The organism is Clostridium sp. TF06-15AC (genome assembly GCF_003481165.1).
Classification (GTDB): Bacteria; Bacillota; Clostridia; order Lachnospirales; family Lachnospiraceae; genus Otoolea; species Otoolea fessa.
This window is the reverse complement of record NZ_QUKS01000002.1, coordinates 232202-462887: the sequence shown is the minus strand read 5'-3', so window position 1 is coordinate 462887 and position 230686 is coordinate 232202. Positions and strand designations below refer to the sequence as shown.

The 230686-nt window shown below is 49.5% G+C and carries 223 protein-coding genes, 3 tRNA genes, 3 pseudogenes, 4 riboswitches and 1 other annotated feature (2 of these 234 cut by a window edge); of the genes and pseudogenes, 30 read left to right on the top strand and 199 right to left on the bottom strand.

The window, feature by feature from the left end; genetic code table 11:
- From DXC57_RS06735 to DXC57_RS06460, 53 genes and pseudogenes are all read right to left on the bottom strand, one after another.
- A pseudogene (locus DXC57_RS06735) lies at window positions 1–90 on the bottom strand (CD1845 family protein); its annotated part reaches 72 nt to the left of the window's first position; the annotation flags it as partial.
- Window positions 84–377, bottom strand: a pseudogene (locus tag DXC57_RS06730) (AAA family ATPase); the annotation flags it as partial. The pseudogenes DXC57_RS06735 and DXC57_RS06730, both read right to left, overlap by 7 nt.
- A 632-nt stretch (window positions 378–1009) precedes the next feature.
- Complete coding sequence (locus DXC57_RS06715; protein WP_118651677.1) at window positions 1010–2221, bottom strand: site-specific integrase; 1212 nt, start codon at window positions 2219–2221, stop codon at window positions 1010–1012.
- 147 nt (window positions 2222–2368) lie between these two features.
- The gene (locus tag DXC57_RS06705) at window positions 2369–3577 is read right to left on the bottom strand and encodes a site-specific integrase (protein WP_118651675.1); all 1209 of its coding nucleotides are present in this window, start codon (window positions 3575–3577) and stop codon (window positions 2369–2371) included.
- A gap of 71 nt (window positions 3578–3648) precedes the next feature.
- Window positions 3649–3879: a hypothetical protein gene (locus DXC57_RS06700; RefSeq protein WP_002576363.1), complete on the bottom strand. Its 231-nt coding sequence runs from the start codon at window positions 3877–3879 to the stop codon at window positions 3649–3651.
- Window positions 3872–4294, bottom strand: coding sequence for a type II toxin-antitoxin system PemK/MazF family toxin (locus DXC57_RS06695; protein WP_117484750.1), 423 nt, complete (start codon window positions 4292–4294; stop codon window positions 3872–3874). The genes DXC57_RS06700 and DXC57_RS06695 overlap by 8 nt, the downstream gene beginning before the upstream one ends.
- Window positions 4295–4877: 583 nt before the next feature.
- The gene (locus DXC57_RS06685; RefSeq protein WP_233430214.1) at window positions 4878–5039 is read right to left on the bottom strand and encodes a hypothetical protein; all 162 of its coding nucleotides are present in this window, start codon (window positions 5037–5039) and stop codon (window positions 4878–4880) included.
- Window positions 5040–5333: 294 nt separating this feature from the next.
- Window positions 5334–6263, bottom strand: coding sequence for a thioredoxin-disulfide reductase (gene trxB / locus DXC57_RS06680; RefSeq protein ID WP_118651671.1), 930 nt, complete (start codon window positions 6261–6263; stop codon window positions 5334–5336).
- Window positions 6264–6277: 14 nt separating this feature from the next.
- On the bottom strand, window positions 6278–6601 hold the full coding sequence (locus tag DXC57_RS06675) for a thioredoxin family protein (protein ID WP_107000750.1): 324 nt from the start codon (window positions 6599–6601) through the stop codon (window positions 6278–6280).
- Between the two features lie 161 nt (window positions 6602–6762).
- Entirely contained in the window at window positions 6763–7944 is a 1182-nt protein-coding gene (locus tag DXC57_RS06670) for an MBL fold metallo-hydrolase (RefSeq protein WP_117470959.1), read from the bottom strand.
- 37 nt (window positions 7945–7981) lie between these two features.
- Window positions 7982–9025, bottom strand: a complete 1044-nt coding sequence (locus DXC57_RS06665) for a ribonucleotide-diphosphate reductase subunit beta (RefSeq protein WP_118651669.1) — start codon at window positions 9023–9025, stop codon at window positions 7982–7984.
- A 10-nt stretch (window positions 9026–9035) separates the two neighbouring features.
- Window positions 9036–11552 carry a ribonucleoside-diphosphate reductase subunit alpha gene (locus tag DXC57_RS06660; RefSeq protein WP_181357201.1) on the bottom strand — a complete coding sequence of 839 codons (2517 nt, stop codon included), beginning with the start codon at window positions 11550–11552 and terminating at the stop codon, window positions 9036–9038.
- A 165-nt stretch (window positions 11553–11717) separates the two neighbouring features.
- Window positions 11718–12929, bottom strand: a complete 1212-nt coding sequence (locus tag DXC57_RS06655; RefSeq protein WP_107000753.1) for an FprA family A-type flavoprotein — start codon at window positions 12927–12929, stop codon at window positions 11718–11720.
- A 22-nt stretch (window positions 12930–12951) separates the two neighbouring features.
- Window positions 12952–14865 (bottom strand): acyl-CoA dehydrogenase family protein, encoded by a 1914-nt coding sequence (locus tag DXC57_RS06650; RefSeq protein WP_107000754.1) that lies wholly within the window; start codon window positions 14863–14865, stop codon window positions 12952–12954.
- Between the two features lie 22 nt (window positions 14866–14887).
- Window positions 14888–15319, bottom strand: coding sequence for an Rrf2 family transcriptional regulator (locus tag DXC57_RS06645; protein ID WP_015553424.1), 432 nt, complete (start codon window positions 15317–15319; stop codon window positions 14888–14890).
- 343 nt (window positions 15320–15662) lie between these two features.
- Window positions 15663–16334 (bottom strand): GTP pyrophosphokinase family protein, encoded by a 672-nt coding sequence (locus tag DXC57_RS06640; RefSeq protein WP_107000755.1) that lies wholly within the window; start codon window positions 16332–16334, stop codon window positions 15663–15665.
- Complete coding sequence (locus tag DXC57_RS06635; RefSeq protein WP_118651667.1) at window positions 16331–18025, bottom strand: FAD-dependent oxidoreductase; 1695 nt, start codon at window positions 18023–18025, stop codon at window positions 16331–16333. Before DXC57_RS06635 ends, DXC57_RS06640 begins: the two co-directional genes overlap by 4 nt.
- Window positions 18022–18342, bottom strand: a complete 321-nt coding sequence (gene trxA, locus DXC57_RS06630) for a thioredoxin (RefSeq protein ID WP_107000757.1) — start codon at window positions 18340–18342, stop codon at window positions 18022–18024. The genes DXC57_RS06635 and trxA overlap by 4 nt, the downstream gene beginning before the upstream one ends.
- A 28-nt stretch (window positions 18343–18370) precedes the next feature.
- Window positions 18371–18946, bottom strand: a complete 576-nt coding sequence (locus DXC57_RS06625) for a 4Fe-4S binding protein (protein ID WP_117796821.1) — start codon at window positions 18944–18946, stop codon at window positions 18371–18373.
- Window positions 18943–19146, bottom strand: coding sequence for a 4Fe-4S binding protein (locus DXC57_RS06620; protein ID WP_118651665.1), 204 nt, complete (start codon window positions 19144–19146; stop codon window positions 18943–18945). The genes DXC57_RS06625 and DXC57_RS06620 overlap by 4 nt, the downstream gene beginning before the upstream one ends.
- A gap of 12 nt (window positions 19147–19158) precedes the next feature.
- Entirely contained in the window at window positions 19159–19404 is a 246-nt protein-coding gene (locus tag DXC57_RS06615) for a ferredoxin-thioredoxin reductase catalytic domain-containing protein (protein WP_107001011.1), read from the bottom strand.
- A 132-nt stretch (window positions 19405–19536) separates the two neighbouring features.
- Window positions 19537–19695: a rubredoxin gene (locus DXC57_RS06610; protein WP_107000760.1), complete on the bottom strand. Its 159-nt coding sequence runs from the start codon at window positions 19693–19695 to the stop codon at window positions 19537–19539.
- Between the two features lie 89 nt (window positions 19696–19784).
- Window positions 19785–19997 (bottom strand): DUF6219 family protein, encoded by a 213-nt coding sequence (locus DXC57_RS06605; RefSeq protein WP_118651663.1) that lies wholly within the window; start codon window positions 19995–19997, stop codon window positions 19785–19787.
- A 76-nt stretch (window positions 19998–20073) separates the two neighbouring features.
- Complete coding sequence (locus DXC57_RS06600; protein ID WP_033120174.1) at window positions 20074–20448, bottom strand: desulfoferrodoxin family protein; 375 nt, start codon at window positions 20446–20448, stop codon at window positions 20074–20076.
- Between the two features lie 20 nt (window positions 20449–20468).
- The gene (rbr, locus tag DXC57_RS06595) at window positions 20469–21011 is read right to left on the bottom strand and encodes a rubrerythrin (protein ID WP_107000763.1); all 543 of its coding nucleotides are present in this window, start codon (window positions 21009–21011) and stop codon (window positions 20469–20471) included.
- 79 nt (window positions 21012–21090) lie between these two features.
- Window positions 21091–21747, bottom strand: a complete 657-nt coding sequence (locus tag DXC57_RS06590; RefSeq protein WP_118651661.1) for a Crp/Fnr family transcriptional regulator — start codon at window positions 21745–21747, stop codon at window positions 21091–21093.
- Between the two features lies 1 nt (window position 21748).
- Window positions 21749–22528, bottom strand: coding sequence for a DUF134 domain-containing protein (locus tag DXC57_RS06585; protein WP_118651659.1), 780 nt, complete (start codon window positions 22526–22528; stop codon window positions 21749–21751).
- A gap of 188 nt (window positions 22529–22716) precedes the next feature.
- Window positions 22717–24027: pseudogene (locus tag DXC57_RS06580) on the bottom strand (DUF87 domain-containing protein); the annotation flags it as partial.
- Complete coding sequence (locus DXC57_RS06575) at window positions 24014–24520, bottom strand: helix-turn-helix domain-containing protein (protein ID WP_227589453.1); 507 nt, start codon at window positions 24518–24520, stop codon at window positions 24014–24016. The pseudogene DXC57_RS06580 and the gene DXC57_RS06575, both read right to left, overlap by 14 nt.
- Before the next feature lie 22 nt (window positions 24521–24542).
- Window positions 24543–24710 carry a hypothetical protein gene (locus DXC57_RS15450; RefSeq protein WP_002576412.1) on the bottom strand — a complete coding sequence of 56 codons (168 nt, stop codon included), beginning with the start codon at window positions 24708–24710 and terminating at the stop codon, window positions 24543–24545.
- Window positions 24707–25021, bottom strand: coding sequence for a phage antirepressor KilAC domain-containing protein (locus tag DXC57_RS15690; protein WP_243017077.1), 315 nt, complete (start codon window positions 25019–25021; stop codon window positions 24707–24709). The genes DXC57_RS15450 and DXC57_RS15690 overlap by 4 nt, the downstream gene beginning before the upstream one ends.
- A 75-nt stretch (window positions 25022–25096) precedes the next feature.
- Window positions 25097–25537: a BRO family protein gene (locus DXC57_RS15685; protein ID WP_243031998.1), complete on the bottom strand. Its 441-nt coding sequence runs from the start codon at window positions 25535–25537 to the stop codon at window positions 25097–25099.
- Between the two features lie 433 nt (window positions 25538–25970).
- On the bottom strand, window positions 25971–26360 hold the full coding sequence (gene rpsI / locus DXC57_RS06565; RefSeq protein WP_022358510.1) for a 30S ribosomal protein S9: 390 nt from the start codon (window positions 26358–26360) through the stop codon (window positions 25971–25973).
- A gap of 28 nt (window positions 26361–26388) precedes the next feature.
- Window positions 26389–26823, bottom strand: coding sequence for a 50S ribosomal protein L13 (gene rplM, locus DXC57_RS06560; protein ID WP_022358509.1), 435 nt, complete (start codon window positions 26821–26823; stop codon window positions 26389–26391).
- A gap of 415 nt (window positions 26824–27238) precedes the next feature.
- Window positions 27239–28048 (bottom strand): putative hydro-lyase, encoded by an 810-nt coding sequence (locus DXC57_RS06555; protein WP_107000768.1) that lies wholly within the window; start codon window positions 28046–28048, stop codon window positions 27239–27241.
- A gap of 36 nt (window positions 28049–28084) precedes the next feature.
- Window positions 28085–29182, bottom strand: coding sequence for a biotin-dependent carboxyltransferase family protein (locus DXC57_RS06550; protein WP_022358507.1), 1098 nt, complete (start codon window positions 29180–29182; stop codon window positions 28085–28087).
- A 2-nt stretch (window positions 29183–29184) separates the two neighbouring features.
- The gene (pxpB, locus tag DXC57_RS06545) at window positions 29185–29913 is read right to left on the bottom strand and encodes a 5-oxoprolinase subunit PxpB (RefSeq protein ID WP_022358506.1); all 729 of its coding nucleotides are present in this window, start codon (window positions 29911–29913) and stop codon (window positions 29185–29187) included.
- A 368-nt stretch (window positions 29914–30281) separates the two neighbouring features.
- The gene (locus DXC57_RS06540) at window positions 30282–31505 is read right to left on the bottom strand and encodes an NRAMP family divalent metal transporter (RefSeq protein WP_022358637.1); all 1224 of its coding nucleotides are present in this window, start codon (window positions 31503–31505) and stop codon (window positions 30282–30284) included.
- Between the two features lie 24 nt (window positions 31506–31529).
- The gene (locus DXC57_RS06535) at window positions 31530–32291 is read right to left on the bottom strand and encodes a 5-oxoprolinase subunit PxpA (RefSeq protein ID WP_022358636.1); all 762 of its coding nucleotides are present in this window, start codon (window positions 32289–32291) and stop codon (window positions 31530–31532) included.
- Window positions 32292–32644: 353 nt separating this feature from the next.
- Window positions 32645–34009 carry a sigma-54 dependent transcriptional regulator gene (locus tag DXC57_RS06530; RefSeq protein ID WP_107000771.1) on the bottom strand — a complete coding sequence of 455 codons (1365 nt, stop codon included), beginning with the start codon at window positions 34007–34009 and terminating at the stop codon, window positions 32645–32647.
- 75 nt (window positions 34010–34084) lie between these two features.
- Window positions 34085–35401, bottom strand: a complete 1317-nt coding sequence (locus tag DXC57_RS06525; RefSeq protein ID WP_118651657.1) for a HAMP domain-containing sensor histidine kinase — start codon at window positions 35399–35401, stop codon at window positions 34085–34087.
- A gap of 61 nt (window positions 35402–35462) precedes the next feature.
- Window positions 35463–36890, bottom strand: a complete 1428-nt coding sequence (locus DXC57_RS06520) for a sodium:solute symporter family protein (protein WP_118651655.1) — start codon at window positions 36888–36890, stop codon at window positions 35463–35465.
- 2 nt (window positions 36891–36892) lie between these two features.
- On the bottom strand, window positions 36893–37924 hold the full coding sequence (gene truA / locus DXC57_RS06515; RefSeq protein ID WP_118651653.1) for a tRNA pseudouridine(38-40) synthase TruA: 1032 nt from the start codon (window positions 37922–37924) through the stop codon (window positions 36893–36895).
- Between the two features lie 97 nt (window positions 37925–38021).
- A complete protein-coding gene (locus DXC57_RS06510; protein ID WP_022359386.1) occupies window positions 38022–38822 on the bottom strand; it encodes an energy-coupling factor transporter transmembrane component T in 801 nt (266 codons plus the stop codon).
- Entirely contained in the window at window positions 38819–39682 is an 864-nt protein-coding gene (locus DXC57_RS06505) for an energy-coupling factor transporter ATPase (protein ID WP_118651651.1), read from the bottom strand. The genes DXC57_RS06510 and DXC57_RS06505 overlap by 4 nt, the downstream gene beginning before the upstream one ends.
- 2 nt (window positions 39683–39684) lie before the next feature.
- Window positions 39685–40545 (bottom strand): energy-coupling factor transporter ATPase, encoded by an 861-nt coding sequence (locus tag DXC57_RS06500; protein ID WP_117796579.1) that lies wholly within the window; start codon window positions 40543–40545, stop codon window positions 39685–39687.
- Between the two features lie 149 nt (window positions 40546–40694).
- Window positions 40695–41690, bottom strand: coding sequence for a peptidylprolyl isomerase (locus DXC57_RS06495; protein WP_118651649.1), 996 nt, complete (start codon window positions 41688–41690; stop codon window positions 40695–40697).
- 215 nt (window positions 41691–41905) lie between these two features.
- Window positions 41906–42562 (bottom strand): Maf family protein, encoded by a 657-nt coding sequence (locus tag DXC57_RS06490; protein WP_118651647.1) that lies wholly within the window; start codon window positions 42560–42562, stop codon window positions 41906–41908.
- Window positions 42563–42661: 99 nt separating this feature from the next.
- The gene (locus tag DXC57_RS06485; RefSeq protein WP_117796491.1) at window positions 42662–43123 is read right to left on the bottom strand and encodes a divergent PAP2 family protein; all 462 of its coding nucleotides are present in this window, start codon (window positions 43121–43123) and stop codon (window positions 42662–42664) included.
- Window positions 43124–43200: 77 nt separating this feature from the next.
- Entirely contained in the window at window positions 43201–44646 is a 1446-nt protein-coding gene (gene glgA, locus DXC57_RS06480) for a glycogen synthase GlgA (protein WP_022358456.1), read from the bottom strand.
- Window positions 44647–45033: 387 nt separating this feature from the next.
- On the bottom strand, window positions 45034–45702 hold the full coding sequence (locus DXC57_RS06475; protein WP_117796493.1) for a hydrolase: 669 nt from the start codon (window positions 45700–45702) through the stop codon (window positions 45034–45036).
- 207 nt (window positions 45703–45909) lie between these two features.
- Window positions 45910–46716, bottom strand: a complete 807-nt coding sequence (gene spo0A / locus DXC57_RS06470) for a sporulation transcription factor Spo0A (protein WP_117796494.1) — start codon at window positions 46714–46716, stop codon at window positions 45910–45912.
- Between the two features lie 428 nt (window positions 46717–47144).
- Window positions 47145–47220: riboswitch (cyclic di-GMP riboswitch) on the bottom strand.
- A 214-nt stretch (window positions 47221–47434) separates the two neighbouring features.
- Window positions 47435–47551, bottom strand: a complete 117-nt coding sequence (locus DXC57_RS06460) for a SpoIVB peptidase S55 domain-containing protein (protein ID WP_243101335.1) — start codon at window positions 47549–47551, stop codon at window positions 47435–47437.
- A 94-nt stretch (window positions 47552–47645) separates the two neighbouring features.
- On the opposite strand from DXC57_RS06460, the gene DXC57_RS06455 reads away from it, so the two are divergent.
- Window positions 47646–48008, top strand: coding sequence for a winged helix-turn-helix domain-containing protein (locus DXC57_RS06455; RefSeq protein WP_182457230.1), 363 nt, complete (start codon window positions 47646–47648; stop codon window positions 48006–48008).
- A gap of 131 nt (window positions 48009–48139) precedes the next feature.
- Here DXC57_RS06455 and spoIVB read toward each other — a convergent pair whose 3' ends face one another.
- The 34 genes from spoIVB to DXC57_RS06285 all read right to left on the bottom strand — a co-directional run bounded on the left by spoIVB (window position 48140) and on the right by DXC57_RS06285 (window position 68613).
- Window positions 48140–49465 (bottom strand): SpoIVB peptidase, encoded by a 1326-nt coding sequence (gene spoIVB / locus DXC57_RS06450; protein ID WP_347501822.1) that lies wholly within the window; start codon window positions 49463–49465, stop codon window positions 48140–48142.
- A gap of 390 nt (window positions 49466–49855) precedes the next feature.
- Window positions 49856–50392: a L17 family ribosomal protein gene (locus tag DXC57_RS06445; protein ID WP_022360547.1), complete on the bottom strand. Its 537-nt coding sequence runs from the start codon at window positions 50390–50392 to the stop codon at window positions 49856–49858.
- Between the two features lie 178 nt (window positions 50393–50570).
- The gene (locus DXC57_RS06440) at window positions 50571–51533 is read right to left on the bottom strand and encodes a DNA-directed RNA polymerase subunit alpha (protein ID WP_107000788.1); all 963 of its coding nucleotides are present in this window, start codon (window positions 51531–51533) and stop codon (window positions 50571–50573) included.
- A gap of 126 nt (window positions 51534–51659) precedes the next feature.
- On the bottom strand, window positions 51660–52253 hold the full coding sequence (gene rpsD, locus DXC57_RS06435; protein WP_107000789.1) for a 30S ribosomal protein S4: 594 nt from the start codon (window positions 52251–52253) through the stop codon (window positions 51660–51662).
- 18 nt (window positions 52254–52271) lie between these two features.
- Window positions 52272–52673 (bottom strand): 30S ribosomal protein S11, encoded by a 402-nt coding sequence (rpsK, locus tag DXC57_RS06430; RefSeq protein WP_022360550.1) that lies wholly within the window; start codon window positions 52671–52673, stop codon window positions 52272–52274.
- A gap of 75 nt (window positions 52674–52748) precedes the next feature.
- Complete coding sequence (rpsM, locus tag DXC57_RS06425) at window positions 52749–53117, bottom strand: 30S ribosomal protein S13 (protein WP_022360551.1); 369 nt, start codon at window positions 53115–53117, stop codon at window positions 52749–52751.
- A gap of 131 nt (window positions 53118–53248) precedes the next feature.
- A complete protein-coding gene (gene rpmJ, locus DXC57_RS06420) occupies window positions 53249–53362 on the bottom strand; it encodes a 50S ribosomal protein L36 (RefSeq protein WP_003497809.1) in 114 nt (37 codons plus the stop codon).
- 249 nt (window positions 53363–53611) lie between these two features.
- Window positions 53612–53830: a translation initiation factor IF-1 gene (gene infA, locus DXC57_RS06415; RefSeq protein WP_022360552.1), complete on the bottom strand. Its 219-nt coding sequence runs from the start codon at window positions 53828–53830 to the stop codon at window positions 53612–53614.
- Between the two features lies 1 nt (window position 53831).
- Complete coding sequence (locus DXC57_RS06410; protein ID WP_117796495.1) at window positions 53832–54104, bottom strand: hypothetical protein; 273 nt, start codon at window positions 54102–54104, stop codon at window positions 53832–53834.
- Between the two features lie 253 nt (window positions 54105–54357).
- Window positions 54358–55107 carry a type I methionyl aminopeptidase gene (map, locus tag DXC57_RS06405; RefSeq protein WP_117796496.1) on the bottom strand — a complete coding sequence of 250 codons (750 nt, stop codon included), beginning with the start codon at window positions 55105–55107 and terminating at the stop codon, window positions 54358–54360.
- Between the two features lie 3 nt (window positions 55108–55110).
- Window positions 55111–55755, bottom strand: a complete 645-nt coding sequence (locus DXC57_RS06400) for an adenylate kinase (RefSeq protein ID WP_022360555.1) — start codon at window positions 55753–55755, stop codon at window positions 55111–55113.
- Between the two features lie 108 nt (window positions 55756–55863).
- Window positions 55864–57180, bottom strand: coding sequence for a preprotein translocase subunit SecY (gene secY / locus DXC57_RS06395; RefSeq protein WP_107000793.1), 1317 nt, complete (start codon window positions 57178–57180; stop codon window positions 55864–55866).
- 1 nt (window position 57181) lies between these two features.
- Window positions 57182–57622 carry a 50S ribosomal protein L15 gene (gene rplO / locus DXC57_RS06390; protein WP_022360557.1) on the bottom strand — a complete coding sequence of 147 codons (441 nt, stop codon included), beginning with the start codon at window positions 57620–57622 and terminating at the stop codon, window positions 57182–57184.
- Window positions 57623–57645: 23 nt separating this feature from the next.
- Window positions 57646–57828, bottom strand: coding sequence for a 50S ribosomal protein L30 (gene rpmD, locus DXC57_RS06385; protein ID WP_022360558.1), 183 nt, complete (start codon window positions 57826–57828; stop codon window positions 57646–57648).
- Between the two features lie 15 nt (window positions 57829–57843).
- Window positions 57844–58353, bottom strand: a complete 510-nt coding sequence (rpsE, locus tag DXC57_RS06380) for a 30S ribosomal protein S5 (protein WP_022360559.1) — start codon at window positions 58351–58353, stop codon at window positions 57844–57846.
- 19 nt (window positions 58354–58372) lie between these two features.
- The gene (gene rplR, locus DXC57_RS06375; protein WP_022360560.1) at window positions 58373–58741 is read right to left on the bottom strand and encodes a 50S ribosomal protein L18; all 369 of its coding nucleotides are present in this window, start codon (window positions 58739–58741) and stop codon (window positions 58373–58375) included.
- A gap of 17 nt (window positions 58742–58758) precedes the next feature.
- Entirely contained in the window at window positions 58759–59301 is a 543-nt protein-coding gene (rplF, locus tag DXC57_RS06370) for a 50S ribosomal protein L6 (protein ID WP_022360561.1), read from the bottom strand.
- 99 nt (window positions 59302–59400) lie between these two features.
- Entirely contained in the window at window positions 59401–59802 is a 402-nt protein-coding gene (gene rpsH / locus DXC57_RS06365) for a 30S ribosomal protein S8 (protein ID WP_022360562.1), read from the bottom strand.
- 284 nt (window positions 59803–60086) lie between these two features.
- On the bottom strand, window positions 60087–60272 hold the full coding sequence (locus DXC57_RS06360) for a type Z 30S ribosomal protein S14 (RefSeq protein WP_022345134.1): 186 nt from the start codon (window positions 60270–60272) through the stop codon (window positions 60087–60089).
- A gap of 14 nt (window positions 60273–60286) precedes the next feature.
- Window positions 60287–60826 carry a 50S ribosomal protein L5 gene (gene rplE / locus DXC57_RS06355; protein ID WP_022360563.1) on the bottom strand — a complete coding sequence of 180 codons (540 nt, stop codon included), beginning with the start codon at window positions 60824–60826 and terminating at the stop codon, window positions 60287–60289.
- A gap of 23 nt (window positions 60827–60849) precedes the next feature.
- On the bottom strand, window positions 60850–61155 hold the full coding sequence (gene rplX, locus DXC57_RS06350) for a 50S ribosomal protein L24 (RefSeq protein ID WP_022360564.1): 306 nt from the start codon (window positions 61153–61155) through the stop codon (window positions 60850–60852).
- 12 nt (window positions 61156–61167) lie between these two features.
- Window positions 61168–61536 carry a 50S ribosomal protein L14 gene (gene rplN / locus DXC57_RS06345; protein WP_022360565.1) on the bottom strand — a complete coding sequence of 123 codons (369 nt, stop codon included), beginning with the start codon at window positions 61534–61536 and terminating at the stop codon, window positions 61168–61170.
- Window positions 61537–61563: 27 nt separating this feature from the next.
- Entirely contained in the window at window positions 61564–61818 is a 255-nt protein-coding gene (gene rpsQ / locus DXC57_RS06340) for a 30S ribosomal protein S17 (protein ID WP_107000794.1), read from the bottom strand.
- Window positions 61819–61857: 39 nt separating this feature from the next.
- On the bottom strand, window positions 61858–62058 hold the full coding sequence (gene rpmC, locus DXC57_RS06335) for a 50S ribosomal protein L29 (protein ID WP_022360567.1): 201 nt from the start codon (window positions 62056–62058) through the stop codon (window positions 61858–61860).
- The gene (gene rplP / locus DXC57_RS06330; RefSeq protein ID WP_022360568.1) at window positions 62048–62485 is read right to left on the bottom strand and encodes a 50S ribosomal protein L16; all 438 of its coding nucleotides are present in this window, start codon (window positions 62483–62485) and stop codon (window positions 62048–62050) included. The genes rpmC and rplP overlap by 11 nt, the downstream gene beginning before the upstream one ends.
- On the bottom strand, window positions 62485–63141 hold the full coding sequence (gene rpsC / locus DXC57_RS06325; protein WP_022360569.1) for a 30S ribosomal protein S3: 657 nt from the start codon (window positions 63139–63141) through the stop codon (window positions 62485–62487). Before rpsC ends, rplP begins: the two co-directional genes overlap by 1 nt.
- Window positions 63142–63153: 12 nt before the next feature.
- On the bottom strand, window positions 63154–63540 hold the full coding sequence (rplV, locus tag DXC57_RS06320) for a 50S ribosomal protein L22 (protein WP_022360570.1): 387 nt from the start codon (window positions 63538–63540) through the stop codon (window positions 63154–63156).
- 26 nt (window positions 63541–63566) lie between these two features.
- Entirely contained in the window at window positions 63567–63848 is a 282-nt protein-coding gene (gene rpsS / locus DXC57_RS06315; RefSeq protein ID WP_022360571.1) for a 30S ribosomal protein S19, read from the bottom strand.
- A gap of 14 nt (window positions 63849–63862) precedes the next feature.
- Window positions 63863–64702 carry a 50S ribosomal protein L2 gene (rplB, locus tag DXC57_RS06310; protein WP_022360572.1) on the bottom strand — a complete coding sequence of 280 codons (840 nt, stop codon included), beginning with the start codon at window positions 64700–64702 and terminating at the stop codon, window positions 63863–63865.
- Between the two features lie 91 nt (window positions 64703–64793).
- Window positions 64794–65093, bottom strand: coding sequence for a 50S ribosomal protein L23 (gene rplW, locus DXC57_RS06305; protein WP_022360573.1), 300 nt, complete (start codon window positions 65091–65093; stop codon window positions 64794–64796).
- A complete protein-coding gene (gene rplD / locus DXC57_RS06300; protein WP_022360574.1) occupies window positions 65093–65713 on the bottom strand; it encodes a 50S ribosomal protein L4 in 621 nt (206 codons plus the stop codon). Before rplD ends, rplW begins: the two co-directional genes overlap by 1 nt.
- A gap of 29 nt (window positions 65714–65742) precedes the next feature.
- Window positions 65743–66378, bottom strand: a complete 636-nt coding sequence (rplC, locus tag DXC57_RS06295) for a 50S ribosomal protein L3 (RefSeq protein WP_022360575.1) — start codon at window positions 66376–66378, stop codon at window positions 65743–65745.
- 105 nt (window positions 66379–66483) lie between these two features.
- A complete protein-coding gene (gene rpsJ / locus DXC57_RS06290; protein ID WP_022360576.1) occupies window positions 66484–66801 on the bottom strand; it encodes a 30S ribosomal protein S10 in 318 nt (105 codons plus the stop codon).
- A gap of 423 nt (window positions 66802–67224) precedes the next feature.
- On the bottom strand, window positions 67225–68613 hold the full coding sequence (locus DXC57_RS06285; protein ID WP_118481969.1) for a cell wall-binding protein: 1389 nt from the start codon (window positions 68611–68613) through the stop codon (window positions 67225–67227).
- Between the two features lie 407 nt (window positions 68614–69020).
- Between DXC57_RS06285 and DXC57_RS06280 the strand changes: the two genes are divergently transcribed.
- Entirely contained in the window at window positions 69021–69887 is an 867-nt protein-coding gene (locus DXC57_RS06280; RefSeq protein ID WP_117796499.1) for a class I SAM-dependent methyltransferase, read from the top strand.
- A 46-nt stretch (window positions 69888–69933) separates the two neighbouring features.
- Here DXC57_RS06280 and DXC57_RS06275 read toward each other — a convergent pair whose 3' ends face one another.
- From DXC57_RS06275 to DXC57_RS06240, 8 genes are all read right to left on the bottom strand, one after another.
- Window positions 69934–70728 (bottom strand): creatininase family protein, encoded by a 795-nt coding sequence (locus DXC57_RS06275; protein ID WP_118651643.1) that lies wholly within the window; start codon window positions 70726–70728, stop codon window positions 69934–69936.
- 182 nt (window positions 70729–70910) lie between these two features.
- Window positions 70911–71522, bottom strand: a complete 612-nt coding sequence (locus DXC57_RS06270; RefSeq protein ID WP_022360580.1) for an ECF transporter S component — start codon at window positions 71520–71522, stop codon at window positions 70911–70913.
- A gap of 180 nt (window positions 71523–71702) precedes the next feature.
- Window positions 71703–71820: riboswitch (FMN riboswitch) on the bottom strand.
- A 130-nt stretch (window positions 71821–71950) separates the two neighbouring features.
- Entirely contained in the window at window positions 71951–73132 is a 1182-nt protein-coding gene (locus DXC57_RS06265; protein WP_243017747.1) for a S8 family peptidase, read from the bottom strand.
- Window positions 73133–73160: 28 nt separating this feature from the next.
- Window positions 73161–75182: an alpha amylase C-terminal domain-containing protein gene (locus tag DXC57_RS06260; RefSeq protein ID WP_243101333.1), complete on the bottom strand. Its 2022-nt coding sequence runs from the start codon at window positions 75180–75182 to the stop codon at window positions 73161–73163.
- Between the two features lie 189 nt (window positions 75183–75371).
- Entirely contained in the window at window positions 75372–77252 is a 1881-nt protein-coding gene (locus tag DXC57_RS06255; RefSeq protein ID WP_118651641.1) for an ABC-F family ATP-binding cassette domain-containing protein, read from the bottom strand.
- Window positions 77249–78019 (bottom strand): exodeoxyribonuclease III, encoded by a 771-nt coding sequence (locus tag DXC57_RS06250; RefSeq protein ID WP_118651639.1) that lies wholly within the window; start codon window positions 78017–78019, stop codon window positions 77249–77251. The genes DXC57_RS06255 and DXC57_RS06250 overlap by 4 nt, the downstream gene beginning before the upstream one ends.
- A gap of 275 nt (window positions 78020–78294) precedes the next feature.
- On the bottom strand, window positions 78295–79485 hold the full coding sequence (locus DXC57_RS06245) for a dicarboxylate/amino acid:cation symporter (protein WP_118651789.1): 1191 nt from the start codon (window positions 79483–79485) through the stop codon (window positions 78295–78297).
- 36 nt (window positions 79486–79521) lie between these two features.
- Window positions 79522–80448 carry a sugar phosphate nucleotidyltransferase gene (locus DXC57_RS06240; RefSeq protein ID WP_107001017.1) on the bottom strand — a complete coding sequence of 309 codons (927 nt, stop codon included), beginning with the start codon at window positions 80446–80448 and terminating at the stop codon, window positions 79522–79524.
- A 287-nt stretch (window positions 80449–80735) separates the two neighbouring features.
- Here DXC57_RS06240 and DXC57_RS06235 point away from each other — a divergent pair, with 287 nt between their 5' ends.
- Window positions 80736–81098 carry a helix-turn-helix transcriptional regulator gene (locus DXC57_RS06235; RefSeq protein ID WP_022360587.1) on the top strand — a complete coding sequence of 121 codons (363 nt, stop codon included), beginning with the start codon at window positions 80736–80738 and terminating at the stop codon, window positions 81096–81098.
- 127 nt (window positions 81099–81225) lie between these two features.
- Here the strand turns inward: DXC57_RS06235 and DXC57_RS06230 are convergent, their stop codons facing one another.
- From DXC57_RS06230 to DXC57_RS06200, 7 genes are all read right to left on the bottom strand, one after another.
- Window positions 81226–82863 carry an ATP-binding cassette domain-containing protein gene (locus DXC57_RS06230; protein WP_107000800.1) on the bottom strand — a complete coding sequence of 546 codons (1638 nt, stop codon included), beginning with the start codon at window positions 82861–82863 and terminating at the stop codon, window positions 81226–81228.
- A gap of 142 nt (window positions 82864–83005) precedes the next feature.
- A complete protein-coding gene (malQ, locus tag DXC57_RS06225; protein WP_118651637.1) occupies window positions 83006–84505 on the bottom strand; it encodes a 4-alpha-glucanotransferase in 1500 nt (499 codons plus the stop codon).
- The gene (locus DXC57_RS06220; RefSeq protein WP_118651635.1) at window positions 84502–85830 is read right to left on the bottom strand and encodes a dihydroorotase; all 1329 of its coding nucleotides are present in this window, start codon (window positions 85828–85830) and stop codon (window positions 84502–84504) included. Before DXC57_RS06220 ends, malQ begins: the two co-directional genes overlap by 4 nt.
- 89 nt (window positions 85831–85919) lie before the next feature.
- The gene (locus DXC57_RS06215; RefSeq protein ID WP_107000803.1) at window positions 85920–86297 is read right to left on the bottom strand and encodes a VOC family protein; all 378 of its coding nucleotides are present in this window, start codon (window positions 86295–86297) and stop codon (window positions 85920–85922) included.
- Complete coding sequence (locus DXC57_RS06210; RefSeq protein WP_107000804.1) at window positions 86294–87010, bottom strand: MBL fold metallo-hydrolase; 717 nt, start codon at window positions 87008–87010, stop codon at window positions 86294–86296. Before DXC57_RS06210 ends, DXC57_RS06215 begins: the two co-directional genes overlap by 4 nt.
- 238 nt (window positions 87011–87248) lie before the next feature.
- Window positions 87249–87638: a thioesterase family protein gene (locus tag DXC57_RS06205; protein ID WP_022360593.1), complete on the bottom strand. Its 390-nt coding sequence runs from the start codon at window positions 87636–87638 to the stop codon at window positions 87249–87251.
- Window positions 87639–87900: 262 nt separating this feature from the next.
- Window positions 87901–88299: a zinc ribbon domain-containing protein gene (locus DXC57_RS06200; protein WP_118651633.1), complete on the bottom strand. Its 399-nt coding sequence runs from the start codon at window positions 88297–88299 to the stop codon at window positions 87901–87903.
- 485 nt (window positions 88300–88784) lie between these two features.
- On the opposite strand from DXC57_RS06200, the gene DXC57_RS06195 reads away from it, so the two are divergent.
- Complete coding sequence (locus tag DXC57_RS06195; protein ID WP_118651631.1) at window positions 88785–89732, top strand: DNA glycosylase; 948 nt, start codon at window positions 88785–88787, stop codon at window positions 89730–89732.
- On the opposite strand, the gene DXC57_RS06190 is transcribed toward DXC57_RS06195, so the two are convergent.
- From DXC57_RS06190 to glgB, 13 genes are all read right to left on the bottom strand, one after another.
- Window positions 89729–90586 carry an EamA family transporter gene (locus DXC57_RS06190; protein ID WP_022359449.1) on the bottom strand — a complete coding sequence of 286 codons (858 nt, stop codon included), beginning with the start codon at window positions 90584–90586 and terminating at the stop codon, window positions 89729–89731. The two genes, DXC57_RS06195 and DXC57_RS06190, sit on opposite strands and share 4 nt — an antisense overlap.
- Window positions 90587–90592: 6 nt before the next feature.
- Window positions 90593–91471, bottom strand: a complete 879-nt coding sequence (locus tag DXC57_RS06185; RefSeq protein ID WP_118651629.1) for a radical SAM protein — start codon at window positions 91469–91471, stop codon at window positions 90593–90595.
- The gene (locus DXC57_RS06180; RefSeq protein WP_118651627.1) at window positions 91434–93155 is read right to left on the bottom strand and encodes a metallophosphoesterase; all 1722 of its coding nucleotides are present in this window, start codon (window positions 93153–93155) and stop codon (window positions 91434–91436) included. The genes DXC57_RS06185 and DXC57_RS06180 overlap by 38 nt, the downstream gene beginning before the upstream one ends.
- A complete protein-coding gene (locus DXC57_RS06175; protein ID WP_118538436.1) occupies window positions 93152–93649 on the bottom strand; it encodes a pyridoxamine 5'-phosphate oxidase family protein in 498 nt (165 codons plus the stop codon). Before DXC57_RS06175 ends, DXC57_RS06180 begins: the two co-directional genes overlap by 4 nt.
- Window positions 93649–94665: a LysR family transcriptional regulator gene (locus DXC57_RS06170; RefSeq protein WP_022359453.1), complete on the bottom strand. Its 1017-nt coding sequence runs from the start codon at window positions 94663–94665 to the stop codon at window positions 93649–93651. The genes DXC57_RS06175 and DXC57_RS06170 overlap by 1 nt, the downstream gene beginning before the upstream one ends.
- A 371-nt stretch (window positions 94666–95036) precedes the next feature.
- Window positions 95037–95534, bottom strand: coding sequence for an 8-oxo-dGTP diphosphatase (locus DXC57_RS06165; protein ID WP_118651625.1), 498 nt, complete (start codon window positions 95532–95534; stop codon window positions 95037–95039).
- Between the two features lie 24 nt (window positions 95535–95558).
- Window positions 95559–97013, bottom strand: coding sequence for a metallophosphoesterase (locus DXC57_RS06160; RefSeq protein WP_118651623.1), 1455 nt, complete (start codon window positions 97011–97013; stop codon window positions 95559–95561).
- Between the two features lie 157 nt (window positions 97014–97170).
- The gene (locus tag DXC57_RS06155; RefSeq protein WP_022359457.1) at window positions 97171–97443 is read right to left on the bottom strand and encodes a GIY-YIG nuclease family protein; all 273 of its coding nucleotides are present in this window, start codon (window positions 97441–97443) and stop codon (window positions 97171–97173) included.
- A 364-nt stretch (window positions 97444–97807) separates the two neighbouring features.
- Window positions 97808–99379 (bottom strand): SPOCS domain-containing protein, encoded by a 1572-nt coding sequence (locus DXC57_RS06150; protein WP_118651621.1) that lies wholly within the window; start codon window positions 99377–99379, stop codon window positions 97808–97810.
- An 82-nt stretch (window positions 99380–99461) separates the two neighbouring features.
- On the bottom strand, window positions 99462–100142 hold the full coding sequence (gene cysE / locus DXC57_RS06145; protein WP_022359459.1) for a serine O-acetyltransferase: 681 nt from the start codon (window positions 100140–100142) through the stop codon (window positions 99462–99464).
- 146 nt (window positions 100143–100288) lie between these two features.
- The gene (locus tag DXC57_RS06140; protein ID WP_118522233.1) at window positions 100289–100852 is read right to left on the bottom strand and encodes an HD domain-containing protein; all 564 of its coding nucleotides are present in this window, start codon (window positions 100850–100852) and stop codon (window positions 100289–100291) included.
- A 43-nt stretch (window positions 100853–100895) separates the two neighbouring features.
- Window positions 100896–101786: a mechanosensitive ion channel family protein gene (locus tag DXC57_RS06135; protein WP_118651619.1), complete on the bottom strand. Its 891-nt coding sequence runs from the start codon at window positions 101784–101786 to the stop codon at window positions 100896–100898.
- A 21-nt stretch (window positions 101787–101807) separates the two neighbouring features.
- Window positions 101808–104330, bottom strand: coding sequence for a 1,4-alpha-glucan branching protein GlgB (gene glgB, locus DXC57_RS06130; protein WP_243101321.1), 2523 nt, complete (start codon window positions 104328–104330; stop codon window positions 101808–101810).
- A gap of 451 nt (window positions 104331–104781) precedes the next feature.
- Between glgB and lepB the strand changes: the two genes are divergently transcribed.
- Together lepB and DXC57_RS06120 are read left to right on the top strand one after the other, a co-directional pair.
- On the top strand, window positions 104782–105393 hold the full coding sequence (lepB, locus tag DXC57_RS06125) for a signal peptidase I (protein WP_118651787.1): 612 nt from the start codon (window positions 104782–104784) through the stop codon (window positions 105391–105393).
- Between the two features lie 35 nt (window positions 105394–105428).
- Entirely contained in the window at window positions 105429–106748 is a 1320-nt protein-coding gene (locus DXC57_RS06120) for an aspartate kinase (protein ID WP_107000817.1), read from the top strand.
- Between the two features lie 388 nt (window positions 106749–107136).
- On the opposite strand, the gene DXC57_RS06110 is transcribed toward DXC57_RS06120, so the two are convergent.
- On the bottom strand, window positions 107137–108783 hold the full coding sequence (locus DXC57_RS06110; RefSeq protein ID WP_117796518.1) for a DEAD/DEAH box helicase: 1647 nt from the start codon (window positions 108781–108783) through the stop codon (window positions 107137–107139).
- Window positions 108784–109196: 413 nt separating this feature from the next.
- On the opposite strand from DXC57_RS06110, the gene DXC57_RS06105 reads away from it, so the two are divergent.
- Complete coding sequence (locus DXC57_RS06105; protein WP_022359467.1) at window positions 109197–110009, top strand: amidohydrolase family protein; 813 nt, start codon at window positions 109197–109199, stop codon at window positions 110007–110009.
- Between the two features lie 96 nt (window positions 110010–110105).
- Here DXC57_RS06105 and DXC57_RS06100 read toward each other — a convergent pair whose 3' ends face one another.
- Window positions 110106–111818 (bottom strand): hypothetical protein, encoded by a 1713-nt coding sequence (locus DXC57_RS06100; protein WP_118651617.1) that lies wholly within the window; start codon window positions 111816–111818, stop codon window positions 110106–110108.
- 254 nt (window positions 111819–112072) lie between these two features.
- Window positions 112073–112152: riboswitch (ZMP/ZTP riboswitch) on the top strand.
- An 84-nt stretch (window positions 112153–112236) separates the two neighbouring features.
- Here DXC57_RS06100 and pflB point away from each other — a divergent pair.
- Together pflB and DXC57_RS06090 are read left to right on the top strand one after the other, a co-directional pair.
- Window positions 112237–114540: a formate C-acetyltransferase gene (gene pflB, locus DXC57_RS06095; RefSeq protein ID WP_347501805.1), complete on the top strand. Its 2304-nt coding sequence runs from the start codon at window positions 112237–112239 to the stop codon at window positions 114538–114540.
- 2 nt (window positions 114541–114542) lie between these two features.
- A complete protein-coding gene (locus DXC57_RS06090) occupies window positions 114543–115355 on the top strand; it encodes a radical SAM protein (protein ID WP_118651615.1) in 813 nt (270 codons plus the stop codon).
- A 195-nt stretch (window positions 115356–115550) separates the two neighbouring features.
- Here DXC57_RS06090 and DXC57_RS06085 read toward each other — a convergent pair whose 3' ends face one another.
- From DXC57_RS06085 to DXC57_RS05995, 19 genes are all read right to left on the bottom strand, one after another.
- On the bottom strand, window positions 115551–116240 hold the full coding sequence (locus DXC57_RS06085) for a response regulator transcription factor (protein WP_022359471.1): 690 nt from the start codon (window positions 116238–116240) through the stop codon (window positions 115551–115553).
- Window positions 116241–116289: 49 nt separating this feature from the next.
- Window positions 116290–117765 (bottom strand): HAMP domain-containing sensor histidine kinase, encoded by a 1476-nt coding sequence (locus tag DXC57_RS06080; RefSeq protein WP_117796521.1) that lies wholly within the window; start codon window positions 117763–117765, stop codon window positions 116290–116292.
- A gap of 268 nt (window positions 117766–118033) precedes the next feature.
- The gene (gene metK / locus DXC57_RS06075) at window positions 118034–119221 is read right to left on the bottom strand and encodes a methionine adenosyltransferase (protein ID WP_022359473.1); all 1188 of its coding nucleotides are present in this window, start codon (window positions 119219–119221) and stop codon (window positions 118034–118036) included.
- A gap of 78 nt (window positions 119222–119299) precedes the next feature.
- Window positions 119300–119443: riboswitch (SAM riboswitch) on the bottom strand.
- A gap of 96 nt (window positions 119444–119539) precedes the next feature.
- Window positions 119540–120832: a UDP-N-acetylglucosamine 1-carboxyvinyltransferase gene (locus tag DXC57_RS06070; protein ID WP_022359474.1), complete on the bottom strand. Its 1293-nt coding sequence runs from the start codon at window positions 120830–120832 to the stop codon at window positions 119540–119542.
- 290 nt (window positions 120833–121122) lie between these two features.
- Window positions 121123–123603 carry a hypothetical protein gene (locus DXC57_RS06065; RefSeq protein WP_118651613.1) on the bottom strand — a complete coding sequence of 827 codons (2481 nt, stop codon included), beginning with the start codon at window positions 123601–123603 and terminating at the stop codon, window positions 121123–121125.
- 335 nt (window positions 123604–123938) lie between these two features.
- Window positions 123939–124694: a hypothetical protein gene (locus DXC57_RS15445; RefSeq protein ID WP_182457228.1), complete on the bottom strand. Its 756-nt coding sequence runs from the start codon at window positions 124692–124694 to the stop codon at window positions 123939–123941.
- A gap of 130 nt (window positions 124695–124824) precedes the next feature.
- Window positions 124825–125745 (bottom strand): NTP transferase domain-containing protein, encoded by a 921-nt coding sequence (locus DXC57_RS06055; RefSeq protein ID WP_022358659.1) that lies wholly within the window; start codon window positions 125743–125745, stop codon window positions 124825–124827.
- Between the two features lie 294 nt (window positions 125746–126039).
- On the bottom strand, window positions 126040–127281 hold the full coding sequence (locus tag DXC57_RS06050; protein WP_118651611.1) for a family 10 glycosylhydrolase: 1242 nt from the start codon (window positions 127279–127281) through the stop codon (window positions 126040–126042).
- 331 nt (window positions 127282–127612) lie between these two features.
- The gene (locus DXC57_RS06045; protein WP_022358661.1) at window positions 127613–128284 is read right to left on the bottom strand and encodes a V-type ATP synthase subunit D; all 672 of its coding nucleotides are present in this window, start codon (window positions 128282–128284) and stop codon (window positions 127613–127615) included.
- Window positions 128285–128397: 113 nt separating this feature from the next.
- Window positions 128398–129771: a V-type ATP synthase subunit B gene (locus tag DXC57_RS06040; protein WP_022358662.1), complete on the bottom strand. Its 1374-nt coding sequence runs from the start codon at window positions 129769–129771 to the stop codon at window positions 128398–128400.
- Entirely contained in the window at window positions 129772–131541 is a 1770-nt protein-coding gene (locus DXC57_RS06035) for a V-type ATP synthase subunit A (RefSeq protein WP_118651609.1), read from the bottom strand.
- A gap of 24 nt (window positions 131542–131565) precedes the next feature.
- Window positions 131566–131886 (bottom strand): V-type ATP synthase subunit F, encoded by a 321-nt coding sequence (locus DXC57_RS06030; RefSeq protein ID WP_022358664.1) that lies wholly within the window; start codon window positions 131884–131886, stop codon window positions 131566–131568.
- Entirely contained in the window at window positions 131879–132853 is a 975-nt protein-coding gene (locus DXC57_RS06025) for a V-type ATPase subunit (protein ID WP_118651607.1), read from the bottom strand. The genes DXC57_RS06030 and DXC57_RS06025 overlap by 8 nt, the downstream gene beginning before the upstream one ends.
- A 27-nt stretch (window positions 132854–132880) precedes the next feature.
- Window positions 132881–133474: a V-type ATP synthase subunit E gene (locus DXC57_RS06020; RefSeq protein ID WP_118469034.1), complete on the bottom strand. Its 594-nt coding sequence runs from the start codon at window positions 133472–133474 to the stop codon at window positions 132881–132883.
- 45 nt (window positions 133475–133519) lie between these two features.
- Window positions 133520–133987, bottom strand: a complete 468-nt coding sequence (locus DXC57_RS06015) for a V-type ATP synthase subunit K (RefSeq protein WP_118651605.1) — start codon at window positions 133985–133987, stop codon at window positions 133520–133522.
- 2 nt (window positions 133988–133989) lie between these two features.
- Window positions 133990–136005 (bottom strand): V-type ATP synthase subunit I, encoded by a 2016-nt coding sequence (locus DXC57_RS06010; RefSeq protein WP_118651603.1) that lies wholly within the window; start codon window positions 136003–136005, stop codon window positions 133990–133992.
- A 19-nt stretch (window positions 136006–136024) separates the two neighbouring features.
- Complete coding sequence (locus tag DXC57_RS06005; protein WP_107000830.1) at window positions 136025–136333, bottom strand: hypothetical protein; 309 nt, start codon at window positions 136331–136333, stop codon at window positions 136025–136027.
- 337 nt (window positions 136334–136670) lie between these two features.
- Window positions 136671–137612 carry an AEC family transporter gene (locus DXC57_RS06000; RefSeq protein WP_022358670.1) on the bottom strand — a complete coding sequence of 314 codons (942 nt, stop codon included), beginning with the start codon at window positions 137610–137612 and terminating at the stop codon, window positions 136671–136673.
- A gap of 424 nt (window positions 137613–138036) precedes the next feature.
- Window positions 138037–138909 (bottom strand): methionyl aminopeptidase, encoded by an 873-nt coding sequence (locus DXC57_RS05995; RefSeq protein WP_118651601.1) that lies wholly within the window; start codon window positions 138907–138909, stop codon window positions 138037–138039.
- A gap of 295 nt (window positions 138910–139204) precedes the next feature.
- Here DXC57_RS05995 and DXC57_RS05990 point away from each other — a divergent pair, with 295 nt between their 5' ends.
- A complete protein-coding gene (locus DXC57_RS05990; protein WP_118469030.1) occupies window positions 139205–140470 on the top strand; it encodes a DUF4118 domain-containing protein in 1266 nt (421 codons plus the stop codon).
- 1 nt (window position 140471) lies between these two features.
- On the top strand, window positions 140472–141182 hold the full coding sequence (locus tag DXC57_RS05985; RefSeq protein ID WP_118651599.1) for a response regulator: 711 nt from the start codon (window positions 140472–140474) through the stop codon (window positions 141180–141182).
- Window positions 141183–141475: 293 nt separating this feature from the next.
- On the opposite strand, the gene DXC57_RS05980 is transcribed toward DXC57_RS05985, so the two are convergent.
- Window positions 141476–142285 (bottom strand): hypothetical protein, encoded by an 810-nt coding sequence (locus tag DXC57_RS05980; protein WP_118651597.1) that lies wholly within the window; start codon window positions 142283–142285, stop codon window positions 141476–141478.
- Window positions 142286–142422: 137 nt separating this feature from the next.
- Window positions 142423–143313 (bottom strand): DMT family transporter, encoded by an 891-nt coding sequence (locus DXC57_RS05975; RefSeq protein WP_118651595.1) that lies wholly within the window; start codon window positions 143311–143313, stop codon window positions 142423–142425.
- Between the two features lie 139 nt (window positions 143314–143452).
- Between DXC57_RS05975 and DXC57_RS05970 the strand changes: the two genes are divergently transcribed.
- The 3 genes from DXC57_RS05970 to DXC57_RS05960 all read left to right on the top strand — a co-directional run bounded on the left by DXC57_RS05970 (window position 143453) and on the right by DXC57_RS05960 (window position 145543).
- Entirely contained in the window at window positions 143453–144085 is a 633-nt protein-coding gene (locus DXC57_RS05970) for a YitT family protein (protein ID WP_233430219.1), read from the top strand.
- Between the two features lie 149 nt (window positions 144086–144234).
- Window positions 144235–144307: transfer RNA gene (locus tag DXC57_RS05965), tRNA-Gly, on the top strand.
- Window positions 144308–144409: 102 nt separating this feature from the next.
- Window positions 144410–145543: an SLC13 family permease gene (locus DXC57_RS05960; protein WP_118651593.1), complete on the top strand. Its 1134-nt coding sequence runs from the start codon at window positions 144410–144412 to the stop codon at window positions 145541–145543.
- Window positions 145544–145726: 183 nt separating this feature from the next.
- On the opposite strand, the gene DXC57_RS05955 is transcribed toward DXC57_RS05960, so the two are convergent.
- Both DXC57_RS05955 and DXC57_RS05950 read right to left on the bottom strand, forming a co-directional pair.
- Window positions 145727–145797, bottom strand: a tRNA-Gly gene (locus DXC57_RS05955).
- Between the two features lie 22 nt (window positions 145798–145819).
- A tRNA-Phe gene (locus tag DXC57_RS05950) sits at window positions 145820–145892 on the bottom strand.
- Window positions 145893–146178: 286 nt separating this feature from the next.
- Window positions 146179–146429: a binding site (T-box leader), on the top strand.
- 189 nt (window positions 146430–146618) lie between these two features.
- On the opposite strand from DXC57_RS05950, the gene DXC57_RS05945 reads away from it, so the two are divergent.
- The 3 genes from DXC57_RS05945 to DXC57_RS05935 all read left to right on the top strand — a co-directional run bounded on the left by DXC57_RS05945 (window position 146619) and on the right by DXC57_RS05935 (window position 149548).
- A complete protein-coding gene (locus DXC57_RS05945) occupies window positions 146619–147665 on the top strand; it encodes an ABC transporter substrate-binding protein (RefSeq protein ID WP_118637738.1) in 1047 nt (348 codons plus the stop codon).
- 168 nt (window positions 147666–147833) lie between these two features.
- Window positions 147834–148754 (top strand): branched-chain amino acid ABC transporter permease, encoded by a 921-nt coding sequence (locus DXC57_RS05940; protein ID WP_022358461.1) that lies wholly within the window; start codon window positions 147834–147836, stop codon window positions 148752–148754.
- The gene (locus DXC57_RS05935) at window positions 148748–149548 is read left to right on the top strand and encodes an ATP-binding cassette domain-containing protein (RefSeq protein WP_022358462.1); all 801 of its coding nucleotides are present in this window, start codon (window positions 148748–148750) and stop codon (window positions 149546–149548) included. The genes DXC57_RS05940 and DXC57_RS05935 overlap by 7 nt, the downstream gene beginning before the upstream one ends.
- Window positions 149549–149640: 92 nt before the next feature.
- On the opposite strand, the gene rsmA is transcribed toward DXC57_RS05935, so the two are convergent.
- The 3 genes from rsmA to metG form a co-directional block, all read right to left on the bottom strand.
- A complete protein-coding gene (gene rsmA / locus DXC57_RS05930) occupies window positions 149641–150498 on the bottom strand; it encodes a 16S rRNA (adenine(1518)-N(6)/adenine(1519)-N(6))-dimethyltransferase RsmA (RefSeq protein ID WP_118522242.1) in 858 nt (285 codons plus the stop codon).
- Window positions 150499–150567: 69 nt separating this feature from the next.
- Window positions 150568–151335 carry a TatD family hydrolase gene (locus tag DXC57_RS05925; protein WP_118651591.1) on the bottom strand — a complete coding sequence of 256 codons (768 nt, stop codon included), beginning with the start codon at window positions 151333–151335 and terminating at the stop codon, window positions 150568–150570.
- Window positions 151336–151414: 79 nt separating this feature from the next.
- On the bottom strand, window positions 151415–153406 hold the full coding sequence (gene metG / locus DXC57_RS05920; RefSeq protein ID WP_118493590.1) for a methionine--tRNA ligase: 1992 nt from the start codon (window positions 153404–153406) through the stop codon (window positions 151415–151417).
- A gap of 222 nt (window positions 153407–153628) precedes the next feature.
- Here metG and DXC57_RS05915 point away from each other — a divergent pair, with 222 nt between their 5' ends.
- A complete protein-coding gene (locus DXC57_RS05915; protein ID WP_118651589.1) occupies window positions 153629–155473 on the top strand; it encodes a DUF885 domain-containing protein in 1845 nt (614 codons plus the stop codon).
- Between the two features lie 73 nt (window positions 155474–155546).
- On the opposite strand, the gene DXC57_RS05910 is transcribed toward DXC57_RS05915, so the two are convergent.
- From DXC57_RS05910 to DXC57_RS05895, 4 genes are all read right to left on the bottom strand, one after another.
- Window positions 155547–156080, bottom strand: a complete 534-nt coding sequence (locus tag DXC57_RS05910) for a GerMN domain-containing protein (RefSeq protein ID WP_022358467.1) — start codon at window positions 156078–156080, stop codon at window positions 155547–155549.
- A gap of 105 nt (window positions 156081–156185) precedes the next feature.
- The gene (locus DXC57_RS05905) at window positions 156186–156632 is read right to left on the bottom strand and encodes a MarR family transcriptional regulator (protein ID WP_022358468.1); all 447 of its coding nucleotides are present in this window, start codon (window positions 156630–156632) and stop codon (window positions 156186–156188) included.
- Window positions 156633–156870: 238 nt separating this feature from the next.
- The gene (locus DXC57_RS05900; RefSeq protein WP_022359373.1) at window positions 156871–157407 is read right to left on the bottom strand and encodes a hypothetical protein; all 537 of its coding nucleotides are present in this window, start codon (window positions 157405–157407) and stop codon (window positions 156871–156873) included.
- A 164-nt stretch (window positions 157408–157571) separates the two neighbouring features.
- Window positions 157572–158213, bottom strand: coding sequence for a nucleoside recognition domain-containing protein (locus DXC57_RS05895; protein WP_118569984.1), 642 nt, complete (start codon window positions 158211–158213; stop codon window positions 157572–157574).
- Between the two features lie 280 nt (window positions 158214–158493).
- Here DXC57_RS05895 and DXC57_RS05890 point away from each other — a divergent pair, with 280 nt between their 5' ends.
- Entirely contained in the window at window positions 158494–160368 is a 1875-nt protein-coding gene (locus tag DXC57_RS05890; RefSeq protein WP_118651587.1) for an ABC-ATPase domain-containing protein, read from the top strand.
- 139 nt (window positions 160369–160507) lie between these two features.
- Here DXC57_RS05890 and DXC57_RS05885 read toward each other — a convergent pair whose 3' ends face one another.
- The 9 genes from DXC57_RS05885 to DXC57_RS05845 all read right to left on the bottom strand — a co-directional run bounded on the left by DXC57_RS05885 (window position 160508) and on the right by DXC57_RS05845 (window position 169514).
- Window positions 160508–161614, bottom strand: a complete 1107-nt coding sequence (locus DXC57_RS05885; RefSeq protein WP_107000849.1) for a nitronate monooxygenase family protein — start codon at window positions 161612–161614, stop codon at window positions 160508–160510.
- Between the two features lie 60 nt (window positions 161615–161674).
- A complete protein-coding gene (gene accD, locus DXC57_RS05880; RefSeq protein WP_118651585.1) occupies window positions 161675–163567 on the bottom strand; it encodes an acetyl-CoA carboxylase, carboxyltransferase subunit beta in 1893 nt (630 codons plus the stop codon).
- Between the two features lie 20 nt (window positions 163568–163587).
- Window positions 163588–164010 (bottom strand): 3-hydroxyacyl-ACP dehydratase FabZ, encoded by a 423-nt coding sequence (gene fabZ / locus DXC57_RS05875; protein ID WP_022359380.1) that lies wholly within the window; start codon window positions 164008–164010, stop codon window positions 163588–163590.
- A gap of 124 nt (window positions 164011–164134) precedes the next feature.
- Window positions 164135–165379 carry a beta-ketoacyl-ACP synthase II gene (fabF, locus tag DXC57_RS05870; protein ID WP_107000851.1) on the bottom strand — a complete coding sequence of 415 codons (1245 nt, stop codon included), beginning with the start codon at window positions 165377–165379 and terminating at the stop codon, window positions 164135–164137.
- Between the two features lie 159 nt (window positions 165380–165538).
- Window positions 165539–166279, bottom strand: coding sequence for a 3-oxoacyl-[acyl-carrier-protein] reductase (gene fabG, locus DXC57_RS05865; RefSeq protein ID WP_118651583.1), 741 nt, complete (start codon window positions 166277–166279; stop codon window positions 165539–165541).
- Window positions 166273–167205 carry an ACP S-malonyltransferase gene (gene fabD / locus DXC57_RS05860; RefSeq protein WP_118628405.1) on the bottom strand — a complete coding sequence of 311 codons (933 nt, stop codon included), beginning with the start codon at window positions 167203–167205 and terminating at the stop codon, window positions 166273–166275. Before fabD ends, fabG begins: the two co-directional genes overlap by 7 nt.
- Window positions 167206–167222: 17 nt before the next feature.
- Window positions 167223–168149: an enoyl-[acyl-carrier-protein] reductase FabK gene (gene fabK, locus DXC57_RS05855; RefSeq protein WP_022360534.1), complete on the bottom strand. Its 927-nt coding sequence runs from the start codon at window positions 168147–168149 to the stop codon at window positions 167223–167225.
- A complete protein-coding gene (gene acpP, locus DXC57_RS05850; RefSeq protein ID WP_022360533.1) occupies window positions 168149–168382 on the bottom strand; it encodes an acyl carrier protein in 234 nt (77 codons plus the stop codon). Before acpP ends, fabK begins: the two co-directional genes overlap by 1 nt.
- Window positions 168383–168551: 169 nt before the next feature.
- Window positions 168552–169514 carry a beta-ketoacyl-ACP synthase III gene (locus tag DXC57_RS05845; RefSeq protein WP_107000854.1) on the bottom strand — a complete coding sequence of 321 codons (963 nt, stop codon included), beginning with the start codon at window positions 169512–169514 and terminating at the stop codon, window positions 168552–168554.
- A gap of 444 nt (window positions 169515–169958) precedes the next feature.
- Between DXC57_RS05845 and DXC57_RS05840 the strand changes: the two genes are divergently transcribed.
- The 3 genes from DXC57_RS05840 to DXC57_RS05830 are packed head-to-tail and all read left to right on the top strand — an operon-like array spanning window position 169959 to window position 174338.
- Window positions 169959–170654: a response regulator transcription factor gene (locus DXC57_RS05840; protein WP_022360531.1), complete on the top strand. Its 696-nt coding sequence runs from the start codon at window positions 169959–169961 to the stop codon at window positions 170652–170654.
- Between the two features lie 45 nt (window positions 170655–170699).
- Window positions 170700–173210 (top strand): HAMP domain-containing sensor histidine kinase, encoded by a 2511-nt coding sequence (locus tag DXC57_RS05835; RefSeq protein ID WP_118651581.1) that lies wholly within the window; start codon window positions 170700–170702, stop codon window positions 173208–173210.
- A 27-nt stretch (window positions 173211–173237) separates the two neighbouring features.
- The gene (locus DXC57_RS05830; protein ID WP_118651579.1) at window positions 173238–174338 is read left to right on the top strand and encodes an alginate O-acetyltransferase; all 1101 of its coding nucleotides are present in this window, start codon (window positions 173238–173240) and stop codon (window positions 174336–174338) included.
- A gap of 535 nt (window positions 174339–174873) precedes the next feature.
- Here DXC57_RS05830 and glf read toward each other — a convergent pair.
- The 18 genes from glf to DXC57_RS05735 all read right to left on the bottom strand — a co-directional run bounded on the left by glf (window position 174874) and on the right by DXC57_RS05735 (window position 198492).
- Window positions 174874–175986 carry a UDP-galactopyranose mutase gene (gene glf / locus DXC57_RS05825; protein WP_107000857.1) on the bottom strand — a complete coding sequence of 371 codons (1113 nt, stop codon included), beginning with the start codon at window positions 175984–175986 and terminating at the stop codon, window positions 174874–174876.
- Window positions 175987–176251: 265 nt separating this feature from the next.
- Window positions 176252–177019 carry a hypothetical protein gene (locus tag DXC57_RS05820; protein ID WP_118651577.1) on the bottom strand — a complete coding sequence of 256 codons (768 nt, stop codon included), beginning with the start codon at window positions 177017–177019 and terminating at the stop codon, window positions 176252–176254.
- Window positions 177019–177951, bottom strand: a complete 933-nt coding sequence (locus tag DXC57_RS05815; protein ID WP_118651575.1) for a MarR family transcriptional regulator — start codon at window positions 177949–177951, stop codon at window positions 177019–177021. Before DXC57_RS05815 ends, DXC57_RS05820 begins: the two co-directional genes overlap by 1 nt.
- 137 nt (window positions 177952–178088) lie before the next feature.
- Window positions 178089–179138: a hypothetical protein gene (locus DXC57_RS05810; protein ID WP_182457226.1), complete on the bottom strand. Its 1050-nt coding sequence runs from the start codon at window positions 179136–179138 to the stop codon at window positions 178089–178091.
- A gap of 151 nt (window positions 179139–179289) precedes the next feature.
- Window positions 179290–180543 (bottom strand): glycosyltransferase family 4 protein, encoded by a 1254-nt coding sequence (locus DXC57_RS05805; RefSeq protein ID WP_118651571.1) that lies wholly within the window; start codon window positions 180541–180543, stop codon window positions 179290–179292.
- Window positions 180544–180559: 16 nt separating this feature from the next.
- The gene (locus tag DXC57_RS05800) at window positions 180560–183031 is read right to left on the bottom strand and encodes an LTA synthase family protein (RefSeq protein ID WP_118651569.1); all 2472 of its coding nucleotides are present in this window, start codon (window positions 183029–183031) and stop codon (window positions 180560–180562) included.
- 725 nt (window positions 183032–183756) lie between these two features.
- On the bottom strand, window positions 183757–184107 hold the full coding sequence (locus DXC57_RS05790) for an acyltransferase family protein (RefSeq protein ID WP_182426657.1): 351 nt from the start codon (window positions 184105–184107) through the stop codon (window positions 183757–183759).
- 1 nt (window position 184108) lies between these two features.
- Window positions 184109–185023 carry a sugar phosphate nucleotidyltransferase gene (locus DXC57_RS05785; RefSeq protein ID WP_118651565.1) on the bottom strand — a complete coding sequence of 305 codons (915 nt, stop codon included), beginning with the start codon at window positions 185021–185023 and terminating at the stop codon, window positions 184109–184111.
- 33 nt (window positions 185024–185056) lie between these two features.
- A complete protein-coding gene (gene glmS, locus DXC57_RS05780; protein WP_118651563.1) occupies window positions 185057–186898 on the bottom strand; it encodes a glutamine--fructose-6-phosphate transaminase (isomerizing) in 1842 nt (613 codons plus the stop codon).
- Window positions 186867–189263 (bottom strand): SIR2 family protein, encoded by a 2397-nt coding sequence (locus DXC57_RS05775; RefSeq protein ID WP_118651561.1) that lies wholly within the window; start codon window positions 189261–189263, stop codon window positions 186867–186869. Before DXC57_RS05775 ends, glmS begins: the two co-directional genes overlap by 32 nt.
- Before the next feature lie 20 nt (window positions 189264–189283).
- Window positions 189284–190627: a glycosyltransferase family 4 protein gene (locus DXC57_RS05770; RefSeq protein ID WP_118651559.1), complete on the bottom strand. Its 1344-nt coding sequence runs from the start codon at window positions 190625–190627 to the stop codon at window positions 189284–189286.
- A gap of 3 nt (window positions 190628–190630) precedes the next feature.
- Window positions 190631–192052: a glycosyltransferase family 2 protein gene (locus DXC57_RS05765; protein ID WP_107000868.1), complete on the bottom strand. Its 1422-nt coding sequence runs from the start codon at window positions 192050–192052 to the stop codon at window positions 190631–190633.
- Between the two features lie 17 nt (window positions 192053–192069).
- Window positions 192070–193953, bottom strand: a complete 1884-nt coding sequence (locus DXC57_RS05760; RefSeq protein WP_118651557.1) for a DUF4422 domain-containing protein — start codon at window positions 193951–193953, stop codon at window positions 192070–192072.
- Between the two features lie 41 nt (window positions 193954–193994).
- Window positions 193995–194756, bottom strand: a complete 762-nt coding sequence (locus DXC57_RS05755; protein ID WP_118651555.1) for an ABC transporter ATP-binding protein — start codon at window positions 194754–194756, stop codon at window positions 193995–193997.
- 9 nt (window positions 194757–194765) lie between these two features.
- Window positions 194766–195554 carry an ABC transporter permease gene (locus tag DXC57_RS05750; RefSeq protein ID WP_118493379.1) on the bottom strand — a complete coding sequence of 263 codons (789 nt, stop codon included), beginning with the start codon at window positions 195552–195554 and terminating at the stop codon, window positions 194766–194768.
- 27 nt (window positions 195555–195581) lie between these two features.
- Complete coding sequence (locus DXC57_RS05745; protein WP_118651553.1) at window positions 195582–196532, bottom strand: DUF4422 domain-containing protein; 951 nt, start codon at window positions 196530–196532, stop codon at window positions 195582–195584.
- A gap of 3 nt (window positions 196533–196535) precedes the next feature.
- Window positions 196536–197897, bottom strand: coding sequence for an exopolysaccharide biosynthesis polyprenyl glycosylphosphotransferase (locus DXC57_RS05740; RefSeq protein WP_118651551.1), 1362 nt, complete (start codon window positions 197895–197897; stop codon window positions 196536–196538).
- An 82-nt stretch (window positions 197898–197979) separates the two neighbouring features.
- Window positions 197980–198492, bottom strand: coding sequence for a transcription termination/antitermination NusG family protein (locus DXC57_RS05735; RefSeq protein WP_107000874.1), 513 nt, complete (start codon window positions 198490–198492; stop codon window positions 197980–197982).
- Window positions 198493–198972: 480 nt separating this feature from the next.
- Here DXC57_RS05735 and DXC57_RS05730 point away from each other — a divergent pair, with 480 nt between their 5' ends.
- Both DXC57_RS05730 and DXC57_RS05725 read left to right on the top strand, forming a co-directional pair.
- The gene (locus DXC57_RS05730; protein WP_118651549.1) at window positions 198973–199914 is read left to right on the top strand and encodes a hypothetical protein; all 942 of its coding nucleotides are present in this window, start codon (window positions 198973–198975) and stop codon (window positions 199912–199914) included.
- A gap of 12 nt (window positions 199915–199926) precedes the next feature.
- Window positions 199927–200508 carry a hypothetical protein gene (locus DXC57_RS05725; RefSeq protein WP_118651547.1) on the top strand — a complete coding sequence of 194 codons (582 nt, stop codon included), beginning with the start codon at window positions 199927–199929 and terminating at the stop codon, window positions 200506–200508.
- 361 nt (window positions 200509–200869) lie between these two features.
- Here the strand turns inward: DXC57_RS05725 and DXC57_RS05720 are convergent, their stop codons facing one another.
- The 11 genes from DXC57_RS05720 to DXC57_RS05670 form a co-directional block, all read right to left on the bottom strand.
- A complete protein-coding gene (locus tag DXC57_RS05720; RefSeq protein WP_118651545.1) occupies window positions 200870–201451 on the bottom strand; it encodes a YHYH domain-containing protein in 582 nt (193 codons plus the stop codon).
- A 155-nt stretch (window positions 201452–201606) separates the two neighbouring features.
- Window positions 201607–202005 (bottom strand): RloB family protein, encoded by a 399-nt coding sequence (locus DXC57_RS05715; RefSeq protein ID WP_279221089.1) that lies wholly within the window; start codon window positions 202003–202005, stop codon window positions 201607–201609.
- 260 nt (window positions 202006–202265) lie between these two features.
- On the bottom strand, window positions 202266–202952 hold the full coding sequence (gene hisIE, locus DXC57_RS05710) for a bifunctional phosphoribosyl-AMP cyclohydrolase/phosphoribosyl-ATP diphosphatase HisIE (RefSeq protein WP_118524367.1): 687 nt from the start codon (window positions 202950–202952) through the stop codon (window positions 202266–202268).
- A gap of 336 nt (window positions 202953–203288) precedes the next feature.
- Window positions 203289–204047: an imidazole glycerol phosphate synthase subunit HisF gene (gene hisF / locus DXC57_RS05705; protein ID WP_118651541.1), complete on the bottom strand. Its 759-nt coding sequence runs from the start codon at window positions 204045–204047 to the stop codon at window positions 203289–203291.
- Window positions 204048–204140: 93 nt separating this feature from the next.
- On the bottom strand, window positions 204141–204851 hold the full coding sequence (gene hisA, locus DXC57_RS05700; protein WP_118651539.1) for a 1-(5-phosphoribosyl)-5-[(5-phosphoribosylamino)methylideneamino]imidazole-4-carboxamide isomerase: 711 nt from the start codon (window positions 204849–204851) through the stop codon (window positions 204141–204143).
- A 78-nt stretch (window positions 204852–204929) separates the two neighbouring features.
- The gene (gene hisH, locus DXC57_RS05695) at window positions 204930–205547 is read right to left on the bottom strand and encodes an imidazole glycerol phosphate synthase subunit HisH (protein ID WP_118651537.1); all 618 of its coding nucleotides are present in this window, start codon (window positions 205545–205547) and stop codon (window positions 204930–204932) included.
- Window positions 205548–205655: 108 nt separating this feature from the next.
- Window positions 205656–206252, bottom strand: a complete 597-nt coding sequence (hisB, locus tag DXC57_RS05690) for an imidazoleglycerol-phosphate dehydratase HisB (protein WP_117796589.1) — start codon at window positions 206250–206252, stop codon at window positions 205656–205658.
- 109 nt (window positions 206253–206361) lie between these two features.
- On the bottom strand, window positions 206362–207477 hold the full coding sequence (gene hisC / locus DXC57_RS05685) for a histidinol-phosphate transaminase (protein ID WP_118651535.1): 1116 nt from the start codon (window positions 207475–207477) through the stop codon (window positions 206362–206364).
- A 6-nt stretch (window positions 207478–207483) separates the two neighbouring features.
- Window positions 207484–208197 carry an ATP phosphoribosyltransferase gene (gene hisG / locus DXC57_RS05680; protein WP_118651533.1) on the bottom strand — a complete coding sequence of 238 codons (714 nt, stop codon included), beginning with the start codon at window positions 208195–208197 and terminating at the stop codon, window positions 207484–207486.
- Window positions 208191–209363 carry an ATP phosphoribosyltransferase regulatory subunit gene (locus DXC57_RS05675; protein ID WP_118651531.1) on the bottom strand — a complete coding sequence of 391 codons (1173 nt, stop codon included), beginning with the start codon at window positions 209361–209363 and terminating at the stop codon, window positions 208191–208193. Before DXC57_RS05675 ends, hisG begins: the two co-directional genes overlap by 7 nt.
- A gap of 261 nt (window positions 209364–209624) precedes the next feature.
- A complete protein-coding gene (locus tag DXC57_RS05670; protein ID WP_022360494.1) occupies window positions 209625–210392 on the bottom strand; it encodes an NAD(P)-binding domain-containing protein in 768 nt (255 codons plus the stop codon).
- A 402-nt stretch (window positions 210393–210794) separates the two neighbouring features.
- Here DXC57_RS05670 and DXC57_RS05665 point away from each other — a divergent pair, with 402 nt between their 5' ends.
- From DXC57_RS05665 to DXC57_RS05645, 5 genes are read left to right on the top strand one after another with little or no spacing between them, the layout of a single operon-like run.
- The gene (locus tag DXC57_RS05665; protein ID WP_118651529.1) at window positions 210795–212135 is read left to right on the top strand and encodes a potassium transporter TrkG; all 1341 of its coding nucleotides are present in this window, start codon (window positions 210795–210797) and stop codon (window positions 212133–212135) included.
- 13 nt (window positions 212136–212148) lie between these two features.
- Window positions 212149–212796, top strand: a complete 648-nt coding sequence (locus DXC57_RS05660; RefSeq protein WP_118651527.1) for a TrkA family potassium uptake protein — start codon at window positions 212149–212151, stop codon at window positions 212794–212796.
- 17 nt (window positions 212797–212813) lie between these two features.
- Window positions 212814–213098 carry a hypothetical protein gene (locus DXC57_RS05655; RefSeq protein ID WP_147353584.1) on the top strand — a complete coding sequence of 95 codons (285 nt, stop codon included), beginning with the start codon at window positions 212814–212816 and terminating at the stop codon, window positions 213096–213098.
- Between the two features lie 49 nt (window positions 213099–213147).
- A complete protein-coding gene (locus DXC57_RS05650) occupies window positions 213148–215130 on the top strand; it encodes a DUF4118 domain-containing protein (RefSeq protein ID WP_243101301.1) in 1983 nt (660 codons plus the stop codon).
- Window positions 215123–215824 (top strand): response regulator transcription factor, encoded by a 702-nt coding sequence (locus DXC57_RS05645; RefSeq protein ID WP_022360489.1) that lies wholly within the window; start codon window positions 215123–215125, stop codon window positions 215822–215824. Before DXC57_RS05650 ends, DXC57_RS05645 begins: the two co-directional genes overlap by 8 nt.
- A gap of 176 nt (window positions 215825–216000) precedes the next feature.
- On the opposite strand, the gene DXC57_RS05640 is transcribed toward DXC57_RS05645, so the two are convergent.
- From DXC57_RS05640 to DXC57_RS05590, 11 genes are all read right to left on the bottom strand, one after another.
- Window positions 216001–216489, bottom strand: coding sequence for a MogA/MoaB family molybdenum cofactor biosynthesis protein (locus DXC57_RS05640; protein WP_118651525.1), 489 nt, complete (start codon window positions 216487–216489; stop codon window positions 216001–216003).
- 29 nt (window positions 216490–216518) lie between these two features.
- A complete protein-coding gene (locus tag DXC57_RS05635; protein ID WP_022360487.1) occupies window positions 216519–216956 on the bottom strand; it encodes an MOSC domain-containing protein in 438 nt (145 codons plus the stop codon).
- Between the two features lie 125 nt (window positions 216957–217081).
- Window positions 217082–218062, bottom strand: a complete 981-nt coding sequence (gene moaA / locus DXC57_RS05630) for a GTP 3',8-cyclase MoaA (protein WP_118651523.1) — start codon at window positions 218060–218062, stop codon at window positions 217082–217084.
- Window positions 218059–218535: a cyclic pyranopterin monophosphate synthase MoaC gene (gene moaC / locus DXC57_RS05625; RefSeq protein ID WP_022360485.1), complete on the bottom strand. Its 477-nt coding sequence runs from the start codon at window positions 218533–218535 to the stop codon at window positions 218059–218061. Before moaC ends, moaA begins: the two co-directional genes overlap by 4 nt.
- A complete protein-coding gene (locus DXC57_RS05620) occupies window positions 218510–219499 on the bottom strand; it encodes an NTP transferase domain-containing protein (RefSeq protein WP_182457224.1) in 990 nt (329 codons plus the stop codon). Before DXC57_RS05620 ends, moaC begins: the two co-directional genes overlap by 26 nt.
- A 116-nt stretch (window positions 219500–219615) precedes the next feature.
- Window positions 219616–220704, bottom strand: a complete 1089-nt coding sequence (locus DXC57_RS05615; RefSeq protein ID WP_118651519.1) for a sulfate/molybdate ABC transporter ATP-binding protein — start codon at window positions 220702–220704, stop codon at window positions 219616–219618.
- The gene (modB, locus tag DXC57_RS05610; protein ID WP_118651517.1) at window positions 220701–221480 is read right to left on the bottom strand and encodes a molybdate ABC transporter permease subunit; all 780 of its coding nucleotides are present in this window, start codon (window positions 221478–221480) and stop codon (window positions 220701–220703) included. The genes DXC57_RS05615 and modB overlap by 4 nt, the downstream gene beginning before the upstream one ends.
- Window positions 221481–221680: 200 nt before the next feature.
- Window positions 221681–222535: a molybdate ABC transporter substrate-binding protein gene (gene modA, locus DXC57_RS05605; RefSeq protein ID WP_118651515.1), complete on the bottom strand. Its 855-nt coding sequence runs from the start codon at window positions 222533–222535 to the stop codon at window positions 221681–221683.
- A gap of 392 nt (window positions 222536–222927) precedes the next feature.
- Complete coding sequence (locus DXC57_RS05600; protein WP_182457222.1) at window positions 222928–224004, bottom strand: XdhC/CoxI family protein; 1077 nt, start codon at window positions 224002–224004, stop codon at window positions 222928–222930.
- Window positions 224005–224073: 69 nt separating this feature from the next.
- Window positions 224074–225093 (bottom strand): molybdopterin-binding protein, encoded by a 1020-nt coding sequence (locus DXC57_RS05595; protein WP_118651511.1) that lies wholly within the window; start codon window positions 225091–225093, stop codon window positions 224074–224076.
- A complete protein-coding gene (locus DXC57_RS05590; protein ID WP_118651509.1) occupies window positions 225071–226801 on the bottom strand; it encodes a DVU_1551 family NTP transferase in 1731 nt (576 codons plus the stop codon). The genes DXC57_RS05595 and DXC57_RS05590 overlap by 23 nt, the downstream gene beginning before the upstream one ends.
- A gap of 342 nt (window positions 226802–227143) precedes the next feature.
- Here DXC57_RS05590 and DXC57_RS05580 point away from each other — a divergent pair, with 342 nt between their 5' ends.
- Window positions 227144–227512, top strand: a complete 369-nt coding sequence (locus tag DXC57_RS05580; RefSeq protein WP_182457220.1) for a hypothetical protein — start codon at window positions 227144–227146, stop codon at window positions 227510–227512.
- A gap of 313 nt (window positions 227513–227825) precedes the next feature.
- Here DXC57_RS05580 and DXC57_RS05575 read toward each other — a convergent pair whose 3' ends face one another.
- The 3 genes from DXC57_RS05575 to DXC57_RS05565 all read right to left on the bottom strand — a co-directional run.
- Complete coding sequence (locus tag DXC57_RS05575; RefSeq protein ID WP_118468962.1) at window positions 227826–228533, bottom strand: FCD domain-containing protein; 708 nt, start codon at window positions 228531–228533, stop codon at window positions 227826–227828.
- A 257-nt stretch (window positions 228534–228790) separates the two neighbouring features.
- On the bottom strand, window positions 228791–230479 hold the full coding sequence (locus DXC57_RS05570) for a peptide ABC transporter substrate-binding protein (RefSeq protein ID WP_207722859.1): 1689 nt from the start codon (window positions 230477–230479) through the stop codon (window positions 228791–228793).
- A 193-nt stretch (window positions 230480–230672) separates the two neighbouring features.
- A protein-coding gene (locus DXC57_RS05565; protein ID WP_022359121.1) for an ATP-binding cassette domain-containing protein crosses the window boundary here: on the bottom strand, window positions 230673–230686 show its end. 925 nt of this gene lie beyond the right edge of the window; 14 of the gene's 939 nt are visible here — the last part of the coding sequence; the start codon falls outside the window, past its right edge; its stop codon occupies window positions 230673–230675.

Genomic DNA, 230686 nt, shown 5'->3' with positions numbered 1-230686 from the left:
CGGCAATCCCATCGGGCTAATCAAAAAAGCTATAACCAGCAAAATCGCACCATTCTGCGAGGAATAGGTAATAAGCACAGCCACGCCAACTGGATGTCCGCAGGCATCAGGTCTACACCCTCTGGGTGGTGCAGGATACCCTCGCCGGGACGAAGCGGCTCATCCATCAGGATACGCCCCATAGCGTCCGACAGCGTAAAGGGCAGCTTGTCCGGCTGGGGATGGCCCAGGCTGATTGTCAGGCTCCCTTGCGGGTCCCCGTCGATCAGCAGGACTTTCTTTCCGGCCTGCGCCAGCCCGATTCCCAAGTTGGCACAGGTCGTTGTCTTGCCAACGCCACCTTTCTGGTTGGCAATGGCAATGATTTGCGTGTTCATTGACTTCACCTCATTTCTAATTGTTGCTATTGCTTCTGGAAATAGAAAAAGCCGCCACTTCAAAATCATAAAGTGACGACCCTTTCTAATGCAGGAATCTTTTTCCCTGAAATGAAAAAAGCACCCAGTTATTTGTTACTGAGTACCTGCATTAGAATCGTATTTAATTGTTCAGATTTGGTCAGATTATGCCAAACTCTCCGGCGAAAAATTTGGTGTCTGAGAGTGCCAAAATTGCCCTCAAAAATACCCCCGAAATTGCTCTCTGGTTGTCCTACTTTTTAACCACTAAGGACGTTTTTTGACCCCATTTTTGGCGGTTGTCCTATATTTAACCACTAAAAATTGGGTGAAAACGGCTCTCGTTTTGCCAAATTTGGTCAAACTATATCAGCCCATTTAGGTATAAGAAAACCCCGGAAAACCTTGATTTTCCGGGGTTTTTGAACCATTTTGATATAGTCTGAGCAGTCGATTATCGCTTGCTGAACTGCGGAGCGCGACGAGCTGCTTTGAGACCGTATTCACCTGACCTTGATCCCAAAAGTCCAGTATTCATGCGTTTTTTCAGGCTTCCCTCTCTCAGTAAACCCATAGGTAAACCCACGAAATCGCGAGATTTTTGGTGCCGTTTAACGCAGCCCGAATGCAGCATTCACAACGCTGCTTAATTTCTCAGGTTTATTATACTTGCCTTTCGCATAGATGTCCATAGTCGTTTTGCTGTTCTCATGGCCTGCCAAATACTGCACCGTCTTTGGATCAACACCTTTGTAAATCAGATTGGTGATGTAGGTGTGCCGCAGCATGTGCGGAGTCACCTTGAAGTCCATCGTATACACCAGCTTGGGATTGTTCGGCTGATGCTCACCAAGCCTTGGCTTTATTCTATGCTTGATGGACTGCCCATTTACATAGGTGTAATAACAGCGTTCTGCGGTGGAACGGACTGTTATGTACTTCCAGACCCTCACAAACTGTGCTTCCGTCAAAACAGTTCCCTTTGAATTGGAGATCACATATTCCGATTCTGATTTTTCCCTTGCTTCCTTGAGACAGGCTACCAGGCATTTGGGAATCGGAACATCTCGCTTCGCTGCCGGAGTCTTCAAAAGTGTGTTGACCACCGGCTCACCGCCTTCCACATGCCATGCACGCCTTACAGAAATGTACGGCGTTTTTTCATCCAGGAATACGCAGTCCCATTTCAATCCAAGAATCTCTTCTCTACGCAATCCCGCGTACAAGCCGATCATTACGAAAACATACGGTGGTAGCTCACGAATGCTATCCAGCAAAATGGCAGTCTGTTCATCCGTCAAAGCTTCGCGCCGTTTCGCAGGCTTTCCTCCTCTTGCGCAAATCGTTTTGGATGGATTCTCTTTGATCACCTTGCTCTCTTCTGCCGAATTAAAAATGTTCTTAATCAGCATATTAAGCTGACCATACATTCCGGAAGAACCTTTTGATAGCGGAACCATCAGCAGCCGCAGGTCATCTGTGGTCACCTCATCCATATACATCTGTCCAATTGGACCCACGATGTACCGATTCACCATCCGCTCGTATCCCTCCAACGTATTGGTTCTTACTGTTCCAGACCGCATCAGCAGCCATTTTTTGCAGTACTCTTCCACGGTCGGATTCTCTCTGTGGAAAACCACTTCTGCAATTTTCTTCTGGGCATCTTCCACCCGGTCATACAATTCTTCGCGTGTCAGCCCATAGATTGCCACTCTCTTTCCGTCTGCATCTGTAATTCGGGTACGATAATACTGTACCCCTTTCATCATCACTGTTCCGTATTCCGGAAGTTCAGCAGGACGCTTTTTTCCTTTAGCCATGTGTTCTCCTCCTCGTCTATCTTCATATATTGCGTGTTGTCACTTTTATTATCATGGCGTACACCACTTCCTTCAAGGATGTCGAATGTATGTAAAAAGGGCAGGGATTTTTGACCATCCCTGCCCTAAGTTTTTTCTGATTTACTCTTAATCCCACGATGCAAAAGCATCTTCCAGCACTCCTGCGAGCTGCTCTGGGCGATTGTATTTCACCTTGGCGTAAATATCCATGGTGATCTTGCTGCTTTCATGACCGGCAAGATACTGAACTGTCTTCGGATCAACCGAAGCATGAATCAGATTCGTAATATAGGTGTGCCGCAGCTGATGCGGAGTCACCTCAAAGTCCAGACTGTAAACCACATTTCCATTGTGTGCCGCCTTTTGCCCCAGAACCGGCTTCACCGTATGCTTTACCCTCTTGCCATCTTCATAGCGATAATAGCAGCGTTCCTTGGTGGTACGGGTTACGATATACTGCCATAATCTCTTGAATTGCGTATAGGACAACGGGTCTCCATCCCGGTTTGCAACCACATAATCCGATGTCGATGTATTCTTCGCCTCTTTCAGACATTCCAGAAGATTGTCCGGCAGAGGGACATTCCGATGCGCTGCCTTTGTTTTCAGCTCTGTCAGAATCACCGGACGATTACGCTCCGTATGCCAGGCTCTCCGAACGGTAAGGTACGGAGCCTCGCAATCAAGATACACCGAATCCCATTGAAGTCCGAGGATTTCTTCTCTCCGCAATCCTGCGTACAGCCCCAGCATTACAAACACATACGGCGGCAAGCCGTAAATGGCATCCAGCAGCTTATCCACCTGCTCATCCGTAAGCGGGAGACGTTCCTTCTGGGGAATTCCTCCCACATTCTTCTTCAGATAGATGGTCGGATTCTCATCAATGATCTTACTCTCCATTGCTGCCGCGAAAATACATTTATATATAACATTCACGGATTTGTACACGGATGCCGACTTTTTCGATGCCGCCAACAATGCCAGGCGAATGTCATCCGCTGTTACATCTCCCATGTGCATATCGCCCAAGGGCTTGATGATGTAGTTCTTCACCTTCGATGTATAGTCAATCAGCGTTGTCATCCTGATCTGTGCCGACTGCATCAGCAGCCATTTCTCGCAATACTCTTCCACCGTGGGTGTACTGCGGCGATACGTCTTGTTCTCAATCTGCTGAATTGCTTCCTGTTCCTTCTGGTACAGTTCCTCTCTCGTTCTTGCATATAAGGAAACCCGCCGTCCCTGCTGATCTGTTACACGGGTTCGATAATACTGCGTTCCCTTCATACTCACCGTACCATAATCGGGAAGCACCATTCTTCTTGCCGCCATATCATTACCTCCAATCCTGTTGATGCTTTCATTATTGCGGATTCATCGTCTATACTCAACGATGTCGATTTTCACCGCCGAAAGCTTCGAGGTTTGCGATATGTCGCAGCACGTTCCATCGGTTTTGCACGGTGCGTACATTTTGCAATGTACTCCTGAATCCCCACTTCTGTGAAATAAACACAGCCGTTTTCCACATACTGAACATAGGAGATCAAACCGTCTGTTCTTGCAGCATCCAGCGTTTTTACGCTGATTCCCAGTATACTGGCTGCTTCCTTCCTTGTAATCAGTTTATCCATCGCCTTCTTCGCCTTCCTTTCGGCATTTGCCCTGTCTTTTTTTCTCTGCCTGTTCCGGAATGTAATAACCAAGCTGAATCCTTACAGCTTCGTCGATCCCACGCATCTGCCCCTTACTTACCCGCCCAAGATAGCGAATCACGCATATCTTGTCGCAGGTGTCGAGCTGTTCTGCCAATACCATAGACGGTTTTGCCAGTCCCTTTGCTTTACGGAGAAAGAAATGCGTTGGCTGCTTTCGCTTCTTCTCAATTTTCGATGTCAGCGGAGCAATCGTGATTGTCGGCGCATAATAATTACCGGCATCATTCTGAAGAACCACAACAGGACGAACACCGCCCTGCTTTGATCCAACCGGAACACCGAGATTGGCGAGATATAAATCACCTCGCCGATAAACCCAGTTTTCTTTCATTTTCTGTTGTCTCCAATCTCCATACACTGATATGGATAAAGCCTGCCAGGTATCATGCTGATACAGAACCCAGCAGTGCTTTCTGAAAATATGGTTTCTCTGTACTTTTTCTTATCACCCCAGAGATGTAGGATTTCTCACAGGCGGCAGTGTGCTTCACTGCTCCATTGGAATTTAACCATCCCGCCTTCCTTATGGCCGGACCGCGAATTACGGAAGTATCATTGTCCCTGTCTGGCTTTAGCACCGCCGCCGGTTGCAATCCGGCATTTGCTTCTGCGAAACCGCTATCGCCCCGATGGGCTTCATGGCGTGCAGTCGATGGCTCGACCAAACAGGAATGTACCTGAAGAATGAGTATTCAGTTTTCAAGGGACATCCGGACTTTCGTCCTTACAAAGTAAGTTTAACAAGAATCCTCCGGTTTCGCGTTGGCCTCGTAGGCGCACTTTGGTTGTCCTTGCAGGACTACATATGGTTTGTTTTGATTTTTTTCAGTGTCCTATGCAGTCGGATTGGGGCAAAAAAAATACCTCGTTGGTTTCCCACCGAGGCATCGAAGACGATTCTATCTCATACGACTTCACATCATGCATCCGAAGATTTGTTTTACAAAATTCGCTTGTTTTTTTCCAGAACGCTTAAACTGATCATATGCTCCTTCTGCATGAATAATCAGCATTTCAATTTCTGGAGCAGTAATGACATTTACCACGTCAATTTTCTGCTCATATGCTTTACTCAATCGAAATTCCTCTCTGCGAGAATCCAAAATCCGTATCACAGAAATCTGCTCATCGAATCCTTTCCGTAAGTACTATGCATAAAAGCACAGCCGCAGAGTACATCTGTGGCTGTGTTTTGTGTTCAGTTGCTCACTGTTGCGTGGACTGGATATGGAGAGACAACATATCTCCCGATCTTACATGGGTGATCTTATCTGCCATCACTCTGGCAGTTTTCCTTGCAGATATGTCGGCATCCCCACTGCGGTCGTATCCGGCCTGACCTTAAACATGGCTTTTTCAATCTACCTTCCTTATCGGTTTTCCGCGATATATTTCTCCGCCATGTGGACTGCCACCGCGCCGTCCGCCACGGCGGTGACCACCTGACGGAGGGGCTTCGTCCGCACGTCGCCCACGGCGTAAACGCCGGGAATACTGGTTTCCGTGGTCTCTCCGGCCACGATATAGCCGCCGCCGTCCAGCGCCAGTTGACCCACCGCCAGCGCCGTGGCGGGCTGTCGACCCACGCTGACAAATACGCCGTCGCAGTCCACCACGCTTTCCTCACCGGTGACGGTGTCCCGCAGGCGTACGCCGGTCAGCCTGTCCCCGGAAAGCAGCGCGGAAACGGTGCTGTTCCAGCGGAATTCCACATTTTCGGCCTGTTCCAGTGGCTCTTGATAGATCTTGGTGGCCCGCAGGGTGTCTCTGCGGTGGACGAGGATCACCTTTTTCGCCACGCGGCTGAGAAGGAGGGCATCTGCCGCGGCGGAATTGCCGCCGCCCACCACGACCACCGTTTTGTCCTTGTAAAACATCCCATCGCAGGCGGCGCAGTAGGCCACGCCCCGGCCCAACAGCTCCGTCTCTCCGGCAACGCCCAGCGTTCTGGGGTCTGCGCCGGTGGCCAGCACCACGGTTTTCCCCCGGAAGATCCCCTCGCTGGTCTCCACGAGCTTGGGAACCGCCGTCAGATCCATGCGGAGAACTTCCGCGTATTCGCTGCGTGCCCCAAAACGCTCCGCCTGCTTTTGCATCTTCTCCGCCAGAGAGAAGCCGTCGATCCCGTTCTCAAAGCCGGGGTAGTTGTCGATCTGCTCGGTCAGGGCCATCTGCCCGCCAGCAGACAGCTTTTCCAGCACGACGGTGTCCAGCCCCGCCCGGACCGCGTACAGGGCGGAGGTGTAGCCGCCCGGGCCGCCGCCCACCACGAGCATATCATAAACATGATTGTTGTTCATATCTGAATCCTCCGTTATTTCGCCAAGGCTTCCTGAATGAAGCGGTCGATCTCTGCCTTTGAGCCGGGCGCGGTGATGGAATCCACGGCCTTTCCGTTCCGGTACAACACCAGAGTTGGGATGACCTCGATCCCCTCGGCCCCCGCCAGCCGCGGCTCCTCGTCAATATTGATCTTGCTGACAACGAGGCTGTCCGCGTATTCCTCTCCAATCTTCTCATACGCAGGGCCGATCCTCCGGCAATAGCCGCACCAGGGCGCCCAGAAATCCACCAAAACGGGCTTTTCGCCCCGGGTCGCCTGCTCAAACTGCTCCTGATTCATATTCATAGCTGCCATATCTGTCAGCTCCTTTCTTTTGTTTGGGTATTCTCAAGACTCCGTTCTCGCCCCACACCACATCGTGACCTCAACCTGAGATGACGGTACTCTGCCCTTGGGACATAAAGCAGATGAGTAAGACCATCATCTGTACGAGAATAGCTGCGGTTTGTTGCAGCTTATTCCGCGCAGAGCTCCGCCACAAGAGCGTCCATCTGCGCTTCGCTGGTTTGGTTCAGTGCGCCGCGCAGCGATACCTCCGTTTCACACAGTCGGAGTTCCTTCATCTTTTCCAACTCGGCGCGCATCAGCCGCGCGGCAGCAGGGGCCCATGAGCCGTTTTCCATGAGGCCGATCCGGCGGTTTCGGAATCCCTTTGTCTGTAAATGATCCAAAAAGGCCTTCATGGGCGGGAACAGTCCTCCGTCATAAGTGGAGCAGGCCAACACCAGTTTCCCGCAGTAGAACGCACTGGCAACAGCGTAGGAAAGATCTGTCACAGTGAGATCACATATGCTGACCTGCACGCCTTTTTTCTCTAATTTACCCTTGAGGGTCTTCGCCGCATGGGCAGTATTTCCATGGATGGATGCGTGGGCAATCAGTATGCTCTCCGATTCTTCTGGTTCCCATTGTGACCAGAGATCATAGAGCCGCAGACACTCCTCCAGCCCTTCTGTAAGCACGGGACCATGGAGCGGGCAGATCGTTTGGATCTCCAGCGCGGAGGTCTTTTTCAGCAGAGCCTGCACCTGTGCGCCATATTTCCCGATAATATTGTAATAATACCGTCGGGCCTGCGGCACCCAGGGGGCACGGGCAGTCCGTTCCAGTGAGCCAAAGCGTCCGAAGGCATCCGCCGAGAACAGGATTTTTTCCGTTTCCTCATACGCCGTCATCACCTCCGGCCAGTGTACCATCGGTGCCAGCAGGAAGCGCAGCCGGTGTGAGCCCAGAGAGATCGTGCTGCCCTCGCCAACCTCCAGCATACGGTCTTCCGACAATGCACCCGTGCCAAAGAACTGCTTGATCAGGGTAAATGTTTTCGCGTTTCCCACGATCTTCATCTCCGGGTACTCTTGCGCTATCCGCATGAGGCTGCCGGAATGATCCGGCTCCATGTGTGTGACCACAAGATAATCGGGGTTGCGCCCCCCCAACACCTGCGCTACATTGGAAAGCCATTCCTCCGCCGCCCGTGCGTCCACGCTGTCCATCACGGCGATTTTCTCGTCCAGAATGACATAGGAGTTGTAGCTCACTCCCATAGGCTGGACGGGGTACTGGTTTTCAAAGAGTGCCAATGTGTTATCATCCACCCCTACATAGCGGATGGCATCTGTTACCGTTCGGATATCCATATAAAAAATACCTCCTATTCTGATGTCTTTGGTTTTCTTATAAATCGTCTATCAGTGCGGTGCTCTTGGCGTAGGCGGTACTGCGTGCCTCAAAGAAATCGGTCTTGACCATATTGGCGTCAGCGTACTGGCTGACCCATTCCATGCTCTCCGGTTCGCTCTCAAAGCCCGGATACAATGCCGGATAGCCAAGGCTCGTCCAGCGAAGATTCCCGAGATAGCGGATGTAATCGCTAATCATCTGCCGGTTCAACCCCGGGATGTCGTCGCCGATCACATAATGCCCCCATGCGATCTCCTGCTCCACGCCCTCACGCATCATCTCGCGCAGCGCTTGTACGCTCTCGGCGGTGAACAACTCCGGCTGCTCCTTTTGCAGCTCCGTGATGATATTGCGGAACAGCCACAAGTGCGTGTTCTCGTCGCGGTTTATATAGCGGATCTCCTGCGCCGAGCCGGACATCTTCCCGTTTCGGGAGAGATTGTAGAAGAACATAAAGCCGCTGTAAAAATAGATGCCCTCCAAAATATAGTTCGCCATCATCACGCGCAGCAGCGTGGGAGCGTCCTTCCGCTCCTGAAACTCGTTGTAGCAGTCCCCAATGAAGGTGTTGCGGCGCAGCAGATGCTCGTCCGTTTTCCATTGGTAGAGGATGTCATTGCGCTCCACGGGGGAACAGATGGTGTCGAGCATATAGCTGTAGCTCTGTGAGTGGACACACTCCTGAAACGCCTGAATGGACAGGCAGAGATTGACCTCGTTGGCTGTAATGTAGGCGCCGATATTAGGCAGGTTCGCTGTCTGAATGGAATCCAAAAAGACAAGAAAACTCAGAATTTTATCGTAGGCGCTGCGCTCGGCTGACAGCAGGCGGGGATAGTCCTTCACATCCTGCGAGAGATTGATCTCCTCAGGGATCCAAAAGTTGTTCATGGCCTGCCGGTACCAGTCGCTGACCCAAGCGTACTTCATATTGTTGAAGTCGTTGAGGTTGGTGGTATTGCCGCCGATCATGCGCCGCAGGCGCACATCAGGGTCGCCCTCCGGGTTAAAGAGGGGCTTTTTCTTCAGTTCCATCATGCTATCCTCCTTATGACGAGCAGCTTTCACAGGCCTCGACCTCAAGGGCCTTGCTGCGGACATAATAAATGGTCTTGACGCCGGCCCTCCACGCCTCCAAATACAGTCTGAGCACCTGACGCATGGAATAGTCGTTGGTGATATAGAGATTCATGCTCTGCGCCTGGTCAATATGTCTCTGGCGAAAGCCCGCGGCGCGTACCGACCAGCTTTGGTCGATCAGATGCGCCGCCTTATAGTACCACCATGTATCCATAGAAAGCTCCGGAGCAACGCGGGGCAGCATGCTGCCCTTTTTTTCCTCTAAAAAGAATTTCTTCATAATTGGATCGATGCCCGCCGACGTGCCGGAGAGGATGGATGTGCTGGAAGTGGGTGCGACAGCCAGCAGATAGGCGTTGCGCATTCCCTGCACCGCCACCGTTTCCGCAAGCGCCCGCCACTTTTCTGAGGTATAACCTCGCTTTTCAAAATACGCGCCTGTCTGCCAGTCGCTGCCCTCAAAGAGCGCATAGCGGCCCTTTTCCCGTGCCAGTGCTGTGTCCGCCTTGACGGCGGCGTAGTTGATATGCTCGAATACCGCATCGGTGAAGGCAAGGTGCTCATCGCTCTCCCATCGGATGCCGCGCTTTGCCAGCATGTGGTGGTAGCCGCTGACGCCCAGGCCGATGCTGCGGTACTTCTGATTGGTAAGCCGCGCGTATTCCAACGGGTAGAAGTTGAGGTCGATCACATTATCCAGTGCGCGGATGGCCGTTTCCACCGTGCGTTCCATATAGGCCTCGTCCTCCACCGCCAGATTACCGAGAGACAGACTCGCCAGGTTGCAGACCACAAACTCACCGGGGAGTGTGGCCGTCACCACCACTGTGTCGCCGTTCTCCGTGTGCACCTCAGTGCTGATATGCTCGATGGGCGCCATGTTCTGTGCGATCTCCGTGCAGAGATTGGAGCAATAGATCATTCCCGTGTGGCCGTTTGGGTTCATACGATTTACGCTGTCGCGGTTGAAGGCGAAGGGCGTGCCGGTCTCCACTGCCGAGCGAAGCACCAGCCGCACGATGTCCTTGACGGTGACGCTACGCTTTTCGATGCGCGGGTCATTGACGCAGTCCAGATACCGCTTCTCCCATTCCGTACCCCAGTAATCCTCCAGTGCGTAGCCCTTGACCGTGAGGATCTCATGCGGACACATGAGATGCCACGGCGCGTCTATGTTCTCCTCCGCCAGTCGCCAGAAGAGATCCGGATAGCACACGGCGGGAAACACATCATGCGCCTTCATGCGGTCGTCGCCGTTGTTGGTGCGCAGTTGAAGGAATTCAGGCAGATCCCGGTGCCATGCGTCTAAGTAAACCGCCGCAGCGCCCTGCCGCATCCCCAACTGATCCACCGCCACGGCGGTGTCGTTGACCAACCGGATCCAGCGGATAACACCGCCCGCCGCCCCTTGAAAGCCGCGGATGGTGCTGCCTGCAGCGCGCACCTTACCGAAGTACATCCCCATTCCACCGCCAAATTTAGAGACCTTTGCGAAGTTGTCCAGCGAGCGGTAGATGCCGTCCAGACTGTCCGGCACAGTGTCCACAAAGCAGCTTGAAAGCTGATGGTAGGGCTTTCGTGCGTTGGACATGGTAGGTGTCGCCATCGTGACCTCCATACGGCTGAGCATATCGTAAAAGCGTTTTACCCACCCCATGCGGTCAGAGCCTTCGTTCATAGCAAGATGCAGCGCGATACCCAAAAACATCTCCTGCGGTGTTTCCAGCGGCACGCGGCTGCGTGACTGGATCACATAGCGTTTGAGCAGCAGGTCAAGGCCGGAGTAGGTGAACAACTCGTCCCGTTCCGGGCAGAGAAAGTCCTCCGCCATAGCGATCTCCTCGTGGGTATAGTGGGCAAGAATATAGTCACCGTAGAGTCCCTTATCCGTCAGATAGCGAAGCCTGCCATAGAGGTCGCCGACGCCGCGCCCCTCCCATTCCTGTGCGTTGCGACAGCGAAAGGAGTGGTTCAGAAGCCGCGCCGCGATGAACTCCCACTTGGGTGCCTCTGCCGTAGTCAGCTCTACCGCTGCCTTGGTCAGTGCCTCAGCCCTCTCATCCTCCGTCATGCCCGGGCGACAGAAGCTCTCAAACTTCATTTGAAGCGCCGCGAGGGAGTAGATTTCCTCGGTAAAATCCATCTGGATACGGCGCAGCACCTCGTCAAGCGAGTTATCCCCCACCGTCTGCGCGATGGTATGCCGGACGCGGCGCAGCGCAGACCGCTTTTCGCGATAGAGGATGTACGCCTTGGCCACCTCATAGTGTCCGCGCTCCATGAGCGTCCGCTCCACCTCGTCCTGCACACGTTCCACGGTGAGCGGTACTGTGACGGAGAGATTGTTGAGAACGGCGGCGAGGATCTCCTCCAGTTCTCCGCCCCCAATCTCCCTTCCCTGTCCATCAAACGCTTTTTTCATGGCGTTGAAAATTTTCTCCTGTTGAAAAGGAACAGACTTCCCGTTTCGTTTTCTGATCTCCATTTCGATCCTCTCATCTTCTCCGGTCACTTTTCATGTCCTTTTGGGCAAAGAGCGGGCAAGCGCAGTATCACGCTTGCCCGCTCTATTTTTGAAAGCCGGTTTTTCTGCAGCCGACACGGCGGGGCTGTTTGTTGTCTGTTGTCTTGGTTTTGGCTTTCCTGCCAGTTACTTCATAGATTCCAGAATGGCGTCCGCCAGTGCTTCCAGCTCAGTGCGCTTGTCCGTGCCCATGGACGAGGCGAGGCTGAGCCGCTCGTTGAGCACCGTCATGTTCTTAAGCTCATCGTTGACAAATTTCTGCATGAGGTCACCGGACTTCACCGCCCATGAGCCGTTTTCAATGATGGCAAAGGTGCGGTTTTGCAGATTCAGTGCCTTCATATCCATGAGGAAGTCATGCATGGCGGGGTAGATGCCGAGATTGTAGGTCACAGAGGCCAGGACAATGTGACTGTACTTAAACGCCTCGGAGATCAGCTGGGAGACATGAGTGGAGGACACATCGTACATCGCCACCTTGCTCATGCCCTTATCGCAGAGCGACGCCGCCAGCGCCTGCGCCGCGTTCTCCGTGTTGCCGTACATGGAGGCGTAGACGATGAGCACGCCCTGGGTCTCAGGGGCATAGCGGCTCCATGTGTCGTACTTTTCGATGAACCAGCCCAGATCCTTGCGCCACACGGGGCCGTGGAGCGGGCAGATGTACTGGATCTGATCCAAAACGCCGCCGGCCTTTTTCAGCAGGAGCTGGATGTGGGGGCCGTACTTGCCCACGATGTTGGTGAGATAGCGGCGGGCGTCGTCCAGCCAGTCCCGCTCGAAGTCCACCTCGTCGGCGAACAGCTTACCGTCCAGCGCGCCGAAGGTGCCGAAGGCGTCGGCGGAAAAGAGGACGCCGTCGGTGACGTCGAGGGTCACCATGGCCTCCGGCCAGTGAACCATAGGCGCGCCCACAAAGGTGACGGTGTGCTTGCCAAAGGAGAAGGTGTCGCCCTCCTTCACCTCGATGCACTCATGTCCGTCCACATGGAAGCCGAACTGCCGCATGAGCATGAATGCCTTCTCGTTGGAGATCAGCTTCACCTTAGGATGGCGCAGCAGGATCTCCTCGATGCAGGCGGCGTGATCCGGCTCCAGATGGTTGACCAGCAGGTAGTCCAGCTCGCGGCCATCCAGCACATACGCCAGATTTTCCAAAAGCTGGCGGCAGGCAGACCAGTCCACCGTGTCAAAGAGCACCGTCTTTTCATCCAGCAGGCAGTAAGCGTTATAGCTTACGCCCCGGGGAATGGGAAAGCAGTTTTCAAACAGGGCCAGGCGATGGTCGTTGGCGCCCACCCAGTAGAGGTCGTTTGTTACTTTACGCACGCAATACATCTTATCTTACCTCCTTCACGGCTCAAGCCTTTACAAATTGATCCTTCGTCTCCGCGCACTCCGGGCACACCCACTCGGCGGGAAGCTGCTCAAAGAGCGTACCCGGCGCGATCTCGCCGTCCTCGTCGCCCAACTCCGGCACATACTCGTAGCCGCAGCCGCTGCAGACGTAGCGGTCGCCGATGGGGGCGGGCTTCGGCGGTGTGGGCCGCTTCATCTTTACCATAGGCGGCGCGGGCAGCTTTTCGCCGCTATCCAGCGCAGCAGTGAGCAGGGGCAGGATCTCCTCCACATCGCCCACGATGCCGTAGTCGCAGTTCTTGAAGATAGGCGCGTTACCGTTCTTATTGATGGCCACGATGGTGGAGGCGTCCTTGATGCCCTTAAGGTGCTGGGATGCGCCGGAGATGCCACAGGCGATGTACAGATTGCCGGTGAACTTCTGACCGGACATACCCACATAGCGGTTCAGCGGCAGATATTTGAGAGTCTCCGCCACAGGGCGGGAAGAACCGATGGCCGCGCCGGCAGCCTTGGCCAGCGACTCTACCAGTTTCATGTTCTTTTTCTCCCCGATGCCCTTGCCCGCGGAGACCACCCGCTCCGCCTGCGGGATGGGCGTATCCATAGGGATGCCCACGGAGAAGTCGTGACCATCCTTCTTCAGCGCCGCTACAAGGTCGGCCACCTGCTGGGCAGCATCCCCTTCCCGGAAGATGGTCTTTTTGCGAATGCCGGTGATGGGCGCGGGTTTCTTGGCCGCCGAACGGCTCTCGCCGCCGGAGCTCTTGCCCAGCCTGCCCACCAGATGAGAGGCGATGACCACCCGCTGGATCTCGTTAGTGCCCTCGTAGATGGTGGTGATCTTGGCGTCGCGGTAGGCCCGTTCCACCTCCATGCCCTTGAGGAAGCCACTGCCGCCGTGGATCTGCAAGGCATCGTTGGTGACCTCCAGCGCGATGTCCGAGGCGTACATCTTCGCCATGGCGGACTCCATGCCGTAAGGCGCGTGCTGCTCCTTCAGCTCCGCCGCGGAGTAGATGAGGAACCGGGCGCAGCGCAGCTTGGTGGCCATATCCGCCAGCTTGAAGGCGATGCTCTGCTGGGCCGCGATGGGCTTGCCGAACTGGACGCGCTCCTTGGAATAGCTCAACGCGTGCTCAAACGCGCCTTGGGCGATGCCCAGCGCCTGCGCGGCGATGCCGATGCGTCCGCCGTCCAGCGTGGACATGGCAATCTTGAAGCCCTCGCCCTCCTTGCCCAATAGGTTTTCCTTGGGAACCTTCACGTCGTTGAAGATCAGCTCCGCCGTGGAGGAGGAGCGAATGCCCATCTTGTCATAGTGGTCGCCGAACTCAAAGCCCTTCCAGCCCTTCTCCACGATGAAAGCGGAGATGCCCCGGGTGCCGATGTCCGGCGTGGTGACGGCGAAAACCACATAGGTGTCCGCCTTAGGGGCGTTGGTAATGAAGATCTTGCCGCCGTTGAGGAGGTAGTAGTCCCCCTTATCCAGCGCCGTGGTCTCCGTGCCGCCGGCGTCGGATCCGGCGTTGGACTCCGTGAGGCCGAAGGCGCCGATCTTCTCGCCCTTGGCCAGCGGAACCAGATATTTCTTCTTCTGCTCCTCGGTGCCATAGGCGAAAATGGGCCATGAGCCGAGGGAGACGTGGGCGGAGAGGATTACGCCCGCGCCGCCGTCCACACGGGCCAGCTCCTCCACCGCGATGGCGTAGCTCAGGGCATCAAGACCGGCACCGCCGTACTCCTTGGGGTAGGGAATGCCCATCCAGCCCAGCTTACCCAGCTTCTTGACAGCCTCCTCGGGAAACTCATTGTTCTGATCCATTAAAAATGCGAGGGGCTTGATCTCCTCCTCCGCAAAACTCCGGATCTTCGCGCGCAGCTCTTCGTGCGCCGCCGTGGTTTGAAACAGCATATGGGTACCTCCTCTTAAAATTTTACAGCTTGCTTGTATCTTGGGGATCGGATCCGCCGGTCAGCAGCCTGCGCAGGCTCACGGCACGGAACGCCTCGTCCTGCTTTTGCTGCAAGGCCGCCAGCTGACAGTGGATGGCGCACCGCCCATGCTTGTCCTGCCAGCGGCATTCATATCCCGGCTCCATGCAGGCGCACAGGATGCCCCGCTCCCCCACGACCCCCATGAGATCGTAGAGGGAGGTCGCGTCCAGATCGCAGGACAGCGCGCAGCCGCCGAGGGCGCCGCGGCTCACCCGCACCAAATTGCCGGCGGAGAGCTTGCGCAGAATCTGGTAGGCAAACTGATTGGGGATCAATTCCGTTTCCGACATCTCGGCCACCGAATGCTTCTCCCCGTCCAGCAGCACCCGCAAAATGCGCAGTGCGTAGTCCGTCTCTTTGGTGATGATCATGCTCCACATCCTCTTTTCGCTTGCTTGTTAATGCCATTATATCAATCTTGATAAATTTTATCAAGATAATTTTCAAAAAAATATATCGTTTTAACACAGACCGCTCCAGCCCGGGTCAGCTTCGCTTTCCATTCAGCGAAAAGCCATGTTCCTTACAATATAGAAGCCGAAAAAGCTGTGCCGTGGCAGTCCGCCGAAAGCAGAAAAGACTATGCCTGAAAACCAGAAAGCGGAGAAATTGGTTGGGGCTCGCAGGGGTCGCCCACCCAAGGCGGATAAGGCGGTCCCTGGCAAGTCCAAGGCAAGCACCAAAGTGCGTGCTTTTCATTTTATATTCGACACATTATGTTATGATATGCAGTAAATGTTCCATCTTACCGTCCCATTCTCTGCTGGAATCGGCGCACTCTTTCAGTTCAGTTTCGACTTCAGCATTTATCGGCAAGTTTTTCTTATAGCGGATGGTATGCTCAAGGCTTGCCCAGAAGTCCATAGCGATTGTACGGAGTTGTATCTCCACCGGCACATGGATCACTTTTTCCGCAAAGAATACCGGCAGCCGGAGCGTCAGGTGCAGACTGCGATAGCCATTTGGCTTAGGGTGTGAAATATAATCTTTCTCTGTGATGATTTCAATGTCAGACTGTTTTTTTAAGCACTTTGCCAAAAAGAACACATCCTCCTCGAAAGAGCAGATCACCCGCACACCGGCAATATCCATGATATTTGTCTGCATGGTCGGAAAATCCAGAGGAAGTCCGCGTTTCTGCATCTTATTCATAATGCTGGACGGCGACTTCAAGCGGCTTTTTATACTTTCTATCGGATTGCGATCATGCTGCAATGAAAACTCTTCGTTTAGAATTTCCAACCTGCTTTCCAGTGCTTTCAGCGCACATCGGTATTGCAGCATGACTTCCTGATACCTGCGATTTTCGCTTAAAAGGCGCTGGCACTGCAAATCATCTAAGCCTTTATCTGCCGCAACCGTCAAGCCAAATAAATTCTCACTCATAGCTTCTCCATTCCGCAGGGATAGGCGCTCCGCGCTGTCTGCCGCTCTTGTATTACGACCTGATAAAAACTGTATCCGCCGGAGAGATGGGAACAGGTGAAACCGTACTGCGTCAAAAGTCGGCAGGCCAGATAACTGCGAAGCCCTGTCTGGCAATTCACATAAACAGGCTTACCCCGGTCTAACTCGTCCAAATGCTCCCGCAGATCGTCCAGTGGAATATTGCGGAATCCATTCAAGTGCCCACGCCGATATTCGCCTTCTGTACGGACATCCAGCAGTGTCGCATTGCCATCGCAAGGCAAGTCCTCAACCTCATTCCAATGGAACTGCCGTACCTTCCCGCTCTCCAAATCCTCGATCATAAAACCGGCCATATTGACCGGGTCTTTGGCAGAGGAATAGGGCGGCGCATAGGAAAGGTCAAGCTCCGTCAGTTCCAAGGCTGTCATTTTTGCGCGAATGGCCGTTGCCAGTACATCAATGCGCTTGTCCACGCCCTCGCCGCCAACGATCTGCGCACCCAGCAGCCGCAGGCTTTCTTTTTCATACATCACCTTCATTGCCATAGACTGTGCGCCGGGATAATAGATAGCGTGGGATGCCGGGAATAATACGACTTTGTCGTAAGCGATCCCTGCTGCCTGCGCTGCCTTCTCATTGATCCCCGCGGAGGCCGCTGTCAAGCCAAACAGTTTCAGAACAGACGAGCCCTGAGAGCCGTGAAAGCGGCTGTTTCCGCCGCAGATATTGTCAGCGGCAATGCGTCCCTGCTTGTTGGCAGGCCCCGCCAGCGAGATCAATGCTTTTTGGCCGGTCACGAAATGGGTGACCTCTACGGCATCGCCCACAGCGTAGATATCCGGCACGGAGGTTTCCATCCGCTCGTTGACAGCGATGCTGCCCCGGATGCCCAGCTCAAGTCCGGCCTCTTTTGCCAGATGGGTGTCCGGCGTGACGCCGATGGCCAGCAGCACCATGTCGGAGCGCAGCGGCTCACTTTCCTCCAGCAGCGTCAGCACGGAATCTCCGTCCTGTCGGAATCCGGTGACGGTTTCATCCAACCGCAGAGCCACACCGTGTCTGCGCATTTCCGCATGGACAAAGCTGGCCATATCCGCATCCAGCGGCGCTAATAGCTGCTTCAGACGCTGGACGATGGTAACCGAAACGCCCATCTCCACAAGGTTTTCCGCCATTTCCAGACCGATAAAGCCGCCGCCAGCCAAAACAGCGGTTTTCGGCTTCTGATCCTCTACAAAGCGTCGAATGCGGAGGGTGTCTTCCACGGTGCGCAGGGTAAAGACCCGCTCGCTGTCCACACCGGAAAGCGCAGGAATCGTCGGCTTTGCGCCGGGGGCAAGAAGCAGTTTGTCATAGGTTTCCGTGTAGACCTTCCCGCTGTCCAGTGCGTGGACGGTGACGGTTTTCTCTGCGGGATTGATCGCAGTTACTTCCTGCCGTACTCGCACATCAATGCGAAAGCGATCCCAAAAGCTCTCCGGAGTTTGCAGCGTCAATTCTTCCTGCTCCTTGATCACACCGCCCACATAATACGGCAGACCGCAGTTGGCATAGGACACATAGCCGCTGCGCTCGATCATGATGATCTGCGCGTGTTCATCCAAACGGCGGATGCGGGCGGCGGCAGAAGCACCGCCCGCCACACCGCCTACGATTACAACTTTCATCTTGCGCCCTCCACCATTGCGGCAATCTCCGACTTAGGCCGATAGCCCACCGATTTGGCAACGGCCTTTCCATCCTTGAATACGACCAGCATCGGGATACTGGACACCTGAAAACGCATTGCCAGCTCCATCTGCTCGTCCACATTGACCTTTCCCACCTTGAGCGCGCCGCTTTTTTCTTCGGCAAGCTCATGCAGTATGGGAGAGAGCATTTTGCACGGTCCGCACCAGTCGGCGTAGAAGTCCAGCAAAATGGGCTTGTCGGAACGCAGTACCTCATTTTCAAAATTCGCAGCAGTAATTTTCAGTTCAGCCATGAGTAAGGCTCCTTTCTGTTATCTTTGTTTATTCTTTGTTTTTCAGCTTGCAAATCCCCTGCGTCATGGTTCCCATGGGGCAGAAGGCACACCATGTACGGGGCTTGTAGAGCACCATGACGATGAGGCCGATGAGCAGCGAGGTCAGCATGAGGCTGTAAAAGCCGAAGCTGAATTGGGCTACCCAGTCTGTCACCGTTCCGGCGGTGTAGGCCCAGCCCCACGGCACACGGAAGGTCCAGAACAGCTTAATGGCCTCCCGCAGGGACGAAGTACCCGCAGCGACCAGATATGTCTGAAACACCATGTTGCCGAACATCGTCAGGAAAAAGATCAAAAAGCCATAACGGAACCACTTGGAGGACATCCAGCGGGGCGTGGGCTTGCAGCGGGAGCATTTAAGGTCTGTCCCCAGCTTGCTGAACAGTTGACCTCGTCCGCAGAGGTGGTTGCAAAAGTATTTGTTCCCACCAAAGATGGCTAAGAACAGCGGCAGAAGAAAATCGATCATGCCCAGCCACGCGAACAGGATATTGAAAAAGCCCAGTGCAAAATAGATGATTGCATATACCCACAGGTAATCGTACCAATGCTTTACTTTCATGCGTCAGCCCTCACTTTCACCTCAATGTAGCCGACGGGACAGATCTTTGCGCACTTGCCGCAGCCTACGCATCGTTCCGCCTCCACAGCGGCGTAGCAGCCGCGGCGCACCTTGACGGCCCCCAGTGGACAGGTATTTTCACACACGCCGCAGGCGACGCACCGCGTCTTATCTATGGCGGCCAGTTTCTTTGACAGCATAGCGTTCCTCCCTTAATCCTGCAAGGATTTGTAATAGAGCATACAGTGGCAGAATCCCTCGAAGCCCGGATCTGCAATTTGATCCTTAAACTCCTGGCACATACATTTGGTCGCCTCTGTGCTCTCCCTGCGGCAGGGGCAGTACCCGCCGGTGCGCTTGAGTCCTTCTCTGATGGTGCTGACAATCTCCTGATCGGAATTGAGCTTGATTTTCATGTTCGCCACCTCTTTCTTGTTGATTGATTGTGGCTTTATCATACCGCAGTACAAAGCATTTTTCTGTGACGAGGTTACGTTACGGCAAATTTTTATATAAGTGAGAAAGAGCCGTGAAGCGGTATCTTACATACTGCTTCACGGCTCTTTGTTTATAGGTTTTGTTGTGCTTCCTTACTCAGCCACAGAAAACTGGTCTTTGCCAACAAAACATAAGGGGCATTCAAAATCATCCGGAATATCTTCCCATTTTGTACCCGGTGCAATGCCGCCTTCCGGATAGCCATTTTCTTCGTCGTATTCCCAACCACACACATCGCATACATATTTCATAATGAAATTCTTCTTTCTTGTTTTTTATTTCGCACACAACATTAGCCCGACTTTATCGTCATCAGAAACAATAACGATTCCTATCTTACTCAAAGAATATCCACAGCTTCCGCTTGTTTTACTCTCTTTGTTTTCTTATTCCCTGAAATCATTTTATGACCCGTATATACTGCCATAACCATGCAGATCAAGGAACTAAGCGCAAGGTACTTATGCGTTGTTCTTGAGCCTTTATATCCAGTGCAAAAAGTTCCAAACATGGTAATTACCGCTCCGATTGACCAATATTTATGTGCTTTCATGACTTGTTTGCCTCCTGCCTGCAATACATGACATTCAGTTCTCTATGTTGGTTCTAAGATACCATGCGCGGAACGATCACGCTTTCCACAGACTGTGGAGGTTGCAGTAGGCGTAGACCGCCTCGACTTCGTCGCCCTCGCAGAGCGCAAAGCAGACCTCCGGCTTCTCGCCCGGGTGCAGTTCCTTGCGCTGGTTGCCCTGCTTGGTGTGGAGGGACACCCACTCGATGTAGTGCTCCGGCAGCATGGGATGCTCTACGGAGCCGACCTTGACATGAACGATGCCGTTTTCCACAGTCCAGACAGGGACGTGCTTCTCCACGGCGGCGTCGGTGGTACCGGGGATGATCTCGCTCATCGGCTCACCGCAACAGATGACGGGAACGCCCGTGTCCTTGACCTTGGCAATGATGTTGCCGCAATGCTTGCAAATGTAAAACTTCTGCTCCATGATTCGTTCTCCTTTTCTCTTTAATAGTTTTCTGCGTGAATTTCAAAGTAGCTCTGGGGATGGTTGCAGGTCGGGCAGACCTCCGGTGCTTTCTCACCGATCACGATATGCCCGCAGTTGCGGCACTCCCATACCTTGACCTCACTCTTGGCGAAGACCTCCGCCATCTCCACATTGTGCAGCAGGGCACGGTAGCGCTCCTCATGATGCTTTTCAATGGCGGCTACCAGGCGGAAACGCTGGGCCAGCTCATGGAAACCCTCCTCGTCGGCGGTTTTGGCAAAGCCGTCGTACATATCCGTCCACTCGTAGTTCTCGCCCTCAGCGGCGGAGAGAAGGTTTTCGGCGGTGTCGCCAATGCCGTTCAGCTCTTTGAACCACAGCTTGGCGTGTTCCTTCTCATTATCAGCGGTTTTGAGGAACAGCGCCGCGATCTGCTCGTAGCCTTCCTTCTTGGCCTTGGATGCAAAATAGGTGTATTTGTTGCGCGCCTCGGACTCACCGGCAAAGGCAGCCATCAGGTTTTTTTCGGTTTGAGTTCCTGCGTATTTCGTTTCTTTCATGGTGGATACTCCTTCCTGTTTTTCTGCTTTTATTGTAGCAAATCTATGATTTTCTTCTGTAACGAAGTCACATTTCTTTTTATTTTAGACGATTTAGTCTGTTCTTATCCCGCAGCGTGATTGCACCACGCTTCAGCTCCACCAGCCCGTCCTCCGAGAAGCTTTTGAGCATCCGTGCCACTGCCTCCCGTGCCGAGCTGATGTGCTGGGCGATCTGCTCATGGGTCATGCGTATCGTGTCGGAGCCGGTACGTTCCGCTTCGGCAAAGAGAAATTCTGCCAGCCGCTGATCCAATCCCTTGAACATAATCTGCTGCATCGCCCACATCACATCAGAAAACCGTTTCGTTGCCAGTTCATAAAGAAAACAGCGGACATGGAGATTTTTCTCCTTGAGTGCAGCAATGACATTTGCAGAGATAATCAGAATGTCCGTATCCATTCCGGCAGTCATTTGTGTATCAAAGGTGATCTGACTGATCACGCAGGAGGCGGAAAGCACGCATAGTTCGCCCGGATACAGGCGGAACAGCGTTACCTCCCGCCCCTCATCAGAGAGAAGATGGGTGCGGATCTCGCCGGAAAGAATAAACAGCATTCCGAGACATTCATTGTCGCTGCTGTGAACGAACGCACCCTTTTTATAATGACGGACAAAGGCACTTCGGCGTAGTGTGTCCATTTCGCGTTCGGTCAAGGATGACCAGAACGGAAGTTGTGTCAGTGTGCGTTCCATATCAATGGCAGCTATGCTTGCCGCAGCCGTGGTCACCGCAGGAGTGACCATCCTCGCCGTGTTCATGGTCATGGTGGTCACAGTGAACATTGGGATCGTAGCCCAAACTTCCGTTGAGCAATGCGCTCACCGCCGCGTCAGCGTCCCCGCTGACACCGCCGTAGAGCTTGATGCCCGCTTCGGCGAGTGCTGCCTGCGCACCGCCGCCGATGCCTCCGCAAATCAAAGTGTCCACGCCGTTCTGCATCAGGAATCCTGCCAGTGCGCCGTGACCGCTGCCGTTGGTATCAACGACTTCCGCATGGACGATTTTGCCGTCCACAGATTCATAAAGCTTGAACTGCTCGGTGTGACCGAAATGCTGAAAGATCTGACCGTTGTCATAGGTAACTGCAATTTTCATAATGGAATCTCCTTTGCAAGTTTTGCCTGATTTTTCCATGTTGGCTCTCTGCATCCGGCAGCAACGGCCGCAGTGAGCTGCCTCCTGTCCTCCGCAGATGCGGTAGTTTCCCCCGGTGATGTGCAGCGGTTTCCCGTGGACAAGACACGCTACGATCTTGCTCCGTGCGCTTTCGTAAATCTCCTGCACGGTAGAGCGGGAAATCTCCATTTGAGCGGCACACTGCTCGTGGGTTTGCTGCTCCAAGTCAACCAGCCGAATGACCTCGTATTCGTCCAGCGTCAGCAGGATCGGCTCGGTATTCTCGCACCCGTTAGGACAGAATGTATCGACCTGTGGTACGCCACAAATTCGACGGCACCGTGGCGGTCTTGGCATGGGAGCTTTCCTCCCTTTGTATTCGGTATATTCCGATTATAGCACTTTGAGCAGAAAAAAGCAATTTTTCAAAAGCTGCTACGTTTTCCGTCCTCATATGTGTGCTGGCTGATATTCGGTGTCGAAGACTACGTGTGAGCCATGTTCGTATTGTCAGATTATCTACATTTGACAGAACTTCGCAGGGTATCCTCTTCCGAATAGTTCGCATTGATGTCCATCGGGTTGATATACTGCGCGCTGGAAGGGCTGATTTTAATGACCTGCCCCTCAAATTTCTTCACCAGTGCCGTGTACTCGGCTTCCGGATCGCACACAATTACATCGTCATCCGTCACCAGAAACGCATTGGCGATTTCTCGCTTGGCAGAGAAGGATTTACCGGAACCGGGAGTACCCAGAATCAGCCCGTTGGGGTTTTTGAGCTTTTTCCGGTCAACCATAATCAGGTTGTTGGACAGAGCATTCAGCCCATAGTACAGAGCCTCTTTCCCGGTCTGAAACAGTTCCTGGGTGGTAAACGGAACGAAAATTGCCGTGCTGCTGGTAGTCATGCTGGGCTGAATCTCAATCAGGTTCTGTGCCAGCGGCAGACAGCTCATCAGCCCCTGCTCCTGCTGAAAGTCCAGACGGCGCAGGTTGCAGTTGTACTTCTGCGCGATACTGGAAGCTTGAAACACATTGGTTTCCAGCTCCTGCTCCGTCTCGCCGGTGTTCATCACCAGAAAGGTCAGCAGGAACATACGCTCATTCTGGCTCTGCAATTCCTTCAGCAGTGCCTTTGCGTCCCTGCCGTAAGTTGCCAAATCTGACGGAATGATGTCCATATCGTATCCGGAACGGACAGCTTTCTTCTGTTCCTCAATCTTGGAACGATCCAGCTCCGTAATGGTGTGCTTGATGGATTTGATTGCTTTGTTCTGGTCTACCGACTGAATGTGCATGGTCACAATCTGGCTGGATTCCATATCCAGAAAGTCCTTCAGCAGCTGATCCGACAGGTCGGAAGCCGTAATCTGGAGATAGGACATGGAACCATACATCCCACCCATCTGAAAAACACGGTTCTTCGGAAAGGCAAACCCGGTCGGGGCAATAAAGTCCTTTACCGACAGCCCGCTCTCCGGCAGCCACTTCCAATCGAAATTGAATCGGTCATGGTCACCCATGTGGAACATATCGTGCATCAGATGAAGCCGTTCCTTACCGTTCAGCAATTTTGCCCGGACACCCAAGCGTTTGAAGTTGTTCATCAGGTCGATCTCAATGTGATTGAGCCTCGGCTTTGCCTGTTTCATGGATTCTGCTTCAATGCCAAACGTCAGGTACTTCGTCTTGGTCAGGCCGTTGTTGCCCTGGGCAAGCTGGCGGCGCAGCATGGTGCTGTACTCCGTGCGCACCGGATTGAAATGATCCTTCTGGTACGGGATGCGCACCATCTTCTCAAAATTCGAGGCATCCGTAGCCATATTCATAAAAGAAAGCTCAAAGCGGATACTCAGAGAGCCGTTCCACCCGCATCTGATAATCTCCTGGGAACTCCTGCCGGAGCTTGCCGTATTCCGTGTCAGAGAGAAGGACATTTTCGTATGAGCCATACCGGTGCTGGATTTCCTTCTTCTCTCTTTTATTGATTGTTTCAGTACTTGTTCTATTAGTACTTAATTGCGCGGGATTTTCCGTAACCGGTGTGTCCGTATCCGGATTTACCGTATACGGCTTTTCCGTACACGGCTTTTTCCTTGGCATCTCATAGATCACATACTCCGCTCTGCCCATCCGACCGTTACTCTCACGCTGCTGGTTCCTTTCCAGATATCCAAGACGTTCCAGTTCTTTCAGAGCTGTAAGCACCCCATCTACGCCATCCGGTGTAATCGAAGATAATCCCCGTACCGAATAGTTCCATGTGTCCGGTAAACTAAGCAGCATAGAGAGAAGTCCTTTTCCTTTCAGGCTGAGACCCTGATCCCGCAGGTGGTAATTGCACATCGTTGTGTAATTGCTGTTTTTCTCAACCCTGAATACCGGCATGGTGCTCACCATCCTTTTTCGCAGGCTCCGTTTTTTTCTTCGGACATTTGCGCGGACGATCTTCGCTGTCCTCCCGTCGATGGTATTTGCCGGTATCCTGCATCATGCGTTCAAACGCCTGAAGGCGTCCCTCTGTAAAAAGCGTCATTCGATCACACCCCATTTCTTAAACAACTTGAAGAGATGATTCTTTCCCTTGCAGGTCACTCTCGTCTGCTGCACCAGTTTTCCGCTTCTGCCGTAGCAATCCCGGACAATAAAATAGCCCCTTGCAGATTTGTCTGCAAAAGGCATCAGCCAGCCGCTTGGACTGCGGTACAGATAGCGATGATCCAGTAAGAGAGCTACTGCCGTCTTCTCCGGGATTCCGATTTCCTTACAGAAATTCCGGATACAGGTGCAATCCTCAGAATTTACAAAGGTGTCGAAGTAGTTTGCCTTGGGCTGCGCCGCATCCAGCTGTTTGCGGATACCCTCAAGCTGCTCTCTCTCGGCTACAAGCTCCTGCGCCAGAGTGTAGATGACCTCCGGATGCTAAATCACCTGATCCAAAATAGAATCGCTCATATACACACCATGCTTTCGGATGGACGGGAGAACTTCATCAAACACCCAGTGTTCAAACCGTTCTGCCGATGGCAGCTTGCTGTGAACGATCAGCCGGTAAACATCACCTTCCGTGATAAAGGAGATTTCAACGACCTGCTCTCCAGCATCTCCATACTGATTCACCTTCTGAACGACCACCTCGCGTTTCATTAGGGGGCCTCTACAATGGCGTTTCACTGCGGCGTAGGGATTCACATATCCCAACGCTTTCGCCACGTCGCTTGCACAGAAGAAGGTCTTGCCTGCCTCCTGTAACAACCGGATCGAACCAAACTCCTGGTTCTCAAACACCTCCATCATCTGCCTCGACTGTCCGCCATGACTGCCCACATCGGTGTCATGGGTCTTCTGATTGAAATCCGTCATACCTGTTACCTCCTGCTCAAATTTGTCTCGCCGGATTTCGGGCGAAAAAAATAGAGCCTCGACCCATTCTCGTTTTCAAAGAATGAGCCAAGGCTCTATGTAACAGGATACCTGATATTATTTTTTTGCAGAATTCGTCAGAACTCGCCCAACGAACCTGACACTGTTTTTCATTCCGTTTCAGCCAGATGTTTGCCGAAAATCTGTCAAGGATATGGGGCTAATTTCCCCTCCAAAATGGCCTTCTGTAAACCCATTTTCCCACCCATTAGGCTCAAAAATAGGCCGTAAACCCATGGTAAACCCATCAAAATGGGTTAATTTGAAGTCAAATTTCCTCAAATTTCACCATCGGAATCAGATGATTTCAGGCATAGAAAAAGCCCGGAAAATGGCGTATTTCCGGGCTTTTTTAGCATTATTAAGCTGTAGATTATCGCTTGCTGAACTGCGGAGCGCGACGAGCTGCTTTGAGACCGTATTTCTTACGCTCTTTCATTCTCGGGTCACGAGTTAAGAAGCCAGCTTTCTTCAGTACCGGACGGTAATCAGCGTCTGCCTGAAGAAGTGCTCTGGAGATACCGTGTCTTACAGCACCTGCCTGGCCTGTAAAACCACCACCACGTACGTTTACAAGTACATCGAACTTATCAACAGTCTCGGTTGCTACGAGCGGCTGACGTACAACTACTTTCAGGGTCTCAAGACCAAAGTACTCGTCGATGTCTCTTTTATTGATTGTAATCTTGCCGGTTCCCGGTACAAGGTATACTCTAGCGATAGATTTTTTTCTTCTGCCTGTTCCGTAAAATTTGTTAGCCATTATTGTTTCCTCCTTCCAGTGCCTTTAATTAAAACTTGATTTCTAAAACTTCCGGCTTCTGAGCTGCCTGCTCGTGCTCCGGACCTGCGTATACATGAAGTTTCGTAATCATGCTTCTTCCTAAAGGTCCCTTTGGAAGCATACCCTTAACTGCTAACTCAACAACCTTCTCCGGCTTCTTAGCCATCATTTCACGAAGGGTTGTCTCTCTCATACCACCTACATAATCAGAGTGATTGTAGTAGATCTTCTGATCCAGTTTCTTACCAGTTACTTTGATCTTCTCTGCGTTTACTACGATTACGTAATCGCCGCAATCCATGTGCGGGGTGAAGATCGGTTTATTCTTACCTCTTAATACTTTTGCTACCTCAGATGCAAGACGACCTAATGTATATCCTGTAGCGTCAACTACATACCATTTTCTCTCGATTGTTGCTGGACTAGCCATAAAACTCTTCATTGGTTGACCTCCTGTTTTACTTCCTATAATTGAGATTAACTATATCATGAAATGCCTGCTCCGGGGCTTTGGTGCCGACATCTTCCTGACTCATGTCATACTGATTTATTATATTACACGGTTCCGGACGTGTCAAGCGGTTTTTCCTTGAAAATACAAGGTTTTTTCAACGATTTTCTCAAGGAATTTACAAGGTAAGTGCGTTTCATCCCATGCGCATGATATACGCACGATATACACATGAAAAAGGAAGACTTCCTCCTCTCAGATTCCATCTTCCTTTTTCGCCGCTTTTTAGGTTGGTAATGAACTTTTTCTCTTTTCTCAAGAGAATTTATTTGAAGGAGACTGGGAAATCTCCGTCAAACCTTATTTTTCGATAAAACCATTCCTGCAATGGAAGAACCGATTCTGCCTATTTCTGCTTCTTCGCTTCCAGATAATCATTCAGCTCCGTATTCAGAACATTGGTGATGAACATATGTCCCGGTGCGTGGGTAATGACTAACGGAAGTTTTGCATTTTCAATCGCTGCCTGCGGGGTAACGCCGCAAGCCCAGAATACCGGGATCTCACCATCGCGGATCTCGACCGGATCGCCATAGTCTGGTTTGGAAATATCCTTGATACCGATCGCTGCCGGATCGCCGATCTGGACCGGACCGCCGTGTACGTTTGGATAACGGTCTGTGATCTCTTTGGCTTTCTGTGCGTTTTCCGGTGTCATCGGACGCATGCTGACAACCATCGGTCCCTTGAACACGCCGGCGCTCTCGCACTGGATGTTGGTCTTGTACATGGAAACATTGCAGCCCTGCGCGATATGGCGCACTTCAATGCCGGCTTTCATAAGCGCCTCCTCAAAGGAGAAGCTGCAGCCAATCAGGAATGCAACCGAATCTTCTTTCCAATAAGAAGAAACATCTGTCACCTCATCGACTTTCACGCCGTCACGGTAAATGAAATATTTCGGGATGTCCGTCACGATGCTCGCGCCTTCGCCCATATCGTGGATATCCGGTGTGCCCTCTACGACTTCCAGGATTGGGCACGGTTTCGGGTTCTTTCTTGCAAATTCTTTAAAATCATCCGCGTACTTCTTCGGCAGGATAACCAGATTTGCCTGTGCATATCCGGCACACATGCCAGCCGTCGGGCGGGTAATCTCGCCAGTCCGAATCAGTTTCCATACTTCCGGTGGTGTCATTTTGCTGTAATCTGCCATATACGTTCCCTCCATATCTTTCAATGCATCTGAGTTTTATCTGAACCTCTCAGTCTCTTCCTCTAATTCAACCATATATTCAGTTCCATCGATCACAACCCGGTAGGTTCCAATCGGATTCCAGTATTTCTTCGACTCACATCCAACCGCTACCTGAATCACTGCATCGAGTTCTCCGCACGGTTCCGGTACTTTTGCCAGTTCTTCTTTGAGTGCTTTGAGTTTTTCCACCTGCTCAATGTAAAGCTTCTGCGCTTCCTCAACCGTTACTTTCTGGAAATGTACTTTATAGCCCGGTCTGGACTGTGCAACCAGCGGAAGATCCACAGAGATAACGCCAGCAATCTTCGTATAACCGCCGGTGGTCTGATGATCCGCCATCATGATAATCGGCTGTCCGTGGGACGGCACCTGAATCGCACCAAAGGCGATACCGTCTGTGATAATATCACCGCCATTTTTATGCTCGATGACCTCGCCCTCGAGACGGCAGCCCATACGGTCGGACTCATTCGTAAATGCATATGTGCTGCTTAAGAAAGTCTCAACACCTTTCTCAGTAAAGCAGTCATCCTGCGGTCCCATGACAACGCGGATGGTTTTCTCCGTCTGGGAGAAGTCCTCCGGCGTCACTTTTCTCTTTCTCATATTTGGAAGGGTCGTCTTCGGAGCGGCAAAACCAATCTCGTCTCCGCCGCCGATCTTTCTTCCCTGATAACCGCCCACTTTCAGCTTTAAGTTGGTGGATTTGCTGCCCATCTGTACCGGGATGTCCAGTCCGCCTGCCACTGCAATGTACGCGCGGCTTCCGCTTGTCATACCGGCAAAGTTCATGGAATCGCCCTTATGTACTAAAACCGCCTGGTACATCGGAAGATCTTTTCCATTTACCTTCGGAACCAGATTGCCGCCTGTTACTGCGATAATATTATCTTCTGTAAATTCCATCATCGGTCCCATCAGGGTTACTTCCAGAACCGCCTCGTTTTCATCATTTCCCACTAAAATATTCGCGATCGCTGCGGAACGCTGATCCATAACGCCTGATACAGACATACCGGACTCCTGATAGCCGGTGCGTCCCATGTCCTGTACGGTTGTGAGGAATCCGCCGCTTGCAAACTTAATGCCCATCTTTATACCTCCTTATCGTACACAACGTATTTGTAGGTTCCATCTTCGACTTCTTTTTCGATCTTTTTATACTCTTCCTCGGTTACTGCAGCAAACTTGATATACTGTCCCGCTTCCAGAAGCACTGGTTTCTCGCGGTCTGCATCATAGAGTTTTAACGGAGTCCGTCCAATTAACTGCCAGCCGCCCGGAGATGCTACCGGGTAGATACCGGTCTGCTCACCGGCGATACCGACGGAGCCGCCCTCAATCTTCACTCTCGGGCTCTTCAGACGCGGGGTTGCGATCTCTTTGCTCATGCCGCCCAGATATGGGAATCCAGCGATGAATCCAATCATGTAGATTAGATATTCTTCAGATGTATGAATCTTGATGACCTCTTCCACGGTCTTGTGATTGTGCTCCGCAACATTTTCAATATCCGGACCCATCTCTCCGCCATAGAGAACCGGAATTTCGATAACGGTTGGCGGCGGGATCGGAATGCTGGATAAGGAACCCATCAATTTATCAAATTTTTCTGTGAGTGCCTTGAATCCGATCACTTCCGGATGATAATGTACTAATAAGGAACGGTATGTTGGAACCGTCTCCACAATTCCCGGTATATCGCTTTTTTCAACCGCAATCTTGAATGCGCGGATTTTCTTGTTGATCTCCGGGCTGATTTCATTGCCAAACTCAACGCACACAGCGCTGTCGCCCGCTACAAGGTATCTTACCTCACTCATATATACCTCCTGTCAGATAAACGAAGCCCCCGCCTGCCTGTTCTGCTTTTCTTCTTAAAAAGAACCTAAAAACGTTACTGTTCACAGGTAGGCACTTTTGGAACCGAAAGTGCCGTAAGAAAACGTGGTGGAAGCAGGAATTTGCCGTATTTAAATGCAAAGCCACGGCAAATTCCGTTACTGGGCACGTATGCGTGAACAGTAACCTAAAAACTGCTTCCGGCCCAACAAGCCAGTTACAGGGAAACACCCGACAGACCTGCTGCCATAAGCCAGCCATCTGCGTGCTCATCCAGCCAGTCCGCCGGGCGCCTGTCCGTTTAATCGTTTTTTATTATTTTACCATATTTTTCGCGTTTTTTCATCCATTAACCAAAGATGGTAAGAATCTTCGGCAGAGCCTTGATTCCGGAGTAACCGGTCAGAAGAACAACGCATACGCCAAGTACGATGAGTACGGTCGGATGTTTGTAATCTTCGCCGACGATATCTTTTCTGCGGCTTGCCAGAAGAATGACAAGCAGTGTAATCGGAAGAATCAGTCCGTTTACGGAACCTGCCAGAACCAGAAGAGTTGCCGGCTGTCCAAGTAATGTCATGATAACGGTCGATACAGCGATGAAGCCGATAACGAACCATTTCTCATTCTCCATGATGAACGGATGCAGGGTCTTTAAGAAGGATACGGATGTATACGCTGCACCGATGATGGAGGTGATAGCTGCAAACAGGATAACCAGACCGAAGATCTTGTAACCGATGATGCCTGCGCCTGCCTTAAAAGCTGCTGCTGGCGGGCTTGCTACCCATGCTTCGCTTCCAACCACTTCCGGAGTTGCTGTAACAACGCCTAAAACTGCGAGGAACAGTAAAATTCTCATAACGCCCGATACGCTGACGCCCATTAATACGGAACGGCGAACGTGCGGAAGATCCTTGGTTCCTGAGAAACCTGCATCCAGAAGACGATGTGCACCCGAGAATGTGATGTAACCGCCGCAGCTTCCGCCAAGCAGGGTAATAATCGGGAATACCAGGTTCGGGAATTCGTTCAGATGTCCAACGCTGCTGATTGCCTCAACAACCGGAGGTTTGGAACGGAATGCTACATAAAGTACGGTAACAATCATGATGCTTCCTAAGTATTTGGTCAGCTTATCCATGAAGTTTTTCGCATCCTTGGATAAGAAGATCAGGATACCGATGACACCGGCTACAACGGTTCCGACTTTCAGCGGGAAACCGAATACGATATTAAAACCGGTTGCGGCGCCGCCGACGTTACCGATATTGAATACCAGACCGCCGAGAGACACAAGGAACGCAATGAAATATCCGAGTCCCGGAACAACTTTATTTGCGATATCCTGTCCACGCATACCGGACACACCGATGATGGACCAGATATTTAACTGGGTTGTAACATCCAGAAGAATGGTACAGATGATTGCCAGTGCGAAAATAGAGCCGTACTGACCGGTAAAGGTTGCAGTCTGCGTCAGGAAACCAGGTCCGATCGCGGACGTTGCCATCAGGAACGCGGCGCCAATCAGGGCTGTCGTGTTCGCATTACTTTTTTTCTTTTCTCCCATATTTTTCTTCTCCTTATATACGTATTAGCGGAACAGATTTTTAATCTCCACTCCCTCGGCTACCAGTGTCTCACGAATGTTCTTTACAAACTCCAGCGCTTTTGGGTTGTCTCCGTGTACACAGATGGAATCTGCCTTGATGGAAATGTCGTTTCCGTTGATGCTCTCAACTTTTCCTTCTTTTACCATTCTTACGACACGTTTGATTGCCAGGTCTTTATCTTTGATGACTGCTCCCGGAAGTTTTCTGGAAACCAGGGTTCCGTCATCGTTGTATGCACGGTCTGCGAACACCTCGCTCGCTGCCTGTAAACCAACCTCCTCGGCTGCCTTGATCATCTGGGATCCTGCCAGACCCATGAAGATGATATCTTTATCTACTTCATAGACTGCTTCACACATCGCTCTCGCCAGCTTCTCATCAACAGCTGCCATGTTGTAGAATGCGCCGTGCGGTTTTACGTGCTGGATTTTTACGCCCTGGCTCTTAGTAAATGCGCTCAATGCGCCGAGCTGGTATTTCAGATATGCTTTCGCTTCTTCCGGAGTTACCACCATGTTTCTTCGACCGAAGCCCATCAGATCCGGAAATCCCGGATGTGCTCCTACTGCGGTTCCGTATTTCTTTGCCAGTGCGATGGTCTTATCCATAACCATCGGATCACCTGCATGCCATCCACAGGCTACGTTGGCGGAAGACACGTACTGAAGAATTTCTTCATCCATACCAATCGTATAGTTACCGAAGCTCTCACCTAAATCACTGTTTAAATCGACGTAAAACATGGTTCATTCCTCCCTTTCTTAGCTCACACATCTCATTTTTGCGGCTTAGCGTTTCTTCTGTCTGTTTTCAACAACCATCGGAAACTATTTTTAAGATGAGATGTTTTTTGTATGTTCCCCTTGTTTTTTTGCTTCTAATGATATTTTATCTGACTTTTATGTATTTTTCAATCATAATTTTAATATTTTTTAAAATAATTTAATTTATATACAAAAATCGTGCAAAAACGCACGTTTTAGGCGTGCGTTTTTGCACGATGTGATTTTTTGCACCTTTTTACCATTCATTCCTGCACCCGGTTTACCAGACAACCGTTTTCGTCCTTCCTCCTGATACAGTTTTTCTGCTTTTTCTACTTCTCCCCGTCTTCCCGCTCCATCTTCCGTTTCATCGAGAACCGGGTGACACCGAGCAGCGCCGCCGCCCGCGTCAGGTTATTGCCGGAAAGTTTCAACGCCTCCGACATATATCGTTTCTCCAGCGCCGCGACCTCCTGCTCGAGGTCGATCGGTCCTTTTTTCAGATCTTTCAGATAGATGCAGTCCCCGCTCTCCGGCCTTGCCTCCCGCTCGACCGGCGCCAGCTCCACGTGTTTTTCCAGGATATTTCCCTGGCTGAAGAGAAAACAGCGCTCAAAAATATTTTTAAGCTCCCTGACATTGCCCTTCCAGTCATACAAGAGCAGCTCCCGCATGAAATCCGGATCCACTTTTTCGATATTGCGGGCAAAGGCTTTATTATAATAGTCAAGGTAATAGTCACAGAGCACCGGGATATCCTCGCGCCGGTCACGAAGCGGCGGAATCTCGATCTGCATAACATTCAGCCGGTAGAACAGATCCTCCCGGAATTGCCCCGCCTTGATCGCCTCCTCGAGATTTCTGTTCGTCGCCGCAATGATCCGAACATCAACCGCCGTGTCCTCCAGCGCGCCGATCCGCTTAAATTTCCGGTCATCCAGGAAGGTCAGAAGTTTCGTCTGCATCGCCATCGGCAATTCGCCGATCTCGTCCAAAAAGACCGTACCGCCGTCCGCCAGCTCAATCAAGCCCTTTTTCGTCTTGAGCGCCCCCGCAAACGCGCCGCGCTCGTAGCCAAAGAGCTCGCTCTCCATCAGATTTTCCGGAATCGCACCGCAGTTAATGCGTACCATCAGGTTATCCTTGCGGGCGCTGTTCGCATGAATCTGCCGCGCCACAACTTCCTTGCCCGTTCCCGTCTCCCCGCGCAGGAGTACATTGACCGACAAATTTTCCCCAAGCACCTGAATAAGGTGCCGGATCCGGGCGGCTGCCTCACTGACACCTAAAAACTGCGGCACATCGCCTTTCAGGAAGACGAGTGAATCCCGGTTGCGCTTCTGCTCCAGACACCGCTTGATCAGCATATCGATCTCATCCACATCAAACGGCTTTAAAATATAATCATATGCGCCGCGCTTCGTCGCCTCAACCGCCTGGGAGACGGAACCGTACGCCGTCATCATGATGACCTGCAGTTCCTCATCTGCATTTTTGAAATTGACAATCTCATCCATCCCGACACTGTTTTCGAGGAGATTGTCGAGAAGGAGCACCCCCGGATGATATTTCCTGACAAACTCCAGCCCTTCCTCGACGGTTGCGGCTGAATAGGCGTCATACCCCCTGTCTTTCAGTCCTTCCTCCAGTGTATAGCGAATCAGAAATTCATCGTCCACAATCAAAATTCGATCCATGTGCATCCTCCTCCCTGTTTCATAACATTATACCCTAAATACTAAATTCGTGAAATACCTCATTAAATGGTCACACTATACCATTTTCCCCGGAAATCTTAAAACCACGTCTGTCCCTACCCCCGGCTTGCTCACGATCTCCATCGTTCCTCCATTTGACTCCACCAGGCGGCTCACGATTGAGAGCCCAAGCCCGGTTCCGTTGATGCTCTTTGTATAAAATGGTTCCAGCGCCTTGGAGACTTCTTCCTCCGTCATGCCTTTTCCGTTGTCCCGCACCGTCACAAGCACTTCTTTCTCCTGCGCGGCTGCCATGAGCTTGATCTGTCCCTCGCGGTCCGGTACCAGCGCCTTCAGGCTGTTGCTGATCAGGTTGTGGATGATCTGACGGAACTCATTTTCATTGAGACTCGCCCTCAGTCCCTCTTCTGCCTCCACCAAAAGCGATGCGCGGCGGCTGTCCGGTCCTTTCGCATAGATCATTCCGATCTCCTTTAAAACACCGGTCACAGAAACCTCCGTTTTCAGTGATTCACGCCGGATTGACAAAGTCAGAAGATTCATGATCAGCGCCGTGACGCGGTCGATCTCATGGATCATGCTGTCACAGAGCATCTTATCGCCGTCCTTGACTGCCCTGCCCTTTAAAAGCTGAATACCGGAGCGGATGCCCGCGATCGGGTTCTTGATCTCATGCGCCAGCGTCGCTGCCATCCGGCTGGTATATTCCATTTTCGTGTAATTATCCATGTTTTTGAGCAGCCCCTCAAAGGTAACCGCCAGCTGCCCGATCTCGTCGTGGCGGCTGACCGCCTCAAACCGGTATTTCTGATAACTGCCCTTGTTTTCCTCGATTTCTTTACAGGTATGGCTCATCCGGCGGATGGGGCGCGTGATACTGTGGGAAATGAAAATACTTGCCTGGCAGATGAGAATCAGCGCCGCGATCGCGCCGACTACCAGATAGCTCTGCTGCTCTAAGATGCGGTCCCCGAATATTCTCTCATTTATCCGGTACTCCAGCCGCCAGCCAAATGGATTTTCCCCCTCGCTGACTGCCAGCACCGATGTATTTTTCCAACGGCTTCCGGCCGTGATCTCCTCACCGTCACGGTTCAGAATCCGGATCCGCCCGCGCTCAAAATTCCGGTATTTTTCCGCGATCTCCTCCTCCGGCAGACGCTTTTCCAGGAAGTGCAAATCGCGGTTTACATCCTCAAACAGCGTATCAGCCAGCTCAAGCTCACTGTTTTTCTGCATCGTGTAGCCATTATAATAGGAAATCATACTGAAACTGCCGATTACCAGGATTCCGACCAGCACAAATGGAACCATGACCTCATTTTCAATTTGTAAAAACCAATTTGAAAGACGTTTCAGCCATTTATTCATCGCTCGTTTTCGCCTCCTTCTCGCTGTTGTCTGCCACCTTCATGTTTCCAAATGCCCGCCTTTAGCAAGCACGTTTTTTCCATATACTCTCCAGCACCGGGACAAGGACAAAAACCAGGGTCGAACACAGCGTCACCGGAAATCCCCAGTAAACCGGCAGCTCACGCGGCTGAAGCAGCACCGTCCCGGCTACCCCTGTCACAAATGCCGCCCATGCGCCCGTCCTCGTCGCCCGCTTATAATAAAGCGTACCGTAGAGAAGCGGTGTCAGAATTGCTGAAAACAATCCCCAGATATCCGCGCCGAAAAACAGGCTGTTGGACGGTGGATTTAAGGAGAGCAGAAGCGCCAGTGTTCCGCCAAGAAAGATAAAGAGCTGCGTCAGCCCCAGGATGTGGTCCTCTGTTTTCTTCCATTTTCCATACTGCGCCACCACATCGTAGGACATCATCGAGCCAATCAGAAGCAGCTGCGAGTTCGCCGTCGACATGCACGCGCCGATCACGCTGATCAGGAAAAATCCGCTGAACCGCGAGCGGATCAAATAATTAATCGCGTAGACAAAAATATCGTCTGAACCGAAGTAAGAGGGCAGATAAGGAAACAGAATCCGAAGTCCCAGACCGATCTGGGTCAGGCAGAAATAAAAAAATGTCAAGAACACCAGCGAACAGATCAGGACTTTCCGCGCCGTCTCACAGCTCTTTGCCGCCACAATCCGGATCAGATACTGAGGATTCGTTGCCAGCCCCATACCCCAGCCAAAAAACATCGTGAGATACATGGTAAGGCTGTAATCCTTCATCAGATTTCCAAAACTGCCCGTCCCGCTGCCAGCCGCATTTCGGTTAAACACCTCCGCGTTCGTCAGAAATCCGCTTCCCTCTATTCCTCCGACCACGACAAAATAGACAACCACTATGCTGATCGTGAGCATGATGAGGTTGCCGCCGTCCGTCTTGGTAACCGAATTGAATCCTCCAAAGGTAGAATACAGAATAAACAGATAAACCAGAAAAATTGCAACTTTATAATCAATATTTAAGAGCGTCGCCGCCGCGATTCCAAATCCCTTGATCTGGATCACCAGATAAAAAACGTAACCGCTCGAGAGCAGCAGGGCACAGCAGGTCCGCAGGAGGCGGGAATGGTAGCGATCCCCGATGAACTGCGGGATCGTGAGCAGGTCGCAGTCATAGATACGCCCGCTGATAAGACACAAGAGCCCCGCGCCGATGAACCACGGGATAACTGTCACGGCGATCACTGAGGTTCCATTTTCAAAAACATTGCCCGTATATCCCAGAATGGTCGCAGCGGACACCCAGGTTCCGACGAAGGTGCAAAACAGCCGCCAGAACCCGCATTTCCGTTCTCCGATAAAAAATTTTCCAATCGAATCGCTCTCACCGAACGATGATTTTCCTATGATCAGGATAATCAGCGAATAGACGCTGAAACAGACCAGATAATCAAATGTTCTACTCATACTTACTGATGTTCACCCTCGTAGATGGCTTCCAGCCAGCCTTCTTCCACCTCCGGCTGCCGTCTCAGCCGGTAATATCCGTAGATGCTCCCCTCTTCTCCAAACGTATCCCGCACAAATACCTGTTTCGCACCATTTCGGTATGCCTGATGGATCACGCGACGGAGCACACCGTCAAGCTCTTCCGGCTCACAGCGCTCGATCGTGAGGTATGAAAGCCCCTTCTCCGGGACATTTCTCTGATCGAGCACATAGTGCCAGTGCTTATTTTCGCCCTCCAGGTACGGTGCCAGCTCTTTTTCGTACTCCAGACTTACGAGCGTCAGCCCGCGCGCCGGGATCGTAGGACCTGCTGCCGCCCGGTTTTTCTCCTCCAGAATCTCCTCCATCTTCTCCGGCGGGTAAACGCCCATACCGATCTTAACCAGCGTCCCGGCGATGATCCGGACCATGTTGTAGAGGAAACCGCTGCCGCTGATGCGGATCGTAATCAGGTCGTCCGACTTCGTCACGGTCAGGCTGTAGATCGTCCGCACCGTCTCCTCCGCCTGCGTCCGCACCGTACAGAAACTCTTGAAATCGTGCTCGCCGATGAGATAGGATGCCGCCTTCTGCATTTTCTCTAAATCCAGATTGAAATAGCAGAAATGGCTGTATAAGCGCTGCAGCGGCATATCGATCTTGCGGTTCAAAATCTTGTATTCATACGTTTTCACGCAGTTTGCCTTGCGTGGATGGAAGGTAAGCGGCACCTCCTCCGACGCCTGGATCCGCACATCATCCGGCAGGCGCTGGTTGAGCGCAAAGCAGATCTTATCACCCGGAATCCGGCTCTCGGTATCGAAAACAGCCACATTTCCCATCGCATGGACACCCGAATCCGTCCGGCTCGCCCCGATAACCTGGATATCCTCTTTTAAAAGAGAAGAAAGCGCCTTGTTTAACACTTCCTCGATCGTGACTCCGTTGGGCTGCAGCTGCCATCCGCAGTAGGCGGTTCCATCGTAGGAGACCACCAGTTTAATTCGTCTCATGGTATCTATCCTCTAACTTCTAAACTTTTAAACTATCTTTTTCAAATGTGCCTTTTGAATAAAGAATGCGCCCTGGCACATTCAAGCAATCATTCTTTTAAAATAAAATTCGAAGCGCGATCACGATTCCTAAATAAACCAGAAGGATCAGGTAAGTAACCCTGTCTCTTGCCTCATAATGCAGCGGTTTCATCTTCGTGCGCCCACTTCCGCCCCGGTAGCAGCGCGCCTCCATCGCCATCGCCAGATCCGTCGCGCGGCGGAACGCCGATACGAAAAGCGGTACCAGAATCGGGATCATGCTCTTTGCCCGCTGTACGAGATTGCCAGATTCAAAATCAGCGCCTCTCGCCATCTGTGCCTTCATGATCTTATCCGTCTCCTCAATCAGGATCGGGATAAAGCGCAGCGCGATCGACATCATCATCGAGATCTCATGCACCGGCACATGAAGACGGTTCAAGCATCCCAGACTCCGCTCCAAGCCGTCCGTGAGCTGGTTCGGGGTCGTCGTCAGCGTCATGACAGAGGAACCAATCACCAGATACATCAGGCGCAGACCCATGAAAACTGCCAGTCGCAAGCCCTCATGCGTCACTTTTAAGAACCCTATCTGGAAAATCACCCGTCCATTTGTCAGAAACAGGTTAAAGCTGATACTGATAAGTAACAGGAACACGATCGCCTTGAGTCCCCGCACGATAAATTTAAATGGTACGCGTGAGGCGCGAACCGCCATCGCCAGAAATACGGTCGCTACCGCATAGCAGAGCAGGTTATCCGCGAAAAATAATGAAATAATGTAGATCAGCGTTCCAAACAGCTTGGTACGCGGATCCAGCCGGTGAACCACTGATTCGACCGGATAATACTGTCCGATTGTGATATCCCGTATCATTGTTTCTCCCTCCGCTTGTTATACAGCGCCAGAATCGCCTCCCGCGCCTCTTCTACCGTCGTGATCGCGTCGTCGATCGGAATCCCGCGCTCCCGAAGTCCCTGCACCACATAAGTGATCTGCGGCGCGGCAAGACCGATCGCCTCTAACTCCTTGTAATGGCGGAATACCTCCTTCGGCGTATCGTCAAACATCTTCACGCCGTCGTTCATGACCATGATGCGGTCCACGTAGCGCGCCATGTCCTCCATGCTGTGGGAAACCACCAAAATCGTCAGCCCGTGCTCCCGGTTCAGGCGCTCAATCTGACCTAAAATCTCATCGCGCCCCTGCGGATCGAGTCCCGCCGTCGGCTCGTCGAGGATCATCATCTCCGGACGCATCGCCAGTACACCCGCGATCGCAACGCGGCGTTTCTGTCCGCCGGAAAGTTCAAACGGGGACTGCTTATAAAATTTTTCATCCATGCCGACCAGCTTTAAGGCATGGCGGGCACGTTTTTCCACCTCTTCCTGCGGAAGCCCCAGATTTTTCGGTCCGAAACAGACGTCTGTAAAAATATCTGCCTCAAAGAGCTGGTACTCCGGATACTGGAACACCAGCCCCACTTTACTCCGCAGATCCTTTAATTTATAACCCTGGCTGTAAATGCTGACACCCTGATACTTAATATCGCCGCTGGTCGGCTTGATCAGACCGTTTAAATGCTGGATCAGGGTCGATTTTCCCGATCCGGTATGACCAATCAGACCGACAAATTCGCCGTCCTGAATCTCAAAACTCACGTGCTTTAATGCCTGGCGCTCTAACGCCGTGCCCTCGCCGTAGGTGTAGCACAAATCTTCTACCTGTATTGCCATCTCTATTCCTCTTTCAAAAGCGGTACCAGTGCGTCCAGAAGCTCCGATTTACGAAGGATTCCATCTGGAAGCGGAATTCCCTTTTTCTTAAGCTCCCACGCAAGCTCCGTCACCTGCGGCACATCCATCCGGTATTGTTTTAGTTCCTCCACGCGGGAGAAAATCTCCTTCGGCGTGCCGTCCATCACGATATGACCGTCATCCATGACGATCACGCGGTCTGCATCGACCACCTCTTCCATATAATGGGTGATCAGCACCATCGTGATTCCTTCCGCCCGGTTTAACTCATGGACGGTGCGGATAACCTCCTTGCGTCCGTTCGGATCGAGCATCGCCGTCGGCTCATCGAGCACGATACATTCTGGTTTCATCGCCATGACGCCTGCGATCGCCACACGCTGCTTCTGTCCGCCGGACAGATGGTTCGGGGACTGCTTGCGGTACATCGTCATCCCGACTGCCTTTAAGCTCTCATCCACTCGCTTCCAGATCTCCTCGGTCGGAACTCCGATATTTTCCGGACCGAATCCGACGTCCTCTTCCACTATATTCCCTATGATCTGGTTATCCGGGTTCTGAAAGACCATGCCCGCATTTTTGCGGATATCCCACAGATGCGCCTCGTCCCTTGTATCCATCTCCGATACAAAAAGCGTACCGTCGGTCGGGCTCAAAATGCCATTGATCTGCTTGGCAAATGTGGACTTGCCGGAACCATTGTGTCCCAGGATCGCCACAAAGCTGCCTTTCTCAATCTCCAGATTCACATGATCCAGGGCGCGCTTTACTTCCTCTACCTGCCCCTCTTCATCGCGTCTTATATAATCAAATACAAGATTGACCGCTTTTATGATATTCATGTATTTTTCCTCCACAGTATGTCCGCCTGACCGGACATTACCGTTCATTGTAGAAGAATTTTCCCCGGTAGTCAAGCGGTTGTTCCGAATTGTTATCCTTTTTTAAAAATAAGTTTACTTTTTGTTTGCCCGCCCCAGGTACAGACTACCTATTTGATCGCATATTCCGCGTAAATCTCAAAGAAATCCGCGTCATTTTTCTCGAACTCCGAGGTCAGATCCAGACTGTCCCAGAGCCCGCTGCTGTAAGAAACGGAGATCGTATTGCTGAACCGATCGTAGATCTCCTGAAAGGCGCGTTTTTTCCGCTCCTCGTAGATGCGCTCCTTGCGCGCCGCCGTCTCGTCCTCGTCGTAATCGTCCGTACATTTGAGCACATAGTACGCGTCGTCCGCATGGATCACCTGGCTGACTGCGCCCTCGGCAAGGGAAAATGCCTCTTTCTCATAGGCATCCGACTCATCGCCGCGCCCCAGCACCCGGTCACTCACCGTCAGCCCCGCCTCCTCGGCACAGGACTGGAAATCGGCATCTTCCTGCGATGCAGCCCGCTGGAAGGCGTCTGCCTCGCTCTCATCCGATGTCTTTATCTGACTGACATGGATCACCTTTGCCTCACTGTCGCTGACCTCCAGCGCCACATTGTCCGTGAGCCGTCCCGCCAGCTTCTCCGCCAGACCATAATCCTCATAGATATGCTGGACATCCGCCTCCGTCACGCCCATCGAGTCAATCGCCGACTGCGGCAGACGCCCAAAATACTCGGCTGCTGCCCGGTCCATCGCCGCCCGCTCCTCTGAAGTCAGGGAAATCCCCCGGTCGGCTGCCAGCAGGTTCATGATTTTCAGCTCATCCATAAACGAACGGATCTGTTTTTTTAGATACGTTTCAAAATCATCGCCCTTTTCTCCAACTGAAACGCCCCAGATCTGATCCGTACAGACCTCCTCATAGCGTTTTTTCTCCGTCATGGCGATCACCATCACTTCCGCGCGGGAATAACCCTTTTCATTCTTCTTTCCCACCACGATCGTGCTGCCGTCCGAGCCGCATCCAGTCAAAAGCCCCAGGCTGAGCGCCAGCCCCGCAAGCAGGGCACACGCCGCCCGATGGATATGGTTTGTCTTCCTTTTCTGTTTCTGCATGGATACTCCCTTTCTCCTGCATATTTTAGCAATTCCTGTCACATATTCTCTCTGAGCGGCTGATTTATTACTGTTCACACATATGACCAACAGCGCTGCGTTCTGTCAATCCTTCCACTCTGGTTCACGGTCTGCCACCACGTTTTCTTACGGCACTTTCGGTTCCAAAAGTGCCTACCCGTGAACAGTAACTTTCTTTCCATCAGCCATCCACCTCAGGCCGTATGCTTGAGCAGATCCTCTATCTTCTCCGGGCAGATCCGCTTCAATTCCTGATAGAGTTTTCCGACCGGCAGCCCCATCACATTCGTGTAAGAACCGTCGATTCCGCGGATATGCGCGGCAAAGCTTCCCTGAATGCCGTATGCGCCCGCCTTGTCCATCGACTCGCCGCAGTCTACATACGCCTCGATCTCCACATCGCTCATCGGATATACATCCACCCGCGTCTCAACCGCAAAGCAGCTCTCCCGATCCTCAGTCAGGATCGCCACGCCCGTGTATACACGGTGGCTGCGCCCCTGGATCCGTCCGATCATCTCAAGCGCCTCATCTCGATCCGCCGGTTTTCCTAAAATCTCGTCATCCACACTGACAACGGTATCGGAACCAATGATAATCCCGGAAAATGGGATTCCCGTCGTCCGTGCCTCCTCACGCACCTGCGCCATCACATCGCGCGCCTTCTGTCCCGCCAGTTCCATCACAACCTGCGCCGGTTCCGTACAGATCGGATTTTCCTCCAAAGTGCTCGGATGAATCTCCGGTTTCAGCCCAATCCGCTCCAAAAGCTCCCTGCGGCGCGGAGACGCACTCGCCAGAATTAACCGGCAGGCAGGTTTGGTATTTTCTATGTCTCTTCTCTGTTCCATTGTTCTGTTCTCATTTCCTCAGTTTCATTTAACGCTTAGATACACGTTATCCCTATATTTATACCATCTATCAGCCAAAATGAAAAGATCCGATGTTCGTTATATGAACATCGGATCGAGAATAAATGCAATCAAAATGCCTAAAATCGCGCCTGCTGCTACCTGTATCGGCGTATGCCCCACGTATTCCTTCAATTTTTCCTGTAATACCACGCCGTCCAGCTTGAGGAAATCATCGAAAAGCAGGCGGTTCAGAACTCTTGCCTGCTTTCCTGTCTCCTGCCGGACACCGATCGCGTCATACATAACAACCATCGCCAGAATAAAGCTGATGGAAAATTCAAAGCTTCCCACTCCGTACCGCAGCGCCGCCGCCGTTGCCAGCGAACATACAGTGGATGAGTGGGAACTCGGCATACCGCCGGATCCAATCAGACGCTCCGGGTTGAACGAATGGTTCAGCCCGATGTCCAGAATCGTCTTGAGCACCTGGGCGACCACCCACCCGGTCACGCCGGTCATCAGCGTCTGGTTTGATGTCAATTCCTGAAAAAAAGTCATGTTTCTCTCCTGTACTATCTTAATTCCTCTGTTTTCTTCCACACATATGCCACTGTCCTAAATCACTCGGTCCGTCATTAATATCCTATCAGCCAGTCATACAATTCCTGATATTTTCCAGCCGATGTCTGCCAGGAAAAATCAGCCGCCATGCCGCGGTCTACAATCTTGTTCCACTCGCGCTTCTTATTATAATAGATGTATTTTGCATAGCGGATGCAGTCGAGCATCTCATGTGCATTGTAGTTAGCAAATGAAAATCCTGTTCCGGTTCCATCGTATTCATTGTATGGCCATACAGTATCCTTGAGACCACCCGTCTCACGCACGATCGGCACGGTTCCGTAGCGAAGCGCCATGAGCTGGCTCAGCCCACATGGTTCAAACAGCGACGGCATCAGGAATGCGTCACAGGCTGCATATACCTTATGCGACATATCTTCCGAATAATAAATATTAGCGGAAACACGATCATTGTACTTCCAGTCATAGTGGCGGAACATATTTTCATACCGTTCATCTCCGGTTCCCAGCACAACCAGCTGTACATCTTCCGTACAGATCTCATCCATCACACACTGTACCAGGTCAAGTCCCTTCTGGTCGGTCAGACGGGAGACAATACCGATCATGAACTTTTTCTCGTCCTGCGCCAGTCCCAGCTCCGCCTGCAGCGCCTTTTTATTCTTGGATTTCTCCTTGCGGAATGTCTTTGCGTTATAATTTTGTACGATCCGTTTATCTGTCTCCGGATTAAATTCATCGTAATCGATACCATTTAAGATACCGCGCAGACTGTTGCTTCTCGCACGCATCAGACCGTCCAGTCCCTCGCCGTAGAACGGAGTCTTAATCTCCTCCGCGTAGGTGTTGCTGACCGTCGTGATCGCATCCGCGTATACGATGCCGCCTTTTAACATATTGCCGTCTTTGTAAGCTTCCAGCTTATCCGGTGTAAAATAGTAGTCCGGCAGCTCAGAGAAATGCTGGATTGTCTTCACATCCCACACACCCTGGAATTTCAGGTTGTGGATCGTCATGACGGACTTGATATCCCGGAAGAACTCGCCGCCGTGGAATTTGTCCTTGAGATGCACCGGGATAAGTCCCGTCTGCCAGTCGTGGCAGTGGATGACATCCGGCTTGAAGCCGATCACCGGCAGGGATGAGAGAGCCGCCTTGCAGAAGAAGGAAAACTTCTCCAGATCGTAATACCAGTCCCCATACGGGCGGTCACCCCAGAAATAACTCTCATTATCAATAAAATAGAAGGTCACGCCCTCATATTCATATTCCAGGATGCCCACATACCGGTTCTGTCCCAGATAATCCATATAAAAATGGTTCACATACTTCATTTCATTGCGGAATGACTCTTTGATGCACAGATACTTCGGGATCATGACACGCACATCAAAATACTGCTTATCAAAACATTTTGGAAGGGATCCGACAACGTCTGCCAAACCTCCTGTTTTGATAAATGGAACCGCCTCCGATGCAATAAACAGAATATTCTTCATAGCTACTACCTCCCAACCGTGCCCGCTCGCGATCTGGCACCCTATTAAAATTATTATACAATAGAATCAGGGAATTAGAAAGTAGGCGACAGAGAAAAAAATCGGGAAATATATGACAAATAGTTCCGATTTGCAGACTGTATTTTCTGAATTGGATATTTTGCATAGTACCGGATGAATTATAAATTTTACCGCATGAAAAAGAATGTGCCTTGGCACATTCTCGCGCCGAGCGCGGTCGCTTGCGACATGTTTCTGCTTCGCGCGAGTGCGCATCCTCGCGGAGCGTTTTTTTGTTTCATAGGACGCAATTTCCTATGAAACAAAAATAAAAGACGGAGCCGAAAAGAAAATTATGTTTTCTCTTCGGCCCCGGCTTTTGTATAATCAGGGATTGATCTCCCTGTATTTCTTCATCGTCCGCGCAAACAGCTCGCCGTTGGACGGCGGCGTGTACGTGATCGCATTGGCTCCTGCCTCGATCGTCTCCAAAATCGATTCATTAGTCGGTCCTCCGGTCGCGATAATGGCAACGTCCGGATACTCCTTCCGGATCTCGGCTACCATCGATGCGGTGGCGGCAGCGCCTGATACATTTAAAATATCGGCTCCCGCCTCCAGTTTGCGGCGGACATCCGTGTGAACCGAAGCAATCGTCGCAATGACCGGAATGTCAACCACCCGCTTGATCTCCGTGATGACCTCATCCGCGATCGGCGCATTGACCACTACACCGTAGGCTCCCTGATGTTCTGCCTGAAGCGCCAGACGGACGGAACGCTTTCCTCCGGTCAGACCGCCGCCGACCCCGACAAACACCGGCACATCCGAGATGCTGATGATCGACTGTGAGATAGCTGCCTGCGGAGTAAACGGATAAACTGCGATGATCGCATCCGCGTTGATATTTTTGATGATTGCCACATCCGTTGAGAAGGCGATCGATTTGATACGCTTTCCAAAGATGCGGATTCCTGAACATTCACTGATACAATACGGACACATAATCGTGTGATCCCGCAGGGTTCCATTGTACGCCGGTACTTTTTTTTTCATAGGCAATTCTCCGTTCTTTTAGCTGCTTTCCTGACCTCTCTGTCCAGCTGTTTTATACAGGGGCAGTTTTTCAGTCCTGCATCTTTTATTTCCCCTTTATCTTATCATACACACATTTACCCATGCAATCAGTCACTTTCATAAATGTGTTACAATCGTGTTAAAAAGGCTTACAGCACTTTCGGCTCCAAAAAGCACCGCACGATTTTATACATCCCGCTTATAATCCAGGCAAATCTTGTCAACAATCAATGCGATAAATTCCGAATTGGTCGGCTTTCCTTTCCCTGTGCTGACGGTATATCCAAATAGATCGTTGATCGTGTCCATCTTGCCGCGGCTCCATGCGACCTCAATCGCGTGGCGGATTGCCCGCTCGACACGGCTTGAAGTGGTCTGGCGCTTCTTGGCGATGGTCGGGTACAGGATTTTCGTCACAGAACCGAGCATTTCTTTATCACTGACTGACAAAATAATCGCATCCCGCAGGTACTGATATCCCTTAATATGAGCCGGAATCCCAATCTCATGCAGAATCTGCGTCACATCGCTCTCCAGATTCTGTCTTTCATATTCCGCCGACACCATATACGGCTCCACCTTCCGGTTGCCCGCCAGGGTCGAAGCGCGGTTCCTGTAATTCTTCAGGCGATGTACCTTGTCTAAAACCGCCTCCTTCGAAAATGGCTTTACTATGTAATAACAGGCGCCCATCCGAAAAGCATCCGCTGTCAGATTCTCGCTGCTCGCAGCTGTAATCATAACAAAGGAAGTGTCAGCTGAACAGTCTTGATTTGTCTTGATGCGCTCCATAACCGAAATTCCATCCATTCCCGGCATCACTACGTCCAGAAATACAATATCCGGCTTTGTCTTTACGATCATATTATAGGCATCGGTTCCGTTTTCCGCTTTTCCGACCACCTGAATCTCCTTATCACTTTCCAGTATATTTCCAAGCATATCCAATGCCTGACGATTATCCTCTGCGATCGCAATCTTCATTTCTGCCATAATATTCTCCTCCTCGGCACCTGTGATGATTAAAATAATTATAAATTCTTTTTTTAACAAGTTTCAACTCGTTTTGATCGCGCAGTTCGACACTCAACGCTCATTTTGTCTATCAATTCTTTTGATGCAAAATAAATTACACAAGATGCAAACTATATATAAGCATGTATTGTAGCTAACCGTATCTGTTAAGATTCCGCTATAAACCTTCTACCGCCCAGCCGCCATACGCCTATCTAACGATCCCTTATCACCACGTTTTACCGATTCCGGTCGAAAGACACACAAAATACACGCAATTAAAAAGCCTCCACGACCGGTTTCTGAACATGAAAATTCCATCTTTGCAGATCAAGTTTCGATAAATTCCTATAAAAAAACAGAGTTACGCCATAGCCATACAACTATAACATACTCTGTTATCGTGTTAATGCAACTGGCTGCCATTTTACAGGCCCTATAGCTTTGCGTCGCAGCTTTTCAACTGTTTTGCCAAATATGTAATTTGCTCTATTATATACGCTTTTTTTATATCCTGTCAATAAAGAGAGCAAAAACTTTGTACTTTGCATGTTACTGTTCACACACGTGTGCCCAGCAACAGGATTTTGCCGATGCTGCGTATTCAAAATCGGCAAAATCTGCTGCCAGAACTGTATCATATGGAATTTTCAGTCCAGAAAATTCCCACTTGTAAACAGTTACTTTGCATCCAGATTCAATGTCCCAGCATATTCTCCACCAGAATCCCATACCCTCGCGTCGAATCCTGAATAAAAACGTGCGTGACTGCTCCGATGAGTTTTCCGTTCTGGATGATGGGGCTGCCGCTCACGAGTGATTGTCATTATGGACAACAATAAAAAGTAATATAGCTTGTATTATTATTTTTGGATGATATAATTAAAAAATGTGAGGTGAATATGCATATGATGTCTTTGGAAAATGAAAAACGTTTATTACTCTTGTTAAGTTCTTATTATTTAAGAACAAATGTCACAAAAAATAATGTTTTGGATTATATTGAAGATAATCATTGGATGACCTTTGATCAACATGATTTAGAAACAAAACATAACCGGAACGAACTTGTATGGCGAAACGATCTTGCGTTTGTTAGAAAGCATTTAGCACAAGACGGTTTGTTTATATCAGGAATTCGTAACAACTGGTCTATTACAGAAAAAGGTATTATAGAACTAAAAAGCCTTGCAAACGAAGCTCTTAACGAACCCAATCTTCGTAAAATAACCTCTAACGCTATTAACAGTATTAACAATTTGCATTTTTAAAACACATCAAAGGGCGAGGAATCACCTCCCCTTTTGACGTCTTAATTTAATCCTGCTTTTGGGACTTACTATAAAAAAGAAGCACTCACATAAGGGACAAACATCCCGGATGAGTGCTTCTTTGTTTTTGCTTAATTTATGCTGTTTTCAGCCGCTTCCAGCATATTCTCCGCAAAAATCCCATACCCACGCGTCGAATCCTGAATAAAAACGTGCGTAACTGCTCCGATGAGTTTTCCGTTCTGGATGATGGGGCTGCCGCTCATGCCCTGGACGATCCCGCCGGTCAGGGACAGAAGTTCCGGATCGGTTACGCGAATGACCATGTCCTTGTTGTGGCGGTTGGAGGAGTGGTCTATTTTCTGAATCTCAATCTCGTAGTCTTTCAATTCCCCGGACACGCTGCTACGGATGCAGGCACGGCCTTTTTTGACGTCCTGACGGTAACCGATCGGAATTGCAGGGTTCTTTACCCGGCTTAAAAAGCGCGGATTTGCCGTCCCGAAAATGCCCTGATCCGTATTAGCCTCCACACTTCCCAGCCGCGACTGATTTCCATAGTAAATAACGCCCGACATCACGCCCGGCTTTCCGAAACTTCCCTTCTCCACGCCCAGAATCTCCGTATCGTATAGTTCGCCGCCGGAGGTCTGCACCAGAAGTCCCGTGTCGCCGTCGCTGATACCGTGTCCCAGCGCTCCAAACGCGCCGTTAGCACATACATAGGTCATCGTACCGATGCCCTGCGTATCGTCGCGGATCCACAGCCCAAGCTTATAGTCTCCCTCCTGCGTCTGTACCGGCGTCATCTGTACATCCATCGTCTCTCCCTCGCGGCGCACCGAAAGTGTCAGAGCCATATTTCCCGCTTCCTTGACCGCCCGTATCATATCTTTCTTGTCCGTCGCCGGCATCCCGTTGATTGCCTCGATATAGTCTCCAGAACGCAGGATTCCGTCCGCCGGATCCATCACTTCCCCCGTCTGTGCCGTCACCCTTCCGGTTCCAATCACCATCAGTCCATCGGATTTCATGTAAATACCCACCGGCAGCCCACAGGGAACCGCATACTGGACGTCCGACACATCTACCTCGATATCCTTTAATTTCCATATTCCAAAGAGTTTGAGACTTAAACGGTACGTTCCCTCCTGTTCAGAATAGATGGAAAAGGGCTGGTTGAGCTGCAGATGGATCTGGTCGGACGGAATTTTAGAGCTGCCGTTTAGAAGCACCTCCTCGCTCTCACTTTCCAGCAATGATCGAAACGGCAGCCCAAAGCGAACTTGCTCCTGCCGGTCCACCACCACATTGATGCGGTCTGGAACCGCGTTCTTCACATATTGATAAGACACGCCGGCAAGCGCAATGACCCCCGCACCAAAGATTATCAGCAGAACACGGCGAAGTTTTTCCTTCCGACTTATTGTTTTCCACATACCAGAGTTTTTTCGCACGGTTTTTCCTCCTTCTACTCCTATGTACCTCCCCCGTTCCGTAGATTCCGCACTGCGGCGAATCTCAACGAAATGCAGATGTACACTCTGTTTGAATCCAAGAACTTGTTCGATAAAATCGTTTAATCCTAGTATGCGGAAAACCGTAAAATTCAGTCTGCTATTTTTGCGCCATTCTTTCTATTTTTTTCATTCAAGTGTTATTAAAACCCTGACTTTTTCTCAAGGTAAATGGAAAACCTGAAAAATTCCATTCTAACGTCAAAAAACCCGGTTCAGAAGACAGATTTCTCTGTCTCCCAAACCGGGGATATAAAATCATCTTACGATTCAAAACTTGCGTAAAAGAACGAAGATTTGATACAACTTAAACAAACGAATCTATCTAAATTATACCAGCTCTAACAGAACTTCCATAGCGCCGTCGCCCTTACGCTGACCGATCTTAACGATACGGCTGTAACCACCATTGCGGTTAGCGTACTTCGGTGCAAGCTCATCAAACAGCTTAGCCGGCATATCTACCTTCTTAGTGTTTTTCTTCTTGCCTGCTCTTGCAGTCGGAACGTCTGTTACATCGTAGAGAACCTTCAGCATCTGTCTTCTAGCGTGAAGTCTGGAAGCTTTATCTTTCTTGATCTCTTTCTCTACTTCGTCGTAAACGGTAACTTTCTTGCCGTCAACAACTTCTTTTACTCTCTTGCCGTTCTCGTCTTTGCGAGCTACCTTAGCGGTAACTTTAACGGTCTCGAAGTTATCTTTCTCTTTTACTGCCAGAGCGATCAGACCCTCAGCGATCTTCTTCACTTCTTTTGCTCTTGCCTCAGTGGTAACGATCTTGCCGTTGAATAACAGTGCGGTTACCAGGCTGCGCAGCATTGCTTTTCTCTGACTGGAAGTTCTTCCAAGTTTTCTATATCCTGCCATGATTCTTTCTCCTCCATTTGCGGAAGCCGACACTCATGCCCTTTGGACTTACTGAATGTCTGCTATATAAAATATAATTGTTTGATGGTTATGCAGGGACCTGTGCCATTCGGACTTACCCGTCCCCGTATCTGCATGAAAGGGACGCACTGCAAAGCACGTCCACCCACGCGGTATCTTAAGCCTCTTCGCTCGGGTTGAGCTGCAGGCCTAATTCTTTCAGTTTTGCAAGAACCTCTTCCAGGGATTTGCGGCCCAGATTTCTGACTTTCATCATATCTTCCGGTGTGCGGTTGCACAGCTCCTCCACTGTATTGATTCCGGCTCTCTTTAAACAGTTGTAAGAACGAACGGATAACTCCAGCTCGTCGATGTTCATCTCAAGCACTTTCTCTTTCTCGTTGTCTTCCTTCTCTACCATAACCTCTGCGGTCTTGGCATTCTCGGAAAGGTCAATAAAGAGGTTCAGATGCTCGCTCAGAACCTTTGCTGCCAGGCTGACAGCTTCGTCTGGTGCCAGCGTTCCATTTGTGTATACATCTAATGTCAGCTTATCATAATCTGTCACCTGACCCACACGGGTGTTCTCAACGGTCATATTGACACGCTCCACCGGTGTGTAGATAGAATCAACAGCCAGAACTCCGATCGGAAGATCTTCACTCTTGTTCTTATCTGCGCTGATGTAGCCGCGGCCCTTCGTGATCGTCAGCTCCATGTAGAATTTGCTGTCCGCGCCGCCGCTTAATGTAGCGATGACCTGGTCCGGATTCAAAATCTCAATGTCAGAATCAGCGTGAATGTCAGCTGCTGTGATGACGCCTTCGCCCTCGAACTCGATATAAGCCGTCTTCGGCTCATTCGTCTCGCTGCTGTTTTTGATCGCCAGACTCTTGATGTTCATGATAATTTCAGTTACATCCTCTTTTACACCAGGGATAGAACTGAACTCATGCAAAACGCCGTCGATTTTCACTTGACTTACTGCTGCACCAGGCAAAGAGGAAAGCATAATTCTTCTTAAAGAATTGCCTAATGTGGTACCATAGCCTCTTTCCAGCGGTTCAACCACAAATTTGCCATATCTTTTGTCTTCGGAAATCTCAGCAATTTCAATTTTTGGTTTTTCAAAATCGAACACGATAGCCCCTCCTTTTGGGAACATTTTTGAGGGTCTGCCATACTCTTGTAGTCTCGGAATCTCCCAAGCAGCTGCCAAAGCAGATACATGGGAGATTCTGGACTAACATAATAGTAATACTTCTTATTATTTGGAGTACAGCTCGACGATAAGCACTTCGTTTACAGGAACGTCAATTTCGTCTCTGCTCGGTAACTCTTTAACAGTACCTTTCAGGTTCTCAGCGTCAACTTCCAGCCATGCCGGTACCATTCTTCCGCCGGTTACCTCAGCGATATCTTTATATCTCTGTGAAGATTTGTACTTCTCTTTGATCTCGATTACATCGCCAGCCTTAACTAAGTAGGACGGGATGTTTACGCTCTTGCCGTTTACGAGAACGTGCTTGTGATCTACGATCTGACGTGTCTCTTTTCTTGTACGGCCAAAGCCCATTCTGAATAATACATTATCCAGTCTGCACTCCAGAAGGATCATCAGGTTAGCACCGACCTGACCATTCATTCTGGATGCTTTTGCATAGTAATTTCTAAACGGTTTCTCTAACACACCGTAGATGAATTTTGCTTTCTGCTTTTCTCTCAGCTGGAGTGCATACTCGCTCATCTTTCTGTTGGCTCTCGTTAATTTTCTCGTTGATTTCTTGTCGATTCCTAAATAAACCGGATCAAGGTCAAGAGATCTACATCTTTTAAGTACAGGAACTCTATCTACTGCCACTTTACTTGCACCTCCTAATTAGACTCTTCTACGTTTCGGCGGACGGCATCCGTTATGCGGAACCGGAGTTACGTCCTTAATGCTTGTTACTTCCAGACCACATGCCTGAAGAGCACGGATTGCTGCTTCACGACCTGATCCCGGACCTTTTACCATAACGTCTACAGACTTTAAGCCATGGATAAGAGCTGCCTTCGTTGCAGTTTCTGCAGCCATCTGAGCTGCATATGGAGTAGATTTCCTTGAACCTCTAAATCCCAGACCGCCTGCACTTGCCCATGATAAGGCATTACCCTGTGCATCTGTTAAAGTAACGATTGTGTTATTAAAAGATGACTGGATGTGCGCCTGTCCGCGTTCAACGTTTTTCTTTACACGCTTTTTTGTCACTTTCTTGCCAGTGGACACTTTTTTAGCCATTTTAAACTAACCTACTTTCTCAAATATTGAATCCTGTTGCTAAACCTAACCTGATTCAGTTTCCTTGTTACTTAATTATTTCTTCTTGTTTGCTACTGTCTTTCTCGGACCCTTACGAGTTCTAGCGTTGGTCTTTGTCTTCTGACCACGAACCGGAAGGCTCTTTCTATGACGGATGCCTCTGTAGCATCCAATCTCCTGCAGTCTCTTGATGTTCATAGCGATCTCTCTTCTCAGATCACCCTCAACCACCTGACTGTCAGCGATGATTGCCGCAAGCTTCTTAACTTCGTCGTCAGTTAAGTCCTTAACACGAGTGTCAGGATTAACTTCAGCTTCGGCCAGGATACGGGCTGCACTTGCTCTACCGATACCGTAGATGTAAGTCAAGCCGATCTCTACGCGTTTCTCTCTTGGTAAATCGACACCTGAAATACGAGCCATGTGTGTAGTACACCTCCATTAGTTTTTCTTACTTCTTCGTTGATAATGTATAAATTTGCTTAAACTACTGAACAACTCATCCGAGTGGTTCATAATAGAAAGCCGCGCGAAAAAATAGGTGCTAAATCAAATTAGCCCTGTCTTTGTTTGTGCTTCGGATTCTCACAGATTACTCTGATACTGCCTTTTCTCTTGATGATCTTGCACTTTTCGCAAATTGGTTTAACCGATGATCTAACCTTCACAGCAATTCTCCTTTCCGTAATAGTCCGTCCAATCTCGGACATACAATTTTTTATAACCTATTGCAGTCCTGTGTCGGACTTACAGGTACAACAGACTCGTTCCATCCCCCTGCCGTGAGAGGACAAAAGGGCGGATCTTACCTGATGCTTCAACAAAGTTCGCTAAAGCATTATAACATTTAAAATCCTATAATGCAAGCGAAATTTACACTTCTCTCAATATTTTTATTGAGAAAAATGGATTGGTCTTTATTTATCTCTCCAAATGATTCTTCCCTTAGAGAGATCGTATGGCGACATTTCCATTGTAACCTTATCGCCCGGCAGAATACGGATGTAGTTCATACGGAGTTTTCCGCTGATCGTAGCAAGTACGATGTGTCCGTTTTCCAGTTCTACCTTAAACATAGCGTTCGGCAGCTTCTCTGCTACTACGCCCTCAATCTCAATTACATCTGCTTTCGACATTCTATATACCTCCCTGCAATGATTTCTGAATGAAATAGCGGATCGCTTCATCCTGGACTGCCGCGCCGTCCGCAAACTGGGCTGCCAGCGCCTCATCCCATTTGTGGGAGAACTGCACGTGCTTTCTCTTCTTGCGTTTCGGCTTGGCGGCGGTTTTAGTGCGTCCGTCTGCCAGATACACGTAGCGTGCATCTTCTCTGACTATAATATAATAAGTGCCTTTGTCGTGGCCCGCAAGTGAGCGGACCAGACAGCCAGTTCCATATTCCGTCATTCTGATCTCCGTTTCTGTAGACAGGTGTTTCCGCTCCCGCCGCAGGCTTCTCAGATCACAGTTTGTTCGCTTGCCTATTTGCTCACTTAGCTCGCAAACAGGGCAAAAATTCATGCAGATTTGTCTTCGACAAAGAATTTTTGCCATTGCCCGCCTTATTGATCGGCTCGGACATTTGCCTCAAGATGCGTACATACTGTAATCGGAAAGCCTGCTTAGGTCTTCGTAAAAACTTCCCCAGCTTACTTCTTCTTTATAAGGAAAGGATCTCAGGTTCGCCCTCTGTAATAAGAATCGTATTTTCATAATGAGCAGCCCAGCCGCCATCTTCCGTCATGACGGTCCAGTCATCATCGAGCCAGACTACTTCGTAGCTGCCCTCGGTAATCATCGGCTCGATCGCGAGCGTCATGCCGGGCTGTAAGAGAATTCCTTTTCTTTTTCTTGCAAAATTCGGAATCTCCGGATCCTCATGCAGATGGGAACCGATTCCATGACCAACCAGATCCCTGACAACGCCAAAACCGAAACTTTCGGCATATTTCTGGATCGCTGCAGAGATGTCATTGAGATGATTGCCAGCTTTGGCAAATTTAATTCCCTCAAAGAAGCTCTGTCTGGTAACTTCAATCAGTTTTTTGGCATCATCGTCGATCTCTCCGATGCCGTAAGTCCGGGCTGCGTCTGAGTGGTATCCTTTGTAGATCACTCCTGCATCCAGACTGACGATGTCTCCCTCATCGAGGAAATGTTCCTTGTGCGGGATTCCATGTACAACCTCATCATTGACAGAGACGCAGATCGATGCGGGATAGCCGTTGTAATTTTTGAACGAGGGAATGCAGCCGTAACTCCGGATGATTTCCTCTCCCATATGATCAATATCCCAGGTGGACATACCCGGCCGAAGATTCTTCGCCAGTTCCTCATGCGTTTTGGCGAGAATTCTTCCCGCCTCACGCATCAGTTCAATCTCCCTGGGAGATTTTATCGTCACTGCCATGTTTTAAGCTCCCAAAATATCCGTAATGTTCTTGAATACGTCTTCCATGGTCTGTGTACCGTCTACCGTATGAAGAACGCCCTTCTTCTCATAGTACTCGATCAGCGGGTGTGTCTGGTCATGGTATATTTCCAGACGTTTCTGTACAGTCTCCGGCTTGTCATCATCACGAAGCACCAGCTCAGAACCGCACTTGTCGCAGATTCCTTCTTTTTTCGGTGCTGCGAACTGGATGTGGTAGGTAGCGCCGCACTTTAAGCACGCACGGCGTCCTGCCATGCGGTTTACGATGTTTGCATCCGGCACATCTACGTTGAGCGCGAAATCAATCGCCTCGCCGTTTGCTGCCAGCGCCTCTGTCAGACTCTCAGCCTGCGGGATCGTTCTTGGGAATCCATCCAGAATATAGCCGTTCTTGCAGTCAGCCTCATGGATCCGGTCAAGAAGCATGCCGATCGTTACCTCGTCCGGTACTAAAAGCCCCTGATCGATGAACGATTTTGCTTTTTTACCAAGCTCTGTGCCTGCCTTGATATTGGAACGGAAAATATCTCCGGTAGAAATGTGCGGAATGCCGTATTTTTCTGCAATTCTCTGAGCCTGTGTTCCTTTTCCGGCTCCCGGTGCTCCTAACATAACAATCTTCATAATGGTTACAATCTCCCTATATACAACAGAATCGCCTCCAGACAGGAGCTGTCTCCGGCCACCTCCAGCCGTAAAGTAAGCAAGCTCCCGCCCAGAAAGCGAGTTGTCTTAGTCGTTTAAGAATCCTTTATAGTTGCGAACCAGCATCTGTGATTCGACTGCTTTGATTGTCTCAAGTACTACACCTACGATAATGATAAGAGAAGTACCTCCGAAGGAGAGACGGCTCACTGAGAACAGTCCAGAGACAATGATCGGAACCAGGCAGACAATGATCAGTCCGCAGGCACCAATCAGTATAATATACTCCAGAATTCCATCCAGGTAATCGGATGTTGGCTTCCCTGGACGAATGCCCGGGATGAAGCCGCCGGATTTCTTCATGTTGTTTGCTACTTCAAGCGGGTTGAATGTAATGGATGTGTAGAAATACGCAAACACAATAATCAACGCGATGTAGACAATTAAACCAACTGAATAAGCCGGACGCTCTGGATTAAACCAGGAGCTGGAATTCAGAGCCAGAAGAATCTTTCCTCCGATGGTGTCATAATTAACCTGGAAAAATCCAGCAATTACCACCGGGAAAGACATCAGGGATGAAGCAAAGATAACAGGAATAACACCTGCTGTATTTACTTTTAACGGGATGCTTGTGGACTGACCGCCAACCATCTTACGTCCCTGCATCTTTTTAGAATACTGAACCGGAATTCTCCGCTCTGCATCCTGTAAAATGATAACAAATACAACCATCGCTACGATAACCGCTACGATAATCACGGCTGTTACAACTGCAACCGCCACGATCTTGCCCTGCAGGAAACGCTCATAGAGCGTAATCATATCGCTTGGCATGGTTGAAATGATATTGAACAGAAGCACGATAGAAATACCGTTTCCGACGCCGTTCTCGGTGATTCGCTCACCGATCCACATCAGCATGGCACTTCCGGCTGTCATTGTCACAATAGCGACAATCACATTCAGGGCAGTAAACTCAACTAAAAGTCCCTTGCCGCCGAAACCGATCGCCATAGCGACGGACTGCATCAGCGCCAGTGCAACCGTAAGGTAACGCGTATATTCCGCAATCTTCTTTCTTCCGTCCTCGCCCTCCTGCTGCATTTCCTCTAATTTCGGAATTGCAATTGTCAGAAGCTGCATGATAATGGAAGAAGTGATGTACGGGGTAATACTCAATGCGAATACCGACATGTTCGTGAACGAACCGCCGGTAATCGTATTGAAGAAACCAAACGCATCATTGGACTGTCTTGTAAACAGTTCCTGGAAAAATGTTGTATTAACTCCGGGAATCGGCAGCTGCGATCCGATACGGGTCACAACCAGCATAAAGAACGTATAGAGGAGTTTTTCTCTGACCTCTTTTATCTTAAATGCATTCTGGAGCGTTTTTAACATACTAGATCACCTCGCAGGTTCCGCCAACGGCCTCGATCTTAGCTTTCGCGCCTTCACTTACCGCATCAACCTTTACGTTCAGCTTTTTGGTCAGCTCGCCATTGCCGAGGATCTTAACGCCGTCACGCGGGTTCTTTACGATGCCTGCTTCGATTAATGTTTCAACCGTAACAACTGTGTCGTTCTCGAATCTCTCAAGAGCGCTTACGTTGATACCAACGATGGTCTTAGAATTTCTGTTTGTGAAGCCTCTCTTCGGGAGACGTCTATATAACGGCATCTGACCGCCTTCAAATCCTGGTCTCGGAGCTCCGGAACGAGCTTTCTGTCCCTTATGTCCCTTACCAGCAGTCTTACCGTTGCCTGATGCGTGACCACGACCTCTTCTGAAGCTGTCGCTGTGCTTAGAGCCTACCGCCGGCTTTAAATTGGATAAATCCATGACTGCACCTCCTTGCAAATATCTTAGATTTCCTCTACTTTAACTAAATGTCTAACATTCTGGATCATGCCTCTGATAGCGGCGTTGTCCGGCTGCTCAACTGTCTTGCCAGTCTTGTTTAAACCAAGAGCTGCAACCGTTGCTTTCTGCTTCGGGATAGCGCCAATAGGAGACTTAACCAATGTGATTTTTAATTTCTCTGCCATTTTTATCTCCTCCTATTAGTTCAGAATTTCTTCTACAGACTTACCGCGAAGTTTTGCAACCTCTTCCGGAGTCTTTAAAGAACCTAAGCCTGCCAGGGTAGCAAGAACTACGTTTGCCTTGTTGTTGGAACCAAGGGATTTTGTACGGATGTTCTTGTAACCAGCCAGATCCAGTACGGCACGAGCCGGACCACCAGCGATAATACCGGTACCTTCCGGAGCCTTCTTCAGAAGTACGTTAGCGCTTCCGAATTTGCCGAGGAAATCGTGCGGGATGCTATTGTTCTCATCGAACGGAACCTCCATCAGGTTTCTGGCAGCTGCCTCTTTGCCCTTGCGGATTGCTTCCGGAACCTCAGCAGCTTTTCCCATACCAGCACCAACGTGGCCGTTTTTATCTCCAACTACTACTAAAGCGGAAAAACGCATTGTACGTCCGCCCTTAACGGTCTTGGATACACGTTTGATTGCCACTACAGTATCCTCTAACTCGAACTGGTTGGCATCAATTTTTGTACGTTTCATGTGTATGTTCTCCTTCCTACTAGAATTCCAGACCAGCCTCGCGGGCTGCATCTGCTAATGCCTGAACTTTTCCGTGGTAAATAAATCCGCCTCTATCGAAGACAACTTCTTTAATACCTTTTTCAAGCGCTCTCTTAGCGATTACAGTTCCAACGTGAGCTGCTGCTGCAACATCGTTCGTCTTCTCCAGTTCAGCTTTAACTTCCTTCTCGGCAGTGGAAGCTGCTACTAAAGTTTTTCCAACTGTATCATCAATGATCTGAGCATACATATGATTATTACTTCTAAACACTGCTAAACGCGGTCTCTCGGCTGTGCCAGAAAAACGGTTGCGTAATCTAACGTGTTTTTTAACGCGAATTTCGCTTCTTGACTGTTTGCTAACCATCTTCACACTCTCCTTAATTATTTCTTACCAGTCTTACCAACTTTACGTCTGATAACCTCATCGGCATACTTAATACCTTTGCCCTTGTACGGCTCAGGTCTTCTCTTATCCCGAATCTCAGCTGCATACTGGCCAACTTTTTCTTTGCTGATACCTTTAACAGTGATCTTGTTCTGTCCTTCCAGAACAGTCTCAATGCCTTCCGGATCTTCCATCTCTACCGGATGGGAGTAACCAAGGCTGAGAACCAGTTTCTTGCCCTGCTTCGCTGCTCTGTAACCAACACCGTTAACTTCCAGCACTTTCTCATAGCCTTCTGTTACACCATGAATCATGTTGTTAATTAAGGTTCTTGTCAGACCGTGTAAAGATTTCATTTTCTTTAAGTCGTTCGGTCTGGTAACTACGATATGACCATCCTCTTCTTTGATGTTCATCTCAACCGGGAGTTCTCTCTCAAGTGTTCCCTTCGGACCTTTTACAGTCACTAAATTGTTCTCTGCGATTGTTACGGTTACGCCCGCCGGAATCGCAACTGGCATTCTTCCGATACGTGACATGCCTTTTACCTCCTACTTAGATTTTCGGAAAAGCCGCTAAAGCTTCTCTGTTTTCAGTTGTATCTATACCTTGTCTAAACCGATGATGATGCTTTCGGCTTACCAAACAAATGCAAGAACTTCTCCGCCTACGCCGAGCTCTCTTGCCTGCTTGTCAGTGATAACGCCCTGGTTGGTGGAGATGATAGCTACACCTAAACCGCCCAGTACCTTCGGCATATCTTCCTTGTTTGCGTAGATACGCAGACCCGGTTTGGAAATTCTCTTGATGCCGGAGATAATTTTCTCGTTTTTGTCTTTACCGTACTTTAAGGTAATACGGATAGTCTTGAAATTGCCGTCCTCAACAACGTCATATTTCTTGATGAAACCTTCCTTTACCAGGATGTCAGCGATTGCTAATTTCATCTTGGAAGACGGAACATCTACTGTATCATGTTTTGCAGTGTTAGCATTACGGATTCTTGTAAGCATATCTGCAATCGGATCGCTCATTGTCATTTTGAGTGTGCCTCCTTATAATTTGACTACCACTTACTGTAAGTGGGTTTCGGTGGGTTTTGGGAACACTAGGATGTGTCCTCTATAATATAGGCATCGTCCACTCGACTAAGCTCGTCTATCGTCTTCGACTCTGACTCACTAAGTCTCGGGACGGGCTGCCTTTTCAGGCAACCTCTTGCCGTGACGCATCGCTCAACTAGATTCAGCTTACGCTTCATCAAGGTTCGCGATGAGCCTCGCACTAAGTTCGCGCTTGCTGCGCTCACTAAGTTGCTTTCGGCTTACCAGCTTGCTTTCTTTACGCCCGGAATTTCGCCCTTGTAAGCTAATTCACGGAAGCAAACTCTGCAGATGCCGTATTTTCTTAAATATGCATGCGGACGACCGCAGATTCTGCAGCGGTTATATTCTCTGGTGGAGAATTTTGCCGGACGCTGCTGTTTAATCTTCATTGAAGTTTTAGCCATGATAAATCCTCCTATTATTTAGCAAATGGCATGTTGAACTGAGTTAACAGCTCACGTGCTTCTTCGTCGGTCTTAGCAGTGGTAACGAAGATGATATCCATACCTCTTACCTTATCTACTTTATCGTACTCGATCTCCGGGAAGATAAGCTGCTCTTTGATACCCAGAGCGTAGTTGCCTCTGCCGTCAAATGCGTTCGGATTTACACCGCGGAAGTCTCTTACTCGCGGAAGAGCCAGGTTGATCAGACGATCAGCGAACTCATACATCTTCTCGCCACGCAGGGTAACTTTACAGCCGATAGCCATACCCTCTCTAAGTTTGAAGTTAGCGACTGATTTTTTCGCTTTTGTAAGAACTGCCTTCTGGCCAGTGATGATTTCCATATCTCTTACAGCAGAGTCCAGAACTTTAGCATTTTCTTTTGCCTCGCCAACGCCCATGTTGATAACAATCTTGTCCAGCTTCGGCACTTCCATGATATTTTTATATCCGAATTTTTTGATCATAGCGTCTACGATTTCGCTCTGATACATTTCTTTTAATCTAGCCAATTTTAACGTTCCTCCTCTCTGTATTAGTCAATTACTTTACCGGTTGCCTTAGCAACACGGACTTTCTTGCCGTCTTCTACTTTGAAGCCAACTCTCGTAGCCTTGCCATCCACTACCAGCATAACGTTGGAAATGTCAAGCGCGCCTTCCTGATGGATGATGCCGCCCTGCTGATTAGCTGCAGACGGTTTGGTATGCTTTGTTACCATGTTGCATCCCTCAACCAGGACTGTATTCTTCTTTACATTAACGGAAAGAACTTTTCCGGTTTTGTCTTTGTCTTTACCTGTGATAACCTTTACCAGGTCGCCTTTTTTAATTTTATGCACAGCTGACACCTCCTACAGTACTTCCGGAGCCAGGGAAACAATCTTCATAAACTGTTTCTCACGAAGCTCTCTGGCAACCGGCCCAAAAATACGGGTTCCTCTCGGGTTCTTGTCGTCTTTGATGATAACGGCTGCGTTCTCATCAAATTTGATGTAGGAACCATCTTTACGGCGTGCGCCCTTAACGGTACGTACAACAACGGCCTTCACTACATCGCCTTTCTTTACAACACCGCCTGGTGTTGCATCTTTAACGCTGGCAACGATTACATCGCCAATATTTGCATATCTTCTAGTAGAGCCGCCCATAACGCGGATACAGAGTAATTCTTTCGCACCGGTATTGTCGGCAACCTTTAATCTGGTCTCCTGCTGAATCATGCCCAATACTCCTTTCTGATTTAGAAATTATCTCGCTTTCTCGATAATTTCGACGAGTCTCCATCTCTTATCCTTGGATAACGGTCTTGTTTCCATTACCTTTACAGTATCACCGATACCGCACTCGTTGTTCTCGTCGTGTGCTTTTAATTTATAAGTTCTCTTAACAATCTTACCGATTAAAGGATGTTTTACGTGGTTTTCGATAGCAACTACGATTGTTTTGTCCATCTTGTTGCTTACTACCTTACCGGTACGTGTTTTTCTAAGATTTCTTTCCACGGTAGATATCTCCTTTCCTATTTTAGGAATCTATGATAATTAGTTCGCTTTCTCTGTAATAACAGTCTGAATACGAGCGATGTTTCTGCGAACTTCTTTAATTCTGCTTGTATTATCCAGCTGGTTGGTAGCGTTCTGGAATCTTAAGTTGAAGAGTTCCTTCTTAGCAGCTACTAATTCTTCGTTTAATTCTGCAGATGTCTTAGCTTTTAAATCTTCTACATACTTATTAATTTTCACTGTTATCACCGCCTTCTAAATCTGCTTTAGAAGCAATCTTGCACTTGCACGGAAGTTTGTGCATAGCAAGACGAAGCGCTTCTCTCGCTGTCTCCTCTGGTACACCCGCGATCTCGAACATTACGCGGCCTGGTTTTACTACTGCTACCCAGTACTCAAGTGCGCCTTTACCGGAACCCATACGAGTCTCAGCCGGTTTAGCAGTTACTGGTTTATCCGGGAAAATCTTAATCCAAACTTTACCACCACGTTTGATGTAACGGGTCATGGCAACACGGGCTGCCTCGATCTGGTTGGATTTGATCCAGCACGGTTCTGTAGCGACTAAACCGTACTCACCGTAGTTGATTACATTTCCTCTAAGCGCCTTGCCGGCCATGGTACCACGGAACTGTTTACGACGCTTTACTCTTTTCGGCATTAACATTATTTATCGCTCCCTTCCTTATTTCCTTTCGCAGGAAGTACCTCGCCTTTGTAGATCCAAACCTTAACACCGGTCTTGCCGTATGTTGTGTTTGCCTCAGCGAAACCGTAGTCAATATCTGCTCTTAATGTCTGAAGCGGGATAGTGCCCTCGCTGTAGAACTCTGTACGAGCCATATCAGCACCGCCAAGACGTCCGGATACGGAAGCCTTGATACCCTTAGCTCCAGCCTTCATGGTTCTGCCCATAGCGGACTTCATCGCACGACGGAAGGAAATACGGTTCTCAAGCTGCTGAGCGATGTTCTCTGCAACGAGCTGAGCGTCTCTGTCTGGTCTCTTAACTTCTTTGATGTCTACAAAAACTTTCTTGTCAGTTAATTTCTGAACCTGAGCTTTTGTCTTCTCGATCTCTGCGCCGCCCTTACCGATAACAACGCCCGGTTTAGCAGTGTAAAGAATGATTTTTACTTTATCAGAAGCGCGCTCGATTTCGATTTTGGAAACACCGGCGCTGTATAATTTCTTCTTAAGGAAGGTTCTGATTTTGTGATCCTCTACCAGGTTATCTGCAAAATCAGCTTCCGCATACCATCTGGAATCCCAGTCTTTAATAACACCGACTCTTAAGCCGTGCGGATTAACTTTCTGTCCCATAATTGCCTCCTCTTATTTCTCATCAAGCACGATTGTGATGTGGCTCATTCTCTTTTCGATTCTGTAAGCGCGGCCCTGTGCTCTCGGTTTTACTCTCTTCATTGTCGGTCCCTTGTTAGCGAAGCATTCTGCAACGTACAGGTTCTCCGGATTCATCTGGTTGTTGTTCTCTGCGTTAGCAACAGCAGACTCGAGTAATTTTTTAATTAAAGTAGAAGCATATCTAGGATTGTATGTTACAATACCAAGCGCTGTCTTCACATCTTTGCCTCTGATGGCATCTAATACGAAGCATGCTTTCTGAACGGATACTCTGGCGTAAGACAGCTTAGCCGACGGTCTCGTATCCTTATTAGCATTTCTTTCTCTTTTAATCTGGGATCTATGTCCTTTAGCCATTGGTGAAACCTCCTTTCAAGCGTAACTTACTTACGTCCTGCTTTCTTCTCGTCTTTTCCGTGGCCTCTGTAAGTTCTAGTGGCTACGAACTCACCGAGTTTATGTCCAACCATGTCCTCTGTCACGTATACCGGAACATGTTTTCTACCATCGTGAACTGCGATTGTATGTCCAACCATCTGCGGGAAGATTGTGGAACGGCGGGACCAGGTTTTGATAACCTGTTTCTGTCCTGCTGCGTTCATCTCATCTACTTTCTTTAAAAGATGAGCATCTGCAAATGGTCCTTTTTTTAATGAACGACCCATTAGTATACCTCCTATTACTGTTTACCGTTTCTTCTTCTTACGATTAACTTATTAGACTGTTTGTTTTTCTTTCTGGTCTTCAGGCCGAGTGCCGGTTTGCCCCAAGGTGTGCAAGGACCTGGACGACCGATACTGGTCTTGCCCTCACCACCACCATGCGGATGGTCATTCGGGTTCATAACAGAACCGCGGACAGTCGGACGAATACCCATGTGACGTTTTCTACCAGCCTTACCGATATTGATCAGGTTGTGGTCGCCGTTGCCAACTACACCGATAGTAGCGCGGCAGCTGATCGGAACCATTCTCATCTCTCCGGACGGTAATCTAAGGGTTGCATATTTGCCTTCTTTAGCCATTAACTGAGCAGAGTTACCAGCGGAACGAACCAGCTGACCACCCTTGCCCGGAAGAAGCTCGATGTTGTGAATCTGTGCACCAACCGGGATTTCAGAAAGCGGTAAGCAGTTACCAACTTTTGCCTCAGCCTCTGCACCGCTCATAACCTTCTGTCCAACCTGTAAACCAGCCGGAGCAAGGATATAAGCTTTCTCGCCGTCTGCGTAGCAGATCAGAGCGATGTTTGCTGTACGGTTCGGATCGTACTCGATACCAAGTACGGTTGCTGCGATACCGTCTTTTGCATTTCTCTTGAAGTCGATGATTCTATATTTTCTTCTGGAACCGCCGCCTCTGTGACGAACGGTGATTTTACCCTGGTTGTTACGACCTGCGTTTTTCTTTAAAGAAACTACTAAGGATTTCTCCGGTGTGGATTTTGTAATCTCAGAGAAATCAGAGCCGGTCATATGTCTTCTGGAAGGTGTATATGGGCTGTAAGATTTAATTCCCATGACTTTGACTCCTTTCGTTCAACGCCTCCTGGCGTTTCTTCATGTTTTTCACGACATAGTGTTCGTCGTATAATTGTCTATTGAGGATGAATTATAAACCAGCGAAGATCTCGATCTCTTTGCTGTCCTCGGTCAGCTGAACGATAGCTTTCTTTGTTGCAGCTGTCTTACCGAATGTCATACCTCTTCTCTTTGTCTTGCCGTCCATGTTCATGGTGTTGACACTCTTAACTTTGGTGCCCGGGAACATCTTCTCAACGGCTTCTTTGATCATAGTTTTGTTTGCCTCGGTGTGTACCAGGAAGGTGTATTTCTTGTCTGTCATAGCATTCATACTCTTCTCAGTTACAACCGGTTTGAGGATTACGTCATAGTACTGTACGTTTGCCATTATGCATATACCTCCTCGATAGAAGCTACAGCAGCCTTGGTTGCTACTACTGTGTTGTATTTCAGGATATCGTAAACGTTGATGGTGCTTACGGAAGCAGTCTTAACGTCTGCCACGTTTCTAGCGGATAATACAGCCTTGTCACAAGCCTCATCCAGAACAACTAAAGCTTTGTTTACTTTCAGGTTGTTCATAACCTCAACAAATTTCTTTGTCTTGATCTCGTCGAAGTTCATAGCCTCAACTACGATGAACTTGTTCTCGTTTACACGGCTTGTCAGAGCAGATTTAAGAGCAGCTCTCTTCTCTTTCTTATTTAAACGGATTGTATAATCACGTGGTGTCGGAGCGAATACTACGCCGCCGCCCGTCCACTGCGGAGCTCTTGTTGAACCCTGTCTTGCATGTCCGGTACCTTTCTGTCTCCACGGTTTCTTACCACCGCCGGAAACTTCGGAACGGGTTTTTGCTTTCTGAGTTCCCTGACGTTTATTAGCAAGCTGTGCTACAACTGCCATGTGAACCAGATGTTCATTTACTTCTACACCGAATACAGCATCATTCAGTTCTAATGTGCCAACTTCGTTGCCTTCTAAATTGAAAACAGATACGTTTGCCATCTGTATGTTCCTCCTTTCCCGTAAAAGCCTTATCTAGCGACCTTTACTGTCTCTTTGATTGTTACTAAGGATTTCTTCGGTCCCGGTACAGAGCCTTTAACAAGGAGTAAGTTGTTCTCAGTATCAACCTTAACAACCTCCAGGTTCTGAACAGTTACTTTTACGCTGCCCATGTGACCCGGCATTCCTTTGCCCTTAAATACGCGTCCCGGTGTGGTTGCAGAACCGTTGGAACCCTGATGACGATGGAACTTGGAACCGTGAGCCATCGGTCCTCTGTGCTGGCCGTGTCTCTTGATGGCACCCTGGAAACCTTTACCTTTGGAAATAGCAGTTGCATCAATTTTATCGCCTGCTGCGAAGATGTCTGCCTTGATTTCGTCTTTTACAGAATACTCTTCAGCATTCTCTAAGCGGAACTCTCTTACATATCTCTTGTAAGCAACGCCTGCCTTGTCAAAATGACCCTTAACCGGCTTTGTCACAAGTTTTTCTCTCTTGTCTACAAAACCAACCTGTACTGCTTTGTAGCCATCGTTCTCTTCTGTCTTAACCTGTGTAACAACACACGGTCCAGCCTGAAGAACGGTTACTGGAGTTAAAACTCCGTCTTCGTTGAAGATTTGAGTCATTCCGACTTTGGTAGCTAAAATCGCTTTCTTCATTAATCTGACCTCCTGTTTTTCTACAGCGGAACGCGTTCGTCAAACTCCCGCGTTCATCCTAGAACTGTCCAGATGTCTCTATCTAAACTAGTATAGGATTCTTAATTATTTGTTTTTCATCTTTACGTTGATGGACACGCCAGCCGGCATTTCCAGTCTCTGCAGTGCATCAACTGTCTTCTGGCTCGGAGCAATGATATCGATGAGTCTCTTATGAGTTCTCTGCTCGAACTGCTCTCTGGAATCTTTGTACTTATGAACTGCTCGCAGAATGGTTACTACCTCTTTCTTAGTTGGCAGCGGCACCGGTCCACTCACCTTTGATCCGTTTTTCTTTACAGTCTCAATGATTTTTGCAGCGGATGTATCTACCAGCTGATGATCATAAGCTTTCAGTGTGATTCTCATTACTTGACTTGCCATAAAAAAAGTCGCCTCCTTTTCGTACTATTAAGCACGACAAGCGGTGACTGTACACATACCCGTGTGTGTCCTCGCAGTCCACACACCAAATCCGTCATTTGTCTTCAGGATACTCTATTCTTGTACAGTGACTTGTCGCCAGTTTCCTAACTTGACATTCGCTCCGCGGAATAACCTGCTTATCATAAGCAGCAACCTCTCGTTTCATCGCTATCATGCCACAGCTTCGTTATAATAACACAGCTTTCTGGGAAATGCAAGTGTTTTTTTAAGAAAAAATCTATATTTTTCAAGAAAAAACAGGAGTTTCTTCTTCCGGTGGGTAATTACACCTTTTATATAGAAGAAACTCCTGTTTATCCACAAGAATATATTTCCATGCAGAAATATTATCTCAGTCGAGAAGACTCCCAGCTTTTTTAATTAATCCTCCCAATACGTCGGTTCCACCGGGGTTCTAGCCTCGTCGCTGCCATCGTCGCTTGTGCCGTCCACCTCTGTGACAACACCCGCAGAGCTTGTCTTAAACTTTGTGCCGTTCGCATCCTTCACGGTGCTGGATTTCACTACCTTGCCGCTCGTCGTTACCAGATAGTTTTTGTCATTGACTTCAATGACTTCATACTTGGTACCGCTGTCTGCCTTCTGAAGCTTACCCATGTAGTACAGGAATCCATCCTCCACACCTGAGTAGCCGCGTCCAGCCTTGTTGCCGCTGTCAGTGAAATAGAACTGTCCGGTCGTTCCGTCGCCCTCTACTACATTTCCCTTGCCTTTTACGACTGAGCTGGTCGCCTTGTCCGCGCCGAAGAAATAGCAGGCATACTGACCGCTCGTTCCTACCTCCAGACGTCTCAGACCATAGACCGGGTTGCCCTTCTCATTAAATAAGTAGGTAATATTGTTGATGCGGACCAGGTTGCTCGTCGAAGCGTCAGAAATCTTCGGACCCACCTTCGGCTCGCCGTTGCTTGAAAAATAATACCACTGTACATCGCTGCCGAGATCCAGATTGTAATCATCCTCCTCCGGCGGAGTCGTGGAGAGCCAGCCAGTCTGTACCTGACCGTTGCTCTGATAATAACGGTAATTTGCAAATCCAGAGGAATTTCCCATATCGACCCAGCCGGTCTGCATCGCTCCGTTTTCGTCGAAGCAGTAGTAGGTTCCGTCAATCTTATACTGTTTATATTTGGCACCGCCTAAAGAAGGCACATATTTCTTTCCTGAACTCTGAAAGTAGTACCAATGATGATCCTCATCGTCGTCGCCGGGTTTCACTTCATCATCGTCCTTTTTGGTATCATCCGGATCTTCCAGATATGCCCAGCCGATCTGCATGACACCATCTGCATTCGTGTAGTAGGTGTCATCATCCACCCAGCCCGTCTGCATCGCTCCATCACCGTCGAAGTAATAGTACTTGCCGCCGATCTTGGACCAGCCGTCGGATACCATCTTTCCGCTGGTGGAGAAATAGTACCAGACCGTCGTAGCGGAAGTCTCGTTCCATGCCGGATTACGCTTCGGCAGTTTCAGCCACTTGTCAGTCGCCATGATGCCGGTACTCTCGACAAAGTATTCGTCGTCCACCCAGCAGTTCGACGCGATGTTGCCCTGGGAATCGAGATAGCGCCAGAGATTGTCTGCGCCCTTCTTCCAGGTATTCGTCACCTTATTGCCATTGTTGTCCACATATATCCAGCTGTTTCCAGACTGCTGCCAGCCTTCTGCCGCGTAAGATGTCAGGGTCGCCGCCCCTATCATCAGCGCTGCGGAAAGGACGCAGACTGCCAGTTTCTGTTTCTTCATATACAAGCCCTCCCAGTTCACGATTGATAACGTCTATTCTCCCACCTGCTGCGCATTCGCACACTTCCCGTCGTGTGGAGACTGCATCAGATGCTTATAACGCCCTGTTTTGTTCCAGATACGTGCAATCTATCATTTACCTAATATACATTTTAACAGGAGATGTAGGAATCTTCAAGGAGATTTATCTTTCAATTTATTTACTTTTTTGGCAGGAAGCCGTTCAAAAGGTTTGACACGCCAATCAATGACCGATATAATTAGGTATGCATTTCAACTGAACCGTTTTTTCCGGTCAGACAGACTGCGTTTTGGTTAGAAATGGCTTATGGATAACACCGATTATAAAGGCGGCAGATACCCTTTTCCGGGGTTTGCGCCTCATTTTTTTGAAAGGATAAAATTTTATGTGGATTGCAGATGGATGGAACGATTATGAAGTGATTGACTGCTCCGAAGGAGAGAAACTGGAGCGGTGGGGCGACTATCTTCTGGTTCGCCCGGACCCGCAGGTTATCTGGAACACCCCCAAGACACACCGCGGCTGGAAAAAGATGAACGGACACTACCACAGAAGCTCCAAGGGCGGCGGCGAATGGGAATTTTTCGACCTGCCGGAGCAGTGGTCGATCCATTACAAAGAACTGACCTTTAACTTAAAACCGTTCAGCTTCAAGCACACAGGCCTCTTCCCGGAGCAGGCGGCAAACTGGGACTGGTTCGGTGACCGCATCCGCAATGCCGGACGCCCCATCAAGGTTTTAAACCTCTTTGCCTACACAGGCGGCGCTACCCTGGCGGCAGCCGCAGCCGGCGCCAGCGTGACCCATGTGGACGCCTCCAAGGGCATGGTAGCCTGGGCGAAGGAAAACTCCCGTTCCTCCGGGCTGGAAAATGCACCCATCCGCTGGATCGTCGATGACTGTGTGAAATTTGTTGAGCGTGAGATCCGCCGCGGCAACCATTACGACGGAATCATCATGGACCCGCCGTCCTACGGCCGCGGACCGAAAGGCGAGATCTGGAAGATCGAAACTTCGATTTACCCGTTCGTGCAGCTCTGCACGAAACTGTTATCGGACAACCCGCTCTTCTTCCTCATCAACTCCTACACCACCGGGCTGGCGCCGTCCGTCCTGACCTATATGCTCTCAACCGAAGTTGCCTCCACCCACGGCGGCACAGTGAAATCGGACGAGCTGGGACTTCCGGTTACCCGCACCGGACTGGTATTACCATGCGGTGCATCCGGACGCTGGGAATCTGGTAAATAACACTGGTATTCGGATGACATAGACACCCCATTTTTAAGTTTGATTCCTATTCATTCCAATCCCGGATATCTAACAGCCCCGGGACCAGTTCCCGCGCACTCGTCTCTAATATAATTCGCCCCTTCTCGGCGCTTGCACCAGACGGATCTCCTCCAATTCCAATCGGCGATCCGTCTTTTGTTTTCCAGTCCTCCGACACCCAGCCGATCGAAACCGGACCGTATGGCTTCAGAGCGCGGGTCTTCTCAAACGCCGTCGGCTCTCCTGCTTCCGAAAGTTCCAGCTTCACAAGACTCTCATCGACCGCCATTACCATCGATGTCTCCATCTCTCCACCGTGGAAATCCCAGATATTCCCCTTTGAAATCGTTGCTTTTACATCCGGATGACCAAATGCCCCCGATGAAAGGATAAACGGTGCAATCCCCAGCTCACTCCGAAGTTCCCGGCTTAAAACCTGCGCTATCGGCGCATTCCCACCATGGCATACCAAAAAAGCCAGCTTCTTAAAACCGTGATGCGCCAGGCTGACGCATGTATCATATAAGAAATGATAGTAAGTGTCCGGCCGGACTGTGACCGAACCGCAGAAATTCTTATGCTCTGTACTTAAGCCCACCGGAATCACCGGAAACAGCAGCATCGGGAAGTCTTCTTCCCCCTCTGCCTCCAGTGCCTTTTTGATCTCCTGACTCATCGCCTCCGCGATAATATCATCCGTTCCCAGTGGTGCCTGATTGCCGTGCTGTTCCAGAGCCCCGAGCGGAATCAGGACAATCGTGTTCTCACGGTCCACCTGCTCCATTTCCCATCTTGTCAAATCTCTATAGTTACGTATCATAGTATCTCCTCCTCTTATAAAAAAAGATATGTCTTTGCACGTTCCATCAAACAAAAAGGATTGTCCGGGATTCTTCCCCCAGGCAGCTTTCCCAGCGGTTTCCCGACAATCCTTTCTATGAAATGGTTCTGCCGTTTCACAGCAAACAGCCAAATCCGTCAAACCATTCCTCTTATTTCATTTTATACTGCTTTCGGCACAATCTTCGCCGCACGCAGGCGTACAAACAAAAGCTGTCCAACGATATAGTTGAGTCCCACTTTCAATACGTTGAATGGGATCGTCGCCAGAATGATAAATCCATTCAGGTCTTTGATCGCCGGGTTGACCGACGCTACCATGCGGATCACTTCATCCAGCGGCAGGCTCATCGCTTTCGCATATAACGGAAGCGTAATGTTCGCATTGATAAAGCATGCACACGCGGTGCGGATCACGATACTGAGCAGAAGTGCTTCTACAGCTGCCTTACGGTTAGCGCCCAGCTTCTGATAGAGGAACCACAGCGGCCATACGAACAGGAACGCCGCAATCAGGTTTGCCAGCTCACCGACGTACATCGTGTTAGTTCCGACAGTAATCAGCTTGATTAACAGCTTGATGACTTCTACACAGATACCGGATACCGGTCCCATCAGAAACACGGCAATCACAGACGGTACATCACTGAAATCCACCTTATAAAACGGCGGCATCATCGGAACCGAAAATTCCAATGACATCAGCACGCCAGCAACCGCTGCCAGCATCGCCGTATAAATCAATTTTTGAATACTCCATTTTCCTGTCTTCATCTTAAATCTCCTTTCGGTTTTAAAACTCATTTCTCCGAAGGAGGAGTATGAATCAAGTGCCGGACTAGCTGCATTTGTAAAACTAAAAAAATCCCGGTCGTTCGGGACCTGGGATGATAAATCACAACTTAGCCGATGTACACCAGCCTGCTTACGCTCAAGCGGTACACTCTCTGACTCCTGCCTCTTCTCTCATCCAGACTATACTGTCGGTTTCGGAATCTCACCGAATCGGCCGCCATCGCGGTTCGCGGACTATACCGCCGGTAGGGAATTTCGCCCTGCCCCGAAGAAATTATGGTAATTACTCCGTCTTCATACATATAAACATATGAATCTGCGGAGTAATTATCTCACCCGTTCATAGTATCACATACAAACGAGAATTTCAATATTTTTTTAACAATCTTTCTTTTCGTTTTTCTCATCTACGGCATCGCCGCCCCGGCATCCAGCATACCTCCGGTTGCCACTTTGCCGGACAGACTCTCAAGCGGCCGCGCCGACTGCAGAATACGGTTTCTCACATCCATAAGCGACAGGGACGCATCGCAGGAGTACAGCATCGCCGCCGTTCCGGTTACCATCGGTGCCGCCATCGACGTGCCGCTCATGTAGGCATAGTCATTGCCCGTGATCGTGCTCAGGATATAATTGCCCGGCGCTGCCAGATCCACGCTTCTCACTCCGTAATTGGACGCACGGTCGAGCTGACCGTCAAAGCGCAGGTTTGCCACGGAAATGATATTGTCCAGTTCAAAGCTTGCCGGGTACATCGGCTGCTCATCGATGCTGTAGCCATTGCCGGAGGCGTCGCCGTTTCCAGCCGCCACAATAAACAGCATCCCCGAATCCTTGATCGCCTGATACAGCTCCTCGCTATATTTCATCGTGCCAAAGCTCAGATTGCAGATCGACGCGCCATTCGCCTGCGCATACCGGATCGCTTTAACCACGTTGCTGACGGTTCCGACACCGGACGATGTTCCAAGCGTCTTGATCACCATGATCTTCACATACGCCGGATCGCAGATTCCAACCGTTCCGACTCCATTTCTCGCCGCCGCGATCGTGCCCGCCGAGTGGGTACCATGATTGTCATCCGTCCCGGTAAATACCTGGGCATTATTATCATAGAAATTCCAGCCGTAAACGTCATCGATATAACCATTTCCGTCATTGTCAATGCCATCGCCCGGAATTTCCCCCGTATTCGTCCAGATCGAACCGCTAAGCTCCGGGTGAGTTATGTCAACCCCTGTATCAATCAGCGCCACAATCACCTGACGTTTTCCACTTTTCGCGTCATATTTCTTCCATGCCGGGACAATATTCATATCGATCCCTTCCAGAGAACGAACCGTTCCATCTGCTGAGAGCGCCGGGCTGCCGGTAATCGCCCCAATCGCTGCATCCACCGCCGCTGTATGGCTCGGCACCAGACGCAGTTCACCTGTATTTAAAAAAGCCCACTGATAGGAGGCATAGGAATCCGCATAGGGAACCGACTCCCGTGACGGACCCGCCGCATATGCCGGAAGCGCCGCGCTCCCTGCCATCATGGCAGCACACAGGGCGGCTGCCAGCCCTCTAAAAAGTTTCTTTTTCAACTTGCTTTATCCTCTTTCAATTCCGTTCTTACAGTTCGCGCGCTGCCGCAACCACAGTCTCCGCTTCCTTTGCCGGTTCTTTTCTGACATTCTGCCGTTTTACCGATTTTACCACTTTCCCGGCTTTTTTGCCATCCTTTTCGGATGCCGGACCAGAAATTAGCTTAAAGCCGCGAAATACCAGAATACTCCGCGGCGGAACCATATACTGGCGAAGCTCTTCCTGCGGCTCCTGCCCTGCCTCCAGGCTATCCGGCGGACAGATTCCGTTATTGTCTGCGTCGTCTGTGTTGATGCACCGAGTCCACTGCATTCCCTTCGGAAGCTTCGGAAGATCAAATTCATGCGGCTCCCAGTGCATATTGTAGGCGACAAAGAAATAGTCATCGCTGGTGCCGTCCGCTCTTCGCCCGTACTCGCCGCAATAGAGAATGCCGAGCTGGCGGCGGAAGTTTTCAAACTCCGGGCACCATGTTTTGACGCCGTGGTAGGAAACATCCGGGTGTCCGCAGACGAGGTAATCAATATTTTTCGGCTCCACCGGCAGATGGAACACTGGATGCGCTTTGCGAAACGCTATCATATATTTTACAAATTCGTAAATATCCCGGTTCGTCTCCAGCTGATGCCAGTTGAGCCAGGAAATCTCATTGTCCTGACAGTAAGCATTATTGTTGCCGTTCTGGGAATTGCCGAACTCATCGCCCGCTAAAAACATCGGCGTTCCCTGGCTCAGAAAGAGCAGCAAAAATGCGTTGCGGAGCTGTTTTTTCCGCATCTGCACAATCTTCTTTTTCCGCGTCGTGCCCTCGACGCCGCAATTCCACGTATAATTATAATCGCTTCCATCCCGGTTATTCTCCCCGTTCGCTTCGTTGTGCTTCTGCTCACAGGAAACCATATCCATCATCGTAAAGCCATTTGTCGCCGCCATATAGTTGATCACGCCATACGCGTCCGGATTCCGGCGTGTCTGGTAAATGAGACGGCCGACCTGATCCTCATCGCCCTTTAATACCCGGCGCATATCGATCAAAAATCCTTCATTGTACTCGCCCAGATGCCAGCGGCGCTCCCGCAGCTTCGGTGCCGCTGCCGTTTTTGGCACACGCACGCCATCCCAGGAACCAGCTAATAGCTTCGTATCAGCTAACAGCGGATCTGACGCCAGCAGTTCGGCCGGCGCAAACCCGGACAGGTGCACGCCATCCACATGATACTCGTAAACCCAGAAACGAACCGCCTCCTGCGCCAGTGCCGCGCTCTCCTCACCGGTAAAATAAAGCTCAACCAGCACTTCGATATCATTTTTATGAAATTCTTTCACCAGATCCTTAAATTCCCGCTCCGGTTCTTTCTCTTTCCCGGATGTGTACGAAGCTTTCGGCGCAAACAGGTATCCCGCCCCATAGCCCCAGTAATTAAGCCGTCCGGTCGGTGTCCCGGTCGCATACGGATTCCCGTCTGCCCCATCCTCCATCATCACTTCCTGAAATTCATTCGGCATCATTAATTCAACTGCTGTGATACCCAATTCCTTTAAATAGGGAATTTTCTCCGTCAGCGCACGGAACGTTCCCCGCTCCCCGGTGCCGGAAGAAGTATGACGGGTAAATCCGCGCACATGCAGCCGGTACAGGATCGTCTCATCATACGGATGTTTCAGCGGCTGATCCATTTCCCAGTCATACATTTCTTCCGGGAAACGGCAGCGCACCGGACGGAGCGCCGCTTTTAAATCGCCCCAGCGCTCATGTCCTGTATAGATGCGCCCGCACGGATCCGGCAGCTCCCCCTGCTCGGTCTCGATCGTGTATTCCAGTCCCGAAAAATCATCGCCCGCAAGCTCCATCATCCAGAGATCCCCCACCCGTTCTTCCGGGGAAAATGGGATCCGGACACCCTGTTTTTTACCTGTCTCATAAATTGCCAGACGGCAAAATGTCCCCGGTGCTTCGACGCACAAGTGCATTCCCGTCTCTGTCCGCTTGATTCCCGGTGTAAAATCAGGGGTTCTTATCTTCTGTCTCACGATTTTTTCTGCTTTCACCTGTATCCCCTCCACGTTTTCATACGGCACTTTCGGTTCCAAAAGTGCCTATTTGTGAGCAGCCGCCTGCGCCTGTTACAGTCCACACATATGCAGACTGTAACAGGATTTTGCCGATGCTTCGCATTCCAAATCGGCAAAATCCGCCACCTCCACGTTTTCATACGGCACTTTCGGTTCCAAAAGTGCCTATTTGTGAGCAGCCGCCTGCGCTTCTATTTTCTCCGCCAGATCGTTCAGATACATCCAGCGGTCCATCTTTTCTTCCAAAAGAGCTTCTTTTTCCTCTTTTTCCTTTATGATGCCGTTCAGAGCCGTATAATCGCGGGCAGAGTCCTGCATCTGCTGCTCCAGATCCGCGATTGTCTCTTCCAGCGCCGCGATATCATCCTCGATCGTCTCCCACTCTTTCTGCTCCATATAGCTGAATTTGAGCTTTTTCTCGCGCTGGCGGCCGCGGTTTTTATCCTTTGCCGTCTCCGCTGCATCTGACGTTCCCGCACCAGAAGCGTCTCCGGTCTTCTGGCCTCTGCCGCGTTCCTGACCGGATGCCGTCCCAGATGCCTCCATCTCTGCCGCTATGCGTTCCTCGCAGGCTGCCTGATAGTCGGTATAGCCGCCCTCATACTGACGGATCGCGCCGCCGCCCTCAAAGGCGAAGATCCGGCGCACTACGCGGTCAAGGAAATACCGGTCATGCGATACTGTAATCACGATCCCCTGGAAATGATCAAGATAATCCTCCAGAATCGTCAGCGTGCCGATATCGAGGTCGTTGGTCGGCTCGTCGAGCAGAAGGACGTTTGGCGCGCCCATCAGGATATGGAGCAGATAGAGTCTGCGCCGCTCGCCGCCCGATAACTTGCCAATCAGCGTGTACTGCATATGGGACGGGAACAGGAACCGTTCCAACATCTGGGATGCCGATACCAGCCCATCCGCCGTCCGCACGTACTCTGCCACATTTTTAATGTAGTCGATCACGCGCATCGACTGATCCATATCTTCGTTTTCCTGTGAAAAATAACCCATTTTTACGGTCTGGCCGATGATCGTCTCGCCCGAATCCGGTTTCACCCAGCCGGTAATCATCTTCATCAGCGTCGATTTGCCGCTGCCGTTCGGTCCGATGATGCCGATGCGGTCATCCTTCAAGAAGATATAGGAAAAATCATCGATCAGGAGGCGGTCACCATACGCCTTATGAAGATGGTGTGCCTCGACCGTGGTCCGTCCGAGACGGCTGGAAATCGAGCTCATCTCCACATTTCCATCTACTTTCGGCGCTTCCACCGCACTCAACGCCTCGAAGCGCTGAATACGCCCTTTCTGCTTCGTGCTGCGTGCCTGTGCGCCGCGCCGGATCCACGCCAGCTCCGTCCGCAGGATATTCTGTCGTTTCTGCTCCGAGCTCACCGCCATCGCCTCGCGCTCTGCCTTTAATTCCAGATAGCCCTCATAGCCGGACTGATAACTGTACAGCTTTCCCTTGTCCAGTTCGACGATGCGGTTCGTCACGTTATCAAGGAAATACCGGTCGTGCGTGATCATCAGAAGCGCGCCGCGGAATTTTTTCAGGTACTCTTCCAGCCAGTCCGCCATCGCACTGTCCAGATGGTTCGTCGGCTCGTCTAAAATCAACAGATCCGCCGTCGATAACAGCACCGCTGCGAGCGCAACGCGCTTTCTCTGTCCGCCCGAAAGTGTCTCCACCTTGGCACTATAATCGGTGATTCCAAGCTTATTCAGCATGGATTTCGCATCGCCCTCGAGATCCCAGGCGTGCTCATGCGCCATATTTTCCCGGATCACGCAGTCTAAGACGGTCCGTCCCGCTTCAAACTCCGGATTCTGAGGCAGATAACGGATATAGAGATTTCGTCCCTTTACCACCGTACCCTCATCCGGCTCTTCCAGACCGGCTACAATCTTTAGAAGAGTAGATTTTCCGGTTCCGTTGATGCCGATGAGACCAATCTTATCACCTTCACCGATGGAAAATGCCACGTCATCAAAAAGCAGCCGTTCCGTATATGATTTTTTCAGATGTTCTGCTGTCAGTAAATTCATGTCTCATCCCGATCCTTTATCTGTAATTCTACCGGGCAGTGATCCGAACCCAGTATCTCCGTATGAATCTGTGTGCCCGCCAGCCGGTCCTTCAGGCTCTTGGAAACACAGAAATAATCAATCCGCCACCCAGCATTCTTCTCGCGCGCCTTAAACCGGTACGACCACCAGGAATAAACGCCCTCTTTATCCGGGTAAAAATAGCGGTACGTGTCGATATATCCAGCGTCCAGAAGCTCCGTAAACTTGCTTCTCTCCTCATCCGTAAATCCGGCATTTTTCCGGTTCGTCTTTGGATTTTTCAGGTCAATCTCCGTGTGGGCCACATTCAGATCCCCACAGAAAATAACCGGCTTTTTCTCCTCCAGCTTCTTCAAAAACTGGCGGAAATCATCCTCCCACTGCATCCGGTACGGAAGTCTCGCCAACTCATTCTGGGAGTTCGGTGTATAGCAGGTCACCACATAATAATCCGGGTACTCCGCCGTAATGACGCGCCCTTCATGATCGTGCTTCTCAATGCCAAGACCATAGCTCACGCTAAGCGGCTCCTCCTTCGAAAACAACGCCGTTCCTGAATATCCCTTCTTCTCTGCATAGCTCCAATACTGATAATACCCCGGAAGCTCCAGATCAATCTGCCCTTCCTGCAGCTTGCTCTCCTGAATACAGAAAATATCCGCATCCAGCTCATGGAATACATCCAGAAATCCCTTCCCCACACACGCCCGCAAGCCGTTTACGTTCCAGGAAATCATTTTTTTCATTCTATCTCTCCTTTTTATCAAATAAGGTTTTTCCGATACATAAAAAGACAGCAGGCAGGTGGCAGACGCTCCGAAACTGGTCTGTGGATGCAGAGCAGGCTTTCGCCTATCAGTTGTACGCATCTTGAACACGCTTGTCTGAATGGGGCGGACGCAAGTCCGACACAGACGAACAAGTGTAGTGAAAGCAAGCGAACAACGATAGTGCGAAGAGCCAGCGGCGCATTCACAGACCTGTTTCGGGGCGGCTGCTGCCTGCCCCACCTCTCTCATTTTTATAAATCTACGTGTAAATCCTGATGTTTAATCCCATGTCTCTCCACATATCCCGTCAGCATCAGGGTCAGCGCACCATCACCCGTTACGTTGCAGGCAGTACCAAAACTGTCCTGAAGCGCAAAGATCGTCAGCATCAGCGCCGTTCCGGTCGCATCGAAACCGAGGACACCGGTGATCAGTCCCAGGGATGCCATAACCGTACCGCCCGGAACACCCGGTGCACCTACGGCAAATACACCTAAAAGAACACAGAACAGAACCATCGTCATCATATCCGGGAGGGCGCCGTACAAAATCTTGGATACCGTCATGACAAAGAATACCTCGGTCAGAACCGAACCGCACAGATGGATATTCGCAAACAGCGGAATACCGAAATCAACCATATCGTCACGAAGCGGCTCTGCCTTTTTGGCACAACTGAGCGCCACTGCCAGGGTCGCCGCAGAAGACATCGTACCGACTGCCGTCAGATATGCCGGACCATAATGCTTGATAACGCCTCTCGGGTCACGGCCAGAGTAAATACCAGCCAGTGTATACAGCAGCGCCATCCAGATATAGTGGCCTGCCATAACAATCAGGATAACCGAAATGAAGATCGGAGCCTGTTTTGTGATGGTTCCCTCATATGCCAGGGAACAGAACGTAAATGCGATGTAAACCGGAAGAATCGGAATGACAATCTTCTGTACAATCTCCAGAACGATCTTCTGGAACTCGTCTAAGAGTTTCGTTACCGTCACCGCCTTGGTCCAGGTCGCTGCCAGACCAATCATAACGGAAAATACCAGCGCACTCATGACGCCCATGATCGGCGGAATGTCCAGTTTAAAGACAACCTCCGGCAGACTGCGCAGTCCATCGACTGCCGACTGAATCGACATATGCGGAATCAGCGTATATCCGGCTGCCATCGAAAACAGCGCCGCGCCAAGAGACGATGTATACGCCAGAATCAGCGCTACTCCAAGCAATCTGGAGGCATTCTTTCCAAGCTTCGTGATCGACGGGGCAATAAAGCCGATGACGATCAGCGGTACACAGAACGAAATAATCTGCCCAAAAATATAATTCAGCGTCACAACGATATTCATAAAACTTTCATTTGCTATAAGACCGGCAATAATACCGATCGCTACACCCAGCGCCAGCCGAAACGGCAGGCTTTTCATCAACTTGCTCATACCCATTTTTCCTTCCTAATACCTATCTCTTCATTCTTACTCTTCCCAAAGTTTTTTCGGATACAGACCGCCGTCCTTCATCCCCTGGATCGCATCTGTCACCATCTTCTTATCTTCCTTGTAGGTCACGCCGTACCAGCGGTCCACGCTCTTTAACACGGTCACCTCGGCTTTCCCCTCTTTCAGAAGTTCATCCACCACAAACGGGAGGAAATACTCACATTTGAGTGGATTTACCGACAGGTTTTTCTCCAAAAATGGAACAAAGCGCGCCTTTAACTCCTTTAAGATGCTGGAAGTAAAGCCCCAGAGGTTCATCGATACAAGCGTATCCTCCCCCAGCTGCTCCCAGGTTGCGCCGTCATCCTCAGTATATTCCGCCTGATCGCCGTGCTTCTCGATGCGCGTTCTCTCGTGGATATCCGCCAGATGTCCATCCGCATCCACCGTACAGACGCCGCGCGCCACATGCCCGTTTTCCGTCAATGTGTTGTAGAGATGATAGGCAACCATCGCATACTGATATTTGTCATCATCACCGCAGGATGCCAGACGATCGTAGATCGCCTTGAACGCCGATTTTCCATAGTAATCATCCGCGTTGATCACCGCAAACGGTCCGTCGATCACCTCGCTGCAGCAGAGAATCGCATGACCGGTTCCCCACGGTTTGACGCGTCCCTCCGGAACCTCAAACCCATCCGGAAGACGGTCATTTTCCTGATACACATACTCCACCTGCACGTGCTTTTCCATGCGGTTTCCGATATGTTCCTTAAACTCTTTCTCAATCGATTTCTTGATAATAAATACGACCTTTTCGAATCCAGCCTCGACTGCGTCGAAGATCGAAAAATCGATGATCAGATCTCCTTCCCGATCGACCGGATCAATCTGCTTCAAGCCGCCGTACCGGCTGCCCATACCAGCCGCCATGATCACCAGAACTGGCTTCTGACTCATGAAAATTGTCCTCACTTTCTGTTTCTTATCCACAATCCTGCCGTTTTCATTCAAAGCAGAATTGCCTGTTTCCTTTTATTTTAAACTAATTCGGGCAGACTGTAAACAGTAAAACAAAAACCCGGCTGCCGTTTTATTCCATAGAGCGGATATTCTTTTTTTGTTTACATTTTTATAAATGTATTTTTTACTGTTTCTACACCAGTTAATTGTATCTTTTAGTTCTGCGCATACTTGTATGATAGATTGTTTTCACAAATATTTGATGTATGCGGGAGGTGCTTTAAATGATTGCTGCTGGTGACCGGCTCCGTGATTTACGGGAGGACAAAGGAAAAACGCAGGCGGAAATTTCCAGTCTGCTGGGTACAACTCAGCAAATCTATTCCCGCTATGAAACAAACCGGACGGATCTGCCTCTTCGGCATCTGATAAAACTGGCAGATTATTACCAGGTCAGCGCCGATTATATTCTCGGTCGAACCTCCTACCCGAAGAATCCGCCCGAAATGGCGAAACCATTTCTTAAAAATGTCACCTATGGAGAGGTCAATGGGCGTATCTCCTCATTCCAGACTTCCACGAAAAAGCAGTTGATCGAATACATCAATTACCTGGTTTATCTGGAATCACGCCATAAGAAGGATTGATCGCGCCAAAAACGGGACATTGACACCATAGATGTGCAAAAGACAGCTCCAGACATCGCTCACATGCAGCGTCTGGGGCTGTCTTTTATCTTTCAGACTTTTGTCTAAATCACTTTGATTCCAGCTCTTAGTCGTCCTCTTCCTCACTATCCGTAACAGTAAATACCTGACGTTTTCTCGCCATCTCATCGTTTGCCAGATACTCATCGTAAGTAGTAATCTTATCGATCAGCTTGCCGTTTACGATTTCCATGATACGGTTTGCGGTCGTCTCAACGATCTGGTGGTCACGGGAGGAGAATAACAGCACGCCCGGGAACTTGATCATACCGTTGTTCAGAGCGGTAATGGACTCCATATCCAGATGGTCGGTCGGCTCGTCCAGAATCAGGACATTGGAACCGGAGATCATCATCTTAGAAAGCATGCAGCGCACCTTCTCACCGCCAGAAAGAACGCGGACCTTCTTCACGCCGTCCTCACCGGCAAACAGCATACGTCCTAAGAATCCGCGGACATAGGTCACGTCCTTAACCGGAGAGTACTGGGTCAGCCAGTCTACGATCGTGTCGTCGTTATCGAACTCTTTCGAATTGTCCTTTGGGAAATATGCCTGACTGGTGGTCAGACCCCATTTATAGGATCCCTCATCCGGCTCCATCTCGCCGGAAATAATCTTGAAGAGAACGGTCTTTGCCTGCTCGTTCGGTCCTACAAATGCTACCTTGTCCTCGCGTCCGAGAATGAAGGAAATATTATCAAGAACCTTCACACCATCGATAGTCTTAGACAGGTTCTCTACGCTTAATACCTCATTACCGATCTCACGTTCCGGACGGAAGTCGATATACGGGTACTTACGGCTGGACGGTTTGATCTCATCTAACTCAATCTTCTCCAGAGCACGTTTTCTGGAGGTTGCCTGCTTAGACTTGGAAGCATTGGCAGAAAATCGCTGGATGAACTCCTGCAGCTCCTTGATCTTCTCTTCCTTCTTCTTGTTGGCTTCCTTCATCTGCTTGATCATCAGCTGGCTGGACTCGTACCAGAAATCGTAGTTTCCGGCATAGAGCTGAATCTTGCCATAGTCGATATCTGCGATCTGGGTGCAGACTTTATTTAAGAAGTAACGGTCATGAGATACCACGATAACCGTATTCTCAAAGTTGATCAAGAACTCCTCGAGCCATGCGATCGCATCGAGATCCAAGTGGTTTGTCGGCTCGTCGAGAAGCAGGATGTCCGGGTTTCCGAACAGTGCCTGTGCCAGAAGAACTTTGACCTTCTGGGCACCGGTCAGATCTGCCATCTGTTTGTAGTGGAGATCCGTCTCGATTCCCAGACCATTTAAAAGGTTCGCCGCGTCGGACTCTGCCTCCCAGCCGTTCATCGTGGCGAACTCGCCCTCCAGCTCGGCAGCCTTGACGCCGTCCTCCTCGGAGAAGTCTTCCTTCATGTAGATGGCTTCCTTCTCTTTCATGATCTCGTAGAGTCTCGCATTTCCCATAATAACGGTATCAAGTACCGGATATGCGTCATATTTAAAGTGATCCTGCTGTAAGAATGAAAGTCTCTGTCCCGGTGTGATGATAACCTCACCATTGGTCGGTTCCAGCTGTCCGGACAGGATTCGTAAAAAGGTAGACTTTCCGGCACCGTTGGCACCGATGAGTCCGTAGCAGTTTCCCTCGATAAATTTAATGCTTACGTCCTCAAATAACGCCTTCTTTCCTACTCGCAGTGTTACATTGCTTGTACTAATCATGGCAATTTCCTTTCATACTGTTCAAATCGTTCATACTCCCCAGGTGCATCTTTGCCCCGGGCGGGTGCAATCCATGTATATTTTACAGGTTTTTCCCGAATTTGCAAGCATTTTACGGGTTTTTATTCCCATCCGCCAAAAACTAAAATCTTCCGAACGTATCCACCAGCCAGGACAAATAATCTGCCCGCTCATCCGTAAACTGCCCCGGAAGCAGACGCCAGCGCCAGTTTTCCCCGAGGGTTCCCGGCGTATTCATGCGCGCCCAGTTATCAAGTTTCAACACATCCTGCATCTGGAAAATGGCAACGCTCGCGACTGAACCGTATGCCGCGCGGAACACGCGGTCTACCACCTCACTCTGGTGTGCTGCACCGAGGTAATCGGCAATGTACTGAAGTTCCCACCACTGACGTTTTTCCGGTTTGAAATACCCCGCCAGCGTCTCATTGTCGTGCGTTCCACCGTAGACTACGGAGTTCGGGTCATAGCAGTGCGGCAGATGCTCGTTGAAACGGTCGCCACTGAACGCAAACTCAATGATCTTCATGCCCGGATAGCCCGTCTCTGCCAGCAGATCCTTGACCTCCTGACAGAAGACACCAAGATCCTCCGCGATGATCTTCGTCTCGTCTGCCGCCTCGTCAAGTGCGTCGGTCAGCTTTTTGCCCGGACCTTTCTCCCACTCGCCGTCTTTCGCAGTCACAGCGCCATACGGGATTGCATAATACTGCACCACGCCGATGAAATGGTCGATCCGCACCGCATCGTAGAGCTTCGCGGACGCTTTCATCCGGCTTCGCCACCAGGCGAAATCGGTTTGTTCCATTTTCTCCCAGTCGTAAAGCGGGTTGCCCCAGAGCTGTCCATCCTCTGAAAATGCATCCGGCGGCACACCCGATACCTTGAGCGGCGTCAGATTTTCCTCATCGAGCTGGAACAGCTCCGGGTGGCTCCAGACATCCGCGCTGTCGAGCGCCACGTAAATCGGAATATCGCCGACGATCTGAAGTTCTTTTTCTTTTGCATACTGTTTTAATTTTTTCCACTGTTCAAAAAACTTAAACTGTAAGAACTTCCAGTAATTTATTTCTTCTGCCAGCTCTTCGCGGCATGCCGAAAGCGCCTCCGGACGGCGGAACCGGATGTCCTCGTCCCAGTCCATCCAGCCTTTTCCTTCATATTTACCCTTGACTGCCATGTAGAGCGCATAGTCGTCCAGCCATTCTTCATTTTCTTCCAGAAATGCCTGATATTCCACACTTTCCTTATGGCTGCTCCGCTCATACGCCTTGCGCAGAAGCGGAAAACGGTAATAATACAGCGCGTCATATTTGACCTGATCCTGCTTGTCGCACCACCAGCAGGCGTCTATCTCATCCTGGGTCAGAAGTTTCTCGTCTTTCAGCGTATCCAGATCAATAAAATACGGATTTCCCGCAAATGCAGAGTAGGACTGGTACGGGCTGTCCCCGTAGCAGGTCGGTCCCATCGGAAGCACCTGCCAGTACGTCTGGCGTCCGCGTTTTAACTGATCAATAAACTCATACGCCGCCCGTCCGAACGTACCGATTCCATACGGCGACGGCAGGCTGAAAATCGGCATCAGCACGCCTGCGCCGCGTTTTAACATTGTCTTCATCGCTTCATTTCCTCCCATTCTGCCCGATATACTGTCTCACCGCTGCAGATGGTATAGTGAACCTTTCCATAGAGCTTCGCTCCCGCAAACGGGGAGTTGGAGGCCTTGGAATGGAATTTTTCTACGGTATATGGTGTCTGGTCGTCAAAAAGAACCAGATCCGCCGCGCCGCCCTCGCGGATGCGTCCCGCCTCCTTCATCCGGTACAGCTTCGCCGGATTCAGGCACATTTTCTCAAACAGAGTCAGATAATCAATGTGACCAGCTTTTACCAGCCTGGTAACCGCCAATGGCAGGGAGGTTTCCAGCCCGATGATGCCGCTCGGCGCCTCGGTCAGCGGTTTTGCCTTCTCCTCGGCGCTGTGCGGTGCATGATCCGTCGCAATCATATCAATCGTGCCGTCCTTGATTGCCTCAATCAACGCCTCGCGATCCGCGGCACTCCGCAGCGGCGGATTCATTTTCGCCAGTGTTCCGTACTCCAGAACCGCCGTCTCGTCCAGTGTAAAATGATGCGGTGTCACCTCCGCCCAGACATGCGCGCCCAGCTTTTTCGCCAGCCCGACCATCTGCACCGCATTGCGGGAACTGATGTGCTGGATATCCACATCTGCGCCCGTGTGAAGCGCGATCATGCAGTCGCGCGCCACCATCGAATCCTCCGCCAGCGCCGGGGAACCACCGATTCCCAGCTGCTCGGACACCGGACCGCGGTTGATGCCGTTGTTGAAAATAAATGCCGGATCCTCTTCATGGAAGCTGAGCGGCACATTGAGGCGTTTCGCCGTCTCCATCGCCTCTTTGACCAATTTTTCGCTCATCAGCGGGATTCCGTCATCCGTAAATCCGATCGCACCCGCCTCTTTGAGGGCGTCCATATCGGTCAGTTCTTTTCCCTGAAATCCCTTTGAGACTGCCGCGCAGGTTTCCACATGAATTCCCGTTTTCGCGCCCTTTTCCAGAATATACCGGACAATCTCCGGCGTATCGGCAACCGGTTTCGTGTTTGCCATACAGACCACCGTCGTAAAGCCGCCCGCCTTTGCAGCCGCCGCGCCCGTCTCGATGTCCTCCTTGTAGGTCAGACCCGGATCGCGGAAATGCACGTGGACGTCCACCAGTCCCGGCGCGACGATCAGCCCTTCTGCGTCCAGCACCTCGGCATCTGCCGGGATGGACGGTGCGTCAGATGCCCCATCTGATTCTGCTTTTGTATCTTTTTTCACGATTTTCTGAATTTTCCCATTTTCAATCCACAAATCTGCCCTTCCGTCGAATCTGCTCTCCGGATCGATGACTCTGCCATTTTTAATTATTTTTACCATTCTAACCCCTTTTTAACTCATATGTTAAAACGTAACTGTTCAGTACCTTCACAATCACGTCAAAACATTTTTTCAGACAAACTCAGCCCTTAACTCCTCTTCGCCGGCACGATCTCCAGCCAGTATCCATCCGGATCGTTAATGAAATAAATACCCATCGCCGGATTTTCAAAACAGATGCATCCCATTTCCTTATGTTTGGCATGTGCCGCCTCCATGTCTTCCGTCTCAAATGCCAGATGGAACTCATTGTCGCCCAGGTTGTAGGAGTCCTTCTCCCAGTCGCGCAGCCAGGTCAGCTCCAGCTGGTAGCTGGTCGTGGCGTCGCCCAGATAAACAAGGATAAAGCTTCCGTCTGCCGCCTCCTTGCGGCGTACCTCCTTAAGTCCCAGTGCTTCCTCATAAAATTTCAGTGACTTGTCCAGATCGATGACATTGAAATTGTTGTGTGCAAATGTAAATTTCATCGAATAAACTCCTCTCCTTCCTTGTGAATCTCTACAATCCGATCCCGCCAGCCTTCACTGGATGGATGTTCGATTAATTTGGGTATAATCGTATAATCTTCCCAGAAATGCATCGGGAAAATCCATTTTGCGTCCGCCTGCTCCATAAAACCGGCAGCGCCCAGATAAAACCACTGCTCCTGCCTCGGATCGACCGGGATAAATGCCAGATCCGCCGTGCGCCCGGAAAGCTTTTTCATCTCCTGTTTATAAGAAGCCGCCATATTCCGGTTCCATGCCATATCTTCGCCTTCCCACCACCAGTTATTTAAGTCACCGGCGTGATAAATCTCCTTTCCTTCGCAGGAGAGCCAGAAGGCGACGCCTTCGTCGGTGGAATGGAACGTCTCGACGATAAGACTTTCTTCAGAAATATTCAGGCAAAATCTTTCTCCTGCCTTTACCAGCCGTATCCTGTCTTTATATCGTTTACGATATTCCTCCGGTATCTTTTTCCCAATCTCTTTTGAGAGAATATAAAAAACATTTTCCCGTTTCTCTCCCAGCTGAAAGATTACCGGAGCATAATGATCGGCATGGAAATGGCTCGCAAAGATAAAGAGGGGCTTCCCTGCCGGGAACTCCGGGAGAGTTCCCTTAAAATAATCAAACAGAATCACGGCATTTTCAAGCTCAACTGAAAACGAGCTGTGATGAATATATGTGATTTTCAAACGAATTAATTCCCTTCTATAATGAAAAAGAATGTGCCTTGGCACATTCTCGCGCCGAGCGCGGTCGCTTGCGACATGTTTCTGCTTCGCGCGAGTGCGCATCATTGGCACGTTAGTGCCTTTTTGTGTAATAGGAAATTTCAAGGAATTTCCTATTACACGAAACAACAGCCAGCCAAAAGTATCCCGCATACGATACTCGCAGCGCTTTCAGCCGGCTGTGCTCTCTTCGCAACCTTTAGTTTTCTTTCTTGCTCTGTGCTTTTGCTAAGAATTTCTCATTTTTGATGATGAAACGCTCATGTGTGCCGCCGCCGATGGAACCTTTCGCGTCAAATGCCTCTACCTTAAATACGAGACGTCTGCCGTCTACTTCTACCAGCTCACTCTCGCACCAAACCTGCATGCCGACCGGGGTCGCTGCATTATGGGCAATTTCCAGCTTTGTACCAACGGTTCCCTCACCGTCGTTTAAGTACGGAGCCACGCTCATCCACGCGGTTTTCTCCATCAGTGCAACCATCGCCGGAGTTGCAAACACCGGTAACAGACCGCTTCCCACTGCTGCTGCGGAATTTTCATCCGTAACCATAACTTCCTGTCTTCCCTTGATACCAGCTTCTAACATATTGTCTGCCTCTCTTTCTTTTTTTGCGCCAAAATCTGCGCTGTATCAAATTTGTTACTGTTCACGCATACGTGCCCAGTAACGGAATTTGCCGTGGCTTCGCATTTAAATACGGCAAATTCCTGCTGCCACCATGTTTTCTTACGGCACTTTCGGTCTCAAAAGTGCCTACCCGTGTACAGTAACTCAAATTTCTGTAACCATCCCTTGCTTCCACAGCCGCCATCACTCTTTTAGCGGTATCCGTCTGTATTTCCCCGCCTTACAGCTGTTTGCCGCACTTTGGACAGTACGAAAAATCCTCATCCATCTCAAATCCACAGGACGGACAGACCTTATGACGGTGTGATGCATCACTTCCCGTCCACGGATTTCCATTTCCATCCTGCCGAAGTGTCAGATCGCTTTCCGTGATCTCGACCTCCTCGCCCCGAAGCAGCCTCTTTCCCACCTCCGGATCCAGCTCATAGACCGCACCGCAGCACGACATTTCTACGAAAAAGCGCCGGTTCCATTTAAAAATCGGGATAAAAAAGAAACTAAAATACATATAGGTCATGTACACCTGATACCGCCCATAAGCGCCGCAGCGCCCGCAGATCACTGTTTTCAGGTACTCCAGCGGCTTTACGCCGGAACTGATGCCACCGATAAAAAACATCCGTCTCCCCTCCTGCCATAGAACAAAGAATGTGCTCTGGCACATTCTCGCGCCGAGCGCGGTCGCTTGCGACATGATTCCTCTTCGCGCGAGTGCGCACATATATACATCATACCTAAGTAGCGCGTCTTTCGCAAGATTTTTTTACGCTCTGATGCAATTCTGATGCAATTCTGATGTAATTCCTTTCTGATAAAAGGTAACCGTTTGCAGTCAAAGGTCTTCTATGCTATGATACGTCTCATAAGAATTACATGATTTGATACTTTATGATTCAAGGTTTTATAACTTGATATTCCATAGATATAAGCAAAGAATATTTGTAACTCTTCAGTAGGTCTGCGCATTTACTGCGCTGACCGTACGAAAACATGGGTCAGCAGGCAAAAATTCCATTGCCGTAGGCAATTTTTAATGAATTTTTGCGCGTGACTGTGAAGGTACTGAACAGTTACGAATATTTTAAAAAAAGAGGATGCCCTGCCATGAACACACATACAACAAACCTGCCTGCAATCGAAAAGCACAATTTTCCCAACTCCCACATCATCTCCTGCCTGAACCTGAACCTCGCCCAGATCGCCGCCTCCGGTCAATGTTTCCGTATGCTTCCGGTTCCGGAAAAACCGGGGAGCTGGTCACTCATCAGCGGGACGCACTATCTGGAAATTTCCGGGACGCCGGACGGTTTCTTCTTCGACTGCCCGGACGAAGCGCTTCCTTTCTGGAAACAATACTTCGATCTCGGCACCGATTACGGCTCTTTCATCGCCTCCATCCGCGCAGACGATGCCTACCTCGCGGCGGCGGCAGACGCCGGTTCCGGCATCCGGATTCTCCGTCAGGATCTCTGGGAAATGATGATCACCTTCCTGATCTCCCAGCAGAAAACCATCCCAAAGATCCGCGAAGCCGTCGAAGCTCTGGCAAAAAAATACGGTGCGAAGAGAACCGCCGCCCTGTCCGACAGTTCCATCCGCACCTACTATTCTTTTCCCTCGCCCGAAGAACTGGCATCTGCCAGCCTGGACGACCTATTAACCTTAAAACTCGGCTACCGCGCCAAATACATCCACCGCCTCATCCAGGATGTCCTCGCCGGAAACGTATCCTTAGAATCCCTCTCAGCCCTGCCTCCGGACGAAGCCATGACCGCACTTACCAGCCTCTATGGCATCGGGCCCAAGGTCGCCAACTGCGTCTGCCTCTTCGGACTTCACCACATCGACGCCTTCCCCGTCGATACCTGGATCGAACAGATCCTGACCAAAGAATACCTTCCCAAACACCCCATCCGCTACCGCCGCCTTCCAAAAAGCCGCCTGTACACTACTATTATCCAGGATTTTTTTGGAAGCTACAAAGGATACGCAGGGGTAATGCAGCAGTATATCTTTTATTATGAGCGCAGCATCCGAAACGGAAAATCTTAAAGATTCAGCAGCGCCAACGCCACCAAAATAATCCCGCATCCCCCAATCTGTCTCCGGCTGATTGGATCCCCGAGCACCAGCACGCTCACAAAGCTGACCACCAGGATCGTACCGACACTAAAGCTCGGATACACGATAAACGCCGGCAGTCTCGACACACTCGCCAGCAACAGCGAGGTTGAAAAATAGTTTGGAAATCCGACTGCCACACCACTCAAAAAGTCCATCTTTCCAATCTTGCGGCGGGTTCTCTGCTGCTCGAGAAATGCCAGAACCACAGTCAGAACCAGTGCGGTCAGGAACGTATAGAACAGAAACAGCGCATCAAACCGTCTCTCGCCGATCCGCTCCGTTACCTTGGACATCCCGTCTGCCATACCGCTGACGACAAATAAAACGAGCAGAAGTCCCGCCGAACCCATCCTCCGTCTGCGTCCGCAGCCGCGGTCCCCCTCGCTGTTGATGACCCAGATCGCCACAATAACCAGCACGATCCCCACCAGCTGGAACAGCGTTGGGATCTCACCTAAAAACAGGATACTCGCCGTGACCGGAATCACGATACCAAGCTTCGCAAATGCCGACGACAGAACTGCCCCATTTTCACGGATGCATTTCTGCATCAGAACCAGATTTCCTGTAAACAAAAATCCATTCACGATTCCCGTAAGAACCGCCGTCCGGCTGCCTGCCGCAAAGATATTTTTATCTGGAAGCAGAACAAACGCCACTACCAGGCAGGTCACATAATTTCCAACCAAAATCCCATACCGGTTATCGCTGAACGTCTCACTGATCCGCAGCGCCAGCGCCAGGGACGCGCTGAAAAGAATCGCAAAAATCAGATAAATCATACCTACTTATAAGAGATCGCCGGTCTCCCGGAATTTCCGGTAATGATGCGTTCTCTTTGCCTCCTCCAGTTTTTTAAGCATGGCCGGGATATCCCCGTTTAAGGTTCCCGCCAGAATCACGTAGTTCGACGCATGGTTCGTCCGGAATACAGTGCCCGGAGAATCCACATTTTTCAGGAAAATTTCCATTTCATCCACAATTTCATCCGGAGTTATCCGCTGGAACCGCCCTTCCACGACATCTGCATACATCGGCGTGCCCTCGTACAGGCGCAGCGTCAGGAAGGATGCGTACTCCGGGTTCATCGCCGTGATGAGCTTCGCACAGGACAAGGCATGTTCCTCCACCTTGCTGCGTCCGCCAAGCCCCGAAATCAGCGTCACTGAGGTCGCGATGCCGCAGCGTTTCAGCTTCTGCCCTGCTTCAATGGTCTGTTCCGCCGTCACGCCTTTATTGATATATTTTAAAATCTCATTGTCGCCGGATTCCGCGCCCACATAAACGATTCCGAGTCCCGCCTTGCGCAGGCGGATCAGCTCTTCTTCCGATTTCCGCAAAATATCCTGTGCCGTTCCGTAGGAAGCCACCCGCTTCACGCCCGGATACAGGCGGTGGATCGCATCCAGAATCACCAGAAGATCCTCTGTTTTCATAACCAGCGCATCGCCGTCCGCCAAAAATACCTTCTCGATATACGGCGCATACGGATTGTGCGAAACCTCCGTCAAATCTGCCAGAATCTCCGCCAGGCTCCGGATCCGGAACTTCTTTTCTTTATACATATTGCAAAAGCCGCAGGTGTTGTGTGCACATCCGATCGTCACCTGAATGATCAGGCTGCGCGCCTCACTCGGCGGTCTGTATACAATTCCCTCGTAGTCCATATGATTCCTCCTTTTTCTGTATCTCCTCTGCTGGACTGCCCGCATCTGCTCCGGCAGTTTCCTCATTTTCTGCATTCTCCGGGTTTTCTATCGTCTCCCCCGGCAGCGGGAAATCCACGCCCGCTTTCAGCTCCAGCACCGTGTTGTTCGTCCGGGCATCGTGCAGGATCGCCTGCAGCCTTGCCAGCCAGAAATCATTGCCGCTGTAACGGATCCAGTACTGATATGCCTCGCTTTTTCTGATCTTTGCCACATCAATCTTCGTGCCCGAACAATAATCACGGTTCATATCGGCATAGAGCCTTGCCATCTCTTCTTTGATATCCTTTGATGCCGACTGCAGCGCCTTAAACGTCTGTTCCGAAATCACATCTACCAGAAACTGATCCGCATAAGCATCAAAATTGAGAAGATTCTCGTCTTCTTCCCCGTAGCGCTGCGCCCAGCCTGCTATGTCTACCTTTTTTGTATGGTAGGACAGACTGCCATCCGCCTGCCAGTTTAGGATACTGTACTGGCACGGCGCCATTGGAAGCGGAGAAGTCACTATCTCCCGGATTCCATATCCGCCCGGTGTGTTCAGATTTGACGTATGCTTCTTGATTCTCTGCAAATGCAGATGCCCGCTCAAATACACCGGAACTCCATATGCTTCCAGAAGCGCGGTCACTTCTTTCGTATTTTCAATCGTGCATTCCTCCGGATAGAGTGTACTCTCATCCAGCAGATTGTGGTGTGAAACCGGAATGACCGTCACACCCTGTTTTTTCGCCTCCTCCAGCTGTGTTTTCATCCACGCAACCGTCTCTTCGCTTAGCTTTCCGCCCGTCTCATGGACCGGTTCACACATGCAGCTGTCCAGCATCATCAGCCAATATTTTTCATCCAGGCGGTAAACATAACTCAGCGAATCCGAAGCCCGGGACACCGCCTGATCATAGCCAAACTTATGGTAAATCTGGTAAAACTCTTCCGAACTTGTTCCCTCTGCCGGGGATACCTGATCATCAAAATACGTTGCCGCCCACGGGTGGTTAATATCATGGTTGCCCGGAATCACCAGCACCGGAATTCCCGCTGCCTGCACCCGCTCTAGCTTCTCTGCAAGCGCTTCATGGTTTGCTTTCTCACCATTCTGGGAGAGATCTCCGCTCAAAACCAGTGCCGATGGATGCGCCGTCCGCACCTCCTCCAGAAATGCCTCCGTGATCTCATCCAGATACGGCACGATCGTCCCATCATTTCCCATCGTATAGGTATCAAACGCCGACTGGAAATCTGTCATCTGCGGGGACTGATAGTGAAGATCCGTCGCCAGCCAGATGGTCGGCGGCATATAAACTGTCTCTTCCTGTGCCTTCTGGGGCTCTTTTTTTCTTTTATACAGCTGTTTCCGGGAAGTCCGGCGCTTTAAAGCCGTTTCTCCATCCGAAGCGTTCTCATCTGCATCATCCTGTATCACTTCCCCGGCGGATGATTCATCCTCCTCCAGATTCCCGGCGGCTCTATTTTTTTCATTCTCCGCCACATCGCCGCCATCTGTCTCAGCTTCCGAAGCTTCCGTCCCGGATGCATGCTTTTTCCCTGCATCCGGCACCAGCCATACAACCAGAAAAAGTGCGAGGACCAGCAGCAGAAGCTGTGCCCCCCGCACCAGAATCGACATCTGTCTTAACTGTTTCATGCCTGCTCCGGTTTCGGCGCATTGCTCTTACCTGTCAGAGTTTCCACACGCAGGCAGAGGACGGTGGTTCTCGCCGCCACCTCCGGAGCAAACTCATACGGTCCGCCCTCTGGATCATACTGCTGCATGATCCTTGTCAGTGCCTCTCCTTTCTCCCCAGGATCAGCCACACGGGATAACCGTCCAGTGCCGCAGACACTCTCATAAATCATCGTGCTTCTGCATGCCGGTTCCAGAATCTTTATCTCTTTTTCATTCTGCACACAGAATGCCACCCGGTTGTCGCGCTCCATATGCTCAATCTTCGTTCCCACCGGAGCGCCGTGGAAATACAGCACCGGCGTCTCCTGGTCTTCGTTCCACACAAAACCATAATTTAACGGGATCACATACGGGTATTCATCCCCGGAAAAGGCGAGACTGCACACCCGGCAGTGTTCCAAAATGGCTTTCTGCCCGTCTTTCGACTCAATCGCACGTTCTCCTCTTCGCATTATTTATCCCCCTTCTTATCCGAACCTTTCTTCTCCTGATTCTCTTTCTCCCGTTGCTCCCGTACCTTCTGGAACGCCTCGTCGCCGACTGCCACGCGGATAAACTCCTCCATCGCCTTCGTGAGGTACTTATTTCTCTTCTTGTACAAATAAACGTAACGGACCGCCAGCTCTTCATTCATCTTGTAAAAGCACAGCGGCACTTCATATGGAAGATTGACGATCAGGCCATCCGGGATGAAGGTCGCGCCCACGCCCCGTCCTGCCATGTTGAACGCAGAGACAACCTGGTCCGGTTTCATGATAATATTCGGCGAATAATTCTGGCGGCTGCACATCTTCATGCTGCGCTTGTAAATACTGTTTTCCTCTTTGACGAAGATAAACGGAGTACTCTTTAAGAGCGGCAGCGGCAGTACCGGGAACTCCGCCTGACTGTGGCGTCCTGCCCGGATATCTTCCGCGGTAAGCTGATACTGGGTCAGCTCCTCATTGATCGGAAAACTCTTCGGAACAGCCAGAATAATTCTCTCCGTGCTATAATAATACTTTTCATAATTTTTGTCATCCAGTTCCGAGTTATCGATCAGAAGATCCAGTTCCTCGGCAACCAACTTATCGGTCAGCTGTGTGGTCGTGCCCTCCTGCAGATCAATCTTGATCTGCGGATACCGATGGGAAAACTCGCTCAACACGCCCGGAAGTACAAACGAGGTAAAAAAGATCGTTCCGCCAACCGACAGCTTGCCCGCCAGAAGCCCATTTAAGTTATTCAGTTGATTGAGCGTGTTCTGTTCCAGCGCAAACAGCTTTTCGATCGCGTCGATATAAACTTCACCGCCCGGCGTCAGTCCGATCGGAGAGGTGCTCCGGTCAAAAATCGGAGTTCCTATCTTTTTCTCCACCTTCTTGATCGCCGTGCTTAACGCCGGCTGCGTAATATACAGTTTCTGCGCCGCCTTCGAAAAACTCTTTTCCTCGTAGACCGCGTATACATACTCTTTTCCGTCGAACATGTTTCCTCCTATGTACCCTGCTTTTTCTGCATCCTGCGGGATATTTCATCCCGAAACTTCCCGCCCGTGAACATTCTCATTCCGTTCCATTCTTTCCCCTTTATCTACAGGGTTTCCGGCACTTTTGTCCACTTATGATTCTATAACAAAAAATTTATAATAATTATTTTCTTATTTATATTTGATTATATACGATGAATGATATATAATCAAGTTAAAGATAAGGAACAAGAGAAAATAATTCATCTTCTTATCTTTCTGGCATAGCCAACCACCCCGATTTTCCCCAAAATCGGTTCCCATATATTGATTATTCCTCATGAGCACGCACTGCAGAACCCTCGTTCCCCAACCAACCCGCAGTTGCGTGCTTATTTGTATGTAATTTTTACCCCGTCCAGCTCCGCTTCTATCAGCTCGTCCCCATCATATGACAATTTCAACGAAAAAAACGTATCCCTTTCAATCAGAAGCTTCAAAAAGATCCGATCGCCGTCCCAGAGCCGCAGAGCCGATACATCCTTTTTCGCCACCCAGGCAAGCTCGCCCTCGTCACATTCGCGAAGCGTTCCCTCAAATCCATCCGCCGTGTACAGGCACATATATTCCGTCGGCCAGCCTTTCGCGATAAACGTCACGATTCCGCGGAAGCGCCAGGAAGTCAGAGTCAGCCCTGTCTCCTCCTTCACTTCGCGCAGCAGGCAGTTCTCCGGGCTTTCATTCTCCTCAAAATGTCCGCCGACGCCAATCCATTTTCCTTCATTCACATCCTGTTTCTTCTTAATGCGGTGCAGCATCAGATATGAATCGTCTTTTTCAATGTAGCAGAGCGTTGTCAGCGGCGAACGCTGTTTTTTTGTCTCTCCCATGCCTCCTGGTACCTCCATTTTTATTTAATGTACGCTCGGAATCTTCAGATGCCCGTAGTCCTTCGCCTCGTCCTCCAGGATATTCTGCAGAAAATCGCTCAGTTCGCTGACATAGCCGATCTTGTTCCAATCTTCCAGCACCGGATTTTCCTTTGCGGCTTCCTCGATCTGATACATCCGTCCTTCATAATAATTCACGCACAGATCCGCGTAGTACGAAGCCATTTCCCGTTTCTTCTCGTCCGTAAAAAATGCATGGCGATCCTCAATATGGCGATTCAGATCCCGAATTGCATCGCGGATTGCCGCCCGACGCAGGATCGACTCCGAATAAGCCGTAAAATCTGCCAGATCACGGTTATGGTACGAGTGGCGTATCGCCCAGCCGTCCACATCGACTGATTTCGCATCATACTGGTAGGTCCCGTCGTTCCAGATGCGGACAATCCCGTAATGGCACGGAGCCATCACCATGGAACCCGTCACAATCTCATAGATGCCCGTGTCCTCGTCTTCCTTATAATGCTGGATATGCAGATGTCCGCTCAAGTGCAGGCGCACGCCATGATCCGACAGCATCCGCACCAGTTCCTCGTTGTGCTCGATCGTACAGTTGTCATAAAAGGCCCGGCTCACTCCGCTCTCATCCAGCAGGTTATGATGGCTGACGGATATCACGCGGGCGCCTTCCCGCTCCGCCTCTTCCAGAATCGGCTCCATCCACTCATACGTTTCCCGGCGGATCATGCCGCCGACCTCATTTTTCGGTTCATACTGACAGGAATCCAGCATCAGCAACCAGTTTGCACTGTCTATCTTATAAAGATAACTCAGCGATGCCGGATCCCGGCTGTCCGCCGCTACATAGCCAAAATCCGCATAGATATCCCGGAACTCGTCCGCTGTGATGGACTCCACCTTTTCCGTTCCATCCGCCGTATAGCGGCGGGCATCCGGGTTATTGATATCGTGGTTTCCCGGTATAACCGCGACCTCAATTCCCGCCTCGCTGAGTCCTTCCAGAAGTTCTGCCAGTTCCTCATGGCTCGCTTTCTCTCCGTCCAGCGTCAGATCTCCGCTCAGAATCAGGAGGTCTGGATCTTCCTCCTTCATATCATCGAGAAAGGCGTCCATGACCTCCCAGCCGTACTCCAGCACGCGCCCGTCTCCGCCCCTCGCCATTCCGACAAAGGAATCACAGCGGTTTCCTGCCAGTTTCTCAGCAAAATAGTGCATATCCGTTGCCACCACGATCTTCTTTTCCACGAAATGGTCCTCGGTTTCCTCTTCCCCGCTTTCTTCGTCTTCGGCAGCCTCATGGCTCTCCTGTGTCTCCTCTGTCTCAGCTGTCTCAGTCTCCGACTCCTGTGTGGCACCCGGACTTTCCGTTTCCGCCTCGCTGGAAACCTCCGTCGCGTCTGCCTCCTTCGATAGAAACGAACAGCCGCCAAGTAGCGCTGCCAGAAGGACTGTTGCCATCACTATACATCCTTTGTTTCTTCTACCTTTTCTCACTGTACCTATCCGCTCCTGTTTTCTCTCTATCTTTCAATTTCTATTTTCACTGCTGTTTCTTGCCTTTACCGCTATGGTTTGTACCAATTCTTCATACATAATCTGCCCCGGCGCGATATATCTACGTCTCGTCATCCACCGGAAGCTCCGTCCGTCCCAGCGCTGCCATCGCCTCTTTTTCCTTTTTGGTCAGTTTCTTGATCGCTGCCTCCCGGCGCATCGCCTCGCTGCGCGTCGCATATTCTTCATAGTATGCCAGCACTACCGGACGGCGGGTTTTCGTGTATTTTGCACCTTTCCCGGCATTGTGCGCCGCCACCCGCGCTGCCAGATGGTTCGTCCACCCGCAGTACAAGGTTCCGTCCGCGCAGCGCAAAAGATATGTATAATTCATGTCTCATCCTGCCTTTATGGTTCGCACTCCCGACAAAAATTTCTCAATACACAGGAAAACGCATCCGGACGCCCTATGTAAACGGCGCCGCGCCTTGCAATGCACGGGCACCGCCCGGTTCGGGAAACTCCTTCCCCGGATCTATCATCAAGCACCGGCCGGATGCGTTTTCCTGGCTTACAAGGCAAAAATCCTTTGTCAAAGTCAAATCTGCATGGATTTTTGCTTGTAACTGTGAAGATATTGAACCGTTACAATAATAGTATATAAAGTTTTCCCCCAAATGCAACCATTCCGGCTGGATTTTTTGGTACTGTACACGCATACGTGTCCAGTAATGATTTTTTCTTTCTAAAATTCCTACCTATGAACAGTTATCCGCCGTTACCTCTTTGATCAGAAGCAGCCGCGCCCCTGCACCGGCTTCCTCCCCGTCGATTTCATTCATTTCCCGCACCTGATCCACCGTCGTGTGGAATTTTTTTGCAATTTTCCACAGAGAATCCCCCGGCTGCACAATATAACCCACAATCCCTGGCTGCTGCTCCCAGCGCTTTAAATCGAACGGCTGTGTCTGCACGGATGTAACCACCTCTTCCTGCATCGGCTGGAATACAAGCAGTTCCACCGTGAGCTGCGCCTTGACCTCCGCCTCACCGCCGCCCAGCATCACCGCGCCGAGCTGTTCCAGCCCCAGATTCAACTGCCAGACGCAGTCTTCCCGGATCCCCTCCGCCTCGACCGTGCCGGAAAATGGCAGAACCTCAGAAATTGCCCCGACCGGCGCCGCGTCATCATCCGTCAGATACAGGAGACTGACTTCCAGCACTCCCTCGATCGCCAGACCGTTTTCTGACGGGCGGCTCTCATCCAGCCGAACAATCCCACTGCTGTGGCAAATCTGCAGAATTCGCTCCGGTTTCTGAAAAGAAACGCTTCCGCCCACCCGCATTTTGCAGCTGTTGCGCGTCAAAAGCCGGTCAAAGCACACCTCCCCCTGCTCGCTCACGACCTCGCAGCCGGTCGAATAGAGATCGCTTAAAAGTTCCACTGATTCTTCTTTATAAAGGCGGATGTCCAGCTCCAGCACCGCCTCCACTTCCACTTCGCGCATCTCCCCATCGCTGTCCGGCTTTTTGCCCGCCTCTGCATGAAGAATCCGGACCCCGACCGCCGGAATCATCTCCTCCACCGCCTCCGAGAGTTCCACCTCACCGGAAAACGGAATACTCTCCTCCAACCACTGAACCGGCGTGTGCTCGCCCTCGCCGCTGTAAATCAGGAACACCGACAATTCACCGTCCAGATGCAGTTTTCCATCCAACGGGCGCACCGAAACATCCCGAAGACGCATCTCCTGCCAGAGAATCGTCTCAATATTCGGCTTATTTGCCGATACGCTTACTTCCTCCCGGACCCGGTAGATATCTTTGCGCCGCACTGCAAGCGTCGCTGCCGGAACGCTTCTCTTCAGGACTTGCAGCCCCGCATCATCCGTCTCGACATCCGCGGCAGCCTGCACATCGACGCGGCTTTCCGCCCGCACCGTAAGCGTCAGCACCGCTTTGGCGCTCAGCTTGCGCGAATGAATCATGGTAATATTCAAATCTTCGATATTCCATACGATCTGCGTATAGTCGCGCTCCGAAAGCTCCGGCACGTTGACCGTTTCCTCAAATGGGATCTCCCCGCCCATCGCCTGCAGCCCGCCCGACTCCCGGCGGTACAGCACCCGGAACACAAGCTTTCCCCGGATCAGCACCTTTTCTCCCTGAATCCGTGAATTTTCTATCTGAACCTCCCCGTCTGACAGCAGTATCTGCACCGCATCATCCAGCGCATCCGGCACAATAAAATCATCATCCAGCGTCAGCTGCGACACCGCTGTCCCCCTCTGCCGGTTCATATGTATCTCTTTTTTGATCAGCTCTATCATAAAAAACGCCCCTTTCCAAACCGCACGCATTTCTCTCAAAGAAATTTATGCAGCCGAAAGGGGCGTTATGAATAATTTTGTGTCAGGCTTTCTCCTGTCCTGCCCGCACTGCCTCCAGTTCCTTCCGCAGGTTTGCCGACTCTTCTCTAAGTTCCTGAAGCTCTTTCCGGAGCGCGTCGATCTGCTCTAAAATACGCTGATCGTCCTCGCCGATGATCATCTTCTGCTTCTTCGGCAGCGCCACGCCGTCCTTCTTGACCGGACGCGCCGGAATGCCGACAGCCGTGGTATTTTCCTCGAGCGGGCGGAGCAGAACCGCATTTGCCGCTACGGAACAGTTATCACCGACCTCGAAAGAACCGAGAATCTTTGCGCCGGAACCAACCGTCACATTATTTCCCAGCGTCGGATGACGTTTACCCTTCTGTGTTCCGACACCGCCCAGCGTCACACCCTGGTAAATCGTACAGTTGTCGCCGACCACCGCCGTCTCACCGATGACAACGCCGCAGCCGTGGTCAATCAGAATACCGTGTCCGAGCTGTGCACCCGGATGAATCTCAATCAATGTAAAGAAACGTGCCACCTGTGAAATCAGGCGCGCAATGAAAAACATATGGTGCTCATAAAACCAGTGCGCCACCCGGTGCCAGATCAGGGCATGTACGCCCTGATATAAAAGTAGTACCTCCAATGCATTTCTCGCAGCCGGATCTCGCTCCTGAACCGCTTTTACATCCATCCAAATATCTTTTAAAATCATGTCTCTTCCCCTTTTACTGAACTGAATGACCTTTCCGTTTCCGCAAAATCCCAGAACCTATCGTCCTTCTCTTCTCCGACAGCCATTCTTTCTGACTGGCTGCTGCAGTTTCTCATTGTCATCCTATGTTGTTTTTATGCTGCCGTTCATATATTTTGTAAACTACAACACCCTGCGATCCCGCCAAATACCTTGCCGCAGAGACGCACATATTCCTGATATTCCGGCGTCTCATTCAAATCCTTCAAAAGGTCTATCATCGACGTGTAATACCACGCCTGTTTCTCTCTGTCCTTCATATTAAACCGCTGCCAGAGCTCCTCCCCGACCAACAGATAGTCACGCGCCATGCTGCGGATATTGCTCAGCTTGTCCGCCATCGTCAGGATCTTCTCCGCCGGACTCGCTGTTTTCAAATGTTCCAGCGTGTGCCCCTTGCGCTCAATCCAGGTTTTGGACTTATCCTCGCTCTCCGCCAAGACCAGATCTGCAACCCGGGTGCCAAACTCCTGTTTCAAATCCTCGTAGGTCACACCCGTGTCCTCGATCGTATCATGCAGAAGTGCCGCTGCCAGTATCTCCTCATCGTTCGTCAGCATCGACGCAATCAGCGCCGTCTCCAGCGGATGAACGATATACGGAATTCTGGTTCCCTTCCGATGTGCGCCCTTATGCGCCTGTTCTGCGAATTTTGCCGCTCTGTCAATCATGGTTGTTCCTCTGTCTATATTGCTTATACTGTTTAAACGATTGCTACTGTTTCAAATGTACATCCATCTTGTTGTATGGAATTTCGATGCCCGCCTCGTCAAATGACAGCTTGATCCGTTCCAGAATGTCCCATCTCGTCTGCCAGTAATCGGACGTCTCTACCCAGCCCCGGATACCAAGCACCACGCTGCTGTCGCCCAGGCTGTCCACAAATACCTTGATGTCCTCGTCCTTCTTCACCATCGGATGTTCCCGGTAAACGCGCTCTAACACTGCCTTTGCCGTCCGGATATCTGCCTCATAGGCGATACCGACCTTGAGTTCCAGCATCCGCTTGTCCATCGCCGTCACGTTGGTCACGGTTGAGTTTGAAAGGGTGCCATTCGGAATGGTGATTGTTTTATTATCGGTTGTCAGGATAGTCGTGTAAACCAGCCCGACCATCGAAACCTTTCCTTCCCCGGACGGGGAAATGATATAATCACCCACCCGGAACGGTTTCATAATTAAAATCAAGAGTCCGCCTGCAAAGTTTCCAAGACTCTGCTGGAGCGCCAAACTCAGCGCAAGACCTGCCGCGCCAAGAACTGTCACAATCGAGGCGCTGTCCATGCCAAGCTGCCCTGCAATCATAAAAAGCAGGAATACATTCATCACAAACTGGGTCAGCGCCCGCAGGAAACGAGTCACACCCACATCCATACCGGCATGCTCCATCGAGCGGGACAGCATCTTCTCGATCATCGAGATGATCTTACGTCCAATCAGGAAAATGATGAGCGCCACCAGTACCTTCTGTCCCAATGCCATAAGCCCCGGGCCAATCCGGTGCATGATCGAAGCCATCGTATCCACGTTCAAATTTGCCGGATCCGATAGTGACTCTGCTACCGCCGCGATCTCCTCGCCTGTCAGCTCTGCCGCTGTTGCCATCTATTTCATTCCTTCCTGTACTTACTCTTTTCCCACCTTTTTATCCAGACCTTCTTCCAATCCCGCCTGTCGTCTCGCAATCGAGGACAGACTGATAATCTTGGAGGAAAGCCCCGCCTTCGCCTCTGCCAGCTTATCTGAAATACCCGCCAGGCGTTCTGCTGCCGCAGCAGCTGTCCCCCCGGCTTTTCCATTGAATGCCGCCGCTGCATCCGCCATCATGCTCTGGAGATCGGTTTCTGCCTTTTCTTTTACACTCTTAGTGCTGTGGGTCGTCTTTTTCGTCTTCGCCGGTTTTTCTTTCTTCTCCGGCTCCGTCGGCGTGCAGTTGAAGACACTGATGCCAAGCGGCGCCAGCTGGATCGTGATGGAATTTTCCTTTCCATCACATTCCTCTGCCTTCGAGGACTTCATACGCGGATTGACCTTTCCGCTTCCGCCGAACTTCTCCGCATCGCTGTTGAAAATCTCTTTGTATTTTCCCTTAAACGGTACGCCGACCATCAGCTTCTCATGCAGCTGCGGGGCAAAGTTGCAGACAAAGAGCAGTGTCTCATCCGCGCCGCGCCGGAGAAATGCAATAATATTGTCCGCTGCATCCATGCAGTTGATCCACTCGAAGCCTTCCGTCTGATAATCTTTCTGATAGAGTGCCGGATGGCTGGTATAAAAGTGATTTAACTCCTTCACATACTCCTTCATCTGGCTGTGGATCGGATACTGCAGCAGCTCCCACTCGATCGATGCATTCTCATTCCACTCATCCATCTGGGCGAAATCCTGTCCCATGAAGAGGAGTTTCTTGCCCGGATGTCCCATCATAAAACCGTATGCCGCCCGCAGGTTCGCAAACTTGTCCTCAAACGTCTGTCCCGGCATCTTATTGACCAGGGAACCTTTTCCGTGAACCACCTCGTCGTGTGAGAATACGAGGACGAAATTTTCACTGTAGGCGTAAATCATGCTGAAGGTCAGCTCATTGTAGTGGTGGCACCGGAAATATGGATCCTGCTCCATATAGCCCAGAAAATCGTTCATCCAGCCCATGTTCCATTTATAATCAAAACCAAGACCGCCGTTCTTCACGTCACCGGTAACCTTCGGCCATGCCGTCGATTCCTCGGCAATCAGAATCGCACCGTCCTTGCGTCCCCTGAAGACAGAGTTCAGATGCTTTAAGAACTCGACCGCCTCCAGATTCTCATGACCGCCGTACATATTGGCAATCCATTCACCCGGATTCTTGCCATAATCCAGATACAGCATCGACGCCACCGCATCAAACCGGATGCCGTCCGCGTGATAGCGGTCCGCCCAGAACATCGCATTCGCAATCAGGAAGTTTGAAACCCCCGGTCTGCCGTAGTTGTAGATCAGCGTACCCCAGTGCGGATGCGCCCCCTGTCTCGGATCCTTGTGCTCATAGAGGCAGCTTCCGTCAAACTGCGCCATGCCCCATGCATCACGCGGGAAATGTGCCGGAACCCAGTCAAGGATAACGCCAATCCCCTGTCCGTGCAGGTAATCCATAAAATACATGAAATCATCCGGTGTGCCGAAGCGGCTGGTCGGTGCGTAATATCCCGTCACCTGATAGCCCCACGAAGCATCCAGAGGATGTTCCATGACCGGCAGAAGTTCCACATGGGTATACCCCATTTCCTTCACATATTCCGCCAGCTTGACCGCGATCTCACGGTAATTGTAAAACTCCGATCCGACAATCTCGCGTCCTCTCTTATCCACCTCGGTCGGTTTTCGCATCCAGGAACCGAGATGTACCTCATAGATCGACATCGGCGCTGTCTTCGTGTCGAGCGCCGCTCGTTTCTTCATCCAGTCCTGATCGTTCCATTTATACTCGTCCAGATCCCAGACGATGGATGCCGTGTTCGGTCTAAGTTCCGCATAGTTCGCATAGGGATCCGCCTTCAGCGCCGGGTCGCCGTTCTTGAACTTAATTTCATATTTATAAACAGCTCCCTTTTTTAGCTCCGGGATAAAAATCTCAAACACGCCCGAATCTCCCAACCGCCGCATCTGGCTGCGTCTGCCATCCCACAGGTTGAAATCACCGACGACACTCACGCGCATCGCTTCCGGCGCCCAGACTGCAAAATAGACGCCGCTCACACCTTTGACCGTCATCGGATGCGCGCCCATCTTATTATAAATGCTGTAGTGGACGCCCGCCTCGAATTTCTTCAAATCCGATTCCGTAAACTGCGGTGCAAAGGAATACGGATCGTGTATCTCGCTTAACGTACCATTATCATAAAACACAAGGAGGGTATAATCCGCCAGAGTCTTGCGCGGAATCAGCGCCGCAAAAAAGCCAGTCTCGTCCGCCATCTCCATCTGGTACTGCTTGCCGGTTGCCGAAAGTTTGACCGTAATATCGCGCGCCGTCGGAATAAACGCCTGTACCAGCATTCCCTCCGGCGTCATATGGGCTCCCAGCATCCGGTGCGGGTTTGCCGCTTCCGAATAGACAATTTCTTCAATTCCAGCCCAGTCCATCAGATCGTATAATGTTTTATCCATACATACGCCCCCTTGCGTTCCTTTGTGGTTTTTGGTTTTAGCTTCATTTTAGCATCCCGCGCCCAATAATACAATCATACACTTCAAAACATTTATGAATTTTCCCGAAATTTCGTGAAAAAACTTGATAAATCAAGGCATCTCATATACACTATTATGGCAGAAGGTTACCATATTACAGTAGCCTATTACTGCTCATGCGTTGCACAAACGTTACTGCCGTAGCAGACACCTTTGGAACTGAAAGTGCCATAAGATAACGTCACACAGACAGCAACAGCAGAGAGAGGAGATATATATGGAAGATCAAGATAGAGACCATATTTCGTCCCGAAGCCATTTCTCCGGGCGTTCCGAGCAGGAACTGGATGAGATGCTCGATGAACTCCGCGCCGGAAAAATCGGCATCAACCAGCCGGGCCAGAACTCTTCGGAACACGATTCGGAAGATATGCCCGAAGAGAACGACAACGCTTCAGGTACCGGAAATGCCGCAAAATCCAAGAAGGGCAAGAGCCGCAAGGAAGGCTTCAATCTCAAGGACGAGGTCATAAGCTGGATTCAGGTCCTGGTTGCCGCCGCTATTATCGCATTCTGCGTCAACCATTTCATCATCGCCAACAGCGAAGTCCCGACCAGCTCGATGGAAACGACCATCATGGCTGGCGACCGCGTCATCGGCTCACGGTTAAGCTACAAATTCGGAGATCCGCAGCGGGGTGACATCGCCATTTTCATTTATCCGGATGATGAAGCGAAAGGCATCAAAACGTACTATGTCAAACGTATCATCGGTATGCCGGGCGACACGATCGACATCGTGGACGGCAAGGTATACTTAAATGGTTCCGATACACCGCTCGACGAGCCGTATCTGCATGAACCGATGGAACCGGAGGAACCGCAGCACTACGAAGTGCCGGATGGCTGCTATTTCATGCTGGGCGACAACCGGAACTATTCCAACGACGCCCGCCGCTGGACGCACAAATACGTCAAGCGCGACAAACTGGTTGCCAAGGTACTGTTCCAGTATTTTCCGAAGATCCAGAAACTGAATTAACCCAATATTTACTTTAGGAAGGAACAAAGAACATCATGAAGAAAGTAGTAAAGTTTGGCGGAAGTTCCCTCGCCAGCGCAAAACAGTTCAAAAAAGTCGGAGATATTATCCGTGCTGATAAATCCAGACGCTACGTTGTACCGTCTGCTCCGGGCAAACGCAACAAAAATGACACCAAAGTAACCGATATGCTCTATGCCTGCTACGAAGCAGCTTCCACCGGCGCAAGCTACGGCAAGCTTCTCTCCGCCATCAAAGAGCGCTATGAGCAGATCATCGACGGTCTGGAGTTGAATTTAAACCTCGATTATGAGTTCAAGACCATCGAGGAAAACTTTATCGCAAAAAAAGGCAGCGATTACGCAGCTTCCCGCGGTGAGTATTTAAACGGTATCATCATGTCCCATTACCTGGGCTATGAGTTCATCGATGCAGCCGAGGTAATCTTCTTTGACGAGAATGGTACATTCCTGTCCGAGAAAACCAATGAAGAGCTGTCCGAACGCCTCGCGCACACTGAGCGCGCCGTTATCCCGGGCTTCTACGGGTCCAATCCGGACGGCACGATCCACACCTTCTCCCGCGGTGGTTCGGATATCACTGGCTCCATCGTAGCCCGCGCGATTCACGCAGACCTCTACGAGAACTGGACCGATGTATCCGGTTTCCTGGTAACCGACCCGCGCATCGTGGAAAATCCGGTTCCGATCGAGACCATCACCTACAAAGAACTGCGTGAACTGGCTTACATGGGTGCCAGCGTCCTTCATGAGGATGCCATCTTCCCGGTACGCCGCGAGGGCATCCCGATCAACATCCGCAACACCAACAAGCCGGAGGATCCGGGTACACTCATCGTCGAGAATACCTGCCGGAAGCCGAAATACACCATCACCGGTATCGCCGGAAAGACTGGTTTCTGCTCTGTCACCATTGAGAAAGCGATGATGAACTCCGAAATTGGGTTTGGGAGAAAAGTTCTGGGTGTCTTCGAGGACTGCGGTATTTCCTTCGAGCATATGCCGTCCGGAATCGATACGATGACCATCTTCGTACACCAGTCCGAATTCGAACAGCATGAGCAGTTCGTTATCTCCAACATCCACCGCGCGGTACAGCCGGATTCCATCGAGCTTGAGTCCGATTTAGCACTCATCGCCGTCGTAGGACGCGGCATGAAGTCCACCCGCGGCACTGCCGGACGCATCTTCTCCGCCCTGGCACACGCCCGCATCAACGTCAAGATGATCGACCAGGGTTCCAGTGAACTCAACATCATCATCGGCGTGAAGAACGCAGATTTCGAGGCGGCTGTGAAAGCGATTTATGATATTTTTATTACAGCGGAGCTGTAAGAGCAAATTTTAAAGTTATTAAGATAAAAAGTCATCTTTGAGACAAACAAAACATCTCAAAGATGACTTTTTATAATTTTATCTTTATGATATACTAATACAGCTACCACCCCTAGACAGGTGCAGAAAGGGGGGTGTGCCATTTTGAATATATTTCTGTCTTTTCTTGTGTCCGTCGTGGCAAGTGTAATCGCCTATTACATATGCAAGTGGTTGGACGGACATCGTTAGGTAGTCAGCCAGAGGCTTAAGCCACCTCGCCCAAATGGAATAAAATCCCTCAGGTGTGCCCGCACCTGAGGGATTTGTTTTTGTGCCACTTTGAACACTTTTGTCTTTTCGCCTAATGGCATTATAGCATATGCCAAATATAATTTCAATATGCTCTTTACTTCCGGTTCGCCTTCTCCATATGCACGTTCTTGCCCTTGATCTTCGCACCGCGCATCGCCTGCAGTACAACGTCCGCATGCTCTCTCGGCACCTCGACGAATGTGTAATTATCGAACATATCGATACTTCCGACCATACGTCCCGGCATGCCGGATTCTCCGGCGATCGCACCGAGGATATCGCCCGGACGGATGCCCTGGTTCTTTCCGATGTTGATGAAGAGACGCGCTACGTCCTCATTTCTGCCACGGCTTCCTCTGCCGTTTCTACCACCACGGCTGCGGCGGCTCTCATCCTCGAGATCCTCCAGCTCACGCAGCGGGCGGTTCTCCTCTAAGAGCTCCTCGCCCTCTTCGCCCATCATCATTTTGAGCAGCGCTGCTGCCAGATCGAGCGTCGTGTAGTCCTCTTCCAGCACACGTTTTTCTACAATATCGATCACCTTGCTCAGATCGCTGTCCTGCAGCACCTCGCCCACCTGGTCGAGAATCTTATCTGCCTTGATGGAGGTCACATCGTCCAGAGACGGAATCGCCTGCGGAATGATGCGGGTCTTGCAATAGCGCTGGATCTCGCGCAGCTTGTAAACCTCTTTGCCGACTACGAGGTTAAATGCCTTGCCCTCGCGTCCGGCACGGCCGGTACGTCCGATGCGATGTACATAATACTCGTCATCCTGCGGTACATCATAGTTGAATACCGCCTCGACATCATCGACGTCGATACCGCGGGCTGCCACATCCGTTGCCACCAGAATGTCCGTCCGTCCGGTACGGAATGCACGCATGACACGGTCACGCTGCTCCTGTTTCAAATCGCCGTGAAGCCCTTCTGCAAAATAGCCGCGTCCCTGTAAGCCCTGTACCAGCTCATCGACCTGCTTTTTCGTGTTGCAAAATACCACTGAGAGCTTCGGATCATAGAGATCCAGCAGACGGCACATAACCTCCAGCTTGTTCTTCGGTTTTACTTCATAATAATACTGGGTTACCTTCGGAACGGTCAGCTCTTTCTTGACCACGCGCACAATCTGCGGATCTTTCTGGAAGTTCGCCGCGATCCGCTGAATCGCCTGCGGCATCGTCGCTGAGAACATCAGCGTCTGTCTCTCCTCCGGCAGTGCGCTTAAGATGGTTTCCATATCCTCTAAAAAGCCCATGTTCAGCATCTCGTCCGCCTCGTCGAGGACAACCGTGTGGATCTGATCCATCTTGACGGTTTTGCGGCGCATGTGATCCATCACACGCCCCGGCGTACCGATGATAACCTGCACACCATCCTTGAGGGAACGGATCTGACGTCCGATCTCCTGTCCGCCGTAAATCGGCAGAACCTTGACACCGTGCATGTATTTTGCCAGGCGGCGGATCTCCTCAGATACCTGGATGGCAAGTTCACGGGTTGGGCAGAGAATGATCGCCTGCGGCTTCTTATTCTTCGGATCGATCTTCTGTAACAGCGGAATACCAAACGCAGCCGTCTTACCGGTACCGGTCTGTGCCTGTCCGATGATATCCAGTCCCTGCAGTTCCAGCGGAATCGCCTGTCCCTGAATCGGAGAAGCCGCCTCGAATCCCATATCGGTGATCGCACGCATGATCTTTGCATCTAACTCTAAATCTTCAAATCTGATTGTTTCCATTCTATTCCTTTCATTGTCTGATTAACGGTCTGCACATTCCGGAGATACATTTCATATATCATATTAGTTATCTTTTTTTTGCATTCTTCCGGAATATTTACAAAAAAAGAAAGAGGCAGTTTGCCCCTTTGCAATACGCATAGCTATCACTATACCAGATCATAGTGTGGATGTCAAACAGATGGAGAAAAATTTGACATCCACCCCATTTGGGACTACACTAACAGTTGATTTCATACAGTTGCTGCATGCTCTATGAACCTGCCGGACTGTCACTGCATTTCTTATTTATATACACCCGAAGTTTTGTTGTACCGGATTTTCTCAAAACTTCCAGACATACATCACAGCAGAAAGGAGGACAGCGCCGTTCTTTTTCCAAAAGGTTTTTGATACAGGCGCCTGTTATCATTATGAAAATCATTGATTCACATTTGCACTTTTGTCCCGGTTACCCGCATTTCGATGAGATTGCCATCGAAGCCGGTCATATCAATAATGAAGAGCATCTGCGGGAATGCTTTCAGAAATATAATATCGTCGGCGGCATCGTCATGGGAAACCGCGGCGTTCACCCGGATAATCACACATACCCGGATTTTCTGCGCTATTGCGTCGGCGTCGAAGCACGAAAACTGACGCCGGAAAAGATTCAGAAGACATGCGATCTTGTCGAAGAAAACTTAAAACGGAATACCTGCGTCGGCATCAAACTCTATCCGGGATATGATTCCATCTACGTTACCGACGAGCGCTTCGAACCGATCTACGACCTCGCCAAGGCGTATAAAAAGCCGGTTGCCATCCACACCGGACAGACCGCCGGTTCCAAAGCATTCATCAAATACAGCCATCCGCTGACCCTCGATGAAGCCGCCGTCCGCCATCCGGATGTCCAGTTCGTCATGTGCCACTTCGGCAACCCGTGGCTGATGGATGCCGCCGCCGTTGTCGAGAAAAATGAAAATGTCGCCGCCGACCTCTCTGGGCTTTTAGAGGGCAAATTTGACATTCCGGAGTTTCTGGAAGAGCAGAGCGGGTATATCAGCACCCTGAAAACCTGGCTTGCCTACATCCGCGACTATGATAAGCTCATGTTCGGCACCGACTGGCCGCTCGCCAACTATGAAGATTACATCGAAATTACGAAACGGCTGATTCCGGAAAAATACTGGGAAACTGTGTTCTATCAGGCGGCGGAGCGGATTTATCATTGCAATTTTTAATGGATTTTTAGAAATCATAGTTCTTTTAAACCATAAAAAAGATACTGAAAACGGCTTATTTCAGGCTGTTCCCAGTATCTTTTTTATCTCAAAACATCATTCTTTCCCGGCACCTGTCACGTCTAAAAACACATCCGCCACTCTTTCCATCCCCAGATACGCATACGGCAGCAGCAGCATAAAATACACCACCGAATACTGCCCCTTCGCCTCCCAGACCAGATGGAACAGGAATCCCCCAATAAACACGATTCCAGGAAGCAGCATCCCCCATCTGTCCGGTTCTCCACGTTCCTGCCTCTCCCAGACCGTTTCCATTCCCTGTTTTTTCACAGCTTTCACAGTTTTTTCTGCCTTTTCTGCTTCTATCCTCTTTTCCCATGTTCGTTTCATCAGAACATGCTTACTTCGGCTTCCTTTGGCACTCATCCCGGCAATCACCCATACGCATGCCATCGCATACACAAACGTCTGCACCAGATTCGCCGCAAAAACATAGAGCCGGTTCAGACCCCCTTCTTCCTTGAAAAGCTCCCATGGCGGGCTTCCCTCCGCCCAGGAGGTATTTCCCACCTCCTGGATCCAGAGACTCTGAAAGGTCGGTTCCGCCCAGATTGACTCGATCTTCCGAACAAAGAAATCAGCGGCTTTCGCCGGTTCCCCTGCCATATCTGAAATCGTTCTCCGCAAATCTGCCTGCGCCCATGCGGCCGCCAGATCCGCATCCCCATCTGCCTTCTGAAAGAGTTTTACCTGATAGCCATTGTACCAGCCTGGTCCACGTTTGCTCTCCTCCAGTCCCATCTGCACCCAGGCAATCATCGGCGCACCGTCCGATACCGTGCGTCCGGTCACGGAAGAAATTCCTGTCTGAATCCCCCGGTTTCCAATCACATACACTGTAATCAGAAGCACCGCTGCCACCAGCAGGCGTGCTTTCCTTCGAAAGACTCCCGAGGATGCCAGATACAAAAACAGCGCCACCAGCACAATCTCATAATTCGACTTGAGGATCACCGCCGCCGCTACTGCTGCCGCGCCAATCCAGAAGTCTCTTCCCCGCCCCTCTTCCACATACCGCACCAGACGTTCCATCGCCAGACACGAAAGTCCAAATCCTGGCATCGTGCCGTACACGAAGAGGATATAGAAAGAAAATGGCAGACAGCACGCCATCCACAAAAGCAAGCTGCACCTTTCGTTTCCCCGGACCGTCATCCGCTGCAGGCTCACGATTCCCAGAATAAAAAATCCGATATTTAAAATCTGGAAAACTACATACGCCGCATCTCCAAAGAAAAATGCCAGCACTGCCATATAGAGAATCAGCCCGTTCTGAGACGGATAAGTGTACGCATACCCAAGCGATCCTTCCGCTGTCCCATACGAATACGCCACCGGCTCCCAGGCGCTGAAATCGCCCTGCAGAAGTCCCTGCGCGGACGCCATACACTGATGAGAGTCAGAACCGCCCCAGGACGGGACAAGGAGAATCCAAAAAAGATAGGCAGCAGCCGCTAAAAGAAGCCATTGGTTTTTCCGGCAGATACGTTTCCGTTCTTCGCCGCCATTTTGCACTTTTTCTTTTCCCACAAGGCGCTTTCGTTCCTTTCTCCGCCTGTAAAACACCGTCAGTCCAATCACACCCGCACCAAAAAACAGGTGCAGAAACAGACTGTCCCTTCCATACTGTACAATCTCAGAACCTCCATAGACCCGGCAGGTCACAAACGCGCTGAGCATCGTCAGGAAAAGAAGGATTCCTCCTAACAGGATCCGCACCAGCCCGATACAAAATTTTTCCAGCATTTTCTTCCTCACTTCTGTCATTTCTGTCAAATTCAGGTTTCATCATTACTGTTCAAGCATCGTGCCCAGCAACTTTTTATCCCTTTTTCATTCCCATCTGTCCTAAAACTTCACTCATTTTATCAAGTCATTTGCTAAATGTCCACTCTTTCCGGCACTCTTTTTGTTACTATGAACAGCTACGGACTTGAACTGTTACCTCTTCCCCAAAATATAGCTTGACATTCCTCTTCGGTTCTGATATATCTTAAACATAGCAGTCATACAACTGACGGATAAGTGGATCAACCACATGAAGTATGACTGGAAATTGCCGACCGTCTGGGCGTCACAGCACAGACCGTGGGTATTTTTTTTACTTTTTTTCACTCTCACTGTCTCTGCTGGGATCGAAATTTTTCAACCAGGAGGGAAACACATGTCTGCTATGTATCAAACATTCCAAAACACACCTATCCTTCAAACGGCCTGGAGAGGTTTTCTGGGCTCCAAATGGACCGACGAAGTGAACGTCCGCGATTTCATCCAGAACAACTATACGCAATATGATGGCGATGAAAGCTTTCTCGCTGCCCCGACCAGTGCCACTCATCTGCTCTGGGAACGCCTTCAAAAGCTTCAGAAGGAAGAGCACGAAAAGGGCGGTGTGCTCGAATGCGAAACTGAAATCGTATCCAGCCTGACCGCCTATGGTCCGGGATATATCGATCCGGAGCTTAAAGATCTGGAACGCATCGTCGGACTTCAGACCGACAAACCACTCAAGCGGGCTTTTATGCCGTTCGGCGGAATCAAGATGGCGGAGGAAGCCGCTGAAACCTACGGCTACCATGTCAATCCAAAATTTCATAAAATCTTTACCGAATACCATAAAACCCACAACCAGGCCGTCTTCGATGCATATACCCCGGAAATGAAAACCGCCCGCCACTGCCATATCGTCACCGGACTTCCGGATACCTATGGACGCGGTCGGATCGTAGGCGACTACCGCCGGATCGCCCTGTACGGAATCGATTTCCTAATTCAGGAAAAGAAAAAGGATCTGGAACGCTGTGGAAATGGCGCCATGTTTGATGACATCATCCGCCAGCGGGAAGAGATCGCCGAGCAGATCCGCGCTCTAAAGGGCATTCAGGAGATGGCTGCCATCTATGGTTTTGATATCTCCCGTCCGGCTTCCAATGCCAAAGAAGCCGTCCAGTGGCTCTACTTCGGTTACCTCGCTGCCGTTAAGACCCAGAACGGTGCCGCCATGAGTGTCGGACGCATTTCCACCTTCCTTGATATCTACATCAACCGGGATTTAACAGAACAAACACTGACCGAGACCGAGGCACAGGAATTAATCGACCATATGACAATGAAATTCCGCATGGTAAAATTCGCCCGGATCCCATCCTACAACCAACTTTTCTCCGGCGATCCGGTCTGGGCGACGCTGGAGGTTGCTGGTCTGGGACAAGACGGGCGTCCGATGGTAACGAAAAACGATTTCCGCTTTTTACATACGCTGGAAAATATGGGACCGTCCCCGGAACCAAACCTGACCGTCCTTTACTCTTCCCGCCTGCCAGAGGCATTTAAGAAATATGCTGCCAAAATCTCCATCAACACATCCTCGATCCAGTATGAAAACGACGATGTCATGCGTCCGATCTGGGGGGACGACTACAGCATCTGCTGCTGCGTCTCCGCCACCCAGACAGGCAAGGAAATGCAGCTGTTCGGCGCCCGTGCCAATCTTGCCAAATGCCTTCTCTATGCCATCAACGGAGGCAGAGACGAGAAATACACTACCAAAGACGGACGCCCGATGCAGGTTGGTCCGGCGTATGCGCCGATCACATCCGAATACCTCGATTATCAGGAAGTCATGCATAAATACGATCAGATGCTGGACTGGCTGGCGGGCATTTATGTGAATATCCTCAATTTGATTCACTATATGCACGATAAATATTACTATGAGTCCGCTGAGATGGCGTTGATCGACACGGATGTCCGGCGTACCTTTGCCACCGGAATCGCCGGTTTCTCCCACGTGGTCGATTCTCTCTCCGCGATCCGGTATGCAAAAGTGAAGGTCATCCGTGATGAATACGGCATCGCCCGCAAGTTTGAGACAGAGGGCGATTTCCCACGCTACGGAAACGATGACGACCGCGCCGACGAGATTGCCGTATGGCTGTTAAAAACCTTTTTACATAAAGTAAAAAAATACCACACCTACCGGAATTCCGAGGCAACCACCTCGATCCTCACGATCACCTCCAATGTTGTATATGGCAAGGCAACCGGCGCACTTCCGGACGGACGGCCGGCATTCACCCCGTTTGCCCCGGGCGCAACTCCTTCCTACGGCGCAGAGCAGAACGGTCTGCTCGCTTCTTTAAACTCGATCGCAAAACTTCCATATGAATATGCGCTCGACGGCATCTCCAACACAGAAACGATTGCACCGGGGGCGCTCGGTCACTCCGAGACAGAGCGGAAAAACAACCTGGTTCACGTCCTGGACGGATATTTTGATCAGGGCGCGCATCATTTAAATGTAAATGTCTTTGGAATCGAAAAACTGAAAGACGCGATGGAACACCCGGAAAAGCCGGAATATGCCAACTTCACCATCCGCGTTTCCGGATATGCCGTTAAATTTATCAATCTGACCAGAGAACAGCAGCTCGACGTGATCGCCCGTACCTGCCACGAGGTGCTGTAACGATGCATACCGGTTATATTCATTCCATCGATACCTTCGGCTCCGTAGACGGTCCCGGTGTCCGCTTCGTGGTATTCATGCAGGGCTGTCTCATGCGCTGCCGCTACTGCCACAATCCGGATACATGGGTACTGCCAAAGGGACTTCCCCTCCCGGACGCCTCCACCCGCACTTCCGGCACATCCGCTCTTTCCAAAGGCGTTTCTTGCCCATCTAAACACACCGGTTCGCAGGAAATCACCCCGGAAGCACTTCTTCGCCAGGCACTCCGCTACCGGAGTTACTGGCGCGGGGGCGGCGGCATCACCGTCAGCGGCGGAGAACCGCTCCTTCAAGCTGACTTTTTATGTGAATTTTTCCAGCTTGCCAAAGAACAGCACATTCACACCACACTGGACACTGCGGGACAGCCATTTACCACCGCCGAACCTTTCTTTTCCCGCCTGACCACGCTTTTAGAGCACACCGATCTTGTTATTCTGGATCTGAAACACATCGATCCTGAAAAACATCGTCTTCTGACTGGGCACTCCAACGAATCCATTCTTTCCTTTGCCCGGTTTTTAGACCAGATTCATAAGCCCATGTGGGTCCGGCATGTTTTAGTCCCCGGCATTACCGATGCTCCGGCCAACCTGCATGGAATCCGTGCATTTCTGGACACACTTTCAAATGTGGAAAAGGTAGAAATTCTCCCCTACCACACACTCGGCATCTATAAATGGGAAACGCTTGGCATTCCCTATTCCCTGTCCGACATCCGTATCCCGGACAAGAACGATCTGAAGCGGGCAAACCAAATCCTGTTGGGATGAAAAAGAATGTGCCTTGGCACATTCGGGCGTCTCGCGCGGTCGCTTGCGACATGTTTCTGCTTCGCGCGAGTGCGCATCCTCGCGGAGCATTTTATATTTCATAGGACGCAATTTCCTATGAAATATAAAACGGCCCTTGGAAAGCGCTCCTGTTTGCGTTTCCCAAGGGTCGTTTTTATGTGGCTTACCCAGTCATCAGACTTTAAACCGGTATCCAACACCCCATATCGTCTCAATATACTGCGGTTTCGCCGTGTTGAACTCGATCTTCTCACGGATCTTCTTAATATGCACGGTAACCGTCGCGATATCTCCCAACGACTCCATATCCCAGATCTCGCGGAAGAGTTCTTCCTTGGTAAATACATGGTTCGGGTTCTGTGCTAAAAAGGTCAGCAGGTCAAATTCCTTCGTCGTGAAGTTCTTCTCCTCGCCGTTGATGTAAACGCGGCGGGCAGTCTTATCAATCTTGAGTCCCCGGATCTCGATGATCTCGTTTTCCGGCATACCGCTGCCGATCAGGCGCTCATAACGCGCCAGATGCGCCTTGACACGCGCCACCATCTCGCTCGGACTGAATGGTTTCGTGATATAATCGTCCGCGCCCAGTCCCAGACCGCGGATCTTGTCAATATCGTCCTTTTTCGCAGATACCATGATGATCGGTGTGTTTTTTACTTCCCGGATCTTCTTGCAGATCTCGAAGCCATCGACCCCTGGTAGCATCAGATCAAGAATCAGAAGGTCAAAATCTTCCTCCATGCCGCGTTTCAGTCCCGTTTCTCCATTATTTTCTATCTCAACCTCAAAACCAGAAAGCTCCAGATAATCTTTTTCCAGCTCTGCAATACTCTCCTCGTCTTCTACGATTAATATTCTGCTCATCTGTGAATTCCTCCTGCTGTTTTTATTTAAACGACCAAACTTCAAATCACTATGCCCCGACATACTTGCGCAAAACGAAATGGATCTCCGTTCCGATGCCTTCCTTGCTGGTCGCCCAGATGCGTCCGCCGTGATCTTCGATAATCTTCTTTACGATCGAAAGCCCGATGCCGCTGCCGCCCTTGGACGAATTTCTCGACGAATCCGTCCGGTAGAAACGGTCGAAAATATACGGCAGATCTTTCGCCGCGATTCCCTTTCCGTTGTCCTCGATGATGACCTGGATAAAATCGCCGTCATCCTTGATGCGGATATTTAAAATACCCTTTTTCTTGTCCAGATATTTGAGCGAATTTCCGATAATGTTGTTGATCACTCGCTTCATCTGCTCCGCGTCCGCGATCACGACCACATCCTCGTCCACATAGTTGAAATATCCCAGCTCGATGCCGCGCGTCTCCATATCCAGACCAACTTCCTCAACACAATCACCAAAATATTCCGCCACATTGATCTTTGAAAAGTTGTACGGAATCTTGTTCGTATCAATCTTCGAATAGAACGTCAGCTCGTCAATCAGTCGATCCATATCGTTTGCTTTATTATAAATCGTCCGAATATATTTATTCAATTTCTCAGGTGAAGAAGCCACGCCATCCTGAATGCCTTCCACATACCCCTTGATCGCCGTGATCGGAGTCTTCAGATCATGGGAAATATTGCTGATCAGCTCTTTGCTCTCCTTGTCGTACTGGAGTTTTTCTTCCTGCGATTCCTTGAGACGCAGACGCATCTCCTCAAAATCCTGGCAGAGCATTCCGATCTCATCTTCATCATCCACATCGAGCGTAAAGTCCAGATTTCCATCCCGGATCTGCTTGGTCGCCTCCTGCAGCTTGTGCAGCGGACGCAGCAGAGAACGGTAGATCCACATGATCAGCAGACCGCCCATAAAACTGATGATCAGCACGCCGAGAAGCAGCATCTCTCCGAGCAGCGCCTTGATCTCCGGCACATAATCCCCGACGTTCGTCACGATGAACACACTGCCCTGTGAATCATCTGAAAACCGGAAATCGATCTGTTTGACCAGATGCTGTTCCTCGCCATCCATGTAAATACTGCCTGCCATACTTCCCTGATCACCGTACGGCGCCAGCCGTTCGCAGAGCTCGCGTCCATCCTCGCTTCCGCAGAATGTGATGTTCTTGCCCTTGCGGATGACCAGATACGAATATTTATCGCGCAGTTCTTCATTGACCTTGTTCAAATAAGCCGGTTCTTCAAATAAATCTGTATTTTCCCCGACTGCCTCGCGGATCTCCTCCTGGATTCCCTGCGTCAGCCGGTTAAACACCTGTGTCTGATTGCCGGAGAGCAGATCGATCTGCTCCGACAGCCCGTATGTTTTCTGAAACAGATGCTCCTGATAGTTTACGAGTCCGAACGCCGCCACAAATATGAGCACAATCGGAACGACCGTAATCGTCACAAAAGCAATCGCCAGACGTGTGCGTATCTTCATCCTATTTCCTCCAGTCATTGCCCGGTCTGATACCAGATTGCCCCTACAAAAATCCTCCCGCAAAACTGCGTCGGACTTCTGCGCTTTTGCTCCTGATATCTTCCACAAATAGTGTATCATATTTTGCAGATTACGTCTCTAAAAGTATTATAAATAAAAAAGCATGTGCCTTTTTGTATAATAAAAGAGACTGCCGCAAAAGCGGCAGCCCCCTCGTTCTGATTTTATGATTTTTTACGGGCAGATATCCCAGCAGCGTTTCCTACTCTTACAGATACGCCTTTAATTCATCCACCTTATCCAGCTTCTCCCACGGAAGATCCAGATCGTCGCGGCCGAAATGTCCGTATGCAGCCGTCTGTTTGTAGATCGGGCGGCGCAGGTCAAGCATCTTGATGATGCCAGCCGGACGCAGGTCAAAGTGCTTGCGGATCATCTCAACCAGCTGATCCTCACGCAACTTGCTGGTTCCGAATGTATCTACCATGATGGAGGTCGGCTGTGCAACACCGATCGCATAGGAAAGCTGAATCTCACATCTGTCTGCCAGTCCGGCTGCTACGATGTTTTTCGCAACATAGCGGGCTGCGTATGCAGCAGAACGATCCACTTTTGTGCAGTCTTTTCCGGAGAATGCGCCGCCACCGTGACGCGCCATGCCGCCGTAGGTGTCCACAATGATCTTACGTCCGGTCAGGCCGCTGTCTCCGTGCGGACCGCCGATAACGAAACGTCCGGTCGGATTGATAAAGAATTTTGTATTCTCATCAACCATCTCTGCCGGCAGAATCTCGTCAAATACATATTTTTTAATATCCTTATGGATCTGCTCCTGGGTTACTTCCTCGTCATGCTGGGTGGAAAGAACCACTGCATCCAGACGGGATGGTTTGCCGTTCTCATCGTACTCTACGGTTACCTGTGTCTTGCCGTCCGGGCGCAGGTATCGCAGGGTTCCGTCTTTGCGGACCTTGGTCAGCTGGCGTGCCAGTTTGTGTGCCAGATAAATCGGATATGGCATATATTCATCCGTTTCGTTGGTCGCATAACCAAACATCATACCCTGATCGCCGGCACCGATTGCCTCCAGCTCCTCGTCGGTCATCTTGTTCTCTTTTGCCTCCAGCGCTTTATCAACTCCCATCGCGATATCCGGGGACTGCTCATCCAGTGCCACGATCACGCCGCAGGTATCACAGTCAAAACCGTATTTCGCACGGTCATAACCGATCTCACGGACGGTATTGCGGACTACCTTCTGGATATCCACATAGCCTTTCGTTGTGATCTCGCCCATAACCATAACCAGACCGGTTGTCGTCGCCGTCTCACAAGCCACACGGCTCATCGGATCCTGCTCTAAGAGCGCGTCCAGAATCGCATCGGAAATCTGATCACACATTTTATCCGGATGTCCTTCGGTTACTGATTCAGATGTAAAAAGTAATCTCTCCATATTTCCTCCTTTGATAAGTTTGTCGTAAGACATAAAAAAAGTCCGCAGCAACACGGACTTGATTATCTCGATCAACTCCTCTTATTGCTCGATAAACCGATCTCCCGGTTCCTCGCTCAGGCTGGCACCTTCCGTTCCCTGCTGAGACCAATTTTCAGTCCCATGTAACGGGGTTGCCGTGACTTCATAGATCCTTTGTATCTCCATCACTCTGAATAAGGGATATATACGAACTTTTTAATTGTTAAAAGTTTCAACAGTACGATAACATACTCCGCGGTGTCTGTCAAGCAATATGTGACACCGCATTCTTTTTTATCAGCCCACTTTGAGTCTGAACTTCTGCGCCTCTTTCTCGGAATCGACTTTCTCGATCACCGCGCCAAGTCCCTGCAGCTTCTTCTCAAAATGCTCATAGCCTCTCTGGATATAACCGATCTCATCGACAGTCGTATATCCTTCCGCTGCCAGCCCCGCAATGACCAGGGCAGCGCCTGCGCGCAGATCTGGTGCCTCCACCTGTGCTCCAGTCAGCTTCTTCACGCCGGTAATGATCGCGGTATTGCCCTCAACCTTGATGCGTCCACCCATGCGGGCAAGTTCGTCCACATATTTAAAACGGTTTTCAAAAATACTCTCGGTCACTACACTGGTTCCCTCTGCCAGTGCCAGTGTCACGGTGATCTGCGGCTGCATATCAGTCGGAAATCCCGGATACGGAAGTGTCTTGATATCGGTATGCACATGGCTCGGGCGTCCCACAACACGAACCGCCTCATCAAACTCCGTCACCTCACAGCCCATCTCGATAAGCTTCGCAGAAATTGCTTCCAGATGCTTCGGAATGACATTCTGTACCATCACATCGCCGCGGGTGATCGCTGCCGCACACATAAATGTACCTGCCTCGATCTGGTCCGGGATGATCGAATATTCGGTTCCATGCAGCTTGTGGACGCCGCGGATGCGGATCACGTCGGTTCCGGCACCCTTGACATTGGCTCCCATGCTGTTTAAGAAGTTCGCCACATCGACGACATGTGGTTCTTTCGCCGGATTCTCGATGATCGTCTCGCCCTCTGCCAGCGTCGCTGCCATCATGATATTGATCGTCGCGCCGACCGACACCATATCCAGGTAAATATGGGTACCAACTAAATCAATCGCATGTGCGAGCACCGCGCCATTTTCCACCTGTACTTTCGCGCCGAGGGCACGGAAGCCCTTTAAATGCTGGTCGATCGGACGGCTGCCGATGTTGCATCCGCCCGGAAGCGGAACCTGTGCGCTTTTATACTTGCCAAGCAGGGCGCCAATAAAATAGTAAGAAGCTCGGATCCGGCGGATGTACTCGTCATCCACATGGATCGCATGAATCCCCTTCGCATTGATGCGGACAGTGTGCCGGTCAATCCGGTCTACCATCGCGCCAATCTCCGAAACAGCCTCCAGAAACACGTTGATATCACGCACGTCCGGCAGATTTTCTATTAAAACATCCTCGTCCGTCAGAATCGATGCCGCCAAGATTCCCAGCGCCGCATTCTTCGCTCCGCTGATAGTCACTTCGCCTACCAGCGGATTTCCGCCCTTCATAATAAATTGTTCCATTCTGCACCTCAAAATCTATTATCTTACGATACTTACACGCGCCAGACGGCGCCTCAAATCTTTAATATTTTCTTAAATTTATATCATGTTATCTACATGATTATATCATAACATCTCAATTTGTAAAGCACTGGCTTTCCGTTTATTACTGTTCACGCATATGTGCCCAGTAATGGAATTTGCCGTGGCTTCGCATTTTAATACGGCAAATTCCTGCTGCCACCACGTTTTCTTACGGCACTTTCGGTTCCAAAAGGGCCTCCCCGTGAACAGTAACTTCCGTTTTCTCCTTAATTAGCAAGGAAACAGATGAAATCATTGCCTCCATTTCCCTCGAAAAATGCCGCTGCATCGTTGAGTCCCATCTTATCCGTGTAGGCAAATTCCGTGCCCGGATACCAGAGACAGGAAATGTTGTACGCGTCGTATCCACAGATCAGACCATAGCTTCCGTCTCCCAGATATGCCACCACCGGCATGCCCGCGTAGACAAAGTAGAGAATCTGGTTCAGAGTCAGCCCGCGCGCGTCGATTAACTCAGTGCCATCCGAGGAGGTCGTCTTCCCGTCCGCCATATCCGACAGATAGCGGCTGACGGTTCCCGCCATATTCTGGACGTCGCGGATCGTCTTCGCATCGCTCCGATTTGCTCTCACCCAGACAACCCGGTCATTTTCATCCGTTACGAGTCCCATGCCATCGTAAGCTGCCTGCACCGCGCTGGAAAATTCCGCATACGACCCTTTCAGGCGTCCCTCGCTGTAGGCACTGTAAATCCGCTGTGCAGCCGCGCCATTGCTCTGAAGCACAATCACATCATTTTCTTCTGCTGCCACCTGCTTCGGAACATGCACCTTCGTGCTCCGTGCCGTCTTGCCCGCATCCAGCTTGACGCAGTAGAGACGCCCCTTTGCGCTGTCATTTAACGTGCCAATTCCATCCAGCGGATCTTTCGACACTTCCTCATTGCAGACCAGCGTATCCTCCTCCATCGGCTGATAGCCGCTTCCTATCTGGCGCATCCGCGACAGATGAACCCGGCTGTCCTGAATCCGCACATCCACCAGGCTGACGCCCGGCTTCTCATAGCGGGTCTCCATCTCCATATTGCTGCCGACGATCTCGACCGCATACAGCGGAAGCCCCGTCACGCGTCCGTCCAGCGTAAGCTGCTCGTTCGGATGGGCAAGCCCGTAGACTAAGTCGGTTCCGACAAAGCCGATCAGCCGGATCACGGTCTGCTCCTGGAAGGAAATCTCATCCTTCTTGCCTGTCTCCAGATTCATGACATGCAGCTTGATCGAACGGTAAATATCCGCCCCATCCTGCCACGCAATCCGGGAGGCATCCGTGCTGACTGCAAAATTTTCCTCCGTCAGGCCATCTGCCACCACCATGTACTCTTTTCCCGTCAGATCGACACTGTAAACCGCATGGTTCATCAGCACATACAACGTCTGCCCGCCGCTTAAGTAGCACAGCTGGTTGATATCCTGGCGCAGGTTGCCGTAATCGGTCGATGCCGGCAGATACAGCCGCTCTGTCAGGGCATTTCCCGCACTCTCATAGCGGTACAGCGCGATTCCCGTCGTTCCCTCGTGGTTACCGCGGCTCATATAGCCGTACACGGCAAAATCAATCTGGCCTGCCTCGCTCACATCCAGAATCTTGATTCCGTAGGTATCATAATTGACCCTCGTATCATTCTCGCTCTTGCGGAACGCAAATACCTTTGTGCTCTCTTTTTTTCCTGTATCATAAATCCAGAGCGCCCGGTTTGCCACAAAGGCACGGTATTTCCCCGCTTCATCCTGCATCGACTGCAGATCCTCCGCATCCGAAACCCCCAGCTGAATCCGGTCGCCAGAATAGGCGCTGCTCTCCCCCGTAAAAATCTGGTCCGCGCGGCGGTCATAATTCATCATGTAGATGCGCTGTGCGCCCAGCTTCATCGTGAAGCTCTCGATCACATCGTAATAAGCAGCCGCCTTGCCATCCTTCATCTCACTTACAACATACTTTAAATCGATCGTCCCAATGATGCCCTGCAGCTCCCGCAGATGAATTTCCGGTTCGCTGACCCGCTCCATCGAAAGCCCTTTCCAGGTCAGCTGGCTGAAATCGCTTTTTAACGTCACATGTCCCAACGAACTGTTGTCCGCATTCGGATCCGTCTCCAGATAGGTCGTCAGCTCCCTCGCTGAATCATAATCAAACGTCTTTTCAGAAAAGGACACCGCCAGATCGACCATCTCCTGCACACGGCTCTCCTGCTGCCACATCACGCGCGTGTAAAAATAGATCGCCGGGTGCTTTTCCGTCGTGATCGCAATCGTTAAGCGGTATTCGCTTTCCTCCGTCAGAAGGTTCTGGATCGGAAGCTCCGCAGAAACCTCTTCCCCTGACTGTTCCCAGTGGTCAAGCGTTGTCCGTTCTACCAGACGTTCGCCGTCCAGACTGCGGATCTCATACTGCATCCCCGTAATCTGGGAGTCCAGCTTGTCGATCGTCACCGACAGTTTCCGGTCTGCCGGAAGCAGCGTCAGATCCCCGCGTCCAGCCGCTTTCTGGCTGTCCTCCACGAAACCGTCCAGCTCGTTCATCCGCCGCCCCAGAATATTCACATAAGCGACTGGAAGGTTCGCGTCCTCAATCGAAGTATAGACTGCCCCATCCTCCCGCAGCTGCATCCAGGACCAGGTAAAATAACCGGCTACTGCCAGCACAAATAAGATCAGTAAAATCAGTATCTTTTTCAGGTTTTTCTTCATATATCAAATCAATTCCTTTTATCGCTCCACCATACCAGTTCCGTATCTTCACAGGTACAGGAAAATCTACCCGCCGAACTGTTTCCGTTTTGTCATGCACGCCAAAAACTGCCGCAGGCACCCATCTGTCCCGGCGGCAGCCTTTGTTTCAGTATAACACAAGCAGGCTCCAAATTCCAGAATTTCTATGATTTGTAAGAACTCCGATTGTGTTACTGTTCACACATACGTGCCCAGTAACCCGATTGTTCTTTTTCCAAATCGGTAAAATTCGTTGTCACAACTGGATGTTACCGCATTTTAATTCAAAAAATTTACACCTGAAAATTGCAATTTCAGCACTTCCGACACCGTCTTCGCTCCTGCAGCTCATTCATTAATAAAACCTGAAGAAAATCCTGAAGCGGCGCTCCCCACGGATTCCCCGGTCTCCCCGGGCGCGATCCCGGCGGCGGGGGCGGCGGTCCCCACGGATTCCCCGGTCCTCCCGGGCGCGGTCCCGGCGACGGGGGCGGCGGTCCCCACGGATTCCCCGGTCCTCCCGGGCGCGGTCCCGGCGGCGGGGGCGGCGGTCCCCACGGATTTCCCGGTCCTCCCGGGCGCGGTCCCGGCGGCGGACTCCATGGACGGCGCTCCTGCGCGGTCAGATTCGGCTCATCCGCCTCCCACACCATATATCCAGCGTTTCCGCCCTTCTGTTCGCCCCGAAGTGGTCCATACCATACATCATTTCCAGGAAGATGCGGCTGTATGCTGGTTCCCGCCAGATTCTCTTCTCTTTCTCCACCAGGAGAATCTATTTTCAGGGAATTTTCCACCATCGCCGTTCCTTCTTCTGTGGATACGGTGCCCACGTCCGCCGCCTTTATATAGGTCGTCAGTGTATCCGTCCTTTCCGTTGCAGCCGGATAAACCTTCTGCCATTTTTCCAGTGCCCGTTTTGTCAGTTTTTCCAGAAAGATCCGATCCGGATATTCATCATAGATGGGACTCCCCTCATACTCCAGCTCATCACAGACCGCTTCCACGCAAAGCTGCATCTGCTTACATGCAGCCGGATAAAGACTCTTAAAATATGCAAAATCCTGCATCGGACTGCCATTCCCCCTTAATTCAAGGCTTACATGGTATCCTATGCAGGATTTATGCGTATCATGTTATTCTCACGTACCGTTTTTCACGTTATCCTCTGCACAGCCGAATCAACTGTTCCTCAAATTATCAAAACAGTTTTTCCGGGTACACGCCCTCACGGATCAGCGCCCGGATCGACTCCGTCACGCTCTCCTTATCCTCACGGTAGGTCACACCAAACCAGCAGTCGTGCGTCTCCAGAAGTTTCACCCTTGCGCGCCCGTCGTGGATCATCTGATCGATGATCGTCGGAAGCAGGTACTCCGACTTCACGTCGCCCTCTTTCAGCCCCGCAAGAAACTCTGGAAATCCTTTTTCCAGCTCCTCCACAAAGCCCGGTGTGAGTCCCCACATATTCATCGATACATGCTGGTTCTCCTGAACCGAAACCGGATTCCCCTCTTTGTCCGTCGCCGTCATGCCGTCCGCTGTCTTCTGGATATTGTAGGTTTCGGTTACGCGTTTTAAAATCTCTCCCTCGCCCACCTCACAGACGCCGCGTGTCACGCCGCCGTTCTCGCTGAGCGTATTTGCCAGAATAAAGCCGCCCATGCAGATATCATACACCGGTGCGTTCACGTCCATCTGTTCCACCATGTATGTATGAATCTTTCGGAACACTTCTTTTCCATAATAATCATCCGCATTGATCACCAGGAATGGCTCTTCGACCAGTCCGCGGATGCTCAAAATCGCCTGTCCAGTTCCCCACGGTTTTTTCCGGTCTGCCGGGACACTGAATCCCTCCGGTACATCCGAAAGCTCCTGGAATGCGTATGTCACCGGCGCAATCTTCTCAATCCGGTTCCCGATCACTTCTTTGAAGTCCTCCTCCAAATCATGACGGATCACAAAGATAATCCGGTCAAATCCAGCTTCCAGCGCGTCATGGATAGAGTAATCCATAATGATCTCCCCATTCGGACCCACCGGCTCCAGCTGTTTGATCCCTCCGCCAAAACGGCTTCCGATTCCGGCTGCCATAATGACAAGTGCTGTTTTTTTCATCTTCCCTCTCCTCGTCCGTATATTTGCTGCCATCTGAACATTATGTAAACAACAACATTTTTACTGCAATCGTATGTCCAGTATAGCACAGAACCCCTGTGGTTGCAATCATCCACAGGGGTTTCCATTTTCCCAACAAGGTATCATGGTTACCGTTCACGGGTAGGCACTTTGGGAACCGAAAGTGCCGTAAGAAAACGTGGTGGCAGCAGGAATTTGCAGTATTTAAATGCGAAGCCACGGCAAATTCCGTTACTGGGCACGTATGCGTGAACAGTAACTATCTGGGAGCACTTAATGGAACAGCGCCGTCACATTCGCCACTTCCTCCGCTGCCGCCGCACGCGTCAGGGACGATAAATCATAGAAGCAGTAACCGCTCACCTGTCCGGTTGCCCGTCCAGCCTGCACCTCGCGCTTCATGATATCATGATACCGCTGCCACTCCGGCACCTCGTTGCCGTCCACTGCATCTGTTCCGGTCTTATAGAGCGCCAGACCGACATACAGCTTCACATTGCCCTTCTTTTTCAGCGTCACCCACTCATTCAGGCAGTTTGCAAACGCATAGCCCGCTGCCTGGCCGTTCTGCTTCGCCTCAAATCCCCAGTAAATCTGCGGCATCAGGTAATCCACATAGCCGCTCTGGGTCATCCACGCATCCACATCTGTAAACTGGCGGGTATCTTTTCGGAGGTTCTGTAAATATCCCTCCGGGCTGATACCGAACAATGCCTGCGGACGGATCGACTTGACCGCACTGTAAACGCCCCTTACCAGCTCATTGACATTATTCCGTCTCCACGCCGCCACACTCAGCAATGTGCCGCCCGCCTGGTACTCCGGATAATCAAACCATGTTTCCGCCTTGCTGTCATCGAGATTCGGATAGAAATAATCATCAAAATGGATGCCATCCACCTCATAATTCGTCACGATCTCTTTCACACCGTCAATAATCAGCTGGCGCACCTGCGGAATCGCCGGATTGTAATAATACTCACCATTCTGGCACAATACCCACCGGTCATTCGAACTGTCCCCGTCCTTCGCCCACGCGATCGCCGGATTTGACGCACACAGATCCGAATAACGGTTCAGATACCCCGTGATCCGGTACGGATTGATCCACGCATGAAGCTGCAATCCCCGCTGATGCGCCGCCTGCACCGCATATGCCAGCGGATCATACCCCGGATTCTTTCCCTGTTTTCCAGAGGCAAATTTCGACCACGGGAAATACTGTGACGGATACATCGCATCTCCATCCGGGCGAACCTGTAGGAAAACCGCATTTAACCCCTTCTGTACACAGAGGTCCAGTGTCTGATCCATCGCTTTCTTATATCCAGCCTCATCCTTCGCCCATCCATTCCAGTCCAGATACGAAACCCAGACACCTCTCATCTCTCCACTTCCAGGACTGCCGCCCGATACCGGACCCGCATACGCCTTCGAAACCGGCAGGAACAACATCCCCACCGCCAAAAGAAATGCTGCCACCCAGCCGATCGCCCTCTGTACCTGCTTTGCCATGCAAAATTCCTCCCCTCATTTCCTCCTATTCTACCAAATATTTCCAATAAATACTTTACTTTTTTCTGTCTCTTTTATTTTTCCAATACACAGGGACGAGCCCGCGAGGTCCGAACCGCCTTTCATATATCTTTGTACGCATCTTGAACACAGGTGTCCGAACAGGACGGACGCAGTCCGTCATGGGCGAACATCTGTAGTGAAAGCACGCGAACAAAGGTATATCGAAAGGGCGGTTCGAACCTCGTGGGCTCGTCCCGTCATTTTCACAACTATGTGCAAAAAGCCTCCCCTGACAGCCCTAAAGCCGCCAGAAGAGGCATTTTCATCATCACGAACAAAGCTCCCGCTTCTCCTTATAATGATGCTTCTCCTCCAGCATCATATCCTTCACCTTCATCAGGCGGATCTGCGTGCTTCTCTCATTTTCATCCAGCTTCATCGTGATATATTTGATATTTTTGCGCGCCTCCGGAATAATTACGTGTTCCAGCGCATTGACTCTCCGGCGCGTTTTCTCGATCTCGGCTGCCATGAGCTGGCAGGCTTTCTCTGTCTCGGACAGCCGCAGCATATCCGGCAGAATGTCCGCCAGCGACTTGACTGCCCCGTCCAGATCGCTCGAAGTAAACGCAAATCCATACGAGTAAATATCGTTCTCATCCGCCGTCCGGGTCTTATAATGGAACACCGGAATATCGACGCTCATTACGTTTTTCTTGTCTGCTTCCAGATAAACCGCCTGTTTCGGCGCGGCAAGCGCGGTATTTAACGCCTGCTCGGACATCCCGGCTTTAGCGATGACGAAATTCACATTCGCACTCCGGATGCCCGCCTCCACTTTCTGGCGCAACGCCATATTTTCCCGGACCAGATCCAGGAACTGACGCATCAGCTCATCCCGCTTATCCTTCAGCAGTTTATGTCCCCGCGTGGCTGTCGCCAGCTTCTTTTTCAGCCTCGTAAGCTCCATTCGGGTCGGGTTGACCTGTGTCGATGCCATGCGTACCACCTCTCTCCTGCAATCACTTTGTCACGACAGATCCGCCAGCTCCCGCAGCCGCGTTATGACACGCCACTTTCGTTTTCAAGCGCATCCGCCATGCACAGGCATTTTTACTCTTTCCCATAATACAGATCCAGATACTTCTCATCGATACGTTTCAGCTCGCTTCTCGGCAGGATGGAAAGCAGTTTCCAGCCAATCCGCAGCGTCTCCTCGATATCGCGGTCCGTATTGTAGCCCTGGGAAACATATTCTTTTTCAAAGGCGTCCGCAAATTTTGCATAGATTAAGTCAACATCGGACAATGCCGCCTCGCCCAGGATCACCATGAGTTCCTTCGCTTCCTTGCCGCGCGCATACGCCGCAAAGAGCTGGTTTAAGGTGTTCGAATGGTCGGCACGCGTCTTGCCCTCGCCGATTCCCTTATCTTTCAGACGGGACAGCGACGGAAGTACGTCAATCGGCGGTGTGATGCCCTTGCGGTACAGATCACGGCTTAAGATAATCTGTCCCTCGGTAATATATCCGGTTAAGTCCGGGATCGGGTGCGTCTTGTCATCCTCCGGCATGGTTAAGATCGGAATCATCGTGATCGAACCATTCTTGCCTCTCTGGCGTCCGGCTCTCTCATACAGGGATGCAAGATCCGTGTACATATAACCCGGATAACCGCGGCGCCCCGGAACTTCCTTGCGGGCAGCCGAAATCTCTCGCAGCGCATCCGCGTAGTTCGTGATATCCGTCAGGATAACGAGAACGTGCATATTTTTCTCAAATGCCAGATACTCGGCAGCCGTCAGCGCCATACGCGGGGTCGCGATACGCTCAACCGCCGGATCGTTTGCCAGGTTGATAAACAGGACGGTACGGTCGATCGCGCCCGTCTCCTTAAAGCTCTCGGTAAAGAAATGCGCTTCCTCAAAGGTGATACCCATCGCCGCAAAGACAACGGCAAACGGTTCGTCCGTGCCGCGCACCTTCGCCTGTCTCGCAATCTGGGCTGCCAGATTCGCATGCGGCAGACCGGACGCCGAGAAAATCGGCAGTTTCTGACCGCGGACCAGTGTATTCAGACCATCGATCGCGGAAACACCCGTCTGGATAAACTCCTGCGGATAGCTTCTCGCCGCCGGGTTCATCGGCAGACCATTGATATCGCGGCGTTCCTCCGGCAGGATCTCCGGACCGCCGTCGATTGGATTGCCCAGACCGTCAAAGACGCGTCCCAGCATATCCTCCGATACGCCAAGCTCCATCGTTCTGCCTAAAAAACGCACCTTACTATTTGAAAGGTTGATACCCGTGGAACTCTCAAAAAGCTGTACCAGCGCATTGCCGCCGTCGATCTCCAGCACCTTGCAGCGTCTCTTTTCGCCGCTCGCCAGCTCGATCTCGCCCAACTCATCATAGGTAACATTTTCCACGCCCTGCACCAGCATCAGAGGACCTGCAACCTCCTGTATGGTTCTATATTCTTTCGGCATTTAGAATGCCCCCTTTCCAGCCGCATCGGCAACCTCTTTCGCAAGTTCATCGAGGACCGCCTGATACTCTTTCTCCACGTCTTCTGCCTTCGTATATTTAAAACGTCCGATCTGCTCGCGCACCGGCATCTTGATGAGATTCTGGATGGAAGCGCCGCCTTCCAGCGCTTTCTTCGACTGCTCATAGAACGCCAGCACCAGCTTCATCATGCGGAACTGTTTCTGCAGTGGTGTATACGTGTCAATCTCATGGAAGGAGTTCTGATGCAGGAAATCCTCACGGATCGAGCGCGCCGCTTCCATTTTCAGGCGGTCGATCGGGGACAGTGCATCCATGCCGACCATCTTTACGATCTCCTCCAGCTCTGCCTCTTCCTGCAGAAGGCTCATAAGACCCTGGCGGCAGCTCATCCACTCATCCGATACATTCTCATCAAACCATTTTCCCAGATTGTCCACATACAGGGAATAGCTGGTCAGCCAGTTGATCGCCGGGAAATGGCGCTTGTATGCCAGCGCTGAATCGAGTCCCCAGAATACCTTGACGATACGCAGCGTCGCCTGGGAAACCGGCTCGGAAATATCGCCGCCTGGCGGGGATACGGCTCCGATTGCGGACAGCGCGCCCTCGCGTCCGTCCCTGCCAAGGCAGATGACATGACCGGCACGCTCATAGAACTGTGCCAGACGGCTTCCTAAGTAGGCCGGATAACCTTCCTCGCCCGGCATCTCTTCCAGACGTCCCGACATCTCTCGCAGTGCCTCCGCCCATCGGGAGGTGGAATCCGCCATCAGTGCCACCGAATAACCCATGTCGCGGAAATACTCTGCGATCGTGATACCCGTGTAAATCGATGCCTCGCGGGCTGCTACCGGCATATCCGAAGTATTGGCAATCAGCACGGTCCGCTGCATCAGGGAGTGCCCGGTCTTTGGATCCTTTAACTCCGGGAACTCATTTAAAACATCCGTCATCTCGTTGCCGCGCTCACCGCAGCCGATGTAAACAACAATGTCCGCTTCCGCCCATTTCGCCAGCTGGTGCTGGATGACGGTCTTGCCGCTTCCGAACGGTCCCGGTACGGCTGCCACGCCGCCCTTGGCGATCGGGAAGAATGCGTCAACGACACGCTGTCCGGTGATCAGCGGTTTTACCGGCGGCAGCTTCGTCTGGTACGGACGTCCGCGCCGAACCGGCCATTTCTGCATCATTGTAAGCTCTTTTTCGCCGTTTTCCGTCTCAATGACCGCTACAGTTTCCTCCACCGTAAATTCACCGCTCTTGATCTCTTTGACGGTACCTTTTACACCATACGGCACCATAATCTTATGCTCAATGATCAGCGTCTCCTGCACGGTACCGATGATGTCGCCTGCTTCCACGCTGTCGCCCGCTTTCACGGTCGGCACAAACTGCCATTTCTTATCACGCTTTAAAGACGGAACCTCAACGCCGCGCTTTAAGTTGTTGCTGCCCGTCTCCTTCATGATATCGTCCAGCGGCCGCTGGATTCCATCGTAGATACTCGTCAGGAGTCCCGGTCCCAGTTCAACCGAAAGCGGCACATCCATCGACTCTACCGGCTCGCCAGGTCCTAAACCGGAAGTCTCCTCATATACCTGAATCGACGCTTCATCTCCGTGAATCTCTATGATCTCGCCAATCAGACGTTCGTCGCTGACGCGGACGACGTCAAACATATTGGCATTCCGCATCCCGCTGGCGATAACCAGCGGTCCTGCTACCTTCTTTATCGTTCCTTTGCTCATTGGAAGGTTTCACCCACCTTTCTATCATGCATCTCCAAACAGAATATCCGATCCAACTGCCTGTTCCACCGAATGCTTGACCGACTCCACGCCTTTTCCCGTATTCCCGGAAATCCCCGGAATCAGGATCACAGACGGAAGCGGCTGTTCCCGGTAGCGGTCGATGGCTGTCTCAATCCCGGCAGCCGCCGCCTCGGTGATATAGATCACCGCGTAGGAACCAGAAGCCAGTTCCAGAAATACTTTCTCCGTCTCTTTTACATCGGACACCGGAAATGTCTCCAGTCCCAGCGCCGCAAATCCGTAGATGCTGTCGTAATCTCCGACTACTGCAACCTTATACATACATCTCCCTTATCCTTTCCCGAATCTGTTCCTCCTCAAGACCGTTCAGACGGGCGGTCAGGATGATACGGACCGTTTTAATCTCATTTTCCTTCGCCAGCACATAGGCAACCAGCGGTCCCGCCGTAAACGGGTTGTATTTCTGCGGCTTGATCGTCTCGATCAACTGATTGTCACACCACCGCTCAAACGCCGACGGCGATTCCTTTAATGCCTGCGCGCCGCCCGCATAGCGGGTTCCTTCCAGATACTCGCAGATCGCGCCGGCGCCGCCAAGAGCTGCCTGTGACAGGCGCTCGATATTCAAGCTATCGCACGGTGTCATCGCGCGCCGCATAAAATCCAAATGTTTTCCTGTCTTCTGGGATCGCACCGCTATCTTGATATCCGCCACCGCGACCGTCGTCTCGGCATAATCGCGGATGATCGCGTCGGACGCATTCTTTCCGCACTCATAGATAGCTGCGAGCGCTGCCCGGTCAACAATGATATCGCAAAGCTGCCCGTCGCCCGTGTGCAGAAATGTCTCGCTGGCTTCCTTCGCCGCCTCCCGCATATGTTCCGGAAGCGCCTGCCAGTCCTTCTCCGCCACGATCTTCGCCATCCGCACGCCGTCCACCTCGCAGTCGTCAAAATAGACATTGCCGTGGCTGCCCGGCGCCGCCGCATCCTTGATCGCCGCCTTTAAATTGTGGTAGAGATCCCCGTAGGAAAGCACTGCCAGGATCGCGTCGTCGCCCTTCAAAAGGTCGCGGACCGTCTCCCAGGTTTTCGTCTTCTCCCGGGTCAGGATCGCCTCCGCGCTGAGCGGTGTATCTGCATCCCCCCAGCCGTGTTCGGTCAGGAAACGCAGTGCCCCCTCGTAGCTTTTTACGGACAGCAGCTGTTCAATCTGTGCGGAGGAAAAAAGCCCATTTTCCAGTGCCCGGATCCGGGCGACCGCGTAGGCATATTTTGTATCAGACATATAAGCCCTCCTTACCTTCTCCCGCCGTTATCCAAACAGCATCGCATGTACCTTGTCCGCCAGCTCATCCCGCTGCGACGCAAACAACGCCCCGGCAGAACAATTTTCCTCGACACCGCCATACACCAGAACAAAGCCCCCGTCGATCTCCCTTGGTTCTTTTTTCAGTACCAGGCTTCCGCCCTTTTCCTGCGCCGTCTTCTCTATCTTTGCCGGAAAATCATCCGGCATCCGCTCTAAATCACGTTTTGAAACATAGATTTCTCCTGCTCGATCCGTCACGAACCGGGAAAGAAGCTGCTCCATCCATGCAAAATACGCCTCATCCGGCTTTGCCAGCAGCTCCTTGTGTGCCGCCGCAAGCATTTCCTCGATGATCGCCTGCTTTGCCGCAAGGATCGCCTGGCGCTTCTTTAGCGCCGCCGAAGAACGAAGCCGTTCCTCATAGCTTTTTTCACGCTGCGCCGCCGATTTCGCCTGCTCTTCCTCCAGCTTTTTTACCTTTTCACCGGCTGCCGCAAGGGTCGTCTCCGCTTCGCCGGCTGCTTTTTCCTGAATCGCAAGCGATTCCTGCTTTGCATCGTCAAGGATCTGAGCAATAATCTTATCTAATCCATTCATACGCTTCACTCCTTAACTGATTTTGATTCTTTCCGCCGTGCCAGATTACAGTGCATTGATTGCCAGAATCGAAACCAGAAGTGCCAGAATCGCATAGGTCTCAACCATCGCCGGGAACAGCATCGCTTTACCAAACTGTTCCGGTTTCTTCGCTACGATACCGATGGAAGCAACCGACGTTCTTCCCTGATGTCTCGCCGATACCAGACCAACCACGCCGATCGGAAGGCATGCTGCCAGATATAAGAGTCCCTGGGAGATCGACATGCTCATGTCAGCGCCGTCGCCAAGAAGACCAATCTTAGAAAGAGCGATGAAACCAACCAGCAGACCGTAGATACCCTGGGTACCCGGAAGCAGCTGGAGCAGAAGCACCTTCGCGAATTTATCCGGATCCTCGGTTACGACTCCGGCTGCTGCCTGACCTGCCACGCCTACGCCGTAGGCTGAACCCATACCTGCAAGAATAACCGCCACTGCAACTCCCAACAATGCAAATACAATTCCGCTCATATTTAATCCTCCTTGATTTCCACGTATTTTGTTATCTGCTTAAACGGACGGAACGCCTTTCCGCCACCCTCATAGAACTTTCCGAAAAACTCGACGTACTGCAGACGGCAGGTATGCACATACGCGCCGAGCAGGTTGATCGCCAGGTTAAACAGGTGTCCAAAGCAGAATACCAGTATAAATACAATCACGCCAAATACATTATTTCCAACCATACTTCCCATCTGGTTGATAACCGATGCGATAACGCCGGTTGCCAGTCCGAGCGCCAGAAGGCGCGAGTAGGAAAGCACATCCGACACCCATCCGGTAATATTGTACAAATCATATGCGCCAAGCGCCAGCCGCAGGATCGGATTCTTCTTGTCGCGCGCCGACATCACCAGAATTCCCAGCGCGCCCACGATCGCCATTCCCTTTGCCAGCGAATTAAGCACCGGCGGGAATACGATATTCATCTGCGCGATGGAACCAAACAGTTCCGTCGGAAGCAGCATCAGGATCAGCCCCAGAAGCAGGAGGTACCAGAGTACCACGTCGCAGATAAAATCCACAACCTTGCCATCCTTTAAGAGCATATATCCTTTCAGTCCCAGCCCCAGGAATAAGTGAATCACGCCAAATAACATCGAATAAACCAAAAGCTTCATCGGGTCATTTAGCGGGACAAACCAGAGCGCCGGTATCGTCACCGTATGTCCAAAATATGTCCGGCTCACGATGTCCACCGCATCTCCGAAATAACCGCCGAACATGACGCCCCAGAACAGGGTCGAAAGTCCGCAGTACATAAAGAGCCGCAGTGATTTCCGCAGGTTTTCTTCCATCCTTGGAAATTTCTTAAGTGCCAGGAAGCACATCAAAAATACAATAAATCCGTATGCCGCATCTGAAAGCATCAGACCAAACAAAAATACATAGCACGCTGCCATGATGCCGGTCGGGTCCATCTCCCCCTTCGCCGGTAAGCCAAAGGACGCGGTCACGCCCTCCGCCGACGCCGCGAAGGTTCCGTTGGAGAGAAGCACCGGTGCTTCCTCATCCTCCGGCACATCCGAACTTTCCACTGCAAGTTCAAACCGGCTATTCAGCTTCTCCTCCAGTCCTTTCGCATCGCGCTTCGGGATAAATCCCGTGATCATACACGTTTTTTCCGACTGTAAGATCTCGCCGAGCGCCTCATACTTCTGTGCCCTCAGGCGGTAATAGTCGGATAACAATTTCAAATCTTCCCGCGCCGGAGCGCACTGTTTCAGTTCTTCTTCCGTCGCTGCCGCGCGTCCCTCATGCTCTGCCGCCTGCGCTTTGAGTTTCTTGGCGTAAGCTGCCGGAACTTCCTCCACCGGACGCGCCGGACGGGCAAATCCAATCGACCGGAGTGCTGTCTCCAGCTTCTCCTCGTCCTCTTTCAGGCAAATTACCGCAATGCAGGTCTGGTCGGCGTCGCTTCCGACAACCTCCAGCTCCCATTTTTCAAGCTGCGGCTCCTGTTTTGCCACCGAAGCGTAAATTTCTTCCTGCGTATAAGCGCCTCCACCGACCGCGCCAGCTAAGATAGCACACCGTTTCGTCTCCTGATACGCAAGTGGAATCTCCAGCTTCTGCCACGGTTTCAGGCTTTCCGCCTCCGCCAGCAGTCTAAGCGCCGCAGTCTTTTCCTCCGCGATCTGCTTTTGCAGGTTCAAAATGCGTTCCGCCTGACCTAAAAGTGCCTCTGCGTTCGCCTCCGTCTCCCGGTACGCGCCTGCCTTTGCAAGCGGCTTTCCGGCAAGCCCAGCAAGCATCGATGTTTCCTCCGGAACCACCGCGGCAAGCACTTCCAATGCGCGGTCCGCCGTCGCCGCATTCCGCTCAAACTTCTGCCGATCCTCCAGCGTGTCCGTCCGCTTAAATACCTCGTCCGGCTCCGCCTCCGCAGAGAGCTCCAGCACTCCGGCAGCCTGCAGAAACTCCATCAGGGACTTACGGTCCTTCTTCAGGGCACAGATACATAGCTTTTGCATCTGCAATACTGCCATATCTACATCCCTCCATTCACTAGACCAGTTCCGCTATGAGCCGGTCAACCACCTCCGGTTTCCGTCTGTCCGCCGTCTCTCTGAGCGTCTGACACTCCGCCTCGGCTTCTGCCAGTGCCTGTTTTACGTACTCCTCCCCTCTGAGAGTCAGTTCTTCTTCCTGCTTCACAGCTGCTTCTTTCCCCCTTTTCTGTGCATCTGCGAGCATTCGATCCGCTTCTGCCTCCGCCTCCGCCTTAACGCGGCGTGCATCCTCCGAAGCCTGCGCGACCAGTTCCGATGCCTTCGCCTCTGCGTCCTCGACCGCCTGGATCGTCTCCTTGATCATTGAACCACCACCTTTTCCCCTAATTTTTTTTCAACAATAATGCAATATCCTTATTATGTTTCACATCCTCCCATTCCATACAATTCGCTGATTCGAAGCATCAAAAGCACATGGAAAATAAATAAGTTTTCTCGCATTTGTATACTATTATAACTTTTTCAATCAGTTTTGTCTATTAAATGTTTTAATTTTGAAAAGATTATACATACATCTTAATTTATGAAAAAAAATTTCGGTTCTCATGAAAAACTGTGTTTGTTTCCACAAAAAAAGCTGCCAGACAATTGTTGCTCTTCCACAAACCACTGTCTGGCAGTCCCCTATTATATATTTATTTTTATGCGAGCCATCCGATCGAATTAAGGAAATAGACCCACAAAAAGATCGTCACAACCGAGGCGACCGTGCTCAGCACGACAAACTGTCCCGCCAGCTCGCCGTCGCCGCCCATGTTCTGCGCCATCGCATAGGACGCCGTCGCAACCGGAGTCGCGTACATTTCAAAGTAAACAAAACGTTCCACACCGGAAAAGCCGAGCAGCGTCGCAACCGCCAGAATCACTGCCGGCAGGATCACCATCTTGACGGTCATCGACGGAACCACATATTTCAAATTGCCGCCGATCGCATTGAAATGCAGCGTTCCGCCCAGTACGAACAGTGCCAGCGGCGTTGTCAGATTGGCAAACTGCTTGATCGGTCCTTCCACAGAAACCGGAAGTTTAATCCCCAACATATGGAAGATAAAGCCCATGAGCGCACCGCGGATCATCGGATTTTTCAGGATATTCTTAATCAAAACGAAAACCGGGACCTTGCCGCCCCGGAACAATTCCAGAATCACGACCGCCGTTATGTTGTAGACCGGAATCACGATCGCCACCATCATCGTCGCCAGCAGTGTTCCCTCCTCACCGAACACGCTGGTTGCCAGCGGAATGCCGAACAGGACAAAATTGCTGCGGTAAATCGCCTGGATGATAACGCCGCGCCGCTCATTTTCCTTTACCAGACGCGGAACCACAGCAAGCAGAACCGCCTGCAAAAGCAGCACGCTGATAATGGCGACTGCCACCAGACGCAGATTTAATGTCATTCCCTCCGGAATGGAATACAGGTTGTTAAACATCAGAATCGGAAAGAATGCCTGAAAGATCACTTTATTCAGGCGCTTCATAAAATCCTCATCCGCCAGCCCCGACATCCTGACTCCATATCCAAATGCGATATAAAGCAGAAACGGAAGGACTGTATTAAGTGCAAATAAAAAATTTTCCATATAATTCCTGCCACTTTCTTCTTAATTGCTTTGTTCTGGACGCGGTTTCTATCCAGTCAGGCCGCACCCCTTTAATCACCAGATTTATTATATACCCCATCCAAGAAATCGACAAGAAAAATTCAAGCGCGCCAGCCTCATAAACAGTTCCGAAAAAGTTTCGAATTATGTAATACTCGTTTAGATTTATTTTAGATATTGGTCAAAATATGGACACAATTATCCAGTATTATAATGGCATAACATCAATGAGGCAGATGGCACTAAGAAATGCGCGCAATTGTTATCTGGCTCGACTAACAACAATTTCCTTTATATAGATATTTCTTCGCAGTCTTTTATCCCCCTTCGGCTGTGAAGAACACCCACCTTGGGTACAAAAAAGAGACGGTTTGACGCCGTCTCTTTTTATGTACTCTGCAAACTACCAGGAAAGCACCTCATGGCCATCCTCGGTTACCAGCACCTGAATCTCCCACTGGGCGGATGCTTTTCCATCCTTCGTGTATACACTCCAGTCGTCATCGCCGTCCACGAATACTTCCTCGGTTCCCTCGTTGATCATCGGCTCGATCGTGAACATCATGCCCGGTGCAAACATCATGCCGGTGCCTCTCTGACCAATATAGCCAACCCACGGATCCTCATGGAACTCGATACCAACGCCGTGACCACCGATCTCTCGAACCACAGAATAACCATTTTCTTCCGCATGCTTCTGGACCGCTTCCGCCATATCGCCCATGAAGCCCCACGGTTTTACCTGCTCCAGACCTAATTCCACGCACTCTTTGACAACGTCCACCAGTTTTTTATGTTCCGGGCTGACATTTCCGATGCAGAACATACGGGAAGAATCCGCATAATAGCCGTGATAAATGGTCGAAACATCCACGTTGATGATATCGCCATCCTTTAATACGACATCCGCTGACGGAATGCCGTGGCAGACCTGATCATTGATGGATGTGCACACGCTCTTCGGGAATCCTTCATAGCCAAGCGGCGCCGGAATTCCGCCCATGCGGGTCGTCTCATTGTATACCCACTGATCGATCTCCTCGGTTGTGACGCCAGCTTTGATATGCTCAGCCACATAGTCCAGAACTGCCACATTGATCTTGCAGCTCTCGCGGATCCCCTCGATCTGCTCCGGGGTCTTGATCATGTCGTGATCCGGAATCTGGTGTCCGGCATCCGCCGCCTCCATCAGCCTCTCATCAAATGCCTCATGGCAATGTTTGTACTTCTTTCCACTTCCACACCAGCACAGATCATTTCTTCCTAATTTTTTCATCTTATTTTCATTCCTTTCGCCCTGCACTCCGGCAGCCCGTTTGTCACTCTCTAACAGGCGGGTCAGCCTGCTTCCCTCATTCGGGAGACTGTTTGGAGTTTAACACACCGACGCTGAAAATGCAATGAAATCGCCCTTATCCAGCCAGATTCTCAATAATTGTGTTACTGTTTTTATCCCAAATTTTCACGATTTTTTCAACTTTTTAACAGTCTTCCTCTCTATTTTTCAGAAGAAACATTGTATAATAGAAACATCCATATGAATTTTTTGAAAGGAGACTTTCTTTATTTAAATGAAACATTCAAGTAAACCTTCTGTTTCTGGAACTTCCAATGAAACTTTCCTGAAAACAGAATCAGCCAGCAGCCTTCAAGGTTCAGCCGAACCCAACTCTCCGGATACCAGCACTTCCAATGGCAGCGAAACATATCCACACAAAATTGACGCCTTAAAAAATTGGTTCCGGACCCGCCCGATCGTTGAAAAATTCTGTGCGCTTCCGACATACATACAGAGCTGGGGACTTACCCTGTTTTTCATGGGTACCGCCACGATCATCGCGTTCTGCTTTTTTCATGCGCTCAAAAATCCGACTGCCAACATCGCGCTAACATACATTCTGGCGGTCTTTTTGGTAGCGCGTTTTACGGACGGATACAGCTTCGGTCTGTTCTCCTCCTTTGTCGGCGTTGTCTGCGTCAATTTTCTGTTCACGTATCCGTATTTCGCGCTGGATTTCACGATGGCCGGCTATCCGATTACCTTCGTGGCAATGTTTTCAATTTCCAGCATTACAAGCGCCATCACAAGCAACATGAAAACACAGGCGCGCGTGCTGGCAGAACGTGAAAAGATGCTGATGGAAGCGGAAAAAGAAAAGATGCGGGCGAACCTGCTGCGGGCAATCTCCCATGACCTCCGCACCCCGCTTACCAGCATCATCGGTTCCAGTACCGTATATCTGGAAAATGGCAGCAGCCTCCCGGAGGTTGAGAAAAATGCGCTGGTACGCCATATTCTTGAGGACTCTAACTGGCTCTTAAACATGGTTGAAAACCTGCTCTCCGTCACGCGTATCAACAATGAGACGGCAAAGGTAACTAAGACCTCAGAACCGGTCGAGGAAGTTCTCTCCGAGGCGATGATCCGCTTAAAAAAGAGACTTCCAGATGCCAATATCCATGTGCGCGTGCCGGAGGAATTCCTGATGGTCCCGATGGACGCCGTCCTCATCGAACAGGTTCTCATCAACCTGCTGGAAAATGCCGTTGTCCATGCTGAAAGCACCGAGCCGATCGAGTGCTATGTGGAATCACTTTCCGACTATGCGATTTTCCACGTGCGCGATTACGGCGTCGGCATCCCGCCGGAGAAGCTGGCAACCATCTTTGACGGCTCTTCTTCCACGACCAGCACTTCGCCGGATGGACGAAAGGGCATGGGAATCGGGCTTTCCATCTGTAAAACGATCATTCTCGCCCACGGCGGCGAAATCAAGGCAATCAACCACACGCGCGGTGCCGAATTTTACTTTACCCTTCCAAAGGAGGACAAATAACATGACACATAAACTTTCTATTTTATTAGTAGAAGATGAAAAAAACATCTGCGACTTCATCTCCACCTCCCTGTCCGCACAGGATTACCGCATTTCCACCGCACACACGGGAAAAGAAGCACTTCCGATCATCACGTCCCAGTGCCCGGATCTGATTCTCCTCGACCTGGGGCTTCCAGACATGGACGGCATAGAGATCATCCGCCAGGTCCGCACCTGGTCCAGCGTCCCGATCATCGTCCTCTCCGCCCGCACGCAGGAACAGGAAAAGGTACGTGCGCTCGACCTTGGCGCGGATGATTATCTGACCAAGCCGATCGGCACCTCCGAGCTTCTCGCGCGCATCCGGACTGCCCTGCGCCACAGCAACCGCCTAAACACAGCTTCTCCGCTTTATAAGCGCCCATTCCATGCAAAGGGACTGACGATCGATTTTGAAAAACATCTGGTATCGGTTGATGGAAAGGATGTCCATCTGACGCAGATCGAGTTTAAGATTATCTCCCTGCTGGCACAGAATTCCGGCAGGGTCATGACGTATGATACGATTATTTCGAATATCTGGGGGCCGTATGCGGACGATGATAACAGTATTCTGCGCGTGAATATGGCACATATTCGAAGGAAACTGGAGCAGAATCCAGCGGAACCGCAGTATGTGTTTACAGAGATTGGGATTGGATATCGGATGATTGAGGATGAGATGCAGTAATAGATAGATTGATTGTCGTGATGCGGAAAGAGGCGTCCGGGAATCTGCGCCGCCTGCGTCTCCAATTATCATTGTTCGCTTGCTTTCGCTACATCTGTTCGTCTGGATCGGACAAAAATGTCTGCCCCAGCCGGACAGCTGGCGTGGGATGCGTACAATCGATAATTGGAACGCTGGCTCTACAGATTCCCGGACGCCACTTTCCTCTTGTTATGTTATGGATCGCTTTTTCCTGCCAGCCTTTGCTTTGCTCGGCTGGCTTTTGATTGTCTATTTTTGTTTTTGTCTGTTTTTTATTCTACTTCGCTTTCAATGACTCCATCGTATAAACCAATTAAGTCTTCATAGCCATCCGTGGATGGAAGGGTCACTACGACCGGCTCGCCCGGGTTCTGGACTTCGGTCTCCATCAGAGTAATGCAGGTCATCGGCTGGTCGAGAACTTCCATGTTGTATACGATATAGTTTGTCATATAGATAATGTAATCATTATCATCCAGCACGTAAGCACCTTTCATTTCCTGGATGTTCATGTCCAGATTGGTGTCGGTGCCGAGTGTGTTCATCACGGTTCCGAGGGCTTCTTTGACGTTCTTGTTTAGCTTCTTTGTATTGGCCTCATATGCCAGCACACGTTTTCCATTGACCTCGTTTAAGGAGATTCCCTTCATATAGCTTGATTCCATATTGCTGGTGGTGACTCCGGTCTGGATGGAGGATACGATCTGCTCTAGCGGCATCGGGTATTTCAGCTTGACACCGTTGGAATCTACGTAATAGTAGCCGTCCGTATAAAAGACCTGCGAATAGCTGTCCTGTCCCAGCATCGAGGACGCAACCTGTGCCAGGTACTTGAGATCGGTGGCATCCTGCATATCCATCTCTGCGTGCATCGCCATATCAACCTTCATTTGACCGTCCGGAATGACATCCCTTGCAAGTACGACCGAATGGACGCCGCTCTGAATCTCCACAGACTGAATCGTATTGTTCTTCTCCATCACCCGGTCAAATACTTCCGCCGGATTTTCAGCTGCAAATGCGGTTGTTGACATTGTCATAATGGCTGCTGCACTCACAAGTGCGGTTGCTAATTTTTTCATTCCTATTCCCTCCTGTAAACCATTTTTCGAACCATGTCGGCAATCCACTTTATTCCAGAACTTTATTCTCTGAAACATGGAACTCACACCGGCTTTATCTCCAGTATATATAATTTGACAACGCTTGTAAAGCGTATCTACGGGCACTTTTCCTTCCGATTGTTATACACAAACATGAAAATTGCCATCAGACAGATAATTCCATATCCGAGGAAACTCCAGCCGTCCGGCACCTGCCCGAAGATGAAGAAACCGAGCATCGTCGAGAAGATCAGCTGCGAATAATCGTAGATGGAAATACGGCTCGCCGGGGAATAGCGGTATGCCGCCGTGATCGCAAACTGTCCGCCCGCCGCCGCGCAGCCCGCCAAAAGCAGGATCCCCGCCTGCTGCCAGGTCATCGGATGATAGCCAAAAACCAGCCACGGCAGCACAACCACACAGGAAAATACCGAGAAAAACAGCACGATTACCGGTCCCTTTTCTCCTGCCTCTCCCAGTTTCCGCACCATCGTGTACGCCGCGCCAGCACAGATTCCGCCGAAAAAGCCTAACAGTGACGGCACAAGTGCCAGATTGGAGAATGTCGGCTTTACCACAAATATACTGCCGAGAAACGCACCGAAAATCAGCGAAAACTGAATCGGCATAACCTTTTCCTTTAAGATCAGCCAACTGAACAGCACTGTAAAAAACGGTGACATTTTATTTAGAATCGATGCGTCCGCCAGCACCAGATGATCCACCGCATAAAAGTTACACAGGACTCCCAGCGTACCGAAAATTGACCGCATCAGAAAATACGGCAGATTTTCCCTGCGGATACGAAACGGCTCTCCCGCCCGCAAAAGCAAAACAACCGCTGCCAGCGCCGCCACCAGATTGCGGAAAAAGCTCTTCTGCATCGATGGCAGATCGCCCGCCAAATGTACAAACATGCTCATCAGCGCAAAGCAGAACGCAGACAGCACCAGGCAGGCAATTCCCCGATACTCCTGCTTCCGGCTGTCCGGATGATTTTCTACCATGTTTTCCTTCCCCTTTCCATCTTCCTACCTTCCAGTATACGCACATCCCACATTTTTGTCTATTCTTGACACAAATTTGTTTCCATACTAAAATAGAGAAACCATTAACAACACTATCATTTGTAAGGAGCCTGTTATTTTGCTGAAATTATTCCATTCCCTCGATTTAAAACTAAAATCCTGCCTGATTGCACTGTTTGGAAGTGCATTTCTGGCATTTGGCCTGTACCATGTCCATTCCTTTTCCGGTGTCACCGAGGGCGGTGTCTTAGGAATGACGCTTCTGCTTGATCACTGGTTCCATATCTCCCCATCCGTGTCCGGCTTCATCATGAACCTCGCCTGCTACGCGATGGGATGGAAACTTCTGGGGCGGCAGTTCATCGCCTACTCCATTCTTTCCAGCGCCAGCTTCTCCCTGTCTTACCGGATCTGTGAGCAGTTTCCGCCCCTGTGGCCGCAGCTTGCCGATATGCCGCTTGCCGCATCCCTGCTCGGCGCGGTCTTCGTCGGCGTCGGTGCCGGGCTCTGCGTGCGGATCGGCGGTGCCCCGGGCGGGGACGATGCGCTTGCGATGAGCCTTTCCCACGTGACGCACATCAAAATCCAGTGGATCTACCTCCTGTCCGATTTTGCTGTACTGGTGCTTTCACTGAGCTACATTCCGTTAAACCGCATGGTATATTCCATCCTCACGGTACTCCTGTCCGGACAGATCATCGGGTTTGTGCAGACCGCGGGAACACATCCAGTGGAAAATATGGAAACTTGATCGTTTTCATACGGTTCTCCCGGTTTCAAACGTGCCTACCCGTGAACAGTAATGAATTTTCTATATTTTTTGATTTTTTTTAAAAAAACGCTTGCCAAATCAACCGACCTATGATATTATATAACTCGTTGAAGCGATGCTTCAGAAATGCGCGAGTGGCTCAGTTGGTGGAGCGCGACCTTGCCAAGGTCGAGGCCGCGGGTTCGAGTCCCGTCTCGCGCTCTTTTTATTTTATAGCGGAAACCTTTTCATTTTCATGAGGGTTTCCGCTATTTTCGTTACTGGTCACAGTTACACTTTTTCTTTTCAAGGGAGTATTTTACCATGATACAAAAAGTAAGTTCTTTTCTCAAAAAGGATACCGTTTTAACCATCGCCCTGGCTCTGGCTGTCCTTTCCATGTTTATCATACCACCGTCCGCCGGATACCTGAAATATCTGGATCTGCACACACTGATCCTGCTCTTTGGCCTGATGACAGCAACCACAGGCCTCCAAAACATCGGTTCCTTTCGACAGCTCGGGGAATTACTGCTGCTTCGAATCCATTCACTCAGGCAGCTGGAACAGCTTCTGATTCTTCTGTGTTTCTTTTCCAGCATGCTGATCACCAACGATGTGGCCTTAATTACCTTCGTTCCATTTGCTCTGGAACTACTGCGGATGGTAAACCGCAAAGACCGGATCGTTCCGGTTGTCGTCTGCCAGACACTGGCAGCCAATCTCGGCAGCATGACAACTCCGGTGGGGAATCCCCAGAACCTGTATCTGTATTCCCACTTTGAGCTTTCACTTGATACATTTATCCGGAGCATCGGTCCATTTTCGCTGCTTTCATTGGTTTTGCTGCTGCTCGTCACAATGTTTACACCAAGGGAGACTATCTCACTAGATACAGCCGGTAGAGATACAACCTCCGATGAGACCTTTCCTAAACGCTGCCTTTTCTGCTGTCTGGGAATGTTTTTCCTGTGCCTTTGCACCGTAGCCGGTCTTCTGCCGCTTCCAATCCTGTTTATCTGCATTCTGGCGATTGGCTGTCTGGCAGACCCGAAGATCTTCTGTCAGGTGGATTACTCTCTCATCCTGACTTTTATCGGATTCTTCATCTTCATCGGGAATCTGAAACACATTCCTGCGGTAAGCTCCCTGCTTTCCAGTATGATCACGGGACACGAAGTGATAGTCTCCGTTCTGGCCAGCCAGGTAATCAGCAACGTTCCGGCCGCCATCCTGTTGTCCGGATTTACCGAAAAAGGAGTTTCCCTTCTGATCGGAACTAACCTCGGCGGTCTCGGCACCCTGATCGCATCCATGGCGAGTCTTATTTCTTACAAATATATCGTCCGCTCCTGCCCAGAGAAAAAAGGAATCTACTTCCGCTGGTTCACGATTGCAAATGCGGGATTTCTAGCAGTCCTGATGGCGGTATATTTTCTGGTTTTTTATAGCATCTGATAAAAAAGAATGTGCCTTGGCACATCCGGGCGTCTCGCGCGGTCGCTTGCGACATGTTCCTGCTTCGCGCGAGTGCACATCCTCGCGGAGCGTTTTTTGTTTCATAGGACGTAATTTCCTATGAAACAAGAAAGCCCCCAGAGCGGCAACTCTGGGGGCTTTCTTAATTTTAAACAACAAAAAAGCGGGTGATGGGAATCGAACCCACGTATCCAGCTTGGAAGGCTGGTGTTCTACCATTGAACTACACCCGCATGATAAATTATGAAATTGTAATGCCCAGAACCGGAATCGAACCAGTGACACGAGGATTTTCAGTCCTCTGCTCTACCAACTGAGCTATCTGGGCATCCTGAGGAATCCTGTGATTCTCATGTTCGCTCTTGTTCAGCGACATGAGTTATTATACTAGAGAGTCTTTTAAATGTCAACTATTTTTTTCTACTTTTCTAAATTTTTTCAAAAACTTTTTCAACTTGCTGTTCCTGCCGCACAGCCAGCGTCCACATCTTCATCTCCAAATTTTCCGTAAACAATGGAAAAACCGACTCTTTTTCATTTTCCTGCATCTTTTTGATTTTGATGGTTGACAAATCCTTTTGGGTGTGTTTATAATGCATGTAACGAAGAACACAGATAAACCGATGAGGAAGAGGAGTATCTGACCTATGTATCGCCACAGAGAGTTCCGGATGGTGGAAACGGAACGCCTTACCGTCAGTGAATGGACTTCCGAGGGCAGCCTTGAACGATTGTTTCAGTAGGGGCTGACGGGACCCCACCCGTTATCCATCGGGGCACGTATGATGGTACGTGTAAGCGAGTGGACATTTTCACAAATGTCAATTTGGGTGGTATCGCAGAAGTTTACGCTTTTGTCCCATGTATGGGGACAGAGGCGTTTTTTAGTTTCTGGAAACATTCTCAGTAAAATCTTTCATCACGGCGCGCGGCGCCAAACCAAAGAGAATCTTCTTTCCAGACACATTCTTTACTCTGCTCCGGCAAGGCAGACTGATACATCTGCCATCCAAAACAAATATCAAAATAAGAATAAAGAATGGAGAAAATGACTATGAAAAAGAATCTGAAAAAATTATTTGCACTTGGATGCACCGCAGCCCTGACACTGACAACCGCAGGATGCTCTTCCAGCACATCCAGCAACGCTTCCGAAGCAGACACCACCGCTGAAACCTCTCAGGAAGCTTCCGCGGACAAAGAAATTTATAATGTAGCGATTGTCAAACAGCTCGACCACGCTTCCCTTGATGAGATTGCAAATGCAGTCGAGGCAGAGTTAGATAAAATCGCCGAGGATAACAATGTAACCATTCACTACGAGCTGTACTCCGGCCAGAATGACCAGACAACCTTAAAGCAGATTGGTGATCAGGCGGTTGCTGACGGTGTTGACGCCATCATCCCGATTGCGACCCTGGCTGCACAGGTAGCGACCGTATCCGCACAGCAGACCCAGACACCGGTTGTCTACGCCGCTGTTTCCGATCCGGAAGCCGCTGAGCTGACCGGCATCGACTATGTAACCGGTACCAGCGATGCGCTGAACACCGAGAAAATCATGGATATGATTTTTGCCGCAAACCCAGATGTTAAAAATGTGGGGCTTTTATATTCCTTATCCGAGGCAAACTCAACCAAACCGATCGCGGATGCAAAGGCATACTTAGACGAAAAAGGCATCTCCTACACCGAGCAGACTGCAAATACCAACGACGAAGTAATTACCGCTGCCTCCTCCCTGGTTGCTGACAAAGTAGACGCTGTCTTCACTCCTACCGACAATGTCATCATGGCAGCTGAGCTGGCTATCTTCAAGGATCTGGCCGATGCAGGCATCCCGCACTATGCCGGCGCTGATTCCTTCGTCCGCAATGGCGCATTTGCCACCTGCGGCGTCAACTACACGGCTCTTGGTACACAGACCGCTGACCTTGCTTATCAGGCAATCACCGAAGGCATGGACGGCATGGAAGACTACTACACCGCAGAAGGCGGCATCGTAACCGTAAATACCGAGACTGCAAAAGCCCTGAATATCGACACAGCTGTATTCAAAGATTTTGGCGATGTTGTAGAGGTTAGGACCACCGAGGACTAATACACCCTCATCCGGCAGCACTTTGATTTTCATTTGACTGACTTTCATGTACTCTCAGAGCCGTAAGACAGACCAGACGCCAGCCGCATCCCCCGCTTACCACGCGGCTGGCGCATCTGCCTCATGAACGCCCTGGGAGTACCGATCATTCTACGGAGGTAATTTCCCATGCTTCATATTTTACAAACCGCTCTGGAACTGGGATTTCTGTATGCGCTGGTGCCGATGGCGCTGTTCTTGAGTTTCCGCATACTGGACATCGCGGATATGACGACGGACGGCTGTTTCGTCCTCGGCACGGCGGTATCCGTCACAATGGCTGCGGCAGGGCATCCATTTCTCGCGGTTCCGGCTGCCATGCTTGCAGGCATCTGCGCCGGATTTGTCACCGCATTTCAGCAGACCCGTCTCGGCGTGCCGTCCATTCTCGCCGGTATCATCACCAATATGGGACTCTACACCATCAATCTGATGGTAATGGGCTGGAGTGCCAATGTGAGTCTTTTAAAGACAGAGACCATCTTTTCCCTGCTTCAGAAAACCGGTATCGGGGGTGACTGGTATGAAGCACTTCTGGCAATCTGCGTAACTGTGCTTGCGGGCGCACTGCTCGTCTATTTTCTCGGTACCCGTCTGGGACTCTCCATCCGGGCAACCGGCAACAACATTGACATGGTGCGCGCCTCCTCGATCAACCCGACATTTACCATTACAGTCGGCTTATGCATCGCCAATGCGCTGACCGCACTCTCCGGCGCAATGGTCGGTCAGTACCAGAATACCGCCGACATCAACGGCGGCACGGGTATCGTCGTGATCGGTCTTGCCTGCCTGATCATCGGTGAAACCGTCCTCGGACGCCGCGGCGTAGCAAGAGGTGTCATCGCCACCGTCATCGGTTCGATTATTTACCGTTTTATCTACGCTATCGTCCTGTATACAAAAATCATGCCTGTACAGGGGCTGAAACTGGTCACCGCTGTGATCGTAGCGCTGGCAATCGCATTTCCGACGATCCGGAAATGGGCGGCATTCCAGACACGTAAAAATGCAGCGGCACGCCGGAAGGGAGGACACGGAGCATGTTAAATATTCAGTCGATATCAAAAACCTTTAATCCGGGAACTGTCAACGCCAAACAGGCGCTCTCCGGGCTGTCCCTGCATCTGGATCACGGCGATTTCGTGACAATCATCGGTTCCAACGGCGCCGGAAAATCGACCCTGTTCAATGCGATTGCCGGCAGCTTCTACGTCGATGACGGCTTTATCGAGCTGGACGGCGAGGACATCACCTATATGCCGGAGCACAAGCGCAGCCTGATGGTCGGCCGCCTCTTCCAGGACCCGTTAAAGGGAACGGCGCCGGGCATGACGATCGAAGAAAATCTTGCCCTCGCCTATCTGCGGACCGCAAAGGGGAAATCGCCATTTTCCCGCATTTCCAAGAAAGATAAGGATGCGTTCCGCGAACGCCTCTCCCTCTTAAATATGGGGCTTGAAGACCGGATGACCCAGCCGGTCGGACTTCTCTCCGGCGGTCAGCGCCAGGCGCTCACCCTGCTCATGGCAACCCTCATCACGCCGAAGCTTCTGCTGCTCGATGAGCACACTGCCGCCCTCGATCCGGGAACAGCTGAAAAAGTACTGGAGCTGACGAAAAATATCGTTGCTGAGGAGAAAATCACCTGCCTGATGATCACCCACAATATGAACCAGGCTCTGGAGCTCGGAAACCGCACGCTCATGATGGCAAACGGAAATATCGTGCTCGACGTCGGCGGCGCAGAGCGCGCTTCCATGACTGTCGAGGATCTGATCGCCCGCTTCAAGACCGGCGCAGGCCACGCGCTGGATAATGACCGGATTTTATTGTCGGAATAATTTTAAAAAAGCAAAAAATTCAAAAAGTCCCATCCTTTCAGATTTGAATCTGCATAAGGATGGGACTTTTTTATATTTCTCTTATCCAATTTCTATTTCCCAAGCACATCCGAAAGCGCTGCAAACTGCGCCAGCGTCAGCGTCTCGCCGCGCACGGACGGGGAAAGTCCCAGCGACTCGATTGCGGCTGCGATCTCTTCCTTGCTAAAGGAGAGATCCTGCGCGTTGGAAAGCCCGTTCTGCAGGGTTTTCCGGCGCTGGTTGAAGGACGCGCGGATGAGACGGAACATTAAATCTTTATCCTTTACCTCCACCGGCGGCTTCGCATGGCGGGTCAGACGGATGACCGCTGAGCCGACATTCGGACGCGGAATGAAACAGTTCGGCGGCACATTTGCCACGATGTATGGCTCGGCATAATACTGAACCGCCAGCGACAGCGCGCCGTAATCCTTCGAGCCCGGACCAACCTGCATCCGGTCTGCGACCTCTTTCTGCACCATAACCGTAATATTGTCGATCGGCGCGCCGCTCTCAAACAGCCCCATGATGATCGGGGTCGTGATATAGTACGGCAGGTTCGCCACGACCTTAACCGGACGTCCGCCGCCTTTTTCTTCCGCCATTTTTTTTATGTCAATCTTTAAAATATCTTCATTGATAACAGTTACATTTTCGCAGTCCTGAAGCGTATCTTTTAAGATCGGAATCAGATTTGTGTCGATCTCCACGGCGATGACCTGTCCTGCCGCCTGTGAAAGGCGCTGTGTCATCGTACCGATGCCAGGACCGACTTCCAGGACGGTGTCCTCCTTGGTCATGCCCGCCGCTGAGATAATCTTGTCCAGCACGTGCGTATCAATCAGAAAATTCTGACCGAATTTTTTCTGGAAGGCAAAATTGTATTTCTGTATTACTTCGATTGTATTCTTCGGGTTTCCAAGATCCATTCCGAAAATCCTTTCCCGGAGTCCGGAACCTGACCGAGACACCACCCAGCCAGATTCCTCCTCTCTTCTTTACATTAACCGGTACAGCCTCCGCGCATTCTCTTCAGTCGCACGGACGATCTCTTCCGGTGTACATTTCTTGATTTCTGCCAGCTTTTCCGCCACATATGGCAGGTTCAGTGAGGAGTTGCGTTTGCCGCGGTTGGGAACCGGAGCGAGGTAGGGGCAGTCGGTTTCGAGTACCAGACGGTCGAGCGGCGCCATCTCGGCTACTTCCAGAAGCTTTTTCGCGTTCTTGAAGGTCAGTACACCACCGATGCCTAAGTAAAAGCCCATCTTTAAATACTCTGCCGCCATCTCTTTTCCATAGGAGAAGCAATGAATCACGCCGCCTATCTCCTCGGAGTGCTCTTCCTTCATGATATCGAGCGTATCCTTCGCCGCGTCGCGGCTGTGGATGATGACTGGAAGTTTTAATTCCCGCGCCAGATTTAATTGGCGGTAGAACCATTTTTTCTGTGTCTCATGATCCGGCTCTTCCCAGTAATAATCCAGACCAATCTCTCCGATTGCAACGATCTTATCCGACTGTGCCAATACACGGAGTTCGGCAAATTTTTCCTCGTCAAGCTCTGCCGTGCTGCTGGGATGAACACCGGCCGCGCCGTAGATAAAGGGATATCTCTTCGTCAGTTCAATGGTGGTCTTTGTGCTCTCCATATCGGCACCCACATTGACAACCGTTCCGATCCCGCCTGCTGCCAGACCGGAAAGCAGCGCCTCCCGGTCCTCATCAAATGCCTCATCATCATAATGGGCGTGTGTGTCAAATATCATATAACTTATATTTCTCCATTTCCATTCAAGAATGTCTCAATATTCTTGCTGCAAGATGGGAGTCATCTCACATCTGATATTAGCAGATTTCTGCGCCCGCCGGCATATCCTTCTCGGTGGTCATCAGAGACAGCTTGCCTTCTGCATCCTCTGCACAGAGAATCATGCCCTCAGACAGGATACCTGCCAGCTTCGCCGGTTTCAGGTTTGTCACAACCATAACTCTCTTACCTACCATCTCCTCCGGAGAATAAGAATGTTTGATTCCGCTGACAATCTGACGTACCTGGCTTCCGACCTGAACCTGGGAGCAGAGAAGCTTCTTGGACTTCGGAACAGCCTCGCAGGAGAGGATCACGCCAACCTGGAACTGCAGTTTTGCAAAATCATCGTAGGTAATCTCTGCTTTCGGCTCGATATCGATGCCCTCGGCTTTCTCGTCCTCTTCCTTCTCCGGCTCTGCCTTTGCAGCAACTGCCTTCTTCTGCTCTTCCTGGATAACTTTGACTTTCTTCATCACATCGTCGAGTTTCAGGCGGGCAAAGAGAACCTCCGGCTCCTCAGTCACCTTATTTCCGGACGGATAACGGCCAAATTCATCCATCTGTGGCAGTTCACGTTTTACGGTATTTAATTCTTTTAAGATCTTCTCAGAGGTCTCCGGCATGAAGGATTCAAGCAGGGACGCACCGATCGTGATAGACTCAACCAGGTTGTAGAGAACAGTCGCAAGACGATCCTGCTTGTCCTCTTCCTTTGCCAGAATCCACGGGGTTGTCTCGTCAATGTATTTGTTGCTGCGGCGGAAAATATTGAAGATCTCGGTGATCGCATCGGCAACGCGCAGCTTATCCATCTTCTCATCAACCTTGCGGACTGCTTCCAGCACTACCTTCTTCAGATCCTCGTCCACCGGCTCCGTCACGCCCTTGTCGGCTACCACGCCGCCAAAGTACTGGTTCGTCATCGATACCGTTCTCTTTACGAGGTTGCCGAGGATATTTGCCAGATCCGAGTTCAGTCTCTCTACCATCAGCTCCCAGGTAATAACGCCGTCGTTCTCAAACGGCATCTCATGCAGAACGAAGTAGCGGACTGCATCCACGCCAAAGAAATCAACCAGTGTATCGGCGTAAATCACATTTCCCTTGGATTTACTCATCTTGCCGTCGCCCTGTAACAGCCACGGATGACCAAATACCTGCTTTGGAAGCGGCAGGTCGAGTGCCATCAAAAAGATCGGCCAGTAAATGGTATGGAAACGGATAATATCCTTACCAATCAGATGCAGGTCTGCCGGCCAGTATTTCTTGAACAGCTCGCCGCTCTCGCCGTCGCAGTCATATCCAAGACCGGTGATATAGTTGGTCAGTGCATCCAGCCATACATATACAACGTGCTTCGGGTCGAAATCAACCGGAATCCCCCATTTAAAGGAAGTACGGGAAACACACAGATCCTGCAGGCCCGGAAGCAGGAAGTTGTTCATCATCTCATTTTTACGGGAAACCGGCTGGATGAACTCCGGGTGCTCATTGATATAATCGATAAGTCTCTGCGCATATTTGCTCATACGGAAGAAATATGCCTCTTCCTTCGCCGGCTGTACCGGGCGTCCGCAGTCCGGGCATTTGCCGTCTACGACCTGAGACTGGGTCCAGAAGGACTCGCACGGGGTACAGTAAAGTCCCTCGTAGCAGCTCTTGTAAATATCGCCCTGATCATAGAGCTTCTTGAAAATCTTCTTTACCTGCGCCTCATGATCCTCGTCGGTGGTGCGGATAAATTTGTCGTAGGATGTATTCATCAGATCCCAGATCGTCTTGATCTCACCCGCCACGTTATCGACAAACTGCTTCGGCGTGATGCCAGCCTCATCTGCCTTTAACTCGATCTTCTGACCATGCTCATCGGTGCCCGTCTGGAAACGCACATCGTAGCCCTGCGCTCTCTTGTAGCGCGCAATGCTGTCCGCCAGCACGATCTCATAGGTATTTCCGATATGCGGTTTGCCCGATGTATAGGCAATCGCAGTTGTTATATAGTAAGGTTTCTTACAGTTCTGACACATTTATCATGCCCTCCTTATTAAAATTGCGCTTTAAATTGTGTTCTTCACAAAAAAAGCCTCTAACCGCCCATGGTTTTCCATCTGCGATTAAAGGCAAGCCACCTTCTTTTCTCTGCCTTTTCTTCATATATAAATATATAGATTAAGTCTATCTGTTTTGCATCCCTTTGTCAAGTATGGTATACTTGCAGACATATATATTTGTTTTGGAGGTATTATATTATGCAGAAACGCTTTTCCTTCCCGCCCCTGCCGCGCACAGCGCTCGCGATCGCTGCAGCTGCTGCCCTGGCGCTCTCCGGATGCGCTGGTTCTTCCGGCTCAGGAACCCCCGCCGAATCCTACGCCGCTTCCGGGCAGACTGGTTCTCCTTCCAATGCATCGTCCGATGCTGCCAGCGAACAGGCGCGTTTTGATGCGTTTCTGGCACACCAGTTTCAAGAAAGCGTGCAGGACGATCCGCTCTCCCTTCATTTTCTTGTCCGGAATCCGGAAAATTACGGTATCACCGAACCGGAGATGAAATTTCCAGAATATTCCCTGGAACAGCTTCAAAAGGATTCCGAGGAAAACGCGGCCGTTCTTGAGGAACTTTCTTCCTTCGATACCTCTCTCTTGACCTCCGACCAGCTCTTCACCTACCGGATGATGAAGGACACACTGGAGACGGAAGCCGGCTCGAAGGGACTGGAACTCTACAATCAGCCGTTAAGCGCCCTGATCGGCACGCAGGCGGAACTTCCGACCTTATTAGCCGAATACACATTTTACAACCGTGCCGACATCGACCATTACCTGGCACTGCTTTCGCAGATCGACACATATTACAAGCAGCTCGCAGCGTATGAACAGGCGCAGGCAGACGCCGGTCTCGCACCGTCCGACGACACCATCGACCGGATTTTAAAATCCTGTAAAAGCTACCTCATCCGCCCGGAAAACAGCCTGCTGACGGAAACATTTGCCTCCCGCTTAAATGCGGTTGAGGGCTTAAGCAATGCAGAAAAGGCGTCCTACAAAGCAAAACATCTGACCATTTTAAAGGAACACTTTATCCCGGCATATACAAACCTCTCTAAAGCACTGGAATCGCTCAAGGGCTCCCATCCGGAGGCAGGAGGACTTAGCACCTACGAACACGGCAGGGAGTATTATGCCTATCTTGCGGCGGCGCTGACCGGCACAGACTCCTCGGTCGATGCGCTCAAAACGCGGATTGAGAAGCAGATGCAGGCAGATTTATCCGAAATCCGCGTCCGCTTAAAGGAACATCCGGAACTCGTCCGGCAGATGACCGACTCTGCCATCACACTCTCCGATCCGGATGAGATCCTTCAGAATTTACAGACGCAGATTCAGGATGATTTCCCGGCGCTTACAGATACCTCCTACACGCTCAAATACGTCCCGGAAGCGCTGGAATCCTCCCTGTCCCCGGCATTTTTCCTCGTACCGCCGATCGATTCCGACGGTTCCAACACCATTTACATCAACGAAAAAGCAAGCACTGAGCAGAACCTCTACACCATGCTGGCGCACGAGGGCTATCCGGGGCATCTCTACCAGTCGGCTTATTTCAATGACCGGGAGCCGGTTCCGGTACGGCGGCTTCTTGCCTGCAGTGGCTACAACGAAGGCTGGGGACTCTACAGCGAACTGTACGCCTACTCCTTCGACAACGGACTGCCGGAAGCGGTCAAACCGCTGATGCGCTGCAGCGAAGCCAGCAGCTACGGGCTGTACGCGCTTCTCGACATCTGCATCCACTATGATGGCTGGGATCTCGCCACAACCACCAGTTATCTGGAAAATTCCTACGGATTTACGGATCCGGAATCCGCGCGCGAGATATACCTGGCAATCATTGATAATCCGGGCAATTACCTGAAATACTATACCGGCTATCTGGAAATCCTGACCATGCGCCAGGAAGCCGAGGAGGTACTTGGAAACAAATTCAACGCCAAGAGCTTCCACCAGTTCATCCTGAACATGGACGGCGCTTCCTTCCGGGTCATCAAACCGTATTTTCAAACATGGCTGATGACGGAGAAATTGCACATATAATGGAAAAAGAGCGGTATCTCCCTGTATGCATCCGCAGACTTCAGGGATCCCGCTCTTTTCGCATTTTCATGCTTTAGTTTACTTTCTTGTAATTCTTCTCAAAGCTCATCGGACCGTCGCCGATCTTCTCGCCTGCTACGCTCAACTCCAGCGTCTTTGCCTCGTAGTTCTGGATAAATGTATTGGCAATGGCCATGACAACCAGCTTGTCAGAGGACTCCTTTAAGGAGGAGAGATCCAGCGTCAGGGCGCCGTCCTTCTGCTCAAATTTATCCACGGTGATTCCCTCTTCAATGACGCCCACCTCTGCCATCTTATCAAGCAGTTCCTGTGCATCCAGCTCATCGCCGTCAATGCCATCCATATTCTGTTTTAAGCCGCTCTTATCAGATTTTACAGAATATACGCAAACGGTTACCGTCGGATCTGCATCCGTTACCACCATGCTTTCTTTCTCAGCCACGCCGTCTACAGTCTCCTGCTGCGCCGCACCTGCCGGGGCAGTTCCATGTTCGCTGGTTTCTCCTGTATTTCTTGCCGTCGGCGCACATGCGCCCAGAACAGCTGCCATCATAAGACCAGCTGCCATTACCATAAATTTCTTCATAATGTACCTCCTTGTATTCTCCTCGCAGCAGTTGCTTCACGGTTTTCGCAACCGTTTTTGTCTTTCACACCTGTTTCCATCCAGTGCAGACTACATCCATTCTTTTTACCGCTGCCCATCCTTACTCCTAAACCACTGATTCAGCTTCATCAGCGCCTTTACCAACGTCTGCATCTCATCTTCCGACAGATCGCTTGTCAGGCTCTCGATCATCTCCCGGTGGAACCGGGCGTGATGCCCATACGCTTTTCTGCCCCGCTCTGAAAGAGAAATATATACGACCCGCCGATCCTCGAGTCCCCGGCTTCGTTCCACATAGCCTTTTTTGACCAGGCTGTTCATGGCAATCGTGAGCGTTCCCACCGTAACGGACAGTTCTCTGGCAATCGATGACATATTTTTCGGTTCACCAATCCCGATCGCTTCGATCACATGCATATCGTTATTCGTGATGTCTTTAAACTCCGGCGTAATGATTACCTTCTGTTCTATGTCCATCACATCGCGGAACAGCGTCACCAGAAGCTCATTCAGCGTCTCATAATTTCCCACAGTTTTCCCTCTCATCCTTGGTTTCAGCGCGCAAAACGGCAATTTACCCTACCGATTATACAATATTCTGTGCGGCAAGACAACTAGCAAATTTCTTACATCTTCTCTTATACCATAGCACTTGTTACTGTTCACGCACACGTGCCCAGTAACGGAATTTGCCGTGGCTTCGCATTTAAATACGGCAAATTCCTGCTACCACCACGTTTTCTTACGGCACTTTCGGTTCCAAAAGTGCCTACCCGTGAACAGTTACCATGGCACTACATAAGATACTCGCCACAAGCCCCGCGAACGTTGCAATCAGCGCCCCCGCAAGCGTCCATCGCGTCTTTGAGATCCGCACGGTCAGATAGTAGACACTCATCGTATAAAAAACCGTCTCCGTGCAGCTCTCAAGAACCGACACCATCATGCCGAGCCGCGAATCGGGTCCATACGTTTTAAAAATATCTAAGAGTAGCCCCGTCGCCGCCGAACTGGACACCAGACGCACCAGAAGCAGCGGAACCACCTGTGCCGGTATATGCAGAAATGCCGCCGGTCCCGCCAGCACCCCGGAGAGGAAATCGAGAAAACCGGAGGTCCGAAGCACGCCGACCGCCGCCATCAGTCCCACCAGCGTCGGCAGGATTCCAGCCACCGTTTTAAGCCCCGCAAGCGCCCCTTCGATAAAATCATCAAAAACCGGGCGTTTCTGAAGCACCGCAAACCCAACGATATAAAACAAAACAACCGGAACCAGGTATTCAGAGAGGTAATTGATGCAGCGCATTCGACGGCTCCCGTGTCTATACTTGTTTTATATGTATGGTTTGAATCCGCGTTCTATGATAACGGATCTGTTTCCAGAGCCCCTTATTTTAACAAGGGCATTATAGGGGATAAATTTGTTTTTTGTGTGAAATTTTCCCCCTACATGACGCCAAATTGCGTTTTCTATTTCCAGCCATCCTTTTTTATTGATTTATATTGCTTTCTCCTGCACATCACGCGGCACACCGCCACTCCCGCCAGCGTGCTGATACAGGTCGCCAGGAACGCCGGACCGGCCACTGCCAGCGGATGCGCCGATCCGTACTGGCTCCGGTAGGCGATCATATTGATAGGAATGAGCTGCAGCGATGAAATATTTACGACCAGAAACGTACACATTTCATCGCTCGCCGTTCCCTGTGTGACCGCCGCCGGATCCCCCTCCGCTCTCCGTTCCTCCTCCAGTTCTTCCAGCTCCTTCATCGCCGTAAGCCCCGCCGGGGTCGCCGCCCAGCCAAGCCCCAGCATATTGGCAATCATATTGGCGGCCATCGAAGAAAGCGCCGGATGACCCGCTGGAATGCGTGGAAAGAGGAAATGAAGCACCGGCCGCATCCCCGCCGACAACTGCTCAATCAGCCCCGCCCGCCGTCCGATCTCCAAAATTCCCGTCCAGAACGCCATCACCCCCAGCATCGTGATTCCCAGCGAGACTGCATCCCCCGCCGCTGCAAGCATTCCCTCCGTCACCGCCCCCAGCGTCCCATGCACCGCCGCCCAGCCAAGCCCCGTAAGCATCATAAACGCCCAGAGTGCATTTAACATGCATCTACCTCCCTGCTGTCATATGGTACGCTCAGAACATTTTATACTCAGACAAGTATAAAAAGACGCCAAATATACACCATCATAAATAGATACAATTATATCGTTTCTTTTCGTCCATTCCGCTTGCATTTCAGAATTTGGATCTTTAAAATAAGAACTATCATCTCCTTCACATGACAGACATTCTTTGAAAAAGGCCATTTTATATGGATTCTCCTGCCAAAAACCGTGAAGACATTGAAATATGATTTAATATTATGAAAACGAGGTATTCAGAATGAAACAATCCGCAGATTTAAAGCGTCTCCTCACCTCCATCGATCACAAAAGCTATCCGGCTTACAAGGACGTGCGCGGCGCTTATGATTTTAATACGTATATTTTATCCATCGACCATGTACAGGGTGACCCGTTTGCGTCCCCTTCCAAGGTCAGTATCCAGGTCCGCCACGCGAAAGCCGGATTTCCGGCAGAGCTCTTTGATACGCCGTGGAAAAAAACAGCGCTTGAAGATTACCTGCTCCGCTGTTTTTCCCGTGAAATCGGTCGTCTTTCTTTCAAGGCAAAAGGTTCTGGAAAAAGTGGTCTGATCGCCACCAGCCGCCCCGGTCAGGAGATCCTCTCCCGGACCGCCTGCGAGATCGGGAGAAATGAGATTACAGCCCGTTTTGAGGTTGGTTTCCCGGCATTCGGGCGCACCATCAACTCCGGTGAACTGATCCGGATTTTCTTTGATTTTCTTCCAGGCTGTGTCGAAAACGTCTTTTTCTACCGCCGCCAGAACACCGCTGAAATCAAAAAACGCATTACGCTGGCAGACGATCAGCATTTTATCCGCAATGAGCTGAAACGCTTAGACCTCATCTCCTTCGTCGCAGACGGCTCAATCCTGCCGCGTGAAACCGGCGTCTCCGACCGTCCGATGAAGGGCAGTGTGGCGTTCCATTCCCCGGATTCCTTAAGAATCACTCTGAATCTTCCGGGACACGGTCCGATCTCCGGCATGGCAATCCACCGCGGCATCACCCTGATCGTGGGCGGCGGCTACCACGGCAAATCCACACTGCTAAAAGCGCTGGAATCCGGCGTCTACAACCATATTCCAGGGGATGGACGTGAATATGTCATCACCGATGAAACCGCAGTCAAGCTGCGCGCCGAGGATGGACGCAGCATCAACCACGTTGATATTTCCCTCTTTATCCGGGATCTGCCGAACAAAAAAGACACCACCTGCTTTTCCACCGCCGATGCCAGCGGCAGTACCTCCCAGGCGGCAGCCGTGATCGAAAGCATTGAAGCAGGAACCCGCGCTTTCCTGATCGACGAGGACACCTCCGCTACCAACTTCATGCTGCGGGACGACCTGATGCAGCGCATCGTCAGCCGCGATAAAGAGCCGATCACCCCGTTCATCGAACGCGCCCGCGATCTCTACAAGCAGGCAGGCATCTCCACCGTCCTCGTAGCTGGAAGCTCCGGCGCCTACTTCTTCATCGCAGACACTATTATCCAGATGGATGCATACCGCCCGTTTGATATCACGGAGATGGTAAAAAATGCCTGCGAACAGGAGGCTTCCAAACCCGCCATCCAGGCACCTAGGTTCAAGCTCCCGACGGCTGGACGGAAGCTGGCGGCTGACGGAACAGGACGGGCTGTGGGCGCGATGGCGCTGAATTTTGGCGACAGCCGCGCAGAAGCAGGCGGTGAATCTCAGGAAGAGGGCGAAAACAGCGGTCGTTCCGGACGGTTTGGCAATCGCGGCGGCAGCGCCTCCGATGCAGGACGCTTTGAACGCGGTCGCGGAGGACGCCGCGAAGCTGACCGAAATTCCGACCGGAACACGCGTATCAAAGTCCGTGTCCACGACAAACACTCTTTCCAGGTTGCCAAAGAGCCGGTCGATCTGCGCTTCGTCGAACAGCTTGCCGACAGCGAGCAGACCGCCGCACTCGCCCAGATGGTGCGCTACTGCCTGGAAAAAGGGCTTCTGGAGCGCTGCACCGTACAGGAAACGGTTGCCACACTCTTAAAAGCCTATGAAGCAGACGGGCTCTCTGTGTTCAGCGATGCTTCATATGCGGTCATGGGACTGGCAATGCCGCGCGTGCAGGAAATTTATGCTTGTTTGAATCGTTTTAGGGGATGATTTTTAAGATAAATATAAAAAGAGGGCTGCATTTTGCAAACCCTCTTTTTATATTTTTGCATCTTATATCAAACTATTTGCAAGTTTCATCTTGGCTTATCCCTGAACTCTGCCAAAATCTATGGTGCCAAGATCTATCCTACCCTTCGCACAGCGCCCGCATCACGCCCTCAACCGTCTCGATTTTCTCTGCTCTCCACGCGTTTCCGCCGCAGAAAATCAACGCATGATCTTCATCACCGCGGGCGGCATTGACGAGTGCCTGCGTGATGCAGTATGGGATCTTCGCCGGATCACAGTGTTCCAGACACTGGTAACAGTGTGTCACTGCCTGTCTTCCTTTTTCCAGTTCTTTTAAGAACGCATTCTTGATCGCACGTCCCGGCATGCCGACCGGACTTTTGACAATCACGATGTCCTCTTCCTTCGCATCCAGATATGCCTGCTTATATGCCATCGGTGCATCGCATTCCTCGGTTGTCACAAAACGGGTTGCCACCTGCACGCCGTCCGCGCCAAGCTCCATCTGGTGCATCACATCCGCATGGTCGTAGATGCCGCCAGCCGTCACAACCGGAATCGATTTGCCATATTTCTGCGCGTATTTTTTAACCAGCGCGATAATTCCCCGCACTTCCTCGTCATATTCCGCCTGATGGAATGTCTCGGCTGCGTGCGGCGTGTCTACCTCCAGCTCGGTCAGCTTCTCACGGTCAAATCCCAGATGTCCGCCCGCCAGCGGTCCCTCAACGACCACCAGATCCGGTGCGGTCTGGTACTTGCGGTCCCACATCCGGCAGATGACCGTCGCCGCCTTAACGGAGGAAACGATCGGCGCAATCTTCGTCGCCGTCCCTTTCACATACTCCGGCAGGGAAACAGGAAGTCCTGCGCCCGATATGATCAGGTCAGCGCCCGCCTTGACCGCCGTTTTAACGTACTCCGCATAGTTTTTCGTTGCCACCATGATATTAAAGCCCACGATGCCGCCCTTCGCGATCGCGCGCGCCTTCTGCAACTCTGAACCGATCGCGCGCAGGTTCGCCTCCTGCGGATGTTCGGCAAAATCCGGCTCCCGGAAACCGATCTGGGCAGTGGAAATAATGCCGATGCCGCCAGCCCCCGCCACGGCTCCTGCCAGCGAGGACAGGCTGATGCCAACCCCCATACCGCCCTGGATGATCGGAAGCTTCGCCGTCAGATCACCAATTTTCAGCGGTTTTAACTGTGATAAAATTGTACTCATACGATCTCCTATATTCACAAAGGGGACCGCCGCGCGGCAACCCCCTTTCAATATCTATTTTTAGATTTTTCTAAAGCGTTCATACCGCTGCTCCGCGATCTCATCCGGCGTCTTTTCCGCGCAGGACTGGAAGAACTCGCGCATATGGCGGTCGATGATGCGTCCGATCTCCTCGATGTTGTCATCGGTTGCCGGCTCATCCTCGCAGATAATGCGCTCGATCATGCCAAGCTCATACAGATCCTCTGCCGTCATCTTCATGACCTTCGCCGCCTCGCTGGCTCTCTTGGCATCTTTCCACAGAATCGAAGCAAAGCCCTCCGGAGAAAGGATCGAGTAGGTCGCATTCTCCATCATCCATACCTCGTTGGAAACCGCCAGTGCCAGTGCGCCGCCGCTGCCGCCCTGACCGGTGATAATCGCCAGAATCGGCACCTTCATATCCGACATCTCAAAGAGGTTGCGGGCAATCGCCTCGCCCTGACCTCTCTCCTCTGCCTCCATACCCGGAAATGCACCTGGCGTATCGACAAAGCAGATGATCGGACGGTTAAATTTCGCCGCCTGTTTCATCAGACGGAGCGCCTTTCTGTATCCTTCCGGAGACGGCATGCCGAAGTTGTGCTTCATGCTGTCTTTCGGGGATTTACCTCTCTCCTGTCCAATGACTGTGACCGGCATTCCATAGAAGGATGCCACACCGCCGATGACCGCCATATCATCGCCATAATACCGGTCGCCGTGGAACTCGGTAAAATCGTCAAACAGGATCCGGATATAATCGCTGGCGTTCAGACGTCCGGCGCTACGGGACTGGCGTACTGCCTCCCAGGCGTCTCTCTCTCGGCCTGCGATCTTATTTAAGGTCTTCTGGCGCATGATACCGGAGAACGGTGCTTTCCGGCTCTTTAACTTGCCTTCCTCCACAGAAGCTGCTTTTTCTGCCCTGGATGCAGATGCCGCTTCTGTGTGGTTCTCCGCCTCGTCGTTCCATTTCTCCCAGCCATGCTCCTGGCTGTGAAGCTTCAAAATCTGTCCCAGAACACGCTTCTGATCTTTTCTTTCCACGATCTGATCCACAAAACCGTGTGTCAGCTGGAACTCGGCTCTCTGGAAGCCCTCCGGGAGCTTCTGGCCGATCGTCTGCTCGATGACACGCGGACCCGCAAATCCAATCAGCGCTCCCGGCTCTGCCAGGATGATATCGCCCAGGGACGCAAAGCTTGCCGTTACGCCGCCGGTGGTCGGATCCGTCATAAAGCTTATGTAGAGAAGTCCCGCCTCGGAATGACGTTTTAAGGCTGCGGAAGTTTTCGCCATCTGCATCAGGGAGATCATGCCCTCCTGCATTCTCGCGCCGCCGGAGGCCGCGTAGATGATAACCGGAAGCCGTTCCTCGGTCGCACGCTCTACCGCACGGGCAATCTTCTCTCCCATGTTGTGACCCATGCTGCTCATCAGGAAACGGGAGTCGCAGACCGCAATCACAGTCTCATAACCGTGAATCTTTCCTTTACCAGTGACAACCGCCTCATTTAACTCGGTTTTCTCTCTGGCTGCCTCAACCTTGCCCTCATAGCCCGGAAATGCAAGCGGATTGACCACAGACATCTCCTTATCCCACTCTTCAAATGTGCCATCATCGATCAGCATCTCAATCCGGCGGTACGCATGCATCCGGAAATATCCGCCGCAGCGCGGGCACACATACAGGTTGTCCTTGACATCCTGCACCAGAATTGGTTTCTCACATTTATTACACTTACGCCATAAAGAACGCAGACTTTCCGGCGTCATCGCCGTCGGACGGCTCGGAATCTTCTCCGGTTTTTCCTGTGCTGCCTCTGCCGCCCTTTTATCTGCTTTCGCGCTCTCCGCACGGCTTACGCCGGCAGAACCGTGGTCGTTTGTATTGATCGAAGTATACGATTTCTTAAACAGATTTTTAAACATCTCTTATTCAACCTCACTTATTAGCCAATCATAAACGTCAGCTCTGCGGAAACAGCCAGCTTGCCATCGACGGTTGCCGTCGCACTTCCGATGCCGACCGGTCCTTTTCTCTTGATGATATGGCACTCCAGCTTTAACTTGTCGCCCGGAACTACCTTTTTCTTGAATTTTGCGTTGTTGATTGCCCCGAAATATGCCGTCCTGCCCTTATTTCCTTCTTCACTTAAAATCGCAACCGCGCCGACCTGCGCCAGCGCCTCCACGATCAGGACGCCCGGCATGACCGGCTCCTGCGGAAAATGACCTGCAAACCACGGCTCGTTGTATGTTACATTTTTATATCCAACCGCGCCCTCGCCCGGTGTCACTTCCTCGATACAGTCGATCAAAAGAAACGGATGACGGTGCGGGATGATCTCCTGGATCTCTTTAATTCCCATCATAATTTCAGTTACCTCTTTCGCTTTCCCAGACATCATTTTTGTATGCTGCAAGTCTCTTCCGCCAGCTCCAGTGCGCTGCTTCCAATCATTCAATCATCCACACAAAAACGTCCTCAAATTATATTTAGTCCTCAAATTTCTTGATTACCAGGCTGGCATTGACACCACCAAATCCCAGGGAGTTGGTCAGGGCATAGTGGATATCCATCGGAACACCCTCGCCCATCGTGTAATCCAGATCGCAGCCCTCGCCTGCCTCTTTTAAACCTGCGGTTGCGTGTACAAATCCATCCTCAATGGATTTCACGCAGGCGATAAACTCAACACCGCCCGCTGCACCTAAAAGATGTCCAATCATCGACTTAGTGGAGTTAATTTTTACCTTGTAAGCGTGGTCGCCCAGCGCTTTTTTCACTGCCATCGTCTCGAAGAGATCGTTATGGTGTGTACTGGTTCCATGTGCATTGATGTAATCAATCTTCTCCGGTGCGATACCTGCATCCTTGAGCGCCATCTCCATCGCATACGCTGCGCCGCTTCCATCCTCTGCCGGGGAAGTGATGTGGAATGCATCGTTGCTTCCGCCGTAGCCGACTACCTCTGCCAGAATCTTTGCGCCACGCTTCTGCGCGTGCTCTAAGGACTCCAGAACTACGATACCAGCGCCCTCGCCCATGACGAAACCATCGCGGTCCTTATCAAACGGACGGGATGCCGTCTCCGGGTCATCATTGGTAGAAAGAGCCGTCAGAGCCGCGAAACCTGCCATACCGAGCGGTGTGATCGCAGACTCGGTACCACCGGCTACCATCACGTCTGCCTCGCCGTACTGGATCGAGCGGAACGCCTCACCGATAGAGTTCGTACCGGTCGCACAGGCAGTTACCACGTTGATGGATTTGCCCTTTAAACCATAATGCATTGCCACATTGCCGACTGCCATGTTGCTGATCATCATCGGAACGAGCAGCGGGTTCACGCGGTTCGGTCCTTTTTCCAGCATTTTTTTGTGCTCACGTTCCATCGCCTGTAAGCTTCCGATACCGGAACCGATGCTGGTTCCCACGCGGAACGGATCCTCTTTTTCCATATCCAGGCCCGCCTGTGCGATCGCCTCACCGGCTGCCGCTACCGCATACTGGGAAAACGGCTCCATACGTCTCGCTGCCTTCGGATCCATGTATTTCTTCGGATCAAAATCCTTCACCTCGCCTGCCAGCTTTGCCTTATAATCGGTTGTATCAAAATATGTAATCGGCGCGATACCGACTTTTTTATCCTTTAATCCCTGCCAGAAGCTTGCTACGTCATTTCCAATCGGAGTGATCGCTCCCAGACCGGTTACTACTACACGTGTCTTATTTCCCATCTAAAAACCTGCCTTTCTATCGTCACAGTTCACACGTTGTGCAAACTGCGACACGATTTTGCCGATGCTTCGCATTCCAAATCGGCAAAATCTGCTGCCACTACGTTATCGTACGCCACTTTCGGTTCCAAAAGTGCCTATCTGTAAAGCACCCTTTCCCTACATCGCCATTCCGCCGTCCACGCACAGAACCTGTCCTGTGATGTAAGCTGCGCAGTCAGAAGCCAGAAATACGGCTGCCTGCGCTACATCCTCGGTCGTACCGAAGCGTTTTAACGGAATCTGCTCGCCCATCGCCTTCTTCACATCCTCCGGAAGAACGGCGGTCATCTCCGTATCAATAAATCCCGGTGCAATCGCGTTGACTGTGATGCCGCGGCTTCCGATCTCTCTTGCCACGGACTTGGTCAGTCCGATCACGCCCGCCTTGGACGCACAGTAATTGGCCTGTCCCGCATTTCCCATCACGCCGGAAACGGAGGAAATATTGATGATGCGTCCGCCCTTCTGCTTTAACATCTGGCGGGATACGTGCTTAATGCAGTTAAATGCGCCCTTTAAGTTCGTATCGATAACAGCATCAAACTCTTCCTCGCTCATCTTCATCAGAAGATTGTCACGGGTGATACCCGCATTGTTTACCAGAATATCAATTCTCTTATAGCGGCTGATAATGTCCTTTAAGAACGCCTCTGCCGCGCTGTAATCCGAAACATTGCACTGAACGGCTTCCGCCTGTCCGCCTGCCTCGGTAATTTCCTTTACGACATCCTCTGCTTTTGCCGCAGAGCCATTATAATTGACGATCACCACAGCGCCCTCTTTCGCCATCGAAATAGCGATCTGACGGCCAATGCCGCGGCTGGCACCTGTCACAACTGCTACTTTTCCATTTAACATCCAAGCGCCTCCTTTACTTTGTCGATATCTTCCAGTTTCTCTATATTGAACGCCTTCGCGTTTTTGTCGATTTTACGCATGAAACCAGTCAGGGTCTTACCCGGTCCGATCTCAATAAATGTGTCCACACCGTCTGCCAACATCTTCCGGATCGTCTGCTCCCAGCGGACGGAGGAAGAAACCTGCTTCATCAGAAGCGGCTTTACATCGGCTGCATCGGTCACATAATCTGCCGTCACATTCGCAATATACGGAATCTCCGGTGTATGAATCTCAACGGTATCGAGTACCTTTCCAAGCTTCTCGCCAGCTCCCACTAACATCTTGGAATGAAACGGTCCGCTTACCTTTAACGGAAGAACGCGTTTTGCGCCCGCTTCCTTCAATTTCTCTCCTGCCTCGGCAACCGCCTCTGTCTTACCAGAGATAACAATCTGTCCCGGGCAGTTATAGTTGGCAATCTGCACGCCCTCGATCGGCGCGATCACCTCTTCGATCTTCTCTGCATCCATCGCCAGTACGGCAGACATAGCGCCCTGACCAACCGGGACTTCGCCCTGCATCAGGATACCTCTCTGCCGCACGGTACGGATGGCATCTTCGTCAGACATAACGCCTGCAGCCGCCATTGCAGGATACTCTCCCAGGCTCAGGCCCGCAGCCACATCCGGGCGGATTCCAGTACGTTCCATAAATACACGCATCATCGCAAGGCTGGCGGTTACCATCGCCGGCTGCGTATACTCCGTGATATTCAGACGGTCCGTCTGCGCCGGATCAAAGCAAAGATCGGTCATTGAAAACCCAAGGATCTCGCTTGCTTTCTCAAACATCCCGCGTCCCGTTTCCGTTTCCTGATAAAAATCCTGTCCCATGCCAGTGGTCTGTGCGCCCTGACCCGGAAAAATAAATGCAATTTTGCTCATAGCGTTACACTCACTCTCTACTTTCTGCCCAAAAGCGCCTCCGCCTGGGCCATCATTTCTTCAATCATTTCCTTACAGGTCTGCTCTTTCTTCACCATACCTGCAATCTGTCCAGCCATCACGGTTCCGTTGTCCACGTCACCTTCCATGACTGCCTTCCGAAGCGTTCCAAGTGTTAAATACTCCAGTTCCTCGAACGGGCGTCCCTCTTTTTCCAGCTTCAGATACTCTCTCGTCATCTTATTTCTAAGACAGCGGATCGGATGTCCGTGACTCATACCGGTTACGGTCGAATCAATGTCTTTCGCCTTGATGACTCTGTCCTTGTAAGCCTGGCTTACGATAGATTCCTTCGATACGACGAAGCGGGTTCCCATCTGGACTGCCTCTGCGCCCAGCATAAATGCCGCCGCAATGCCGCGTCCATCTGCGATACCTCCGGCTGCAATCACCGGAATCGAAACCGCATCGACTACCTGCGGAACGAGTGTCATCGTCGTCGCCTCGCCGATGTGTCCACCGGACTCCATGCCTTCTGCAACGACTGCATCTGCGCCGCTTTTCTCCATCAGACGTGCCTGTGCAACCGAAGCAACAACCGGAATCACCTTAATGCCGGCTTCCTTCCACATGCCCATGTATTTGCCTGGAATACCGGCACCGGTCGTTACGACCTTGATGCCTTCTTCCACAACTACCTTTGCCACGTCATCCGCATACGGGCTCATCAGCATGACATTGACACCAAACGGCTTCTTTGTCAGCTCTCTCGCCTTGCGGATCTCCTCGCGGACAACCTCACCTGGTGCATTGGCGCCGCCAATTAAGCCCAGACCGCCAGCTTCAGAAACGGCTGCTGCCAGATGATGTTCTGCCACCCATGCCATGCCGCCCTGAATAATCGGGTATTCAATCCCCAACATTTCTGTGATCTTTGTTTTCATTATGCCTCTACACCTTTTTCTTTTAAGTAGTTCATAACATCGCCTACAGTTGCCAGGTTCTGCAGATCCTCAGCCGGGATCTCTACGGAGTACTCGTCCTCCAGAGCCATAACCAGCTCAAACAGATCCAGGGAATCAGCACCCAGATCATCCTTGAAAGAGGAAGCCTCGGTAATGGAATCTGCGTCTACGCTCAGCTGCTCTGCAATAATTTCTTTCATTTTCTCTAACATCGTTTCAATCTCCTTTTTAAATGAATTTTCTTTTTGTGACCGCAAAAATGCAATCACTGTTCTTATATTTTATCAAAAAATGGGATAATGTACATTAGTTTTACTATATATTTTTTTGCTTCTCCAGGCACCTACCGGTTACTGTTCACGCATACGTGCCCAGTAACACCTACCAGGTCATCAATGCCGCGCCCCAGGTAAGACCCGCGCCAAAACCTGCCATCACCAGCGTATCGCCGCGTTTTAAGCGTCCGTCCCGGTGCATTTCGTCCAGGAGAATCGGAATCGAAGCCGCCGACGTATTGCCGTAGCGCTCGATATTGACCGGAATCTTGTCCATCGGAACCTTCAGACGGCGCGACGCCGCTTCCAGAATCCGGATATTCGCCTGATGCAGCAGATAATGCTGTACCGCCTCGCGGTCCGTTCCGGTCTCCTCCAGAATCGCATTCACAATCTCCGGTACCTTCTTCACCGCAAACTTGAAGACTTCCTGACCGTCCATCTGCATAAAACCAAGCTCCGGCTTGCCGCCCGTCAGGCAGTTTTCAAGACTTCTCGCCTGGCAGTACAGAACGTCGTTCTTCGTTCCATCGCTGCCGACCAGCGTCTTCACCACACCCGTCTCGTCCGCCCGGACAACCGCTGCGCCCGCGCCATCGCCAAACAGGATGCAGGAACTGCGGTCCGTCCAGTCTAACACCTTGCTCAGTGTCTCCGCACCGATGATCAGCGCCGTCTTATAGATGCCCGCCTGAATAAATCCCTGCACAATATGTAAGGCGTAAATAAATCCGGAACATGCCGCCGTGATGTCAAACGCCACCGCATGTTTCGCCCCGATGGCTCCCTGTACATCCGCCGCCGCACTCGGGAACGCCCGATCCGGGGAAGAAGTCGCCACGATCACGATCTCAATCTCCTCCGGAGAAATGCCCGCGTCCGCGATCGCGCGCTTCGCCGCCTCTGTCGCCAACGCCGAGGTTCCCTCGCTCGTCGAGACATGTCTGGCTCCAATACCCGTCCGTTCCCGGATCCAGGCATCATTTGTATCAAGAAATTTCGTCAAATCCTGATTCGTCACAACCTGCTCCGGCGCATACGCGCCAATTCCAATGATTCTAGCTGTCATTTTCTCGTTTAACTCCGCTTCTTCTATAAAAGATAGTTTTAATTTCAAATGGTTTGATATTCAAATTAATTTAGAGTGTAGCGGAGAATGTGGGGTTTGTCAAGGATAACTTGTAAATGAACGGCAGGATTCTGGTGAGAAGACGCAACCCGGACAGAGAAGAGCCGCCCCCAATCTTCCGGAAAACGCTCTCGCTCTTGCACTCGCTGCAGCGGACACTAAGCTTGAAAAAACCTCGCTAAGTGCCGGCGCGAGTGATGTTTCCTACAGATTGAGGGCGGCTCTTCTCCTGAAATACGCATCACTTGAAATACATAAAAATTAGGATACCGCGGTTTTCTTTTTCGTTGTATAATTATAAGACATAGGTATCTTTATTGTATCTATACAGAAATTTGTATACTATATTATCTATATATTACGCTATTAAAAGGAGGAGTTGCTATGCAGAGTATTCTTGTATGTGACGATGATAAACAGATCGTAGAAGCGATTGACATATACTTAACCGGTGAGGGATTTGAGGTTATCAAGGCGTATGACGGCGCAGAGGCGCTGGAGCTTTTGAAAACGCACACCGTGAATTTGATGATTCTGGACGTTATGATGCCGGGGTTAGATGGAATCCGGACGACGCTGAAGGTGCGTGAGACCAGCAGCATCCCGATCATTATTCTTTCCGCGAAGTCTGAGGATGCGGACAAGATTCTGGGCTTAAATATCGGGGCAGATGATTATATCACAAAGCCGTTTAACCCGCTGGAACTGGTCGCCCGCGTGAAATCTCAGCTCCGCCGCTACACGCAGCTGGGAAATATGAACAATCAGATGGGCAACCACGTATTCAAATGCGGCGGCCTGCAGATCAACGATGAAAATAAGGAAGTAACCGTGGACGGCGAACTCATCAAGCTGACACCGATCGAGTACAACATCCTGCTTCTGCTCGTTAAAAACGCCGGAAAAGTCTTCTCCATCGACCAGATCTACGAGGCGATCTGGAATGAGGAGGCGATCGGCGCGGACAATACAGTTGCGGTTCATATCCGCCATATCCGCGAAAAGATCGAAATTAACCCGAGGGAGCCGCGCTATCTGAAGGTTGTCTGGGGTGTTGGATATAAAATTGAGAAGCAGTAAAAATGTGAATCATCCATCTAACAAAAGTTAGGAGTTGCAAAATTTATGACAAAACTCTCACATATTCCGATGCAGATCCAGAAATGGATCGCCAGCCTCGCGCATCTGTTTTTCCTGATTCTGGGGCTGACTGGTATCTGCCTCATGTATATTCACGGAAATTTCGGTCTGGGACTGACCGGCATTGGCTCGGTTCCTTATGAGGACACCGCGGAATTTAACACACAATTTAATAGCGATCTGAACGATATCTTCCTATATATGGACTATCAGGACGTCTTCGGCGCCGACAGCTCGATTGACCTCTCGCGCCGGATGCTCAAAATGACCTTTGGACCAAGCGAGACCGAAAATTTCTCCCTGTCCTCCCTGATTTCCTATCTGGAATCCATGGGGTACCAGCTCGACGACGACTTTAACTGCCAGAAGCTTTCCGAACCGGAAGACGGCGTCAAGAGCCGCGAAGGCTACGTCGAATGGTCGGTTCAGGAGCCGCAGCGGATCTACAGCTACCGTTCTGCCAGCCGGAAGCGCAGCACATTGGAGGACGCGGCGGTCGAGATCATGGACACACTGCATCGTTATTACACAGTGTATAACCGTTTCGTCGCCAATCCGTCCAACCTGCATTTTAAAATCCAGTACACGGAGCCGGATTCGGATCAGAACGAAACAACCCAGTTTACAAACACCGATTCCCTGACGCCGGAAAATGTCAAGGAATACGGGCGCTACGCGTATCTGCCGGGCAATTCCGTTTTCTACGATACCAACATGAAAGCGATCCCGCTCAGCAGCATTTCCGCACTGGCATCCAATAACCCGTACACCGGCAGCGACTATTATCTGCTGGTCGGAATCGATACAAACTATCCAGTCACTGACCTTTACGCACGGACGCATACCGCATACCTGCACCGGCAGCACCTGTATCTGACCGGATTTGCACTGACGATCTTCGCAACGATCGGACTGCTTTTGAGCTTCCTGTTTCTGTTCCGGGTGTCCGGCTACCAGAGTTACCGCAACTTTGACGTGACGCTGCACGGCTTCGACAAGAGCGGCACCGAAACCGGCATCGTCTTTTTTGCCGCCATGACCGCGATCGCCCTGGTTGTGAGCGACCTGATTCTCGTCCGCATCCTGCATCTGGTCATTCCATCGCAGTATTGGTACTTCTCCGATCACAGCCTGCAGGCGCTGGTCCTGTATCTGGGCGGACTGCTGCTCTTTTTCAGCCTCCTGCGCCGCTACCGCGCCGGTACCCTGTGGACCTCCAGCCTGATCTGCCGGTTCCAGAAAAAAATGGCGATCCTCAAAACACGCCAGAACTTCCGCAGCCGTCTCGGCATCGGATTTGTTCTCTATCTTGCAATCAACACAGCGTTTATCAGCCTTGCCTGGTATTTCTGGGACCGCGTGTATGCAAGTTTATACGTTGTTTACCTGCTGACAGGTCTGACTGTGCTGGTATTTCTGCTGTTTAACCTGTGGATCTTTTACATACTGTTCCGGCAGGCAATCGAACAGGAATCCATCCGCGACGCCGTCCAGCAGCTATCCACCGGAGAAACCAGCTACCAGCTCAACCTCGATGAATTTGACGGACCGGAGCTCACGCTGGCAGAGGGACTCAACAACATCAGTTCCGGTCTTGAAACCGCCCTTCAGGAAAAAATGAAGAGCGAACGTCTCAAAACCAACCTGATCACCAACGTCTCACACGACATCAAAACGCCGCTGACCTCGATTATAAATTATATAAACCTAATGAAACGGGAACATATTGAAGATGCGCGGATCAACGCCTATCTCGATGTGCTCGATCAGAAATCACAGCGTCTCAAAACACTGATTGAAGACCTCGTCGAGGCATCCAAGGCAAGCTCCGGCAATGTGAAGCTTGAATTTACCGACATTGACCTCGTCCAGATGGCATTTCAGACCAACGGCGAATTTGAAGAAAAACTGGATGCCAGACATCTGCAGCTCATCATCAATGCCCCGCGGGAACCGCTGATGATCCGCGCCGATGGACGCCGCCTGTGGCGCGTGCTTGAAAACCTGTACAACAATGTCTGCAAATATGCGATGGAGGGCAGCCGCGTCTACGTAGACCTCGCCCGCGTTCCCGGAAATCCAGAAACTGGTACTGCTAGCCAGGCAGTCTTCACCATCAAAAATATATCTGCCAATCCGCTCAATATCCGTGCTGACGAGCTGACCGAGCGCTTCGTGCGCGGCGACGTCGCCCGCACCACCGAGGGAAGCGGACTGGGACTATCGATCGCCAAAGATCTGACGGAACTGCAGAAAGGGCAGTTTAGTTTGTATATCGATGGGGATCTGTTTAAGGCGCAGGTGACGTTTGATTTGCTGGAGAAAACGACGGAGAAGGCAGTTGAAGACGCAGAAATAATAGAAGAAACCGATGCTTCCGAAGCGGCTGAAAAGCCGAAAAAGGGCGATGAACTGAAAAAAACAAATATACCGGAAGAAGCTACTATTCAAAAAGAGGTAAACGGCGAATCTTCCGAAAATGCTATCAATGAATAAAAATTTATGAATTGAGGACTTTATCCTATGAAACGCACTCATATCATGATCGCAGTCTTCTTCGCCTGCATCCTCTCCCCCAACCTGCTGTTTCCTATCCTGAAAACCACAGCCGATGAGGGCACCGGCGAAAACCGCAGTCTGGCGGCATTTCCAACTCTGTCGCTGGAAACCATCGATACTTTTCCATCCGGTGTTGAGGACTGGATCAACGACCACGCGGCGTTCCGCAACCGCTTCTTAAGCCTGAACGCCCGCTTAAACCTCTCCTTATTCCAGTTCGGAGACTCGCAGGACGTCATCACCGGAAAAGATGGCTGGTACTTTTACACGCTCGGAAGCTCTGTCGAGGACTTCCTCGGCACCAACCGTTTTTCCGCCGGGGAACTCCAGATGCTGGCAGACAAACTCCAGACCGTCCACGACGCCTGGAAAGAAAAAGGCACCGAATTTATCTTCCTGTGTGCTCCCAATAAAGAAGGCGTATACAGCGAATTCCTCCCGGATGGCTTCACCGCACCGGACGGACCTACCCGCCGCAGTGAACTGCTCGATTATCTGGAAATACACACAAATGTCCCAGTTGTCAATCCATACCCGGAGCTCAAAAACCGCCGGGACTATCAGTGGTATTTCAAAACCGACACCCATTGGAACGATGCTGCCGGATTTCTCGTCTCCGGGCAGATCATCGATGCCGCTGGCGGCACCTCCACGCCGATCGAGGACGTCACTGTCACCTATGAGCCACGCGATCCGGGCGATCTGGCGAACCTGTTCCACATGCCAGAATCCATGTGCGACGATACCAAAGCAGATGTATCCGGGTATCGAAACAACGTAACCATCCACTACGACAGTGCCTCTGACGATGGCAACATCGCCCACATCTCAGCAGACCAGGCGCCCGACCCGCGCCGCATCACGATATACCGTGACTCCTTCGGAACCGCCCTGCTGACCGGACTGCCAAAATACTTCGCGCATACCGACTTCTACCACTGGCAGGCATTCGAGCCGGAATTTTTGAACGAAAATAAGCCGGATGTGCTGGTGTATGAGGTGGTGGAACGGGATTTGGGGAGGATGATGGAGGATTTGGAGAAATTGATGCCCACGCAAAAATAATATGTGCATTTTTTTATTTAAACAGTGCAAAAAACTTTCGAATTTAAAAGAAATGTGATACAATCAATCTATGGATGCCACCATAACACGGTAGGCGGCTTGGTCCTCTTTCAGAGGGCTGCGTACCCTCTGATTACATAGATACCTGCAAGGGAATCTACCTGAGAGGAGGGATGCCATATGGAAATCATTGGAATTGTACTAGCGATTTTGAGTTTCGGCGCAACTTGCTTCAAAGCCGGATATTCACTTGGCAAAGATGTAGAAAAAAGCGCAAAAAAATAGCCGCCCATCCTGACACGATTGCGGCTATTTTCTTGTCTTAATCACTAGGGAACCAAACCGTCTATCGGTGGCATCCTTTATATATAATATAACATTATAATCCGTAAGATTCAAGCGAAATTGCAATTTTTTAGCAATTTAAAAATTTGCAATCTTCATTTCACCATTTTATCTGAATCAGCAGATAGCTTCCCATCCATTTCATGATTCCGAAACCATCCGCCGATCCGGATAAAAATCAAAAATTCTCCTACAGCTCTTTCTTCACCAGCTCCAACGCCGAAGCAATCACCGCATCCATATCATAATACTTGTACTCGCCCAGACGGCCGCCAAAGATCACCTTCTCTTCCTTCTTGGCCAGCTCTTTGTACTTCTCATACAGCGCACCATTCTTCGCATCATTGACCGGATAGTACGGCTCATCGCCTAACTTCCACTCCGAACTGTACTCACGGCTGATAACCGTCTTTGGCAGGTCATTGCCATCGGCATCCTTGCCAAACTCAAACCATTTATGCTCAATGATACGGGTCCACGGAGTCTCCGCATCTGTGTAGTTGACTGCCGCATTGCCCTGGAAATTCGGGATATCCAGCACTTCGGTATCAAAGCGCACAGAACGATACTCCAGAACGCCCAACGAATACTCAAAATACGCATCGATCGCGCCGGTGTAAACTACTTTCTTTGCCATCGCATCCCAATCAGCCTTATTCTCAAAATAATCCTCTTCCAGGCGAACCTCGATGCCGTCCAGCATATTGGCAACCATCTTCGTATAGCCGCCAACCGGGATTCCCTGATACAGGGCGTTAAAATAGTTGTTGTCAAAGGTCAGACGAACCGGAAGACGCTTGATGATGAAGGATGGAAGATCCTTGCACTCTCTTCCCCACTGCTTCTGTGTATAGCCCTTGATCAGCTTCTCATAGATATCCGTGCCAACCAGGCTGATCGCCTGCTCCTCCAGGTTCTTCGGCTCCGTGATGCCTGCTGCCTTGCGCTGTTCCTCGATCTTCGCCGCTGCCTCCTGCGGAGTCACGACACCCCACATCTTGTTGAAGGTGTACATATTAAACGGCAGGGAATACAGCTCGCCATGGTAATTCGCCACCGGAGAGTTCGTAAAACGGTTAAACTCCGCGAACTGGTTTACATAATTCCAGACTTCCTTATTATTCGTGTGGAAAATATGCGCGCCATACTTGTGGACCTGAATGCCCTCCATCGGCTCTGTATACACATTTCCTGCAATATTCGGACGACGGTCAATCACCAGAACCTTCTTGCCCGCTTTCTTCGCCTCATGGGCAAATACGGCACCGTAGAGACCGGCGCCTACTATTAAATAATCGTACATGTTGGTTTTCTCCTTGTCACGTGTTGTTATACTTGTGATTTATTTATAACATACAACGACAATTTAAACAAGAATATCCCGTCAGCTTCAAGCATTCCCCAAAACAAACTCTCAATTTGGACACAATACCTTATTAATACTCCATTAGGATACATGAGTCCTATGGAGTACAGACGTAGACTTGGATTGGCTGTTTAACCTGTCCAAGAAAATGTCCGCACCCTCCCCTCTCAGGGCGAGTCCAAAATCTTCAAGAACACTTTTACTATGTATTATCCTTCAACCCATAACACTGGTACAACATATCTGTCATTTTCTTCTTATCTGTTCCTCTTATACCCAAAGACTTTAAATCCACTGTTTCATCAGCTATTTCAGATAAGAACTTTTTCATATCCTCTGCTATTTCCGGACTGAGAACTTGCCTTGTATTGGCTGTGATTAACTGTGCTAATCGGAACACATCGTTTTTATGTTTCTTTATATTTTTGCTGTCAACCTGCTCTCCATTCAGCTTGCGTTCCTTTAAATCCAGCCACGCTTTCGCCTTAAATGGTATCTGACAAGTCGGACTTAATACCGGAATGCCATCAACCATCAATTGTCCGGTTTTTAGCAATTCATAATACGCTTCATTTAAAAGGATTGCCGACAAGCTGGAGATTTCATCGTCTATCGGAAGCGGTGTGAGAACTGCATCATCTTCCAATATAACAAAATCCGGATTTCTGGAAAATATTTCTATCATATATGGATATTCTTTGCTTTTCGGAGATGTGAAACGATAAAACTGTGTATTTCCGGTACTTTTATTCAAATGCTCATATCCTGCTTCCTTGACATACTCCCAGAACTGCCTGCCGAACTCCGCTGTTATGGATTCGACAATCAATACAATATCTACATCTTTTGTAGCACGAAACGGTAATTCTTCATTTTCCATAATCAAATCACAAGCTGTCCCGCCGATGATAACATATTGATTTTCAAAACCCTGAAATCTTTCCTTAAATTTTGTAAATCCGCTGACCATTACTCCTTCAACCTTCTTTCCTGCAATTCATCTACTGCTTCTTCAATTCTCTCATCGTTTGTATCTCCAAAAGATAAAACAATGGAAATATCGTCAGCACTGTTATCCTCTGAAAATTGTTTCGGGTTGTATGCCCATAATTCAAGTCTTACCTGCTTATCCGGGTCTATCAATTCATCGGTCAGCAAAGTTTTATCATAATCCCTCTCACTGATTGCATAGGTAGCAACTCGGCTTGGATTTAGCATTGTTTTTTCAGAAAGTGCCGTCCCCCCTGCAAAGACCATATTTTCTGTAACTTGCGTCTTATCTATATATCCTGCTTTGCGGACAGGTGTTGTCAAATACACTTTTGCTTTTTCAAATAATTCATCTCTGTTATATTTTGACTCAATAAACTTGTTGACACCGTCTTTTGCTACAAGAAACAAATCCGTCGCTTCCAACTGCTTTACCGCTCTGGTCAAGGTCATTGCTGTAAATGGAAGCACTTTTCCGGCTTCTGAAATATACAATCGTTTTTTCTTACTATACAGATAAAACAAAAACAACTGCTGTGTTGAGCAAACAAACTTACCTGTCAGCTTTTGGGGTTCTTTCTCATCAGAAAGCATTGTCCCGATGAAAGGAAGAAAGACCTGCTTATCAGTAATAAACGGTATATTATTTTCTATAAGGCTTTTTCTTCGATAATTAGATACCGACGCAAATTTAAATACGACTGGTACATTATCAATCTGCTGTATTTTTGTAATCTGTTTTTTCAATGCCGGAAGTGTGGCAAGTTCTTCTGTCGGAGTAAGCATTATACAGCGTCTGTTTCCAATATATGCTGTGTGAAAATTATAACTCCCTGCAATATAAACAGGCAAAGAATCCTGATGATTCCATGCTTCATATTTTATAGAAATCCCGAATACGCTTGTAAGCATATTTCCCATTCCCCCTCAACTCAATTTCTTTCATTTTAACTTAGCTGATGTTAAAAGTAAAGTTTTTGAGTTATTTTAAGTTTATTGCTAATGTAAACTTCCAGAAATTTTACAACTAATTATATGTTTCATTTTTTTCATACGTCCCCTCCTCTACATCCGCCTGCCACACTCCCATACAAGAGTATCATCCAAAACATCGGCTGCCGGTAATTCACAAGGAAAAAACTCTCCGCCAGAAGTCCAATCACAGCGCAGGTCATAGCCGCATCTATGCGTCGCAGCTTGCGTCCAAGCCAGACCAACAAACAACTAGTCGGAATTAAACCATAGCAAAACATCACACTGAACAGGCAGCAATGAATCTCATTCACCTGACTTGCCAATGTAAATCGGTCAAAACTGCCCTCTCCAGCTCCATACAAAAGATACTGAGGGTACAGTACCAGCTTCTCCATTCCACGATCCAGAAAAAGTCCCAACAGGCCACCATGAGCAACCTTCCATATCTTCTCTTGAATCCGTGTCAGCATATTATAGTCCACCGTCTTCACATCAAAATCCGCTGCAGGCCATATCCACCATAAAAACAAACCAAATATAAGCACTCCCATACAGATTCCCAAAATCCATACCTTCACTGATACACCCTTTTTGCATCCAATTTGATACAGCCCATACAAAACAGCCAAAATAGTAAATACAAAAAATCCCAATAAGATTCCCGTAGACTTCGATGCTGCGATCACCGGCAAGACCAGTACATAGAACACAGGAAAGCTCCGATCCCCAAACCGGCACCGGTACAGATACAAAAGCAATATCATCATAAACAGAAAAAATGCCAGTTGGTTCGGATCATTAAAGGTTCCCTGATAGCGAATCGCTCCCCAGTACTCACGAAATATGCGTCCATGACCCGACAGATATATCAGCAGCTGCACTCCGATATTCACTTTTACCACACGATTAATCCCGGTCAAAAAAGCTTTTCCGCCATATTCCGCCAGATAACAGAAACTCCAGATAGCACAGGCATTGAAGATCCAAAAGCAGGTATACTTAAAAAATTCACCACGTCCCAGGCGAATTCCATAATATGCATTAATCATCAAAACAGAGGCCAGAAACACATAAAACAGGCTTTCGGTCTTCAGCTGCAAGAGCCGCTCCGGTCTTCTTCTCATACAGTCACATAACAGCATAAAAAAAGAGGCGAACAGACACACATCCGCCGCCTCCATCCCCCCTGAAGGGAATAAATAAAATTGTTTCAAAAATATAAAAAGCAAAAAAAATAAGACCGCCGCTGCCGTCTCATTTCCATCCGGTATACTTCTATTCCATTTCTGCAAAACGTCCATAGATCTCCCTCATCTTCTTTTCCACCACATTTAGGCCAAACTCCCTACTTCGCATGATACAGGCTTCTCCCATCTCTTTCCAGCTGCTCCTCCTAGAAAGCATATCCCGAAGAGCTTCCGCCCAGACATCCGCATCCTGAAGATGATTCAGCATGATTCCGCCCGGGCATAGCTTCATTCTCTGATTTTCTGACTCGGTCCATCTATCTCCCATCAGATCCGTATTGCCCCGGATCTCCGAACAAATCACCGGAAGGCCACTTGCCATGGCCTCCAGCATCGCCCTAGGCAATCCCTCCTGAAAGGATGGAAAAAGGAAGATATCCGAAGCTCCAAAGATCTCCAGCATATCTTCCCGGTATCCTAAAAACGATATATGATCGGCAATTCCAAGCCTGTCCGCCAACTCATGAAGATGCTCATTCAATTCCCCATGTCCGCACAAGAGCAGATGAAGCTTTTCATAAACACCATGATCCGTCTCATCCCTCATCCTGGCCAGCATCCGAAACAAAACTTCCTGATTCTTCCTGGGTATCATCTCTCCGGATGTCAGAAGCACCACCTGATCCGACCGCACCCCCAGGCTTTCTCTCTTCATCTGCCTTTCCTTATCCCCAAGTGCTTGAAACTGAAAACTATCTATCCCCACTCCCGGAACATAATCCACATACCTCGCATGGAATTTCCGCTTCGCAAGTTCATAATCTTCCCGGTTAATACAGATCTGCTGATCCGTATATCTCGATAAAAACTTTTCCATCGGATAATAAAACAGCCAGTTCTTCCACGACGCCCCTTTAAAAAAATGGAATCCATGGGCCGTATAAATCACCGGGCCTGTCCCCGTCACATGTGCCGCCAGACGCGCCATCACCCCTCCCATCGGCGTGTGGCAGTGCACCAGCGAAAAATCTTCCCTGCGCATCAGCTCAACCATCTGACGATACACCTGAAAATTCCGCTTGTCAAACGGACTCCGCACAAAATCAATCTGATGGCAGATAATCCCCGTTCCATCCAGACGGTGATTATCCGTCCCATAGGACGGCGTATTAAAATTCGAAGCATAATGAACTTCATATCCCATGCTCTGTAAGATACGCACATTGTTCATCTCAAACTGAGGAACAAAGCCGCTGACGTGAGTAACCAGAAGGGCCTTGCGAAGCGGTTTCAATTGTTCCGTCTCATTCAACTGTCTCTTCCGATTCATCTGCTTCTCCATTCAGACACCTCCTGCATCAATAATGAATCTTCTTATCAAACATGTTCCGGTACTGCAATCTCCAATACTCCTCCAAAATCGGCTGACTGGTATCCAGCACTTCCCAATTTCCATCCGCATCACGCCAAGAACTTCCATCCATCGCTGGGATCTCTTCCCGCACGCTCTTCAAAAACTCCTGATATGGAAGAAGTTTCATTCCTGCCTTTTCAAACATCAGTTCCGAGAGAAAATTCGCACTAGTAAATACATTTTCCTCTGCATCGATCTCATAATTCGCCCAGATAAAAAATGGGACAATATAGCGGCTCTGCGCTTCCGCAAGTGTCCACTCCGTCAGCGGCTTTCCTGCTAACGTCTCATAGAAACTTTCTTCCACCATCGGCTGATGATCCCCAAAGAATACGATCACCGTTGGATCTTCTATCTTGCTAAAATAATCAATCAACATCGGAATCGCCGCATCTGACTCACGAATCAGTGTCAGATACTCTTCTGCATTTGGAAATTCTCCCTCATGCCCCGGAATCCGGACTGCATTCTCTGTAAAATATCCCGTGTCGTACCCGCTGTGATTCTGCATCGTCACATTAAAAATAAACGCCGGCTGTCCACTTTGACAGATTTTTTCAAACTCTTCGATTACCTTTTTATAAGAATCCCGATCCGAAATATAACGATCCCGAACCAGCTCTGCATTTTCAAAATCAGACACATCCAGAAACGTTTCAAAGCCAATTTTCGGATACACTTGGGCGCGGTTATATCCTCTCTTATCATATGGATGAATCGCCGTGGTATGATACCCTCTGGCTTTCAAAATCTGTGCAATCGAATACGTGCCATTCCGTGTGATATACTGCTGATACGGAATCGATCCTTGAAGAAATGCCATCGAATTTCCTATCAGAAATTCATACTCTGTATTTGCCGTTCCACCTCCGATCGGATATACCTGCATATAACCTTTTACTACATTTCCCGATAAAGAATTAAAATTCGACATATACACTTCATTATCCAGTTCCGGGAAAATCACACTGAGATCCGAAAAACTCTCATTCATAATCGCGATCACATTCGGACAATTCTGTTCCTTCTCATCTTCCGTTTCTACAAATTTCGAAATCATCTCTTCCGAATCTTTTGACGAATATCCCGCTGGCTCTTCCAGTTTCATATGGCGGATATCCGAAATGAAGCTAAGAGCAATCCCATACCTCTGAATGTTTATATTTTGATTCCAAAAATCCATATCCGGGGCAAATAAAGCTCCACCCATCATAAAACCAAGCAGACATACAGACGGAAGCGACCACACTAAAACACACGAAAAAACACGTTTTTCTCTTCCATAAAAATAAAAAGTCAATACAAGAAACGCTATCAGAAGCCACAATGCCAGAAGCATCGGTCCCGTCACACTGTAGTGGTAATTCATGAACACATTTTTAGCCGTCCCCACCGCAAGAAAATCTCCCGGCACGATAGGCGAACCACGAAACGAACGCACAAACGAATTTGCTACAGAAAATATGTACATGACAAACATGACCGCCGATACCGAATAAAAAACACTTCGAACCAACATATATGCAATCAGCAGAAGCAGAAGATAAATCACGATATTTCCAAAAATATATTCTGCGCCAATATTCGCCAGGTTCTGTTCCACCAGTTCGACCATGTACAATAAAATAACAGATGACAGAATCAGCCACACGCCATCTGTCACTATCTGATAAATCTTTTTGTCACTGTCTCGCTTCTCATGCCATTCATGCACATTTGCTCCAACCGCCGATATGACTAATAATGTCAAGCCACATCGAATTCCTAAATCCAAGATGTGAAAATAACAGGAAATAACATATAAGACAACATAAAATCCAATAAAAAATGCTACTCCCTTTTTGATTCCGATCGTTTTTCTTAAATTCACAATCAACTGTTCCATCCCTGCCAAACAAAACAGTGTTATCAGGAATACTCCGGCAAACATCACTAGATTATTAAAAATAGAAACACTGCCGATTGTTTTCCGCAAATAGTAAGACTCCCACCCGGAAGAATACAAATCTGTGCGGCTGATTCTCTTATCATTAGACCAAACTTCTGCCACACCAGAGCCATCATGCATCTGGAAATCCACCTGAAGCTCTTTCACATTTTCTGCTGTATAAGAAAGCGTAGCCGGGCTGTCCGGATTGACCACCATCCAGACACCATCTGCATGCTTCCAGTCTCCCTGCTTTTCTATTGAATCAAAGGGGACTTCCTCTCCATCCAGAAGAATTCGGACAATCCTTATATCTGATCCACCTGATTTGATATTTCGCTCGGCTGTTGCTGTAATGACCAGTCTTGCTTCTTTTGCAGGGCTGGCAAATATATCATTAAAAATCGTATACGAAAAGAAGAGTGAGATTACCAGTGCTACCAGTAAACTCGCTCCATATTTAAAATATAAATTCTTTTTTTGTTTCATTGCTATAAATTCTCATTCTGAATTTTATCTTATAATCCGACTTAATATATTCATATGTATATACGAAATCAAGAAAATCACAGCTATAGTTATAACAAATGACAATGAAAACGGAATGCTTATATATGAAAAAAACGACAATAAAAATCTTCCAAATGTCATATGCATCAAATACACCGACAAACTGATCTTACAGCAAAAATCTATCATCTGACTCTTTTTGAATTGTTCTTTAAAAATTGCAAATATTATAATTAAAAAAAGAGAGTATATAAATGATACAAAATAACAATATGTATCATGATACTCTCTGGCAAATACCCAAAACCATATCACCATAAGCACATAATTTACAATCAGCAATAAACTCCCATTAAAAATTGAAATTCGCCGTTCTTTTCGAAAGATTTCTCCTAAAATCATTCCCATCAGAGGCATGTAAACGAACACTAACGTTGAGGAAACCGAAAGATGAAACCCCTTTATTAAAAACATTATCAATAATACAAATAATTCTAAAAATAAAAAGTTATACTCTGGTTTTATTTTTTCATAAATCCATGCATATCCTATTCTTACTAGATAAAATAAAAACAAAGGAATTAAAAACCAAGTGGTGCCATTAATGACATCTCCATGACCTGTAAAATATCCAACCAAAGTCATACTTTCAATCCATTGTTTTGTCGAAAATTGACTCCAATAAGTTATTTTTATTATCCAAGTCAATCTTTGTAGAATATAAAATAAAAAAATGCCATTAAACATCCCACATAGGTTTTCATTGTCTTTTTAAAAGTCTTTTTTGCTTCATTTTTATAATTTCCGTTATATGTAAACAAAAAACCACTAAGCAAAAAGAATAATGAAACACCAAAAGCGCCAAAATCTTGAATTATATCTAACGGGACTACAAAAAAGAAATCTATTATTTTTTTTACAATCCAATTAGGATTATAAAAGCCTCCCAAATGATCATATAAAATCATAACCAGTGCAATTACACGTAAATAATCAAACGCATATATTTTTGAACCGTTTGACTTATCTGAATATACATCTACTTTTTCCACCATACTACTTCCATAACTCCTTCGGGTATGTACCATCTTCTATCATAAGATGAAACTTCTCCTGCGCCGGTTCTATATCTTCCTTATACGTAATTCCAATCCACCGATCCGATGTATTCAGAACTTTTACAGAAGCCAAATTCTTTTCCAACAATTCAGCTACAATGTTCGGTAGAAGATATTCTTTTTTCTCCGGATTTTCTCCTAATGTATCAAGGAATCTGGTAAATCCTTCGTCTATGTACTTCAAAAAGTCCGGATATCCCGCCCACATATTCATGGATACCATCGTATCCGGTGTGATCCATTTGCTGACTTCCGCATTATCGCACTGGATTTTTCCATCCACTATCTGAATTCCCGTTGTCTCAATCACTTTCTCCAGATATCCATTTTCATCTGCCACACAGACACCTCTAGTTACAGCTCCGTTCTCACTCAGCGTGTTCTTCAAAGAAAATCCAGCCATGGCAAGGTTCATCTTCTCTTTATTCTCATTCTCGGAAATCAAGAAATCATGAAGCTTTATAAATGCTTCTTTTCCATAATAATCATCTGCATTAATAATCACAAATGGCTCTTTTACTACATTCTTGCAAGCTAAAATTGCCTGTCCAGTTCCCCATGGTTTCACGCGCCCTGCTGGAACCTCATATCCATCCGGTAAATCTTCCAATTCCTGATAGACATATTCTACTGGCATAACTTTCGATAAGCGATTTCCAATCACTTCTTTAAATTCCGCTTCGATTGCTTTTCGAATCACAAAAACAACTTTGGTAAATCCAGCTGCTTTTGCATCGTAAATCGAAAAGTCCATAATAATCTCCCCATTGGGAGCCATCTTTACAAGCTGCTTGATACCGGTTCCGAAACGGGAACCGATGCCAGCAGCCATGATGATGAGGGTTGTATTCATATGTTCCTCCGCAAATAATCCATTACTCTCCCCCTATTCCACCGTTACGCTCTTCGCCAAATTTCTCGGCTTATCCACATCCAGACCTTTCGAAACGCTTACATAATATCCCAAAAGTTGCAACGGAATCACTGCTAAACTCGGTGTAAAGCACTCTTCTGTTTCTGGAATATACAAAGCGAAATTTACTGTATCTTCTACTTTATAATTTCCTGCCATTGTCACTGCTGCAAGATAAGCTCCACGGCACTTCACTTCAACCATGTTGCTGATCATTTTTTCATATAGTTCTTTCTGCGTTAATACACTGACTACTAAAATCCCATCTTCAATCAAACTAATTGTTCCATGCTTTAGCTCTCCTGCTGCATATGCCTCAGAATGAATGTAACTGATCTCTTTTAATTTTAAACTTCCCTCCATGCCGACAGCATAATCAATGCCGCGGCCGATAAAAAATACATCTTTCGCATTTGCATATTTTGAAGCAAACCACTGAATTCGCTCTTTTTCATCATCCAGCACTTTTTGAATTTGTTCTGGAAGCTTCTGAAGCGCTTCTATTAGTTCCTTATATCTCTTTTCATCCAGTTTTCCTTTTGCATAAGCAAACTGAATCGACAACAAATTCCCGGCAATCAGCTGTGCACTATACGCTTTCGTCGTTGCTACCGCAATCTCCGGTCCAGCTAATGTATAAAATACATGATCTGCCTCACGCGCAATCGTTGAACCGACTACGTTCACAATCGCAAGTGTTGGGATTTTCTGCTCTTTTGACAAACGCAAAGCTGCCAAACTATCTGCTGTTTCCCCCGACTGACTAATAATAATAACAAAACTATTCTCTTCCAAAATTGGATTCCGATATCTAAATTCAGAAGCCAGTTCCACACGTACCGGAATTCTTGCCAATTCTTCCATTACATATTGCATCGCCACTCCTGCATGATACGCAGAACCACACGCCACAATATAAATTCGTCCAATTGAACGGATTGTTTTTTCATCTAAACCTGCATCTGATAAATCAATTCTCCCATTTTTTAAAACTGCATTGACTGTATCACGAACTGCTCTTGGCTGCTCATAAATTTCTTTCATCATGAAATGCTCATATCCGCCTTTTTCTGCAGCCTCTGCATCCCACTTAATTTCAATCAGTTCTTTTTCAATCACTTCCTGGTCGATATTGTAAAAAGTAATCTCTCCTTTATGCAAACGAGCCATTTCCTGATTCCCAATATAATAAACCTGGCGCGTATATGGAAGAAGCGCCGGTACATCCGACGCTACAAATGTTTCTCCCACTCCCTGCCCCAATATCATTGGATTATCCTGACGGGCTACATATATTTCTTCTGGATATTCTTTAAACATAAAAGCCAGTGCATAGGTACCACGAATTCTAGTCATAGCTCTTGCTAATGAATCAATCGGATTCTGACCATAATTTTCATAATAATAATGAACCAACTTTACAGCCACTTCCGTATCCGTATCAGAATAAAAGGAGTATCCCTTCTTTATCAGTTTTTCTCTTAACTCCTGATAATTTTCAATAATTCCATTATGAACACCTACAACCTCTCTATCTTCCGTTGCATGAGGATGTGCATTCAATTCTGACGGTTCACCGTGGGTCGCCCATCTGGTATGTCCAATTCCGCAGTTTCCATGTATTGCTTTTCCAGCATTTGTTTTTTCTTTTAAAGCAATCAGCCTACCTTTCGCCTTTACGATTTCCGGCAATGATTTCCCTTTTCTAACCGCCAAACCAGCTGAATCATATCCTCTATACTCTAATTTTTCTAATCCGGCAAGAAGAATGGGCGCTGCCTGTTTATCTCCTGTGTATCCTACTATTCCGCACATTATATTTTTCTCCTATATATTCTTTTCGTTCAAAATACTCCAGCAGTTCCCTACTTTCTCTTTCACACCCCGATTGTTCGCAATTTTTACATATATATTCACACGCTTCAGTTATTCTTCGTTCACTTGTCGTGTTCTTTCCTATCGGTAATTCCGAATTTAAGTATGTTGGATATAAATGAAAATAGTCCGAAAAAACCGCCGTATGAGCTAAGAAAACACATTCTATATAATAACCCATTTTGTCCTTTTCAGGCTTTTTTTCTGCTATTGCGCACGAAATAAGTGCTGTAGTAAGAGCTGCTTTTACTACCAAAGCTCCTTTACCATCTATATAAGCTTTTTTAGCATACGTATACGCTTCTTCAAAGCTCTCAACATTGTCTTGGGTTCTATATATACTTTTTGCTCTTTGCAACCAATAATGTAAATCATTCTCTAATAATGGCTGCAAATCTTTATAGATAGTATAAATAAGACTTTTTGAGTCTTTGTTTGTTGAAAATATTTGGTTCAGCGTATCGAATAAAATAATATCTATATATAAACGTTTTCTCGAATAATCAAGTTTAAATTCTTTGACAATATAGTATATGCTATCCGATATTTCCTGTATTTGAAATTGCTTTAATAATTCTATTAGTGCAATTTTACTATTATGAACCATTTTTGAACTTGAATGTTTTGTTGCCTCTTCTTCTGTTGTTAAAATCAACTCAACAAATGGAGAAAACTTTTTACATATATCATTTATTTCATCGCGATTTAAATCAAGAGAAATCAAATCTGAATAGTATAATTTATCCAACGCACATAACGCAATTAACACACTCCTTTCTTTAAGAGAAATCTTAATCTCTTTCTTTATAGTAAACGGTATATTTATATTTTGATCCTTTTTCAAAACATACAAATAATCTATATTCGTTTGATCCGCCTTGCGCCTAACCAATCCAAAAGAATCCTGCACTTTATTACTCATTACGATTTCATTTTCATCAAATCTATTACTTAGATCAATTACATTACAATTCAAATTAGAGACCAAATAATTATCACTAGAATTTATCGCAATTACAACTTTATTATTATTATCATTTAATCGCGTCCTTAAATCTATTAATAATCCATATACATTCGACGACATCGAATTACTATCAAACAAAAAAATACTATCCTTTTGTGATTCTAAAATTTTAAGAATCAACTCCTCATCCACAAATATTTCTGATGGGAAGTAAAAAACATCTCTTTTCTTATAATATTCCGCCAAATTGCACAAAACATATGTTTTTCCACTAAAGCGTCTTCCTTTCAACAAAACAAACGATGTTTTATCCAATTCATCCTGTATTTCCTTATTACAGTCTCGATAAATATGTAATGTACTTTTTAAAAAAGCATTTTTTTGAGTATCAAATATTTTTGTATTTGAAATCAATTTCAAGGATTCTTTTTTTCCTTTTTCGATTATTATACTCGGATTTATATATTTATATATTTTTTCTCTATTTTCCCTTTCCAAGTACTGATACATTGAAACGAAATCCGGATAAAATTTTTCAAAATTTTCAACTATTATCACTCCATTAATTCCATGTTTCTTTAAACTTCTTTCTTCATCAAGTGTTGGTTTTTCATTTCTTAAAACAATCCTATATGCATCTTGCTGTATATTTTTACTTTTATTATAAACATATTGCAAATCCATTTCATTTTGCAAACTACATCCAATAAAAAGCATATGTTGTTGTGCATAATCTGAAAGCAGTGCTTTATAAATATCTTTATTTTCTTCACTTGTAATTGCCTGTAAATATTGTTCTTGGCTAAACACTATATTATTTTTATTATCATCTCTATATCTACTTTCATAATTCGCATCCCCATGTAATTTATATAATAATTTTTTAGATGTTTTCGGTCGCCTAAATTTAAGATATGGCAATATTAATTGAAAATCCGAATTTTGTTCAATTCCATCATCCACATTTAATGTATATGCATATGGCCAATTTACCTTTGTCAAAAAATCAATTTGTTGCTGTAATAATTTTACTTCCGTAAAATTATCCTCAAAATATTTTGCACGTTTTTCACTAGAAACGCATTCAAAGAACAAGTCTGAAACATCAAAAAAACTTTTTTTATTAACCTCTTCGTAACTATATAAACAATTTTTTTCTGCACATATCAGTTTACTCATTTCATTTTTTGCAAGTTTTCCATCCGGAACACCACCATTAACAGCTTGACATCCAGCTGTAAAACCAGCGCCGAAAACAGGAACAAGTTTCCTTTCAAGCGCATATCTAGCTAACTTTTTTATTCCCTCATCGTAATCTATAATATTAATTAAATTCATTTTTTAATACCTACTTAATATTATCCATTTCTCTTATTCAAGCAAAATTCAAAATACTTCCTAAAATTTTCTGTTTGAATTTTCCAATCCCATTGTTTTATATTCTCAAGATTTTCATTAGATAACTCTTTAAATACTTCTCTATTTTTTAATAATTTAATTATTTTTTCTTTCAGTTCCTTAACCGTCCGTTCTTTCATAATAAAATTCTTTTGTAGAGTCCCAAAACATTCTTCCACAACACCCACATTTGTTGTAATAACCGGAACCCCACAAGCCATTGCTTCTAAAACCGGATTAGGTGTTCCTTCATGTAATGACGCGCAAATATAACAATCAATTTTGCTATAAAATTGAGGCATACGGTAATGCGGAATCATTTTTTCTTCCCTGTCAGAAGTATATAATTCGATATTATAGCCTTCCTGTCTTAATTCTTGTATCGCTGGCTTTATAATAGTATTAATTCCTTTTAAATCGTTAATACTCCACTTACTATTTCCTACCCACCCAACACGAATTAATCTATCATTTATATTGTCAAATCTACTTAAATTATTCGGTTGGAACAAATTCAAATCCACTCCATCTGGCAAGTAAGCATCCGGTCTTTTTTTTAATTCCACTTTTTCCTGGTATATTCTTTCAAGTTTTTTTGAAGATACAGCATATGCCGTTAGTATCGACTCTTTACGAGCAAACAACTTTTCTGTAACCATCTTTTCTTCATCATCTAAGCATAGATGGTCATATATTTCTGTTGATATTTTTTTGTTTTTTATGTACTTACTAAAAAACTCTTCTTTTGTATAACCCAATCGAAAAATTCGATTTTGCACCCATTCACTATCATAAGATGATAATAATCCCCTCCAAAAAAAGTGAACTATTTTGCAGTCCTGACTTAAAATAAATATATCTGCCACATTCTCTATATCACAAGCATAAATCACTTTAAAATCATAATATTGATTCAAATTTTTCTTTATTTGATCCGCAATATGATCAAACGCCCAATCAGGTCTATCTACAATTAAAGCTATTTTTTCTTTTTTATTTTTTTGTTTTTTATTTTCATCTACAACATCATAAACACGCTCTCGTTGTATCTCTTTTCTTCCTTTTACTATGTCAATCAACTTCCAACATTTATTAACTATTCGATATCCTTTTGTTTTTTTTATAACTCGCAAATCCGTTTCTAATCTATTTGTTCGCTCCCATAAAATATCACATTCTTTTGTTTTCATTTCCAACAATCTCTGTGTTCGCTCTTTTTCAACCTCTATAATTCTTTTCTCCTCTTTCAAATCTTGAACTCTTTTAATAGAAGTAGACTCTTCTGTAAAATCTGTTCTTTCCATAATTTATTCTCCTCTTTTTATCTTCCTTAGTACTTTTTTCAAGAATCTGATATCCGAAATAGATTCTTGCATTTTAATTTTATTTAATTCATCAACTCTATACTCATCCATTCCCATTTCAAATAAACATCCCGACAGTCTAATTGTCAATTCATCCATTTTAGCAATATGTGATGTAGGAGACAAATATACTAACCTCTCTACCCTATTATCCAATAATACTTTTTGTATATCTCTACTTCTATATTGATAATCACCCCAATTTGCTTTTTCTGCCGAAAAAATATGCTCCAACTGACATTCTAAATATCGATCTCCTTCTTCTGGAGAATTCTCGTCGGTAATCAGTAAAACTTGTTTTCCTTTTTCTTCGAAATATTTTTTATAGTTTAATAAAACCCTATCCATTTCCAGATATCCAACATATCGATAATAAATTGCCACTTTTGATTTATCATTTATTCTCTTTAATATTAAATCCTGTTTTTCAAAATAATTAGATCCTATTAATTTTATTACATCTTGAGCATCCCAATACTGTAATAATAATTCAAAACATTTTCTTGCATTTTTCTCTTCGATTTTATATAACCAACAATCAATACAATCCAACAAAATTTCATCTTTTAAATTAAAAAACTCATTTTTATAGTCTTCGAATTTACATTGATGAATCAAAAATTGTTTTACGTTTTCGACAATTACAGAGCCCTTACATCTACTTTCAAAACGTTTAATATCTAATACGTTTCCCCCCGTAACTCCAACACCCAAGCGATAATGATAAAACTTTTCTTTTATTATTCCTACATGTTTGGCATAATAAGAAAGAATAAATAGTGCATATCTGTCTTCTGCAGATACATATTTTCCATCTAAAAGCTTAGCAAATCCCTCTTTGCACAACTCTGTTTTCCAAATTTTATTGACCAAGTTGCAATTAAATTTATGTTCAACAAAACAGGCACTTAAAATATCTTTCTGTATCCCACTTGTGTCCTCTGGATTCATAAAATGATCAACCCATAAAATCAAATCGTCTGCCAGTTTTTCTCCCGCCAAAATTTCTGCTCCAAATTGTGCAAAATCATATTCTTCTTTCTCCATAATGCAAAAAAGATATTCGCAAGTATTCAAAGATATATAATCATCACTATCTAAAAATAATATATATTTACCTGTCGCTATTTCTACTGCATCTTTTCGAGTTTTGCATAAACCCATATTTTCAGCATGTTTTATTAATTTAATACGTCTGTCTCGATTCGCATATTCTTGCAGTATTTTTAGTGAACTATCTTCTGATGCATCGTCCACACAAATGATTTCGATATCTTTTTCTGTCTGGTTAATTGCGCTCTCCAGGCACTCCCGCAGATATTTTTCAACATTATAAACTGGTATCAATATGGATATTTTTGGCATAACCCCTCCAATATACACTAACGTTTTCTCTTAATGATTCCCTTAACCCACTCTCTCCTCCGACTCCCAATCGGCAGCACCTTATTGGCGATCTTTCGGATGCCCGCGTTCTGCTCCATCTTTGCGATTCTTGACAGTTCCGCTTCTCTCTCATCCATCAGGCATCGTTTCGTTTTTCTCAGGATCATCGGATAATATGATGACAGATTCGCATACTCCCAGAAATATTCCGCGAAGTCACAGTCCACTACATCCCATGGTTTCTGGTATCCGGCAAAATGAATCAGATACGGGCGTTTTCTTGCCTGTGTGTATGCTTCATAGAGCTGTCTCGGCGCCATCTTGAGAATGTCCATACGGCTGCGTCCAATCTCCTGCCAGTCCATCAGCGTGTTCCACTGCTGTGGCAGGTAAGTTACTTTGTTTTTGCACACGATGTTCAGGATATCCTGATCGTGACAGCGGTAGGAATGGGTCAACGCCATCTGAATCATATCTTCTGAGCTCATCGTCCTGCGAAGCCCATCCAGATCCAGGATCAAAACACCCGCCTGGAAGTAGTCATATGGGCTGTCCAGTCCCAGTGTCTCGGTCGCATAGGTCTGCCAGTTGTTCTGGTTCAGATTCAGCTGTCCTGCCACATCGATGTCTTTTGCTGCCCCGATCACAGCTCCGTTCAGGTCGAAATCATACAGTTCTGCTACGTCATGATCGGCTACCATATCACAGTCCAGGTAGAGAATCTTGTGATAATTCGGCATGATTTCCGGGATGATCAGGCGGTAATATGTCTCTACGGACAAGTGCTGATCGACAAATAATTTGCCCGCATCGAAGTATTCACATACTCGGATGAAACGAATCGATATATTCTGTTTGTCCCTGGCTGCCATGGAAATCAGATGCTGATTTTTCTCAGAAATGTCGTTGTACAGAATAATGATGTCATACTCTCTCTCCGGTGAGGCATTCACAATCACCGAGCGGATCATGATGTCAAGATACGGTGAAAATTTATCATTGGCAGACAGCACGATCGGCACGCCTGCCGGATAAACCGGCTCCAGAACCGCTTTCGGCGCTGTCTCTTTGAACAGGGTTTTCGGCAATTCTCCCGCCCGGATTCCCGGCTGTGTTTTCAGCCATTCATAGTAGATGCCGCAAAGGCGTTCTGCCAGATATCCCATCACCCGGTATTCTTCCACACTGTACCAGGTACTGTCGATCCGTTTTTCTGCCTCAAAAAGGATGTCAAAGAGCCATGCACAGTAATTTTTATAAATCTCTTTTTTCATGATGAACATGTTGCACTCATGGGCGGTTTCGGATTGCATATATGAATCTGCTGTCTGTGCAAATGCCGGATATTTTTCCTTTAAGATCTGCAGGGTAATATCCAGATCTTTCCGGTGCTGGAAAGGAACCATGCCATATTCATGGTACACATCCATCGGTTTTCCTTCTGTTTTGATCCGCGGATATCGGCGGCCACGGACGCTGATCACATCATATTTTGTGATCAGATCGCGCATAATCTCCGGCTGAAGTTTCATTTCCTCGATCGCTTCTTCTGAGATGCGGTCATAGGCGATATTTCCCCATCCATCATCTTTATTGAGCGACGGGTCAAATGCCAGATAGCGGCGATAATGGAAAAATCCATAGTAATCCGCCTCTTCGTTTTTCCAGGCCCAATACTGGGCCGTCAGCTCACAGTATGTCTTATTCCGTTCGGAAATATTGTCTCCCTCATCGTCATGCAGCATCCCCGGAAGTTTTGTTCCGGAGAGTGCGGTTCCCACCTGTATCGGATACAGATATGGATTTTCCGGCACATAGGCCGGTTTGTGGCAGACCACATAGATCCGGATATCCGGGATCTGTCCTGCTTGTTTTTCCATGTATATTACATTCCTTTCATCTACAGCATTTTGCGGGATTTTTATGCGTTTTCCGGCAGATTCAGGCTTTCCATATAAGCATCGCAGACGCTCTCTGCCTCGCCCTGCATAACCACATTTCCCTTGTTCAGCCAGATTGCATGGTCGCAGAGCTGCCGCACGGTTGCCATCGTATGGGAGACAAAGAGAAGTGTCGTTCCATTTTCCAGCATATGATGCATGCGTTCCTGGCATTTTTCCTGGAATGCCGCATCTCCGACCGCCAGTACCTCATCGACGATCAGGATCTCCGGCTGCACGATCGTGGCGATAGCAAATCCCAGACGGGCTGCCATACCGGAGGAATAGTTCTTGATCGGCATATTCATGAAATCTTTGAGTTCTGCAAACTCGACGATCTCTTCGTAATGTGCATCCATGAATTCTTTGCTGTAACCGAGAACGGCGCCATTCAGATAGATGTTTTCCGTCGCAGTCAGTTCGCCGTCGAATCCGGCGCCCAGCTCGATCAAGGGTGCGATACTTCCCTTTACCTCTACCGTGCCCCGGTACGGCTTCAGGATGCCGCAGATCAGTTTTAACAGGGTTGATTTTCCGGAACCATTGGTTCCGATGAGGCCCCACGCTTCCCCGCGTTTTACTTCAAAATTGATATCTTTCAGAGCCATGAATTCCTGAAACATGAGCTCCCGTTTGATCAGTTTTACAAAATATTCTTTTAAGTTATCGATGCGCTCGGAAGCCATATTGAAACGGACCGCCGCATTGGTTACTTTTATGATTGTATCTTTGTCCGATGCCATTTCTGCCTCCTAGATATATAAGATAAATTTATCCTGCGTCTTTAAGAACGCGCCCACTCCGACCAGAAGTGCGATACCTGCTGCCACGAATCCGGCGATGATCAGATACAAATCTGGCATCCGGCATTCCAAAACGATCTGTCTGAACTGCGTGATATAGAAGTACATCGGATTCAGGGTCATAACCAGTTTCCGCAGTGCCTCCGGAAGCAGGGTGATCGGATAAAATAATGGGGTCAGGTACATCCATGCGGTCAGTACTGCATTGTAAATATGCTGGATATCACGGAAGAATACACATCCCTGTGCTAACAGCATTCCCAGTCCCAGGCAGAATAGATATTCCTGCAAAAGAATCACCGGAATGAACAGAAAGAATACATTCGGGACTACCCGGCACACAATAAATACGATAATAAGTGCCCCCAGAGCAAATATCATATTTACAAAGGAACTTGTGATTTTAGAGACGGTAAATACATATTTCGGTACATACGTTTTTTTAAGCAGGGACGCATTTCCAATGATGGAAAAGATCGCCTGTGTGGTTGATTCACTCATAAAGTTATAAAGGGTCTGTCCGATAATCAGGTATACCGGGAAATTGGTAATATCCGACCGGAACATATTGGAAAATACGATTACCATGATAACCATAACCATCAGCGGATTCAGAATACTCCAAAGATACCCCAGAAAGCTCCGGCGGTATTTCAGCTTGATATCTTTTGTCACCAGCTGCTGCATCAGGAAGCGGTATTTGTAAAATCCGCCCAGTCGTTTTAAGAACAAATTCATATCTTTTTCCTTTCTCTCTTTTTTCTTTTATCTCAGAAAAAGTCCTCGCAGCAGAACCCGTCTTAAACTTCCTGCCGGAAATAAACGGTTTAATCTGCGCATGTCTATTTTAATTTTGATCTTTGTCGGTTTTAGCCTGAATTCCCGTATATTGGATGTGCTTTCCTCCTTTCCCGGTTCGGTATGATAGAATTTCAGATAGGAAAGTTCCGCACACTGCGCCCCCCTGTTTCTCTGATATAAGTAAAAGATGCCGAACAGGCGCTCCGCCAGATACCCAATCAGTCTCGGCTCCTGTTTCTGCCTGTCTGCTTCTTTTCTCTCTGCTTCAAAGGCGCTTAAAAGCGTAAAAAGCCATTCCATGTATTTCTGGAACAGCTCTTTTTTCATGATATACATATTCATATAATAGATTTCTTTGGAATGCATATATGCGTCCGCCGCATCTGCATATTCCGGATAAATCCGGTTTAAAAGTGCCAGCATCTGATTCAGATTGTTTCCATCATGATACTGACAGTATTGCCGGTAAACCGTTGTATTGATTCGTTCGCGATACACGGTCAGAAGATCGTATTGTTCGATCTGGCGGCACATCCAGTCTTCCTCGATCCAGTATGGCGTCAGATCTTCCCATACGGAATCTAATTCTATATATGGGATATGACGTTTTCCTATTATTTTCCCTTTCGCAGTCACCGGGCTTAGATTGCGAAAGGTCAGATAACGGCGATAATGGAAAAATCCGTAATAATCGCAATCCAAATGTTTCCACGCCCAGTACTGGGCTGTCAGTTCGCAATAATCTGGATTTTTTTCGGATATATTATCGCCCTCATTGTCATGGTATGTCATTCCTTCCAGCCGCCGGTCTGTCAGAGCCGTTCCCACCTGTATCGGATAAAAAAGGGGATTTTCCGGCACATACGTTGGCTTATGACAGGCAATCAAAATGCGTATATCTGCTTGTTTTTCCATGTTTTATTTTCCGTTTGTCGGCTCCTGTTCTTCTTTAACCCCTTCCGTACTCTCTTTCATCAGCATGATCTTCGGCGTCATGATAATCAGCTTCAGATCTTCCAGAACAGAATAGTTCCGTATGTACGTCAAATCCAGCTTCAGCTTGTCATAAGGGGTTGTGTTGTATTTTCCATATACCTGGGCATAACCGGTCAGTCCGGCTTTGACCTGCAGGCGGAAGGAAAATTCCGGTATTTCTTTTTCCAGCTCTGCTGCCAGCTCCGGGCGCTCCGGCCGCGGACCCACGATGGACATATCGCCTTTCAGAATATTGTAAATCTGCGGCAGCTCGTCCAGGCGGGTTGCACGAAGGAGGCGGCCAATCGGTAGGATTCTCGGATCGTCCTCACTGGCCAGTCTTGCCTTTCCATCCGCCTCCGCATTCTGCACCATGGTCCGGAATTTATAGATTTGAAATTTCTTGCCATTTTTTGTGAGGCGTGTCTGCTGATAAATCACCGGTCCGCCGTCTGTCACCTTGATGCTGATTCCTACAATCAAAAAAATCGGAATCGTAATAACGATTCCGACGAGCGATCCGATGATATCGATGATCCGCTTCATGATGGCCTGTTCAATCTGCAGTCCCTGGTTATTTCTCGAAAGCAGCAGCGGTGAATCAAACAGATTCAGTTCCACCGAACTCCGAAGCAGAATATCTGAAATTTTTGGTACACTGTAGGTCCGGATATTCTGTCCGAAGCAGTATTTGATGATATAGTTGCGCTCGTGCGCCGGAATATCTCCGACAATCACGCTGTCATATTTGGCGATCTCCGCCTTTACCCGTTCCGGGCCTTCGTGATAGCTGATGATCTGGCTGATGATGTATTTATCTTCGCGGGCGTTCATCTTTTCGATCAGATGATAGTCGGAGTGATCGCCCGATATCAGCAGCAGTTCTCTCGGCGGAAACATCCCCCGGTACAGCCACAGAAATGTCATCGTCCATGCCAGAATGATGATGACTGCGCCGACCAGATTGACTGCCAGCGGCAGAGGTGCCGTGAATTTCTTATCCTGCACACTGATCTGAAAATACGTGATAATATTGGTAAATACCACCGCCAATATCTGTGAATATATCAGATTTCCCCGCTTCAGGAGGGCGATCTTGAATCCCCCGTACAGCTGCATAAAGAAAATAAGCAGGAGTCCGTAGATGAAGATCATCATCCAGTTACCCCTGCGGAAAAACGGCGCCCAGATGATCTTGTTGTACCAGTTGATCCAGATGACACCGTAAAGTCCTGTCAGCAGCGCGATCAGAATCAGGGCAAAGCCCAGCTTGATCAGCCGCTTATATGGTTCGAATTGATTCATGCTTTTGTGTTTTGGTTCCTTCCTTTTTATTTAATTTTATAATTTAAGGTTCTGTTTTTACAGTCTGTCCCTTACCTTTGTCTTACTTATCTTCCGGCAGACGGATTCCCAATTCTATCCTGCGCTTTTCTCCCAGAAGCTCGACCTCGACCGTCACGATCCGCTTACGGATGCGCTTGCGTACAATCTTGTCCTGGAAGAAGGATAATGGTCCCTGGGCGGTTAGGATGTTGCCGTCTTCGTCAAGGGTGACAAAGGAGCGGCGGACAAGACATTCATCCAACTCCATCATCTGGCAAAGTAATTTCTTTTCTTCCTCCTGGATCTCCCAGAATTCACAGTCCGTCCGCAGGAGTTTGGAGAGCTTCGGGACCCGCTTTAATGCCAGAAAAAATTCCTCCGGCGTGTCGGTGTCCGCGATAACATAGGATGGAAAGAGCGGTTTCTGGTATTCCAAAAGTTCCCCGGCATTGCGCCAGACGCATTCCTGCTCGATCACAAAACAGGCTTGGTATCCATTTCCTTTCAAAACGCGTTCGATGCATTCTGTCAGCTCCTGTTCCCTGCCTGTCTGTGTTTGGATCACATACCACATACCGCACTCTCCTTTGCATTTTCCCTGCTTTCAGGTGCACAATGGGTATGCTTCGCCATCCCGGAGCCGCCTTCTGGCTGCCCGGATACGATCTCGATCCATCCTATGTTCCATCTTTCATCTGACCATGACATTGATCACAGGCAGCTTACTCCACGTGCTTTTGATTCTTATTCTGCGTCTCTTAACGCGCTTTCATACATCCGCATCCGGCACGCCCTGATTTTAGAGGATTTGTGCCTATGCGAAGTCTAGTTTATTATACTACGGTTTGTGGGGGGATTCAATAGAAGTTTGTGGGAAGGAATGTTTAGGAAATTCTTAAAATAAAGGGTAAAAAGGCAAAATTCTATATTTACTTAGAAATACATATCGGACTGATAGCGAACTCAGTTGACATCGCAGAACATAAGTTCTATAATTGGCTTGTTAGCATTTACAAATTACAGATTTATAAATAATACCTCGGAGGCCAATGCCATGAAAAAAATAGGTTTAACCATATATGCTTTAAATGTTTTTCATACCGGAAAGTATCACTTTGAAAAGAAACATGGACATTTAACTTTTATAGATATGATTTCAGCTTTCTCTAAACAGAATGCGAAACAATTTGATATTGATAACCATGCTGAGAACATTTTTAAAGTCAACTCATTTGAGGTGGAATGTGTAAAAGATGAGGATGGACATATTATTTTTAATGCTTTTACAGGAGTTGTAAAAACCGGAGAATATGGAACTGAAGCCGAACTCATTCACACAAAAACCAGAAAACTGACCCACAAGAAGACCGTTGAAGAGGCTGAAGTTATACCATTCGCTTTCTATCTGGCACTGTCTCCTATAAGACCGGAACGTGGCATACTTATTTTTCAGACCGAAGGCCGCAGCAGCATGAAATCAGCATTTGAACACCGCATGAAAAAATTTGTCAGACACACATATGAAGGCTGGAACTTTTCATTAGAAACTCTTATGCCTAAAGAATATGTAGAACACTACCTGGTAGATGGTGTTTTAAAAGAACTCCGGATGATTAAATACGGAATTTCCCAGGATATTTCTGAGCGAAATGGGATACGCGGAAATGATGAGGCCGTGTATGAAGAACGGATCATCCATAATCCTTTGGGTTTTCTTGAAAAGGGCGCCGATAAGATCCGGGAGGTCTTAAGAGGACAGCGGAGCTTATGTGAAGTTGTTTCTGTATCCGATTTCGATTATGACTGCCTGAAATTCAAATTTCGCCTAGGCAAGACAGAAAAAACCATTGATATCGGCAATTTAGATGCCCTGGTTGTGACAGAAGACATCACCGATCAGGTCGGAGTCAAAACAGGGCATCCCGATGTAGACATATTAAAGTCCGAAATGCGCGAAACAGCAAAAGAATATATGCGGAGCATGGGGTTAGCATAAGAAGGTGAATTGATGAAACATTGGATATTAAGCAGAGAAGGTTCTCTGAGTATCATACTGGTAATATGGTTGTTTAATAGCTGTGTTCTTAAACTTAAATACGCTTCCTTGGTGGATATTTTTAAAAATTACTTTAGTTGTTTTAAGGATAAAGAAGGACATTTGTTGATAGCACCACTTTTAAATTATATGATCCTGCCGATTCTTCTGGCTGGAATTATTGCCAGAGAAAATCCAATCAGCGAAACGATCCAAAATATTTTAACTGTATTAATTTCCATTTTAACATCCATGTTATTTGCACTTTTGACAACCATCATCCAGATGAAAGCTAAAATTAAAGAAGATTTGGATTATTACAGTATAGAAGCAAACACCTCAAAACAGGCATTGATAGAAGCCTATTATATTGTCATGTTCGAAATAACCATGTGTGTATCTGTATTAATCCTGTGTTTAGTAAATTTATTCACAGGACAGCTTAGCTGGGTTTTCAGCTTTTTAATTTATGCCTGCTCGTTTTTAGTCATTTTTAATTTATTAGTGGTTGTGAAACGAATTTTTAGAGTGATTGATACGGATATGAATAAGTGAGATATGCCAAGAGCGGGCGAGAGTTCCCCCCGTCTTTACACACCTCTTTTTTTATTCCTGAAGCTGGTTCTCGTACATAATGCTCACTCCCCATATACCTGTTCCCCAGTTCCGAATTGTGCCACTCAGAAGCTCTTTGAGTGCATCCTGGATATCTTCAGCACTTTCGATATCGTATTCTTCGAGGAACTAACGGATGATGTTCCTCTTTTCCTCTTTCCCTCTGTCATCTGTAGTCTATGAACCGTTTTGGTCTTCCACGAAACAAAGGATGCGGAAGTTGGTTTTAGAAAAGCGAAAATAGAAAGCCATGCGGCTTTTATTACACAACCGCACGGCTTTTCTCTTCCATCACCTATTTTTATTTGCAAACCCGGTTCTCCAACTGCCCACTCTGCACATAATGTGTATAGTAAGCCTTTAAATCGTCTCCAAACACTGCCGCCAAATCCGGGTTATTTACCTTATATACACTGACATCGAAATTCTCCGATGCCCTGCGTCCTTCTGCCATACCGCACGTATAAAAATGCTCAAATAACTTTTGCGAATCCAAGCCAACGACCAACTGCAAATCTGGATTATTCATATAATAATAATTTGCATCAAACACCGGCTGATACGTGTTCATCTGTTCCGCTACCTGATTCTGATTACCTGCGGACTGTGTCTGCGTCTGACCGGACGTATTTCCATTCGAAACCGCCCCATTCTTATACGGGCAAACTCCATTTGGATGAAGATGTGCCTCATGGTCGCCACAATGATAATGATAACTTCCCAGACCGCTCTTATTCTTGTAGTCATGATGTCCGCCCTGTGCATCCGTCCGTCCCGGATGCGCCTCGGCTGTAATCATCGTCATGTTTGAGACAGTCGCGAACGATGCCGTCAGCATCATGCAGGATAAAAGCGCAGTTCCAAACTTTTTAAAACGTTTCATAATAACTCCCCCTTGTAACTGTAAAATGAAATGCTCTCCGTTTTGATTGTAACATTTCCATACAAGAAACACAAGGAAATCACCCTCATATCGTGTTTATTTCGCCTTGCAACACAATGCAGTTGATATCACACAGTCGGCACACAGCTTGTCCCTTACTCCTCCAAATACCCAATCAACTCCTTAACCAATCTATACACCGTCGTCCCCGGATCATACTCTGATGGCACATCTTTCCCCTCACGAAATCCATCCATACGCCTCTTAGCATTTTTGATCGCTGTATTGACGCCGTCATATTGATTTACTAAATTGAAAATCTCTTCACAATTTTTATGGTAGGTTCCATTCCCCAAATTATATTGCTTGAATATCTCATTGAGTTTTTCGCACCAGTCATCCCTATGAAGCGCAGTATCCGCATAATTGAAATGTAAATAAAGCCAATATTCGAATGACTGATTGCTCCAGGCGATTTTATATCCCTTTTCTTTTCCCAGCCGGATTGCTTCATCAAAATCTTTAAAATCGTCTTTATCAAAAAACACCCATATATTCTGATAAGCGATTAGCTAAATCAGAACTTAAACTTGCAAACTGGAAGCTGGAATTCCAATTCAGCAATATACGAATTTTTGATTTTTATGTCAATATTTTTACGGATTTTCCATAATTTCATTGTTCTAACAACACATTCTCAACCCTCGACACAATTTTCCATTAATAGAGAAAAACCATGCAATGGTCTGTGAGACTGATGCATGGTTTTCTTTCTGATCCTTTTTCAATTTCAATCGTTCTAATTTCGCCCGCTCTACCGCATATACTCCTGCTTCACCTTATGATCCACCACATGCCGCTTCGCCAGCTCTTTCGTCACATCCTCTACGCTGATGCCCGCGTCTGCCATCAGAACCATGGCATGGTAACACAGGTCTGCCAGCTCGTAGATCGTTTCGTCCTTGTCTTTCTTCGCTGCCGCGATGATAACCTCGGTACACTCCTCGCCGACCTTTTTCAGAATCTTGTCCAGACCTTTGTCGAACAGGTAGGTGGTGTAGCTTCCTTCCTTCGGATTCGTCTTACGTCCCATAATGAGGTCGTAAAGTCCCTCATAGGAAAACGGCGTGATCTCCTCGTTCTGGTAAACCGGCTCAAAGAAGCAGCTCTCCGCGCCCGTATGGCACGCCGGACCTTCCTTGACTACCTCGACAATCAAGGTGTCCTTATCGCAGTCCGCATAAATACTGGAAATATGCTGCACATTCCCGCTCGTCTCACCCTTTCTCCAGAGTTCCTGACGGCTGCGGCTGTAAAAACAGGTTTTCTTCTCACGAAGGCTGATCTCCAGACTCTCCTTATTCATCCAGGCCATCATCAGAACCTTTTTGCTATAATGATCCTGCACAATCGCCGGAATCAGACCTTTCTCATTAAACTTTAACTCATCAATCTTAAACGACGGCTCTACGCCTGCAATCTCGTTGATATTCTCACTCATATTTTTATCCTGCCTTACCACATAAAATTTTAATTACATCGTAACTGTTCAGTACCTTCACAGTCACGCGCAAAATTCCATTAAAAATTGCCTGCTGGCTCATGTTTTCGTACGATCAGCGCAGCGCCGACGCTCTCCTTCGTGCTCCACAGGAGAACAGGCATCCAAAAACTGTAGAAAACATCGCATACGCCGGTGCTTAGTGAGGTCTTTTCGAACTTAGCACCGCTGCGTAGGCGCAAGAGCGAAAGCGTTTTTCGGAAGTTTCTGGATGCCTGTTTTCCGTCCCTCTCACGAAAAAGCGCCGCCCTCAAACTTTTGGGAAATCTATGCGATTTAGATCAACCGCATCTCCACCCCATTCTCCGCCAAATACTGCTTGAGTTCCTTAATATTTACTTCCTTCCGGTGGAAAATACTCGCTGCCAGTCCCGCGTCGATCTGCGGATACTGGAAGAGGTCTAAAAAGTCTTCTTTCTTTCCCGCGCCTCCCGATGCAATAATCGGCACATCGACACGCTTCGCGATCTCCAAAAGCATCGGAATATCAAATCCCTGCTTCACGCCGTCGGTATCGATACTGTTGACCACCAGCTCGCCTGCGCCGCGTTTGACGCCGGATTCTGCCCATTCCAGCGCATCAATACCTGTATCGACACGCCCGCCCTGCTTAAATACGTGATATTCGTCTCCAACACGTTTGACATCCATCGAAAGCACCACACACTGATCGCCGTAGCGGTGTGCCGCCTCGGTAATAAGCTCCGGATTTTTGATCGCGCCGCTGTTGACGCTGACCTTGTCCGCGCCGCATTTTAAAACGCGGTCGAAATCATCCAGCGTGCTGATGCCGCCGCCGACCGTCAGCGGGATGAAAACCCGTTTTGCCGCCTCAGTCAGGATGTCGGTAAAGATTTTTCTTCCTTCTACACTTGCCGTAATATCATAAAATACCAGCTCGTCCGCGCCACTCTGGTTGTAAAATTCTGCCATCTCGACCGGATCCGCCACATCCTGGATTCCCTCGAAGTTGACGCCTTTCACGACACGCCCGTTCTTTACATCCAGACACGGAATAATACGTTTTGAAATCATGCCGTTCCCTCCTGATTTCTTTTTCTGATTATTCATTCGAACGATTCGAATGATTCGAATGATTTTTTTGCCGCTTTTTATACGGCGCTTCTCCTAAACGGAATATTTCAGTGCTTCCTTCAAATCAATCGCACCCAGATACAGTGCTTTTCCTAAAATCGCACCATACACCTCATTTTTCAAGATCTCAATCTCCTTGAGGCTGCTGATTCCACCGGACGCCACGATATCCAGCCCTTCAATCTGCGATAATTCTTTATAAAGCTTCAGGTTCGTTCCCTGCATCTTTCCATCGCGGGAAATATCGGTGTAAATGACCGTTTTCACTCCCGTATCGCGCAGGCGGCGGCAGAAGTCAACGCCTCTTACCTCGCTCGTCTCAAGCCACCCGTGAGTCGCCACAAAACCGTCCTTCGCGTCCACACCGACTGCAATTTTATCGCCGTATTTGCGGACCATTTCTTCGACAAATGGATAATTTGTGACCGCCACCGTGCCGAGAATCACGCGTCCGGCTCCGAGCGACAGGTATTTGTCGATGGATGCCTCGTTGCGGATGCCGCCGCCGACTTCTACAAATAATCCCGTTGTCTTAATCAGCTTCTCTATCGTGTCAAAATTTGCCAGCGCCGCGTCTTTCGCGCCGTCCAGATCGACCACATGCAGGTTTTTCGCGCCCTGCTCCTTGAATCCCAGCGCCACCTCTTCCGGCCGGTCGCTGAATACTGTCATCTGGTTATAATCGCCCTGCACCAGGCGCACCGCCTTGCCGTCCCGCAAATCAATCGCCGGAAATAGCTCCATGTCCGTTTCCTCTCCATAACTGTTTAAATCCAATCTACAAGCCTGAAAAAACAGTTACCTTTCTTGTTTTTCTATTAATTATATCTCCGAAAACGCCTTCAGAATCCGCAGTCCTACTTCCCCGCTCTTCTCCGGATGGAACTGGCAGCCCATGACATTTTCATTTGCCGCGGACGCCGTGACCGGAATGCCGTACTCCGAGGTTGCCAGCAAACTCTCATCACAATCTTTTCCATAGAAGCTGTGGACAAAGTAGACGTAATCGCCCTCTTTGCTGTATTTAAACAGTGGATGCTTCTTTCCTTTTTCCGTCAGATGCAGGCTGTTCCAACCCATGTGCGGCACTTTTAGGTTTGCCGGAATGTCTTCTTTTAAGTCTGCCATCACGCCCGGAATCAGTCCCAGACCCTGATGCTCGCCGTATTCATAGCTTTTATCAAAGAGAAGCTGCATTCCGAGGCAGATTCCCATGATCGGTTTGCCTGCTTTTGCTTCATCCAGCAGCGGCTCTGCCATTCCGGATCCGCGCAGTTTCGCAATCGCATCACCATACGCGCCGACACCCGGTAAAATGATGTGATCCGCTTTTCTTAAATCTTCCAGATCGCGGCTGACTTTATTTTCCAGTCCCAGGTAACTGAGGGAGGAACTGAGGGAAAACAGGTTTCCCACGCCGTAGTCAATAATTGTTATCATTTGCAGCCTCCTATATCAATTCATGTATGTTCCCGCAGTCAACGCAGGAACCCGCTGAATCATTATAAACCTATTAAATAGATTTGTTATGCTTACTTTTATCTTAGATCATAATACCCCTTTTGTCGATGGAATCTCATCTCGGTACTTCTCGTCAATCGACACCGCCTCGCCGAGCGCGCGTCCCAGTCCCTTGAACATCGCCTCGATGATATGGTGGCTGTTTTCGCCGTGGAACATTTTAAAATGCAGCGTCATCCGGCTGTTGGAGGACAGTGCAATCATAAATTCCTTTACAAGCTCGGTATCAAAATCGCCCACTTTTTCGGTCGGAATCTCCACATCCATGACCAGATAGGAACGTCCGCTTAAATCGAGCGCCGTCATTACCAGTGTTTCATCCATCGGAAGCAGGAAACTGCCATAACGGCGGATGCCCTTTTTATCACCCAGTGCCTCTAAAATTGCCTGTCCCATGGCGATTCCGATGTCCTCTGTCGTATGATGGTAATCGACCTGCGTATCTCCGTCACATTTCAATGTGAGGTCAAACCGTCCATGTCTGGCAAAGAGCTCCAGCATATGGTTTAAAAATCCGCAGCCCGTATCGACCTGATATTTTCCCGTTCCATCTAAATCAATCGACAGGCTGATTTTCGTCTCTGCCGTGTTTCGTTCTAATGAAATCTTGCGTTCTCTTGACATTTCTGCCAGCCTTCCTTTCTTATTCACAGCTGCCCCATCTACAAAAACCATGCTGCCAGCATTTTCATACGGTTCCCACAGTAAATGCGTGAACCTATTGAATTCCAGCCTATCTTACAACTGCACTTCTCGCCGCTTCCACCAGCTTCTTCGTCTCCTCAACAAACGTTTCCATCTCTTCCTCGGATCCGATGGAAATGCGGACGTAATCTTTGATCCGCTCGCTGTCCCAGCGTCTTACCAGGATTCCTGCCTCGCGCAGTCCGTCAAAATAGACTTTTCCCGGCATATCGCCGCTCTTGGCAAAAATGAAGTTGGTCTTCGAATCCAGCACAGTAAATCCAAGTGCCCGGAGCGCCTCGGTCGTTTTTTCACGCGTTTTGCAGATGCGCCCGGTACATTCTTTCGTGTAGTCCCAGTCGCGCATCGCCGCCGCGCCAGCCAGAATCGACAGGCGGTTGACGTTGTACGGGTTAAAACTGTATTTGATCCGGTTCATATCCGCGATAAGTTCCGGGTTTGCGATCGCAAATCCGACGCGCGCGCCGGCTAAGCTGCGGGATTTGGAAAAGGTCTGGATAATCACCAGATTTTCGTATTTCGGAAGCAGTGATACACACGATTCGCCGCCGAAATCCACATACGCCTCATCCACCATCACAACGCGGTCCGGGTTGGACGCCGCTACTTCCTCAATCGCAGAAAGCGGCAGGTTCATGCCTGTCGGGGCATTTGGATTGGCGATGATCACATTATTTCCGCAATTTTTATACGGTTCGATATTTAAGGTAAAATCTTCCTCCAGCGGAACTACCTTGAATGGGATTCCATAGAGCCCGCAGAGTGCCGGATAAAAGCCATACGTCAGATCTGCGAACTGCAGCGGCGCATTCTGGTCGCAGAATGCCCGGAATGCAAAACCTAAAATCTCGTCGGAACCATTGCCCGCGATGACCTGGTTTGTTCCCACGCCGTAGTGGTCGGCGATCGCCTCGATGAGGACGCGCTCTTCCGGATCCGAATAAAGGCGTAAATTTGCAAGTTCCAGCGGCATAATTTTAGAAGATTTTTCCTCATACCCCGCCAGAATCGCTTCCGCAACCTTCGGGCTCGGCGGATACGGGCATTCGTTTGTGTTCAGCTTGATAAATTTCCGTCCCTGCGGCTGCTCACCCGGTGTGTACGGAAGAAGTGATTCGCTTGCTTTGCTCAAAAAACGGCTCATATCTGCCTACGCCTCCTTTTTATCTTCTGCTGCGGTTTCTTTCTCCGCTTTCTCTTTTGCTTCTTTTTCTTTCTTTTCCTGTTCCTTTTTCTTCTGGTGTGCTTCCACCGCGCCCTTCAGCTTCTCCGCCATCTCGGTGATCTGCTTGTTTTTAAACTCAAAGCTGCTCTTGTTGGCGATGAAACGGGCGCTGATCGGCAGGAACTCTTCCAGCACTTTCAGGTGATTTTCACGGATCGTGCTGCCCGACTCGACAATATCCACGATGACGTCCGAAAGTCCCAGAATCGGCGCCAGCTCAATGCTTCCGTTTAATTTAATAATGTCAATATCGCGTCCCAGCTTCGCGTAATGCTCTTTCGCAATATTCGTAAATTTCGTTGCCACGCGCACCGGTCGGTCTTTGTCCTCGACGTAATCCTCTTTTCCAGCCACGCACATCCGGCATTTTCCAAGTCCCAGATCGAGAAGCTCGTATACATCCGGGTTGCTCTCCATCAGAATGTCTTTTCCGATGATTCCGACGTCTGCCGCATGGTGCTCGACGTAGATTGCCACATCACTCGGCTTTACGAGCAGGTAGCGGACACCCGTCTGTGGGTTCTCAAACACCAGTTTTCTATTTTCGTCGTAAATACTCTTGCAGTCATATCCGACCGACGCCAGAAGCTCATACACCTGATCGCCCAGTCTTCCCTTTGGCAGTGCTATGTTTAACATCTCGCGCCCTCCTTTCCATTCTCCTGAAAGGCATTTTCCCGGTCCTCTTCCAGGGAAAGACGTCCGTCATACCGGTACAGATAGCAGTAACGCAGATCCTCCGGCACAGCTTTCTCCACCCGCACGCGCAGTCCCTGACGGCGCAGGCTTTCAACCGCCTGGCACAGGCGCACTACATCGACATCCGGCTCATAGAGTACCAGCGCATCGACATCGTAACGGATGCTCTTTTCCGGCAGGCGCTCCAGCTCTTTTAAATAGATGGCAAATCCGATCGCATCGGCTTTCTTTCCTAATTTTGCCATCATACCGTCGTACTGGCCGCCGGAAAGAACCTGGCGTGCCAGACCATCTAAGAATCCCTGGAAAATAATACCGTTATAATATTCAATGTCATTGATCATCGAGAAATCCAGCCGCACCTTGTCAAGCTGTCCGCCCAGTCCCATCGCCTCCAGAACCTCATACAGGCGGGATAACAGGGCAACCGCCTCCTTCATTTTCGGCGTATCCGCGATCGCACCTGCCTCTGCCAGCACCCGCCCAAACTCTCCGTACAGCCCGGAAACCTTCATCAATTTCTCTGTATCGCCCTCCGGCAGTGCCAGATCCGCGCACAATTTTTCCAATCCGCTGCGGTTTTTCGTCCGGATCAGCCCTAAAATGATATCTTTCTGTTCGGCATTGACCGGAAGCTCTTCCATCAGTCCCACCACGAAATCCATGTTAGAAATCTTGAGCACATAGTCCGTCTCAAAATCCGCCAGACTCTTGAGCGCCAGCGCCAGCACCTCCGCGATCACGCAGTCATCCACGCCGCCCATGCACTCCAGTCCCATCTGGCTGATCTCTTTGTAAGTGTGGCTTTCCTTGCTCTCACGATACACACTCTCCAGATAATAGACCTTCTCGCACGTATTTTTATCTGCCTTGGTGTTCTTCGCGATGCTCAGCGTCACGTCCGGCTTGAGAGCCATCAGGCGTCCGTCCAGATCCGTAAACGTCGGTACATTTTCGCCTAACAGGAAGCTCTTATTCGCTGCATACAAACTATATTCCTCAAACCGCCCCATCCGGTACTTGCGGTATCCATAGCTCTCATAAAGACCTCTCAGCCGAAGCGTCGCCGCCTCCGCCCTCCGAAGGCTCTGAACCTCTAAATTCATGCTCTATCTCCTCTCAACTGCCGCCGCAACCGCCCCGGCTCAACAAAATCCGCCGGACAATCACCCGCTCGTCTATATCCTGCCGTTATAGCTCCCATCACTTTTGTTTATCTTGCTATCATGGTAGCGTACTAAAGTGTTTTCTATATACTATCATTCCTTCTTAAAAAAAGCAACTACTTTTTTAGAATACTCACACTTTAATTAAAAGAAAAACTCGGGGCATGAGAAATGTGCGCCCCGAGTTTTTCCACCTCGACTCTATTCTTTTATAACCTTCTCCAAAATCGGCCCCAGAATCTCCGTCCAAGGCGTATACGCATCCTTTTCCTCCAGATGCGTCAGCGCCATCCAGTTCAGTCCTCCCGGTGTCATTTCTCTGGCAAGGTCTTCCAGATCCCCGTCCCACGTCGCTGCCTTGCGGGACAGCGCCCCAGTAAATTCGGTGATGTATGCCCGTGCGGATGGCTCATCCAGCCCGTTTCTCTCACACCACTGGATAATGACGGTCAGAAGCATATAGTAAGCGCTCATCAGGCCCGTCGTGCTCCTAAGGATCGCGATCTGCTTCGGCGTATCGACCGGAACCGGCTTGCCGACGTGACTCATCAGATCGACTACCTCCGGGATATCCGGGTAAATCACCACCGGTCCGAAGCGGTTCGCCGCGAAGGTCAGAGGCACAACATCCGCCAGAATCTCTCTCGATCCAAACATTTCCTCAATGCGCTTTAAGCTCAGCGTTGCAACCAGATTGATAAACTTCTTCTCCGGTCCGATATGAAGCGGTTTTAAGATATCTTCCGCCGCCTTCGGAAGGAGCGCCGCAAAGACCCAGTCCGACCGGTCCACAACTTCCTGGTTATCCGCCGCGACCGACACGATCTCCGGGTATTTCTCATGCAGCATCTGCGCCCGTTCTTTATTTCTCGGCGATACAACGATCTGCAGATTCTCCATTCCGCTCTCGCAGAATCCAGTCACGACGGACGTCGTAATGATTCCCGTTCCAATAAATCCCAGTTTCATAAACTTCTATCCTCTCTTTCTCCTCTCCGTTTACCCGAAATTTTTCCAGACGATTCCGAGCGAACTTACCTGATAGTTACTCCCCGATTTTATTCATATACACAGTATACAACCAGAAACACATATTTTCCAGCATCCTACTCATATCTCGGCGCACTTTTCCGGGTTTTCATCGTAATTCCTCCCTCAACCTTCGCAGCCCACTTTGATCCGGCGCCTTATTTTATCGTTCATATCCTCCTTGCCATTTTTTTAAAATTGTCCACTTCCGCAAATAAAGCGATTGAAATAAGCCATCTCCTCATCTTTATTCAATCTTAATACATCGTTAAATCTCCCTTATCCGCTCTTAAAATCTCCAGCTGTATAATATGACCATCACAAAAATAAGGAGCTGCCTTTATGCCGGAAGAGCTTATTCGACGAAAGCGCCGTCTTTCGTCTTTTCAAATTATCACATTGGGTTTTGCCGGGGTCATTCTACTCGGAGCGCTACTGCTGATGCTGCCGATCTCCACGACTGGAGAGAATGTAACTCCATTCAATGAAACGCTGTTTACTGCGACCTCTGCCGTCTGCGTGACAGGGCTTGTAGTACAGGATACAGGCTGCTACTGGTCAACCTTTGGGCAGGCGGTTATTCTGGCACTGATCCAAATTGGTGGTCTTGGTGTCGTAACCGTAGCAGCATCGTTTGCGCTGTTGTCCGGGCGAAAAATTTCTCTGATGCAGCGCAGCACCATGCAGGATGCAATTTCAGCACCAAAGGTCGGCGGAATCGTCCGTCTGACACGCTTCATCCTGCGAGGGACGTTTCTGATTGAGCTGCTGGGAGCGCTTGCCGTGCTGCCGGTATTCTGCCGGGACTATGGATGGCGCGGCATCTGGATGGCGATATTTCATTCCATATCCGCCTTTTGCAACGCCGGGTTTGACATTCTTGGGACAGAAAGCAACCACTATCCATCTCTTACCGGCTACGCGGACAGCCCGGTAATCAATATCACGATTATGCTGCTGATCGTGATCGGCGGTATTGGATTTCTGACGTGGGATGACATCTTTGAAAACAAGTGGCGGTTTCATCGCTACCGAATGCAGAGCAAGGTGATTCTGGTCACGACAGGTTTTTTAATTTTTCTGCCTGCTATGTTTTTCTTCTTTTCAGACTTTTCCGCGCTTCCCGCCGGAAACCGGCTGCTGGCATCCTTTTTTCAGTCTGTCACGCCGAGGACAGCGGGCTTCAACACGGTAAATCTTTCCACGATGTCCGGTGCATCACAGGGCGTAATAATCCTTTTGATGCTGATCGGCGGTTCTCCAGGTTCTACAGCAGGCGGTATGAAAACAACGACACTGGCGGTTCTGCTTGCCAATGCCACTGCAACCTTCCGCCAGCGCGATAGTGCCCGATTTTTCGGACGCAGAGTCGATTGCAGCGCCGTCAAGACCGCCGCGACCATTCTGACGATGTACTTGATGCTGTTCTTTGGCGGTGCTGTCTTTATCAGCGCATATGAGAATCTTCCGCTGTCTGTCTGCCTGTATGAAACGGCATCAGCGGTCGGGACGGTGGGATTGACACTTGGTATTACACCGCAGCTGCACATTCCATCGCAAATGGTGTTGATCACGCTCATGTATCTGGGCAGAGTCGGCGGTCTTACCCTTATTTATGCGACATTTTCCAGCAAAAAGGTGGGGAATGCAAAGCTGCCGCAGGAAAAAATCACGATTGGATAAGGAGTCTTTTCACATGAAAAACATTCTATTGATTGGCACAGGCCGCTTCGGACGACATATTGCAATACAGCTTTCTCAGCTGGGGCATCAGGTCATGGCGGTCGATACAAACGAGGAACGAATCAATGATGTGCTGCCATATGTCACCAACGCACAAATTGGCGACAGTACAAACGCGGAGTTTCTTCGCTCTCTTGGCATCGGAAATTTTGATGTCTGCATCGTAACCATCAGCGGTAACTTTCAGAACTCGCTGGAAACCACCTCGCTGCTGAAAGAGCTGGGGGCGAAGTGCGTGGTGTCGCGTGCCGAGCGTGATGTGCAGGCAAAGTTTCTGCTTCGCAACGGTGCCGACCAGGTAGTCTACCCGGAAAAACAGGTGGCAAAATGGGCAGCGATCCGATACACTGCCGACCATATTTTCGACTACATAGAGATCGACGAGCAGCACGCCATTTTTGAAGTAGAAGTTCCGGCAGGGTGGATCGGCAAAAGCGTTGGCGAACTAAATATTCGCAGAAAATATGGCATTAACATTCTCGGCATCAAACACTCTGGAAAAACCGACGTTTCCATTACGCCGGATACGGTGCTATCCGGGGAAATAACGATTTTAGCGTTGGGCGAATACAAAGCGCTTCAAAAGTGCTTCCGAATCTGAACGGACGGTGAGTGTATATGGAAGATAGCGTTTTGATCGCTGGGACAGCGCTAATGTTCCTGTTCGGCTGGTTTTTGATGAAACGGCTGGATCGCTTTCTGGACGAAAATCAGAAGCACATCAAAGAATCATCCGAACAACAGCAGGCTGAACCGTGCGTGCATCTGGTCGGAAATATTTCTCCTGACGAACTTGAGGAAACGTTTTCCCGATTTCGCAATAGTCATGCCCATGTAGAAATCGTGATCTATGATTCAGAGCAAATTTCTTTTCCGGACAACGAATCCGATTGGGCGCAGTAGAAACCTCCACATTTTGGTGCTATAATATTGTTTAAGAGGGGGTGAAAATGTGCAGAATAAAGGAAACGAAATGCCAAAAGAGCATATTCTTGTGTGCCTGTCCTCGTCTCCATCCAATGAACGCATTGTACGAATGGCAGGGAAAATGGCACAGGCATTTTGCGCCAGTCTTACCGCACTTTACGTGCAGACCCCCGGAGACGCTGATATGAACGCGGAAGATACCGTCCGTTTGCAGGCGAATATGCGTCTGGGGCAGCAGCTTGGCGCAGAAATTGTCACAACGCATGGTGAAGATGTGGCGACACAGATCGCGGAATATGTGCGGCTCTCTGATGTGACCAAAATTGTGATTGGGCGAAGCGGCGTACAGCGGCGGCATTTCTGGAGCGAATCGACGCTGACAGAACAGCTCATTACGCTTGCACCGGAGGTAGATATTTATATTATTCCGGATGTGGAAGCCTATAAGAACTGCCGCAGAAATCAACCGCTTACTATCCGCCCGGCGTTTCCGACCGCCCGGGAACTACTTCTGACCATCGGAATTCTGGCAGTTACGACGGTCATCGGATGGATCTTTCTGCGGCTCAGCTTTGCAAATGACAATATCATCATGGTTTACCTGCTGGGTGTGCTTCTGACTTCCACTTTTACCAGCGGATATACCTGCGGTGTGCTGTCCGCTTTTTTGAGTGTCCTCCTGTTCAATTATTTTCTGACGGAGCCCCGGCTGTCTTTGGCAGCCTATGGCAGCAAATACCCGATAACCTTTGCCGTCATGTTCGCGGCTGCACTTTTGACAAGTACACTTGCGGCCAAGCTCAAAGCCCACGCACAGCTATCCGCACGGGACGCTTATCGCACGAAGCTCCTTTTTGATATGAACAGACAGCTCCAAAAAGCGGAAACGCCGGAGGAGGTCTATCGGATGACCGCGACGCAGATACAAAAGCTCATGCAGCGAGACGTTCTGATTTACCCGGCACAGGGCAACGCTCTGCTGGATGGGAACATTTATCCGGCTGACGGAAGTAGTCCATACAGCATCCCAGATACCGACCGGGAACAGAACGTGGTTCAATGGGTCTGGCAAAACCGCAAGCGCGCCGGAGCAACGACGCAAAACTTTCCAAAGGCAAAACGGCTGTATCTTGCCATCCGTACCGGGCAGCAGATTTACGGTGTTGTCGGGATTCCGATGGAAAAGCAAACGCAGCCTGACGCATTTACATCCAGCGTTCTGTTCTCCATCCTCGGCGAGTGCTCTCTGGCGCTGGATAACCTGCGAAATGCCAGAGAAAAGGAAGAAGCTGCCGTTCTTGCAAAGAACGAACAGCTTCGCGCCAATCTTTTGCGTTCGATTTCTCATGATCTCAGGACACCACTGACCTCGATTTCCGGCAACGCAGATACGCTGCTGCACAGCTATGACGTGTTGGATGAGGAGACACGGAAACAGATTTTTACGGACATTTATGACGATGCACAATGGCTGACGGGACTGGTTGAGAACTTGCTTTCCATTACGAAAATTGTAGACGGCAGCGTAAAGCTGCACCTTTCTGATCAGGTCGTGGATGACATCATATCGGAAGCACTCAGGCATATTGACCGAAGAGCGGCAGAACATCACATCGCAGTAGATTGCGGAGACGTACTGTTGCTGGCACGGATGGACGCAGGACTCATCATGCAGGTGCTCATCAATCTGGTGAATAACGCAGTCAAATATACTCCAGTTGGCTCGAACATCCGGATCACGGCAATCCCGCGAGAAAATATGGCTGAAATATGTGTCAGCGATAACGGTCCCGGTATTCCGAATGAACTGAAGGAACATGTTTTTGAAATGTTCTTTACTGGGGGCAATCCAATTGGCGACAGCCGCCGAAGTCTTGGACTAGGACTTACACTCTGTCAAACTATTGTTCATGCACATCATGGTGAAATGACATTGAAAGACAATTCGCCGCATGGCTGCATCTTTTCCTTTACAATACCACTTAGTGAGGTGAACTTAAATGAATAAGCCGCTCATCCTCGTTGTAGAAGATGATACCCCGGTGCGAAATTTAATAACGATGACACTAAAAACTCACGAATATAGGTATCTTTCGGCGCAAAACGGCGCAAGTGCCGTGATGGAAGCGCTGTCTCACAACCCGGACATTGTACTGCTTGATCTGGGGCTGCCGGATATGGACGGCGTGGAAGTCATCCAAAAAATCCGGTCGTGGTCGAATATGCCGATCATTGTGATCAGCGCCAGAACAGAGGATTCCGATAAAATCGGGGCACTGGATGCTGGGGCGGATGATTATCTAACGAAGCCTTTTTCCGTGGACGAACTGTTGGCACGACTGCGGGTAACGCAGCGGAGACTGTCGATGATGAAAACAGACTCCGTGCAGGATTCTCCGATTTTTACGAATGGTGCGCTGAAAATCGACTATGCGGCAGGCTGCGCATATCTTGACGGCACAGAGCTGCACCTGACACCCATCGAATACAAGCTGCTGTGCCTGCTCTCCAAAAATGTTGGTAAGGTTCTGACACACACCTATATCACGCAGCAGATTTGGGGCAGCAGTTGGGAAAACGATATCGCTTCTCTGCGGGTGTTCATGGCGACCCTGCGCAAAAAGCTGGAACGCGGAAAAGACGGGCAGCAATACATACAAACACACATCGGAATCGGCTATCGGATGCTCCGCATCGAGTAAGTAATTCCTGAACTGAACATTCATGACTGAATGGAGTAGATTTCTTGTGGTCATTCCATTCTGCCCCAAATAAGCTGACCATCGTTGAAATAGCGAGGACTTGAAAGTCCTCGCTATTAGCATACATCGTCTTATATATTATATCTGTTTTTCCATCTTCGTTTTTGCTGCTTTCCCTACTTTCTAGCACACTCCCCATCAAGCCCCAAAAGGATTTTTAATCCATGATCCAGCTGCGGCAGAATGTACTCCAGACACTCCCGCACCGCCTTCGGACTGCCCGGCAGGTTGACGATCAGCGTGCGTTTACGGATCCCACTTGCCGCTCGGCTTAACATCGTCCGCTTTGTAAATTGTAAGCTGTATGCCCGCATCGCCTCCGGGATACCCGGAACCATCCGTTCCGCGACCGCCAGCGTCGCCTCCGGCATCACGTCGCGCAAAGAAAATCCCGTTCCGCCCGTTGTTAAGAGCAGATCGGCCTTTCCCTCATCGCAGATCTCCTTCATCGCCTCTTCCAACATCGCCTGGTCGTCCGGCAGCACTTTCTGCCAGACCACCTCATAACCAGCCTCTCTCACCATTTCTGCGATTACCGGACCACTCACATCCTCCCGTTTTCCCGCGTACCCAGAGTCACTGGATGTAATAATTGCTGCTCTCATTGGTTTCCCACCTCTCTTTGATCTCTTTCCTACGCTTCTTCCAGAATCTCCAGATTATCTCCCTCTTTGATCACGCCGCCGTGCAGCACCTTCGTAAATACGCCCTCGCGCGGCATGATGCAATCGCCCATTGCCTGGAAGATCGCGCATCCATGGTGGCATTCTTTTCCGATCTGTGTCAATTCCAGCACGACGTCGTTGCACTTAAATTTTGTCCCGATCGGGAGCGTCTTGAAATCGATTCCTTCCACGACCAGATTTTCGCCGAATGCGCCGTCCTCGACCTTTGCACCGCGCGCGCGGAATTCCTGAATCCGGTCATATGAAAGAAGGCTGACCTGACGGTGCCATTTGCCCGCATGGGCGTCACCCTCGATTCCATAGTCCTCGATAAGACAGACCTGATGGACATTTTTCTTCTGAACACCTTTGATTTCACTGGTACACGTTGCGATTACTTTTCCCATGATTGTTTCCCCTTTTCTTTATCCATAAATTTTCCGATTTCATATACGATATTTCACTTGTAACATTCCGCCGGCTCACACTTTCACCGCAGAAACCATAATCATAATCCTCACAAACACCCTGCTTATCCGCCTATCTGGGACATTCCCCGGTGTTCCCGATCCGTAAATTCCGTCTTTTTCTCAAAATTATGTCCCTTCGGCTTTTCCGCAAGCGCCTGTCCGATCGCCCGGCGCAGGTCTTCATCGGTACCGCCGCCGCGCAGAATGGTCTTTAATTCCACCCCATTGTCATACTGGAGACAGGTCTTTAAGAATCCTTCCGATGTCAGCCGGATCCGATTGCATTCGGAACAGAATTTATGGCTGACCGCGCTGATAAAACCGATCCGTCCCTGAAAGCCAGGGACTGCGAAATAATGGCACGGGCCATTTCCTGCCACGTCCCCGCACGGGGTAAAGGTTCCAAATGCCTCTTCCAGCGCATGCTTCAACGCATCTTCTTTCACAAAGGCAAACTGCGTCCCCATGCCGATCGGCATCATTTCGATGAAACGCACGTGCACGTTATGGTTTTTCGCCAGTTCCGCCACCTCTAAAAGCTTTTGCTCCTCGATCCCAAGCACCGGCACACAATTTATCTTGATCTGCATCCTGCCTTTCTGGATCGCCGTCCGAAGACCGCGTCTGACCGCTTCGAGCTCATCCCGGCGTGTGAGCTGCCGGTACACCGACGCATCCAGCGTATCCAGGCTGATCGTGACTGAATCAACCCCCGCGTCCGCCAGCGCATCGTACATTTCTTCTAATAAAACACCGTTCGTCGTGATCGTCAGGCTCTTGATTCCCGGAATCTGTTTTAACGCTGCTGCTAACTCTGGCAGTCTCCGGCGCACCAGCGGTTCGCCTCCGGTCAGCTTGATTTTCTGAATGCCGTTCTCTGCCAGAATCTGGCAGACCCTCTCGATCTCACCAAACCGCAGGATCTCTTCATGGGAAATGCTGCAGACGCCTTCCTCCGGCATACAGTACACACAGCGCAGGTTGCATCGGTCGGTCACGGAGATCCGGACGTAGTCGATCGTTCTGCCGTATCCGTCTATCATCGCACAAATTCCCCGCTCTTTCCTCCCGATTTTGCATCGAGATGTATCTCTCCGATCTCCATCCGCTTGTCGATCGCCTTGCACATATCATAAATGGTCAGAAGCGCCACGCTGACACCGGTCAGCGCCTCCATCTCGACGCCGGTCTTTCCTTCTAGCTTAGCAGTACAAAGTGCTTTGATCGTCAGCTCTTTTTCATCCACCTCAAAATCCACGCTGCATTTCGTGATGAGAAGTGTGTGGCACATCGGGATCAGGTGTGCGGTCTGCTTCACCGCCATGATTCCCGCCACACGCGCCACCCCCAACACATCGCCCTTGGCAACCGTTCCCTCCAGAACCGCCTTCATGACAGCTTCATTGACGTGAATCTTGCCGGATGCCGTCGCCGTCCGGCTGGTAATCTTCTTTTCCGTTACATCTACCATGATCGCATTTCCCTTTTCATCAAAATGCGTTAATTTCTCTTCCATCTGTATCCTCCTTTTCCTCTTCTTCCGGCTCCAGAAAGATTTTCTCAAACGCTGCTTCTGCTGCCGCCTGCACTGCTGCTTCCATCCGGCGGAATTTTTCTAAAAACGCCTTTCCCTCCGGCGTCAGCACAGAAAATCCGCCCTTGTTTCCGCCCGTCTGGCGCTCTAAAAACTGGATTCCCAGCTGCGCCTCCGCGATCTTGAGCATTTTCCAGCCCTTGCTGTAGGAAATATCCCGGATCTGACAGGCACCGAGCATTGAACCGCTCTCAGCAACTGCCTCCAGAAAATCCGCCGTCAGCGCGCTGAAGCATTCTTCCTCGCGGCTCAGCGAAATCGACGCCCGAAATGCCAGCTCCCCGCGCTTCTGCCTGTCTTTTTCGTAGGCAAGCAGCGATTCGTAGTCCATTTTCGTGTTGGCGTCCAGTAAAACACCCGGATCTTCAACCTCAATCTCCCGGACACCTTCGCCCCACGCATCCATTGCGCCGCGGAGTCCTTTTCCACCCCGGTACGTTAAGATATGTCCAAACACTTCCTTCGACAGCATGACCGGGTGTCCTTTTTTCCCCTGACAGACCGGTACTGCCATGCTTCCGGGCGCCTGCGCCATCTTCTCGATTGTGTCCGCCGTGATCATCGGCACGTCGGCAGGGAACAACAGCACCCGATCGGCTTTTTTCTGGATATGGCGCAGTCCCATGCAGATTGAGCCGTACATCTGCGATGTCTCATACCGCTTGTTTCGGATACAGACCGCACCACGGTGTGAAATATGACGTTCCAGCACATCTGCCTGATACCCGGTCACGACAACGATCGGCGAGATCCCCGCCTGCCGGATCGTGTCGATCTCCCTCTGTATCATCGTGGTCTGCCCCATCCGGAGCATCGGCTTTAATTCTTCCATGTGCGCCGACCGCCCTGCCGCCAGGATGATCGCGCCTGTTTTCCCATCTGCCATACATATCCCCTTTTCTATCATTCTAACGTTCGCACCTGTTCCAGGCTGCCGCATTTTCTGGCAGATATCCATATAAATCCAGCTTCCACAATCCATTTGCTATGTATCTGTAGCTGCTAGCCTTCTTTTAAAAGCATGATATCTCCCGGTGCGATTCCCAGCCGGACGCGGTCGCCGCGCTGATACCGGTTTAGTGAATCACTCTGCTTATAGTCTACCTTCCACCAGATCACCTCGCGTTCCAGTGCATTTTCTTTGTCACCCGCTGCCCCTGCGTTTTCCACCGGACGCAGCAAAACATCCCACTCAAATGGCTGGCAGAGTGTGTCCCCCCACTCGCACGTAAATTCATTCACACTGCCGCGCGCCGGGTAAAACTGGTGCGCCCGGATGCCGATATAGGCATGCTCCGCGGCAACCGCTTCTTCGGTCTGAAACGTGAGTCCCCAGTCGAGCGCCTCCACCTCATATTCGCCGATCCGCCGGATCCGGCTGAAGTTTTTACAGCCTGTCAGGCGCGCCGCAGTGACATTTTCCGGTTTCTGGAAAATCGCCCGCGTCTCTCCCTTCATCGCCACCTGTCCGCGGTTTAAGATGATGCTCTTCTCGCAGAAGCGATAGACCTCGTCCCGGCTGTGGCTGACCATCAGCACATCGCCCGTGTACCCGCGGAGTACCTCGCGCACCTGGAACTGCAGTTGTTCTTTCAGATAATAATCAAGCGCCGAAAATGGTTCATCCAGCATGATCACATCCGGCTCATAGACGAGAATGCGCGCCAGCGCCACACGCTGCTGCTGTCCGCCGGAAAGCTGGGACGGATACCTTTTTTCAAGCCCTTCTAATTTAAAGAGACGGATCATGCGGGCAACTGCCTCCTGTTTTTCCTCCTTGCTGCCCGAAAGCCCCGCTGCAATGTTGGTTTCTACGGTCATATTCGGAAACAATGCATAATTTTGGAATAAATAACCGACTTTCCGCTTCTGCGGCGGCAGGTTGATGTGCTTTTCCGAATCAAAGAGCACCCTGCCGTTTAACACGATCCGCCCTTCGTCCGGCGTCTCAATTCCGGCGATACACTTGAGCGTCATGCTCTTGCCGCTTCCGGAGGCACCGAGAATGCCCATGACGCCGCCATCGGTGTTAAGCGATACGTCCAGCGAAAAGCCGGAAAATCTCTTTTTGATTGCCGCCTGCAGGCTCATCCCGCGCCTCCCTTCTGTGCATCCGCTTCCCTGTCCGCAAACAGTTCCACCGAAACCTTTGCATCCTGACCGCCCGCTTCCACACTGTTATCTTTCTTTTTATGATTGCTGCGTCCGCGCATATCCCGCCGCGACAGCACATTCATCAGCACGACGACCAGGAAGGAAATCACCACGATGATCCACACATACTGGTATGCCATCGACATTTTTCCAGCCGCCACCTGTGAATAGATGGCAAGTGGCAGTGTCTGCGTCTTTCCGGCGATATTGCCCGCCAGCATCGCGGTCGCACCGAACTCTCCCAGTCCTCTCGCAAAGGCAAGGATCGCGCCGCTGAGGACACCCGGCATCGCCGACGGCAGAATCACCTTCCAGAAAATGCGGCTTTCGGAAAATCCCAGCGTCCGAGCCGCATAGATAAGCGTCACATCGACCTGTTCAAACGCGCCGCGCGCTGCCCGGTACATAAGCGGAAATGAGATCGCCACCGCCGCGATCACCGTTGCCGCCCATGAAAATACAATCTTGACGCCAAACAATTCCAGAAACAGCTGTCCGAGCGGTCGTTTTACACCGAAAATCATCAGCAGGAAGAAGCCTGCTACCGTCGGCGGCAGGACCATCGGAAGCGTCAGGATGCCGTCCAGCACCATTTTCACTTTCTCAGAGCGCGCCGATACCACCAGCCGCGCCATCCAGACTCCCAGAAAAAACGTAATAATGATCGACAGCGTTGCTGTTTTCATCGATATCCATATCGGAGACCAGTCCATCTTTCTTTCCCCTTTCCTATGAAATGTAGTCTCGGAGTCTTCTCGATTGAAATAAAAACTGCCGCAGAACACCTGGTTTTCAGCGGACCCTGCATTCTGCGGCGGATTTTATTCCATACGTTGTTCACTGTCTGTCCTTCGCCGTCCTGTTTTCTGTTCACACAGTCGGCTGCATATCCCAGACAGCCGTCGCTCCCGGCTTATTTATTTGCTGTGAAGCCATACTCCGCAAAGAAGGAGAGCGCATCATCGGTTCCCAGATAATCTACAAACTTCTGTGCTGCATCTTTCTTTGTGCTTGCGCTTACAACGCCAACCGGATAGATAACCTTCGATACGCTTCCTTCCGGTGCATATCCGATCACCTTTACCTGGTCAAACTGATCGCTGGTGGTTGCATCGGTCAGGTATACGATACCTGCATCTGCGCTTCCGGCTGCTACCCAGCTTAAAACCTCGGTTACGTTGGTACCAAAGCTTGTCTTAGCCTCTACATCATCCCACATACCCAGGTTCTCAAAGGCTTCCTTGGAGTACTGTCCAACCGGAACACTCTCTGGATCGCCAAGTGCAATCTTCTCTGCCTTTGTAATATCCTCAAAACCGGTAATTCCCAGTGTGGAATCCTTCGGAACGATCAGGGCGATCTTATTTTCCAGAAGCTCTACGACAGAATCTGCATCAACCAGTCCCTCGTCCTCCAGCGCGTTCATCTGCTTCATCGCTGCAGAGAAGAATACGTCTGCATCTGCGCCCTCTTCGATCTGGGTCTGCAGCTTTCCTGAACTGTCAAAGGTAAAGCTCAGCTTGATGTCCGGATTCTCTTTCTCAAATGCCGGCTGAATCTTGTCTTCCATAACGTACTGAAGGCTGGCTGCTGCCGCTACCAGAATCTCCTGCTGGTCGCCGGTTGCCTCTGCTTCGGTCTCTTCTGTCTCTGCTGTCTCTGCCTCCGTTTCCGGTGCTGCTGTCTCAGCCGGTTTGCTGGATGAACATGCGGTCAGGGATGCTGCCGCCATCGCTGCTGCCATTACAAGTGCCCACGTTTTTCTCATATCTTGGTTCCTCACTCATTTCACGCACACGCTTCCAGCGTCCTCCTCGTTCCGATTTCTCACACCGTAACAATCTGTTTTTTATTCTTTCGTTATTTTCGGAAAATTATAATGATATTTACCAACCAAATAGTAGCACGTAGCACTTTTTTTGTCAATCTTTACTATGATTCTTATTCAACGTTCATATACGTTATGCATCTTCAAAAATAACGCATCATTTTTCTGCATCTGCCCTTTATTCCTATGATTTTTTTAGTTTTTCTTTTCAAACCTTTTTGCCTGTTTTCATGAAATTATTACAATAATTTTTCATGTGTTTTGTTTTTTTATTTTCCTTTTTCATGTGCTTGAAATCACTTTTATTCAAATACGCCGCCGTTTCGGTTTCCTTACCGGTCACACGGTTCCCGATCCGTGGCAAAGTCTTCCACCAGCACATCCATAATGCCGCCGCAGACCATTCCTTCATCTTCCGCCGCCTCGCCGGTCAGATCCACATGAACTACTTTGTACCTGCCGCTTCCGATCAGGGAACGCGCCTCCCCCAGCACTGCCGCCTCGCTGCAGCCGCCGCCGATGCTGCCGAGAATCCGTCCGTCCCGGTAGACAATCATCTTCGCGCCTGCCCCGCGCGGGGAGGAACCCTTTGATTCAATCACCGTGACCACTGCTTTCGGCTCATCCGGCTCCTCTGCCAGGCGTTTCAGCACATCAAAATCCAGATCGGAACGGTTTTTCACACGTTTGTCTTCCCGATCCATGCGCTTTACCTGTATGATCTCCGCCAGAATCGAGATCGCGATCTCCTCCGGTGTCACACCGCCGATCTTTAAACCGATCGGGCTCTTTAAACGGCTCATCCGATCTGGATCGTAACCTTCTTCCAGAAGCTCCTGTTTCACGATACCGACACGGCGTCTCGAACCAATCATGCCAAGATACGCCGGTTCTTTTCCTTTTCCAATCATCCGCAGGCAGTCCGCATCGTGGCGGTGTCCGCGCGTAACGATACAGATATAGTCGCTCTCCTGAATCTTGAGTTCTTTGATCGCATGCCCAAAGTCATCACAGATCACCTTCTCTGCCATCGGGAAACGTCCCGGATTCGCGAAGGAAAGGCGGTCGTCCACCACAGTTACCAGGAATCCGACGCGCGCGCCAAATTCTGCCACCGGAAGCGCCACATGACCGCCGCCGAGAATGATCAGGCGCTCTTTCGGAAAAAATGGTTCCGCCACATTCCAACTGATTCCGGCGCGCCCACAGACCGGCTGCCCCTGCGTCAGGGCTTCTTTTCCAATCTCCGACGCCCTTGCGCCTTCCTTCAGCTCACAGCGCATATCTGCGAGATTTCCCTCTTCTCCCACAAAGCTTCTCTCGAGCGCCAGACACGGCGTCCCTTCCAGTTTTTTCAGAATCTCCCCATACAGATTCATATCACGCACTTCCTCTCTTTTATACTGCATGAGCCATCCATTTCTCATTTCGCAGCTGTGCCATCGCGGTTGCTGCCTCATCGCCTCTCTCTGGCTCGGTTATTTACCAAAACCGCAGTTCGGGAAAATACAGGTTGGACAATTTAAGCACAGACCACCTGCGCCCATTTTCGCCAGATCCGCTTTTGTCACTGGCACATCTGCCATCACACGCGGCAGCACCAGATCAAAGATGGTCCTCTTCGCATACATCACGCAGCCCGGAAGTCCCATGATCGGCTTTCCGTCCTTCGTATATGCCAGCAAGAACATCGCTCCCGGAAGTACCGGCGCGCCGTAGGAGACAACCTCCGCCCCGGTCTGCTTGATCGCGCTCGGTGTCGTATCATCCGGATCGACGCTCATGCCGCCGGTACAGACAACAAAATCGGCGCCCTGATCCAGCCATTCCTGGATTGCCTCCGTGATTTTATCCGGATTGTCCCCTATAATCTTCTGTCCCAGAACTTCCACACCAAATTCCTGAAGCTTTTCCCAGATGACCGGGCCAAATTTATCCTCAATCCGTCCATAGAACACTTCATTTCCGGTCGTCACAATGCCCGCTTTCTTATTTTTATACGGAAGCAGTTTTAACAGCGGCTCTGAACCCGCTACCTTCTTCGCCTCTTCCATTTTTTCTTTTTCAATTACCAGCGGGATCACACGGGTTCCGGCTAACTTATCACCTTTTTTTACCGGGAAATTCGTCCGACGGGTCGCGATCATCATCTCTGGCAGGCTGTTGATCTTTAAGAGGCGTTCTTCATCGACCTGAAACAGACCGTCCACCTCCGCAATCAGCTCAATCTTGCCTTCCTTCGGATCGGTTGCACACATATACTCATTCTGGCAGATGCCGCGCAGAATGTCCGCTGCCTCGTCCTCATGATATTTTGTATCGTCCTTTTCCCAGACGTAAATATGATCTTTTCCGATCGAAAGCAGCACCGGGATGTCCTCCTCGCGCACGATATGTCCCTTACGGAATACGGCATCCTTCGTCACATCCGGAATAATCTGCGTCATGTCATGGCAGAGTATCTGTCCGACTGCCTCAGTTGTTTTCATTAATTTCATAGGATTTTCCCTCTTTTCCTTTTTGTAGTAATACTTCCGCACGCTTCGCCAGCTGATACCGCCGTTCCACGCCCGCCAGCGCCTCCGGGTTATCCTTAAATTTCTCCCATTTTGCCGCAAACCGTTCTTCGATCGTTACACGCCGTTCTCCCTGTACCTGCTTGTCCGCCAGATACACGATCAGGCTTTCATTCAGATATCCCAGCTTTTCCTCCGGCAGATCCATATGATCCGCAACGATATCCGCGATCCCGGTATGTCCCAGAAGCCGCAGCCATCCCGCCCCTGTCTCTGGATGTTCGGGGTACGCTTTGGCGATGTCATGAAGAAGCGCCGCCGCGTAGATTTTGTGTTTATCGATTGGAGGGCTTTTGTATGTCATCTCCACACACGTTTCCGCCCTATGCTTTAGAACTCTATCTGCCAATTCCACGGCCAGCTCCGCAACCGCCCGGCTATGGCGCACCGTCGCCTCCGGCGTGTGAAACCATGCAAGCAAACGTTCACACTCCTCTTTGTCCGGGACAGGACGTTTTCTCTCCCAATCACGCAATTTCTGAAACTCTTCCTGTGTATCCGCATCAAACGCGCAGCCCGGATCCGGCACATCCAGGGGAATCCGGCGGATTTCCGGCTGTTCACAGGCGCCTTTAAGTCCCATCGTCCCGTCATGCTGCAGCAGTTTTGAGATCACATCTGCATGGATCAGAATCGGATGTCCCGGTGTTTTCTCATATTCCGGGAGATAGACATCCCCATCGCCCTCCGCGAACCGGTATTTTTCATATTCAAGCGTAAATGGTATAAACAGCGGCACATCCACCGGGAAAAAGAAAATGCCATCCAGCGTCTCTTTTCCTGCCGTTTTCCGCTTTTCCTCATAATAGGAAAGCCCCAGACAGACGGAATCAAACATTTTCGTCTCCGCATACGCCGGATTGTGGATGAAATGGATTCCCGTTCCCGCAGCCGCCGCGCGTATATCTTCCGCCCGGTGTCCGGTAATGATCGTGATTTCATGTACACCGCACGCCCGCAGCGTTTGTATCTCACGTTCCAGGACCGTCTGAGCGCCAAGCTTCATGAGCGGTTTGAAATCCCCCATCCGCGAGGATCGCCCCGCCGCCGAGATCAGAGCATCAAATACAAAATCCTTTCTTTCATACACCTGTCCGTAGCCAAAGGGAATCTGCAGAAGTTCTGCCTTTTTTCGCTTCTCCCAGCCGCAGATCAATGTCCGGAACCAGCCCGCGTGCCCGATCACCAGAATATCACCCCGGCTCTTCATCCGGAGTTCATTCCAGGTTGTCTTTGCGCGCCTTGCACAGTCCGCAAAGCTCTCTCCCTGCGGCGGTCGGAAATCGTACATATCTGCCCCACGTGCCGCATACTCCGCCGGAAACTGTTCCCGGATTTCATCGAAGGAGTGACCATCCCATTCCCCCATGTCGATCTCCGCCAGTCCATCCATGACCTCGATCGGAATACTTCTGTCAATCACTTCCTGCAGGATCGCGGCTGACTCCCGGCAACGCTTTAACGGGCTGGTATAAATTTTTTCAATTCTGCGTCTCGCAAATGTCTCCCCCAGCGCCTGAATCTGTGTCCGCCCTTCTTCTGAAAGCGGCAAATCTGTCCGTCCGATGCAGTATTTCTGTTCATCTGGAAATTCCGGCTTTCCATGCCTGATCAAATAAATCGTCCGCATTCTGTCCTTTCCTAGTGCTCGTGCTCCTCTTCTTCCCCACACTCGCAGCTGAAATCATGGCTGTGTCCAAATGGTCCCGGTCCGCCGATGACTGCCTCACAGTCATGTTCTACCACCTTCTTTGCAAATACCAGGTTGTCCGGATCCTGTTTTCCATAGACATGGAAAATCTAGTTCTTGTCAAATTTTACTGTTTTTTTCAAAATTTCTCAATTATTTTTAATTTTATGATACTGCAGTCAAAACTCATCGTCAAATTTTTCACGATATTGAATTTTGCCGTTCAATTTTCATGGTTTACGGCACTTTCGGTTCCAAAAGTGCCTGGATGCATCCGAGAAGTTGTTCAGGGAAGATAAAACCTTCCTCGGTAACAGAACCATGCGCTGCCAGACCAATGAGGCGCTGCATGCAAAGATTTTCATCAAGTTTATAGCACTGATCATCCGAAACAGGATGCACTTCCTGCTCAAGGAACAGATGCTGAAGACACATCATAAAGAGAACTACATGACCGTGCCTGCCGCGATCCGCGAACTCGAGAAGATCGAGATCGTGCGACACATCGATCACGAATACTCGATGGATTACGCAGTGACGGCAACGCAGAAGTCGATTCTGAAAGCATTCGACTTAGCCGAGACAAACGTCCGTAAACAGGCTGCCGGCATCAATGAAGATCTTAAGTCCTGCAATACGAAGGAGGCATAGCAATGGCACGCAGAAAACTCAGTACCGATAACTCTCAGGATTAAACCTGGAAGTCATCGAGAGTTAATTTTTCAGGAAGTTCACAATTTAAGGGTGAAATTTATACACATACAAATTCCACCCTGCATTATATGATTTTGCTGTGTTTATTACAATAGCAGCTCCCCGGTATGTACCTTAACCCACTCAACATCTGAGACCTCAAACTGGTCCTCGTTCTTTAATCAATGCAGGCAGTGATCGACTGGAGTGCCCACCGGCAGCAAGTGTACGGTTTAAAATAGAGATTCATGATCTCATACCTGCCTCCCTGCTACTTTCTCCCCGCAAAATACGCCTGCAGGTTCTCCCCTACATGCTCCAGATGCCGCTCCATCTCCCGGCGCGCCAGTGCCCCGTCTCCGGCTTCAATCGCTGCCAGAAGGCTTTCGTGTTCATTTTCCCGGACTTCGTCAGAGCGGACTGCTGCCTGGTTGAAGCGCGCATAAGCGTCCTGGTCGGTCAGGATGAGTTTTAACATCCGCAGGATGGACGGACTGCCTGAGAGATGCGCGATCTTCAGATGGAACGCCAGATCTTCCTCGCTCCCCGCCCTTCCATGGCGGATTGCATAGAGATAGTCTGCCTGCAGATCTTTTAATTTCTGCAATTCCTTCGGATCAATCCGCTCTGCACACACCTCCGCCGCATATCCCTCCAGGAGTTTCCGCACTAAAAGAATATCCTCCAGCCCGCTTTTTGTCTCCATCGACGCCGCCTCGATAAGCTCATTCGCCGCCTTCATCTTCTCCCGGCGTGACCGTTCTTCTTCCAGAAAGCGTTCGCCCTGCGGTGTCAGGATCCGCCCCTTGTTCTGCACCTTGACAAGCAGCCCTGCTTTCTCCAGCTCCAGAAGCTCCCGCCCGATGCTGGCGGACGGAAGATGCAGGATCTGCGCCAGCTGGAGTGCTCCCGCCGGGGTGTTTAAGTCCTGCATGGCTGTCAGTATTTCAAAGCTGCTGTTTCGTTTTTTCCCTGCCATTTTTCCACCTCAATACTCTGTACTATTTCTATGATTGTATCATCATTTCCGATTCGTGTAAATCATCCCTTACTGTATCGTACGGAATTTTCAGTTCAGAAAATTTCTACCTGTGAACCGTTACAAGCAGGCTGCAGTTTGACAGCGAAAATGCCATAAAATAACAAAAAAAGCGAACCGCAGGGTACATTTTCTCACTCTGCGGTCCGCTTCGAATCTAAAATCATTTCAGATTTTGATCCATCTGTTTTTATTTATTACTTTTTATCTACATTGATGAACAGATAAGGAAGTCCTACGGAGTAGTACTGGATACCGCTTACATCCGGATTGGTCATAACGGCTACAGACTGTCCGTAAATCGGGAACAGAACACACTGATCTGCCAGCGTCTTCTCACAGCCAACTAAAGCTTCCCAACGAGCATCCTGGTCGAGTGCCAGATCGCCCTTCTTTGCGGACTGGATGGTTGCATCGTAGTCTGCATCGGAGAACTGGGAGTAGTTGGTGGAGCTGCCGGTTATCCACATATCCAGATCAGTCATCGGATCTGCGTAGTCCGGACCCCAGCGGGTAAGACCGATATCATATTCACCTTTCTGCATGTATTCCAGACGGGCTTTCTTCGGAAGTACCTGAAGTTCGATGGTCAGACCCGGCAGGTTGTTCTGCCACTCGCTCTGTAAGAACTGTGCAACAGCCTGTGCAGAATCAGTATCTTCGCACATTAAAGTGAAGGATAAGGAATCTTTGCCAAGCTCGCCAAGACCTGTCTTCCACAGCTCTTTTGCTGCCTCTACATCGTAGGTCCAGCTGTCGTATGCGCTGCCTGCTGCCTCACGGAAATCTTCGCCCTTTTCATTGGTTGCAAGGCCCTGCGGTACGAAGTAATCCATCGGTGTGGAACCATCTTTCAGAACACGGGTTGTGATCGCTTCTTTGTCATACGATTTTGCCAGTGCCTTACGGATATTTACATTGTCAAGCCCCTCTTTCTTCATGTTCGGGGTCAGATACCAGTTGTAACCGTCACTTCTGGTTGAGAATCTCGGATCATCCTCATACTGCTCTACCAGGTTACCGCTTAAGGTTACAACGTCCAGATCGCCATTCTCAAAAGAAAGGGCTGCTGTCTGGCTGTCGGTAATGATCGAGAACTCAACACCGTCTAGTTTGACATCGGATGCACCGAAGAACTGATCATTCTTTACTAATTCTACCTTCATGGCAGACGGCTCATAGGAAGATACCTTGAACGGACCATCTGCTAACAGGGTATCTGCGGAAGTTGCAAAGTTGCCGCCGCAGCTCTCTACAAATTTCTGATTTAAAGGCAGGAAGCATGCGCCGGATGCCATCAGGTAATCAAAGATAGCACACGGGGAGCTTAAAGTTACGACTAATGTCTTATCGTCCGCTGCCTCTACACCCAGTTCCTCAACCGGTTTTTCACCTGTTGTTACCTCTTCTGCATTTGCGATGCAGGCAGTTGTGATAAAGAACTGGTAATCACTTGCAGTTGCCGGATCGGCTACTCGTCTCCATGCGTAAACGAAATCGTTTGCCGTTACCGGATCGCCGTTGGACCATTTTGCGTCGTCACGGATCTTGAAGGTCAGGGTCAAACCATCCTCGGACTTCTCCTCACTCTCCGCCACGCCATAAACCGGAGCACCTGACTCATCCTTGGTCATCAGACCCATCATAAACTGGGAGATAACACCACTGGATGTGTAGTCGTTGGAAAGTGCCGGATCCAGGGAGTCTACCAGAGTGCTTGCCTGATAGCGAAGCACCTTGCCGCCCTCAGCCGAGCTGCCGCCCTCTGCGCTTCCAGATTCAGCCGCTGCTGTCTCTGTTGTCTGGGTCGATCCGCCGCAGCCTGCTAAAAGTCCAGCAAACATAGCAGAAGCCAGCGTCCACGCCATTACTTTTTTTAGCTTCATAATACTTCCTCCTTTTTTGTTTTTTTAATAAAACCAAACCATTCCCGTTTCATGCTGCATTTCCTGGTCCCGGCTGTCTATCCTCAGTTGTCTGCTGGTTCGGCTCATCTATAAAATCACCCGCTAAACAGGTCATTTTATCACATTTATTATGGTTGATTTTGTGCCGGAATGCATCGGCTTTCTTTTAAATCTACACCCATTTTT

Coding starts and splice junctions, on each gene's coding strand:
- DXC57_RS06650 (WP_107000754.1), bottom strand. CDS start 14,865: ATGCTGTTTCAAACCACGGCGGCGCACGAAGAGCTGCGCGCGAAGATC.
- DXC57_RS05890 (WP_118651587.1), top strand. CDS start 158,494: ATGAAACAATCCGCAGATTTAAAGCGTCTCCTCACCTCCATCGATCAC.
- DXC57_RS06490 (WP_118651647.1), bottom strand. CDS start 42,562: ATGGAACAGAGAAGAGACATAGAAAATACCAAACCTGCCTGCCGGTTA.
- DXC57_RS06620 (WP_118651665.1), bottom strand. CDS start 19,146: ATGCTGTCAAAGAAACTGGCCGCCATAGATAAGACGCGGTGCGTCGCC.
- DXC57_RS06715 (WP_118651677.1), bottom strand. CDS start 2,221: ATGGCTAAAGGAAAAAAGCGTCCTGCTGAACTTCCGGAATACGGAACA.
- rpsI (WP_022358510.1), bottom strand. CDS start 26,360: ATGGCTAACAAATTTTACGGAACAGGCAGAAGAAAAAAATCTATCGCT.
- DXC57_RS06655 (WP_107000753.1), bottom strand. CDS start 12,929: ATGTATTGCGTGCGTAAAGTAACAAACGACCTCTACTGGGTGGGCGCC.
- DXC57_RS06255 (WP_118651641.1), bottom strand. CDS start 77,252: ATGAATTTACTGACAGCAGAACATCTGAAAAAATCATATACGGAACGG.
- fabK (WP_022360534.1), bottom strand. CDS start 168,149: ATGAAAACAAAGATCACAGAAATGTTGGGGATTGAATACCCGATTATT.
- metG (WP_118493590.1), bottom strand. CDS start 153,406: ATGTGTCAGAACTGTAAGAAACCTTACTATATAACAACTGCGATTGCC.
- DXC57_RS06165 (WP_118651625.1), bottom strand. CDS start 95,534: ATGGGAGAGACAAAAAAACAGCGTTCGCCGCTGACAACGCTCTGCTAC.
- rplP (WP_022360568.1), bottom strand. CDS start 62,485: ATGTTAATGCCGAAAAGAGTAAAGCGTCGTAAACAGTTCCGTGGTACC.
- DXC57_RS05575 (WP_118468962.1), bottom strand. CDS start 228,533: ATGGCAGGGAAAAAACGAAACAGCAGCTTTGAAATACTGACAGCCATG.
- DXC57_RS05615 (WP_118651519.1), bottom strand. CDS start 220,704: ATGAGCCTGCAGGCGGCAATCAAAAAGAGATTTTCCGGCTTTTCGCTG.
- rpmD (WP_022360558.1), bottom strand. CDS start 57,828: ATGGCAGAGAAATTAAAAATCACATTGGTTAAGTCTCCTATTGGCGCT.
- rpsM (WP_022360551.1), bottom strand. CDS start 53,117: ATGGCTCGTATTTCAGGTGTCGATTTACCAAGAGAGAAACGCGTAGAG.
- DXC57_RS06120 (WP_107000817.1), top strand. CDS start 105,429: ATGAAGAAAGTAGTAAAGTTTGGCGGAAGTTCCCTCGCCAGCGCAAAA.
- DXC57_RS05665 (WP_118651529.1), top strand. CDS start 210,795: ATGCCGGAAGAGCTTATTCGACGAAAGCGCCGTCTTTCGTCTTTTCAA.
- secY (WP_107000793.1), bottom strand. CDS start 57,180: ATGTTAAAAACGCTCCAGAATGCATTTAAGATAAAAGAGGTCAGAGAA.
- DXC57_RS06200 (WP_118651633.1), bottom strand. CDS start 88,299: ATGTTTTTTATCGGTGGCATCAGTTCCGGCGTAAAGCCGCTGGAGTAC.
- DXC57_RS06540 (WP_022358637.1), bottom strand. CDS start 31,505: ATGGGAGAAAAGAAAAAAAGTAATGCGAACACGACAGCCCTGATTGGC.
- DXC57_RS05750 (WP_118493379.1), bottom strand. CDS start 195,554: ATGAATTTGTTCTTAAAACGACTGGGCGGATTTTACAAATACCGCTTC.
- DXC57_RS05845 (WP_107000854.1), bottom strand. CDS start 169,514: ATGACAGCTAGAATCATTGGAATTGGCGCGTATGCGCCGGAGCAGGTT.
- DXC57_RS06600 (WP_033120174.1), bottom strand. CDS start 20,448: ATGGAGCAGAAGTTTTACATTTGCAAGCATTGCGGCAACATCATTGCC.
- rplR (WP_022360560.1), bottom strand. CDS start 58,741: ATGGTTAGCAAACAGTCAAGAAGCGAAATTCGCGTTAAAAAACACGTT.
- DXC57_RS06180 (WP_118651627.1), bottom strand. CDS start 93,155: ATGAAACAGTTAAGACAGATGTCGATTCTGGTGCGGGGGGCACAGCTT.
- rpsC (WP_022360569.1), bottom strand. CDS start 63,141: ATGGGACAGAAAGTTAATCCGCACGGCTTAAGAGTCGGTGTTATTAAA.
- truA (WP_118651653.1), bottom strand. CDS start 37,924: ATGAGACGAATTAAACTGGTGGTCTCCTACGATGGAACCGCCTACTGC.
- DXC57_RS05915 (WP_118651589.1), top strand. CDS start 153,629: ATGCAGAAACGCTTTTCCTTCCCGCCCCTGCCGCGCACAGCGCTCGCG.
- DXC57_RS06270 (WP_022360580.1), bottom strand. CDS start 71,522: ATGAAGACAGGAAAATGGAGTATTCAAAAATTGATTTATACGGCGATG.
- DXC57_RS06065 (WP_118651613.1), bottom strand. CDS start 123,603: ATGAAGAAAAACCTGAAAAAGATACTGATTTTACTGATCTTATTTGTG.
- DXC57_RS05925 (WP_118651591.1), bottom strand. CDS start 151,335: ATGATATTTGACACACACGCCCATTATGATGATGAGGCATTTGATGAG.
- DXC57_RS06555 (WP_107000768.1), bottom strand. CDS start 28,048: ATGGCAGATTACAGCAAAATGACACCACCGGAAGTATGGAAACTGATT.
- glmS (WP_118651563.1), bottom strand. CDS start 186,898: ATGTGCGGAATAGTAGGATACACAGGAGATAAACAGGCAGCGCCCATT.
- DXC57_RS06615 (WP_107001011.1), bottom strand. CDS start 19,404: ATGATAAAGCCACAATCAATCAACAAGAAAGAGGTGGCGAACATGAAA.
- DXC57_RS06640 (WP_107000755.1), bottom strand. CDS start 16,334: ATGAGTGAGAATTTATTTGGCTTGACGGTTGCGGCAGATAAAGGCTTA.
- DXC57_RS06185 (WP_118651629.1), bottom strand. CDS start 91,471: ATGGACTACGAGGGAATTGTATACAGACCGCCGAGTGAGGCGCGCAGC.
- fabG (WP_118651583.1), bottom strand. CDS start 166,279: ATGTTAAATGGAAAAGTAGCAGTTGTGACAGGTGCCAGCCGCGGCATT.
- DXC57_RS06205 (WP_022360593.1), bottom strand. CDS start 87,638: ATGTTAGAAGCTGGTATCAAGGGAAGACAGGAAGTTATGGTTACGGAT.
- DXC57_RS06015 (WP_118651605.1), bottom strand. CDS start 133,987: ATGAGCGGAATTGTATTTGCATTGTTGGGAGTTGCAGTGGCGGTTATT.
- DXC57_RS06550 (WP_022358507.1), bottom strand. CDS start 29,182: ATGGGCATTAAGTTTGCAAGCGGCGGATTCCTCACAACCGTACAGGAC.
- modB (WP_118651517.1), bottom strand. CDS start 221,480: ATGGACTGGTCTCCGATATGGATATCGATGAAAACAGCAACGCTGTCG.
- DXC57_RS06240 (WP_107001017.1), bottom strand. CDS start 80,448: ATGAGTCAGAAGCCAGTTCTGGTGATCATGGCGGCTGGTATGGGCAGC.
- glf (WP_107000857.1), bottom strand. CDS start 175,986: ATGTACGATTATTTAATAGTAGGCGCCGGTCTCTACGGTGCCGTATTT.
- DXC57_RS05820 (WP_118651577.1), bottom strand. CDS start 177,019: ATGGTCAGCGGATTTACAAAATTTAAGGAAAGATTTCAGGGTTTTGAA.
- DXC57_RS05590 (WP_118651509.1), bottom strand. CDS start 226,801: ATGCGGACGATTTATTTGATCAGGCATGGAAAGCCGGAATTTCCAGAT.
- DXC57_RS06030 (WP_022358664.1), bottom strand. CDS start 131,886: ATGTATAAGGTTGCAGTAGTCGGAGATTACGACAGCATCTACGGATTT.
- DXC57_RS06605 (WP_118651663.1), bottom strand. CDS start 19,997: ATGAAAGCACATAAATATTGGTCAATCGGAGCGGTAATTACCATGTTT.
- DXC57_RS05765 (WP_107000868.1), bottom strand. CDS start 192,052: ATGCCAAAAATATCCATATTGATACCAGTTTATAATGTTGAAAAATAT.
- pflB (WP_347501805.1), top strand. CDS start 112,237: ATGTCTGCTATGTATCAAACATTCCAAAACACACCTATCCTTCAAACG.
- rplC (WP_022360575.1), bottom strand. CDS start 66,378: ATGAAGAAAGCGATTTTAGCTACCAAAGTCGGAATGACTCAAATCTTC.
- DXC57_RS05840 (WP_022360531.1), top strand. CDS start 169,959: ATGCAGAGTATTCTTGTATGTGACGATGATAAACAGATCGTAGAAGCG.
- metK (WP_022359473.1), bottom strand. CDS start 119,221: ATGGAGAGATTACTTTTTACATCTGAATCAGTAACCGAAGGACATCCG.
- lepB (WP_118651787.1), top strand. CDS start 104,782: ATGCCCGAAGAGAACGACAACGCTTCAGGTACCGGAAATGCCGCAAAA.
- DXC57_RS05900 (WP_022359373.1), bottom strand. CDS start 157,407: ATGCGCTGCATCAATTACCTCTCTGAATACCTGGTTCCGGTTGTTTTG.
- accD (WP_118651585.1), bottom strand. CDS start 163,567: ATGTTTAAAAATCTGTTTAAGAAATCGTATACTTCGATCAATACAAAC.
- DXC57_RS06505 (WP_118651651.1), bottom strand. CDS start 39,682: ATGGCAATACAGGTAGAAGATTTGTGCTACACCTACGGCGAGGGCACG.
- DXC57_RS06100 (WP_118651617.1), bottom strand. CDS start 111,818: ATGCTGGAAAAATTTTGTATCGGGCTGGTGCGGATCCTGTTAGGAGGA.
- cysE (WP_022359459.1), bottom strand. CDS start 100,142: ATGATTTTAAAAGATATTTGGATGGATGTAAAAGCGGTTCAGGAGCGA.
- DXC57_RS06445 (WP_022360547.1), bottom strand. CDS start 50,392: ATGGCAGGATATAGAAAACTTGGAAGAACTTCCAGTCAGAGAAAAGCA.
- rplW (WP_022360573.1), bottom strand. CDS start 65,093: ATGGCAAACGTACAGTACTATGACGTAATCCTCAAACCGGTTGTAACT.
- DXC57_RS05740 (WP_118651551.1), bottom strand. CDS start 197,897: ATGAATCAATTCGAACCATATAAGCGGCTGATCAAGCTGGGCTTTGCC.
- DXC57_RS05730 (WP_118651549.1), top strand. CDS start 198,973: ATGAAAAAAATAGGTTTAACCATATATGCTTTAAATGTTTTTCATACC.
- DXC57_RS05885 (WP_107000849.1), bottom strand. CDS start 161,614: ATGAGTACAATTTTATCACAGTTAAAACCGCTGAAAATTGGTGATCTG.
- DXC57_RS06045 (WP_022358661.1), bottom strand. CDS start 128,284: ATGGCATCGACACAGGTCAACCCGACCCGAATGGAGCTTACGAGGCTG.
- DXC57_RS06170 (WP_022359453.1), bottom strand. CDS start 94,665: ATGTTCGACGGAAAAGAGTATGTATACGCGGTCTACGAGGAAAAGAGT.
- rplO (WP_022360557.1), bottom strand. CDS start 57,622: ATGGATTTATCCAATTTAAAGCCGGCGGTAGGCTCTAAGCACAGCGAC.
- DXC57_RS05570 (WP_207722859.1), bottom strand. CDS start 230,479: ATGAAGCTAAAAAAAGTAATGGCGTGGACGCTGGCTTCTGCTATGTTT.
- DXC57_RS15445 (WP_182457228.1), bottom strand. CDS start 124,694: ATGCAGGATTTTGCATATTTTAAGAGTCTTTATCCGGCTGCATGTAAG.
- fabF (WP_107000851.1), bottom strand. CDS start 165,379: ATGGGAAATAAGACACGTGTAGTAGTAACCGGTCTGGGAGCGATCACT.
- malQ (WP_118651637.1), bottom strand. CDS start 84,505: ATGAAGACAATGTTAAAACGCGGCGCAGGCGTGCTGATGCCGATTTTC.
- DXC57_RS06675 (WP_107000750.1), bottom strand. CDS start 6,601: ATGGCAGCTATGAATATGAATCAGGAGCAGTTTGAGCAGGCGACCCGG.
- DXC57_RS06150 (WP_118651621.1), bottom strand. CDS start 99,379: ATGATAGAGCTGATCAAAAAAGAGATACATATGAACCGGCAGAGGGGG.
- DXC57_RS05600 (WP_182457222.1), bottom strand. CDS start 224,004: ATGCAGTATAAAAGAGAGGAAGTGCGTGATATGAATCTGTATGGGGAG.
- DXC57_RS06055 (WP_022358659.1), bottom strand. CDS start 125,745: ATGAAAAAAACAGCACTTGTCATTATGGCAGCCGGAATCGGAAGCCGT.
- DXC57_RS06455 (WP_182457230.1), top strand. CDS start 47,646: ATGATGTCTTTGGAAAATGAAAAACGTTTATTACTCTTGTTAAGTTCT.
- DXC57_RS06000 (WP_022358670.1), bottom strand. CDS start 137,612: ATGGAAAATTTTTTATTTGCACTTAATACAGTCCTTCCGTTTCTGCTT.
- DXC57_RS06070 (WP_022359474.1), bottom strand. CDS start 120,832: ATGGAACAATTTATTATGAAGGGCGGAAATCCGCTGGTAGGCGAAGTG.
- hisH (WP_118651537.1), bottom strand. CDS start 205,547: ATGATAACAATTATTGACTACGGCGTGGGAAACCTGTTTTCCCTCAGT.
- DXC57_RS06020 (WP_118469034.1), bottom strand. CDS start 133,474: ATGAATGGATTAGATAAGATTATTGCTCAGATCCTTGACGATGCAAAG.
- rplN (WP_022360565.1), bottom strand. CDS start 61,536: ATGATTCAGCAGGAGACCAGATTAAAGGTTGCCGACAATACCGGTGCG.
- DXC57_RS06285 (WP_118481969.1), bottom strand. CDS start 68,613: ATGAAGAAACAGAAACTGGCAGTCTGCGTCCTTTCCGCAGCGCTGATG.
- DXC57_RS05895 (WP_118569984.1), bottom strand. CDS start 158,213: ATGTTAAATGCACTCTGGGCGTTTATGATGCTTACGGGGCTTGGCTGG.
- DXC57_RS06485 (WP_117796491.1), bottom strand. CDS start 43,123: ATGACTTTTTTTCAGGAATTGACATCAAACCAGACGCTGATGACCGGC.
- DXC57_RS06085 (WP_022359471.1), bottom strand. CDS start 116,240: ATGAGCAGAATATTAATCGTAGAAGACGAGGAGAGTATTGCAGAGCTG.
- DXC57_RS05910 (WP_022358467.1), bottom strand. CDS start 156,080: ATGAAGAAATTTATGGTAATGGCAGCTGGTCTTATGATGGCAGCTGTT.
- rplD (WP_022360574.1), bottom strand. CDS start 65,713: ATGGCAAACGTATCTGTTTTCAATTTAGAAGGCAACGAAGTTGGCACA.
- fabZ (WP_022359380.1), bottom strand. CDS start 164,010: ATGATGGGAATTAAAGAGATCCAGGAGATCATCCCGCACCGTCATCCG.
- DXC57_RS05670 (WP_022360494.1), bottom strand. CDS start 210,392: ATGAAACTGGGATTTATTGGAACGGGAATCATTACGACGTCCGTCGTG.
- rplV (WP_022360570.1), bottom strand. CDS start 63,540: ATGGCTAAAGGACATAGATCCCAGATTAAAAGAGAAAGAAATGCTAAT.
- DXC57_RS05960 (WP_118651593.1), top strand. CDS start 144,410: ATGATACAAAAAGTAAGTTCTTTTCTCAAAAAGGATACCGTTTTAACC.
- DXC57_RS06700 (WP_002576363.1), bottom strand. CDS start 3,879: ATGGATAAACTGATTACAAGGAAGGAAGCAGCCAGTATACTGGGAATC.
- DXC57_RS06140 (WP_118522233.1), bottom strand. CDS start 100,852: ATGATTGACAGAGCGGCAAAATTCGCAGAACAGGCGCATAAGGGCGCA.
- DXC57_RS06695 (WP_117484750.1), bottom strand. CDS start 4,294: ATGAAAGAAAACTGGGTTTATCGGCGAGGTGATTTATATCTCGCCAAT.
- rpsK (WP_022360550.1), bottom strand. CDS start 52,673: ATGGCTAAAAAAGTGTCCACTGGCAAGAAAGTGACAAAAAAGCGTGTA.
- DXC57_RS05980 (WP_118651597.1), bottom strand. CDS start 142,285: ATGAAAAAATTAGCAACCGCACTTGTGAGTGCAGCAGCCATTATGACA.
- DXC57_RS06635 (WP_118651667.1), bottom strand. CDS start 18,025: ATGAAAGTTGTAATCGTAGGCGGTGTGGCGGGCGGTGCTTCTGCCGCC.
- rplM (WP_022358509.1), bottom strand. CDS start 26,823: ATGAAGAGTTTTATGGCTAGTCCAGCAACAATCGAGAGAAAATGGTAT.
- DXC57_RS06610 (WP_107000760.1), bottom strand. CDS start 19,695: ATGAAATATGTATGCGATGTGTGTGGTTGGGAATACGACGAAGAAAAT.
- DXC57_RS05645 (WP_022360489.1), top strand. CDS start 215,123: ATGAATAAGCCGCTCATCCTCGTTGTAGAAGATGATACCCCGGTGCGA.
- DXC57_RS05760 (WP_118651557.1), bottom strand. CDS start 193,953: ATGGAAAAACAAGCAGGACAGATCCCGGATATCCGGATCTATGTGGTC.
- rpsE (WP_022360559.1), bottom strand. CDS start 58,353: ATGAAACGTACAAAAATTGATGCCAACCAGTTCGAGTTAGAGGATACT.
- DXC57_RS05835 (WP_118651581.1), top strand. CDS start 170,700: ATGACAAAACTCTCACATATTCCGATGCAGATCCAGAAATGGATCGCC.
- DXC57_RS06510 (WP_022359386.1), bottom strand. CDS start 38,822: ATGATACGGGATATCACAATCGGACAGTATTATCCGGTCGAATCAGTG.
- glgB (WP_243101321.1), bottom strand. CDS start 104,330: ATGGATAAAACATTATACGATCTGATGGACTGGGCTGGAATTGAAGAA.
- DXC57_RS05805 (WP_118651571.1), bottom strand. CDS start 180,543: ATGGAGAAGCAGATGAATCGGAAGAGACAGTTGAATGAGACGGAACAA.
- DXC57_RS06245 (WP_118651789.1), bottom strand. CDS start 79,485: ATGAGCAAGTTGATGAAAAGCCTGCCGTTTCGGCTGGCGCTGGGTGTA.
- DXC57_RS15685 (WP_243031998.1), bottom strand. CDS start 25,537: ATGACGGATTTCAATCAGAAGACCCATGACACCGATGTGGGCAGTCAT.
- DXC57_RS05995 (WP_118651601.1), bottom strand. CDS start 138,909: ATGAAAAAATTAGGAAGAAATGATCTGTGCTGGTGTGGAAGTGGAAAG.
- DXC57_RS06105 (WP_022359467.1), top strand. CDS start 109,197: ATGAAAATCATTGATTCACATTTGCACTTTTGTCCCGGTTACCCGCAT.
- DXC57_RS06525 (WP_118651657.1), bottom strand. CDS start 35,401: ATGAATAAATGGCTGAAACGTCTTTCAAATTGGTTTTTACAAATTGAA.
- DXC57_RS06190 (WP_022359449.1), bottom strand. CDS start 90,586: ATGATTTATCTGATTTTTGCGATTCTTTTCAGCGCGTCCCTGGCGCTG.
- hisF (WP_118651541.1), bottom strand. CDS start 204,047: ATGATTTCAAAACGTATTATTCCGTGTCTGGATGTAAAGAACGGGCGT.
- glgA (WP_022358456.1), bottom strand. CDS start 44,646: ATGAAGAATATTCTGTTTATTGCATCGGAGGCGGTTCCATTTATCAAA.
- DXC57_RS06275 (WP_118651643.1), bottom strand. CDS start 70,728: ATGATACGTAACTATAGAGATTTGACAAGATGGGAAATGGAGCAGGTG.
- DXC57_RS05745 (WP_118651553.1), bottom strand. CDS start 196,532: ATGGAAAAACAAGCAGATATACGCATTTTGATTGCCTGTCATAAGCCA.
- DXC57_RS05635 (WP_022360487.1), bottom strand. CDS start 216,956: ATGGGAAAAGTAATCGCAACGTGTACCAGTGAAATCAAAGGTGTTCAG.
- DXC57_RS06250 (WP_118651639.1), bottom strand. CDS start 78,019: ATGAAAAAAATGATTTCCTGGAACGTAAACGGCTTGCGGGCGTGTGTG.
- DXC57_RS06050 (WP_118651611.1), bottom strand. CDS start 127,281: ATGGCAAAGCAGGTACAGAGGGCGATCGGCTGGGTGGCAGCATTTCTT.
- DXC57_RS06495 (WP_118651649.1), bottom strand. CDS start 41,690: ATGCAGAAACAGAAAAGGAAGACAAACCATATCCATCGGGCGGCGTGT.
- DXC57_RS06520 (WP_118651655.1), bottom strand. CDS start 36,890: ATGAGTAGAACATTTGATTATCTGGTCTGTTTCAGCGTCTATTCGCTG.
- DXC57_RS06155 (WP_022359457.1), bottom strand. CDS start 97,443: ATGAATTATACATATCTTTTGCGCTGCGCGGACGGAACCTTGTACTGC.
- DXC57_RS05775 (WP_118651561.1), bottom strand. CDS start 189,263: ATGAATTTAATTAATATTATAGATTACGATGAGGGAATAAAAAAGTTA.
- DXC57_RS05790 (WP_182426657.1), bottom strand. CDS start 184,107: ATGGTGGAAAAAGTAGATGTATATTCAGATAAGTCAAACGGTTCAAAA.
- DXC57_RS05830 (WP_118651579.1), top strand. CDS start 173,238: ATGAAACGCACTCATATCATGATCGCAGTCTTCTTCGCCTGCATCCTC.
- map (WP_117796496.1), bottom strand. CDS start 55,107: ATGGCAGTGACGATAAAATCTCCCAGGGAGATTGAACTGATGCGTGAG.
- DXC57_RS05800 (WP_118651569.1), bottom strand. CDS start 183,031: ATGAAACAAAAAAAGAATTTATATTTTAAATATGGAGCGAGTTTACTG.
- moaA (WP_118651523.1), bottom strand. CDS start 218,062: ATGATAGACGGATACGGCAGAACGATCGACTACGTCCGGATCTCCGTG.
- DXC57_RS06590 (WP_118651661.1), bottom strand. CDS start 21,747: ATGGAACGCACACTGACACAACTTCCGTTCTGGTCATCCTTGACCGAA.
- DXC57_RS06080 (WP_117796521.1), bottom strand. CDS start 117,765: ATGAAGATACGCACACGTCTGGCGATTGCTTTTGTGACGATTACGGTC.
- infA (WP_022360552.1), bottom strand. CDS start 53,830: ATGTCGAAAGCAGATGTAATTGAGATTGAGGGCGTAGTAGCAGAGAAG.
- rplB (WP_022360572.1), bottom strand. CDS start 64,702: ATGGGAATTAAATCTTACAGCCCATATACACCTTCCAGAAGACATATG.
- fabD (WP_118628405.1), bottom strand. CDS start 167,205: ATGAGCAAAATTGCATTTATTTTTCCGGGTCAGGGCGCACAGACCACT.
- DXC57_RS05935 (WP_022358462.1), top strand. CDS start 148,748: ATGTTAAATATTCAGTCGATATCAAAAACCTTTAATCCGGGAACTGTC.
- DXC57_RS06660 (WP_181357201.1), bottom strand. CDS start 11,552: ATGGAGATCAGAAAACGAAACGGGAAGTCTGTTCCTTTTCAACAGGAG.
- DXC57_RS05725 (WP_118651547.1), top strand. CDS start 199,927: ATGAAACATTGGATATTAAGCAGAGAAGGTTCTCTGAGTATCATACTG.
- DXC57_RS06110 (WP_117796518.1), bottom strand. CDS start 108,783: ATGGAAACAATCAGATTTGAAGATTTAGAGTTAGATGCAAAGATCATG.
- DXC57_RS06575 (WP_227589453.1), bottom strand. CDS start 24,520: ATGTGCAATTACCACCTGCGGGATCAGGGTCTCAGCCTGAAAGGAAAA.
- DXC57_RS05815 (WP_118651575.1), bottom strand. CDS start 177,951: ATGCTTACAAGCGTATTCGGGATTTCTATAAAATATGAAGCATGGAAT.
- moaC (WP_022360485.1), bottom strand. CDS start 218,535: ATGGAAGAGAAATTAACGCATTTTGATGAAAAGGGAAATGCGATCATG.
- DXC57_RS06215 (WP_107000803.1), bottom strand. CDS start 86,297: ATGAAATTTACATTTGCACACAACAATTTCAATGTCATCGATCTGGAC.
- DXC57_RS06535 (WP_022358636.1), bottom strand. CDS start 32,291: ATGTTTTACGTCGATTTAAACAGTGATTTAGGTGAGAGCTTCGGTAAC.
- DXC57_RS06025 (WP_118651607.1), bottom strand. CDS start 132,853: ATGTCTGATACAAAATATGCCTACGCGGTCGCCCGGATCCGGGCACTG.
- DXC57_RS06230 (WP_107000800.1), bottom strand. CDS start 82,863: ATGATTAGTACAAGCAATGTAACACTGCGAGTAGGAAAGAAGGCGTTA.
- DXC57_RS05655 (WP_147353584.1), top strand. CDS start 212,814: ATGGAAGATAGCGTTTTGATCGCTGGGACAGCGCTAATGTTCCTGTTC.
- rplF (WP_022360561.1), bottom strand. CDS start 59,301: ATGTCACGTATCGGAAGAATGCCAGTTGCGATTCCGGCGGGCGTAACC.
- DXC57_RS06625 (WP_117796821.1), bottom strand. CDS start 18,946: ATGAAAGTAAAGCATTGGTACGATTACCTGTGGGTATATGCAATCATC.
- DXC57_RS06220 (WP_118651635.1), bottom strand. CDS start 85,830: ATGGTAAAAATAATTAAAAATGGCAGAGTCATCGATCCGGAGAGCAGA.
- DXC57_RS05810 (WP_182457226.1), bottom strand. CDS start 179,138: ATGAGAAGAAGACCGGAGCGGCTCTTGCAGCTGAAGACCGAAAGCCTG.
- DXC57_RS06160 (WP_118651623.1), bottom strand. CDS start 97,013: ATGGCAACAGTCCTTCTGGCAGCGCTACTTGGCGGCTGTTCGTTTCTA.
- DXC57_RS05985 (WP_118651599.1), top strand. CDS start 140,472: ATGACACATAAACTTTCTATTTTATTAGTAGAAGATGAAAAAAACATC.
- DXC57_RS15450 (WP_002576412.1), bottom strand. CDS start 24,710: ATGACGCTTTTTACAGAGGGACGCCTTCAGGCGTTTGAACGCATGATG.
- DXC57_RS06010 (WP_118651603.1), bottom strand. CDS start 136,005: ATGGCAGTATTGCAGATGCAAAAGCTATGTATCTGTGCCCTGAAGAAG.
- DXC57_RS06175 (WP_118538436.1), bottom strand. CDS start 93,649: ATGCGAAGAGGAGAACGTGCGATTGAGTCGAAAGACGGGCAGAAAGCC.
- DXC57_RS05785 (WP_118651565.1), bottom strand. CDS start 185,023: ATGAATACAACCCTCATCATCATGGCTGCTGGCATCGGTTCCCGTTTC.
- DXC57_RS06360 (WP_022345134.1), bottom strand. CDS start 60,272: ATGGCTAAAACTTCAATGAAGATTAAACAGCAGCGTCCGGCAAAATTC.
- hisA (WP_118651539.1), bottom strand. CDS start 204,851: ATGGAGCTATTTCCGGCGATTGATTTGCGGGACGGCAAGGCGGTGCGC.
- DXC57_RS06040 (WP_022358662.1), bottom strand. CDS start 129,771: ATGCCGAAAGAATATAGAACCATACAGGAGGTTGCAGGTCCTCTGATG.
- acpP (WP_022360533.1), bottom strand. CDS start 168,382: ATGTTAGAGAAAATGAAAGAAATTATTGCAGAGCAGCTGAGCGTAGAC.
- DXC57_RS06530 (WP_107000771.1), bottom strand. CDS start 34,009: ATGGATCGAATTTTGATTGTGGACGATGAATTTCTGATTCGCTATACA.
- DXC57_RS05720 (WP_118651545.1), bottom strand. CDS start 201,451: ATGAAACGTTTTAAAAAGTTTGGAACTGCGCTTTTATCCTGCATGATG.
- DXC57_RS05660 (WP_118651527.1), top strand. CDS start 212,149: ATGAAAAACATTCTATTGATTGGCACAGGCCGCTTCGGACGACATATT.
- DXC57_RS05945 (WP_118637738.1), top strand. CDS start 146,619: ATGAAAAAGAATCTGAAAAAATTATTTGCACTTGGATGCACCGCAGCC.
- DXC57_RS06585 (WP_118651659.1), bottom strand. CDS start 22,528: ATGCCAAGACCGCCACGGTGCCGTCGAATTTGTGGCGTACCACAGGTC.
- hisIE (WP_118524367.1), bottom strand. CDS start 202,952: ATGAGTGAGAATATCAACGAGATTGCAGGCGTAGAGCCGTCGTTTAAG.
- trxA (WP_107000757.1), bottom strand. CDS start 18,342: ATGGCTGAACTGAAAATTACTGCTGCGAATTTTGAAAATGAGGTACTG.
- DXC57_RS05640 (WP_118651525.1), bottom strand. CDS start 216,489: ATGAGAGCAGCAATTATTACATCCAGTGACTCTGGGTACGCGGGAAAA.
- rpsH (WP_022360562.1), bottom strand. CDS start 59,802: ATGACAATGAGCGATCCGATTGCAGATATGCTTACAAGAATCCGTAAT.
- DXC57_RS05595 (WP_118651511.1), bottom strand. CDS start 225,093: ATGAAATTAATGAAAACAACTGAGGCAGTCGGACAGATACTCTGCCAT.
- hisG (WP_118651533.1), bottom strand. CDS start 208,197: ATGTTAAACATAGCACTGCCAAAGGGAAGACTGGGCGATCAGGTGTAT.
- DXC57_RS06400 (WP_022360555.1), bottom strand. CDS start 55,755: ATGAAGATTGTTATGTTAGGAGCACCGGGAGCCGGAAAAGGAACACAG.
- rbr (WP_107000763.1), bottom strand. CDS start 21,011: ATGAAAGAAACGAAATACGCAGGAACTCAAACCGAAAAAAACCTGATG.
- DXC57_RS06135 (WP_118651619.1), bottom strand. CDS start 101,786: ATGGCAACAGCGGCAGAGCTGACAGGCGAGGAGATCGCGGCGGTAGCA.
- DXC57_RS06645 (WP_015553424.1), bottom strand. CDS start 15,319: ATGATCATCACCAAAGAGACGGACTACGCACTGCGCATTTTGCGGGTG.
- rpsJ (WP_022360576.1), bottom strand. CDS start 66,801: ATGGCAAGTCAAGTAATGAGAATCACACTGAAAGCTTATGATCATCAG.
- DXC57_RS05675 (WP_118651531.1), bottom strand. CDS start 209,363: ATGAATTTAGAGGTTCAGAGCCTTCGGAGGGCGGAGGCGGCGACGCTT.
- DXC57_RS05975 (WP_118651595.1), bottom strand. CDS start 143,313: ATGGTAGAAAATCATCCGGACAGCCGGAAGCAGGAGTATCGGGGAATT.
- rpsS (WP_022360571.1), bottom strand. CDS start 63,848: ATGGGTCGTTCATTAAAAAAAGGACCATTTGCAGATGCTCATCTTTTA.
- DXC57_RS06410 (WP_117796495.1), bottom strand. CDS start 54,104: ATGACGGAATATGGAACTGGCTGTCTGGTCCGCTCACTTGCGGGCCAC.
- DXC57_RS06005 (WP_107000830.1), bottom strand. CDS start 136,333: ATGATCAAGGAGACGATCCAGGCGGTCGAGGACGCAGAGGCGAAGGCA.
- DXC57_RS06235 (WP_022360587.1), top strand. CDS start 80,736: ATGATTGCTGCTGGTGACCGGCTCCGTGATTTACGGGAGGACAAAGGA.
- DXC57_RS06670 (WP_117470959.1), bottom strand. CDS start 7,944: ATGGATATCCGAACGGTAACAGATGCCATCCGCTATGTAGGGGTGGAT.
- DXC57_RS06280 (WP_117796499.1), top strand. CDS start 69,021: ATGTGGATTGCAGATGGATGGAACGATTATGAAGTGATTGACTGCTCC.
- DXC57_RS06195 (WP_118651631.1), top strand. CDS start 88,785: ATGAACACACATACAACAAACCTGCCTGCAATCGAAAAGCACAATTTT.
- rsmA (WP_118522242.1), bottom strand. CDS start 150,498: ATGGATCTTGGAAACCCGAAGAATACAATCGAAGTAATACAGAAATAC.
- hisB (WP_117796589.1), bottom strand. CDS start 206,252: ATGTCAAGAGAACGCAAGATTTCATTAGAACGAAACACGGCAGAGACG.
- hisC (WP_118651535.1), bottom strand. CDS start 207,477: ATGAGCCGTTTTTTGAGCAAAGCAAGCGAATCACTTCTTCCGTACACA.
- modA (WP_118651515.1), bottom strand. CDS start 222,535: ATGAGAAAAACGTGGGCACTTGTAATGGCAGCAGCGATGGCGGCAGCA.
- DXC57_RS05770 (WP_118651559.1), bottom strand. CDS start 190,627: ATGGAAAGAACAGATTTTACAGAAGAGTCTACTTCTATTAAAAGAGTT.
- DXC57_RS05940 (WP_022358461.1), top strand. CDS start 147,834: ATGCTTCATATTTTACAAACCGCTCTGGAACTGGGATTTCTGTATGCG.
- DXC57_RS06475 (WP_117796493.1), bottom strand. CDS start 45,702: ATGAAAAAAAAAGTACCGGCGTACAATGGAACCCTGCGGGATCACACG.
- spo0A (WP_117796494.1), bottom strand. CDS start 46,716: ATGGCAGAAATGAAGATTGCGATCGCAGAGGATAATCGTCAGGCATTG.
- DXC57_RS05620 (WP_182457224.1), bottom strand. CDS start 219,499: ATGGCAGATGGGAAAACAGGCGCGATCATCCTGGCGGCAGGGCGGTCG.
- trxB (WP_118651671.1), bottom strand. CDS start 6,263: ATGAACAACAATCATGTTTATGATATGCTCGTGGTGGGCGGCGGCCCG.
- DXC57_RS06705 (WP_118651675.1), bottom strand. CDS start 3,577: ATGGCGGCAAGAAGAATGGTGCTTCCCGATTATGGTACGGTGAGTATG.
- DXC57_RS05990 (WP_118469030.1), top strand. CDS start 139,205: ATGAAACATTCAAGTAAACCTTCTGTTTCTGGAACTTCCAATGAAACT.
- DXC57_RS06665 (WP_118651669.1), bottom strand. CDS start 9,025: ATGATGGAACTGAAGAAAAAGCCCCTCTTTAACCCGGAGGGCGACCCT.
- DXC57_RS06090 (WP_118651615.1), top strand. CDS start 114,543: ATGCATACCGGTTATATTCATTCCATCGATACCTTCGGCTCCGTAGAC.
- DXC57_RS05755 (WP_118651555.1), bottom strand. CDS start 194,756: ATGGCATCGGACAAAGATACAATCATAAAAGTAACCAATGCGGCGGTC.
- DXC57_RS06035 (WP_118651609.1), bottom strand. CDS start 131,541: ATGAGCAAAGGAACGATAAAGAAGGTAGCAGGACCGCTGGTTATCGCC.
- pxpB (WP_022358506.1), bottom strand. CDS start 29,913: ATGAGTGAGGTAAGATACCTTGTAGCGGGCGACAGCGCTGTGTGCGTT.
- DXC57_RS05735 (WP_107000874.1), bottom strand. CDS start 198,492: ATGTGGTATGTGATCCAAACACAGACAGGCAGGGAACAGGAGCTGACA.
- DXC57_RS06500 (WP_117796579.1), bottom strand. CDS start 40,545: ATGAATATCATAAAAGCGGTCAATCTTGTATTTGATTATATAAGACGC.